Source organism: Nocardia rosealba, assembly GCF_020216065.1.
Taxonomy (GTDB): Bacteria; Actinomycetota; Actinomycetes; order Mycobacteriales; family Mycobacteriaceae; genus Nocardia; species Nocardia rosealba.
In genome coordinates, this window is sequence record NZ_JAIWNA010000001.1 from 392682 (window position 1) to 623367 (window position 230686).

The 230686-nt window shown below is 68.5% G+C and carries 158 protein-coding genes, 1 tRNA gene and 1 pseudogene (2 of these 160 only partly in view); 93 read left to right on the forward strand and 67 right to left on the reverse strand.

Annotated features, from left to right (window positions below):
- From LDL21_RS01915 to LDL21_RS01930, 4 genes are all read left to right on the forward strand, one after another.
- Positions 1-288: the end of an ABC transporter permease gene (locus LDL21_RS01915; protein ID WP_225278570.1), read on the forward strand. 561 nt of this gene lie to the left of the window's left edge; 288 of the gene's 849 nt are visible here — the last part of the coding sequence; its start codon lies off the left edge, out of view; the stop codon is at positions 286-288.
- A gap of 11 nt (positions 289-299) precedes the next feature.
- Positions 300-1460 (forward strand): periplasmic binding family protein, encoded by a 1161-nt coding sequence (locus tag LDL21_RS01920; RefSeq protein ID WP_225278571.1) that lies wholly within the window; start codon positions 300-302, stop codon positions 1458-1460.
- An 11-nt stretch (positions 1461-1471) separates the two neighbouring features.
- Positions 1472-2461: an isopenicillin N synthase family dioxygenase gene (locus LDL21_RS01925; RefSeq protein WP_225278572.1), complete on the forward strand. Its 990-nt coding sequence runs from the start codon at positions 1472-1474 to the stop codon at positions 2459-2461.
- A gap of 86 nt (positions 2462-2547) precedes the next feature.
- A complete protein-coding gene (locus LDL21_RS01930; protein ID WP_225278573.1) occupies positions 2548-3240 on the forward strand; it encodes a GntR family transcriptional regulator in 693 nt (230 codons plus the stop codon).
- Between the two features lie 173 nt (positions 3241-3413).
- On the opposite strand, the gene LDL21_RS01935 is transcribed toward LDL21_RS01930, so the two are convergent.
- Positions 3414-3962: an Lrp/AsnC family transcriptional regulator gene (locus tag LDL21_RS01935; protein WP_225278574.1), complete on the reverse strand. Its 549-nt coding sequence runs from the start codon at positions 3960-3962 to the stop codon at positions 3414-3416.
- Between the two features lie 131 nt (positions 3963-4093).
- Here LDL21_RS01935 and hppD point away from each other — a divergent pair, with 131 nt between their 5' ends.
- The 8 genes from hppD to LDL21_RS01975 all read left to right on the forward strand — a co-directional run bounded on the left by hppD (position 4094) and on the right by LDL21_RS01975 (position 11865).
- Positions 4094-5236: a 4-hydroxyphenylpyruvate dioxygenase gene (gene hppD / locus LDL21_RS01940; RefSeq protein WP_225278575.1), complete on the forward strand. Its 1143-nt coding sequence runs from the start codon at positions 4094-4096 to the stop codon at positions 5234-5236.
- A 31-nt stretch (positions 5237-5267) separates the two neighbouring features.
- Entirely contained in the window at positions 5268-5792 is a 525-nt protein-coding gene (locus LDL21_RS01945; RefSeq protein ID WP_225278576.1) for a DUF3558 domain-containing protein, read from the forward strand.
- A complete protein-coding gene (locus LDL21_RS01950; protein WP_225278577.1) occupies positions 5789-6346 on the forward strand; it encodes a DUF3558 domain-containing protein in 558 nt (185 codons plus the stop codon). Before LDL21_RS01945 ends, LDL21_RS01950 begins: the two co-directional genes overlap by 4 nt.
- Before the next feature lie 272 nt (positions 6347-6618).
- Positions 6619-6993 carry a 30S ribosomal protein S12 gene (gene rpsL / locus LDL21_RS01955; protein WP_056814220.1) on the forward strand — a complete coding sequence of 125 codons (375 nt, stop codon included), beginning with the start codon at positions 6619-6621 and terminating at the stop codon, positions 6991-6993.
- A gap of 1 nt (position 6994) precedes the next feature.
- Positions 6995-7465: a 30S ribosomal protein S7 gene (gene rpsG / locus LDL21_RS01960; protein WP_067485171.1), complete on the forward strand. Its 471-nt coding sequence runs from the start codon at positions 6995-6997 to the stop codon at positions 7463-7465.
- Positions 7466-7498: 33 nt separating this feature from the next.
- Positions 7499-9601: an elongation factor G gene (fusA, locus tag LDL21_RS01965; RefSeq protein ID WP_225278578.1), complete on the forward strand. Its 2103-nt coding sequence runs from the start codon at positions 7499-7501 to the stop codon at positions 9599-9601.
- Positions 9602-9715: 114 nt separating this feature from the next.
- Positions 9716-10906 carry an elongation factor Tu gene (tuf, locus tag LDL21_RS01970; protein ID WP_225278579.1) on the forward strand — a complete coding sequence of 397 codons (1191 nt, stop codon included), beginning with the start codon at positions 9716-9718 and terminating at the stop codon, positions 10904-10906.
- A 149-nt stretch (positions 10907-11055) separates the two neighbouring features.
- On the forward strand, positions 11056-11865 hold the full coding sequence (locus tag LDL21_RS01975) for an alpha/beta fold hydrolase (protein ID WP_225278580.1): 810 nt from the start codon (positions 11056-11058) through the stop codon (positions 11863-11865).
- A gap of 3 nt (positions 11866-11868) precedes the next feature.
- On the opposite strand, the gene LDL21_RS01980 is transcribed toward LDL21_RS01975, so the two are convergent.
- On the reverse strand, positions 11869-12219 hold the full coding sequence (locus LDL21_RS01980) for a nitroreductase/quinone reductase family protein (protein WP_225278581.1): 351 nt from the start codon (positions 12217-12219) through the stop codon (positions 11869-11871).
- An 82-nt stretch (positions 12220-12301) separates the two neighbouring features.
- A complete protein-coding gene (locus LDL21_RS01985; protein WP_225278582.1) occupies positions 12302-12730 on the reverse strand; it encodes a PPOX class F420-dependent oxidoreductase in 429 nt (142 codons plus the stop codon).
- Positions 12731-12990: 260 nt separating this feature from the next.
- Here LDL21_RS01985 and fusA (LDL21_RS01990) point away from each other — a divergent pair, with 260 nt between their 5' ends.
- Positions 12991-15069 carry an elongation factor G gene (fusA, locus tag LDL21_RS01990; RefSeq protein ID WP_225278583.1) on the forward strand — a complete coding sequence of 693 codons (2079 nt, stop codon included), beginning with the start codon at positions 12991-12993 and terminating at the stop codon, positions 15067-15069.
- Between the two features lie 37 nt (positions 15070-15106).
- On the opposite strand, the gene LDL21_RS01995 is transcribed toward fusA (LDL21_RS01990), so the two are convergent.
- On the reverse strand, positions 15107-15625 hold the full coding sequence (locus tag LDL21_RS01995) for a nuclear transport factor 2 family protein (protein WP_225278584.1): 519 nt from the start codon (positions 15623-15625) through the stop codon (positions 15107-15109).
- Between the two features lie 99 nt (positions 15626-15724).
- On the opposite strand from LDL21_RS01995, the gene LDL21_RS02000 reads away from it, so the two are divergent.
- On the forward strand, positions 15725-16177 hold the full coding sequence (locus LDL21_RS02000; RefSeq protein ID WP_225278585.1) for a MarR family winged helix-turn-helix transcriptional regulator: 453 nt from the start codon (positions 15725-15727) through the stop codon (positions 16175-16177).
- Positions 16178-16197: 20 nt separating this feature from the next.
- Here the strand turns inward: LDL21_RS02000 and LDL21_RS02005 are convergent, their stop codons facing one another.
- Positions 16198-17094: a helix-turn-helix transcriptional regulator gene (locus LDL21_RS02005; protein ID WP_225278586.1), complete on the reverse strand. Its 897-nt coding sequence runs from the start codon at positions 17092-17094 to the stop codon at positions 16198-16200.
- Between the two features lie 102 nt (positions 17095-17196).
- Here LDL21_RS02005 and LDL21_RS02010 point away from each other — a divergent pair, with 102 nt between their 5' ends.
- From LDL21_RS02010 to LDL21_RS02025, 4 genes are all read left to right on the forward strand, one after another.
- Positions 17197-18678 carry an MFS transporter gene (locus LDL21_RS02010; RefSeq protein ID WP_225278587.1) on the forward strand — a complete coding sequence of 494 codons (1482 nt, stop codon included), beginning with the start codon at positions 17197-17199 and terminating at the stop codon, positions 18676-18678.
- A 122-nt stretch (positions 18679-18800) separates the two neighbouring features.
- Positions 18801-19997, forward strand: a complete 1197-nt coding sequence (locus LDL21_RS02015; RefSeq protein WP_225278588.1) for an NAD(P)/FAD-dependent oxidoreductase — start codon at positions 18801-18803, stop codon at positions 19995-19997.
- Positions 19998-20855: 858 nt separating this feature from the next.
- Positions 20856-21620: a glutamate racemase gene (locus LDL21_RS02020; protein WP_225278589.1), complete on the forward strand. Its 765-nt coding sequence runs from the start codon at positions 20856-20858 to the stop codon at positions 21618-21620.
- A gap of 80 nt (positions 21621-21700) precedes the next feature.
- Positions 21701-22441, forward strand: a complete 741-nt coding sequence (locus LDL21_RS02025) for a DNA alkylation repair protein (protein WP_225278590.1) — start codon at positions 21701-21703, stop codon at positions 22439-22441.
- On the opposite strand, the gene LDL21_RS02030 is transcribed toward LDL21_RS02025, so the two are convergent.
- Both LDL21_RS02030 and mftR2 read right to left on the reverse strand, forming a co-directional pair.
- Complete coding sequence (locus tag LDL21_RS02030; protein ID WP_225278591.1) at positions 22438-23493, reverse strand: ferredoxin--NADP reductase; 1056 nt, start codon at positions 23491-23493, stop codon at positions 22438-22440. The genes LDL21_RS02025 and LDL21_RS02030 overlap by 4 nt on opposite strands.
- Before the next feature lie 47 nt (positions 23494-23540).
- Positions 23541-24179: a mycofactocin system transcriptional regulator MftR2 gene (mftR2, locus tag LDL21_RS02035; protein WP_067485219.1), complete on the reverse strand. Its 639-nt coding sequence runs from the start codon at positions 24177-24179 to the stop codon at positions 23541-23543.
- Positions 24180-24315: 136 nt separating this feature from the next.
- Between mftR2 and mftA the strand changes: the two genes are divergently transcribed.
- From mftA to LDL21_RS02075, 8 genes are all read left to right on the forward strand, one after another.
- Positions 24316-24447 carry a mycofactocin precursor MftA gene (gene mftA / locus LDL21_RS02040; RefSeq protein WP_225278592.1) on the forward strand — a complete coding sequence of 44 codons (132 nt, stop codon included), beginning with the start codon at positions 24316-24318 and terminating at the stop codon, positions 24445-24447.
- Between the two features lie 2 nt (positions 24448-24449).
- Positions 24450-25940, forward strand: a complete 1491-nt coding sequence (mftC, locus tag LDL21_RS02045; RefSeq protein ID WP_225279209.1) for a mycofactocin radical SAM maturase — start codon at positions 24450-24452, stop codon at positions 25938-25940.
- Between the two features lie 143 nt (positions 25941-26083).
- The gene (mftF, locus tag LDL21_RS02050) at positions 26084-27481 is read left to right on the forward strand and encodes a mycofactocin biosynthesis glycosyltransferase MftF (RefSeq protein WP_225278593.1); all 1398 of its coding nucleotides are present in this window, start codon (positions 26084-26086) and stop codon (positions 27479-27481) included.
- 10 nt (positions 27482-27491) lie between these two features.
- Positions 27492-28871 carry a mycofactocin dehydrogenase MftG gene (mftG, locus tag LDL21_RS02055; RefSeq protein WP_225278594.1) on the forward strand — a complete coding sequence of 460 codons (1380 nt, stop codon included), beginning with the start codon at positions 27492-27494 and terminating at the stop codon, positions 28869-28871.
- 105 nt (positions 28872-28976) lie between these two features.
- Positions 28977-30347 (forward strand): GAF domain-containing protein, encoded by a 1371-nt coding sequence (locus tag LDL21_RS02060; RefSeq protein ID WP_225278595.1) that lies wholly within the window; start codon positions 28977-28979, stop codon positions 30345-30347.
- Positions 30348-30780: 433 nt separating this feature from the next.
- Complete coding sequence (locus LDL21_RS02065) at positions 30781-49464, forward strand: non-ribosomal peptide synthase/polyketide synthase (RefSeq protein ID WP_225278596.1); 18684 nt, start codon at positions 30781-30783, stop codon at positions 49462-49464.
- On the forward strand, positions 49464-52007 hold the full coding sequence (locus LDL21_RS02070; RefSeq protein WP_225278597.1) for an AMP-binding protein: 2544 nt from the start codon (positions 49464-49466) through the stop codon (positions 52005-52007). Before LDL21_RS02065 ends, LDL21_RS02070 begins: the two co-directional genes overlap by 1 nt.
- Complete coding sequence (locus LDL21_RS02075) at positions 52004-52228, forward strand: MbtH family protein (protein ID WP_067485237.1); 225 nt, start codon at positions 52004-52006, stop codon at positions 52226-52228. Before LDL21_RS02070 ends, LDL21_RS02075 begins: the two co-directional genes overlap by 4 nt.
- A 36-nt stretch (positions 52229-52264) precedes the next feature.
- On the opposite strand, the gene LDL21_RS02080 is transcribed toward LDL21_RS02075, so the two are convergent.
- Genes LDL21_RS02080 through LDL21_RS02110 form a run of 7 tightly spaced genes read right to left on the reverse strand, consistent with a single transcriptional unit; the run spans position 52265 to position 61732 of the window.
- On the reverse strand, positions 52265-53476 hold the full coding sequence (locus LDL21_RS02080; RefSeq protein ID WP_225278598.1) for a TetR/AcrR family transcriptional regulator: 1212 nt from the start codon (positions 53474-53476) through the stop codon (positions 52265-52267).
- A 12-nt stretch (positions 53477-53488) separates the two neighbouring features.
- Positions 53489-55432, reverse strand: a complete 1944-nt coding sequence (locus tag LDL21_RS02085; protein WP_225278599.1) for an acetoacetate--CoA ligase — start codon at positions 55430-55432, stop codon at positions 53489-53491.
- 19 nt (positions 55433-55451) lie between these two features.
- A complete protein-coding gene (locus LDL21_RS02090; RefSeq protein ID WP_225278600.1) occupies positions 55452-56267 on the reverse strand; it encodes an HpcH/HpaI aldolase/citrate lyase family protein in 816 nt (271 codons plus the stop codon).
- Positions 56264-56743: a MaoC family dehydratase gene (locus tag LDL21_RS02095; protein ID WP_067485249.1), complete on the reverse strand. Its 480-nt coding sequence runs from the start codon at positions 56741-56743 to the stop codon at positions 56264-56266. Before LDL21_RS02095 ends, LDL21_RS02090 begins: the two co-directional genes overlap by 4 nt.
- Positions 56740-57900: an acyl-CoA dehydrogenase family protein gene (locus tag LDL21_RS02100; protein ID WP_225278601.1), complete on the reverse strand. Its 1161-nt coding sequence runs from the start codon at positions 57898-57900 to the stop codon at positions 56740-56742. The genes LDL21_RS02095 and LDL21_RS02100 overlap by 4 nt, the downstream gene beginning before the upstream one ends.
- The gene (locus LDL21_RS02105; RefSeq protein WP_225278602.1) at positions 57897-60119 is read right to left on the reverse strand and encodes an acetyl/propionyl/methylcrotonyl-CoA carboxylase subunit alpha; all 2223 of its coding nucleotides are present in this window, start codon (positions 60117-60119) and stop codon (positions 57897-57899) included. Before LDL21_RS02105 ends, LDL21_RS02100 begins: the two co-directional genes overlap by 4 nt.
- 5 nt (positions 60120-60124) lie before the next feature.
- The gene (locus LDL21_RS02110; RefSeq protein WP_225278603.1) at positions 60125-61732 is read right to left on the reverse strand and encodes a carboxyl transferase domain-containing protein; all 1608 of its coding nucleotides are present in this window, start codon (positions 61730-61732) and stop codon (positions 60125-60127) included.
- Between the two features lie 90 nt (positions 61733-61822).
- Between LDL21_RS02110 and LDL21_RS02115 the strand changes: the two genes are divergently transcribed.
- Positions 61823-62443 carry an SACE_7040 family transcriptional regulator gene (locus LDL21_RS02115; RefSeq protein ID WP_225278604.1) on the forward strand — a complete coding sequence of 207 codons (621 nt, stop codon included), beginning with the start codon at positions 61823-61825 and terminating at the stop codon, positions 62441-62443.
- On the opposite strand, the gene LDL21_RS02120 is transcribed toward LDL21_RS02115, so the two are convergent.
- On the reverse strand, positions 62444-62806 hold the full coding sequence (locus LDL21_RS02120) for an NYN domain-containing protein (RefSeq protein WP_225278605.1): 363 nt from the start codon (positions 62804-62806) through the stop codon (positions 62444-62446).
- 84 nt (positions 62807-62890) lie between these two features.
- Between LDL21_RS02120 and LDL21_RS02125 the strand changes: the two genes are divergently transcribed.
- Entirely contained in the window at positions 62891-63316 is a 426-nt protein-coding gene (locus LDL21_RS02125; RefSeq protein ID WP_067485274.1) for a PPOX class F420-dependent oxidoreductase, read from the forward strand.
- A gap of 1 nt (position 63317) precedes the next feature.
- On the opposite strand, the gene LDL21_RS02130 is transcribed toward LDL21_RS02125, so the two are convergent.
- Both LDL21_RS02130 and LDL21_RS02135 read right to left on the reverse strand, forming a co-directional pair.
- Positions 63318-64025: a thioredoxin-like domain-containing protein gene (locus LDL21_RS02130; RefSeq protein WP_225278606.1), complete on the reverse strand. Its 708-nt coding sequence runs from the start codon at positions 64023-64025 to the stop codon at positions 63318-63320.
- A 168-nt stretch (positions 64026-64193) separates the two neighbouring features.
- Positions 64194-65369 carry a TerD family protein gene (locus LDL21_RS02135; protein WP_225278607.1) on the reverse strand — a complete coding sequence of 392 codons (1176 nt, stop codon included), beginning with the start codon at positions 65367-65369 and terminating at the stop codon, positions 64194-64196.
- A 246-nt stretch (positions 65370-65615) separates the two neighbouring features.
- Here LDL21_RS02135 and LDL21_RS29935 point away from each other — a divergent pair, with 246 nt between their 5' ends.
- The 4 genes from LDL21_RS29935 to LDL21_RS02160 all read left to right on the forward strand — a co-directional run bounded on the left by LDL21_RS29935 (position 65616) and on the right by LDL21_RS02160 (position 115167).
- Positions 65616-69083, forward strand: coding sequence for an Ig-like domain-containing protein (locus tag LDL21_RS29935; protein WP_305082673.1), 3468 nt, complete (start codon positions 65616-65618; stop codon positions 69081-69083).
- A gap of 28 nt (positions 69084-69111) precedes the next feature.
- A complete protein-coding gene (cobM, locus tag LDL21_RS02150; RefSeq protein WP_225278608.1) occupies positions 69112-69867 on the forward strand; it encodes a precorrin-4 C(11)-methyltransferase in 756 nt (251 codons plus the stop codon).
- Between the two features lie 387 nt (positions 69868-70254).
- On the forward strand, positions 70255-114450 hold the full coding sequence (locus LDL21_RS02155; protein ID WP_225278609.1) for a non-ribosomal peptide synthase/polyketide synthase: 44196 nt from the start codon (positions 70255-70257) through the stop codon (positions 114448-114450).
- Positions 114451-114588: 138 nt separating this feature from the next.
- Positions 114589-115167, forward strand: coding sequence for a Uma2 family endonuclease (locus LDL21_RS02160; protein WP_225278610.1), 579 nt, complete (start codon positions 114589-114591; stop codon positions 115165-115167).
- A 330-nt stretch (positions 115168-115497) separates the two neighbouring features.
- Here LDL21_RS02160 and LDL21_RS02165 read toward each other — a convergent pair whose 3' ends face one another.
- Positions 115498-116139 (reverse strand): TetR/AcrR family transcriptional regulator C-terminal domain-containing protein, encoded by a 642-nt coding sequence (locus LDL21_RS02165; protein ID WP_225278611.1) that lies wholly within the window; start codon positions 116137-116139, stop codon positions 115498-115500.
- A gap of 84 nt (positions 116140-116223) precedes the next feature.
- Between LDL21_RS02165 and LDL21_RS02170 the strand changes: the two genes are divergently transcribed.
- Complete coding sequence (locus LDL21_RS02170; protein WP_225278612.1) at positions 116224-117222, forward strand: NAD(P)-dependent alcohol dehydrogenase; 999 nt, start codon at positions 116224-116226, stop codon at positions 117220-117222.
- On the opposite strand, the gene LDL21_RS02175 is transcribed toward LDL21_RS02170, so the two are convergent.
- Positions 117219-118358 (reverse strand): GDSL-type esterase/lipase family protein, encoded by a 1140-nt coding sequence (locus LDL21_RS02175; RefSeq protein ID WP_225278613.1) that lies wholly within the window; start codon positions 118356-118358, stop codon positions 117219-117221. The two genes, LDL21_RS02170 and LDL21_RS02175, sit on opposite strands and share 4 nt — an antisense overlap.
- Positions 118359-118465: 107 nt before the next feature.
- Here LDL21_RS02175 and LDL21_RS02180 point away from each other — a divergent pair, with 107 nt between their 5' ends.
- The gene (locus tag LDL21_RS02180; RefSeq protein WP_225278614.1) at positions 118466-118933 is read left to right on the forward strand and encodes a MarR family winged helix-turn-helix transcriptional regulator; all 468 of its coding nucleotides are present in this window, start codon (positions 118466-118468) and stop codon (positions 118931-118933) included.
- A gap of 439 nt (positions 118934-119372) precedes the next feature.
- On the opposite strand, the gene LDL21_RS02185 is transcribed toward LDL21_RS02180, so the two are convergent.
- Genes LDL21_RS02185 through LDL21_RS02200 form a run of 4 tightly spaced genes read right to left on the reverse strand, consistent with a single transcriptional unit; the run spans position 119373 to position 126398 of the window.
- Positions 119373-119885 carry a hypothetical protein gene (locus LDL21_RS02185; protein ID WP_225278615.1) on the reverse strand — a complete coding sequence of 171 codons (513 nt, stop codon included), beginning with the start codon at positions 119883-119885 and terminating at the stop codon, positions 119373-119375.
- Entirely contained in the window at positions 119885-125380 is a 5496-nt protein-coding gene (locus LDL21_RS02190; protein ID WP_372462127.1) for a putative T7SS-secreted protein, read from the reverse strand. The genes LDL21_RS02185 and LDL21_RS02190 overlap by 1 nt, the downstream gene beginning before the upstream one ends.
- 2 nt (positions 125381-125382) lie before the next feature.
- Entirely contained in the window at positions 125383-126003 is a 621-nt protein-coding gene (locus LDL21_RS02195; RefSeq protein WP_181696761.1) for a hypothetical protein, read from the reverse strand.
- Complete coding sequence (locus LDL21_RS02200) at positions 126003-126398, reverse strand: hypothetical protein (protein WP_225278617.1); 396 nt, start codon at positions 126396-126398, stop codon at positions 126003-126005. The genes LDL21_RS02195 and LDL21_RS02200 overlap by 1 nt, the downstream gene beginning before the upstream one ends.
- Before the next feature lie 220 nt (positions 126399-126618).
- On the opposite strand from LDL21_RS02200, the gene LDL21_RS02205 reads away from it, so the two are divergent.
- A complete protein-coding gene (locus tag LDL21_RS02205) occupies positions 126619-126786 on the forward strand; it encodes a hypothetical protein (protein WP_225278618.1) in 168 nt (55 codons plus the stop codon).
- 9 nt (positions 126787-126795) lie between these two features.
- Here LDL21_RS02205 and LDL21_RS02210 read toward each other — a convergent pair whose 3' ends face one another.
- From LDL21_RS02210 to LDL21_RS02225, 4 genes are all read right to left on the reverse strand, one after another.
- Entirely contained in the window at positions 126796-128934 is a 2139-nt protein-coding gene (locus tag LDL21_RS02210) for a 5-oxoprolinase/urea amidolyase family protein (protein WP_225278619.1), read from the reverse strand.
- Positions 128931-129548: an urea amidolyase associated protein UAAP2 gene (locus LDL21_RS02215; RefSeq protein ID WP_225278620.1), complete on the reverse strand. Its 618-nt coding sequence runs from the start codon at positions 129546-129548 to the stop codon at positions 128931-128933. Before LDL21_RS02215 ends, LDL21_RS02210 begins: the two co-directional genes overlap by 4 nt.
- A complete protein-coding gene (locus LDL21_RS02220) occupies positions 129545-130279 on the reverse strand; it encodes a DUF1989 domain-containing protein (RefSeq protein ID WP_225279211.1) in 735 nt (244 codons plus the stop codon). Before LDL21_RS02220 ends, LDL21_RS02215 begins: the two co-directional genes overlap by 4 nt.
- Before the next feature lie 288 nt (positions 130280-130567).
- On the reverse strand, positions 130568-132097 hold the full coding sequence (locus tag LDL21_RS02225; RefSeq protein ID WP_181696757.1) for an amino acid permease: 1530 nt from the start codon (positions 132095-132097) through the stop codon (positions 130568-130570).
- A gap of 217 nt (positions 132098-132314) precedes the next feature.
- Here LDL21_RS02225 and LDL21_RS02230 point away from each other — a divergent pair, with 217 nt between their 5' ends.
- Positions 132315-132974: a TetR/AcrR family transcriptional regulator gene (locus tag LDL21_RS02230; RefSeq protein ID WP_225278621.1), complete on the forward strand. Its 660-nt coding sequence runs from the start codon at positions 132315-132317 to the stop codon at positions 132972-132974.
- A 35-nt stretch (positions 132975-133009) separates the two neighbouring features.
- Here the strand turns inward: LDL21_RS02230 and LDL21_RS02235 are convergent, their stop codons facing one another.
- Positions 133010-133831 carry an alpha/beta fold hydrolase gene (locus LDL21_RS02235; RefSeq protein WP_181696755.1) on the reverse strand — a complete coding sequence of 274 codons (822 nt, stop codon included), beginning with the start codon at positions 133829-133831 and terminating at the stop codon, positions 133010-133012.
- A 121-nt stretch (positions 133832-133952) separates the two neighbouring features.
- Here LDL21_RS02235 and LDL21_RS02240 point away from each other — a divergent pair, with 121 nt between their 5' ends.
- Positions 133953-134951 (forward strand): GlxA family transcriptional regulator, encoded by a 999-nt coding sequence (locus LDL21_RS02240; protein ID WP_225278622.1) that lies wholly within the window; start codon positions 133953-133955, stop codon positions 134949-134951.
- Position 134952: 1 nt separating this feature from the next.
- Here the strand turns inward: LDL21_RS02240 and LDL21_RS02245 are convergent, their stop codons facing one another.
- From LDL21_RS02245 to LDL21_RS02270, 6 genes are all read right to left on the reverse strand, one after another.
- The gene (locus LDL21_RS02245; RefSeq protein ID WP_225278623.1) at positions 134953-135477 is read right to left on the reverse strand and encodes a PH domain-containing protein; all 525 of its coding nucleotides are present in this window, start codon (positions 135475-135477) and stop codon (positions 134953-134955) included.
- Positions 135478-135533: 56 nt separating this feature from the next.
- Positions 135534-136331: a family 1 encapsulin nanocompartment shell protein gene (locus LDL21_RS02250; RefSeq protein ID WP_067485330.1), complete on the reverse strand. Its 798-nt coding sequence runs from the start codon at positions 136329-136331 to the stop codon at positions 135534-135536.
- Positions 136332-136345: 14 nt separating this feature from the next.
- The gene (locus LDL21_RS02255) at positions 136346-137395 is read right to left on the reverse strand and encodes a Dyp-type peroxidase (RefSeq protein ID WP_225278624.1); all 1050 of its coding nucleotides are present in this window, start codon (positions 137393-137395) and stop codon (positions 136346-136348) included.
- A gap of 34 nt (positions 137396-137429) precedes the next feature.
- Positions 137430-137756 carry a cupin domain-containing protein gene (locus LDL21_RS02260; protein ID WP_067485336.1) on the reverse strand — a complete coding sequence of 109 codons (327 nt, stop codon included), beginning with the start codon at positions 137754-137756 and terminating at the stop codon, positions 137430-137432.
- A gap of 107 nt (positions 137757-137863) precedes the next feature.
- A complete protein-coding gene (locus LDL21_RS02265; protein ID WP_308017107.1) occupies positions 137864-138355 on the reverse strand; it encodes a dihydrofolate reductase in 492 nt (163 codons plus the stop codon).
- Positions 138352-139155: a thymidylate synthase gene (locus LDL21_RS02270; RefSeq protein WP_225278625.1), complete on the reverse strand. Its 804-nt coding sequence runs from the start codon at positions 139153-139155 to the stop codon at positions 138352-138354. The genes LDL21_RS02265 and LDL21_RS02270 overlap by 4 nt, the downstream gene beginning before the upstream one ends.
- Positions 139156-139200: 45 nt before the next feature.
- On the opposite strand from LDL21_RS02270, the gene cobF reads away from it, so the two are divergent.
- Both cobF and LDL21_RS02280 read left to right on the forward strand, forming a co-directional pair.
- Positions 139201-139941, forward strand: coding sequence for a precorrin-6A synthase (deacetylating) (cobF, locus tag LDL21_RS02275; RefSeq protein ID WP_225278626.1), 741 nt, complete (start codon positions 139201-139203; stop codon positions 139939-139941).
- 14 nt (positions 139942-139955) lie between these two features.
- Positions 139956-140825 (forward strand): Fpg/Nei family DNA glycosylase, encoded by an 870-nt coding sequence (locus LDL21_RS02280; RefSeq protein WP_225278627.1) that lies wholly within the window; start codon positions 139956-139958, stop codon positions 140823-140825.
- On the opposite strand, the gene LDL21_RS02285 is transcribed toward LDL21_RS02280, so the two are convergent.
- The 3 genes from LDL21_RS02285 to pdxR form a co-directional block, all read right to left on the reverse strand.
- Complete coding sequence (locus LDL21_RS02285) at positions 140826-142259, reverse strand: dihydrolipoyl dehydrogenase family protein (RefSeq protein WP_225278628.1); 1434 nt, start codon at positions 142257-142259, stop codon at positions 140826-140828.
- Positions 142256-142501: a DUF2630 family protein gene (locus tag LDL21_RS02290; protein WP_181696746.1), complete on the reverse strand. Its 246-nt coding sequence runs from the start codon at positions 142499-142501 to the stop codon at positions 142256-142258. Before LDL21_RS02290 ends, LDL21_RS02285 begins: the two co-directional genes overlap by 4 nt.
- Positions 142502-142571: 70 nt before the next feature.
- On the reverse strand, positions 142572-143954 hold the full coding sequence (gene pdxR, locus LDL21_RS02295) for a MocR-like pyridoxine biosynthesis transcription factor PdxR (protein ID WP_225278629.1): 1383 nt from the start codon (positions 143952-143954) through the stop codon (positions 142572-142574).
- A 79-nt stretch (positions 143955-144033) separates the two neighbouring features.
- Here pdxR and LDL21_RS02300 point away from each other — a divergent pair, with 79 nt between their 5' ends.
- On the forward strand, positions 144034-144723 hold the full coding sequence (locus tag LDL21_RS02300) for a pyridoxamine 5'-phosphate oxidase family protein (RefSeq protein WP_225278630.1): 690 nt from the start codon (positions 144034-144036) through the stop codon (positions 144721-144723).
- A 144-nt stretch (positions 144724-144867) separates the two neighbouring features.
- Positions 144868-145557, forward strand: a complete 690-nt coding sequence (locus LDL21_RS02305) for a TetR/AcrR family transcriptional regulator (protein ID WP_220139024.1) — start codon at positions 144868-144870, stop codon at positions 145555-145557.
- A gap of 28 nt (positions 145558-145585) precedes the next feature.
- On the opposite strand, the gene LDL21_RS02310 is transcribed toward LDL21_RS02305, so the two are convergent.
- Positions 145586-146866: a hypothetical protein gene (locus tag LDL21_RS02310; RefSeq protein WP_225278631.1), complete on the reverse strand. Its 1281-nt coding sequence runs from the start codon at positions 146864-146866 to the stop codon at positions 145586-145588.
- Positions 146866-147654 carry a crotonase/enoyl-CoA hydratase family protein gene (locus LDL21_RS02315; protein ID WP_225278632.1) on the reverse strand — a complete coding sequence of 263 codons (789 nt, stop codon included), beginning with the start codon at positions 147652-147654 and terminating at the stop codon, positions 146866-146868. Before LDL21_RS02315 ends, LDL21_RS02310 begins: the two co-directional genes overlap by 1 nt.
- Positions 147655-147718: 64 nt before the next feature.
- On the opposite strand from LDL21_RS02315, the gene LDL21_RS02320 reads away from it, so the two are divergent.
- The 4 genes from LDL21_RS02320 (at position 147719) to LDL21_RS02335 (ending at position 151439) form a co-directional block, all read left to right on the forward strand.
- Positions 147719-148324: a TetR/AcrR family transcriptional regulator gene (locus LDL21_RS02320; protein WP_181696741.1), complete on the forward strand. Its 606-nt coding sequence runs from the start codon at positions 147719-147721 to the stop codon at positions 148322-148324.
- A gap of 17 nt (positions 148325-148341) precedes the next feature.
- Positions 148342-149970 (forward strand): acyl-CoA dehydrogenase family protein, encoded by a 1629-nt coding sequence (locus LDL21_RS02325; RefSeq protein WP_225278633.1) that lies wholly within the window; start codon positions 148342-148344, stop codon positions 149968-149970.
- A 51-nt stretch (positions 149971-150021) separates the two neighbouring features.
- A complete protein-coding gene (locus LDL21_RS02330; RefSeq protein WP_308017108.1) occupies positions 150022-150681 on the forward strand; it encodes a nucleoside/nucleotide kinase family protein in 660 nt (219 codons plus the stop codon).
- Between the two features lie 209 nt (positions 150682-150890).
- A complete protein-coding gene (locus LDL21_RS02335; RefSeq protein WP_225278634.1) occupies positions 150891-151439 on the forward strand; it encodes a potassium channel family protein in 549 nt (182 codons plus the stop codon).
- Here LDL21_RS02335 and pgi read toward each other — a convergent pair.
- Complete coding sequence (gene pgi, locus LDL21_RS02340; protein ID WP_225278635.1) at positions 151408-153048, reverse strand: glucose-6-phosphate isomerase; 1641 nt, start codon at positions 153046-153048, stop codon at positions 151408-151410. The two genes, LDL21_RS02335 and pgi, sit on opposite strands and share 32 nt — an antisense overlap.
- A 303-nt stretch (positions 153049-153351) precedes the next feature.
- Here pgi and LDL21_RS02345 point away from each other — a divergent pair, with 303 nt between their 5' ends.
- Entirely contained in the window at positions 153352-154809 is a 1458-nt protein-coding gene (locus LDL21_RS02345) for an NAD-dependent succinate-semialdehyde dehydrogenase (RefSeq protein WP_225278636.1), read from the forward strand.
- A 95-nt stretch (positions 154810-154904) separates the two neighbouring features.
- Here LDL21_RS02345 and LDL21_RS02350 read toward each other — a convergent pair whose 3' ends face one another.
- On the reverse strand, positions 154905-155198 hold the full coding sequence (locus tag LDL21_RS02350; protein ID WP_133733847.1) for a chorismate mutase: 294 nt from the start codon (positions 155196-155198) through the stop codon (positions 154905-154907).
- 335 nt (positions 155199-155533) lie between these two features.
- On the opposite strand from LDL21_RS02350, the gene pcrA reads away from it, so the two are divergent.
- Positions 155534-158131 carry a DNA helicase PcrA gene (gene pcrA, locus LDL21_RS02355; RefSeq protein ID WP_225278637.1) on the forward strand — a complete coding sequence of 866 codons (2598 nt, stop codon included), beginning with the start codon at positions 155534-155536 and terminating at the stop codon, positions 158129-158131.
- An 88-nt stretch (positions 158132-158219) separates the two neighbouring features.
- Here pcrA and LDL21_RS02360 read toward each other — a convergent pair whose 3' ends face one another.
- Both LDL21_RS02360 and LDL21_RS02365 read right to left on the reverse strand, forming a co-directional pair.
- Positions 158220-159611: a DUF1731 domain-containing protein gene (locus LDL21_RS02360; protein WP_225278638.1), complete on the reverse strand. Its 1392-nt coding sequence runs from the start codon at positions 159609-159611 to the stop codon at positions 158220-158222.
- Between the two features lie 56 nt (positions 159612-159667).
- Positions 159668-160735 carry a M23 family metallopeptidase gene (locus tag LDL21_RS02365; RefSeq protein ID WP_225278639.1) on the reverse strand — a complete coding sequence of 356 codons (1068 nt, stop codon included), beginning with the start codon at positions 160733-160735 and terminating at the stop codon, positions 159668-159670.
- Positions 160736-161249: 514 nt separating this feature from the next.
- On the opposite strand from LDL21_RS02365, the gene sucC reads away from it, so the two are divergent.
- The 6 genes from sucC (at position 161250) to purH (ending at position 168480) form a co-directional block, all read left to right on the forward strand.
- Positions 161250-162416, forward strand: a complete 1167-nt coding sequence (gene sucC, locus LDL21_RS02370; RefSeq protein ID WP_067485387.1) for an ADP-forming succinate--CoA ligase subunit beta — start codon at positions 161250-161252, stop codon at positions 162414-162416.
- Positions 162417-162428: 12 nt separating this feature from the next.
- Positions 162429-163346, forward strand: coding sequence for a succinate--CoA ligase subunit alpha (gene sucD, locus LDL21_RS02375; RefSeq protein ID WP_067485390.1), 918 nt, complete (start codon positions 162429-162431; stop codon positions 163344-163346).
- Positions 163347-163546: 200 nt separating this feature from the next.
- A complete protein-coding gene (locus LDL21_RS02380; RefSeq protein ID WP_181696733.1) occupies positions 163547-164581 on the forward strand; it encodes a DUF5336 domain-containing protein in 1035 nt (344 codons plus the stop codon).
- A 115-nt stretch (positions 164582-164696) separates the two neighbouring features.
- Positions 164697-166205, forward strand: coding sequence for a cell division protein PerM (locus tag LDL21_RS02385; RefSeq protein WP_225278640.1), 1509 nt, complete (start codon positions 164697-164699; stop codon positions 166203-166205).
- A 56-nt stretch (positions 166206-166261) separates the two neighbouring features.
- Positions 166262-166918 carry a phosphoribosylglycinamide formyltransferase gene (gene purN, locus LDL21_RS02390; protein WP_225279214.1) on the forward strand — a complete coding sequence of 219 codons (657 nt, stop codon included), beginning with the start codon at positions 166262-166264 and terminating at the stop codon, positions 166916-166918.
- The gene (purH, locus tag LDL21_RS02395) at positions 166915-168480 is read left to right on the forward strand and encodes a bifunctional phosphoribosylaminoimidazolecarboxamide formyltransferase/IMP cyclohydrolase (RefSeq protein WP_225278641.1); all 1566 of its coding nucleotides are present in this window, start codon (positions 166915-166917) and stop codon (positions 168478-168480) included. Before purN ends, purH begins: the two co-directional genes overlap by 4 nt.
- A gap of 55 nt (positions 168481-168535) precedes the next feature.
- Here purH and LDL21_RS02400 read toward each other — a convergent pair whose 3' ends face one another.
- The 5 genes from LDL21_RS02400 to rpmB all read right to left on the reverse strand — a co-directional run bounded on the left by LDL21_RS02400 (position 168536) and on the right by rpmB (position 170046).
- A complete protein-coding gene (locus LDL21_RS02400; protein ID WP_225278642.1) occupies positions 168536-168967 on the reverse strand; it encodes a hypothetical protein in 432 nt (143 codons plus the stop codon).
- A gap of 68 nt (positions 168968-169035) precedes the next feature.
- The gene (rpsR, locus tag LDL21_RS02405; RefSeq protein WP_067485410.1) at positions 169036-169293 is read right to left on the reverse strand and encodes a 30S ribosomal protein S18; all 258 of its coding nucleotides are present in this window, start codon (positions 169291-169293) and stop codon (positions 169036-169038) included.
- A 32-nt stretch (positions 169294-169325) separates the two neighbouring features.
- Positions 169326-169631: a 30S ribosomal protein S14 gene (rpsN, locus tag LDL21_RS02410; protein ID WP_181696730.1), complete on the reverse strand. Its 306-nt coding sequence runs from the start codon at positions 169629-169631 to the stop codon at positions 169326-169328.
- Entirely contained in the window at positions 169631-169801 is a 171-nt protein-coding gene (gene rpmG, locus LDL21_RS02415) for a 50S ribosomal protein L33 (protein ID WP_011211511.1), read from the reverse strand. The genes rpsN and rpmG overlap by 1 nt, the downstream gene beginning before the upstream one ends.
- 8 nt (positions 169802-169809) lie before the next feature.
- A complete protein-coding gene (rpmB, locus tag LDL21_RS02420; protein WP_067485415.1) occupies positions 169810-170046 on the reverse strand; it encodes a 50S ribosomal protein L28 in 237 nt (78 codons plus the stop codon).
- Between the two features lie 104 nt (positions 170047-170150).
- On the opposite strand from rpmB, the gene mrf reads away from it, so the two are divergent.
- Genes mrf through rpmF form a run of 3 tightly spaced genes read left to right on the forward strand, consistent with a single transcriptional unit; the run spans position 170151 to position 171898 of the window.
- The gene (gene mrf / locus LDL21_RS02425) at positions 170151-171455 is read left to right on the forward strand and encodes a ribosome hibernation factor-recruiting GTPase MRF (protein ID WP_225278643.1); all 1305 of its coding nucleotides are present in this window, start codon (positions 170151-170153) and stop codon (positions 171453-171455) included.
- A complete protein-coding gene (locus LDL21_RS02430) occupies positions 171452-171718 on the forward strand; it encodes a type B 50S ribosomal protein L31 (protein ID WP_225278644.1) in 267 nt (88 codons plus the stop codon). Before mrf ends, LDL21_RS02430 begins: the two co-directional genes overlap by 4 nt.
- Before the next feature lie 3 nt (positions 171719-171721).
- Positions 171722-171898: a 50S ribosomal protein L32 gene (gene rpmF, locus LDL21_RS02435; protein WP_225278645.1), complete on the forward strand. Its 177-nt coding sequence runs from the start codon at positions 171722-171724 to the stop codon at positions 171896-171898.
- 123 nt (positions 171899-172021) lie between these two features.
- On the opposite strand, the gene LDL21_RS02440 is transcribed toward rpmF, so the two are convergent.
- The 6 genes and pseudogenes from LDL21_RS02440 to LDL21_RS02465 form a co-directional block, all read right to left on the reverse strand.
- Positions 172022-172246 carry a hypothetical protein gene (locus LDL21_RS02440; protein ID WP_067485421.1) on the reverse strand — a complete coding sequence of 75 codons (225 nt, stop codon included), beginning with the start codon at positions 172244-172246 and terminating at the stop codon, positions 172022-172024.
- A 496-nt stretch (positions 172247-172742) separates the two neighbouring features.
- On the reverse strand, positions 172743-173522 hold the full coding sequence (locus tag LDL21_RS02445; RefSeq protein WP_181696727.1) for an MHYT domain-containing protein: 780 nt from the start codon (positions 173520-173522) through the stop codon (positions 172743-172745).
- Positions 173515-174141 (reverse strand): GTP-binding protein, encoded by a 627-nt coding sequence (locus tag LDL21_RS02450; protein WP_225278646.1) that lies wholly within the window; start codon positions 174139-174141, stop codon positions 173515-173517. Before LDL21_RS02450 ends, LDL21_RS02445 begins: the two co-directional genes overlap by 8 nt.
- Positions 174122-174493: a DUF742 domain-containing protein gene (locus LDL21_RS02455; RefSeq protein WP_067485423.1), complete on the reverse strand. Its 372-nt coding sequence runs from the start codon at positions 174491-174493 to the stop codon at positions 174122-174124. Before LDL21_RS02455 ends, LDL21_RS02450 begins: the two co-directional genes overlap by 20 nt.
- A gap of 15 nt (positions 174494-174508) precedes the next feature.
- Positions 174509-174904: pseudogene (locus LDL21_RS02460) on the reverse strand (roadblock/LC7 domain-containing protein); the annotation flags it as partial.
- Positions 174901-178131, reverse strand: coding sequence for an ATP-binding protein (locus tag LDL21_RS02465; protein ID WP_225278647.1), 3231 nt, complete (start codon positions 178129-178131; stop codon positions 174901-174903). The pseudogene LDL21_RS02460 and the gene LDL21_RS02465, both read right to left, overlap by 4 nt.
- A 235-nt stretch (positions 178132-178366) precedes the next feature.
- On the opposite strand from LDL21_RS02465, the gene LDL21_RS02470 reads away from it, so the two are divergent.
- The 9 genes from LDL21_RS02470 to LDL21_RS02510 all read left to right on the forward strand — a co-directional run bounded on the left by LDL21_RS02470 (position 178367) and on the right by LDL21_RS02510 (position 186390).
- On the forward strand, positions 178367-179053 hold the full coding sequence (locus LDL21_RS02470) for a response regulator transcription factor (RefSeq protein WP_067485428.1): 687 nt from the start codon (positions 178367-178369) through the stop codon (positions 179051-179053).
- A gap of 9 nt (positions 179054-179062) precedes the next feature.
- Complete coding sequence (locus LDL21_RS02475; RefSeq protein ID WP_181696725.1) at positions 179063-180520, forward strand: sensor histidine kinase; 1458 nt, start codon at positions 179063-179065, stop codon at positions 180518-180520.
- Between the two features lie 88 nt (positions 180521-180608).
- Positions 180609-181883, forward strand: coding sequence for a S1C family serine protease (locus LDL21_RS02480; protein ID WP_225278648.1), 1275 nt, complete (start codon positions 180609-180611; stop codon positions 181881-181883).
- Positions 181883-182425 carry a MogA/MoaB family molybdenum cofactor biosynthesis protein gene (locus tag LDL21_RS02485; protein WP_181696798.1) on the forward strand — a complete coding sequence of 181 codons (543 nt, stop codon included), beginning with the start codon at positions 181883-181885 and terminating at the stop codon, positions 182423-182425. The genes LDL21_RS02480 and LDL21_RS02485 overlap by 1 nt, the downstream gene beginning before the upstream one ends.
- A gap of 4 nt (positions 182426-182429) precedes the next feature.
- Positions 182430-182621, forward strand: a complete 192-nt coding sequence (locus LDL21_RS02490; protein ID WP_181696723.1) for a hypothetical protein — start codon at positions 182430-182432, stop codon at positions 182619-182621.
- Between the two features lie 524 nt (positions 182622-183145).
- The gene (locus LDL21_RS02495) at positions 183146-183823 is read left to right on the forward strand and encodes an MspA family porin (RefSeq protein ID WP_181696722.1); all 678 of its coding nucleotides are present in this window, start codon (positions 183146-183148) and stop codon (positions 183821-183823) included.
- Positions 183824-183889: 66 nt separating this feature from the next.
- Positions 183890-184549, forward strand: coding sequence for an MspA family porin (locus LDL21_RS02500; RefSeq protein ID WP_181696721.1), 660 nt, complete (start codon positions 183890-183892; stop codon positions 184547-184549).
- 444 nt (positions 184550-184993) lie between these two features.
- Positions 184994-185659, forward strand: coding sequence for an MspA family porin (locus LDL21_RS02505; RefSeq protein WP_067641775.1), 666 nt, complete (start codon positions 184994-184996; stop codon positions 185657-185659).
- Positions 185660-185721: 62 nt separating this feature from the next.
- The gene (locus LDL21_RS02510) at positions 185722-186390 is read left to right on the forward strand and encodes an MspA family porin (protein WP_225278649.1); all 669 of its coding nucleotides are present in this window, start codon (positions 185722-185724) and stop codon (positions 186388-186390) included.
- Positions 186391-186514: 124 nt separating this feature from the next.
- Here the strand turns inward: LDL21_RS02510 and LDL21_RS02515 are convergent, their stop codons facing one another.
- From LDL21_RS02515 to LDL21_RS02525, 3 genes are all read right to left on the reverse strand, one after another.
- Entirely contained in the window at positions 186515-187180 is a 666-nt protein-coding gene (locus LDL21_RS02515; RefSeq protein WP_181696719.1) for an SAF domain-containing protein, read from the reverse strand.
- An 85-nt stretch (positions 187181-187265) separates the two neighbouring features.
- Complete coding sequence (locus tag LDL21_RS02520; protein ID WP_181696718.1) at positions 187266-187562, reverse strand: FmdB family zinc ribbon protein; 297 nt, start codon at positions 187560-187562, stop codon at positions 187266-187268.
- Between the two features lie 69 nt (positions 187563-187631).
- Positions 187632-188231: a 5-formyltetrahydrofolate cyclo-ligase gene (locus LDL21_RS02525; RefSeq protein ID WP_225279215.1), complete on the reverse strand. Its 600-nt coding sequence runs from the start codon at positions 188229-188231 to the stop codon at positions 187632-187634.
- Between the two features lie 87 nt (positions 188232-188318).
- On the opposite strand from LDL21_RS02525, the gene LDL21_RS02530 reads away from it, so the two are divergent.
- From LDL21_RS02530 to LDL21_RS02550, 5 genes are all read left to right on the forward strand, one after another.
- Positions 188319-189245, forward strand: coding sequence for a UTP--glucose-1-phosphate uridylyltransferase (locus LDL21_RS02530; protein WP_067485930.1), 927 nt, complete (start codon positions 188319-188321; stop codon positions 189243-189245).
- 46 nt (positions 189246-189291) lie between these two features.
- Positions 189292-190551, forward strand: coding sequence for a molybdotransferase-like divisome protein Glp (glp, locus tag LDL21_RS02535; RefSeq protein WP_181696717.1), 1260 nt, complete (start codon positions 189292-189294; stop codon positions 190549-190551).
- 12 nt (positions 190552-190563) lie between these two features.
- Entirely contained in the window at positions 190564-191214 is a 651-nt protein-coding gene (locus LDL21_RS02540) for a GNAT family N-acetyltransferase (protein WP_067485934.1), read from the forward strand.
- Positions 191215-191350: 136 nt separating this feature from the next.
- Complete coding sequence (gene sepX / locus LDL21_RS02545; RefSeq protein ID WP_225278650.1) at positions 191351-192346, forward strand: divisome protein SepX/GlpR; 996 nt, start codon at positions 191351-191353, stop codon at positions 192344-192346.
- Between the two features lie 87 nt (positions 192347-192433).
- Positions 192434-192506, forward strand: a tRNA-Ala gene (locus LDL21_RS02550).
- Positions 192507-192579: 73 nt separating this feature from the next.
- Here the strand turns inward: LDL21_RS02550 and LDL21_RS02555 are convergent.
- Positions 192580-193449 (reverse strand): alpha/beta fold hydrolase, encoded by an 870-nt coding sequence (locus tag LDL21_RS02555; RefSeq protein WP_225278651.1) that lies wholly within the window; start codon positions 193447-193449, stop codon positions 192580-192582.
- A 58-nt stretch (positions 193450-193507) separates the two neighbouring features.
- On the opposite strand from LDL21_RS02555, the gene LDL21_RS02560 reads away from it, so the two are divergent.
- Together LDL21_RS02560 and LDL21_RS02565 are read left to right on the forward strand one after the other, a co-directional pair.
- Positions 193508-195469, forward strand: a complete 1962-nt coding sequence (locus tag LDL21_RS02560; RefSeq protein WP_225278652.1) for an AfsR/SARP family transcriptional regulator — start codon at positions 193508-193510, stop codon at positions 195467-195469.
- 185 nt (positions 195470-195654) lie between these two features.
- On the forward strand, positions 195655-196503 hold the full coding sequence (locus LDL21_RS02565; protein WP_225278653.1) for an SDR family NAD(P)-dependent oxidoreductase: 849 nt from the start codon (positions 195655-195657) through the stop codon (positions 196501-196503).
- Positions 196504-196511: 8 nt separating this feature from the next.
- On the opposite strand, the gene LDL21_RS02570 is transcribed toward LDL21_RS02565, so the two are convergent.
- Positions 196512-196988 (reverse strand): GtrA family protein, encoded by a 477-nt coding sequence (locus tag LDL21_RS02570; RefSeq protein WP_225278654.1) that lies wholly within the window; start codon positions 196986-196988, stop codon positions 196512-196514.
- A gap of 143 nt (positions 196989-197131) precedes the next feature.
- On the opposite strand from LDL21_RS02570, the gene LDL21_RS02575 reads away from it, so the two are divergent.
- Together LDL21_RS02575 and LDL21_RS02580 are read left to right on the forward strand one after the other, a co-directional pair.
- Positions 197132-198076, forward strand: a complete 945-nt coding sequence (locus tag LDL21_RS02575) for an ATP-binding cassette domain-containing protein (RefSeq protein ID WP_225278655.1) — start codon at positions 197132-197134, stop codon at positions 198074-198076.
- A complete protein-coding gene (locus LDL21_RS02580) occupies positions 198073-198849 on the forward strand; it encodes an ABC transporter permease (protein ID WP_181696708.1) in 777 nt (258 codons plus the stop codon). The genes LDL21_RS02575 and LDL21_RS02580 overlap by 4 nt, the downstream gene beginning before the upstream one ends.
- Here the strand turns inward: LDL21_RS02580 and LDL21_RS02585 are convergent.
- Entirely contained in the window at positions 198833-201967 is a 3135-nt protein-coding gene (locus tag LDL21_RS02585; RefSeq protein WP_504803639.1) for an ATP-binding protein, read from the reverse strand. The genes LDL21_RS02580 and LDL21_RS02585 overlap by 17 nt on opposite strands.
- A 159-nt stretch (positions 201968-202126) precedes the next feature.
- On the opposite strand from LDL21_RS02585, the gene LDL21_RS02590 reads away from it, so the two are divergent.
- Positions 202127-202756, forward strand: coding sequence for a DUF4097 family beta strand repeat-containing protein (locus LDL21_RS02590; protein ID WP_181696706.1), 630 nt, complete (start codon positions 202127-202129; stop codon positions 202754-202756).
- Positions 202757-202816: 60 nt separating this feature from the next.
- On the opposite strand, the gene LDL21_RS02595 is transcribed toward LDL21_RS02590, so the two are convergent.
- On the reverse strand, positions 202817-204307 hold the full coding sequence (locus LDL21_RS02595) for an MDR family MFS transporter (protein ID WP_225278657.1): 1491 nt from the start codon (positions 204305-204307) through the stop codon (positions 202817-202819).
- Positions 204308-204598: 291 nt separating this feature from the next.
- On the opposite strand from LDL21_RS02595, the gene LDL21_RS02600 reads away from it, so the two are divergent.
- The gene (locus LDL21_RS02600; RefSeq protein ID WP_225278658.1) at positions 204599-205525 is read left to right on the forward strand and encodes an alpha/beta hydrolase; all 927 of its coding nucleotides are present in this window, start codon (positions 204599-204601) and stop codon (positions 205523-205525) included.
- On the opposite strand, the gene LDL21_RS02605 is transcribed toward LDL21_RS02600, so the two are convergent.
- Positions 205518-207695, reverse strand: a complete 2178-nt coding sequence (locus tag LDL21_RS02605; RefSeq protein WP_225278659.1) for a hypothetical protein — start codon at positions 207693-207695, stop codon at positions 205518-205520. The two genes, LDL21_RS02600 and LDL21_RS02605, sit on opposite strands and share 8 nt — an antisense overlap.
- Positions 207696-207877: 182 nt before the next feature.
- On the opposite strand from LDL21_RS02605, the gene LDL21_RS02610 reads away from it, so the two are divergent.
- The 6 genes from LDL21_RS02610 to LDL21_RS02635 all read left to right on the forward strand — a co-directional run bounded on the left by LDL21_RS02610 (position 207878) and on the right by LDL21_RS02635 (position 215276).
- Positions 207878-208321, forward strand: coding sequence for a GyrI-like domain-containing protein (locus LDL21_RS02610; protein WP_067485472.1), 444 nt, complete (start codon positions 207878-207880; stop codon positions 208319-208321).
- Positions 208318-208758 (forward strand): AraC family transcriptional regulator, encoded by a 441-nt coding sequence (locus LDL21_RS02615; RefSeq protein ID WP_225278660.1) that lies wholly within the window; start codon positions 208318-208320, stop codon positions 208756-208758. Before LDL21_RS02610 ends, LDL21_RS02615 begins: the two co-directional genes overlap by 4 nt.
- A 309-nt stretch (positions 208759-209067) precedes the next feature.
- Positions 209068-211215 carry an Rv1355c family protein gene (locus LDL21_RS02620; protein ID WP_225278661.1) on the forward strand — a complete coding sequence of 716 codons (2148 nt, stop codon included), beginning with the start codon at positions 209068-209070 and terminating at the stop codon, positions 211213-211215.
- A gap of 68 nt (positions 211216-211283) precedes the next feature.
- Positions 211284-213101, forward strand: a complete 1818-nt coding sequence (locus tag LDL21_RS02625; RefSeq protein WP_067485939.1) for a putative bifunctional diguanylate cyclase/phosphodiesterase — start codon at positions 211284-211286, stop codon at positions 213099-213101.
- Positions 213102-214070 carry a GAF domain-containing protein gene (locus tag LDL21_RS02630; protein WP_225278662.1) on the forward strand — a complete coding sequence of 323 codons (969 nt, stop codon included), beginning with the start codon at positions 213102-213104 and terminating at the stop codon, positions 214068-214070.
- Positions 214071-214148: 78 nt separating this feature from the next.
- A complete protein-coding gene (locus tag LDL21_RS02635; protein WP_225278663.1) occupies positions 214149-215276 on the forward strand; it encodes a glycosyltransferase in 1128 nt (375 codons plus the stop codon).
- A gap of 12 nt (positions 215277-215288) precedes the next feature.
- Here LDL21_RS02635 and rsmI read toward each other — a convergent pair whose 3' ends face one another.
- A complete protein-coding gene (rsmI, locus tag LDL21_RS02640) occupies positions 215289-216116 on the reverse strand; it encodes a 16S rRNA (cytidine(1402)-2'-O)-methyltransferase (RefSeq protein WP_225278664.1) in 828 nt (275 codons plus the stop codon).
- Positions 216117-216265: 149 nt separating this feature from the next.
- Between rsmI and LDL21_RS02645 the strand changes: the two genes are divergently transcribed.
- Positions 216266-217861 carry a dolichyl-phosphate-mannose--protein mannosyltransferase gene (locus tag LDL21_RS02645; protein WP_225278665.1) on the forward strand — a complete coding sequence of 532 codons (1596 nt, stop codon included), beginning with the start codon at positions 216266-216268 and terminating at the stop codon, positions 217859-217861.
- A gap of 6 nt (positions 217862-217867) precedes the next feature.
- Here LDL21_RS02645 and LDL21_RS02650 read toward each other — a convergent pair whose 3' ends face one another.
- Positions 217868-218224: a GntR family transcriptional regulator gene (locus LDL21_RS02650; RefSeq protein ID WP_225278666.1), complete on the reverse strand. Its 357-nt coding sequence runs from the start codon at positions 218222-218224 to the stop codon at positions 217868-217870.
- Entirely contained in the window at positions 218224-219459 is a 1236-nt protein-coding gene (gene arcA / locus LDL21_RS02655; protein WP_067485485.1) for an arginine deiminase, read from the reverse strand. Before arcA ends, LDL21_RS02650 begins: the two co-directional genes overlap by 1 nt.
- 121 nt (positions 219460-219580) lie before the next feature.
- On the opposite strand from arcA, the gene soxR reads away from it, so the two are divergent.
- The 4 genes from soxR to LDL21_RS02675 are packed head-to-tail and all read left to right on the forward strand — an operon-like array spanning position 219581 to position 221981.
- Complete coding sequence (gene soxR, locus LDL21_RS02660; RefSeq protein WP_067485487.1) at positions 219581-220066, forward strand: redox-sensitive transcriptional activator SoxR; 486 nt, start codon at positions 219581-219583, stop codon at positions 220064-220066.
- Between the two features lie 33 nt (positions 220067-220099).
- On the forward strand, positions 220100-220852 hold the full coding sequence (locus LDL21_RS02665) for an isocitrate lyase/PEP mutase family protein (RefSeq protein WP_225278667.1): 753 nt from the start codon (positions 220100-220102) through the stop codon (positions 220850-220852).
- Positions 220853-220888: 36 nt separating this feature from the next.
- Positions 220889-221407 carry a helix-turn-helix domain-containing protein gene (locus LDL21_RS02670; RefSeq protein ID WP_225278668.1) on the forward strand — a complete coding sequence of 173 codons (519 nt, stop codon included), beginning with the start codon at positions 220889-220891 and terminating at the stop codon, positions 221405-221407.
- A gap of 13 nt (positions 221408-221420) precedes the next feature.
- Positions 221421-221981, forward strand: a complete 561-nt coding sequence (locus LDL21_RS02675) for a VapC50 family PIN domain-containing toxin (protein ID WP_225278669.1) — start codon at positions 221421-221423, stop codon at positions 221979-221981.
- A 21-nt stretch (positions 221982-222002) separates the two neighbouring features.
- Here LDL21_RS02675 and metG read toward each other — a convergent pair whose 3' ends face one another.
- A complete protein-coding gene (gene metG, locus LDL21_RS02680) occupies positions 222003-223568 on the reverse strand; it encodes a methionine--tRNA ligase (RefSeq protein WP_225278670.1) in 1566 nt (521 codons plus the stop codon).
- A gap of 22 nt (positions 223569-223590) precedes the next feature.
- On the opposite strand from metG, the gene LDL21_RS02685 reads away from it, so the two are divergent.
- From LDL21_RS02685 to rsmA, 6 genes are all read left to right on the forward strand, one after another.
- Positions 223591-224424 carry a TatD family hydrolase gene (locus LDL21_RS02685; RefSeq protein WP_243749754.1) on the forward strand — a complete coding sequence of 278 codons (834 nt, stop codon included), beginning with the start codon at positions 223591-223593 and terminating at the stop codon, positions 224422-224424.
- A 173-nt stretch (positions 224425-224597) separates the two neighbouring features.
- Positions 224598-225725, forward strand: coding sequence for a resuscitation-promoting factor (locus LDL21_RS02690; protein ID WP_225278671.1), 1128 nt, complete (start codon positions 224598-224600; stop codon positions 225723-225725).
- Between the two features lie 119 nt (positions 225726-225844).
- Complete coding sequence (locus LDL21_RS02695; RefSeq protein WP_225278672.1) at positions 225845-227245, forward strand: GTP pyrophosphokinase; 1401 nt, start codon at positions 225845-225847, stop codon at positions 227243-227245.
- 122 nt (positions 227246-227367) lie between these two features.
- Positions 227368-228498, forward strand: a complete 1131-nt coding sequence (locus tag LDL21_RS02700) for an alpha/beta fold hydrolase (protein ID WP_255674271.1) — start codon at positions 227368-227370, stop codon at positions 228496-228498.
- Between the two features lie 61 nt (positions 228499-228559).
- On the forward strand, positions 228560-229702 hold the full coding sequence (locus LDL21_RS02705; RefSeq protein WP_225278674.1) for a lipase family protein: 1143 nt from the start codon (positions 228560-228562) through the stop codon (positions 229700-229702).
- A gap of 34 nt (positions 229703-229736) precedes the next feature.
- Positions 229737-230618: a 16S rRNA (adenine(1518)-N(6)/adenine(1519)-N(6))-dimethyltransferase RsmA gene (gene rsmA / locus LDL21_RS02710; RefSeq protein ID WP_067485505.1), complete on the forward strand. Its 882-nt coding sequence runs from the start codon at positions 229737-229739 to the stop codon at positions 230616-230618.
- A 42-nt stretch (positions 230619-230660) separates the two neighbouring features.
- Here rsmA and LDL21_RS02715 read toward each other — a convergent pair whose 3' ends face one another.
- On the reverse strand, positions 230661-230686 hold the end of the coding sequence (locus tag LDL21_RS02715) for a cation transporter (protein WP_181696688.1). Its footprint extends 181 nt past the window's final position; 26 of the gene's 207 nt are visible here — the last part of the coding sequence; its start codon lies off the right edge, out of view; its stop codon occupies positions 230661-230663.

Consider the following 230686-nt stretch of genomic DNA (forward strand, 5'->3'; position numbering starts at 1 on the left):
TTGCGCAGGCTCTGGTCCCTGCAACTTCCCGCCGCCCTGCCCTCCACGCTGACCGGTTTGCGCACGGCCGCAGGGCTTTCCGTCACCGGCGCGATCATCGGCGACATGTTCTTCGCGCAGGGCAAACCCGGCATCGGCACCCTGCTCGACACCTACCGCGCCCGGCTGCAATCCGAGGACCTCATCGGCGCGCTCCTGCTCGCCGCCCTGTTCGGGGTGCTCGTGTTCACCGTTTTCACGCTGATCCAGACGGTCAGCGTCGGCCGCTGGCACGACTCGGCCCACTAGAAGGAACCACCATGAAGAACGCACGCCCCCTGCGCCGCCTCGGTATCGCGGCCCTTGCCCTCACCCTCGCCGCCTGTTCCGGCGAAACCGGCGACGACCCCGCCGTCGCCCTCGAACCCGCACCCGCCGATCAACGGCTGGCCGGTGTCTGCCCGGATACCGTTGTCGTGCAGCTGCAATGGGCCCCGGAAACCGACTCCGGCCCGATCTTCGGCCTGCTCGGCCCCGGCTACACCGTCGACGCCGACAACAACAAGATCACCGGTCCGCTCGTCACCGCGGGCAAGGACACCGGGGTGGAACTCGAGATTCGGGCGGGCGGACCGGCCATCGGCTTCCAGACGGTGCCGTCGCAGATGTATGTCGACGAGAGCATCACCCTCGGCCTCGCCCACTCCGAGCACGCCATCGCCGCCGCCGGGCAGCAGCCGATCGTGGCGGTCACCACCTTGCTGCGCAACAGCCCGCAGATGCTGATGTGGGATCCGGCGACCAATCCCGGCTGGCAGGGGATCGCCGATATCGGCCGGTCCGGCAAGCCGATCGTGGTGTCCAAGGGTCAGCTGTACCCGGACTGGCTGGTGGCGCGTGGCCTGGTGAAAGCCGAACAGATCGACGCCTCCTACGACAATTCGCCGTCCCGGTTCGTCACCGACCCGTCGTTCGCACAGCAGGGTTTCGTCAACGCCGAGCCCTACACCTACGAACACGAGGTGCGCGCCTGGAACAAGCCCGTGCGCTACCAACTGCTCAAGGACGTGGGCTACGAGGGATACGCCCGCACGGTGAACGTCCGGGTGGACAAACTCGCCGAATTGCGGCCCTGCCTGCAGAAATTGGTCCCGATGATCCAGCGGGCCACCGCCGAATTCCGGGCCGATTCGACGCATGTCGACGAGGTGGTCGTCGATGTGGTCGAGCAGAATCCCAAGCTCAGCCCCTACAGCGCCGAGCTCGCCGCGTTCGGCTCGAAAGCGCTGATCGACGGCGGCCTGATCGGCAACGACAGCGACGGTGTGCTCGGCAGCTTCGACGAGGCCCGCGTGCAGCGCATCATCGACGAGTTCGCGCCCATCCTGCGCGCGGGCGGGGCGAACGTGCCGACCGAGCTGCGCGCATCGGATCTCGTCACCAAGGAATTCCTCGACCCGTCCATCTCCGTCACCGGATAAGGAGACATTCCATGAGCACCAGCTACGACCTGTCCGAGGTCTCGCGCGAGAAGCGGATGGGCGGCCTCGGGAGGGAAACCGCCCGCGAGATCCGCGTCGTCGACCTCACCGATTTCGAGGATCGCCGCGCCGAGATCACCGACCAACTGTGGGCGGCGGCCACCGAGATCGGCTTCTTCCAGCTCTCCGGCCACGGTATCCCGCAAGCTCTGATCGACGAGATGTTCCGTGCCACAGCGGAGTTCTTCGCCTTGCCGGAAAAGATCAAAGGCCAATATCCGCTGGTGAAGGAACACAACGCCGGCTGGGAGAGCATGAGTCAGGTGCGTCCGTCCATCGGAGTGCCCGATCAGAAGGAGTCGTATCAGGTCACCCGGCCGCACATGGACCGGCTCTGGCCGAGCGAGACCGAGCTGCCCGGATTCCGTTCGCGTGTCCTGGATTTCGAGCACCGGGCCTGGGAAGTGGCGATGCGGGTGCTGTCCTGCTTCGCCGACCGGCTCGGACTGGCGCGCGAACACTTCACCGCCGCACACGATCCCGCATCGCCGAACTACCAGAGCGCACTCCGGTTACTGCACTACTTCGCGGTGCCCGCGGAACTGCGCAGCGTTCCCGGCCGCTGGCGGGCAGGCGCGCACACCGACTTCGACTGCCTCACCCTGCTTTTCCAGCGCGACGGCCAAGGCGGGCTGCAAGTATGTCCCGGCAAGGAGATGGCCGAACAGGAATGGACCTCTATCACCCCGTCCTCGAGCCTGATCACCTGCAATATCGGTGACATGCTCACCCGCTGGAGCGACGACCTGCTGCCGTCGAACTTCCACCGGGTCCGCAGCCCCGGCGACGGCGAGTACCAGGGCGAGCGCTACAGCATCGCCTACTTCGCCCAGGCCGACCGCGACGCGATCATCCAGGGGCCCGGCGGCAAGTACCCACCGGTCACCGCGGCCGACTTCCTCTCCCAGCGTGTGCGAGCCAACTACCGGCCGCAGGGATAATCGGCGTAGACAACGGAAGGACACTCTCATGAGCGGTCGGTGCCCGAAGACGGTAGCGGAGCGTGGCCACGGCGGGGCGCCCGAGCATGCGGGATGAGCAGCGGCGCCCGGCGGAGGCAGCGCGCGCGGGCACGCTGGGCGACGACGGTGGTTCGCTGCTCGGCCCGTCGGTGCATCGCCGGATCAGGCAGCTGGTCCTTTCCGGCGAACTCGCCCCGGGCAGCCCACTCAGCGTGCCCGCGCTGGCCACTCGGCTCGGGGTGAGCCGCAGCCCGGTGCGCGAGGCCGTGCAGCAGCTGATCTACGAGGGCCTCGCGGTGAGCACGCCGCACGCCGGCGCGAAGGTGGCCGCCGTCGACGACGAACGCATCCGCGAGGTACTCGCGGTCCGCGCCGTCCTCGACGGCCTGGCCGCCGCCACGGCCGCCACCCGCCTCACCGATGCCGACCTCGACAAGCTCGCGGCCGTCATCGCCGCCCAGGAAACCAACCTGGACGACACCACCGACGCGGCCCGCGACGCCCAGCTCGACCTGGAATTCCACAGCTTCATCCGGGACGCATCCGGAAACAGCTGCCTCGCCGACGAATCGGCGCGCCTGGAAGCCCAGGCACACCTCTACCGCGGCGACCTGTGGTGCTCGGCGCGCAACCGTCGCGTGGCCCTGCGCGAACACCGCCGCATCCTCGAAGCCCTGGAATCAGGCCACCCCGAATCGGCCCGCATTGCCGCGGAGGCACACGTCCACGGCCTGATGACGCGCCTCACCCGGCACTGACGCGCCTCGCCCCGTGGCCAAGCTTTGATGTGCTGCGCTTCAACGACCCCGCCCGGCGCTGCGCCGTGCCTCGACGGCCTCGCTCGGCACCGGCTTGCCTGAGCCGGTGCCGAGGCGGGTGTCACGCTCGATGGCCCTAGTCGGCCACGGCGCCAGAGGTTTTCGCGTGCGTCCTACCGGTCCGTGGCGCGGGTACCCGGCGGGCTGACACGCCGATCCCGATAGGCGGGTGCCTTCGCGGTGCCGGCGGGTGCCAGCGTGCGCAGCAGGGGAAGCGTGCGCCGTTCGATCACCGTCGACAGCACGATCACGCTGTGCGACCGCACCACCGCGCTGGTCCGGTCGATGCTGAGCAGCACGGCCTGCAGACCGGCGTGCGAATCGGCACCGATCCGGCAGAGCACGTCACCGGAACCCGTGGTGGCATAGGCCTCGAGCACGCCGGGTATCGCGTCGAGTTCGGCGGTGAGGGTGTCGAGCGCGCCCTGGGCGATCTCCAGGGTGACGAACGCCTGCACATCGAAACCCGCTGCGGTGACGTCGATCTGGGGGTCGTAGGAGGCGATCACCCCGGCCTCCTCCATCCGGTTGATCCTGGCCTGCACCGTCGCGCGGGCCACCTTCGTGCGCCGCGAGAGTTCCAGGATTCCGGCCTTCTGGAATTCGTGCATGGCCGACAGGATCGCCAGGTCGAGTTCGTCCAGTTTCGCGGGTGTGCGCATGCCAGACCTCCGTCCTCGGGTGCTATTCAAATTGTCCACCATCCGGGAGCCTGAGGTATCAACTTTGGTCAGCATGACCAGGCTCGAGCCGGGTTGTTGCCTAGGTCACGAGTGGCGCGTTTTCCTAGGTCATGACCATTGAGCAGCAGCTCGTCGGGCTGATCGAGCACGACGACAGTGTCGATCCGTTTCCTGTCACCGGCTGGGACGCGCTGGTGTGGGTTGTCGGCAACGCCACCCAGTGCGCGCACTTCCTGCAATCGGCCTTCGGGATGCGGCTCGAGGCCTACGCCGGCCCCGAGACCGGCAACCGCGACCACAAGGCCTACGTGCTGCGCAGCGGGGGAGCGCGGTTCGTCGTGAAGGGCGCAGTCGATCCGGACAGTCCGCTGGTCGCCCATCACGACCGGCACGGCGACGGCGTGGTCGACATCGCCCTCGAGGTCCCCGACGTGGACCGGTGCGTCACCTGGGCACGCGAGCACGGCGCAACCATCCTGGTCGAACCACACGACGAGAGCGACGAATTCGGCACGGTGCGCACCGCGGCCCTGGCCACCTACGGCGAGACCAGGCACACCCTGATCGACCGTTCCGGCTACGCGGGCCCGTATCTGCCCGGCTATATCGCGCGCACCTCGACCCACCGCGCGGGCCCGCGGATCTTCCAGGCCATCGACCACGTGGTCGGCAATGTGGAGATGGGCCAGATGGACCGCTGGGTCGACTTCTACCGGCGCGTCATGGGTTTCACCAATATGGCCGAGTTCGTGGGCGACGACATCGCCACCGAGTACTCGGCGCTGATGAGCAAGGTCGTCGCCAACGGCAACCACCGGGTGAAGTTCCCGCTCAACGAACCGGCGGTCGGCCGCAAACGGTCCCAGATCGACGAGTACCTCGAGTTCTATCGCGGTCCGGGCGTGCAGCACATCGCCCTGGCCACCGGTGACATCCTCGCCACCGTCGACGCGCTGCGCGCCGAGGGTGTCGAATTCCTGCCCACTCCCGACGCCTATTACGAGGACCCCGAACTGCGTGCTCGCATCGGCCACGTCCGCGTCCCGGTCGAGGAACTGCAGCGGCGCGGCATCCTCGTCGACCGGGACGAAGACGGGTACCTGCTGCAGATCTTCACCCGTCCCGTCACCGATCGCCCGACCGTGTTCTTCGAACTCATCGAGCGACACGGCTCACTCGGCTTCGGAAAAGGCAATTTCAAAGCCCTTTTCCAGGCAATCGAACGGGAACAGGCGGCCCGCGGGAACCTGTGAGCGGGTCCGCGCACGCACTACAGTTCAAGGCATGCGGATCCCCTCGGCGATCATCACCGGCATGGCCCTGGCTGTCGTGCTGTCGTCGTGCGGATCGGGGGGCGACTCCGATTCGCCGACCGGCCCGAAACGGCCACCACCGAAGGTGGCCTCGCTCGGGCCCTTCGTCGGCGAGTGCGGGCACGTCACCGACGACGAGGTGCGCCAACTGGCCGGGCTGTCCCAGATCACGCGGGTGTACAAGAACTCGACCGGGTGCAACTGGCAGTCGGCCGGGTTGTACGCGCCGAGTGTGACATTCGCGTCGTATCGCGGCAGCCCGATCGACCGTGAGCGGGCCTGGGTGTCCAGCGTCGGCCGCGAACCGGAACGCGTCGACGTGAACGGTCGCCCGGGCTTCCAGGCCCTCGACCCGGGGGGCATCTGCGATTTCGCGGTGCAGCTCGACGACGATTTCTTCGAATGGTCCATCTCCGACGGCGCTTTCGCCTCCGCGGGCAACCCGTGCGATCGCGCGCGCAAACTGGCCGAGCTCACTCTTGGACGGTTGCGATGAGCGCCACCAGGATCACGACCGCCGCGGCGGCGCTGCTGCTCACCGTCACGCTCGCGGGCTGCGGCGGGACGATCGATGGCAATGCCCGCCCGGCCCCGGAGGACGAGCGGGGCGGCGGCGAAAAGGTGAACACCAATTTCGACAACCTGCTGCGCGAATGCGAGGTCGTCGATATCGCCAAGATCGGGGAGATCGTCGGCAACGCCCAGATGGTGGAGACCTCGTTCAGCGGTGCGGTGTGCATGTGGGACATCGACGACGCACCGGGCGGCTCGGCCATGGCCACCCTCAACTGGTACGAGATGGGTACGCTGAACAACGAGAAGACCACCAACGAGAAGTTGGGGTACCTCACCGGTGACATCACGGTGCAGGGTCGCAGGGCCCTGCAGGTGCGCAGGCCGGGCGACAACGACTCCTGCGGAGTCACCGCGCCGGCCGCTGATGTCGGGGTCATCGGCTGGTGGATCAACTACCGGCCGGGCTCGGCCCACCCGGATCCGTGTGCGGGAGCGCAGAAGCTGGTCGAACTGACCTTGGATCTGGCCAGGTAGAAGCCTTGACGTAGGACCCCGCTTTGACCCCGGTTCGGGCAGGCGCGTATCGTGGATCGCTGTGCCCGGATTGCTACGGGCAAGTTCGTGCGTGAACGTAGGCCAGCGAGAGCGGCTGATACGTTCCAGCGTGCCCAGAAAAAGGGCCCTGAGCTGCGCGCGACACGCCCGACCGCGGGTAAACGGAAACACGGTCGGACGTGCGAGTGAAAGCTCGATGAACTGAAGACACGTGTTCCGCTACCGCAATCACCAATAAGGAAAGCCGGTCTATGCCAACCATCAACCAGCTGGTCCGCAAGGGTCGCCGCGACAAGGTCACCAAGACCAAGACTGCGGCCCTGAAGGGGAGCCCGCAGCGTCGTGGCGTGTGCACTCGCGTGTACACCACCACCCCCAAGAAGCCGAACTCCGCGCTGCGTAAGGTCGCGCGCGTTCGCCTGACCAGCGCGATCGAGGTCACGGCGTACATCCCCGGTGAAGGCCACAACCTGCAGGAGCACTCCATGGTGCTCGTCCGCGGCGGTCGTGTGAAGGACCTCCCGGGTGTCCGCTACAAGATCATCCGTGGCTCGCTCGACACCCAGGGTGTGAAGAACCGCAAGCAGGCCCGCAGCCGCTACGGCGCCAAGAAGGAGAAGAGCTGATATGCCACGCAAGGGCCCCGCACCCAAGCGTCCGCTGATCAACGACCCGGTCTACGGGTCCCCGCTGGTCACTCAGCTGGTCAACAAGATTCTGCTGGACGGCAAGAAGTCGACCGCCGAGCGCATCGTCTACGGTGCCCTCGAGCAGGCGCGCGAGAAGACCGGCACCGATCCGGTCGTCACCCTCAAGCGCGCGCTCGACAACGTCAAGCCCGCCCTCGAGGTGAAGCCCCGCCGCGTCGGTGGCGCCACCTACCAGGTGCCGGTCGAGGTCCGTCCGGGCCGCGCCAACACCCTGGCGCTGCGCTGGCTGGTCAGCTACTCCCGCGCCCGTCGTGAGAAGACGATGATCGAGCGTCTCGCCCACGAGCTCCTCGACGCGAGCAACGGCCTCGGTGCCGCGGTGAAGCGTCGCGAGGACACCCACAAGATGGCCGAGTCGAACCGGGCCTTCGCGCACTACCGCTGGTGATAGTCCGGCCCGTCACTTAAAAGGGAGAATTTCGTGGCACAGGACGTGCTCACCGACCTGAACAAGGTCCGCAACATCGGCATCATGGCCCACATCGATGCGGGCAAGACCACCACGACCGAACGCATCCTGTTCTACACCGGCATCACGTACAAGATCGGTGAAGTTCACGACGGCGCGGCCACGATGGACTGGATGGAGCAGGAGCAGGAGCGTGGTATCACCATCACCTCCGCCGCTACCACCTGCTTCTGGAAAGACAACCAGATCAACATCATCGACACCCCCGGGCACGTCGACTTCACCGTCGAGGTGGAGCGTTCGCTGCGCGTGCTCGATGGTGCGGTCGCGGTGTTCGACGGCAAAGAGGGTGTCGAGCCCCAGTCCGAGCAGGTGTGGCGTCAGGCCGACAAGTACGACGTGCCGCGTATCTGCTTCGTGAACAAGATGGACAAGCTCGGCGCTGATTTCTACTTCACCGTGCAGACCATCAAGGATCGTCTCGGTGCCAAGCCGCTGGTCATCCAGCTGCCGATCGGTGCCGAGAACGATTTCGAGGGCATCGTCGACCTGGTCGAGAACAACGCCAAGGTCTGGAAGGGCGAGACCAAGCTCGGCGAAGAGTACGAAGTCGTCGAGATCCCGGCCGACCTCAAGGACAAGGCCGAGCAGTACCGCCAGGAGCTGCTCGAGACCGTCGCCGAGTCCGACGAGTCGCTGCTCGAGAAGTTCTTCGGTGGCGAGGAGCTCTCCGTCGAGGAGATCAAGGGCGCCATCCGCAAGATGACCGTCAACTCCGAGCTGTACCCGGTGCTGTGCGGTTCCGCGTTCAAGAACAAGGGCGTGCAGCCCATGCTCGACGCGGTCATCGATTACCTGCCTTCCCCGCTGGACGTCGAGGCCACCACCGGCCACGTGCCCGGCAAGGAAGACGAGATCCTGACCCGCAAGCCGAACGTCGACGAGCCGTTCTCGGCCCTGGCGTTCAAGATCGCGGTGCACCCGTTCTTCGGTGAGCTCACCTACATCCGCGTGTACTCGGGCAAGGTGGACTCCGGCTCGCAGGTCGTGAACTCGACCAAGGGCAAGAAGGAGCGTCTGGGCAAGCTGTTCCAGATGCACTCCAACAAGGAGAACCCGGTGACCACCGCTTCGGCGGGTCACATCTACGCCGTGATCGGTCTGAAGGACACCACCACCGGTGACACCCTCTCGGATCCGCAGAACCAGGTCGTCCTCGAGTCGATGACGTTCCCGGACCCGGTCATCGAGGTCTCCATCGAGCCCAAGACCAAGTCCGACCAGGAGAAGCTCGGCACCGCGATCCAGAAGCTGGCGCGCGAGGATCCGACGTTCTCGGTGAAGCTCGACCAGGAGACCGGCCAGACCGTCATCGGCGGTATGGGTGAGCTCCACCTCGACATCCTCGTCGACCGCATGAAGCGCGAGTTCAAGGTCGAGGCGAACGTCGGTAAGCCGCAGGTGGCCTACCGTGAGACGATCACCAAGCCGGTCGAGAAGCTCGAGTTCACGCACAAGAAGCAGACGGGTGGCTCCGGCCAGTTCGCGAAGGTCATCATCGCGGTCGAGCCCTTCGTCGGCGAAGACGGTGCGCACTACGAGTTCGAGAACAAGGTCTCCGGCGGTCGCGTGCCCCGTGAGTACATCCCGTCGGTCGACGCGGGTGCCCAGGACGCCATGCAGTACGGCGTGCTCGCCGGCTACCCGCTGGTGAACCTGAAGGTCACCCTGCTCGACGGCGCGTACCACGACGTCGACTCCTCGGAGATGGCGTTCAAGATCGCGGGTTCGCAGGCCCTGAAGGAAGCGGCCCGTAAGGCCGGTCCGGTGATCCTCGAGCCGCTCATGGCGGTGGAGGTCATCACACCCGAGGATTACATGGGTGAAGTGATCGGCGACCTCAACTCCCGCCGTGGCCAGATCCAGGCCATGGAGGAACGCAGTGGTGCCCGTGTCGTCAAGGCGCTGGTTCCGCTCTCGGAGATGTTCGGCTACATCGGTGACCTGCGGTCGAAGACCCAGGGTCGCGCGAACTACTCCATGGTGTTCGCCCAGTACGCGGAGGTTCCGGCCAACGTGTCCAAGGAGATCATCGCCAAGGCGACCGGCGAGTAATTCGCTTGCCGCGGCCTTGTACGCTTGGCCGCGGCAACCGGGCGTCAGCACGACCCCCCTTATTAACCGCACTGCTGCAAAAAAGCACGCACTAACTAGTCCAGGAGGACAACAGTGGCGAAGGCGAAGTTCGAGCGGACGAAGCCCCACGTCAACATCGGCACCATCGGTCACGTCGACCATGGCAAGACCACGCTGACTGCGGCCATCACCAAGGTGCTCGCCGACAAGTACCCGGACCTGAACGAGAGCTTCGCTTTCGACCAGATCGACAAGGCGCCGGAGGAGAAGGCTCGTGGTATCACGATCAACATCTCCCACGTCGAGTACCAGACCGAAAAGCGCCACTACGCGCACGTCGACGCCCCGGGTCACGCCGACTACATCAAGAACATGATCACCGGTGCGGCCCAGATGGACGGTGCCATCCTCGTGGTCGCCGCCACCGACGGCCCGATGCCGCAGACCCGCGAGCACGTGCTGCTCGCCCGTCAGGTCGGCGTGCCCTACATCCTGGTCGCGCTGAACAAGTCGGACATGGTCGACGACGAGGAAATCCTCGAGCTCGTCGAGATGGAGGTCCGCGAGCTGCTGGCGTCGCAGGAGTTCGACGAGGATGCCCCCGTCGTTCGCGTCTCCGGCCTCAAGGCCCTCGAGGGTGACGAGAAGTGGGCCGAGTCGATCGTCGAGCTGATGAAGGCCGTCGACGACTCGATCCCGGACCCGGTCCGTGAGACCGAGCTCCCGTTCCTGATGCCGGTCGAGGACGTGTTCACCATCACCGGTCGTGGCACCGTCGTCACCGGTCGTGTCGAGCGCGGCATCATCAACGTGAACGAGGAAGTCGAGATCGTCGGCATCCGCGAGAAGAGCACCAAGACCACCGTCACCGGTATCGAGATGTTCCGCAAGCTGCTCGACCAGGGCCAGGCCGGCGACAACGTCGGTCTGCTGGTTCGTGGCATCAAGCGCGAAGATGTCGAGCGTGGCCAGGTCGTCGTGAAGCCGGGCACCACCACTCCCCACACGGAGTTCGAGGGCCAGGCGTACATCCTGTCGAAGGACGAGGGCGGTCGCCACACCCCGTTCTTCAACAACTACCGCCCGCAGTTCTACTTCCGTACCACGGACGTGACGGGCGTTGTGACCCTCCCCGAGGGCACCGAGATGGTCATGCCCGGTGACAACACCGAGATGTCCGTCAAGCTGATCCAGCCGGTCGCCATGGACGAGGGCCTGCGTTTCGCGATCCGCGAGGGTGGCCGCACCGTCGGCGCCGGTCGCGTCACGAAGATCGTCAAGTGAGTCTCTGACTCGCTGACACCGCAACGGCGTCGCTCCTTCGGGAGCGGCGCCGTTCGGCGTTTCCGGGGGCACCACCTTTGGGGTCATCGCTCGGCGGGGTGGTGGTGGGTAGCGTTCCTGGTTCAGGTGTTCCGGTGAATGGAGGCGGCGTGGTTGTGGTGAAGGGGTTCGAGGTTGTCGAGGGGGAGCTCGGGCACGGGCTGCCGTACTTCGCGTTCGGGGAGGGGCGGCCGTTGGTGTTCCTGCGGTGGTTCACGCCGGATCACACGAACCCGAGCGGGTGGATGCGGGCCAGCGAGGTGAAAACGTTGGCGCCGCTGGCCGGGAACTTCCGGGTGTACGCGGTGAATCGGGCTCCGGGGATGGCGCAGGGGACGTCGATGGCCGATATCGCGCGCGACCACGCGGAGGCTTTGCGGGCCGAATTCGGCGGGCCCGTGGATGTGCTGGGGATTTCCTCGGGTGGGTCGGTGGCGTTGCAATTGGCCGCCGATCATCCGTCGGCGGTGCGCAGGCTGGTGATCGCGTCGTCGGGGTGCCGGCTGCCCGAGCCGGCTCGCGCCGCACAGCTGAAGTACGCGACGGCCGCCGCCGAAGGCAAACGCGCACTCCAGCACATGGCGACCGTCGGTATCGAGTCGCCGATGAAGGCCAGGCTGGTCGGTGCGGTGGCCTGGCTCGCCGACCCGCTGATGCGCCCGAAGAACCCCGCCGACACCCTGGCGTTCGTCCGCGCCGAAGACGCCTTCGACGTCACCGACCGCCTCACCGACATCACCGCCCCCACCCTGGTGATCGGCGGCGAACGCGACGAGTTCTACCCCCAGTCGATCTTCCACCAGACCGCCGACGGCATTCCGAACGCCCGTCTCGCCCTCTACCCGGACACCACCCACATGGGCGCGATCAAGCACAAACGCTTCGCCCCCGAGATCACCGAATTCCTCTCGGCCACATAAGGATCAGGCGTCGGGGCGCATCCGCACCGTGACCCGCCCTCGCGTGTCCCGGTGCGCGATCGCATGTCCGTGGTGGTCCACGCCGTCGATGCGCAGGGTGAGGGGACTGCCCGCACCGAGGAAGTTGCGCCACCAGGTCTTCTGATCCGGCATGACGGCACCGATGACGTACTCGTCGCCGGAGCGCCGGTAGTTCACCGGAGTGCTGAACGTCCGCCCCGAGCGCCGCCCGACGTAGCTGATCTCGGCGAAGGATTTGCCGAGGTACCTGCGCAGGACGGGCGCCTTGGTGAAGAAGACGACCACCGCATTGAACACGCGCATGCCGCGCCGGAACATCGGATTCTGAAACATATACCCGCCCCTGATCTTTCACGAGAGTGTGCGGGTTTCGACGGTACCGGTCGACTATGGCAGATCACTGAGAGCCGACTGATCAGCGGACCTTGGCTCCGTAGACGTGTTCGACGGTCATCGTCATCAGGACGCGGCGGTCGGAGACCATCACCTCGCGGTATTCGTCCCAGTCCGGGTGCTCGCCCGCGGCGGCGCGGTAGTAGGCGACGAGGGCTTCCACCTCGGGGCCGTTCGGGTCGGTGCCGGGGCCGGTGAGCTGGGCGGTGCCTTCGGCGGTTGCCCAGGACCAGCCGTCGGCGCTGCCCACTTCGAGGGCGGCGCGCGGGTCGCGGCGCAGGTTCGCGGTTTTGGCGCGGCCCTCGGTCATCGAGACGTAGATGACGCCCGCTTCGCGGTCGTAGTAGGGGGTGACCGGTGAAAGCTGGGGTCTGCCATCGGCTTTGATCGTGGCGAGGACACCGATCTTCGCCTCGGCGAGCAGGGCGTGCGGATCGAACTGTTCGGACATGGGCCACTCCTGTTGTCGGTGTGTTCTGACGAACCGTTGTGCACCTGCGTTTATGCCCGCGCGGAAAACCTGTCGACAATCCCGGATCGGGCCGCGTACAAAGAGTCCATGTTCACGGTACGTCCGCAGTCGCGGTTCTAGTTCGCATCGGGTCCGTGTGGCGCCGAGGCGACGCCGCGTGACCCGACGCCCGTGCCGTCCCCGGAGCGCCTCACCGGCGAGCGTCGATTTTCCGAAACCGACTCGGCCGGGAGCATCCCATGACCAGAACCGACCTCGCCCGCCTCCGCAATATCGGCATCGCCGCCCACATCGACGCCGGCAAGACCACGATCACCGAACGAATCCTGTTCTACACCGGCGTGATTCGCACCCTCGGTGAGGTGCACGACGGTACCGCCGTGATGGATCACATGGTGCAGGAGCGTGAGCACGGCATCACCATCACCTCGGCGGCGACCACCTGCGAATGGGCCGAGCATCAGATCACCGTCATCGACACCCCTGGCCATGTCGACTTCACCGCCGAGGTGGAACGCACGCTGCGGGTGCTCGACGGCGCGGTCGCGGTGTTCGATGCCAAGGAGGGTGTGGAGGCTCAGTCGGAGCAGGTGTGGCGCCAAGCTGACACCTACGGTGTGCCGCGGATCTGTTTCGTGAACAAGATGGACAAGCTCGGCGCCGATTTCGCCTTCACCGTGCGGACCATCGCGGAACGACTCGGTGTGCGCCCGCTGGTGATCCAGCTGCCGATCGGTGCCGAACGTGAGTTCGAGGGCGTGATCGACCTGGTCGACATGACCGCGAAGCGCTGGCGTGGCGACACCGGAAACGGTGCGCGCTACGAGACGGTCGAGATACCGGAGGAGCTGCGGGCCAAGGCGATTCAGCATCGAGAGGCGCTGCTGGCGACGGTCGCCGAAGCCGACGACGAGGTGCTGGAAAGCTACCTGTCCGGCAAGCCGATCGCCGTCGATGTCCTCAAAGCCGCGATCCGGCGGATGACGCTCGACGCCACGGCCTATCCGGTGCTGTGCGGTTCGGCGCTGGCCAATATCGGCGTACAACCGCTGCTGGACGCCATCGTCGACTACCTGCCGTCGCCGGTGGATGTCGTTGCTGTGCACGGCTTCTCGACAGAAGGGACACACGTGCATCGCGCACCCGATATCGCCGAGCCGTTCGCGGCCCTGGCGTTCAAGTTCGCGGCGCATCCGTTCTTCGGGACGCTGGTGTATCTGCGCGTGTACTCCGGCACCGCCGAACCCGGTGCCACCGTGCTGAATTCGACGAACGGACGAAAGGAACGCCTGGGCAAACTGTTCCAGATGCACGCGAGCACCGAGATCGCGATCGATCGGGTGCGGGCGGGGCAGATCTGTGCCGTCATCGGCCTCAAAGCCACCGGCACCGGCGACACCCTGTGCGATCGGCACGACCCGATCGTGCTGGAGTCGATGACCTTCCCCGACCCGGTCCTGTCGGTCTCGATCGAACCGAGGACTCGCGCCGACCAGGACAAGCTCGGCACCGCCCTGGCCCGCCTGGCCGACGAAGACCCGACGTTCACCGTGCGCGTCGACGCCGAAACCGGACAGACGGTGATCGGCGGCATGGGCGAGCTGCATCTGGAAATCCTGGTCGACCGGCTGAAACGACAGTTCCGGGTGGACGCGACCATCGGCGAACCACGTGTAGCCTACCGCGAGACCGTCACCGCTCCCGTCGATCTGCTCGAACACACCCACCGCAAACAGGTGGGTGGACGCGGGCAGTACGCGAAGGTGGCGATCGCGCTGGCCCCGCACGTGGCCGACGACGGCGCCGTCTACGAATTCCGCAACCAGGTCACCGGTGGGCGGGTGCCGAAGGAGTACATCCCCGCGGTCGACGCGGGCGCGCAAGACGCGCTCGCGGTGGGCCCGCTCGCCGGCTTCCCCCTGGTGAACGTGCTGGTGACGCTGCTCGACGGCGCCGCCCACGTGCAGGATTCCTCGGATCTGGCGTTCCGGCTGGCCGGTGCGGCAGCGGTGCGCGCGGCGGTGGCGCGCGCGAAGCCGGTGCTGCTCGAACCCATGATGGCCGTGGAGGTCGTCACGCCCGAGCAGTACGTCGGCGAGGTGATCGGTGATCTGAACACCCGGCGTGGCCGGATCACCGAGCTGGCCGAGCGCGGCGGCGCCCACGTCGTCCGCGCGCTGACCCCGCTGTCGGAGATGTTCGGCTACATCGGTGATCTTCGCTCGAAAACCCGTGGCCGAGCGAACTTCTCGATGACGTTCGACTCCTACGCCCCGGTCCCACCGGAGGTCGCGAAGTCGATCATCGCGAGAAGCTGACCGGGATGTCGGTGGCGTCTCCTCAGGCGCCACCAACTCAGGACGCCAGGGTGCCGACCGTCCACAGGGGCGCGGTTTCCACGCGGGCGAAGCGCCATCCGTCGCGCGTGCGCACGGCATCGAATCGGTAGCTGCCACCACCGGCGTAGAACGGTTCGGGGGCCACCCGGCCGGGGGTGGGTGCGCTGGAAACGAACGCGAACAGCGAGTTCGCCCGGACCTGCGCCCGATCGCCCGCGAGTTCGATGCGCACATTGCTGATGTAGTGCGGCGAGCGCTGCTGGTCGGAGTGGTTGCGGCCGGCGAGTGCGATGACCTTGTCGAGCCCGGTGGCCTCCCCGCCGGGCGATTTGGCGGTCACATCGGGGGTGTAGATGGTGGCGAAGGCGTCGAATCGTCCTTCTTCGAGCGCTGCGGCGAGACTGTCGACGAGGGCGTGGATCTCGTTGCGGTCTTCCAGCTCACGCAGTCGTTGGTCGGTGGAGTCGGTGCAGGCGGTGGCGAGCAGCGCGGTCGGCAGCGCGAGGACGGGCAGGAGGTAACGGATTTCGGTCATGATCTCAGCCTTCGGCTTGATTGTTGGTATCACCAATGTAGGTGCGACCAACGATAACATTCGTGGGTGCGACCAACAAATGCTTGATACGATGAGGCCATGGAACTCACGGGAGTGCGGGCGGCGGCCAGGCTGCGAGGGATGCCGACGCGACTGCTCACCCAGGTCGCGGTGCTGGCCGACCGGGCCGCCGAACGCGCACTCGACGGCACCGGTTCACGCAGGCATCACTTCGCGCTGCTGGCCACCCTGGCCGAGTTCGGTCCCGCCAGCCAGGCCGAACTGGGCAGACGCACCGGCATCGACCGCAGCGATATCGTCGGTGCGCTCAACGACCTTGCCGGGCGCGGATTCGTCGACCGCAGCCCCGACCCCGAGGACCGGCGCCGCAATATCGTCACGATCACCGAGCCGGGCGCCACCCACCTCGCCGACCTCGACGGCAAGCTGCGCGCCGCCCAGCAGGAACTACTCGGCGCGCTGTCCGAGGGCGAACGCGACCAGCTCGTCGGTCTGCTCAGCCGCGTGCTGGACGACCACGCGGGGCGGTGAAGCTCACCCGTGCTATTCGATCAGCGGTGCTCGCCCGTGAAGGCCTGGTCTTCCGGTGTCGTGGGCCGACGCGCAGCCGGTGCCCCGCGCAGCAGCTGCAAGGCGTCGGCGGAGGCCTCGTTGCGGGCGGTGTAGACCTCGAGCCGGTGGTCGGGGCTGTCGGGCTGCAACCACACCTGATAGTCCACATCCACGCTGCCGACCGTCGGATGCTGTAGTCGCATCGTGCCGACGGTGCAGTCGGCGACTTCCCCCTCGGCCCACAGAGTCGCGAATTCCGTACTGCGCATGGTCAATTCGCCGATCAGTTCGGCCAGGCGTGCGTCGGTGGGGTAGCGGCCCGCCGTGAGCCGCAGGTAACCGACGTGAATGCGGGCGAGTTCGTCCCAGTTGCGATGCAGGTCCCTGGTGAGCGGATCGAGGAAGAATTGGCGCGGGATCGAGGGGCGCTCGACCGGGTCGGCGGGGGCGGCGAAGTCGAGGTGTTCGGCGAAGAGTGCGTGTCCGCTGTGGTTCCAGGCGAGCACGTCGCCGCGCCTGCCGAGGACGAGGGCGGGCATGGTGTCGCCGAGCGCGTCGAGTAGGGCGAGGACGCGGGGGTGGGCGCGTTCGGGTTCGTCGCGGGTGAGTCGTGGTGTGGTCGGTCGTCCGGCCAGGTTGTGCAGGTGTGCGGTCTCGGCGGCATCGAGGCGCAGTACCCGCGCGAGGGCATCGATGACCTGCGGCGACGCCGTGCCCGCCTGATCTTGTTCGAGCCGGGTGTAGTAGCCGGCGCTCACTCCCGCCAGCTGGGCGAGTTCTTCGCGGCGCAGCCCGGGTACCCGGCGGGTGGCGCCGTAGGTGCGCAGCTCGAGGTCGGCTGGGGTGATGCGGTCGCGGCGGGTTTTGAGGAAGACGCCGAGGCTTTCCAGCTCCATGGTCCCGATCGTAGGGAGCACGGCGCGCGCGTGGGTATCCCTGCCGGATGTACCCATCGCCGGGTCTGGTTGCCGCGCACGCCAAGGCTCAGATTCGGTGACATGAATGCTTCTCCGGTGCGGGCCTGGTTGGGCCTGCTGGTGGTCCTCGGTCCGGTTCTGCTCGTCGCGATGGACGGTTCGGTGCTGTTCCTGGCGATGCCCGCGATCACCGGCGCGCTGTCCCCGTCCGCCGATCAGACCCTGTGGATCCTGGACAGTTACGGCTTCGCCGTCGGTTCCCTGCTCATCGCCTTCGGCACCATCGGCGACCGCTACGGGCGCAAACGGCTCCTGCTGATCGGCGCCGCGATGTTCGGTCTCGGCTCGGTGGGCGCGGCTTTCGCCACCAGCCCCGAGTCGTTGATCGCGTTCCGCGTGCTGATGGGCGTGGCCGGGGCGACGCTGTTGCCGTCGGCGCTGGCCGTGCTCGGCACCCTGTTCACCGATCCGAGGCGCCGAGCTCAGGCCATCGGTATTTTCGCGGCCACGTTCGCCGCCGGATTCGCGATCGGACCGATCGTCGCGGGTCAGCTGCTGAGCCGGTTCTGGTGGGGGTCGGTCCTGCTGATCAATGTGCCGGTGGTGCTCTTGTTCCTGATGTTCGCGCCGATCCTGCTCGAGGAGGTGCGGGCCACGGTGTCCGCCCGGATCGACGTGGCGAGTGTGGCTACCTCGGCGGCGGGTCTGCTGCTCGCGATGTACGCGGTGAAACACACAGCCGCGGAGGGTATTTCGCCTTCGGCTACGGGCGCGGGCTTGGTGGGTGCGGTGCTGCTCGGCTGGTTCGGGCGCAGGCAGGGGCGGATCACGAACCCGCTGATCGACTTCGCGTTGTTCCGCAACCGCGTGTTCACGGTCGCGATCGTCACCGGCTTCCTGCCGCTGGCGGCGTGGTCGGCCACCGCCTATCTCGGCGGCATCTATCTGCAGTCCGTGCTCGACCGCACCGTCACCGATGCCGCGCTGCTCGCGGTGCCCGGGGCCGTGGTCCTCACCGTCACCGCCGTCGTCACGCCGGCGATCGCCGCCCGGATCGGTCGTTCGGCCGCGCTCGTCACGGCGCATTTCACCATCGTCGCGGGCTTGCTGCTGTTGCTGCCGACCGGTACGACCGCCGGTGCAGGCTGGTACATCGCGGCGACGGCCGTGGCGGGCATCGGCTACGGCATCTCGTTCAGCGTGGTCGCCGATATCGCGGTCGCGGCGGTCCCGCCCGAGCGCGCGGGGTCGGCCGCCGCGCTCGCCGAAACCGGCAACGAGCTGGGCAATGCTCTCGGCATCGCCCTGTTCGGTTCGCTGGCCGCGCTCGTCTTCCGCATCGGCGGTCCCGACCTGGCGCCCACCCTCGGCGCGACCCTGGACCTGCCCGGCCTGTTCCCGGCAGCCGCCGCCGATGCGCGATCGGCGTTCGTCGACGGGCTGCACGTCGTCGCCGCGGCCGCCGCCGTGCTGCACGCGCTCCTCGGCCTGGTCGCGCTGCGCGTTCTGCGCTCGCGTCCAGTGGATGTGGAGGTCGCGCAACCCGCTCCGGCGGGTCTCTGACGAAGAGACCATCGGCGACGCTCCGATCGTCGGGCGGCATCACATCGCTGCCCGAATGCGACGTGAACCACACTCACGACCGGCGCACTGGTACAAACAAGCGAGAGGGAAGGACGAAATATATGAGCGCGCCGATCGTCATCGTCGGAGCGGGCCTGGCAGGCCTGCGTACCGCCGAGGAATTACGCCGAGCCGGGTACGAGGGGGGTGTGCTGCTCGTCGGGGACGAGGCGCGGCCGCCGTACGATCGCCCGCCACTGTCCAAGCAGTTCGTGCGGGGCGAGACCGACGACACCACTCTGCGCCCGCCGGAGTTCTTCGCCGAGAAGAACATCGAGCTGCGCCTCGGCACCGCTGTCGCCCGAGTCGACACCGCCGCGCGCACCCTCACCCTCGCCGACGGTGACACCATCGCCTACCACCAGCTCGTCATCGCCACGGGCCTGCGCCCCCGCCGCCTGCCCGGTGTGGAGGAGGTGACGGGCGTACACGTACTGCGCGCCCACGACGACGCCGAATCCCTGCGCGCCGACCTGGCCGCCGCCCAGCGCGCCCTCATTATCGGCGCCGGTTTCATCGGCTGCGAACTGGCTGCGAGCTTCCGCGCCGCGGGCAAGGACGTGACCCTCGTCGAACCGCAGCCGGCCCCGCTCGCGTCGGTACTCGGCGAGCAGATCGGCGGATACGTGGGTCGTATGCACCGCGACCACGGCGTGGACCTGCACTGTGGCGTCGGCGTGGACACGCTTCGGGTGGACGTCGACGGGCATGTGCGCGGCGCGCTGCTCAGCGACGGTTCCGATATCGATGCCGATCTGGTGGTGATCGGTATCGGGTCGGTGCCCGCCACCGACTGGCTGGCCGGTTCCGGTATCGAACTGGCCGAGCCGGCTGCGGGCGGGGGTGTGCTTGCCGACGAGCTGGGGCGTACGTCCGCTGAGGGTGTCTGGGCGGTCGGTGATGTGGCTGCTTGGCGTTACGGTGACATTCGCAAGCGGGTCGAGCATTGGACCAGTGCTGGTGAGCAGGCGAAGCTGGTGGTTACCGCGCTGCTCGGGGGTGCGGCGCCTACGGCTGCGCGGGTGCCGTACTTCTGGAGTGATCAATACGACGTGAAGATTCAGGCTCTCGGTACGCCTGATCCTGCTGACGAGGTCACTGTCGTGTCCGAGGACGGGCACAAGTTTCTCGCCTATTACTCCAGGGACGGGATTCTCACCGCTGTTCTCGGGGCGGGGATGACGGCTCAGGTGATGAAGTTGCGGGCGAAGTTGGCTGCGCCTACGCCGGTGGCTGATCTGCTGGCTGCTACGTCGTGACTTTGGTTGGGTAACTCCCGAGCGGCTTTACGGAACCACTTCGGTGTTTTGTGCACCACAAAGGTATTGGGCTGTGTTTTTGGAGCGCTGGCGCGCTCGAGCGCGGCCCCTGAGGGGCCGCTGCGCCGCTTCGCGGCGGACCCTCCTCGAGGTCGGGTCGTGCGGGGCTGGGAGTGCGGTCATGGCGGACTGGAGTGGTGCCGTGTGGCTGGGAGTGCGGTAGGTGGCGCACTTGGGTGATGCGGGGCCGCTGGGAGTGCGGTAGGTGGCGGACTCAATTGGTGTCGTGCGGCTGGGAGTGCGGTAGGTGGCGCACTTGGGTGATGCGGGGCCGCTGGGAGTGCGGTAGGTGGCGGACTCAATTGGTGCCGTGTGGCTGGGAGTGCGGTAGGTGGCGCACTTGGGTGATGCGGGGCCGCTGGGAGTGCGGTAGGTGGCGGACTTAATCGGTGCCGTGCGGCTCGGAGGGCGGGAGGTGGCGGACTCGAGTGAGGGGTTAGTTCGCGGTGTGGCGGACTGCCGGTGAGGGCACGGATCGCTGGCGGTGCTTGCCTAGTGCAGGCAAACGATTCGGTCCCCGGCACGCGAATCGGATTACTCTGGCGCCGTGGGGATTTCTGAGTACGCACCTGGCGACGTGGTCGTCTTTTCGCACGGCCCGTTCGGTGGTATCTGTGCTGTCGTCCAGTCCGTCGATAGCCGGCGGTCGACGCTCGGGCTGGAGTTCGCTGTGGGGACCACGCACCGGGAGGGCGGGGTGCTGCGGGAGGATCGGCATCGGTTGACCGTTGGGTTCGACGAGGTGGAGTTGCTGTAGGCGGGACGGGGGGCTTCGCGGGGCTGTAATACGGTGGACCCGTGATCGTCGCGCTTATCGATTCGGGTCTCGGCTTGTTGCCGACGGCCGCGTGGCTGCGCAAATTGCGACCCGATGTGGATCTGTTGCTGCTGCTCGATCCCGAGGGCGCGCCGTGGGGGCCCAAGCCGGAACAGTGGGTGGTCGAGCGGGTGCTGGCGGCGGCGCGGCAGGCGCTGGCGCTGGGGGCCGAGGTGATCGTGCTGCCGTGTAATACGGCGAGTGTGACGGCGTTGGCTCAGGTGCGCGCGGAGGTGGGGGAGTCGGTGCCGGTGATCGGCACGGTTCCGGCGATCAAACCCGCTGCGGCGCAATGTCGTTCGGTTGCGGTGTGGGCGACGGCGGCGACGACGGCCAGCCGTTATCAGGCCGACCTCATCGCTCGTTTCGGCGGTGAAGCGAAGGTTGTCGGGGTGGCCTGCCACGGCCTGGCCGACGCCATCGACCGAGGTGACGTGCCCGCGATCAACGCCTCGATCGCCGATGCCGCCGCCCGCACACCCGCCGATGTGGAGGGCGTGGTGCTCGGCTGCACCCACTATCCGCTGGTCGTCGACGCCATTGTCGCCGCATTGCCGGACGGTGTGCGCCTGTTCGACAGCGCCCAGGCCGTCGCCGCCCAGACCGTCCGCAAGATGGACGAGCTCGGCAGGCCGACCACGGGCACCGGAACGGTCATCGTCCGCACCAGCGGTGAACCGGGGGAATTGCCTACCAGCGCAGCGACTTTCGAGTCGGGCCGCCTGCTGGGCGCTGTCGGCCTCTGACGTTCCGGTCCGGGTGGTGCGGTGACCGGGCAGGGTGTCCTGTGGTGTTGAATGCGCATAACCGACCCTGGAGGTGCGTTGTGACCGAGGCTCCCACCGCCGACGACGTACGCGCCGCGCTCGCCGAACACGCCGACCCGGCCGACGCGCGACACCTGCAACGCTTCTTCAAAACCGGACCCGGCGAGTACGGCGACGGTGATGTATTCCTCGGCGTCCGCGTGCCTGTCAGCCGGAAGGTCGCGAAAGGGTTCACCGCGCTCCCGCTCGACCAGGTCGACGAACTCCTCGACAGCCCGGTCCATGAGGAACGCCTGGTCGCCCTGTTCGTCCTCGGCGCGAAGTTCGCCATCGCATCGAAACCACGCACCCGTGACGACAAGGCGCGCGAGGAGATAGTCGACCGCTACCTGGCCGCCGTGTGCCGGGGCCGGGTGAACAACTGGGACCTGGTCGACTCGTCCGCCGAATACATCCTCGGAGCCTGGCTGCTCGACAAAGAACGCACCCTGCTTTTCGAACTGGCACAACAGGATTCACTCTGGGAGCGCAGAGTCGCCCTGCTGTCGACCTTCGCCTTCATCCGCGCGGGCGACGCGAGCACCACCCTGGCCCTGGCCGAGGAGCTTCTCGACGACCACCGCGACCTGATCCAGAAAGCCCTCGGCTGGATGCTGCGCGAGGTCGGCAAGAAGGTCGACCCTGCGCTGCTCACCGGCTTCCTCGATGCCAACGCACGCGAAATGGGCCGCACCGCATTGAGTTACGCGACCGAACACCTCGACAGGGAGCGACGCGCCGCGTATCGGGCGATGCGCTAGAACTGGATCTTCAGGTGGTCGGTCACCGGCCGGGCCTGGCAACCGAGGATGTAGCCGTTCTCGATGTCCTCGGGGTCGAGGATCTCCGAATTCTCCATCTCCACTTTGCCTTCCAGCACCGTGCAGGCGCAGGAACCGCATTCGCCTTCCTGGCAGGAGTAGGGCACGTCGAGGCCCTTGTCGAGCATGATGTCGACCAGCGTCTGCTTGCGCGGCCAGCTCAGCTCGTGCACCTGCCCGTCGAGCTCCACCTCGACGGTCGCGGCGTCGGCGGCCTCCTCCTCGGACACCTCGGCGGGCGCGTGGTCGGCGAACGGGTCACCGGCCAGCGAGTTGAAGATCTCGGCGTGGGTGCGGCTGCGCGGCACATCGAGCGAGCCCAGCGCGGTGTGCACGAGGTCCATGAAGGGCTTCGGTCCGCACATGAACGCCTCGTAGGCGGTGTAGGGGCTCACCAGGCGGGCGAGCATGTCGGCGGTCGGCAGGCCGAGCAGCGGTTCGAGCCAGTGGATGACACTGAGCCGCTGCGGGAACTTGCCGACCAGTTCGCGCAGCTCGTCGGCGAAGATCACCGAGCCGGCGTCGCGGTTGGCGTAGACCAGCACGATCTTGCCGCTGCCCTGGGCGAGCGCCGACTTCAGGATGGAGATGACCGGGGTGATGCCGCTGCCCGCCGCGAACAGCAGCAAATCGGTGTCGAGGTCGCGGGGAGTGAACACGCCCGACGGCGGAAGTACTTCCAGCTCGTCGCCGGCGCTGATGTTGTCGCACAGCCAGTTCGAGCCGTAGCCGCCCTCGGTGCGTTTCACGGTCACCTTGGGTAGGTCGTCGGTGAACGGCGAGCTGGCCAGCGAGTAGCAGCGGGCCACCGAACCGGTGAGCTCGCTGGGGATGCGCAGGGTGAGGAACTGCCCGGGCTGGTAGGCGAACCGTTCGCGCAGCTCGTCGGGCACCTCGAAGACCACGGAGCGGGTGTCGGTCGTTTCGGCGATGACTGCGGCGACCCGCAGCACCACCGAGCGCGAGCCGTGCGGAACCTCGACTGTGGTCATGTCGTCCTCTCGAGCAGATCTAGCCAAAACTAGAACGTGTTTCAGTTTCATGCTAAGTCCGGACGCGCCTGCAGGGCAAGCTGCGCCTCGAGCCCGGCCACGAGCACCTCCATCCCGAAGTCGTAGGAGTACTTGCCGCGCAGGTCGGACATGTACTTCGTGGCACGGGCCACCGCTTCGGGCAGCAGCACGTCCGCGGGGGCGGAGCGGTCACGCGGATTCACCCTGCTGCGGCCGAACAGGTAGGTGTGAATGGTCGCGTAGGCGGCCAGCACGTTGCGATCGGAGAATCCCGCGTCGAACAGGATCTCCATCACCGCTTCGATCAGGTCGAGCTGCTTGCCGAGCATCTGCTCGAGCAGGATGTCGCCCAGGCCGGGATGCCTGCGCAGTTTATCGTCTATCTGATCGATCAGATCGCGCAGGCGTACCTGCCACGGGCCGGACTCGCGCGGCGGCTTGCGCACGCCGACCAGCGCCGCGCTGGCGACCAGGTCGAGCAGTTCCCGCTTGTCGGCGACGTAGTAGTAGGGCGCCATCGGCGACACCCCGAGCTCGCGCGAGAGCCTGCGCATGGACAGCTTCTCCACGCCGTCCTCGCGTACTACGCGCAGCGCCGCCTCGACGATCTCCGCTTCCGAGAGTGTCGAATTCGCGCCGCTGCCGACCCCACCGTGGTTACGCAAGCCTCTGCCTCACCTCTACTGCCGCTGGGCTCTCGGGCCCCTTCCGTCCTGCTCCCGGAAGTCTAGATGTCGTGGCCCGTCCGGTGAGTTTTTCCGAATCCCGCCTTTATGGCAGTGACTGACGTTAAAGTCGCGAGTGACCGTCAACACATGGGAGGTAGTCATGGCCGAGAACCCGACACCCGCGAGCGAGGACACCGGCGAGGACCTGATCGCCGAGACGCTGATCGAAGAGGTCAGCATCGACGGCATGTGCGGCGTGTACTGACCATGGCGGCAGGCGTGCTCGATCTCGATGCCCGATGGGCGCTGCATCCTCGGGTCTCCTTGCGTCCGGAGTCCTTCGGTGCGCTGCTGTACCACTTCGGCACCCGCAAGCTCTCGTTCCTCAAGAGCCGCGAGCTGGTCGACGTGGTCCGGTCGCTGCCCGCGCACCATTCCGTGCGGGAAGCGCTGCACGCCAAGGGCTTCAGCGCTTCGACGGCATATGTCGAGGCACTCGACCAGCTGGCCCGCACCGACATGATCGTGCCCGCGCCTGGCCCGGTCACGCCGGTGGAACCGAGCCCGCCTGCCCCGGTCGGCGCCCCGCAGGGCGGACGGCTCATCGACCGCTTCGAGTCCGGTCTCGCCGCGCCGATCTGCCTCACCTGGGAACTGACGTACGCGTGCAACCTGTCGTGCGTGCACTGCCTGTCGTCTTCGGGTCGCCGGGACCCGAACGAGCTGAGCACCGAGCAGTGCAAGGCGCTGATCGACGAGTTCGAGCGCATGCAGATCTTCTACGTCAACATCGGTGGCGGTGAGCCGACCGTGCGCCCGGACTTCTGGGAGCTGGTCGACTACGCCACGGCCCACCATGTGGGGGTCAAGTTCTCCACCAACGGGGTTCGGATCAACCAGCAGGTCGCCGCCCGGCTGGCCGCCAGCGACTACGTCGACGTGCAGATCTCCCTCGACGGCGCCACCGCCGAGGTCAACGACGCCGTGCGCGGTCCCGGCTCCTACGACACCGCCATCAAGGCGTTGGCGAACCTGGCCGACGCGGGCTTCCGCGACGCCAAGCTCTCGGTGGTCGCGACCCGCCACAACATCGCCCAGCTCGACGAATTCAAGGCCATCGCCGACCGCTACGGCGCCACCCTGCGCCTGACCCGGCTTCGCCCGTCCGGCCGTGGCGCCGACGTATGGGACGAGCTGCACCCGCTGCCCGAACAGCAGCGCGAGCTCTACGACTGGCTCGTGCGCAACGGCGAGGGCGTGCTCACCGGCGACTCCTTCTTCCACCTGTCGGCCTTCGGTTCGGCGCTGCCCGGCCTGAACATGTGCGGTGCGGGCCGGGTGGTCTGCCTGGTCGACCCCGTGGGCGATGTCTATGCCTGCCCGTTCGCCATCCACGACCGGTTCAAGGCCGGAAACATCCTCACCGACGGCGGTTTCGACGGTGTGTGGACCAACGCCGAACTGTTCGCCGAACTGCGCGAGCCCGTCGACGGCGGCGCCTGCACCAAGTGCAGCCACTACGACGCCTGCCGTGGCGGGTGCATGGCCGCCAAGTTCTTCACCGGTCTGCCCGCCAACGGACCCGACCCGGAGTGTGTGCAGGGGTACGGGGAGGCGGCGTTGTCGGCACCTGGTCGCGTCGTTCCGCGCCCGGCCGTCGACCACTCGCGGCCGGTGCGCGCCCGCACCCGGGTTTCGCTGCCGCTGACCGTGCGCCAGCCACCCGCCAAAGCGTGCAACGAAAGTCCGCTCGGGTAGTCGCGTCGCCGGTTGCCAGCGGTGCGCTGCCGATCTTGCTCGACACGTCAACTAAGCGGTCGGAGCGGCATTTCGAGCGGAGTTTCTTCCTTTTTTCTGGGGTGATGATGTTTGGCGGACCAAGTGCGAATAGCATGCGAGGAATGCGCCATGATCGTCTGCCCGACGGCTTCGGGGTACGGATCGATCCACGGGTACGCGCATTTTCCGGGGGTCGGATCCTGATCGGCGGATCGCCCGCACGGATGCTGCGCCTGGCACCCGAGGCCGCCGAATTGATCGGCGACGGGTACCTCGAGGTCACCGATACCAAGTCCGCGATCGTCGCCCGCAGACTCCTCGACTCCGGGGTCGCCAACCCGCGACCCCGGCTGCTGCCCTCTCCCGACGACGTCACGGTCGTCGTCCCGCTCTACAACAACGCCGACGGACTCGTGCGGCTGCTCGGCTCGCTGCGCGGACACAATGTGATCGTCGTCGACGACGGTTCCGACGAACCGGTGCGTATCCCGCCCCGGTCGGGGCGCGGTCAGGTGACGGTGCTGCGCCACGAGCGCCCACTCGGCCCGGCCGCCGCCCGAAATGCCGGGTTACGCGCGGCGTCAACCGGTTTCGTCGCGTTCCTCGACTCCGATGTGGTGCCGCGCAGCGGCTGGCTCGAGGTGATGCTCGGGCATTTCAGCGATCCGCAGGTGGCGCTGGTCGCGCCGCGCATCGTCGCCCTGGATTCGGAGTCCAACGCTCTGGCCCGCTACGAACACACCCGCTCCTCGCTGGATCTGGGCAGGCGCGAGGCCGCGGTGCACGCACGCGGCATCGTGTCGTACGTGCCGAGCGCGGCATTGCTGGCCCGGCGCGCGGCACTGCTCGGTGAGGGTGGTTTCGACGAATCCATGCAGGTGGCCGAGGATGTCGACCTGTGCTGGCGGCTCGAGCGGGCAGGTTGGCGCTTGCGCTACGAACCGGCCGCCCACGTCGCCCACGATCACCGGGTCGAGTTCCGGGCCTGGTTCACCCGAAAGCTGTTCTACGGCACGGGCGCCGCGCCGCTGGGCAAGCGGCACGGGGAGATGGTCTCGCCGCTGAGCGTGCCGAAGTGGACGGTGCTGGCCGCGATCCTGTTCGCCACCATGTCGAAATGGGGGCTGCTCGGCGGGCTGGTCACCTTGGCGACGGCGCTCATCCGGATGCGTCGGGTGTTCGCCGAACTCGATAATCCCACCCGCATCGCGGCGGTGTATCTGGCGCGCGGATTCTTCGCCGGACTCTGGCGACTGGCTTCGGCGATGTGTCGTGACTATTGGCCGGTGACGCTGCTCGCGGTGCTCGCGTCGAAGCGGATCAGGAAGATCGCGGTCACCATGGCACTGGCCGACGGACTGGCCGATTGGTTCACCCATCGCGATTCCGGTGGCCTCGATCCGCTGCGCTATGTGGCCTACAAGCGGCTCGACGATGTCGCGTACGGGACCGGGCTGTGGCTCGGCGTCATCCGGGCACGCAGCTTCGAGGCGTTGAAGCCGCACGTTCCGCCGAACTGAGCTGTCCGCGTTGCCGAACACTCTGGTGGTCGGGGCCGGTTCGGCGGGGTGTGTGCTCGCGGCTCGGCTCAGTGACGACCCGGCCCACACGGTGCTGGTGCTCGAGGCTGGACAGGTGTGGCCCGCAACCGCCGACATTCCCGCCGAACTGCTCGACCCCGGCCATCTCCCGGTCGGGCCGGAGTCTGCGGTGCTCTGGCGCTACGCGGGAAACCTGGTGCGTGGCAAGCTGATCGGTGGTTCCGGGGCGATCAACGGCAGCTATTTCATCCGACCGCCCGCCGCGGGCTTCACGGACTGGAACAGCGAGCGATGGACCTTCGACACGCTGCTGCCGTTCTTCCGGGGCCTGGAGAACGACCTGGATCACGGAACCGACCCCGGCCACGGCACCGACGGTCCGATCCCGGTCGTCCGGACCACCGATCCCACTCCGTTCAGCGCCGAATTCGCCGAACGCTGCGCCGCAGCCGGATTGCGCGAGGTCGCCGACCTCAACGCGCTCGACGCACCGGACGGCTTCGGACGGGTACCACTCGCGATCTCGGGAAATCGGCGCGCCGGACCTGGCATCACCCATCTCTACCCGGTCCTCGACCGGCCCAACCTCACCGTTGTCGGGGAGACGACGGTGACGCGCCTGGTCATCGAAGGCAGCCGGGCCGTCGGTGTGGAATGGGTGCGCGGCCGCGAATACGGACGCACCGACGCCGACCGGATCGTGCTCTGCGCTGGCGCCGTGGAATCGGCCGCACTGCTGTTGCGCTCGGGCGTCGGACCCGAGCGGCAACTACGCGCACTCGGCATTCCGGTGGTCCGGCCCGCCCCCGTCGGGACGTGGTGCACCGACCACCCCGAGGTGGGCGTCGAGTTCCCCGGTCCCGAACCGGCCGTGTCGGCCGTCGCCCTCGAGTACGTGCTCGAACACGGCGACCTCGAATTCCGCCCGTACACACCAGCCTTCACACCCGGCCTGCGCAGGCTCGGGGTGGCGCACATGCGGCCGACCGGCGCCGCCGAACTGACATTGCGTTCGGCCGACCCCACCGTGCCCGCCCACATCGATCAGAGCCGGCTGCTCACCGCGGCGGACCGGGCAAACCTGCGCGCGGGCGTGGAGCTGGCGTGCGAACTGTTCGACCTGAGGTTCGGCCCCGTCGACGACCACTGGCTACGTGCCAATAGTGGGACGTCCCAGCATCTGTCCGGCACCTGCCGGATGGGTCCGGCGAACGACGAGCAATCGGTCGTCGACGAGCTCGGCCGCGTGCACGGAATCGAAGGATTGAGAATCGCCGACCTTTCAGTCGTCCCGGTGCCGCTGACGCGCGGTCCACAGGCCACGGTAGTGACGCTCGCCGCAGCCATAGCGGCGTGCTACACGGTGTGACGGAGTGACATCCGCTAGCACAATGTGACCTGCGGGACAAACCCGCACTTCTGGCGTTTGGCCCGATAACTGCCCGGTACAGTTTGTAGCGGGAAAGAAAGGCAAATGGTCAGCAATCTTGCAGGTGGGCGGCCCCCACGGCAGGCTACGGAGGCGGGCGCTCAGCTCGGTGCTCTGGAAGCCTATGCCGCACAGGCCCATGGTTTTCTCAGTGCCGGTGGTGAACAGCTGACCCAGCTGGCCGGTCTGTTGCGTCCGCTCGTTCTCGAGTCCTGGTTACGCAGCGTACGCGGTGGGATCGATCCCACCGATATGGTCGACGGTCGCGGTCTGCGCGGTGCCGACCTGGTGCGGTATCGCGATGCCCACCCTATCGCCGCCCTCATGCCGTTGATCGACAAACTGCTGGTCCAGGACGCGGCGCGGGCGGGACTCATCGTCACCGTCGCCGACCAGTTCGGCCGGGTGCTCTGCGTGCACGGTCATCCCGACCAGGTCGCCGCGGCCGCCGAGATCGGCCTGCGCGAAGGCGACGACCTCAGCGAACGGCGCATCGGCACCAATGCCGTCGGCCTCGTCGTGCGCACCGGCCGAGCCACCTGGATCCACGGACCCGAGCACTTCCTGCATCGCATGCACCAGATCACCGGTGCGGCGGCACCCGTGCACGAGCCGGACGGCAGGCTCGTCGGGGTGTTGATGATTGCCGGCGGGATGCGGGTGGCCAAGCCGGAAATCCTCGCCCTGGTCAAGGCCGCCGCCACCGCCGCCGAGATGGATCTGGTGCTGCGAGCCATGCGGGCGGGCCGAGGCGAAACCACCTCGGTACGCGGAAGCGATCCGGCAACCGAACCCGAAAAGGCGAGGCTGGCGCTCGATGTGCTCGGGCTGGGGCAGCCGCACTTGAGCGTGGCGGGGGAGCGGGTACCGCTGTCGCAACGTCATGCCGAGATCCTGCTGTTGCTCACCGAACATCCCGAGGGTCTGGGTTCGGATCATCTCGCGCTGCTGCTCGACGACACCGATCTGGACAACGGCACGATCCGCGCCGCCATGTCCCGGTTGCGCGCGGTGGTCGGCGCGACGGTCGTCGCCTCGCGCCCATACCGTTTGCAGGTGCATGTCGCAACCGATGTGGAGGCGCTGCGGGCCGCGCTGGATTCCGGTGATATCGAATCCGCATTACGGTTGTACGCCGGTCCGGTGTTGCCGCGTTCCTCGGCGCCGGGCATCTGCGACCTCCGTGACGAGTTGCGGGTGCGGTTGCGTACCGCGGTGCTCGCCTCGGCCGACCCGGCCGTGCTGCGCCGGTGGACCGCGGGTCAGGAGGGGCGCGACGATGCCGCGGCCTGGGCCGCCTATCGGGCGACCGTCGATCGCGATTCACCCCTGTATGCGCAGATCGAAGCCAAGATCCGGGTGCTCGATCGGCGCCTCGGTGCCGATGCAACGCAGATGCAACGTTTCGGCTCCTAGTCTCCCGTTCTGAAAGTGTGCTAGCTCACATATCCGTGGCCGATGTGTTGGAGCGCACACTCATGGCCAGGTCGTGCCCAGCTTCGGAAACGGACTGGACGCCCGTCTGACTTTTTTATCGGAATAAGTTCCTTTTTATTAACTGAACGCCTAGTGTCGGCACTGCATGGACAGGCGCCATGTGATGTAGGCGACATTGGAGGAACGATCAAAAGCTAGACCAACAGCGGCCGACGATCTGTCCGCCGCCGCAGGCGGTCCGTGACGGATCGCCGCTCTCGTCCACATGATCTGTCGGGGATCTGCGCGGATGTGGCGTTGTGCCCATCGCGCTCTTGGCCGGACCTATCGGCGACCACGAGGTACCTCAGGTGTCTTCGTGCTGCCCGAAAACGTTCGGACTGCTGTTTTTTCGCGATACGAGGAGGCTCTGGTGCACGGTACGGAGTTGGGTGGGTTCAGCGCGCGACCGCAGGAAGCGGAGGGTGCGTCGGCACCGTTCCCGCTGACCCCCGCTCAGCTGGGGGTCTGGTACGCGCAGCTGCTCGACCCCGACGTGCCGATCACCATCGCCCAGTACGTGGACATCACCGGCGAGCTGGATCCCGATGTGCTGCAAGCGGTTACGGCCGAGGCGGCGCACACCTACGGTTCGCCGCTGGTGCGGATCGGTGAGCGCGACGGTGTTCCGTATCAGGTGGTGGACCACTCGCTCCCGATCGAGAACGAGCTCCCGCTGATCGATCTGCGCCACCACGACGACCCTGTCGCCGCGGCAAAGGAATGGATGCGCGCGGAATTCGGCGCACCGCTGGACCTGCTCACCGACCGTCTCGTCGCGGGCGCGGTGCTGCGGGTCGGTGCGGAGCGCTGGTTCTGGTACCTGCGCGGACACCACATCGTGCTCGACGGGTACGGCGCGTTCACGCTGTCGCAGCGCATCGCGGAGCTCTACACCGCCCGGGTGCTCGACTTCGAGCCGTCGCGGGTGGTGCCGGGTGATCTGGCCGAACTCGTCGAGGGCGAACAGCGCTACCGCGAGAGCACCCGCTTCGCCGCCGATCGTGAGCACTGGGCCGAGCGCATCGCGGGCCTGGACAGCCCGACCGCGCTCGACCCGCGCACCGCGCCGCGCTCGGCGATCAACCTGGTCACCGGTGGCAGGCTCACCGACAAACTGGTGCAGCGACTGGAAACGATTGCCGCCAGCGATGATTCGACACTGTCGGCGGTGCTGCTCGCCGCGTTCGCCGCCTACCTCGGCCGGCTCACCGACCGGCCGCACGCGGTGCTGAGCCTGCCCGTCACCGCCCGGACCACCGCCGTCATGCGGCGCTCGGCGGGCATGCTGTCCAATATCGTTCCGCTGCGCCTGCCCACCGGTGCGGCCGGGGCGAGCACCACCTGGGGCGAGCTGCTGCGCGCGGCCCGGGTGGAGGTGGCCGGTGCGCTGCGCCACCAGCGCTACCGCGCCGAGGACATCCGCCGCGACGCCGAGGACGACGGTCGCCCGGCCCGGCGCGCGCTGTTCGGTCCGCTGGCGAACTTCATGCTGTTCCGCACCAGCCTGCTGCTCGGCAACACCACCGGGCGCTACCGGGTGCTGTCGACGGGTCCGATCGAGGACCTGAGCCTGAATGTGTACTACGGCGATCACGACCGGGTGCATGTCGATTTCGAGGCCAATCCCAACCTCTACGACGCCGATACGCTGGCCCGGCATCACTGCCGGTTCCTGCGCTTCCTGGAGCGGCTGACGGCGGTCGACCTGGATACTCCCGTCGGTGCCGTCGAGGTGGCCACCGAGCTGGAACTCGAGGTCAGCACCAAGATCTGGAACGCCACCGGCTTCGATGTGACGGCCGCGCTCGATGAGCGCGCGGTGGCAGCGGCGACGCTGCCCGCGATGTTCGAGGCGCAGGTTCTGCGCACGCCCGATTCCGTGGCTGTCCGGATGGCTGGTTCCGGCGAGGCGCTCACCTATCGCGAGCTGTCGCAGCGGGCCGCTCGGCTGGCGCGTCGGCTGCGGGCAGAGGGCATCGGTCCGGAATCGTTGGTGGCGCTGAACATTCGGCGTTCCACCGACCTGGTGATCGCGATGTACGCCGTGGTCGCCGCCGGTGCGGCGTACGTACCGATCGATCCGGACCACCCAGCCGACCGCATCACCCACATTCTTGAAACTGCTTCTCCCGCCGCAATTCTCACCACAACGCGAGAGGAAGTAGTCGACACCGACGTGCCGGTGCTCGCGGTCGATGACATCGACCTGAGCTGGTACGCCGATGAGCCGCTCACCGATGCCGACCGCACCGCCCCGCTGCGGCCGGAACATCCGGCCTACGTCATCTTCACCTCCGGCTCCACCGGCCTTCCCAAGGGTGTGGCCGTCGAGCACGCCGCGATCGTGAACCGGCTGGTGTGGATGCAGCACAGCTACCGCCTGCACGGCGTGGACACGGTGCTGCAGAAGACGCCGACGACCTTCGACGTGTCGGTGTGGGAGTTCTTCTGGCCCTTGCAGATCGGTGCCACGCTGTTGCTCGCCGAGCCGGACGGTCACCGCGATCCCGCCTACCTGCGCCGGGTGATCGCCGAATACGGCGTCACCGTCGCGCATTTCGTGCCGTCGATGCTCGAGGCCTTCCTCGCTCAGCAGGAAATCGCCGAACGTGGTCCGCTGCGACTGGTTTTCGCCTCCGGTGAGGCGCTGCCCGCTCCGCTGGCGCAGCGGTTGCGGTTGCTCACCGGGGCCCGGCTGCATAATCTCTACGGTCCCACCGAGGCCGCCGTCGACGTCACCTTCCACGAGGTGACCGACGCCGACCGGGTGACGGTGCCGATCGGCGCGCCGGTGTTCAATACCCGGCTCCATGTTCTCGACTCGCGGCTGCGGCCGGTTCCGGTCGGGGCTCCGGGTGAGCTGTATCTGTCGGGGGTACAGCTCGCCCGGGGTTATGTCGACCGCCCCGAGCTCACCGCGGGCCGGTTCGTCGCCGACCCGGCGGCGACGGGCGAACGCATGTACCGCACCGGCGACCTGGTGCGCTGGACGACCAACGGTGAACTGGAATACCTGGGGCGCACCGACTTCCAGGTGAAGTTGCGTGGCCTGCGCATCGAACTCGGTGAGATCGAAGCGATCCTCGACAGCGTCGAGGGTGCCGTGCGCGCGGTTGTCGTCGTGCGTGACGACGCGGGTGTCGGCGAACAACTGGTCGCGTATGTGGTGGCCGAGGCAGGTGCCGTCACCGTCGACGCGCTGCGTGCGGCGGCCCTGCGCGCCCTGCCCGCCTATATGGTTCCCGCCGCGTTCGTGCTGCTCGACGAGCTGCCGGTGAATGCCTCGGGCAAGCTCGACCGCAAGGCCCTGCCCGCTCCCGCTCGCACCGTCGTCGCCTACACCGAGCCCGCCGGGCCGGTGGAGGAGACGGTGGCGCGGGTGTTCGGCGAGGTGCTCGGCCTCGAGCGGATCGGCCGTGACGACGACTTCTTCGCACTCGGCGGCAACAGCCTCGTCGCCACCCAGGTCGCGGCTCGCCTCGGCGCCGATCTCGGCTGCGGTCTGACGGTGCGCGACCTGTTCGGCGCCACTACGGTGGCGCGGCTGGCCGCGGTGATCGCCGAGCGCGCCGACGCCGGTGTGAGCGCCCAGCTGCCGGTTCTCGCCGCACGACCGCGCCCGTCGACGATTCCCCTTTCCCCCGCACAGCAACGCATCTGGTTCCTGAATCGGTTCGACCCGGCCGCGCCCGGCTACAACATGCCCTTCGCGGTGCGTTTGCGCGGCACTGCGGATCTCCCTGCGCTACTGAGCGCGCTCGAGTCCGTGGTCGACCGGCACGAGGCCCTGCGCACCATCTTCCCGGCTGTCGACACGGCGGGCGAGGTGGCCCAGCAGGTGGTGTGCCCCGCCGGGCTGGTGCGCATCGGTGCGCCGACCGAGGTGGCCGCCGCGGATCTGGCTGCCGAGCTCACCCGGTTCGCCTCCACCGGTTTCGATCTGGAGCGCGAGGCGCCGTTCCGCGCGCGGGTGTTCGTGGTGGCCGAGACCGCCGCGCGAGGCGAACCGCCCAAGGGTTCCGACGAGCTCGGCGCCGAAGCCCGTCACGAAAACGGCGCCGCGGTCGGCCACACTGTCGGTGCGGGTGAGGGTGAATGCGTGCTCGCCGTCGTGTTGCATCACATCGCGGCCGACGGTGTTTCGCTGCAGGTGCTCGTCCGCGATGTGCTCACCGCCTACCGCGCCGCCGCCGAGGGCGTCGCCCCCGACTGGTCACCGCTGACCGTGCAGTACGCCGACTACACCCTGTGGCAGCGTGAGCTCCTCGGCGCCGAGAACGACCCGAACTCGCTGGCCGCACGCGAAATCGCTTTCTGGGAGCGCACTCTGGCGGGCCTGCCCGACCATCTCGAGCTGCCCTCGGCGCGGCCGCGTCCGGTCGAGCCGAGCATGTGCGGTGCGCGGGTGGAGTTCACCATCGACACCGACCTGCACCGCAGGCTCACCGAGCTGGCGCAGCAGGCGGGGGCCTCGCTGTTCATGGTGCTGCACACCGCGCTCGCCGTGCTGCTCGCGCGGTTGTCGGGCACCACCGACATCGCCGTCGGCACCGGAGTCGCCGGACGTGGCGACCGGGCCATCGACGACCTGATCGGCATGTTCGTCAACACGCTCGTGCTGCGCACCGAGGTCGACCCGGCGGCCAGTTTCGCGGCCGCCCTCGAGCACACGCGCGAGACCGACCTTGCCGCGTTCGCGCACACCACGGTGCCGTTCGACCGGCTCGTCGATGCGGTGAACCCGGCGCGCTCGCAGGCGCGTCATCCGCTGTTCCAGGTGGCTCTGAACTTCCAGGCGGTGCTCGACACCACCTTCGAGTTGGCGGGCTCGCCGGTCACCGTGCACGAGATCGAACTCGACATCACCAAGTTCGATCTGCAGATCACCCTGGCCGAAAAGCGTTCGGCCACCGACGAAGCCGACGGCGTCGAGGCGGTCGTCCTGTACGCAACCGATCTGTTCGACGACACCGATATCCGTGACCTCGGTGCGCGCTTCGTGCGTTTGCTCGCCGCCGCCTCGGCCGCACCGGAAACCGCCGTGGGCGACCTGCCGTTGCTGTCGGTGGAAGAACAAGCCCGGCTCACCGGCATGCGTGGCGGGCCCGTCACCGCCACCGGTCTGCTGCCCGACCTGCTCGCGGCCGCCGTCGCGGACGACCCGGAGCGGGAGGCGGTCACCGACGGCGACCGCAGCCTCACGTACCGGGAGCTCGAGCGGGCCTCGTCGCGACTGGCCCGGGTGCTCATCGATGCCGGTGTCGGACCGGACGACGTTGTCGCCGTGGGTATCCCGCGTTCCGTCGAATCGGTGCTCGCCGTGTGGGCGGTCGCGAAGGCGGGTGCGGCATGGCTGCCCGTCGACCCCAGCTACCCGCTGGACCGGATCACCCACATGGTCACCGATTCCGGTGCGCGCCTCGGCCTGACCGTCGACGGGTCGGCCGCCGCGCTGCCCGCTTCGATCGAGTGGCTGGCGCTCGACGAGCTCAAGCTGATGGCCGAATGCGCCGCGCGTTCCAGCGAACCCGTCACCGACCTCGACCGCGTGTGTTCGCTGCGGGCCGAGCACCTCGCCTATGTCATCTACACCTCCGGTTCCACCGGTCTGCCCAAGGGCGTGCTGGTGACCCAGGCCGGGATCGCCGGATTCGCCGCCGAGGAAACCGATCGCATGGTCGGCTCGCCGGACGCGCGGGTGCTGCAGGTGGGTTCACCGTCGTTCGACATCTCCGTGATGGAGTTCCTGCTCGCGGTGAACTCGGCCGCCACCCTGGTGCTCGCCGTGCCCGGCCGGCACGTCGGTGACGAACTGGCGCAACTGCTTTCGGAGCAGCGGGTCACCCACGCGCTCATGACACCCTCGGCGCTGGCCGTGCTCGACCCCGCCCGGCTCGAACACCTGCGCATGGTGATGGTCGGCGGCGAGGCGTGCCCGCCCGAGCTGGTAGCCCGCTGGACCGAGGGCCCGGTGACGCGCGTGTTCGTCAACGCCTACGGCCCCTCCGAGACCACCGTAGCCACCAACATCAGCGCACCCCTCACCGCCGACACCCCACTCACCCTCGGCACACCGCTGCGTGGCATCGCCCAGTGGGTGCTCGACAGCAGGCTCCGCCCGGTGCCCGCCGGCGTCACCGGTGAGCTGTACGTGGCGGGCGCCCAGATCGCCCGGGGCTACCGCGACCGTGCCGCCCTCACCGCCGCCCGCTTCGTTGCCTGCCCCTGGGAGCAGGGCGCCCGCATGTACCGCACCGGCGACCTGGTCCGCTGGACTCCCGAAGGCACCCTCGCCTACGTCGGCCGCAACGACGACCAGGTGAAACTGCGCGGCTTCCGCATCGAACTCGGCGAAATCGAATCCGCCCTCCTCGCCGACGCCTCGGTTCGCCAGGCCGTCGTGATGGTCCGTCGCGATGCCCATCGCGGTGACCAGCTCGTCGCCTACCTCGTGCCGGCCACCCTGTCGGGCAGCGACTCCGAAGCGTTCCCGGAGAAGATCGCCGAGGCGCTGCGTGGACGGCTGGCGGCGCACATGGTGCCGTCGGCGTTCGTGGTGCTCGACGCGCTGCCGTTGACGCCGAACGGGAAGCTGGATCGGCGGGCGTTGCCGGAGCCGGTGTTCGCCGCGAAGGCATTCCGCGCGCCGGCACCCGGCACCGAAACCGTGGTGGCTCAGGTGTTCGGCGACGTGCTCGGGGTCGAGCAGGTCGGCGCGGACGACGATTTCTTCGCTCTCGGTGGCAACTCGCTGGTCGCCACGCAGGTCGTGTCGCGGCTCGGGGCCGCACTCGGTGCCGGTGTGCCGTTGAAGGCGCTGTTCGAAGCGCCGACTGTGAGCGCACTCGCCGCCCGCATCGCCGGTTCCGAGCAGACTTCCGCGCTGCCCGCACTCGTCGCAGGTGAACGTCCACAGCGGGTTCCGCTGTCCTACGCGCAGCAGCGGATGTGGTTCCTCAACCAGTTCGACGCGGAGTCGGTGGCCGACAATATCGCCGCCGCCATCCGCCTGACCGGCGATCTCGACCACGCCGCGCTGGCCGCGGCGGTGGACGCGGTGATCGCCCGGCACGAAGCTCTGCGCACCCGCTACCCGGCCGTCGACGGTATTCCGTTCCAGCAGGTTCTCGACCGGTTCACCGTCGCCCTCGAGCCCGAGGACATCGATCCCGCGACGCTCGACGATCGCGTCCGCGCCCTCGCCGCCGTGCCGTTCGCGGTGGATCAGGAGCCGCCGGTCCGTCTTCGCCTGCTGCGCATCGCCGCCGACGAACACATCCTTGTCCTCGTGGTGCACCACATCGCGGCCGACGGCTGGTCGGTGGCGCCGCTCACCCACGACGTGATGCTCGCCTACGCCGCCCACCGTGCGGGCACCGCTCCGCAGTGGACCGAGCTGCCCGTGCAGTACGCCGACTTCGCCCTGTGGCAGCGTGACGCGCTGGGTGCCGAGGACGACCCGTCGTCGCCGATGGCCCGTCAAATCGACTTCTGGACAACAGAACTCGCGGACTTGCCCGACCTGCTGGCGCTCCCCACCGACCGCCCGCGCCCGGCCGTGGCATCGGGTCGCGGAGCCCGCCACGCCTTCTCGATCCCCGCGACGATCACCGACCGCCTGCGCGCGCTGGCGACCGAGTCCCACGCATCGCTGTTCATGGTGCTGCACGCCGCGTTCGCCACCACTTTGGCGAAACTCTCGGGCCAAGATGATATTTCGGTCGGCACGCCCGTGGCCGGTCGCGGTGACCAGGCCCTCGACCGGCTCGTCGGCATGTTCGTCAACACCCTCGTGCTGCGCACCCGGATCCCGTCGGACGCCACCTTCACCGAACTCGTCGGCACCGTCCGCGACGCCGACCTGCGCGCACTCGCCAACGCCGATGTCACCTTCGACCGGCTCGTGGAGGTGGTCGACCCACAACGCTCGACCGCACGCCACCCCCTCTTCCAGGTGATGCTCGACTTCCAGAACACCACCCGGACCGAACTCGAACTCGCGGGCCTCACCGCCGCCGAAATCGAGATCGACACCCACACAGCGAAATTCGACTTGCACCTTACGCTGCGCGAAACCTCCGACGGCCTGCTCGCCCGCTTCGAGTACGCCACGGATCTGTTCGACGCGCGGACCATCACAGATTTCAGCACCCGCCTCCTACGGGTGCTGGATACGGTGAGCGCCGATCCCAACGTCGTGATCGGCGACATCGACCTGCTCAGCGCCGCGGAGCGCACCCTGCTGCTCGAAACCTGGAACGACACCGCGTTCCCGGTTATCGAGGGGGCGAACCTGGTCTCGCTGTTCGAGGCACAGGCCGCCCGGACCCCGGGTGCGACCGCGGTGACATTCGAAGGCCATTCCCTCACCTACGCCGAGTTCGGCGAGCGGGTGAATCGCCTTGCCCGCCTGCTCGTCTCGATCGGTGTGCGCCCCGACCGCACGGTTGCCCTCGGACTGCGCCGCGGCACCGACCTGGTGGTCGCCATGTACGCGGTGCTCACCGCAGGTGGGGCGTACGTCCCGCTCGACCCCGACCACCCTGCCGAGCGCATCGCGCAGGTGCTCGACGCCGCCGACCCGGTGTGCGTGCTCACCCGCGAGGCAGACGGCCTCGATCTGGCCAGTGCCGAGCGCGCTGTCGTCCTCGACCTGGATCAGGTCGACACCACCGATTACCCCGCCGACCCGGTCAGCGACGGCGACCGCCTCGCCACCCTCACCCCGGACAATGCCGCCTATCTGATCTTCACCTCCGGCTCCACCGGCAAGCCCAAGGGGGTTGTCGTCTCGCACGCCGCGATCGTCAACCGGCTGATCTGGATGCAGGACGCCTACCGCCTGACCCCCGCCGACACCGTCCTGCAGAAGACGCCCGCCACCTTCGACGTCTCGGTGTGGGAATTCTTCTGGCCCTTGCAGATCGGTGCCCGCCTGCTGCTCGCCGCACCCGACGGCCATCGTGACCCGGCCTACCTCGCGGACCTCATCGACCGCGAAGCCGTCACCGTCGCCCACTTCGTCCCTTCGATGCTCACGGTGTTCGTCGCGGCCTTGGGTGCCGACCTCACCGCGCCGACCGCAACAGCTTCGGGCATTGCCCCCTCGACAAACCTCGATGCCCACTCGGATGCTGCCACGTCGGCGGACGTCGGCACGTCCTCGGGGGACTCCGCGCTGGTCGAGCTCGGCATGTCCTCCGACATCGCCACGCGCGCGGATCTCGGAGCCCGCTCGAGTGCCGGAGCGCGTCAGCCTTCCTCGGCCCGGTGCGACTCGCTGCGGCTGGTGTTCGCCTCGGGTGAGGCGCTGGCACCTGCCCCCGCCCAGGCGCTGCGCCGCCTCACCGGTACGGCTGTGCACAACTTGTACGGCCCCACCGAAGCCGCGGTCGACGTGACCTTCCACGAGGTCGTCGACGCCGACGAGGTCACCGTCCCGATCGGCGCCCCGGTCCACAACACCCAGGTCTACGTCCTCGACGCCCGCCTGCGTCCGGTCCCGCCCGGCGTCCCCGGCGAGCTCTACCTGGCAGGCATTCAGCTGGCCCGTGGCTACGCGGGCCGCCCCGACTTCACCGCCGACCGCTTCGTCGCCAACCCGTTCACCCCCGGCGAGCGCATGTACCGGACAGGCGATCTGGTCAGCTGGGCGGTCTTCGCCGACAACGGCCCGGCAGCGAGTGCGTCCTACATTCACGCCACCAGCGGTGCTGATCCCTCGGACGACACGGATATCCGCGGCGGAGGCCTGGACGGCACGTCGGAGCTCTTGACACGTGGCGAGCTGAAGTACCTGGGCCGCACCGATTTCCAGGTCAAACTGCGCGGGCTCCGGATCGAGCTCGGTGAGATCGAAGCCGCGCTGTCGAGGGTGCCCGAGGTTGCCCAGGCTGCGGTTCTGGTCCGCGACGACGTGCTGGTCGGCTATCTCGTCGGCGCCCCGGATCTCGAGGTCGTCGAGTCGACGCTGGCCCGCACCCTCCCTGCCTACATGGTCCCGTCGGCGTTCGTGGTGCTCGACGAGTTCCCGTTGAACGCTTCCGGCAAGCTCGACCGGAAGGCGCTGCCCGCACCGGTTTTCGAGGCCGCGGCATTCCGTGCGCCGTCGACCGAGGTGGAGCGGATCGTCGCCGCCACCTTCGCCGCCGTGCTCGGCTTCCCGGTCGATCGGCAGGTCGGTCTCGACGACGACTTCTTCGCCCTTGGTGGCAATTCGCTCACCGCCACCCAGGTCGTCGCCCGGCTCGGTGCCGCCCTCGACACCCAGGTCCCGGTGCGTCTGCTCTTCGACGCGCCGACCGTCCACACACTGGCCGAACGATGCGCGGCTCTGCGTGGCACCGGCGGCCGGGTGGCGCTCACGACTCGCACACGTCCGCAGCACATTCCGCTCTCGCCCGCACAGCGGCGCATGTGGTTCCTCAATCGCTTCCTCGCCGACGCCGACGGTCCCGGCGACGCCGTCGACAACATCCCGGTCGCCCTGCGCCTCACCGGCGACCTCGATATCGCCGCGCTCGAGGCGGCGCTCGCCGATGTGATCGATCGGCACGAAACCCTGCGGACCAGTTACCCCGAGGGCCCTGACGGCGCCGAGCAGCGGGTCGCCGCCGCCGCCCCGCTCGCGCTGACACCCGAGCCGGTCAGCGAACAGGAACTACCCACCCGCCTGCTGGCATGTGCCGCGGTGCGCTTCGACCTGACCACCGAGATCCCGTTCCGGGCAACGCTGTTCGCGACGGACGACGCGCACGTCCTCGTCCTCGTCGTCCACCACATCGCCGCCGACGGTTTCTCCCTCGGCCCGCTGGCCGCCGACCTGATGACCGCCTACGCCGCCCGCCGCGACGGCATCGCCCCCACCTGGTCGCCACTGCCGGTCCAGTACGCCGACTACGCCCTCTGGCAGGACGAGGCCCTCGGCGACCCCGCCCACCCCGGTTCACTCGCCCACACCCAGCTCGATTTCTGGCAGCGCACCCTCGCCGGTCTGCCCGAACAGCTGGAACTGCCGACCGACCGGCCTCGTCCGGCCGATTCGAGCTTCCGCGGCGGCGTGCACCGGTTCCAGATCGACTCCGATCTGCACAGTGAGCTGCGGGAGTTGGCCCGCAAGCACGAGGCAACCCTGTTCAGCACCGTGCACGCGGCGCTGGCCGTGCTGCTGGCGCGGCTGTCGGGCAGCGGTGACATCGCCATCGGCACCCCAGTCGCCGGCCGCGGTGAGGCCGCCATCGACGGCCTGATCGGCATGTTCGTCAACACCCTCGTCCTGCGCACCCAGGTGGACCCGCGCGCCGAGTTCGAAACCACCCTCGATGCCGTGCGCGCGGGCGACCTCGACGCCCTCTCCCATGCCGACGTCCCCTTCGAGCAGGTCGTCGAGGCCGTCGACCCGGCACGGGCCCGGAACCGGCATCCGTTGTTCCAGGTGGCTCTCGTCCTGCAGAACTTCACCGTCCCCGCGCTCGACGCGGCCGGATTGCACGCGGCCACCGTCGATTTCGACGCCGCCGTCGCGAAATTCGACCTGCAGTTCACCCTGCGCGAATCCGACGACATCGATGGTCGCGCCGACGGCATGGCGATCGAAATCGCCTACGCCACCGACCTGTTCGACGAATCGAGCGTGGCTGTCCTCGCCCGCCGCTTCACCCAGGTGCTGGCCGCTGTCGTCGCGGACCCGACCGTCGTCGTCGGCGACATCCAGTTGCTCAGCGCCGAGGAACAGCAGCGCACCCTGCACGACTGGGCGAGCGTCGAGGCCGCGGTGGCCGATACCGGCGACACCATGGTCGACCGGTTCGCCCGCGCCGCCGTGATCGATCCGCAGGCCGTCGCGGTGAAGGCGGGGGAGCAGACGCTCACCTACGCCGAGCTCGACGCCTGGTCCAGCCGCCTCGCCCGGCGTCTCATCGCCGCAGGTGTCGGCCCGGAAACGCTGGTGGCCGTAGCTCTTCCGCGCACTGTCGAACTCTCCGTCGCGCTGCTCGCGGTGCTGAAGGCCGGTGGCGGTTACCTGCCGATCGACCCGAACTATCCCGCCGACCGGATCGAGTACGTCCTCGACGACGCCCGCCCGCTGTGCGCCGTCGCGAATGCGGGAACCGGTCTGCCGCGCGACTGGTTCGGTGGCCCCGTGATCGACCCGAACTGCGGCAACCTGGCCGACTTCGGCGCCGAACCGCTCACCGACACCGACCGCCGTGCCCCGCTCGCACCCGCGCACACGGCCTACGTCATCTACACCTCCGGTTCCACCGGCCGCCCCAAGGGTGTGCAAGTACCGCACACGAATGTGCTGGCGCTGCTGGACAATACGGCCGCAAAGTTCGAGTTCGGTCCGTCGGATGTGTGGACGATGTTCCACTCCTACGCCTTCGACTTCTCGGTCTGGGAACTGTGGGGCGCCCTGCTGCACGGTGGCTCGATCGTCCTCGTCGACTACTACACCTCCCGCTCACCCGAACAGTTCCGCGAACTCCTGATCCGCGAACAGGTCACCGTCCTCAACCAGACCCCGTCGGCCTTCTATCAGCTCATCGCCGCCGATCTGGACGCCCCAGCCATCGCCGCCGATGCGGACCGGCCGTGTGACCCGCCCGCCGGTGCTGAATCCGGCAGTGGGGACGCCGACCCGGATGCGCTTCCTGCGGGCGGCAGGGCAGACCGCGCCACGGCGAATGCGCAGGGTCTGCGTGGCTCGGCCGAGGGTGCTCCCGTTGACTTCGCGCTACGCGCGGTGATTTTCGGCGGTGAAGCGCTGGAACCGCAGCGACTGGATGCTTGGTTCGCCCGCCATCCGCACGCGCCTCGACTGGTGAATATGTACGGCATCACCGAGACCACCGTGCATGTTTCCTACCGCGAGATCACCCCGGACACCGGCTCGGCCAGCGTGATCGGCGGCGCCATCGCCGGACTCACCGTGCGCGTCCTCGATTCGCGGCTGCGTCCCGTTCCGGCGGGCGTGCCCGGTGAAATCTACGTGTCCGGCCCACAGTTGGCGCGCGGCTACCTGAACCGACCCGGCCTGACCGCGAGCCGCTTCGTCGCCGACCCGTACGGTCCGCCCGGTTCGCTCGCCTATCGGTCCGGCGACCTGGCCCGCTGGAAGGCGACCGGCGACGGCGCCGACCTCGAGTACCTCGGTCGTGCCGACCAGCAGGTGAACCTGCGTGGGTTCCGGGTGGAACTCGGTGAGATCGAGGCGGCGTTGCTGAACAGCTCAGCGGCGCCCCGCGAAGTCGCGGTGCTGGTGCGCACGGACCTCGTCGACGAGCCGAGGATCGTGGCCTACCTCGTGCCGGGCACCGCGCACATCGATGCCTCGGCGCTGCGCCAGGAACTGTCGCGCACACTGCCCGAGCACATGCTTCCGGCCGCGGTCGTGCCCGTCGAGCGGATTCCGCTGACGGTCAACGGCAAACTCGACCGGGCCGCGCTGCCCGCGCCGGTCTTCGAGTCCACCGTGTACCGCAAGCCCGCCACCGTCACCGAGGAGATCGTGGCCGCGGTCTACGCCGAGGTGCTCGGGACCGGTGACCAGCCGGTCGGCGCCGACGACGACTTCTTCGCCCTCGGCGGCAGCTCCCTGCTGGCCGCCAAGGCCGTGGCCCGCATCGGCGCGGCGCTCGACCGCCGGGTCGGGGTGCGCACCCTGTTCGAGGCGCCGCGCGTCGGCGACCTGGCCGCCGTCGTCGACGCTCAGGCGAAGGTCGACCGCCCCGCCCTGGTCGGCCGGGCACGCCCCGACCGCCTGCCGCTCTCGCCCGCCCAGCAGCGCATGTGGTTCCTCAACCGCTTCGACCGCACCTCGGTGGCCTACAACATCCCGTTCGCGCTGCGCCTCACCGGCGACCTGAACATCCCCGCTCTCCAAGCCGCCGTCGCCGACCTGATCGCCCGGCACGAATCCCTGCGCACCGTCTACCCCGAGGTGGACGGCACCCCCATCCAGTCGATCGTCCCCGCCGCACAAGCGATCACCCCTGCCGACGGGATCCCAGCCGCCGCGCCGTTCGAAGTGATCGAAACCCGAGTCACCCCGGCGGCCGATCACGTCGCAGGCGCGACCGTCGATTCGACTCCTGCGCGAGCCGGAGCCATCCCGGCGCTGGTCGCGGTGGACATCACCGAGGAGTCTCTGCCGCAGGCTGTTCGGGAGCTGGCCGAAACCACCTTCGATGTCACCGTCGAAATCCCGGTCCGGCTGCGGCTCTTCCGCCTCGGCGAGTCCGAGTTCGTGCTGGCGGCGGTCCTGCATCACATCGCCGCCGACGGTTCATCGGTCGCACCGTTCGTCGCCGATCTGATGCGCGCCTACACCGCCCGGCTCGCCGACACCGCGCCCGGCTGGACGCCGCCCGCCGTCCAGTTCGCCGACTACGCCCTCTGGCAGCGTGAACTCCTCGGCGACGACAGCGACCCCGAATCCGTTGCTGCCCAGCAGGTCTCCTACTGGCGCGAGCAGCTGTCCGGCCTCCCGGATCAGCTGGCCCTGCCGACCGATCGGCCGCGCCCGGCCCGGCAGAGCTTGCGCGGCGACAAGGTGAGTTTCACCGTCGACGCCGACCTGCACGCCGCCCTCGCCGCACTCGGCCGCGCGCACGGCGCCACCCTGTTCATGGTGGTCCACGCGGCCTTCGCCGCCCTGCTCGCACGGCTCTCCGGCACCGGCGACATCGCCGTCGGCACGCCGACCGCCGGTCGCGGTGAGGCCGAACTCGACGAGGTCATCGGCATGTTCGTCAACACCCTGGTGTTGCGCACGCCGGTGACGCCCGCGGCGCCGTTCACCGAGGTGCTGACCGCGGCCCGCACCGCCGACATCGCCGCCTTCGCCCACGCCGATGTGCCGTTCGAGCGGCTGGTCGAGGTCCTCAACCCGGCCCGCTCCACCGCCCGGCACCCGCTGTTCCAGGTCGGCTACTCCTTCCAGAACCACGATCGTGGTCACCTGGAGTTGCCGGGGCTCACCGTCACCGATATCGAGTTCGATTCCGGTGTAGCCCAATTCGATCTGCATCTCTTCGCGTTCGACAACTACACCGCCGACGGCGCGCCCTCGGGCATCGACATGGTGCTCGGCTATGCGACCGACCTTTTCGATCACACCACCGCCGAGCGATTCTCGGCCGCGCTGCGCAGAGTCCTCGAATCCGTCACCGCCGCACCGGAAACCCCGGTCGGCGACTTCGACCTGCTCGGTGCCGACCGCGTTCGTGTGCTCGAGACATGGAACGCCACCGCCCACCCGGTCGCCCCGGCCACACTGGCCGACCTCGGCGCCCGGCAAGCGGCGCGGACGCCGGACGCGACCGCCCTGATCGACGCCGACACCGCCGAATCCCTGGACTACCGGACCTTCGACGCCCGGGTGAACCGCATCGCCCGCCTGCTCATCGCCGAAGGCGTGGGCCCGGAACGCACCGTGGTGCTCGCCATGCGCCGAGGGCTCGACCTGGTGATCGCGATGCACGCCGTGGTCCGTGCCGGCGGCGCGTACGTGCCGATCGACCCGGACCACCCGGCCGACCGCATCTCCTACATCATCGAGACCGCCGCGCCGATGTGTGTGCTCACCACCGTTGCGGACGGCGTGCCCGTCACGGTAAACGTTCCCGTCTTCGAGCTGGATCATCGTGCGCTGGAGGAGGTGTCGAACGAGCCGCTGACCGATGCCGAGCGCATCACCCAGCTGCGCCCGGAACACCCCGCGTACGTCATCTTCACCTCCGGCTCCACCGGCCTGCCCAAGGGCGTCACCGTCCCGCACGCGGCCGTCGTCAACCAGCTGGCCTGGCTGCACGACCGTTTCACCATGACCGGCGCCGATCGTGTCCTGCTGAAGACACCGGCCACCTTCGACCTGTCGGTCTGGGAATTCTGGTCCCCCCTCACCAGCGGCGGTGCACTGATCGTCACTCGCCCAGGCGACGAACGCGAGCCGGAACGCCTGCGCGACATCATGACCCGCTACGGCGTCACGGTGTTGCATGCCGTCCCATCACTGATCGGCATGCTCCTCGCCAGTGCCAACGCCAGCGCCAGCGCGACGGCGCTGTCCGCTGTCGCGGCCCAGGCTGCCGACTCTGCCCCGTCCGCCAACACCGTCGGCACCGGTACGGCGACTGCTGAGGCGCTTACTGCGGATCGGGCGGTTACGTCCTCAACCGCTGTCGGTGCCGGTGCGGTGACTGCTGGGGCGTCTTCTGCGGATCGGGCGGTCACGTCCTCAACCACCGTCGGCGCCGGTGCGACGAACATCGCGGCGCATTCCCCGGCGGTTGCGGTCGTCTCGGCATCCGCATCCGCAGCCGATGCCGACGCGCACACCACAGCAGTCCTGCCCCGGTCGCTGCGCGCGGTCCTCGCCATCGGGGAAGCGCTCCCCGCCGCGACCGCCATCCAGTTCCTGGCGTCCGGCACCTCGGCCCGTTTGCACAACCTGTACGGGCCGACCGAGGCCGCTGTCTCGATCACCGAACACGAAGTCGCGCAGCCCCCTTCGCATGTGGTTCCGATCGGTTCGCCCGAATGGAACAGCGCGGTCTATGTGCTGGATACCCGACTCAGCCCCTTACCGATCGGGGTGGCGGGCGAGCTGTATCTGGCCGGCGCCCAGCTGGCCCGTGGCTACCACGGCCGCTACGCCCTGACCGCCGATCGCTTCGTCGCCAACCCCTTCGAACCGGCCGGGGAGCGCATGTACCGCACCGGCGACATCGTCCGCTGGCGTGACGACGGCACCCTCGAATACCTGGAACGCGCCGACTTCCAGGTCAAGATCGGTGGCTTCCGGATCGAGCTCGGTGAGGTCGAAACAGCACTGCTGCGCTGCACCGATGTGCGTGCGGCGGTCGCGATCGCCAAGGACGACGACCGCGTCGGCACCCGCCTGATCGCCTACGCGGCGGTTGCCGACCTGCCACCCGGCGACGAGCAGACCATCGCGTCGCGCCTGCGTGGCGAACTCGCCGAGCACCTGCCCGCCTACATGGTCCCCGCCGCCGTGGTGGTGCTCGACAGCCTGCCGCTCAATGCCAACGGCAAGGTCGACCGTGCCCGACTGCCCGAACCGGCGATCACGGAGGCGGCCTTCCGTGCACCGGTCACCGCGCTGGAACAGCTTGTCGCGCAAGTCTTCACCGAGGTGATCGACTGCCCGAGCGCAGGCCTGGACGACGACTTCTTCGCCCTCGGCGGCAACTCGCTGATGGCGACCCGGCTGGCCGCCCGGCTCGGTGCGGCACTCGGCGCCCAGGTGCCGGTCGCGGCCGTTTTCGAGGCACCGACTGTCGCGGCCCTAGCCGAGCGGCTGGCCGCCGCCGACCGCACGGGCGCGCGCCCGCCGCTCACCCGGCGTACCGAGGACGGACCCGCCGTCCTCGCACCCGCGCAGCAGCGCATGTGGGTGCTGCACCAGCTGTCCCCGCAGTCGTCGGCGTACCACATCCCCGCCGCCATCCGCCTCACCGGCGAACTCGACCTGGCGGCCCTGCAGGCCGCGATCGCCGACCTGCTCGCCCGCCACGAGAGCCTGCGCACCCGGTACCCGGACACCCCGGACGGGCCGGTGCAGCAGGTACTGCCCGCGTGGTCGTCGGCCGTCGACCTGACGCCCATCCCGGTCGCCGCCGACGACGTCGAAGCCCGGATCGCCGCCCTGGTCGCCCAGCCGTTCGACATCACCGCCGCACCGCCGGTGCGCGTGGCGCTCTACGAACTCGGCGAGAACGAGCACGTGCTGGTCGTCGTCGTCCACCACATCAGTGGCGACGGTTACTCGATCGCACCGCTGACCCGGGATCTGGTGCGCGCTTACGTCGATCGTGCTCAGGGCAACGAACCAGGGTGGGTGCCACTGGAAATCCAGTACAGCGACTTCAGCGTCTGGCAGCGCGAGTTGCTCGGTGACGACCACGACCCGGACAGTGTGGTGTCCCAGCAGCTGCGGTACTGGTCGCAGGAGCTCGCGGGCGCACCGGAACTTCTCTCGCTCCCGACCGACCGCCCCCGATCCACGCGACGCGAGATGCGCGGCGCCGCTGTCGAATTCGCGGTCGATTCAGCACTGACCCGACGCCTCGACGAGGTGGCCCGCACCAACAACACCACCTTGTTCACCGTTGTCCACAGCGCCCTCGCCGTGCTGCTCGCCAAGCAGTCGGGCAGCAGCGATATCACCGTCGGTGCCCCCGTCGCCGGTCGCGGTGCGCGCGAACTCGACGATCTCGTCGGCATGTTCGTGAACACCGTCGTGCTGCGCACCGAGGTCGATTCCCGTGCCCCGTTCACCGATCTGCTCGCCCAGGCTCGCCGCCGCGACCTGGCCGCCATCGCGCATGCCGATGTCCCGTTCGAGCAGGTGGTCGACGCGCTCGGCCGCACCAGATCGGGCGCCTACTCGCCGCTGTTCCAGGTGATGCTCACCTTCCAGAACATGCCACCGGGCAGCATCGAATTACCCGGCCTACGCGTGCAGCCGCTCGACCCGGGCCTGACCGAAGCCAAGTTCGACCTGCACCTGACCGCCGTGCAACGCTACGACGCCAACGGTGATCTCGACGGCCTCGACATGCATTTCGGCTATGCCACAGACCTTTTCGACGACAAGACCATCCGGGTGCTCACCGAGCGATTCCGCAAGGTACTCGCCGCCGTCGCCGCCGATCCCACCGTAGTGGTTCGGGCCATCGACGTGCGCACCGACGCCGAGCAGGCACCCACCGCACCGACCACCGCCGACCTGCCGAGCCTGATCGGCTCGGCGGCCCGTGTGGCGCCGGCGACCGTGGCATTCGTCCACGGCGAGCACGCCATCTCCTTCGCCGAGCTCGACGCCAAGCTCACCGCCGTGAGCCGGTCGATGGGCGCGAAGATGAAACCCGAAGCGCTGATCAACGTCGCGCTGGCCGGGCTGGTGCCCGGTGTGCTCGGCGCCCTCGGCGCGGCGGGTCTAGCCACCACTTTGCACACACTGGTGACCGATGCCGCCGCGGTGATCGCCGAGGCGGGGTCGGCTGACGACTCGGAAGGACAACTCTGATGTCGCACACGAATTCGGTCACGGCCGCCGTCCCGTTCGACACGCTGGGGCGTGAGCTCCCGAACGAAGACGGGCGTGACCCGGCGACCCTGCTCGCCGCATTCATCGACCAGGTCGCCGACGACCCCGATGCGCTCGCTGTCGTCGACGGCGAACGCGCACTCACCTACGCCGAGGTCGCCGACCGCGCCGAGGAACTGGCGGCGGTGCTGGTGGAACGCAATGCCGGTCCCGAGACCACGGTCGCGGTGTGCCTGCCCCGTTCCGCCGAACTGGTGGTGGCCGTGCAGGCCGTGATCGCCTCGGGGGCGGCGTTCGTTCTGCTCGATCCCGACGCACCCGCCGACCTGCGGGCCCGCACCGTTGCACTCGCGGCGCCCACTCTGCTGCTCACCGGGGCCGTTCCCACGTCCGCTGACCCGGGTCTCGATACCGGCTCGGCAACGGATGCTGCTGTCGAACAGGGTATTTCGGTTCAGGTGCTGCCAGGCGCGGACAACCCTCCCGCTGAAGGTTCCCGTGCTCTTCCGGGTCCGGGTGCCGACAATCCCGCCTACCTCGTCGTCGATCCGACGGCCTCGACCGCCGTGGTCATCGGACACCGTGCGGCACAAGCCAATTCGGTATGGCGGTACCGGATGTGCGGCATCGGGTCAGGCGATTCCGTGCTGTGGCACGCACCGCTGGGCTCCCAGGCCGCGATCGGTGAACTCCTGCTCGCCCTGCAATCGGGCGCGGCGCTCGTACTGCCGGTCGGCGGCACCCTCGCCGAGGCTATCGCCGAAACCCGGGTGACCACAGCCGCATTCGATCCTGTCCAGCTCGCAGAGCTCACCGAGCTAGCCGACGCCGAGGAATTACTCGACTCGCTACGCGTGGTACTGGCCCGAGGCGCGACCCTCCCGGCGAGAACCGCCGCGGCCCTGCGCTCCGTGAGTGGCGCCACCCTGTGGCAGGTGTACGGCAGACCGGAAACCGCGGGCGAGGTCGTCGCCCACGAGGTGACCGGCGCCGACCTCGAAGTGGTGCCGCTCGGATGCGCCGCCGACGACGTGGAACTGCTCGTTCTCGACGAACACCTCGAGCCCGTCGCCGACGGGGAAGTGGGCGAACTGTACATCTCCGGCGTGCAATTGGCGCGTGGCTACCTCGGCAGGCAGGCGACCGCCGCCACCTTCCTCGCCAACCCCATCGGACCCGTCGACGACCGCATGTTCGCCACCGGCGACCTGGTGCGCCGCAGGCCGCCGGGGGAGGGGTGGGCCGCCGAACTCGAATACGTCGGGCGGGTGGACGATCGCGCCGACCGGTACGCGGTCGTCCCGGTACGCGGTGGACTGCCCGGTGAACTTCTGCTCGACGAGTTCGAAGCCCAGGCCGCCGCAACGCCTTTCGATCCGGCCGTCGTCCACGCGGCGGGTTCCGGTTCGATCATCACCTACGGTGACCTCGACCGGCGGACCAATCAGCTCGCCCGGCACCTGGCCGCGCTCGGCATCGGGCCGGAATGCCCGGTGCTGGTGGATATTCCGTGCTCGATCGCGCTGGTCGTCGGTGTGTACGCCGTGCTGAAGGCGGGTGGCGCGGTGGTACCGGTCGAGGCCGGGGTGCTGCCGCCGGTCGTCGGCCCCGCGCTGATCGTCACCGTGGCCGGGCGCGAACACACTGCGGTGTACGACATTCCGCGTGTGGTCATCGATGACGTGCGGCTGTCGGACTACTCCGACGAACCCATCACGCCCGGTGAGCGGCGAACGCCCGTACTCCCGCAGCATCCGGCCTTCGTGCTGTATCCGCGCGGCGCCGGGCAAGGCGTCACCGTGAGCCACGTGGCGGCGGTGCACCGGATCACCGCCATGCAGAACAGGCACGGGCTCACCGGCCGCGACGTGTATCTGCACCAGGCCACCGAATGGCACGGATATGTGCTGCCGTTGCGGGTGGGCGCCACCGTTGTCCTCACCGAACCTCCTGATCCGGCGCGATTAGCTGAACTGATCGCCACCTACGGCATCACCGCCGCCGACTTCACTCCGCAGCGGCTCACCGGATTCACCGAGCACCTCACCGGCGTCGCCGACGGTGTGCCGACTCTGCGCAGCGCCGTCGTTCTCGGCGCCCCACTCACCGCCGCACAGATCCGCGACTTCGCCGCCGTCTCCGCCGCGCACCTGCACCACGACTACGGTCGCGCCGAGGCGACCGTCACCCTCACCTACCCCGAAGAGCCACGCGCCGACCTGGGTGAACCCCCGCCGGTCCGGGTTCGGGAATGGAACCGCCGCGTCTACGTGCTCGATGCGCGACTGCGCCCGACCAGTCCCGGCGTCGCGGGTGAGCTGTACCTGTCGGGCGCGCAACTGGCCCGCGGCTACCGCGACGACCCAACCGTCACCGCCGAACGCTTCGTCGCCAACCCCTTCGGCATCCCCGGCGAACGCATGTTCCGCACCGGCGAACGCGCCCGCTGGGAAATCGACGGAACCACCGCCGCTCTGGTCCGCCTCGGCACTACCAACCCCACCAGGAAGGCACTCCCATGACCAACCCGTTCGACGACGACAACGCCCAGTTCTACGTCCTCGTGAACTCCGAAGGCGAACACTCGCTCTGGCCGACCTTCGCCGCCGTCCCCGGCGGCTGGACCGTTGCCTTCGGCGCCGCCCCCCGCACCTCGTGCCTGCACTACGTCGAATCGCACTGGCTCGACATGCGCCCCAACTCCCTCATCGCCGCCATGGCCAACGACCCCCGCCCCGAGTAGTTCCGCCACAGTCGGAGCAGGGGTGGGCGGAAGTGCTCAGCCGAGCAGTACCCGGCGCATGAGGAAGCCGACTCGGGCGCGCCCGGCCAGGGGCGTGTTGCCGAAGGATTGGCCGAGGTCGATGACCATGGCGAAGGCCGCGTGGACGAGGAATCGGGCCTCGGCGGGGGTGAGGGCGGGGCGGACCTCGCGGACGAGGCGGGCCCATTCCTGGACGCTGAGACGCTGGATATTGCGCAGGACCGCGCGTTCTTCGGCGGGGACGTGGCCGAATTCGGCGTAGTAGACCACCGCGAGGGCGCGTTCGTCGAAGGTGTCGGCGACGAACTGGTCGATCAGTACATCGAGGGCGGCGGCACTGTGCGGGGTGCTCGCGACGGCGGGACCGATGGCGCCGGACACCCGGTCGGCGGCGCGGCGGAACGCGGCGGCGAGAATGTCGCTCTTCCCACGGTAGAAGCGGTAGACCGCCGAGGCGGCGGAAAGTCCGGCGGCGGAGGCGATGTCCTCCACACTCACGTTCGGGTAGCCACGTTCGTGGAACAGCTCGACCGCTTTGCGCAGCAGCAGTTCGTGTTTGAACGATGCGGGAATCTGCGCTCGCACCGACTGCTCGGAAACCGTTGCGGCAGGCGGAAGTTCACACTCGAGCAACGACATGCACGCCGAGCCGAGCAGCTTGTGCACCGCCCGCGCGGGGAGGGCGGCGTGGTGGTCGGCGAGGCTGGTGACCACGCCGAACATGGCCGTGGACACCAGCCGCAACTCCTCGGCACTCAGTTCCGGACGCACGACGGCGAGTTCACGGTCGAACCCGGCGAGTACGGAACTCTGCTGCCGATCGAGAACCGCCCGGTCGGCGGGCTCGAGGTAGCGACCCTCCCAGCGCACCAACGTGACGGTCGCCCGGTTCTCGAGGGTGGCGCCGATGAGCCCGGCGAGCCTGTGCCGCAACCGTTCCGGCGCCGACCGGACCTCGGCGGGTACCTCGACGGCCGTGGTGAAAGCCTCGCCGACCCGAAGCAATTCCTCCCGGAACAACGCGTACTTGCTTGGGTAGTGCCGGTACAGCGCGGCCGAACTGATGCCGAGCGCGGCCGCGATGTCCTCCATGCTCACCCCGTGATACCCGGCGGCCCCGAACGCCGCCGCCGAGGTGGCCGCGATCTGCGCACGCCGATTCTTCGGCCTGCGCCGCACACCATCGACTACCGACCCACGTGCCCCACGAGACTCGCCGACATTCATACCCGAAGTGTATTAAACGGTGTCGGAGGGCGTGATCCGGGCATACCAGTCGAGCAGCGCCGGGTCGTCGACCGCGCTGCGCTCCACGACGCGAGCCGGGTCGGCGCCCTGGAAGAGCTTCTTGATGGGCACTTCGAGCTTCTTGCCGGTGCGGGTGTGCGGAATGCCCGGCGCCTCGCGGATCTCGTCGGGCACGTGCCGGGGCGAGACTTCGCTCCGGATGGCGGCATTGATCCGGGTTTTCAGGTCGTCGGTGAGTTCGGCGCCGGGCGCGAGCACGACGAACAGCGGCATCCAGTAGCCGCCGTCGGGCTGTTCGGCGCCGATCACCAAGGCCTCGGCGATCTCCGGGAACTGCTCGACCACCTGGTAGATGTCGGCGCTGCCCATGCGGATTCCGTGCCGGTTGAGAGTGGAGTCGGAGCGTCCGTGCACCACCACGCTGCCGTGTTCGGTGAGCGTGATCCAGTCGCCGTGGCGCCACACGCCGGGGTAGGTGTCGAAATAGGCGTCGCGGTAACGCCTTCCGTCCTCGTCGCGCCAGAAATGGACCGGCATCGACGGCATCGGCTCGGTCACCACGAGCTCACCGACCTCGCCGCGCACCGGCTTGCCCTGTTCGTCGAACGCGTCGAGAGCCACCCCGAGATACGGTGCCGACAGCTCACCCGGCCACACCGGTACGGTCGGCGCACCACCCGCGAAGGCCGACACCACATCCGTGCCACCGCTGATCGAACTCACCTGCACACGCGGGCCGACGTTCTCGCTCAGCCACAGCGCGCTCGTCTCCGGCAGCGCCGAGCCCGTGATGCCGACGGTGCGCAGGGCGGACAGGTCGTGATCGGTGCGCGGCACGGCACCGGCCTTGATGCAGCCGAGCACATACCCGGGGCTGGTGCCGAACACGGTGGCACCGACCTGGGCGGCGATGCGCCACAGCGCATCCGGGCCGCCCGCGGTCGGACTTCCGTCGTAGGTGACGATGGTCGCGCCTGCCAGCAACCCGGCGACCTGGAAGTTCCACATCATCCAGCTCGGGCTGGTGTACCAGAAGAAGACATCATCGGTACCGATATCGGATTGCAGCGCAACCGCTTTGAGGTGTTCGAGCAGCACACCGCCGTGGCCGTGGACGATGCCCTTGGGCAGTCCGGTTGTGCCGGAGGAGAACACGATCCACAGCGGATGATCGAAATCGACCGGGGTGGTTTCGATGATGCCGAAATTCTCGTCGGTGACCGTGTCGGCCCAGGCCAGTGCGTCGGGCACCGCGAGGCCGAGCTGAGGCACGACGACGGTCGCGCGTAGACCGGGCAGCCCTTCTTTCAGCGCGGCGATATCGGCTCGCTTGTCGTGGTCCTTGCCGCCGAAACGGTAGCCGTCGGCGGTGACGAGCACCGCCGGGTCGAGCTGTCCGAGCCGGTCGAGCGCCGCCTTGGCGGAGTAGTCCTGTCCGCAGGCGCTCCACACCGCGCCGATGCTCGCGGTCGCGAGGAAGGCGACGACCGCCTCCGGGATGTTGGGCAGATAACCCACCACCCGGTCACCCGCCTCGACCCCCTGTTCCCGCAGCGCGCGGGCGAAAACGGTGACCTGCTCGATGAGGTCGGACCACAGGATCTCGCGCGGTTCGGCGTCCTCGTGCAGGGCGATGATCGCGGGCCTGCCGAACTGGGCCATCCGGATGATCTGGTCGACGTAGTTCAACCGGGTGCCCGGGAACCACTGTGCCCCCGGCATTTCCCGGGAACCGAGGACCTCGCCCGCGGTCTCACCGAGTTCGAAGTAGTCCCACAGCGCCTGCCAGAACCCCTCGAGGTCGTCGACCGACCACTGCCACAGGGCCCGGTAGTCCGGATAGGAGACGCCGGTGCGGGCGGTGACGAACGCGGCGAAATCGGTGATCCGGGCAGCCGCGATGTCGTCGTCGGTCGGTACCCATTGTGGTTGCACTGGCGTGGTCCTCCTCGGTTCAGGACAGGTCGGCGCGGCGCACGATCTGCTCGGCATGACGCAATACCGGTGCGTCCACCATGCGCCCTTCGAAGGCGAATACGCCACGGTGGTTCGGTACTTCGGCGAGAACCCGCCGCGCCCAGTCGGTTTCGGCCTCGGAAGGCGCGTACCCGGCGCGGATCACCGGAACCTGACTCGGGTGGATGGCCACCTTGCCGTCGAAACCGACCGCGACCGCGTCGAGTGTCTCCGCCGCAAGGCCGTCCAGATCCTTGATGTTCAGATACACCGAATCCAGCGCGAACCGGCCGAACGCCTTGGCGGCGAGCAAGCTGGTGGAACGCACGTGCCGGGCGACGTCGCGGTAGCTGCCGTCGGCGTGCCTGCTGGCATTGCCGCCGAGCCCGGCGATCAGGTCCTCCGCACCCCACATCACCCCGATGGCGTTGTCCACCTGCACCGTTTCGGCGACGCGCACCGCGCCCAGCGGTGATTCGACCAGCACGATGACCTCGCACTGGGCGAGGTTGCGCACCTGCTCGGCGGACTCGCACTTGGGCAGCATCACCCGCCGGTAGTCGGTCTTGGCGAGCACGGCCAGGTCGTCGATGTGGTCGTCGGTGCCCGCCGCGTTCACGCGGATCACGGTGTGCTGCGGATCCAGTGGGGTGTCGAGCAGCGCCTGCCGGGCCGCGGCCTTGTCGGCGGGGGCCACGCCGTCCTCGAGGTCGAGGATCACCACGTCGGCGGCCGCGGCGGCTTTGGCGAAGCGTTCGGGACGGTCGGCGGGGCAGAACAGCCAGGCCGGGCCCGTCGGCTGCCAGGCGCTCATGTGGTCGGCGCCTTGCGTACCAGGGTCTGCCGGACCGCGGTCGCCACCACCACGCCGTTCTGGTTGCGCGCGGTGTGCGTCAGGCTCACGATGCCCTCGCCCGGACGGCTCTTGGACTCGCGTTTGCCGGTGACCAGGGTTTCGGCGTACATGGTGTCGCCGTGGAACAGCGGGGCGGGCACGGTCATCTCGGAGAAGCCGAGGTTGGCGACCAGGGTGCCCTGGGTGAGCTGGGCCACCGAGAGCCCCACCAGCGTCGACAGCGTGAACATCGAGTTCACCAGCCGCTGGTTGAACGGTGGCTGGGCGTCGGCGAACGCCGCGTCAAGGTGCAGGGCCTGGGTGTTCATGGTGAGGGTGGTGAACAGGACGTTGTCGGCCTCGGTGATGGTGCGGCCGGGCCGGTGCTCGTAGATCGTGCCGATCTCGAACTCCTCGAACCACAGGCCGCGCTGCACCACGCGCTTCTCGGTCACAGTCCCAGCTCCCGTGCGATCAGCATCAGCTGCACCTCCGTTGTGCCCTCACCGATTTCCAGGATCTTGCTGTCACGGTAGTGCCTGGAGACGAGGTATTCGTTCATGAAGCCGTTGCCACCGAAGATCTGGGTGGCGTCGCGGGCGTTGTCCATGGCCGCCTCACTGGCGACCATCTTCGCGATCGAGGCCTGCTTCTTGAACGGCTTGCCCGCCAGCATGAGGGCGGCCGCGTCGTAGTAGGCGGTGCGCGCGGTGTGGGCGCGGGCCTCCATCCTGGCGATCTTGAACGCGATGGCCTGGTTGCGGCCGATGGCCTGGCCGAACGCCTGTCGCTCGCCCGCGTACCGCACGCTCTCGTCCACACAACCCTGTGCCGCACCCACCGCGAGCGCGGCGATGGCGATGCGGCCCTCGTCGAGAATGCGCAGGAAGTTGGCGTAACCGCGACCGCGCTCACCGAGCAGGTTCTCCCGCGGCACCCGCACATCGGTGAAGCTCAGCGGATGGGTGTCGGAGGCATTCCAGCCGACCTTGTTGTAGGCGGGCTCGGCCACGAAACCCGGCGTCGTGGTCGGCACCAGGATCGTGGAGATCTCCTTCTTGCCGCCATTGTTGCCGGTCACCGCGGTGACGGTGACCAGGCGGGTGATGTCGGTGCCCGAGTTGGTGATGAACTGCTTGCTGCCGTTGATGATCCAGCTGTCACCGTCCTCGACCGCCGTGGTCCTGGTACCACCCGCATCGCTGCCGGCGTCGGGCTCGGTGAGGCCGAAACCGGCGAGTGCCTGCCCGCTGGTGAGCTGGGGCAACCACTCCGCGCGCTGGTCGTCGTTGCCGAACCGGTAGATCGGCATGGCGCCGAGGGAGACACCGGCCTCGAGGGTGATGGCCACGCTCTGGTCGACCTTGCCGAGTTCCTCGAGCGCGAGACACAGGGCGAAGTAGTCGCCACCCATGCCGCCGAACTCCTCGGGGAACGGCAGGCCGAACAGGCCCATGTCGGCCATGCCTGCCACGACCTCGTACGGGAAGCTGTGCTCGGCATCGTGTTTCGCCGACACCGGGGCGACGACCTGCTGGGCGAAGTCGCGCACGGTGAGGGCGAGCTGACGGTATTCCTCCGGCAGGGAACCGGTGGACAGGTAGTCGGTCATGCGGTGGTTCCTTCACGCTCGGTGTCGACGGCGGCCTTGTTCGCGTCGGCGAGGTCGGCGGCTGGTCGGCCAGGGTTTGTGCCCGCGTCGGCGACATCGGTCGCTGGTCGGCCGGTCGTCGCGCTGTCTTCGGTTTCGGCGGGATGGGCGACGACGCGCACCAGCACTTGGTCCAGCTTGACCTGGGTACCAGGTGAGGCCAGCACCTCCACCGTGCCCGCTACCGGCGCGGTGAGGGTGTGCTCCATCTTCATGGCTTCGATCACGATCACCGGATCGCCGACAGCGACCGTCGCACCGTTCGCGACCGGCGCCGCGATTACGGAACCCGGCATGGGGCTGCGGATTTCGGCGTCGCCGACGTGGGCGGCATCCCCACGAACGCTCGCCTCCGCCACCTCGCGCAGCACACAGACGCGCCCGTTGCCGCTCACCCACAGCTGGTCGTCGGATTCGGCGACTCGCACCGTGCGTCGCAGACCGTTCACGGTGAGTGCGAGTCGGTCGTCGAGCAAGGCGGCTGTCAGGGAGCAGGTGCCCGCATCGGTGGCCGGGTGCATTCCACCGACCGAATCGCCGGGGCGCTGCGGTGTAGCCGGGCGCTGCGGGCTGCCCGGGTCCTGTGCGTCGTTCGCCAGCCACACACTGGCGGAATCCGGTGTGCCCGCGATGAACACGTGGCGTACCTGATCGCCCGAAGCGAGCCGGATCGCGGTCGGCGCGGGCGTTCCGAGTCGCCAGCCCGACGGAATCGACCACAGGTCGGCATCGGGCTTCGGCCAGCGTCGCAGCCAGTGATACGTGGCGGCGGCGATGAATTCGTCATCGGTGGGCTCTGCGGGCGCGAACTCGGTGACGCGGCGGTCGAGCAGTGCGGTGTCGAGGCGACCCGCCTGCACATCGTCGTCGGCCAGCAGGAAGCGCAGGAACTCGATATTGCTCGTGACACCGAGCAGCACCGTCTGTTCCAGCGCCCGGTCGAGCGCGGCGAGCGCATCGGCACGAGTGTTGCCGCGGGCGATCACCTTCGACAGCATCGGGTCGTAATCGCTGCCGACCACGGTTCCCACGGACAGCCCCGAATCCACCCGGATGCCTTCGCCTTCCGGCTCGGTCAGGGCCAGCACCGTGCCACCGGTCGGCAGGAAGCCGCGGCCCGGGTCCTCGGCGTACACACGGGCCTCGATCGCGTGCCCGACCAGGTGGATCTCGTCCTGGGTGCGCGCCAGCTTCTGCCCGGCGGCCACCCGGACCTGGCATTCCACCAGGTCGATGCCGGTGACCATCTCGGTCACCGGGTGTTCCACCTGCAGCCGCGTGTTCATCTCCATGAAGAAGAATTCGTCGGGGCGGTCGGCGGAGACGATGAACTCCACGGTGCCCGCGCCCACGTAGTCGACGCTGCGCGCGGTATTGCAGGCCGCGGTGCCGATCCGCGCCCGGGTAGCGGCGTCGAGCAGCGGTGACGGTGCTTCCTCGATGACCTTCTGATGCCTGCGCTGCAAACTGCATTCGCGCTCACCCAGGTGCACCACATTGCCGAAAGCGTCTGCCAGCACCTGTACTTCGATGTGCCGTGGCCGGGTGACGAAACGTTCCAGGAACAGGGTGTCGTCGCCGAAGGCGGCACCGGCTTCGCGGCGGGCGCTCACCAGCGCGGCGGGCAGGTCCTCGGCCCGCTCGACCAGGCGCATGCCCTTGCCGCCACCACCGGCCGACGGTTTCACCAGCACGGGGTAGCCGATATCGGTTGCGGCTGCGATCAATTGGTCGTCGGTGAGGCCGGGTTCGGCGATGCCGGGGACCACCGGAACGCCGAACGCCGTCACCGTCTTCTTCGCGGTGATCTTGTCGCCCATCACCTCGATGGCCTTGGCAGGCGGTCCGAGGAAGACGATGCCCGCGTCGGCCAACGCGGCGGCGAACGCCGAATTCTCCGACAGGAAGCCGTAACCCGGGTGCACCGCCTGCGCGCCGGACCGCACTGCGGCGTCGACGACCTTCTCGATCGACAAGTAGCTCTCGCGCGCGGGCGCCGGCCCCAGTCGCACCGCGACATCGGCCTCGCGCACATGGCGCGCGTTCTTGTCGGCGTCGCTGTACACCGCGACGGAACGAATGCCCATGGCACGCAACGTCTTGATGACGCGCACCGCGATCTCACCGCGATTGGCGACCAGGACGGTGTCGAATTCGACGGGTTGGGATTTGTTCAGCATGTCGCTCACATCCGGAAGACGCCGTAGGAAACGGGTTCGAGTGGCGCTTGCGCACACACCGAAAGGGCAAGTCCGAGCACTGTTCTGGTGTCGGTGGGGGCGATCACGCCGTCGTCCCAGATGCGCGCCGTCGCGTAGTACGGGTTGCCCTGGGTCTCGTACTGTTCGCGGATCGGGGCCTTGAACGCCTCCTGATCCTCGGCCGACCAGGGCTTGCCCGCGCTGTCGAGCTGGTCGCCGCGCACCGTGGCCAGCACCGAGGCGGCCTGCTCGCCACCCATCACCGAGATGCGCGCGTTCGGCCACATCCACAGGAAGCGCGGCGAATACGCGCGCCCACACATGGAGTAGTTGCCCGCACCGTAGGAACCACCGATCACAACTGTCAGCTTCGGCACCCGCGCGCACGCCACCGCGGTGACCATCTTCGCGCCGTGCTTGGCGATACCACCGGCCTCGTAGTCGCGCCCGACCATGAAGCCGGTGATGTTCTGCAGGAACAGCAGCGGGATCTTGCGCTTGTCGCACAGCTCGATGAAATGCGCGCCTTTCATGGCCGATTCGCTGAACAGCACGCCGTTGTTGGCGACGATGCCAACCGGATGACCGTGGATGCGCGCGAAACCGGTGACCAGGGTCTTGCCGTACTCGGCCTTGAATTCCTGGAAACCGCTCTCGCCGTCGACGATCCGGTCGATCACCTCGCGCACGTCATACGGCGTGCGCGGGTCGACGGGGACCACGTCGTAGAGCTCGTCCTCGGGCTTGGCGGGCGGGGTGCTCGGCAGCACCTCCCACGGGGCCTCGGGGCGCGGGCCGAGCGTCGAGACGATATTGCGCACGATGCGCAGCGCGTCGCGGTCGTCCTCGGCGAGATGATCGGTGACACCGGAAGTGCGCGAATGCAGCAGACCACCGCCCAGTTCCTCGGCGGTGACGACCTCACCGGTCGCGGCCTTCACCAGCGGCGGGCCACCCAGGAAGATGGTGCCTTGGTCGCGCACGATCACGGCTTCGTCGGCCATCGCGGGCACATACGCGCCACCGGCGGTGCACGAACCGAGGACCGCCGCGATCTGCGCGATGCCGCGCGCGCTCATGTTCGCCTGGTTGTAGAAGATGCGGCCGAAGTGGTCGCGGTCGGGGAACACCTCGTCCTGGCGGGGCAGGAACCCGCCGCCGGACTCCACCAGGTACACACACGGCAGGTTGTTCTGCGCGGCCACCTCCTGGGCGCGCAGGTGCTTCTTCACCGTGATCGGGTAGTAGGTGCCGCCCTTGACCGTCGGGTCGTTGGCCAGCACCAGGCATTCCCGGCCCGCGATCCGGCCGATGCCCGCGATCACACCCGCGCCGGGGCACTCGTCGTCATACATGCCGTTGCCCGCCAGCGGCGCCAGCTCGAGGAACGGGCTGCCCGGGTCGAGCAGTTCGTCGATGCGGTCGCGGGAAAGCAGCTTGCCCCGGGCGACGTGGCGTTCGCGCGACTTCTGCGGGCCGCCGAGCGCAGTCGCGGCCAGCCGTTGCCGCAGGTCCGCCACCAGGGCGAGGTGCGCGTCTCGATTGCTCGTGGCGGCCTCGGTGTCATTGCCGAGGTCGTGTGTCACCGTCATCGGGCCATCCTGCCATCCGGTTAATCGCCAATAACTGAAATTCAGGTTAATGTTGATTAACCAAGTTGTCCAGAGGTGGAAGGAGCGCCGGTGGCCGAACCCGTCCAGGCGACCCGGCGCGAGCAGCTCAAGGCCCAGCGCCGGGAGCAGTTGCTCACGGCAGGCGCCCGGTTGATCGCCGACCGGGGTTTCCTCGGCGTGCGCCTCGACGACCTGGGCGCCGCCGTCGGCATCAGCGGACCCGCCGTCTACCGGCACTTCGCGAACAAAGAGGCCCTGCTGGTCGAACTGCTCGTCGGCATCAGTGAGCATTTGCTGGCCGGCGGCCGCGCCGTGGTCGCCGAATCGTCGACGGCCGCCGAAGCCCTCGCCGGCCTGGTCGACTTCCACCTCGACTTCGCCTTCGGCAACCCCGAACTCATCCGCATCCAGGACCGCGACCTCGACAAGGTCCCCACCCCCGAACGCCGAGTCCTGCGCCGCACCCAGCGCCAATACGTCGAAGTCTGGGTGGCGGTCCTGCGCGAACTGACCCCCGGCCTCGCGGAGGAGACCGCTCGCATCCAAGCCCACGCCGCCTTCGGCCTCATCAACTCCACGCCGCACAGTGCGTCGGCTGCGAGTGCTTCCCGAGCCAGACCGGTGCTGCGGCAGATGGCCTTGGCCGCACTGACGGCCGGCTACGACAGCCGACTGGACCAGCGTCGCTGACTACTCCGCGATGCGGGTCCACAGCCAACTCGGGCCGACGGCCTCGGCGCCATGTGCCGCGACCCTTGCGCGCAGCTCCCGGTCGGCGGTGACGACGATGATCGTGTCGTAGTCCGCAGTGGCGACTACGTCGACGATCGCGTCGTCGCCCGATCCTTCGGCGAGAACAACCTTCAGCGGGGCGGATGCCGCGTCCGCGCCTGCTTTCGCGGCGCCTTCGAGTACCACGATCACATCGGTGGTCTCGGCCGGCGCGGCGAGTTCGGCAAGTAATCGCCGGGCGGCGCCGGCGCGGTCCTTCCACCACCCGTCGGGGCGCGAACCGATGACGTTGGCCGCATCGACGACGATCAGCTGGTCCATCAGCCCAGTCTGCCCCTCCCTCGAGGAGCGACAGGCCTCGCGGGTTCCTGGGTGGGGGCGGGGGAGGGGCCTACGCTGGGGTGCATGACTTCCCTGACGGATCCTCAGGTGCGAGAGTTCCTTTCCCACGGCACGCGGACGGGCAAGGTGGCGTTCACGGCGAAGGACGGGCGGCCGTTGGTGACGCCGATCTGGTTCATCGTGGAAGGCGATGAGCTGGTGTTCAATACGGGGAAGGAGACCGCGAAGGGGCGGGCGTTCGCGCGGGATCCCCGGGTTGCGGTGTGTGTGGATCTGGAAGAACCGCCCTATGGGCTGGTGGAGGTGCAGGGGACGGTCGAGTTGTCGGAGGATCCGGCGGAGCTGGTGCGGACCGCGACCGCCATCGCCGCCCGGTACATGGGTGCGGACCGGGCCGAGGAATTCGGCAAGCGCAACGGGGTGCCGGGGGAACTGGTGGTGCGGGTGCGGCCGACGAAGGTCATCGCGCATTTTGACATGACCGGGTAGGTCAGCGGGGCGTAGGCACGGGCGGTAGTTCAGGTACTTCGGTCGGGAAGGCGGGCTCGCTGTCCATCGGTGCGGCGTCCGGGCCGGGAGTCGACGGGTCGTAGGGCGCGGGATCGCGGTCGAAGATCGGATTGCTGCAGGACGCACCGGGTTCCGGTGTGGTGTAAGGGTTGTTGCGCAGGGCCATGATGAACTGGTCGACGCGCGGGTCGGTCGCGCTGTCGAGGACGAGTTGGTGCCCCCACGACTGCAGCGAAATCGGATCGGCCATGTTCGGGATGGGCGACATGAAGGTGTATGTCCTGCCCTGCACCTTGTTGCGCAGCGTCGCCTGGTCGTCGGCGCTCACCCGCGCGGGGTCGTAGGCGATCCACACCGCGCCGTGCTCCATCGAGTGCACGGCGTTCTCGGTCCGGATGCCCTCGGGATAGACCACACCGTCGCAGGCCGCCCAGACCGCATCGTGCGTACCGCCCATCGGCGGAATCGACGTGTACGCCACCCGCTGCGTGCTCGGCACATGATTGCCGAGCGGATATTCGGCGGTGACGACGCCGGGGATCTCCTTCGCCGGGTCCTGGTTGTCCTCGGAGGGCGCGAAGCTGTCCATGGCCGTCATCGGATGACCGGCCTTGGTCTCGTTGCACCCCGTCAGCGCGGCAGCCGCGACCACCATCAGACTCACACCCAACCCGACCCGAACCCGCATGGCGGCCGCTCCTTCTCGTCTTGGCGGCACACGCCGTCCGCGACCGAACTTACTGCCGGAACCCGCCGATCGCATCGGTCGGCCGCCGAGGCCGACCCTACTGTCGAAACGGCGACCATACGGTCCACGCGGCCGATTCGGCCTCGTGGGAGGGGGTCTCCGGGCCGACTATCGACTCGACAGCACGAACTGTTTGCCCGGGTCGACCATCTTGCGCACGGTCGCGCCTTTCGAATACTCCCCGAGCGCAGTCATATTCCAGCCGTGTGCGGCGCGGGTGAGCATGGCGAGGAAGACGCCCGTGGTCGATTCGCCCTTGGACAGTTCGAAGCGGACCAGTTCGGCGCCGGTGTGGTCGTCGAGGAGACGGCAGTGTGCGCGACCCACCTGATCGAACTTGTGGCCGGCGAAGGAGTTCACGGTGAAGACCAGGGCGTAGACCTCCGGGGGGAGGGCCGTCAGGTCGACGGTGATGACCTCGTCGTCGCCGTCACCGTGGCCGGTCAGGTTGTCGCCGGAGTGTTTGACGGCGCCGTCGAATGCCTCGCGTCGTAGGAACCAGACATTGGTGAGTTTCTTGGCGCGGTCGTCGTAGGCGATGACGGAGGCGTCGAGGTCGATCCTGGTGCCGTGCGTGGCGGGGTCCCAGCCCAAGCCCATTCGCACCCGGGCGAGTGGGGGCGCACCGGCCTTGGTGAGTGACACCGTTTCGCTCTTGCGCAGGGACACATGCCCTTTCGACAAGTCGACCGTCGGGTGTCCGAACCGCGGCGGTTCGGCGGGGGTCGTCGGCGCCGATCGAACCTCGGCCGGAGCGGCTTCGGCGGGTGACGGCGGTTGTACCTCGGCCGGCTCGTCGTCGACGGTGATGCCGAAATCGGTCGCGATACCGGCCAGCCCCTGCGCGTACCCCTGACCGACCGCGCGGACCTTCCACCCGTCCCCGCGCCGGTACAGCTCGCACGCGATCAACGCGGTCTCCGGCCCGAGCCCGGTGGGTGTGAACGCGGCGAGCAGGGCGCCGGTCGATTCGTCGGTCACCGTGATCCTGGGCGGTCCGGCCCGGCCCCAATCGGCGGGTCCGGTGCCGTCGAGGCTGGCGGTGAACGCGATCCGGTCGATATCGTCGGGCACCGCGCCGAACGACACACGGACGGCCTCGGCCGAGACGACCTCGACGCCCGGGGCGACCGGTTGGTTGTAGAAGACGAAATCGCTGTCGGAGCGCACCTTTCCGGCGACGGTCAGCAACAGCGCGGCGAGGTCGGCTCCCGCGACGGCGGACACCGTGACCCGCACCTCGCTCGACGGCACCGGTGCGTTCGCGCCCTTGGACAACTCCATGGTCTACCTCAACTCATCGGGGAGCCCGTCGTCGCAACGGTCTTCGTCGCCACCGAACCTACTGCCGTGCCCGGCGGGCATCCAGCCGAGCGAGCGCAAGGGAACCCGGATTCCGGTTTACGCCAGACCCCTCGGCAACCCGATGACCAGCAGAAGTACGCGCGTCGCTGGCAGGCCGAGGCGACAACCAGGGCTACCGTTTCGACAAGTTTCGCAAGCAACGAGGCCGGCGAACGGAGTTCTGGCATGGCCGGACGGACTGTGGCCCAGGCGTGGGTCGCCGCGCTTCTCGGCGTGGTGCTCGTGCTCGGCACCGCGACGCACGCGTCGGCCCAGCCGCCGGGCCCGTCCGCCCAGCGCACGTCCGACCATTTCGAGGACCCGGAATCCGGCCTCTCGATCGACGTGTTCTATTGCAGCGACCGAACCCAGACCTACCGGGTCCCAGCGGGCACGACGAGCCTCTACATCGAGGCCGTCGGTGGACAAGGCCAGACACCGAACCCGAACTTCACCGGCATCGGCGGGCTCGGCGGACAGGTCAGCGGCGGGCTGCGGGTGAGTCCGCAGCAGGAGTTCCAGGTGCAGGTCGGGTGCGCGGGTGGGGAGAACGGCGGCTTCTCGCCGTACGCCTCCGGCGGTGCCCGGGGTGAAGCGGTCGATCAGCTCACGAATTTCGGCACGGTCTACTCGAGCGGCTGGGACGGCGGCGGTGGTGGCGGTGCGTCGGCGGTGCTCGGGCCCGACAACGAGCCCGTGCTGGTCGCGGGCGGCGGAGGCGGCGCGGGTGGCAACGCCCCGGACTGCTATTCGGTGTCACCCGTGCAGGATTCGACGTTCTTCTACTGCGGTGGCGGCTCGCGTCGCGACGGCGGTGACGGTGGTGACGGCAGCGCGGCGGTCGGCTGGCAGGAAGGGCCGCCGTGGACCGGCGGTGCGGGGGAGAACAATCCGGCAGGCACCACGCCGAGCGGTCTGACCTGTGGCGGCACCCGCGCGGGCGGTGCGGGCCACACATTCGACAAGACCGGCGGCGGCGGGGGCGGGGGCGGCGGTGGTGGTGGCTACCTGGGCGGTGCCGGGCAGGGTGGTGGCTGCGGCGGAGCGGCCGCGCCGGAGACACCGATCACGCACGGTCCGCACGCCGCGCCGGGCGCCGGTGGCGCGGGCGGTGGCGGCGGGACTTCGTATGCGTCGCCGGGCCTTTCGAAGGCGAGCGTGACCACCGCGTCGGTCTCCGGTGACGGCTACGTCCTGTTCCTCACCTCGGCCGACGGTGTCCGCACGACGACCTTCGGTGTGCACGGCGAATCCGCGCGGTACTTCTGCGTCGGCGACGGCGTCGACGAGATCTTCGCCGATGTGCTCGGCGGGTCCGGCGCGGGCGGCGGGCACGACTTCGGCGATGTGGGCACCGGTGGCGCGGGCAGCGGTGTGCAGGCGGTGATCGCCGTGCAGGAACGGAAACAGCTGAAGATCGATGTCGGGCATTACGGCGGGCCCGGCGGCGGCTGGGGATACGGCACCGGCGGTGCGCGTGGCACCGCCGATTCCGGTGCGTCCTACAGCGGTGCGGGCGGTGGTGGCGCGTCGGCGGTGAGCCAGAACGCCGCCGACTGCGGCACGCGACCGTCTTCCGAGAACCGGCCGATCATCGTCGCCGGGGGCGGTGGCGGCGGCGGTGGCAACGGCTTCAGCGCCGACGGTGGTGACGGTGGTGACGGCGGTCCACAGCCCGGTGACGGCACCAGTGGCGGCTTCGGTGGTGGCTTCGGCGGTGAGGGCGGCAGCGAGCGTGGTGTGCACGGCGGCACCGCCACCGGCAGTTCCACCGGCGGCGGTGGCGGGGGCGGTGGCGGCGGTAGTCACGGCGGCGGCAAGGGCCACGGCGCGCAGGACGGCAACGACGGCGGCGGTGGCGGTGGTGGCGGCGGCGAGTCGACCGTCGACAGCGTCGCGAACCAGCCGCCGCACTTCTACAACGGGCCCGACGGCAGCCACGCGAATCGGGACCGGCTCAACGACGGCAAGGTCCAGCTGATCGTCCCGATCCCGTCGAAACGCAGCCGGGTGGAACTGATCTCGGGCAACAGCCAGAGCGCCTACTCGGGACAGCCCTTCGCCGAGCCGCTGCGGGTGCGCTTCGTCGACGCGATCCACGGACCGCAGGCGGGCAAATCGATCACCTTCGCCATGCCCGCCGGTCAGCCGCCCGCCGCCGTATTCGACAACGGCCGCGACACGATCCGGGCGACCACCGACGCCGACGGCTACGCCCAGGTGGATCTGACCGCACTGGCCGCGACCCGGCAGGGGGAACTGCCTGGCGGATTCCTGGTCACCGCGTCCGCCACCGACGACCCGGCCCACCTGATCGGCGGTGCGGTGTTCCGGCTGCACGACGACCAGGTGCCGACCGAGATCGAGGTGACGACGACTGCGCCGAACCACATCGCCCAGGTCGGTGAACCGGTCGGCTTCAGCGCGAAGGTGAGCCAGAAGCCGGGAACCACACCGGCGTTCGGGACCCCCGCCGGGCACGTGCGCTTCGAGATCGACGGTGTCGCGACGCCGGGACCCATCGAGCTGGTCGACGGGGTGGCGACCCTGCCGCCGATCGACGGCCTGCGGCCCGGCACCCACCACGTGCTCGCGACCTATCTGGCAGACGACCCGACGAGGGTGTTCGCACCGGTCTTCGGCAGTGTCGGCGTGCTGGTGCAGACGGTGAAGGTGCCCACCGAGGTCCATCTGACCCTCCCGCCACCGCCGGTGCTCGCCGGTGCGGTCGTCGGCGCCACCGTCACCGTGCCGATGCCGAAGCCGGATGCGCCGAAACCCACCGGCGCGATTCAGTTCTCGCAGAACGGCTCCGCGCTGGGTGATCCGGTGACTCTCGGCCCGGAGGGCACGGCGAGTTCGCCGCCGTTGCGGGCGGGCGCGGGCACGATCGAGGCGCACTATTCCGGCGACGAGGTGTACGAACAGTCGACCGGCCGGGCCGAACTGACCGTTTACACCGCCACCTCGACGACGAAGGTGAGCGCCAGCCACAACCCGGTCACCTACTTCGAACAACTCGACCTCACCGCGACGGTCGCCCGTGACCCCGCAGGCGAGATCGACACCGGCACCGTCCAGTTCTCCGCTGACGGCAAGCCGCTCGGCACACCTGTCCCGGTGGACGACGGGCTCGCCATCGCCCGCGATATCGACGTCTCCCACCTGGGCTTCGGCACCCATCTGATCACCGCCGACTACTCGGGCGACGCCGACTCCGGTGTGGCACCGAGCCGCGGCACGATGACGCTGTGGGTGCTGAAGGTCGGCGGTTCGCCGGGCGACCACCCCGGCGACGTCGGCGTGCACCTCGACATACCCCGCACCGCAGACCCCGGCCAGCACGTGACCGCGACCGTCACCGTCACTAATGTCGGCGGAAGACAAGCCGCCGACGTCGAAGCCCGGTTGTCGACCCAGGGCTGGCATCGCCTGGTTGATCCCGGCGGCGGTGAGGTGCGGCCGACCCATGTGCGATTCCGGCTCCCCACCCTCGAAGCGGGTGAGACGAGGACCTTCGCCGTCGTCCTCGAAGCGCCACAACACCTGGCGCTGATCACCTCGTTCCTGCACGCGTCGAGTGCGAGCACCGACATGAACCCGGCCAACAACCTGCATCTCGCCTCGACCTTCGTCCGGGCGCGAATGAGCTGAGACCTTCCCGGCGTTCTACGCTGCTGCCATGACGGTGCATTTCATCGGGGCGGGCCCCGGCGCAGCCGACCTGCTCACGGTGCGCGCGGTGAACCTCCTGCGCGACAGCCCGGTCTGCCTGTACGCGGGGACCTATCTCGACCCCGAGGTGCTCGCCCACTGCGCGCCCGGCACGGAACTGATCGACACCCAGCGCCTGGACCTCGACCAGATCACCGCCCACCTCGTGAAGGCGCATGAGGACGGTAAAGACGTAGCCCGCCTGTGCTCTGGCGACCCGTCCATATATTCGGCCCTCACCGAACAGACTCGCCGCCTCGACGCACACGGCGTCCCCTGGGACATCACCCCCGGCGTCCCCGCCTACGCGGCGGCCGCGGCCGTCCTCGGCACCGAACTGACTGTCCCCGAGGTGGTCCAGTCGGTGGTCCTCACGCGCACCCAGGTCCGCTCGACGAAGATGCCCGAGGGCGAGGCTCTGGCCAATTTCGCCGCCACCGGCGCCACCCTCGTCCTGCACCTGGCCATCACGAGAATCAAGACCCTCGCCGAGGAACTGGCCGAGGAATACGGCCCCACCTGCCCGGTCGCCGTCGTCTACCGGGCCAGCCAGCCCGAACAACTGGTCCTGCGCGGCACCCTCGCCGACATCGCGACCCAGGTCGAGGCGGCAGGTCTGCGCCAAGCCGCCGTCATCCTCGTCGGCCGGGCTCTCGGCGTCCCCGTCGACTGCGCCCAGTCCCACCTCTACGACCCCGCACGCAGTCGCCCGACCGGTATGTGACCCATCCCTCAATCGGCCTCGCGCACCACCGCGCCGGGCGGGATGTGAGGTGGGAGGAACGGTCAGCAAACCGGCTGCGGCGGATTTACCTGCGTCGATGCTCGCCAGCTATGGAGGTGGTTGGTTGCGGGGCAGCGGCACCGGTAGATTGGTGCGATGGTTTGCGACGAGCACACCGGCGCGGTCGGCCGGACGGTCCGAAGCATGGTCTCGGCCATGTAACGAGATCGGCTGAGCCGACAGATAGTGCCTATGGACATTTTTTGCCTGATTGATTTCGAGAATTGAACCCGAGACGCAGGCGCCACTGCTGGTTCTGGCTGGGCGTCTGCGTTCCGGTGTCGTCGGGGAGCGCCTGATGCGGGTGTTCCGGAAGCGAGGTTTGGGTTGGACCGGCTGGATTTCGGCGGAAACGGCGAAACTGGTGACGGACGTGGAGGCTCTTTGGAGTACTTCCCGCTCTCGCCCGCACAGCTGGGTATCTGGTACGCGCAGCACGTCGACCCGCTGGTGCCGATCAATATCGCCCAGTACGTCGACCTGCGTGGCCGCCTCGATGTGGCCGCGCTCGAGCGTGCGAGCGCCGGTGCCGCCACCGACCTCGAATCGGGTTGGCTGCGCATCGTCGAGATCGACGGCGAGCCGATGCAGACCATCGACCCCACCCAGGACGCGACGCTGATCTATGTCGATCTGCGTGGCGAGGCCGACCCGGAGGCCGCCGCAGCCGAGTGGATGCGTGCCGAGTACAGCCGCCCGCTCGACATCGTCCGCGACCGCCTGGTACAGGCCGCGGCGCTACAGCTCGAGGACGAGCGCTGGTACTGGTACGCCCGCGTCCACCACATCGTGCTCGACGGTTTCGGCGCCAACAACTTCGTCAACCGCACGGCACAGCTCTACACCGCCGAGGTCACCGGCATCCCGGCCCCGCCGAACAAGGCCGCCGATCTGCGCTCGCTCTACGAGTCCGAGATCGCCTACCGCGACAGCACCCGATTTCAGTCCGACAAGGAGCACTGGGCCCAGCGGGTGGCGGGCCTGGAGGAGGGCAGCAGCCTCACCGGTCGTTCGGCGCCGCCGTCGCCGGTCAACGACATCACCAGCGCTGCGCTGTCGCAGGACCAGGACGACCTGCTCGCCGCCGCGATCACCCGCCACGACAGCACCGCCGCCCCGCTGCTGATCGCCGGCTTCGCCGCCTACCTGGCCCAGATCACCGGCACCGAGGACGTCATCCTCAGCCTGCCGGTCACCGCCCGCACCACCGCGACCATGCGCCGCTCCGGTGGCGCGACCTCCAATATCGTGCCGCTGCGCCTGCGCGTCGGCCACGACACCTCGGTCGCCCAGTTGTTGCGTTCGGTCACCACCGAGGTGTCGGGCGCACTGCGTCATCAGCGCTACCGGCACGAGGACATCCGCCGTGATTCGGCGGGCGAGGGCATGGTCTCCACGGAGTTCTTCGGTCCGTGGGTCAACATCATGCTGTTCGACAACCAGCTGCGCTTCGGCGACATGGAGGGCACGCTCAATGTGCTGTCCACCGGCAGCATCGAAGACCTGGGCGTCAACTTCTACCAGTCGCACGGCGGCACCCGCTCCCACATCGACTTCGAGACCAACCCGAACCTGTACTCGGCCGTGGAAGCGCGCACCCACCACGCCCGGTTCCTCGAGTTCTTCGACCGCTTCCTGGCCGCCGACGCCGAACTGCCCGTGTGGGCCCTGCCCGTCACCGGCGCCGAGGAACTGGAACGCTCGCTCACCGAGTGGAACGATTCCGCGCACGAGGTCCCCGCGACCACGCTGCCCGCCTTGCTCGACGCCCAGGTCCCGCGTACGCCCGACAACATCGCCCTCGACTTCGAGGGCGAAACGCTCACCTACGCCGAGTTCGCCGATCGGGTGAACCGGCTCGCGCGTTTCCTGATCGCCGACGGTGTCGGCCCGGAATCCCTCGTCGCCCTCGGCATGCGCCGTTCGCTGGAGCTGGTGATCGGCATGCACGCCGTGCTGCGCGCCGGTGGTGCCTACGTGCCGATCGACCCGGATCACCCGGCCGACCGCACCGCCTACATCCTCGAATCCGCGGCACCGGTCTGCGTGCTCACCACCAGCCGCGACGAGCTCGACCTGCCCGCCGATGTCGCGCGCGTGGAGATCGATCGACTCGACACCACCGGTTTCGACGCCACACCTGTGTCCGATGCCGACCGGCTCGCCCCGCTGCGCCCGGACAACACCGCCTACGTCATCTACACCTCCGGTTCCACCGGCCGCCCCAAGGGTGTCGCGGTCACCCACCACGCGATCGTCAACCAAGAGCTGTGGATGCTCGACGAGTACCGGTTGACCGCCGACGACGTGTACCTGCAGAAGACCGCGACCACCTTCGACGTGTCGCTGTGGGGTTACTTCCTGCCGCTGATGGTCGGCGCCGAGCTGGTCATCGCCTCGCCGGACGGACACCGCGACCCGCTCTACGTCGCGGACATGATCGAACGCCACGGCGTCACCGTGACGGATTTCGTGCCGTCCATGCTCACCGTCTTCGTCTCGCACGCCACCGCCGCCCAATGTGCTTCGCTGCGTGCGGTTTTCGTGATCGGTGAGGCGCTGCCGCCGGAGACCGCCGCCGGTCTGCGCGCCATTTCCAGCGCCGGACTGCACAACCTGTACGGCCCCACCGAGGCCGCGGTCTCGGTGACCTATTGGGAGGCAACCGAAGCCGACACCGTCACGGTGCCGATCGGTATCCCCGAATGGAATGTCGAAGTCTACGTGCTGGATTCGCGGCTGCGCCCGGCCGCGATCGGTGCACCGGGTGAGCTGTATCTGGCCGGTCGTCAGCTGGCCCGCTGCTACCGCGGCCGCCCCGACCTGACCTCGGACCGCTTCGTCGCCAACCCCGTCGGTGGCCCCGGCGAACGCATGTACCGCACCGGTGACCTGGTGCGCTGGAACAGCGACGGCGTCCTGGAGTACATCGGCCGCACCGACTTCCAGGTGAAGTTCCGTGGTCAGCGCATCGAACTCGGCGAGATCGAGACCGATCTGCTCGCGCACCCGAGCGTCAGCCAGGCGGCGGTGCTCGTGGTCGACACCGCGACCGGTCAGCAGCTGGTGGCCTACGTGGTGCCCGCGCCCGGTCAGTCCGCCGACCCGGCGACGCTGACCAGGTTCGTCGCCGAGAAGCTGCCCAGCTACATGGTGCCCGCGTCGATCATGGTGCTCGACGCGTTCCCGCTCAACACCAGCGGCAAGCTCGACCGCAAGGCCCTGCCCGAGCCGGTGTTCACCGCTGCCGCAGGCGATTTCCGTGCTCCGCGCTCCGCCGCCGAGCAGATCGTGGCGGGCATCTTCGCCGATGTGCTGAGCCAGGAACGGGTCGGCGCCGACGACAACTTCTTCGAACTCGGCGGCAACTCGCTGGTCGCCACCCAGGTCGTGGCGCGGATCGGCGCCGCGTTCGGCATCCAGCTCGGCGTGCGCGCCCTGTTCGAGACCCCGACCGTCGCCGGCCTGGCCGCGCGCGCGGAAGCCGTTGCGCCCGCCGAGATCTCGTCTCGCCCGCCGCTGGTCGCCCAGGAGCATCCGGACCGGGTGCCGCTGTCGCTGGCCCAGCAGCGGATGTGGTTCATCAACCAGTTCGACCCCGCCGCGCCCACCTACAACCTGCCCTTCGTGGTGCAGATGAAGGGCCGTGTCGAGGTCGATGCGCTCATCGCGGCGCTCAATGATGTTGTGGTGCGCCAGGAGTCGCTGCGCACGATCTTCCCCGACGCCGACGGCGGCTTCCAGCGGGTGCTCGGTGCCGACGAGTTCGACCTCGGCATCACCGTGTCCTCGATCGATCAGGCCGAGCTGGCGGCCGAGCTGGTCGACTTCGCGTCCAGGGGTTTCGACGTCACCCTCGAACTGCCGATCCGGGTGCGGATCTACCGGGTCACCGGCGGAAGCACCAATGGCACACCGGAATACGCGGTCGCCTTCGTCGTCCACCACATCGCCGCCGACGGTTTCTCCTTCGGCCCACTGGCCCGCGATGTCGCCACCGCCTACCTCGCCCGCGCGGCGGGGCTGGCCCCGGCGTGGGAACCGCTGCCGGTGCAGTACCGCGACTACACGCTGTGGCAGCGCGAACTGCTCGGCTCGGAGTCCGATCCGGAGTCCATCGCGGCCCGCCAGATCGACTACTGGCGCCGGGCGCTGGACGGCCTGCCCGACCAGCTCGACCTGCCCGCCGACCGGATCCGCCCGCAGCAGCAGAGTTTCCGTGGCGCGCAGCTGGCCTTCGAGATCGACCCCGACCTGCACGCGGAGCTGATCGCCTTGGCCCGGGCCAAGGGCGTCACGCTGTTCATGGTGCTGCACGCCGCGCTCGCGGTGCTGCTGTCGCGGCTGTCCAACACCCGTGACATCGCGGTGGGCACTCCGATCGCGGGCCGTGGTGAGCAGGCGCTCGACGACCTGATCGGCATGTTCGTCAACACCCTGGTGTTGCGCTCCGACGTGGATCCGGGCCTGTCGTTCGCCGATTTCCTGAGCCGTACCCGCGACACCGACCTGGCCTCGTTCGGCAATGCCGATGTGCCGTTCGAGCGCCTCGTCGACGTGCTCAACCCGACCCGCTCCCAGGCGCGCCACCCGCTGTTCCAGGTGATGCTGTCGTTCCAGGAGATGGCGCACGGCGAGCTGGAGCTGCCCGGTCTCACGGTGAGCGCCGACGAGCTCGAGGTCGCGATCGCCAAGTTCGACCTGCAGTGGACCATCACCGAGCAGCACAGCAGCGGTGGTGCCCCGCAGGGCCTCGCGGCGGTCGCGCAGTTCGCGACCGACCTGTTCGATGCCGAGACCGTGCAGTCGTTCATCGACCGCCTGCTGTCGATCCTGCGCGCGATCACCGTCGACCCGTCGGTGGCCGTCGGTGACATCGATCTGCTCGGCGAGCAGGAACGCCTCGATGTGTCGCGTGAGTGGGTCAGTTTCGCCCCCGACGGCGGCACCGGGCAGTTCGCCGACCGGTCGACCACGCTCGTCGACCTGTTCGAATCCGCCGTCGCGGCCCATCCGGACAACATCGCGGCCCGCTACGGCGCCGAGTCGCTGACCTATGCCGAGCTGGACAAGCGCGCGAACGCGTTGGCGCGCAAGCTGATCGCCGACGGCGCAGGCCCGGAGTCCCTCGTCGCGGTGATCCTGCCGCGTTCGCTGGATCTGGTCGTGGCTCTGCTCGCGGTGGTCAAGACCGGTGCCGGTTACGTGCCCGTCGACCCGACCTACCCGGCCGAGCGCATCGCCTACGTGCTCGAGGACTCGCGCCCGACGAGTGTGGTGATCGATGCCGACTCCGAGGTGGAGCTGGCCGACGACCTGCCCGTGCTGGTGCTCGGCGAGCTCGACGACGCCGATGGCGCGCCGCTCACCGACGCCGACCGGCTGGCGCCGCTGTCGCCGGACAATGTCGCGTACGTCATCTACACCTCCGGTTCGACCGGCCGCCCGAAGGGTGTCGCCGTCGCGCACCGGAATGTGGTGCGGCTGTTCGCGAACACCGATCGTGATTTCGGTTTCGGCCCCGACGATGTGTGGACGCTGTTCCACTCGTACGCCTTCGACTTCTCCGTCTGGGAGCTGTGGGGCCCGCTGCTGTTCGGCGGCACCGTGGTGGTCGTCGACTACTTCACCTCGCGCTCCCCGGAGCAGTTCCTGGATCTGCTGCGCACCGAGCGCGTGACCGTGCTCAACCAGACCCCGTCGGCCTTCTATCAGCTGGCCGAGGCCGACCGCAATGCCGGTCCCGGCGTCGAGCCGCTGAGCCTGCGCTACGTGGTGTTCGGCGGTGAGGCGCTCGAGCTGCGTCGTCTGTCGGATTGGGTTGCCCGCCACGGTGATTCGTCGCCGACGCTGGTGAACATGTACGGCATCACCGAGACCACGGTGCACGTGTCGTACCGCGCGCTCGATGCCGAAACCATCGCCGCCGCTTCGGGTTCCATCGTCGGCCGCGCCATCGCCGGTCTGAGCGTGTATGTGCTCGACTCGCGTCTGCGCCCGGTGCCGGTGGGTGTCGCGGGTGAGATGTATGTCGCGGGACCGCAATTGGCGCGCGGCTACCTGGGTCGCCCGGATCTGACCGCCACCCGCTTCGTCGCGAGCCCGATGGGCGACGGCGAACGCCTCTACCGTTCCGGCGACCTCGCGCGCTGGAACCGTTTCGGCGAGCTCGAATACCTCGGCCGTGCCGACGATCAGGTGAAGGTGCGTGGTTTCCGCATCGAGCTCGGTGAGATCGAAGCCGCCGTGCTGTCGCACCCGGAGATCGCGCAGGCCGCGGTCATCGTGCGCGAGGACCAGCCCGGTGGTCAGCGCATCGTCGCCTACGTCGTCGCCGAATCGCACAAGCTCGACCTCGACGAGGTCCGCCAGTTCGCCGCCGACCAGCTCCCGGCCTACATGGTGCCCTCGGCGTTCGTGCAGCTCGACGCCATCCCGCTGACCGTCAACGGCAAGCTGGACCGCCGCGCCCTGCCCGCACCGGTGTTCGAGGTGCGCGAATTCCGTGCTCCGACAACGCCGATCGAGCAGATCATCGCGCAGGTCTTCGCCGACGTGCTCGATCTGCCGCGCATCGGTGTCGACGACGACTTCTTCGAACTCGGCGGCAACTCGCTGATCGCCACCCAGGTGGTCTCGCGCGTCGGTATCGCCCTCGATACCCGCGTTCCGGTGCGGATGCTGTTCGAGGCGTCCACCGTGGCTGCCCTGGCCGCCCGTGTGGAATCGCAGGCGGGCGACGGCGCCCACAAGGCCCTGGTGGCGCGCGAGCGGCCCGAGCAGGTGCCGCTGTCGCTGGCTCAGCAGCGCATGTGGTTCCTCAACCGCTTCGACACCGCCTCGGCGGTCAACAACATCCCGGTGGCCATCCGCCTGTCCGGTGACCTCGACGTGGCCGCCCTGCAGGTGGCCGTCATCGACGTCATCGACCGGCACGAGTCGCTGCGCACCGTGTTCCCCGACTCCGGCAACGGCCCGGTGCAGGTGGTCCTCGACGCCGCCCAGATCGTGCCCGACCTCACCCCGTACCGGGTCACCGAGGAAAACCTCATCGATCACCTGATCGATCTGGCCTCGATGGCCTTCGACGTGACCAGCGAAGTACCGCTGCACGCACGGCTTTTCGAGATCTCGGACTCCGAATACGTGCTCGGCATGGTGGTGCACCACATCTCCGCCGACGGCTGGTCGATGGCGCCGCTCTCGCGCGACGTCATCATGGCCTACGCTGCGCGCACCTCCTGGGAGGCGCCGACCTGGGCCGAATTGCCGGTCCAGTACGCCGATTACGCGCTGTGGCAGCGTGAGGTGCTCGGCTCCGAGGACGACCCGACCTCGCTGATCTCCTCCGAGATCGACTACTGGAAGCGTGAACTCGCCGATCTGCCCGACGAGCTGGTGCTCCCCGCCGACCACCCGCGTCCGCCCGCCGCCAGCTACCGAGGCGGCACCTACAGCTTCGTGATCGCGGGCGAAACCCAGCGCGCCCTCATGGAATTGGGCCGCCGCTACAACGCCTCGCTGTTCATGGTGATGCACAGCGCCCTCGCGGTGCTGCTCGCGCGCTCGAGCGGCTCGTCCGACATCGCCATCGGCACCCCGGTGGCCGGTCGTGGCGACCAGGCGCTCGACGATCTCGTCGGCATGTTCGTCAACACCCTCGTGCTGCGCACCGAGGTGGACGGCGCCACCGCCTTCGCGACCCTGCTCGACCAGGCCCGCGAGACCGACCTGCAGGCCTTCGCCCACGCCGACGTGCCGTTCGAACGCCTCGTCGAGGTGCTCAACCCGGCCCGTTCGCAGGCACGGCACCCGCTGTTCCAGGTGATGCTGTCGTTCCAGAACACCAAGCAGGCCTCGCTGCAGCTGCCCGGCCTGTCGGTGAGCGGCATCGACTACGACGCCCAGCTGGCCAAGTTCGACCTGCAGCTGACGCTCACCGAGGTGCAGGACACCGACGGCGAGGTCGGCGGCATGTCGGCCGAGTTCTCCTACGCGCTGGATCTTTTCGAGGAATCGACGGTCGCCGCGTTCGCCCGCCGTCTCGACAACATCTTCGCCGCGATCGTCGCCGATCCCGAGGTGCCGGTCGGCGACATCGACCTGCTCGCGCCCGAGGAGCACGCGCAGGTCCTGGTCGACTGGAACGACACCGCGCACGCGGTGCCGCACGCCACCCTTGTTTCCCTGTTCGACGCCCAGGTGGAACGCACCCCCGACGCGGTCGCGCTGGTCTTCGAGGCCGAGCAGCTGACCTACCGCGAGCTGCAGGAGCGTGCCAACCGCATCGCCCGCAGGCTGATCGCCGACGGTGTGGGCCCGGGTTCGCATGTGGCCCTTGCCATCCGGCGTTCCGCCGAACTCGTCGTCGCCATGTACGCGGTGCTGCAGACGGGTGCGGCCTACGTGCCGCTCGACCCCGATCAGCCCGCCGACCGCATCGGCCACATCATCGAGACCGCGGAGCCGCAGCTGGTGCTCACCAGCCGTCGCGACGGTTTCGAGGCCGAGGGCGTCACCGTGCACGCCGTCGAGAACATCGAGGCGCCCGCCGATTTCAGCGGTGCCCCGATCACCGACGCCGAGCGGGTGCGTCCGCTGCGCGACAGCAACACCGCCTACGTCATCTTCACCTCCGGTTCGACGGGCCGCCCCAAGGGTGTCGCCGTCGACCACGCCGCGATCGTGAACCGGTTGCTGTGGATGCAGCACGAGTACCCGATCGACGCCACCGACGCGGTGCTGCAGAAGACCCCCGCCACCTTCGACGTGTCGGTGTGGGAGTTCTTCTGGCCCCTGCAGACCGGTGCGCGCCTGGTCGTCGCCAAGCCCGACGGTCACCGCGACCCGGTGTACCTGGCGCAGATCATCGCCGAACAGTCCATCACCACAGCGCATTTCGTGCCGTCGATGCTGTCGGTGTTCGTGTCGACCCTCGGTAACAACGGCAACGGTGACGCGGTGCGCATGCGTCAGGTGTTCGCCTCCGGTGAGGCGCTGCCCGCGCCCACCGCGCAGCGCCTGCGTGAGCTGACCGGTGCCCGCCTGCACAACCTGTACGGGCCGACCGAGGCCGCCGTCGACGTGACCTATCACGAGGTCGTCGACGCCGACGTGGAGTCGGTGCCGATCGGCCGTCCGGTGTGGAACACCAAGGTGTTCGTGCTGGATTCGCGGCTGCACCCCGTCGCCTCCGGTGTCGCGGGTGAGCTGTATCTGGCGGGCGATCAGCTCGCCGTCGGCTACCTCAACCGGGCCGACCTCACCGCCGACCGCTTCGTCGCCAACCCGTACGGTCCCGCCGGTTCGCGCATGTACCGCACTGGCGACCTGGTCACCTGGACCCGCGACGGTGAACTGAACTACCTGGGCCGCACCGACTTCCAGGTGAAGCTGCGCGGTCTGCGCATCGAGCTCGGCGAGATCGAGGCGACGCTGCTGGCCCAGCCGGGCGTCGCGCAGTCGGTGGTCGTGGTCCGTGCCGACGCGCACGCGGGCGATCAGCTCGTGGGTTACGTGGTGCCCGAACCGGGTTCGGCTCTCGATGTGGCCGCCGTCAAGGCCGGGCTCGCCGCCGAGCTGCCCGCCTACATGGTGCCCTCGGCGCTCGTCGTACTCGAGGCGTTCCCGCTCAATGCCTCCGGCAAACTCGATCGCAAGGCGCTGCCCGCGCCGGTGTTCGAGGCCAAGGTGTTCCGTGCGCCCTCGACGCCGATCGAGGAGATCGTCGCCGAGATCTTCGCCGACCTGCTCGGCGCCGAGCGCGTCGGCGTGGACGACGACTTCTTCGCCCTCGGCGGCAACTCGCTGGTCGCCACCCAGGTCGCGGCCCGTCTGAGCAAGGCGCTCGACGCCGAGGTCGGCGTGCGCACCCTGTTCGAGGCGCCCACCGTCGGCGCGCTCGCCGCGCGGGTGGAATCGCACGCGGGCACCGGTCTGCGCGCCGAACTCACCGCGCGTCCGCGCCCGGAGTACCCGCCGCTGTCACTGGCACAGCAGCGCATGTGGTTCCTCAACCGCTTCGACGCCGAGGACACCGGCACCTACAACATCCCGGTCGCGGTGCGCCTGCAGGGCCTGCTCGACTTCCCCGCCCTGCGCGGCGCGGTCGCCGACGTGATCGCCCGCCACGAGTCGCTGCGCACGGTCTTCCCGTCGCACGACGGCACCGCCTACCAGAAGGTGCTCGCCGCCGCGGCCGCCATTCCGGACGTGGAACTGGTCGAGGCCGACGAGACCGACATGGCGACCTCGCTCTACGAGTTCGCCCGCCGCGGCTTCGACGTCACCGCGAATCCGCCAGTGCGCCTTCGGGTCTACGAGCTGGGCGAACGCGAGCACGTGCTGGTGATGGTGGTCCACCACATCGCCTCCGACGGTTTCTCGCTGCGCCCACTGGTGCGCGACCTGATGACCGCCTACGTCGCCCGCACCGCCAACGCCGAGCCCGGCTGGCCGCCGCTTGCCGTGCAGTACGTGGACTACGCGCTGTGGCAGCGCGAGGTCCTCGGCGACGAGAACGACCCGACCTCGCTGATCTCCGAGCAGCTCGACCACTGGCGCACCGCGCTGGCCGACCTGCCCGACGAGCTGCGCTTGGGCCACAAGTCGCGGCCGGCGCAGGCCAGCTACCAGGCGGGCACGCACCGCTTCGAGGTGCCGGGCGAACTCGTCGACGCCCTCAACCGCGTGGCCCACGAGCACAGCACCACTCTGTTCATGGTCGTGCACAGCGCCTTCGCCGTGCTGCTCGCGCGCCTGTCGGGCACCTCCGACATCGCCATCGGCACCCCGGTCGCCGGTCGCGGTCAGCAGGCTCTCGACGACCTGGTCGGCATGTTCGTCAACACCCTGGTGCTGCGCGCCGAGGTCGACCCCGGCGTCACCTTCACCGAGCTGCTCGGCCAGGTACGCGAACACGACCTGGCCGCCTTCGCCCACGCCGACGTGCCGTTCGAGCGCCTCGTCGAGGTGCTCAACCCGGCCCGTTCGCAGGCGCGGCACCCGCTGTTCCAGGTGATGCTGTCGTTCCAGAACCTGGGCCGCACCACCCTGGAACTGCCCGGCCTGACCGTGTCGGAGCTGGGCATCGACCAGCACACCGCCAAGTTCGACCTGCAGCTCGCGCTGAGCGAGGTCCCGGCCGACGACGACAGCCACCTCGACGCCGAACTCGTCTACGCCACCGATCTCTTCGACGCCACGTTCGCCGCCACCTTCGGCGCCCGCCTGCTGCGTGTGCTCGGTGCGATCGTGGCCGACCCCACCGCCCCCGTCGGCGACATCGAACTGCTCGACAATGCCGAGCGCGCCCTGGTGCTCGACCGCTGGAACGACACCGAATTCGCGGTCGACGCCGCGCTCAGCACCCCGAGCGACGACGACCCGGCCACCCTCAACGCGCTGTTCGAGGCGCAGGTCGCGCGCACGCCCGACGCGACGGCTCTCACGTTCGAGGGGACGAGACTGTCCTACGCCGAGTTCGCGGTCCGCGTGCGCAAGCTCGCCCGCTGGCTCAAGGACGCCGGTGTCGGCCCGGAATCGTATGTGGCCCTCGGCATGCGGCGCTCGATCGACCTGCTGGTCGGCATGTACGCCGTCTCCGCCGCCGGTGGCGCGTACGTGCCGCTGGATCCCGATCACCCGGCCGAGCGCATCGAGCACATCCTCGACACCGCGCAGCCGGTGTGCGTACTGACCTCCGGGGAGAGCCTGCCCGCGGCCGCCGGTCGCGAGGTGCGCATCGACCAGCTCGACCTGTCCGGCCACTCGGCCGAGCCGGTCACCGACGCCGACCGGCATCGCCCGCTGCGCTCGGGCAACACCGCCTACGTCATCTTCACCTCCGGTTCGACCGGTCGCCCGAAGGGTGTCGCGGTCAGCCACGCGGCCATCGTCAACCGCCTGGTGTGGATGCACGCCGCCTACGGCCTGGCCGCCGACGACGTGGTGCTGCAGAAAACGCCCGCCACCTTCGACGTGTCGGTGTGGGAGTTCTTCTGGCCGCTGCAGGTCGGTGCGCGCCTGGTGGTCGCCAAGCCCGACGGGCATCGCGACCCGGCCTACCTGGCCCGGCTGATCGTGGCCGAGCAGGTCACCACCGTGCACTTCGTGCCGTCGATGATGGCCGTGTTCGTCACCGAACCGCTTGCCGCCGACTGTGTCTCGCTGCGCAATGTGTTCGCCTCCGGTGAGGCGCTGCCCGCGCCGACCGCGCAGCGCCTGCGCGAACTCACCGGTGCCGCACTGCACAACCTGTACGGCCCCACCGAGGCCGCCGTCGACGTGACCTTCCACGAGGTCACCGAGGCCGACACCGATACGGTGCCGATCGGCGCGCCGGTGTTCAACACCCGTCTGTACGTGCTGGATTCGCGGCTGCGACCCGTTCCGGTGGGTGTCGCGGGTGAGCTGTATCTGGCGGGCGTGCAGCTGGCCCACGGCTACGTCGGTCGCCCCGACCTCACGATGGACCGCTTCGTCGCCGATCCGTTCGCCCCCGGCGAGCGCATGTACCGCACCGGCGACCTCGTCACCTGGACTCCCGACGGCGAGCTGGAATACCTGGGCCGCACCGACTTCCAGGTGAAGCTGCGCGGTCTGCGTATCGAACTCGGTGAGATCGAGTCCGCGCTCACCGCTCTGCCGCAGATCGCGCAGGCGGTCGTGGTGGTGCGCGCCGACGAGCACACCGGTGACCAGCTGGTCGCCTACGTCATCCCGGAGGCCGGGCAGAGCGTCGACACCGATGCGACGAAGGCCGCCCTGTCGGCCGAACTGCCGGTGTACATGGTGCCCGCCGCGTTCATGGTGCTGAACGCCTTCCCGCTCAACGCTTCCGGCAAGCTCGACCGCAAGGCGCTGCCCGCCCCGGTGTTCGCCGCGCGGGTGTTCCAGGCGCCGGTCACCCCGGTGCAGCAGATCGTCGCCGCCACCTTCGCCGAGGTGCTCGGCGCGGGCCAGGTCGGCCTCGACGACGACTTCTTCGAACTCGGCGGCAACTCGCTGGTCGCCACCCGGGTCGCCGCGCGTCTGTCGGAGGCCCTCGACGCCCAGGTTCCGCTGCGCGCGCTGTTCGAGGCGCCGACCGTCGCCGCTCTGGCCGCTCGCGTGGAAACCGCGTCCGGCCGGGGCTCGCGCGTGCCGCTGACACCGCGTCCGCGCCCGGAGCTGGTTCCGCTGTCGCAGGCCCAGCAGCGCATGTGGTTCCTCAACCGCTTCGACAACCGCACCGCCGTGAACAACATCCCGGTCGCCATCCGGCTCACCGGTGAACTCGACACGGCCGCACTGGAATCCGCCGTCGCCGACGTGATGGCCCGGCACGAGTCGCTGCGCACCTTCTACCCCGAGATCGAGGGTGCGGGCTACCAGCAGATCCTGCCCGTCGACGAAGTCCGTTTCGCGCTGCCGGCCCAGCCGGTCGCCGCCGAGGATGTCGTCGCACGCGTGGTCGAACTGGCGAGCGTGCAGTTCGACGTCACCCGCGAGGTGCCGTTCCGCGCGAGCCTGCTCCGCGTCGACGAGCGCACGCATGTCGCCGTCCTGGTGATGCACCACATCAGCGGCGACGGTTTCTCGCTGCGTCCACTGCTGCGTGACGTGGTGGTCGCCTACACCGAACGCGCGCGCGGTGAGGTCCCCGCCTGGGCGCCCCTGGACGTGCAGTACGCCGACTACACACTGTGGCAGCGTGAGGTGCTCGGCGAGGAGTCCGATCCCGATTCGGTCGCCGCCGGTCAGCTCGCCTACTGGACCGAGCAACTGCGCGACCTGCCCGATCAGATCGAACTGCCCGCCGATCGGCCGCGTCCCGAGATCGCGACCAATGCCGGTGACCTGTACCGGTTCTCGATCGACGCCGAACTGCATCGCGCGCTCACCGAGATCGCCCGTGCCCGTGGCGTCACCCTGTTCATGGTGATGCATGCGGCCCTGGCCACCTGGGCCGCGCGACTGTCCAACAGCACCGATATCGCCATCGGCACCCCGATCGCCGGGCGTGGCGAACGTTCGCTCGACGACCTGGTCGGCATGTTCGTCAACACCCTCGTGCTGCGCAGCGAGGTCGACCTCGGCGGGCGCTTCGGCGACCTGCTCGAGCAGGTCCGCAAGGTCGACCTGTCGGCCTTCGCCAACGCCGACGTGCCGTTCGAACGGCTCGTCGAGGTGCTCAGCCCCACCCGCTCGCAGGCGCACCACCCACTGTTCCAGGTGGCGCTCACCTTCGAGGCGGCCACCGCCGCCGACACCGGCACCGTGGCGCTCCCGGGTCTGGACCTCGACGTGGTCGACTTCGACCCCGGCACAGCCAAATTCGATGTGCAGCTCACCGTCGGCGAGGCCGCCGACGGCTCGCTCGCCATGTCCTGGAACTACGCCACCGGTCTGTTCGACGCCGAGACGGTCGCCGCCTTCGGCGACCGTCTGGTCCGCATCCTGCGCACGGTGGCCGAGAACCCCGACGTGATCGTCGGCGACATCGACCTGCTCGGTGAGGCCGAACAGCGCGATGTCGCCCAGCGCTGGGTGTCCTCGGGCGCCGACGCCATCGCCCTGCCCGTGGTGCACGATGCCAGCACCCCCGCCGGCTACCGCCGTGGACTGTTCGGCAACCGGCACACCACCCTCGTCGACCTGTTCGACGCGGCCGCGGCCGCCTACCCGGACCGGATCGCCGCCAAGTTCGGCGTCGAATCGCTCACCTACGCCGAGCTCGACCGGCGCGCGAATGTGCTGGCGCGCAGGCTGATCGACGACGGCGCTGGTCCCGAATCGCTGGTCGCGGTGATCCTGCCGCGTTCGCTGGATCTGGTTGTCGCCCTGCTCGCGGTGGTCAAGACCGGTGCCGGTTACGTGCCCGTCGACCCGACCTACCCGGCCGAGCGCATCGCCTACGTGCTCGAGGACTCGCGCCCGACCAGCGTGGTGCTCGACTCCACCGTCCAGGTGACGGTGCCCGCGCACCTGCCCTCGGTGGTCCTCGACGGCTTTGCCGTGGAGACCGGCAATGTGGAGGACGCCGACGACGCGCCCATCACCGACGCCGATCGCCTCGCACCGCTGTCGCCCGACAATGTCGCCTACGTCATCTACACCTCCGGCTCGACCGGCCGCCCCAAGGGCGTCGCCGTCGCGCACCGGAATGTGGTGCGGCTGTTCGCCAATACCGATCGCGACTTCGGCTTCGGCCCGCGCGATGTGTGGACGCTGTTCCACTCCTACGCCTTCGACTTCTCCGTCTGGGAGCTGTGGGGCCCGCTGCTGTTCGGCGGCTCGCTGATCGTCGTGGACTACTACACCTCGCGTTCGCCCGAGCAGTTCCTGGAACTGCTGCGGGTGGAGCAGGTGACGGTGCTCAACCAGACGCCGTCGGCCTTCTACCAGCTCGCCGAGGCCGACCGGAACGCCGGACCGGGCCTGGCGCCGCTGGCCCTGCGCTACGTGGTGTTCGGCGGTGAGGCGCTCGAGCTGCGTCGTCTGTCGGATTGGGTTGCCCGCCACGGTGATTCGTCGCCGACGCTGGTGAACATGTACGGCATCACCGAGACCACGGTGCACGTGTCGTTCCGCGCGCTCGACGCGAAGACCATCGCGGCGGCGGCCGGGTCGGTCGTCGGCCGGGCCATCGCGGGCCTGAGCGTGTTCGTGCTCGACTCACGTCTGCGCCCGGTGCCGGTGGGTGTCGCGGGTGAGATGTACGTCGCGGGACCGCAATTGGCGCGCGGCTACCTGGGTCGCCCCGACCTCAGCGCCACCCGGTTCGTCGCCAATCCGCTGGCCGGCCCGAACCAGGCCGGTTCGCGGCTGTACCGTTCCGGCGACCTCGCGCGCTGGAACCGCTTCGGCGAACTCGAATACCTCGGCCGCGCCGACGACCAGGTGAAGGTGCGTGGTTTCCGCATCGAGCTCGGTGAGATCGAAGCCGCCGTGCTCGCCCAGCCCGGCATCGCCCAGGCGGCGGTCATCGTGCGCGAGGACACCGCCGGTGACCAGCGCATCGTCGCCTACGTGGTCGCCGACGCCGAGACCGAACCCGACCTCGACGCCGTGCGAAGCGGCGCCGCCGAACAACTGCCCGCCTACATGGTTCCGGCCGCGCTGGTGCGGCTCGAGTGGATCCCGCTCACGGTCAACGGCAAGCTCGACCGCCGTGCCCTGCCCGCCCCGGCGGTGCAGGCGCGCGCCTTCCGCGCCCCGGTCACGCCGGTGCAGGAAACCGTGGCCTCGGTGTTCGCCGACGTGCTCGGCCTCGACCGGGTCGGCGCCGACGACGACTTCTTCGACCTCGGCGGCAACTCGCTGATCGCCACCCGCGTGGTCGCCCGCATCGGCGCCGCGCTCGGTGCGACGGTGCCCGTGCGTGCCCTGTTCGAAGCGTCGACCGTGGAAGCCCTTGCGGCCCGGGTGGAATCGCACACCGGCGGCACCGCCCGCGCGGCGCTCGTCGCCCGTGAGCGCGCCGACGGCGAACTGGTCCCGCTGTCGTTCGCCCAGCAGCGGATGTGGTTCCTCAACAAGTACGACACCACCTCCTCGGCCTACAACCTGCCCGTCGCGATCCGCCTCACCGGCGACCTCGACGTCGAGGCGCTGTCGCTGGCGCTGGCCGACCTCGTGCGCAGGCACGAATCGCTGCGCACCCGCTACCCCGAGCACGGCGGCACGCCGGTGCAGCAAGTGGTTGCGGCCGAACGTATTTCGCTGGATCTGCGCCCGGTCACCGTCGCTGCCGACCAGCTTTTCGAGACAGTCACCGAGTTCGTCTCCACCGGATTCGATGTGGCGGAAGAAGTTCCGTTGCGCGCCCGATTGTTCCGCGTCGCGCCCGGGAACGACGGTGCACCCGCGAACGGCGTCGCGTCCACGCGCGACGGTGCGAGCGCGGCCCAGCTCGCCGGTTCCGGTGCGGCCGCCGAGCACGTGCTCGTCGTGGTGGTCCACCACATCGCCGCCGACGGCTTCTCCATCGCCCCGCTGACCCGCGACGTGATGCTGGCCTACACAGCCCGCGCACAGGGCACCGCGCCCGGCTGGGCGCCGCTGCCGGTGCAGTACGCCGACTTCGCTGTTTGGCAGCGCGCGGTGCTCGGCGCCGAGGACGACGCCGATTCGCTGATGGCGCGTCAGGTGGCCTACTGGCAGCGTCAGCTCGCCGGTGTCCCCGACGAACTCACCCTGCCTTTCGACCGCCCGCGTCCGGCCATCGCCTCGCTGCGTGGCGCGTCGGTGCACCGCGAGCTCCCGCCCGAGCTGATCGCCCGCCTCGACGAGGTGGCCCGCCGTCAGGGTGCCTCGCTGTTCATGGTCATGCACACCGCGCTCGCGGTGCTGCTGGCCCGGCTGTCCGGCTCCGACGACATCGCCATCGGCACCCCCATCGCGGGCCGTGGTGAGCAGGCCCTCGACGACCTCGTCGGCATGTTCGTCAACACCCTGGTGCTGCGCACCGGTGTGCGTCCGGGCGAGTCGTTCACCGACCTGCTCGAGCAGGCCCGCAAGACCGACCTCGACGCCTACGGCAATGCCGACGTGCCGTTCGAGCGCCTGGTCGAACTGCTCGCACCCGAGCGGTCGCAGGCCCGCAACCCGCTGTTCCAGGTGATGCTGGCCTTCCAGAACCTGGACCGCACCACCCTGGAACTGCCCGGTCTCGCCGTGTCGGCGCTCGACCTCGACGAGAGCGTCGCCCGCTTCGACCTCCAGTTCACCCTGTCCGAGCTGGGCGAACCCGGCCACGGCGGGATGGCGCTGGCACTGAACTACGCCACCGAACTGTTCGACGAGGCGACGGTCGACACCATCGCGACCCGCTGGGAACGCGTGCTCGAGGCCGTGGCCGCCGACGCCTCGGTGACCATCGGCGCGATCGACGTGCTCGACGCCGCCGAACGGGCCGACCTGGTGTTCCGGGTCGGCGCACCGCCGGTGCCCGCCCGCACCCTGCGCAGCCTCCTCGCCGACGCCGCCGCGGCGAACCCGACCGGCGATGCCGTCGTGTTCAAGGGGACGACTCTGTCCTACGCCGAACTCGACGAACGTTCGAACCGCTTGGCGCGCTTGCTGATCGAGCAGGGCATCGGTGCCGAGGACCTCGTCGCCATCGGTGTCCCGCGCTCGGCCGACTCGGTGCTCGCCGCCTGGGCCGTCGCCAAGACCGGCGCCGCCTTCGTCCCGGTCGACCCGACCTATCCCGCCGACCGCATCGCCCATATGATCACCGACTCGGGTTCGCCGCTCGGCATCACCGTCGCGTCGGTGCTCGGCGGGCTCCCCGACATCACCTCCGCTCTCACTTCGGCCGCACAGGCCGGTGGCGCCGCCACCGCGGGCACCGCTGCCGACGGGAAGTCGGCGGCCGGCTGGCTCGTGCTCGACGAGCTCGACCTCGATCGCTTCGACGGCGGCCCGATCGCCGACGACGAGTTGGTCCGGGCGACCACGCCCGAGCAGCCCGCTTACGTCATCTACACCTCCGGTTCCACCGGTGTGCCCAAGGGCGTCGTGGTCACCCATGCGGGTCTCGCCAACTTCGGCGAGGAGCAGGCGCAGCGCTACCAGCTCGACTCGTCCACGCGGGCACTACATTTCGCGTCGCCCTCGTTCGACGCGTCGATCCTGGAGCTGCTGCTCGCCCTGGCGCGCGGTGGTGCGCTGGTGGTCGTCCCGCCGGGTGTGTACGGCGGCGACGAACTGTCCGAACTGATCCGCGCCGAGCGGGTCACCCACGCCTTCATCACCCCCGCCGCCCTGGCGACCTTCGACCCGAGCGGCCTGGATTCGCTGCGGGTGCTGGTCGCCGGTGGTGAGGCGGTGCCCGCCGATCTGGTGTCGAAGTGGGCGGTTCCGTTGGCGGACGGCACAATCCGCGCCTTCCACAACGGCTACGGTCCGACCGAGACCACGATCATGACGAACATCAGCGATGCGCTGGTGCCGGGCGAGCTGGTCACCATCGGTGGCCCCACGCGCGGCATGCGCTCGCTGATCCTGGACGCCCAGCTCCAGCCCGTTCCGGTGGGTGTCGCGGGTGAGCTGTACCTGTCGGGCATCCAGCTGGCGCGCGGCTATCACGCCCGCCCCGGCCTGACCGCCGACCGGTTCGTCGCCGACCCGTTCGTGCCGGGGGAGCGGATGTACCGCACCGGTGACGTCGTGCGCTGGACGTCGGAACGCACCGTCGAGTACGTCGGCCGCTCCGACTTCCAGGTGAAGATCCGCGGCTTCCGTATCGAACTGGGTGAGATCGACTCCGCACTCGCCTCGCACGACACGGTCGACTTCGCCGTCACCCTCGGCCACAAGAGCACCGCGGGCGCCGTCTCGCTGGTGTCGTATGTCGTTGCCGCGCCGGGCCGTTCGATCGACGTGGCCGCCCTCACCGCGCACGTCGAGGAACGCCTGCCCGCCTACATGGTTCCGTCGTCGATCATGGTGATCGACCGGGTGCCGCTCACCCCGGTCGGCAAGCTCGATCGCAAGGCGCTGCCGGAGCCGGTGTTCGCCACCGAGGTCTCCTTCCGGGCCGCGCGCACCCCGATCGAGCAGACCATCGCCGAGGTGTTCGCCGAGGTCCTCGGCGTGGAGCGCGTCGGTGTCGACGACTCGTTCTTCGCCCTCGGCGGTGACTCGATCGTCTCCATCCAGCTCGTCTCCCGGGCCAAGGCCCGCGGCGTGCTGTTCACCCCGCGCCACGTGTTCGAGCAGCGCACCGTCGCGGGCCTGGCCTCGGTGGCCGAAACCGCCGATGTCGCAGCGGCTTCCGCGGTGACCCTGGCCGAACTGCCCGGTGGCGGCGTCGGTGAGATGCCGTTGACCCCGGTGGTTCGGTTCATGGCCGAGCGGTCGGGTTCGTTCGACCGGTTCAACCAGACCATGGCCCTCGAGCTGCCCGTCGGCATCGACCGGGCGGGGATCGCGGCCACCGTCGGCGCGGTCGTCGACCGCCACGACATGCTGCGCTCGCGTCTGCACCAGGTCGACGGCCGCTGGGTCGTCACCACGGCGCCCACGGGAACCGTCGATGCGGACACCCTGATCGATCACAGCACCTTCGACGCGAACATCTCCGACGCCGAGCTGTTCGAGATCGCCTCGGCCGCACTCGATTCGAGCCTGGACCGGCTCGATCCCGCCGCCGGAGTCGTCGTGCGCTTCGTGTGGCTGGAGCCCACCGAGCCGGCAACCCCGACCATCTCGCTGCCCGGCACCGCGTCGGCTGGTGGCGCGACCTCGTCCGCCGATACCGAGAACAAGTCCGCGCGCCGGGCCGGCCGACTGATCGTGGTGGCCCACCACCTCGTCGTCGACGGTGTGTCGTGGCGAATCCTGGTGCCCGACTTCGTCTCCGCCTGGGGTCAGCTGTCCTCGGGCCAGCAGCCGGAGTTGGTCGCACCCGCCACGTCCATGCGCGCTTGGGCGCACGCTCTGGCCGACGAGGCGCGCAACCCCGACCGCCTCGCCGAGCTCGACTTCTGGCGTGAGGTCGTGGCGACGCCCGATCCGCTGCTCACCGAGCGGCCGATGAACCCGGCCGTCGACGTGTCCGGTGTGATCGAGAAGCTGCCGGTCGAGGTGTCCGCCGACGTCACCAAGGCCCTGCTCACCACCGTGCCCGCCCTGTTCCACGGTGGCGTGAACGACGGTCTGCTCACCGCGCTCGCCCTGGCCGCCGCCAAGTGGCGCACCCGTCGCGTCCCCGGCAAGTCCGACGATTCGAACGACGCCCTGCTGGTGCGCCTGGAAGGACATGGTCGCGAGGAAGAGGTCGCGCCCGGTGCCGACCTGTCCCGCACGGTCGGCTGGTTCACCGCGATCTTCCCGGTGCGCCTCGACCTCACCGGCATCGATCTCGACGCCGCCCTGGCCGGTGGTCCGGCGATCGGCCAGGCCGTGAAGGCGGTCAAGGAACAGCTGCTCTCGGTGCCCGACAAGGGCATCGGGTACGGCCTGCTGCGGTACATGAACGCCGACACCGCCGCCGAACTGCCCACCGAGCTGCCCGGCCAGATCAGCTTCAACTACCTCGGCCGGGTCGCCGACAGCGACGTCCCCGACGCGCTGCGTGGTTTCGGCTGGATCCCGGCCTCGGAGCTGGCCTCCCTGGGAGGGGCCTACGACGCCGACATGCCCGCGATGGCACCGCTGGATGTCAACGCGATCGTCGTCGGCGACAAGCTCAGCGCCAATATCGGTTACCCGAGCACCCTGCTCGGCGAGGCCGAGGTCCGCGAATTCGCCGACCTGTGGGTCGCCGCGCTGGAAGCCGTTGCCCGGCATGCCAATTCCGCCGGTGCGGGCGGCCACACGCCGTCCGACTTCGCGCTCGTGCGCGCCACCCAGCGCGATATCGACGTCTGGGAGCGGCGCTACCCGGAGCTGACCCAGGTGTGGCCGCTGGCCGCGCTGCAGGCCGGTCTGTTCTTCCACGCCCGCCTCGCCGCGAGCTCGGTGGACGTCTACACCGCCCAGGCGGTCCTGACGCTCACCGGTCATGTCGACGCCACCCGTCTGCGCGCCGCCGCCCAGGCCCTGCTCGACCGGCACGAGACCCTGCGCACCGCGTTCGTCACCGATCACGACGGCAACGCCGTGCAGATCGTCCTCGACAACGCCCGCGTGGCCTGGGCCGAACACGACCGCACCGAAACCGGCGAGTTCGCCGACCTCGTCGAGGCCGACCGCAACGCCCGCTTCGACCTGGCCGAGCCGCCGCTCATCCGCTTCACCCTGATCCAGGTGGGTGAGCACGAATGGCGTTTCGTGGTGGCCAACCACCACATCCTGCTCGACGGCTGGTCGATGCCGCTGGTGATGCGCGACCTGCTCGCGCTCTACGCCCTGCACGGCGACGCGAGCGCGCTGCCCGCCGTCCGCTCCTACCGCCACTTCCTGGAATGGGTTTCCCAGCAGGATCATTCGGCCTCCGTTGCCGTCTGGTCCGACGCGCTGCGCGGGGTCACCGAGCCCACGCTGCTCGCCCGCCCGGACGCGAGCCGCGAGATCACCGCCCTGTCGGACGAGTACCTGTTCGACCTGGACGAGATCACCACCGGCCGCCTGGTCGCGCTGGCCGCCGACCTCGGCGTCACCCCGAACACGGTGCTGCAGGTGGCCTGGTCGATCGTGCTCGGCCGGATGACCGGTCGCGACGACGTGCTGTTCGGCACCACCGTCTCCGGTCGTCCCGCGCAGCTGTCGGGCGTGGAGTCGATGGTCGGTCTGTTCATCAACACCGTGCCGGTGCGCGTCCGTTTCGACGCGGCCGAATCGGTGCGCGAGGTGCTGACCCGCACCCAGGGCGAGCAGGCCGACCTGCTCGACCACCATTACATCGGCCTGGCCGAGATCCAGTCGGCCGCCGGGATCGGTGGCCTGTTCGACTCGCTGGTGGTCTTCGAGTCCTACCCGGTCGACGCCGAGGGCATCAAGGCCCAGGCCGCCGACATCGACGGCATGGCCGTCACCGGTCTGGATGCCGCCGACGCCACCCACTACCCGCTCTCGCTCATCGCTCAGCTCGACACCCAGCTGCGCATCCGCGCCGGCTATCTGAGCGACCTGTTCGACGCCGCCACCGTGCACCGCATCGCCGAGCGCCTGATCCGGGTGCTCACCGCGATCACCGCCGAACCGACGGTGGCCGTGGGCGATATCGAACTGCTCGACGCCGCCGAACGCGCACTCGTCGTGCGCGAGTGGAACGCCACCGCGCACGAGGTGGATCAGCGCGCCACCCTCGTGTCGATGTTCGAGGCGCAGCTGGCCCGCACCCCGCAGGCCACCGCCCTCACCTTCGAGGGGACGAGTCTGTCCTACGCCGAGTTCGCGGCCCAGGTGTATCGCCTGGCCCGGTGGCTCGTGGACCGTGGTGTCGGCCCGGAAACCTATGTGGCCCTTGGCATGCGCCGCTCGCTCGACCTGGTCGTCGGCATGTACGCGGTGAGCGTGGCCGGTGGCGCCTATGTGCCGCTGGACCCCGATCATCCGGCCGAGCGCACGGAATACATTCTCGCGACGGCGGATCCGGTGTGTGTGCTCACCTCGGGCACCGATCTGGAGATCGACACCGCGCAGGTCCGGATCGACCTGCTCGACCTGTCGGGTTACGCCGACACCCGCCTCGCCGACGCCGAACGCACCTCCCCGCTGCGTCCGTCGAACACCGCGTACGTGATCTTTACGTCGGGTTCGACGGGCCGCCCGAAGGGTGTGGCGGTCAGCCATGGCGCGATCGTCAACCGCCTCGTGTGGATGCAGGCGCAGTACGGCCTGACCTCCGACGATGTGGTGCTGCAGAAGACGCCTGCCACGTTCGACGTGTCGGTGTGGGAGTTCTTCTGGCCCTTGCAGATCGGGGCGCGGCTGGTCGTCGCCAAGCCCGACGGTCATCGTGATCCGGCCTACCTGGCCGAGATCATCGCGGCCGAGGGTGTCACCGTCACCCACTTCGTGCCGTCGATGCTCGCGGTGTTCGTCGCGGATGCCGCTGCCGCGCAGTGTGATTCGCTGCGCATGGTGTTCGCCTCCGGTGAGGCGCTGCCGCCCAAGCCCGCCCACCGCCTGCGCGAACTCACCGGTGCGGCACTGCACAACCTGTACGGCCCCACCGAGGCCGCGGTCGACGTCACCTTCCACGAGGTCGTCGACACCGACATCGACACCGTGCCGATCGGTGCCCCGGTGTTCAACACCCAGGTCTACGTCCTCGACGCGCGCCTGCGGCCCGTCCCGGTCGGTGTCGCGGGTGAGCTCTACCTCGCGGGCACCCAGCTGGCGCGCGGCTATGTCGCCCGCCCGGATCTCACCGCGGACCGCTTCGTCGCCGACCCGTTCGGCACCGACGGCGCGCGCATGTACCGCACCGGTGACCTCGTCGCCTGGACCGAGCAGGGCGAGCTGGAGTACCTGGGCCGCACCGACTTCCAGGTGAAGCTGCGCGGTCTGCGCATCGAGCTCGGCGAGATCGAGTCCGCGCTCACCGGCCTCGACGAGGTCGCCCAGTCGGTGGTGGTGGTCCGCAGCGACCAGCACACCGGCGACCAGCTGGTGGCCTACGTGATCCCCGCCGTCGGCCGCACCGTCGACATCGAGGACGCGCGCGAGGAACTGGGCAACAACCTGCCCGCCTACATGGTGCCGTCGGTGATCATCGTCCTCGACGAGTTCCCGCTCAACGCCTCCGGCAAGCTCGACCGCAAGGCCCTGCCGGCCCCGGTGTTCGAGGCCGCGGTGTTCCGCGCGCCGACCACGCCGGTCGAGGAGATCGTCGCCGCCACCTTCGCCGATGTGCTCGGCCTGGACCGGGTCGGCCTCGACGACGACTTCTTCGCTCTCGGCGGCAACTCGCTGACCGCCACCCAGGTCGCGGCCCGGCTCTCGGCCGCCCTGGAATCCGATATCGGCGTGCGCGAACTGTTCGAGGCGTCCACGGTCGCCGCGCTGGCCGCGCGGGCCGAGACGCATTCCGGTGACGAGCGGCGCGCCCCGCTTGTCCCGCAGCAGCGCCCCGCGCGGGTGCCGCTGTCGCTGGCCCAGCAGCGCATGTGGTTCCTCAACCGCTTCGACCCCGAGTCGGCCGTCGACAACATCCCCGCCGCCGTTCGCCTGTCCGGCCTGCTCGACCGCCAGGCACTGCAGGTGGCCGTCGCCGACGTGCTCGCCCGCCACGAGTCGCTGCGCACCTACTACCCGGAGGCCGACGGCGCCGCCCACCAGGTGATCGTGGCGACCGGCAAGGTCATCCCCGACCTCGCCCCGATCGAGACCACCGAAGCCGAACTGCCGCAGCGTCTTTCGCAGCTCGTGCTCACTGCGTTCGACGTCACCGCCGAGGTGCCGTTCCGGGCCGCCCTGTTCGAGGTGAGCCCCACCGAACACGTGCTCGCCCTTGTCGTGCACCACATCTCGGCCGACGGCTTCTCCATGGGCCCGCTCACCCGCGACGTGATGACCGCCTACAGCGCCCGCGTGGAAGGCGCCGAACCGGCCTGGCGCCCCCTCGAGGTCCAGTACGCCGACTTCGCCCTCTGGCAGCGTGCCGTGCTCGGCGACGAGGACGACGCCCGATCGGTGATCGCGAGTCAGATCGCCTTCTGGAGCGAGCACCTGCGCGGTCTGCCCGAGCAGCTCGACCTGCCCGCCGACCGGCCGCGTCCGGCCGTCGCCAGCGGTCGCGGCGCCACCCACACCTTCGAGATCGACGCCCGCACCCACGCGGCGCTCGCCGAGCTGGCCCGCACCCGTGGCGCGACCCTGTTCATGGTCACGCACGCGGCCCTGGCCCTGCTGCTCTCGCGACTGTCCGGTGAGTCCGACATCGCCATCGGTACGCCCATCGCGGGCCGTGGCGAACGCGCGCTCGACGACCTGATCGGCATGTTCGTCAACACCCTCGTGCTGCGCACCGAGGTCGACGGCGCGGCCAGCTTCAGCGAGCTGCTCGCCCAGGTCCGCACGAGCGACATCGCGTCGTTCGGCCACGCCGATCTGCCGTTCGAGCGGCTGGTCGAGATCATCAACCCCGCCCGTTCGCAGGCGCGTCACCCGCTGTTCCAGGTGATGCTGGCCTTCCAGAACACCGGCCAGACCAGCCTGGAACTGCCCGGCCTCACCGCGAGCGGTGTGGAGCTGCCGATCGATGTCGCCAAGTTCGACCTGCAGGTGGTGCTCACCGAGAAGCCCGGTGACACCGCCGGAATGGTCGCCGAGCTGATCTACGCGACCGACCTGTTCGACGCGTCGACCATGAGCAGCTTCGGTGCCCGCTTCACCCGCCTGCTCAACGCCATCGCCGCCACCCCGAACCGTGCCGTGGGCGATATCCCGCTGCTGAACGCGGCCGAGGTGCAACTGGCCGTTCGTGGCTGGAACGACACCGCCCGCGAGCTGCCCGGCGCGGGTACCCTCGTCGACGAGTTCGCCCGCCAGGCCACGGCGACCCCGAACGCGGTCGCCCTCATCGACCCGGCCACCGGCGAAACCCTCACCTACGCCGAATTCGCCGCGCGCGTACACCGTTTGGCGCACCGCCTGATCGAGGCCGGTGTCGGCCCGGAACGGCTGGTCGCCCTCGGCCTGCGCCGCAGCATCGACCTGGTGATCGCGGCGTACGCGGTGCAGGAAGCCGGCGGCGGTTACGTCCCGCTCGACCTCGACCAGCCCGCCGACCGCATCGCCTACGTGCTCGAAACGGCGAACCCGGTGGTCGTGCTGACCACGACCCGGGACGGTTTCGCCCTCGACGAGCCGACCACACTGGTCATCGACGCGGTCGACCTGTCGGCCTACCCGGATGCCCCGGTCACCGATGCCGACCGCACCGCCCCGCTGCACCCGCAGCACCCGGCCTACGTCATCTTCACCTCCGGCTCGACCGGTCGCCCGAAGGGTGTGGCCGTGCCGCACTCGGCCGTGGTGAACCAGATCCGCTGGATCACCGGTGAATACGGCATCGGCGCCGACGACGTGGTGCTGTTCAAGACCCCCGCCACCTTCGACGTGTCGGTGTGGGAGCTGTTCGGTCCGCTGAGCACCGGCGGCCGGCTCGTCGTCGCGAGCCCCGACGGGCACCGCGACCCGCAGTACCTCGCCGATGTCATTGCGGTACAACGGGTCACCATGACCTCGTTCGTCCCGTCGATGCTCACCGTTTTCGCCGGCAGCATCGACGCGGCTGCGGTGGAGAGCGGAGCTCTGTCCTCACTGCGCGCCCTGCTGATCGCCGGTGAGGCCTTCACCGGCGACGCCGTCGCCGCGCTGCGGCGGGTGAGCGACGCGCAGCTGTTCAACCTGTACGGCCCCACCGAGTTCACCGTGCACGCCACGCACGGCCCGGTCGCCGATCAGGTCGACGGCGCCGTCCCGATCGGCGCGCCGGTCTGGAACGCCGAGGCCTACGTGCTCGACGCCCGCCTGCACCCGGTCCCCGCCGGTGTCGCGGGCGAGCTGTACCTGGCGGGTGACCAGTTGGCGCGCGGCTACTTCGGCCGCCCCGATCTCACCGCCGACCGCTTCGTCGCCGACCCGTTCGGCGACGACGGCGCCCGCATGTACCGCACCGGCGACCTGGTGCGCCGCGACGAGCACGGTGTGATCACCTACCTCGGCCGCACCGACTTCCAGGTGAAGCTGCGCGGTCTGCGCATCGAGCTCGGCGAGATCGAGGCCGCGCTCACCGCGCACGACACCGTCGGCCAGGCCGTGGTGATCGTGCGTTCGGATGCCCGCACCGGCGATCAGCTGGTCGGCTACGTGGTGCCCTCGGCGGGTGCGACCGTCGAAACCGAAACGCTGCGTGCGCATCTCGGTGCGCAACTGCCGTCGTACATGGTTCCGGCCGCGTTCGTCGTGCTCGACGAGATGCCGCTGAGCGCCAACGGCAAGCTCGACCGCCGCGCCCTGCCCGATCCGGTGTTCGAGGCCCGTGAGTTCCGCGCGCCGAGCACCCCGATCGAGGAGATCGTCGCCGCCACCTTCGCCGAGGTGCTCGGCCTGTCCGAGGACCAGCCGGTCGGCCGCGACGACGACTTCTTCGACCTCGGCGGCAACTCGCTCATCGCCACCCAGATCGTCGCCCGCCTCGGCGCCGCACTCGACACCCGGGTTCCGGTGCGGGTGCTGTTCGAGGCGCCGTCGGTGTCGGCGCTGGCCGCCAAGGTGGAGACCCACGCGGGCAGCGGCAGCCGCCGCGAGCTCGTCGCCGGGCCGCGCCCGGAACAGGTGCCGCTCTCGCTCGCCCAGCAGCGCATGTGGTTCCTCAACCGGTTCGACAGCGCCACCGGTGTCAACAACATCCCGCTCGCTGTCCGCCTGACCGGTGACCTCGACGTGGACGCACTGCGCCAGGCCGTGGCCGACGTGGTGGAGCGGCACGAAGTGCTGCGCACCGTCTACCCGGAAACCGCCGACGGCCAGGGTGTGCAGGTCGTGCTGCCCGCGGCCCAGGTGCCGATCACGATCGACCCGGTCACGATCGGTGAGGACGAGATCCGCGATCGCATCAGCGAACTCGTGCTCGCCGGTTTCGACGTGACCGCGCAGGTCCCGGTGCGCGCCGAACTGCTGCGCGTGGCCGGTTCCATGGACGGCTCGCACCCCGACACCCACGTGCTCGTCTTCGTGGTGCACCACATCTCCGGCGACGGCTGGTCGGTGCGTCCGCTGGCCCGCGACGTGATGATCGCCTACGCCGCCCGCTCGCGCGGCGAGGCACCGGGCTGGGCGCCGCTGCCCGTGCAGTACGCCGACTTCGCGCTGTGGCAGCGCGAAACCCTCGGCTCCGAGTCGGATCCGTCGTCGATGATCGCCCAGCAGGTGGCCTACTGGTCCACGACGCTGGCCGGGCTGCCCGACCAGCTGGATCTGCCGAGCGACCGCCCGCGCCCGGCCGTGGCCTCCAACCGCGGTGGGGTGCACGAGTTCTCGATCGACCCGGCGCTGACGCACAGCCTCAACGCGCTGGCCCGTGAACACGGCGCCAGCCTGTTCATGGTGGTGCACGCCGCGTTCGCCGCCCTGCTCGCGCGCCTGTCCAACAGCGACGACATCGCCATCGGCACCGCCGTCGCGGGCCGTGGTGAAGCGGTGCTCGACGACGCCATCGGCATGTTCGTCAACACCCTGGTGCTGCGCAGCACGGTCGACCCGGCGCAGTCGTTCGCCGAGCTGCTCGCCGCCACGCGGGAGAACGACCTGGCCGCGTTCGGCCACGCCGACCTGCCGTTCGAGCGGCTCGTCGAAATCCTCAACCCGACCCGTTCGCAGGCGCGTCACCCGCTGTTCCAGGTGATGCTGTCGTTCCAGAACACCGGCGAGGCGTCGTTCGAACTGCCCGGCCTCGAGGTCGCGGGCGTGCCGCTGGACGTGGTGACGGCCAAGTTCGATCTGCACCTGAACCTGACCGATCGCTACCGCGCCGACGGTTCCGCCGACGGCATGACCGCCGAGTTCGCCTACGCGACAGACATGTTCGATGCCGACACCATCGCGGGCCTGGCCAAGCGCCTGGTGCGGATGCTGTCGTCGGTGGTCGCGGAACCGACCCGCGCGATCGGCGACGTCGAGCTGCTGGCTCCGGTCGAATACCGCCAGGTCGTGGCCGGCTGGAATGCCACCGCGCACCCGGTCGACCAGGACGCGACCCTGGTGTCGATGTTCCAGGCACAGACCGCGACCAGTGCGAACGCGCCTGCCCTCACGTTCGAGGGGACAACTCTGTCCTACGCCGGGTTCACCGCCCAGGTGAACCGCCTGGCCCGGCATCTGATCGCCCAGGGCGTCGGCCCGGACACCATGGTCGCGCTCGGCATGCGCCGCTCGCTCGACCTGGTGATCGGCATGTACGCGGTGAGCGTGGCCGGTGGCGCCTATGTGCCGCTGGACCCCGACCACCCGGCCGAGCGCACTCACTACGTGCTCGAGACCGCCGCGCCGGTGTGCGTATTGACCACGGCCCGTGACGAATTCGACGCGGGCTCGACCACCGCGCTGCACATCGACAGCCTCGACCTGTCGGACTACTCGGATGCGCCGGTCACCGATGCCGAGCGGATCGCCCCGCTGCGTCCGTCGAACACCGCGTACGTGATCTTCACGTCGGGTTCGACCGGCCGCCCGAAGGGTGTTGCCGTGAGCCACGGCGCGATCGTGAACCGTCTGGTGTGGATGCAGGCGCAGTACGGCCTGACCGCCGACGACGTGGTGCTGCAGAAGACGCCCGCCACGTTCGATGTGTCGGTGTGGGAGTTCTTCTGGCCCTTGCAGATCGGTGCTCGACTGGTCGTCGCCAAGCCCGACGGCCACCGCGATCCGGCCTACCTGGCCGAACTCATCGCCGCCGAGAGCGTCACCACCGCGCACTTCGTGCCGTCGATGATGTCGGTGTTCGTGGCCGAACTGGCCGAGGACGACGGCCGCGCCGACAGCCTGCGCCTGGTCTTCGCCTCCGGTGAGGCGCTGCCCGCGCCGACCGCCCAGCGGATGCGCGCCCTCTCCGGTGCGGCCGTACACAACCTGTACGGCCCGACCGAGGCCGCCGTCGACGTCACCTTCCACGAGGTCACCGACGCCGACGCCACCTCGGTGCCGATCGGCGCACCGGTGTTCAACACCGAGGTGTACGTGCTGGATTCGCGCCTGCACCCGGTCCCGGTCGGTGTCGCGGGTGAACTGTATCTGGCCGGTGTGCAGCTGGCCCGCGGCTACGTGAACCGCCCGGATCTCACCGCCGACCGCTTCGTCGCCGACCCGTTCGGCATCGACGGCGCGCGCATGTACCGCACCGGTGACCTCGTCGCCTGGACCGAGCAGGGCGAGCTGGAGTACCTGGGCCGCACCGACTTCCAGGTGAAGCTGCGCGGTCTGCGCATCGAGCTCGGCGAGATCGAATCCGCGCTCACCGCACTGCCCTCGATCGCCCAGTCGGTGGTCGTGGTCCGTGGCGACGAACGCCTCGGCGACCAGCTCGTCGGCTACCTGATCCCGTCGGCCGGTTCGACCGTCGACATCGACGCGGTGCGCGCCGAACTCGGCAGCGCCCTGCCCGCGTACATGGTGCCCACCGCGTTCGTGATCCTGGACGCCTTCCCGCTCAACGCCTCCGGCAAGCTCGACCGCAAGGCGCTGCCCGCGCCGGTGTTCGAGACCAAGGTGTTCCGTGCGCCGTCCACCCCGATCGAGGAGATCGTGGCGGGCACCTTCGGCGACGTGCTCGGCGTGGCCCGCGTGGGTGCCGACGACGACTTCTTCGAACTCGGCGGCAACTCGCTGCTGGCCACCCAGGTCACCGCCCGCATCGGCGCCGCCCTGGACACCCAGCTCGCGGTCCGCGACCTGTTCGAGGCCTCGACCGTGTCGGCGCTGGCCGCCCGTGCCGAGCACAACGCCGGTTCCGGCCGCGCCCGCCCGCGCCTGAAGGCGGGGGAGCGGCCCGAGATCATCCCGCTCTCGCCTGCCCAGCAGCGCTACTGGTTCCTCAACCAGTTCGACACCTCCACCTCCGCGGTGGACAACATCCCCCTCGCCGTCCGCCTCACCGGTGACCTCGACGTGCCCGCGCTCGAGCAGGCCATCGGCGACGTGTTCGCCCGCCACGAGATGCTGCGCACCGTCTACCCGGCCTCGCCCGACGGCCCACGCCAGGTGATCCTGCCGAACTCGCAGATCAGCGCGCAGGTGCACCACATCGAGGTCGACGAGGACGAATTGCTCGACGCGGTCGTCGAATTCGCGATGACCACCTTCGACGTCACCCGCGAGGTGCCGCTCGCGGTCGCGCTGTTCGAACTGAGCGAAACCGACTACGTGCTCGCGTTCACCGTGCACCACGTGTCCGCCGACGGTTCCTCCATGGGCCCGCTGGCGCGCGACATCATGGCCGCCTACGTGGCCCGCGCGCAGGGTGAGGCGCCGCAGTGGGCGCCGCTGCCGGTGCAGTACGCCGACTACGCGCTGTGGCAGCGCGAAGTGCTCGGCGACGAATCCGACCCGGAATCGCTGGCCGCCAAGCAGGTCGCGTACTGGACCGAGGCGCTGGCAGGCCTGCCCGACCAGCTCGAACTGCCCGCCGACCGCCCGCGCCCGCCCGCGCAGTCGTTCCAGGGCAAGGCGATCCGGTTCGAGATCGACCCCGACCGGCACGCCGCCCTGCACAACCTGGCCCGCGCCAACAACGCCTCGCTGTTCATGGTCGTGCACGCCGCGCTCGCGGTGCTGCTCGCGCGCCTGTCGGGCACCGACGACATCGCCGTCGGCACCCCCATCGCGGGTCGTGGCGAGCGCGAACTCGACGACCTGATCGGCATGTTCGTCAACACCCTGGTGTTCCGCACCGCCGTCGACTCCGGCGCCTCCTTCGCCGAGCTGCTCGCCGACGTGCGCGAACGCGACCTGGAAGCCTTCGCCAATGCCGACGTGCCGTTCGAGCGGCTCGTCGAGGTGCTCAACCCGGTGCGCTCCACCGCACGCAACCCGCTGTTCCAGATCGGTCTGTCGTTCCAGAACCTGGCCGAGACCACCTTCGAACTCCCCGGTCTCACGGTGAGCCCGGTCGACTACGACTCGCAGCTGGCCAAGACCGATCTGCACGTCACCCTGTACGACCGCTACACCGACGACGGCGCACCGGCCCAGCTGGTCACCGAATTCGGTTACGCCATCGACCTGTTCGACGAGTCGACGGTGCAGAGCTTCGCCGACCGCTTCGTGCGGGTGCTCGACGCCGTCACCGCCGACGCGAGCATCCCGGTCGGTGACATCGACCTGCTCGCCGAGCCGGAGGCCGAGCGGATCGTCACCGCGTGGAACGACACCGCGCACCCGGTCGACACCGACGCCACCCTGGTTTCGCTGCTCGACGCGACTGTGGCGGCGACCCCGGACGCGATCGCGCTGGTCGTCGACGAGCCGGAATCCGACGACGCAGACACACGCGCCGCTGTCGCTTCCGGCCGAATCGTCTCCGGTCGTCGCGAGTTCACCTACGCCGAACTCGATGCCGAGGTCAACCGCCTCGCGCGGTACCTGATCGAGCGCGGGATCGGCGCCGAGGACCGGGTTGCCCTGGCCATCCGACGCTCCGCCGAGCTGATCGTCGCGATGTACGCGGTGGCCCGCACGGGCGCGGCCTACGTGCCGATCGACCCCGATCAGCCCGCCGAGCGCACCGACTACATCCTGGAAACCGCCGCCCCGGCTGTCGTACTGACCACGGCGAACGCCGAATTCGGCACGGCGGCAGCCGAAGTGGTCGTCCTGGACGACCTGGACCTGAGCGCGGTGAGCGCCGAGGCGATCACCGGGCGTTCACTCGTGCCCGCCAACACCGCGTACATCATCTTCACCTCCGGTTCCACCGGTAAGCCCAAGGGTGTCGCGGTCCCGCACGGCGCGATCGTCAACCAGTTGCTATGGGAGACGGCTGAATTCGGGATCGGTGCCGACGACGCGGTGCTGCTCAAGACCGCGGCCACCTTCGACCTGTCGGTCTGGGAGTTCTGGACCGCCGCCGTCGCCGGTGCCCGCCTGGTGGTCGCCACCGCCGACGGCCACCGCGACCCGGCCTACCTCAACGACCTGATGCGGTCCACCGGTGTCACCACGCTGCACGTGGTGCCGTCGATGCTCGACGCGTTGCTCACCGAGTCCGGTGCCGCCCTGCCGCGCACGCTGCGCCGGGTGCTCGCGATCGGTGAGGCGCTGCCCGCCTCGACCGCGCAGCGCTTCCGCACCGCCAACACGGCCGCGCTGTTCAACCTGTACGGCCCCACCGAGGCCGCGGTCTCGATCACCAGCCACGCCGTGACCGATGCCGACCAGGTGTCGGTGTCGATCGGCGGCCCGGAGTGGAACAGCCGTGTCTACGTGCTGGATTCGCGGCTGCGCCCGGTTCCGGTCGGTGTCTCCGGTGAGCTGTACCTCGCCGGTGCCCAGCTGGCCCGCGGCTACTACGGCCGCGCCGACCTGACCGCCGATCGCTTCGTCGCCGACCCGTTCTCCACCACCGGCGAACGCATGTACCGCACCGGCGACCTCGTGGCATGGAACGCCGACGGCGAACTCGACTACCGGGGCCGCACCGACTTCCAGGTGAAGATCCGCGGCTTCCGTATCGAACTCGGTGAGATCGAGGCAGCGCTGCTGCGTCAGCCGACCATCTCCGCGGCCGCCGTGCTCGCCCACACCGATCCGGTGGTCGGTGATCGCCTCGTCGCCTACGTCGTGGCCGACGCGGGCGAGATCGACAAGGTCGCGCTGCGTAACGCGCTGGCCGCCGAGCTGCCGTCCTACATGGTTCCGACCGTGTTCCTGCAGCTCGACGCCCTGCCACTGAACGCCAACGGCAAGCTCGACCGCAAGGCGCTGCCGGAGCCCGAGGTCGAGAAGGCCGTGTTCCGCGCACCGGTGAGCCCGAGCGAACAGCTCGTGGCCGCCACCTTCGCCGAGGTCTTGCGCCTGGGTGACGACAAGCGGTTCGGTCTCGACGACGACTTCTTCGCCTGGGGCGGTAACTCGCTGCTGGCCACGCAGGTCGCCGCCCGCCTCGGCGAGTCCCTCGACACCCGCATCCCCGTGCGCCTGCTGTTCGAGGCGTCGACCGTGTCCGCGCTGGCGCACCGCATCGAGCAGCACGCCGAAACCGGTGACCGCAAGGCGCTGAAGGCCGGTCCGCGTCCGGAGCACATCCCGCTCTCGCTCGCCCAGCAGCGCATGTGGTTCCTCAACCGCTTCGACACCCAGTCGGCGGCCTACAACGTGCCCGTCGCGGTCCGCCTGTCCGGCGAGCTCGACGTGGCCGCGTTGCGCGCCGCGATCCTCGACCTGGTGAGCCGCCACGAGATCCTGCGTACCGTCTACCCCCAGACGGAAGCCGGTGCGGCACAGGTCATCCTGTCGCCCGCACAGGCGGCGCCGGAACTGCTCGAGCGCACCGTCGCCGCCGACGAGGTGGAGACGGCGGTCGGCGAACTGCTCGGCACCATCTTCGACGTCACCGTCGAGGTGCCGCTGCGCGTCGCCCTGTTCCATGTCGAGAACAGTGACGACTTCGTGCTGGCCATGGTCGTGCACCACATCTCCGGTGACGGTTCCTCGGTCGCCCCGCTGACCCGCGACCTGATGACGGCCTACGCCGCCCGCGCCGCCGGCTCCGAACCCGGTTGGTCGCCGCTGCCCGTGCAGTACGCGGACTACAGCATCTGGCAGCGCGAGCTGCTCGGCAACGAGGACGACCCGGACTCGATGGCCAGCAAGCAGGTGGCCTACTGGAAGCAGGCCCTCGCCGAGCTGCCCGACCAGCTCGACCTGCCGGCCGACCGGCCGCGTCCCGCCGTGCAGAGCTTCGCGGGCAGCAAGGTCGACGTGCGGATCAGCGCCGAGACCCACCGCGCGCTCGTCGAACTGGCCCGTGGGGAGGGCGCGACCCTGTTCATGGTCGTGCACACCGCCCTCGCGGTGCTGCTCGCGCGCCTGTCCGGCACCGACGACATCGCCATCGGTACCCCGATGGCGGGTCGTGGCGAGGCCGTGCTCGACGACATGATCGGCATGTTCGTCAACACCCTGGTATTCCGCACCAAGGTCGACAGCGGTGAGGCCTTCACCGACCTGCTGGCCCGCCAGCGCGAAGACGACATCGCCGCCTTCGCCAACGCCGACGTGCCGTTCGAGCGGCTCGTCGAGGTGCTCAACCCGGTGCGTTCCACCGCGCGGCACCCGCTGTTCCAGGTGGGTCTGTCGTTCCAGAACCTCAGCCGCGCCACCCTTGAACTGCCGGGTCTCACGGTCGCGGGCCTGGACATCGACAGCAACCTGTCGCAGTTCGACCTGCACCTCATCATCAGCGACGTCTACGACGAAACCGGTGAGCCCGAAGGCATTTCGGGTCTGCTCACCTACGCGACCGATCTGTTCGACCGTGCCACGGTCGAGGGATTCCTGCGCCGCTTCGAGCGCCTGCTCGAGGCGATCGTCGCCACGCCGCGTACCGCCGTCGGCGATATCGAACTGCTCGCCCCGGCCGAGCGCGCCGAACTGGTCGACGGCCGCAACAACACGGCCAACCCGGTCGACACCGAGGCCACCCTTGTCTCGCTGCTCGACGCGACCGTGGCCGCCGATCCGAAGGCGACCGCCCTGGTCACCGACGACGGCAACCAGCTCACCTACGCCGAACTCGACGCGAAGGTGAACCGCCTTGCCCGCCACCTGATCTCGCTCGGTGTCGGCCCGGAGGCGCGCGTGGCGCTCGCCATGCGCCGCTCGGTGGATCTGATCGTCGCGATGTACGCGGTGGCCAAGTCCGGTGGTGCGTACGTGCCGGTCGATCCCGATCAGGCGGCCGAGCGCACCGACTACATCCTCACCGCCGCGGCACCGGTCTGCGTGCTCACCAACGACGAGTTCAGCACCGATGCAGCACCGGTCGTGCGCATCGACGAACTCGCCCTGGACAGCCTCAGTGCCGCACCGGTTTCCGATGACGAGCGCACCGAGCCGCTGCGTCCGTCGAATACCGCGTACGTGATCTTCACGTCCGGTTCGACCGGCCGCCCGAAGGGTGTCGCGGTACCGCACGGCGCCATCGCCAACCAGCTGCAGTGGAAGCTGGTCGAATTCGGCATGGACGCCGCCGACGCGGTGCTGCTCAAGACCGCGGCCACCTTCGACCTCTCGGTCTGGGAGTTCTGGTCGGCGGCGGTGTGCGGTGGTCGCCTGGTGATCGCCGCGCCCGACGGGCATCGCGACCCGGCCTACCTCAACGAGCTGATGATCCGCGAGTGGGTCACCACGCTGCACGTGGTGCCGTCGATGCTCGATGCGCTGCTCGCCGCCGGCATGCCGGATTCGCTGTGGCGCGTGCTCGCCATCGGTGAGGCGCTGCCAGGTTCGCTGGCCCAGCGCTTCCGCACCGCGTTCCCGCGCACCGAGCTGTTCAACCTGTACGGCCCCACCGAGGCCGCGGTCTCGATCACCGCGCACCGGGTGAACGCGGCCGACCAGGGTTCGGTGTCCATCGGTTCGCCCGAATGGAACAGCCAGGTCTACGTGCTCGACGAGCGGCTGCGCCCGGTGCCCGACGGTGTCGCCGGCGAGCTGTACCTCGCGGGCGCCCAGCTGGCGCGCGGCTACTTCGGCCGCGCCGACCTCACCGCCGACCGCTTTGTCGCCAACCCGTTCGGTACCGGCACCCGCATGTACCGCACCGGCGACCTGGTGGCCTGGCACAACGGCGAACTCGACTACCGCGGCCGCACCGACTTCCAGGTGAAGATCCGCGGCTTCCGTATCGAGCTCGGCGAGATCGAGGCCGCGCTGCTCGCGCTGCCGGAGATCGGCCAGGCGGCAGTCATCGCCAAGTCCGACCCGCGTACGGGTGACCGGCTCGTCGCCTACCTCGTCGGAAAGGGTGGCGCGCAGGCGAATACGCCGAGCCGGGAGGCCGATTCGGTCGCTGTTCAGCCGGTGGATTCCGTCTCGGCGACCACCGGTGGCGCCGGGTCGTCGACGACGGCCACCACGGAAATCGATGTGGCGCAAGTGAAGTCGACGCTGGCTGCCGGCCTGCCGTCGTACATGGTGCCCGCCGCGTTCGTCGTGCTCGATGCCCTGCCGCTCAATGTGAACGGCAAGCTCGACCGCAAGGCGCTGCCGGAGCCGGAGTTCGAGGCACAGGCGTTCCGCGCACCGTCCACCCCGATCGAGGAGATCGTGGCGGGCGTGTTCGCCGACGTCCTCGGCGTCGAGCGCGTCGGCGCCGACGACGATTTCTTCGCTCTCGGTGGCAACTCGCTGCTGGCCACCCAGGTCGCGGCTCGCCTCGGCGCGGCCCTGGACAGCCGGGTGCCCGTGCGCCTGCTGTTCGAGGCGTCGACGGTGGCCGGGCTCGCGGTGAAGGTCGAGCAGGGTGCCGGTGCCGGTGGGCGTCGCGCGCTGGTCGCCGCACCACGACCGGATCAGGTGCCGCTGTCGTTGGCTCAGCAGCGCATGTGGTTCCTGAACCAGTTCGACACCAGTTCCTCGGTGAACAACATCCCGGTCGCGGTCCGCCTGTCGGGCGCGCTGGATGTCGAGGCACTGCAGCTGGCTGTCGCCGACGTGCTCGCCCGCCACGAAACCCTGCGCACGGTGTACCCGTCGGCCAACGGCACACCGCACCAGGTGATCCTGCCGGTCGAGGGCAATGTGCCCGATCTGACGCCGGAAGATGTTGTCCCTGACCAGGTTCGGGACAAGATCGCCGAACTGATCACCGCGGGCTTCGATGTGATCGACGAAGTTCCGTTGCGCGCCAAGCTGATGCGGGTCGTGTCGCCGGTCGGTACCGACGCGAGCACCGAGTACGTCCTGGTGTTCGTGGCCCACCACATCAGCGCCGACGGCTGGTCGATGGGCCCGCTGACCCGCGACGTGATGATCGCCTACGCCGCCCGCGCGGCAGGCGAGGCTCCGGGCTGGGCGTCGCTGGCGGTGCAGTACGCCGACTTCAGCATCTGGCAGCGCGAGGTGCTCGGCTCCGAAACCGACGAGAACAGCCTGCTCTCCCAGCAGGCCGCGTACTGGAAGCGCGCCCTGGCCGGTGTGCCCGACGAGCTGAACCTGCCGCTGGATCGGCCGCGTCCGAGTACGCAGTCCTTCGCCGGTGGCCGGGTGCTGTTCCCGATCGACGGTGACGTCCACGCCGGGCTCACCGCCATCGCCCGCGAGCAGAACGCGACGCTGTTCATGGTCGTGCACACCGCGCTCGCGATCTTCCTGGCGCGCCTGTCGGGCACCGAGGACATCGTCATCGGCACCCCGATCGCCGGTCGTGGCGAGGCCGAGCTCGACGACGTGATCGGTATGTTCGTCAACACCCTGGCCCTGCGCACGCAGGTCGGCGGCCAGCAGAGCTTCGGCGACCTGCTCGCCCAGGCCAAGGAGGCCGACCTGGCCGCCTTCGCCCACGCCGACATCCCGTTCGAGCGGCTGGTGGAACTGCTCAACCCCGAGCGCTCCACCGCGCGGCACCCGCTGTTCCAGGTGGCGCTGTCGTTCGAGAACCTGCCCGACGCCGGCTTCGAACTGCCCGGCCTTTCGGTCTCGGCGGTCGACTTCGACGTCGACACCGCCAAGTTCGACCTGCTGCTCACCGTCCGCGAGGCCGGAGCGGGCGACGAGGCCGGTGCTTATGCCGAGTTCTCCTACGCCAGTGATCTTTTCGATCAGTCGACGGTGGAGAAGTTCGCGCAGCGGTTCCGCCGACTGCTCGCCGAGGTCGTCGCCGACACCACCACGCCGGTGGGCGATCTGGAACTCCTCGACACCGTCGAGCGCACCGAACTGCTCACCCGCACAGGTGGTTCCGCGCTCGCCACGAGCACGCTGCCCGAGCTGCTGGCTCAGGCTGTGGCGGCCAACCCGACCGGTCAGGCGATCGTCGCCCCCGGCGAGTCGGTCGACACCGGCCTGATCCGCGCGCTCACCTCGGCACTGCGAGTAGATGCCGACACCAGTGCGGACGCAGGGTCCCCTGCGGATGCAGCCGCGCTCGACTCGCGCACGCCGTCGGTCGAGGCCGGAGCCGGAGCATCGGCTGCGGCAGGCGCCGGGTCGGCTGCGGCGGGTGATGTCCGCTCGCTGACCTACGCCGAGCTCGACGCCGCGTCCTCGCGTCTGGCCCGGGTCCTCATCGAGCGCGGCGCCGCACCGGAGACGGTCGTCGCCATCGCCATGCAGCGGTCGCTGGAAACCACCCTCGCCATCTGGGCGGTCGTCAAGTCGGGTGCGGCGTTCCTGCCGGTCGACCCGAAGTACCCGGCCGAGCGCATCGCGCACATGATGTCGGATTCGGGCGCCGCCCTCGGCATCACGGTCTCCGCTGAGGTCGAGCACCTGCCCGCACCCGCACTGGGTGACTGGCTGGTCCTCGACGACGCGGCACTGCACGCGGAGATCGCCGAGCAGCCGGGCGAGCTGATCACCGACGCGGACCGTCGCGGCGTCGTGCGCGCCGACAACACGGCGTACATGATCTACACCTCGGGTTCGACCGGCCTGCCCAAGGGCGTCGTCGTCACCCACACCGGTGTGGCCAACTTCGCCGCCGCCGAGGTGACACAGTTCGGGCTCGGCAAGGACGCGCGGACCCTCGCGTTCGCCTCGCCGTCGTTCGACGCGTCGATCCTCGAGTTCCTGCTGGCCGTCGGGTCGGCGGGCACCCTGGTGATCACGCCGGTCGGCGTGGTCGGCGGCGAGGAACTGGCCGAGATCATCGTCGGCCAGGGCCTGACCCACGTGTTCCTCACCCCGCTGGTCGCGGCGTCGATGGAACCGTCGGCACTGGCCGGGCTGGAAGCGCTGATCGTCGGTGGCGACAAGGCGCCGGTCGACCTGGTGGCGAACTGGCACAGCGCGGGCACCGACCCGGCGCACCACCGGTTCTACAACGCCTACGGCCCCACCGAGGCGACCATCGCGACCAACCTGTCCGACGCGCTGCTGCCCGGCGACACCATGAACATCGGTGGACCGATCCCCGGCGCGACCGTGCTGGTGCTCGACAGCCGCCTGCATCCGGTCCCCGAGGGTGTGCCCGGTGAGCTGTACCTGGGTGGCGTGCCGCTGGCACGCGGCTACCACGACCGCCTCGGCCTGACCGCCGAACGCTTCGTGGCCAACCCGTACGGTGAACCGGGCTCACGCCTGTACCGCACCGGTGACGTGGTCGCCTGGCGCACCGTCAACGGCAAGCCCGTCGTGGAATACGTGGGCCGCAACGACTTCCAGGTGAAGATCCGCGGCTTCCGCATCGAACTGGGCGAGATCGACGCCGTGCTCACCGCACATTCCGACGTCGATTTCGCGGCGACCATCGGCCGCACCACCGACGCGGGCGCGACCATCCTGGTGTCCTACGTGCGCGCGGTCCCCGGCCGTGCCGTGGAACCCGCCGCCCTGGTCGAGTTCGTGGCGCAGCAGCTGCCCGCGCACATGGTGCCCGCCTCGGTGATGGTGCTCGACGAGATCCCGCTGACCCCCGCGGGCAAGCTGGACCGTCGCGCCCTGCCCGAGCCGGTGCTCGCCCCGCGCGAGTTCCGCACGCCGACAAGCGATATCGAGGCGATCATCGCCGCCGTCTTCGCCGAGGTGCTCGGTGTCGACGCGGTGGGCCTCGACGATTCGTTCTTCGCCCTCGGCGGTGACTCGATTCTGTCCATCCAGCTGGTGTCGCGGGCCAAGGACCGTGGCGTGCTGTTCAAGCCGCGCGACGTGTTCGAGAAGCGCAGCGTGGCCGGGCTGGCCGAGATCGCGGTCCTCGCCGGCGACACCGAGCAGATCGTGCTCGAGGAACTGCCCGGCGGCGGTGTCGGCGACATCCCGATGCTGCCGATCATGCGCCAGATCCTCAGCAGTGGTTCCACCTACGACCGGTTCTCCCAGTCGATGGTGCTCCGCCTGCCCGAACGCATCACCGAGGACGTCCTGCACGCCACCATCGGCGCGGTCTTCGACCACCACGATGTGCTCCGCTCGCGGGTCGCGCGCGCGGAGCGAGCGGTGAGCCCGGAGGCGGTAGCGGAGCGTGACCACGCAGGGCTCTCGGGAGCGCAGCAGGGTGACAGCGAGAACGGTTGGGAGTTCGAGGCGTTGGCGCCCGGCGCGGTCGATGTGAGCGCCCTGGTGCGTCGCGTCGAGGTGTCCGGTGACGTCACCGACGAGGAGCTGTCCGTCCTGGCCAGCGCCGAGTACGACCAGGCCATGGGTCGCCTCGACCCGGCCGGTGCCGCCATGGTGCAGTTCGTGTGGTTCGCCTTCGGCGCACCGACACAGAGCCCGCGCCGTCGCGACGCCCTGCTCGTCGTCGGCCACCACTTCGTGATCGACGGTGTGTCCTGGCGCATCCTGATCCCGGACCTCGGCATGGCCTGGGGTCAGATCGCGGCCGGTCAGCCGGTGGCGCTGCCCGCCAACGGCACGTCCATGCGGCGCTGGGCGCACAGCCTGGTCGAGCAGGCCGCGGACCGTCGCACGGAACTGCCGTTCTGGCGTGAGGTGTCCTCGACCCCCGACCCGCTACTGGGTTCGCGTCCGTTCGACCCGAAGGTCGACACCTTCGCCACCGTCGACCGGGTGCAGGTCACGCTCTCGCCCGAGGTCACCGACGCGGTGCTCACCGCGATCCCCGGCCTGTACCACGGCGGTGTCAACGACGGTCTGCTCACCGCTCTGGCGTTGGCTGTGTCTCGTTGGCGCGGAGACGAATCCGGTACCGCGGCGTTGATCAAGCTGGAGGGCCACGGCCGCCAGGAAGAGATCGTCGCCGGTGCCGACCTGTCGCGCACCGTCGGCTGGTTCACCACCGCCTTCCCGGTGCGCCTCGACCTGGCGGGTGCCGACCTCGACGACGCCTTCGCCGGCGGCGCCGTGCTCGGCGACGTGATCAAGTCGGTCAAGGAGCAGATGCTCGCGGTGCCGGACAAGGGCATCGGCTACGGCATGCTCAAGTACCTCACCGAGCAGGGTGCCGATCTGCCGAGCGTCGGCCAGATCAGCTTCAACTACCTGGGCCGGGCGGGCACAGGCGAGATCGCCGCCGAACTCGCCGAACTCGGCTGGATCCCGGTGGCCGACCTCGGTCAGCTCGACGCCGAGATGGACCTCGATATGCCGGCCAACGCGACGCTGGACATCAACGCCATCGTCGACGACGGCGACGAGGGCCCGCAGCTCGGCGCGAACATCGCCTTCCCGACCGGACTGCTCTCCGCCGAGCGGGCACAGGAGTTCGCCGACCTGTTCGTGGCCGCGCTCACCGCGCTCGCCACACACGCGCAGCGCTCCGACGCGGGCGGTTTCACCCCGTCCGACATGCCGCTGGTACGCGTGGAACAGTCCGATCTCGATGTGTGGGAACGCGATTACCCCGCGCTGTCGGAGGTGTGGCCGCTCTCGCCGCTGCAGGCCGGCCTCATGTTCCACGCCATGATCAGCTCGGCGACCGTCGACGTGTACACCGTGCAGGCCGTACTCGACCTGACCGGCACCCTCGACGCCGAGCGGCTGCGCAAGGCCGCCCAGGGCGTGCTCGACCGCTACCCGAACCTGCGGACCGCCTTCGTCACCGACTCGGCCGGTCAGCCGGTGCAGGTGGTGCTGGGCGAACTCGAGGTGCCGTGGCGTGAGGTCGACCTGACCGAGCTGCCCGAGGACGTGCGCATGCCGCGCATGCAGCAGCTGCTCGCCGCCGACCGGGCCAACCAGTTCGACATGGCGACCGCGCCGCTGATCCGCTTCGGTCTGTTCAAGACCGCCGAGGACAAGGCGCACCTGTCGATCACGGTGCACCACATCCTGGTCGACGGCTGGTCGATGCCGCTGCTCATGCGCGATCTGCTCGTGCTCTACGCGGTGCACGGCGACCTCACCGCCCTGCCGCGCGTGGCGTCCTACCGCAACTTCCTGTCCTGGCTCTCGGGCTGGGATCGCGAAGTGTCGCTGCGGGCGTGGGCCGACGCGTTGGCCGGGGTGGAAGGACCCACCCAGCTGGCGCCGCCGCCGCGCACCGAGGAGCGCTTCGAGATCGACAAGGTCGTCGTCGAGATCGACAACGATCGCACCCGGGCGCTCGGCAAGTTCGCCGGCGAGCTCGGTGTCACCGTGAACACGCTGCTGCAGACCGCGTGGGGCATCGTCGTCGGGCGCCTCACCGGCCGCGACGACGTGGTGTTCGGTGCGACCGTCTCCGGTCGTCCGGCCGAGCTGCCCGGTGTGGAGTCGATGGTCGGCCTGTTCATCAACACCCTGCCGGTGCGCATCCAGATCGACGACCGGATGACGGCGGAGAAGCTCACCCAGAAGGTGCAGTCCGAGCAGGCCGAACTGCTCAGCCACCACTTCGTCGGTCTGTCCGACATCCAGCGGGTGGCCGGTGCCGGTTCGCAGTTCGACACGCTGCTGGTGTTCGAGTCCTACCCGATGGACAAGGACGCCGTCACCGCGGCGAGCTCGATCGATGGCATGCAGGTCACCGGTGTCGGCCTCGACGACGCCACCCACTACCCGCTCACGCTGGTGGTGATGGCCGAGTCGACCATCGAGATCACCATGCGCTACCTGCGCAGCACCTTCACCGAGGACGAGATCCGCACCCTGTCCGCCCGGTTGCTGCGGGTGCTCGACGAACTGCTCGAGAACCCGACCGGCCTGGTCGGTGACATCGACATCCTCGATGCCACCGAACGCGCCAAGCTGCTCGCCGAATCCGGTGTGACAGCGGCTGGTTCGGCGCCCGCTTCGGTGACCGGTGTCGGTGCGCAGACGGTGGCCAAGGTGCTCGCCGAGGTCGTGGAAGCCGACCCGCAGGCACCCGCCCTGCTGCGCGGCGACAGCGAAATCGCCTACAGCGCACTGGATCGCAAGTCCTCGCAGCTGGCCCGCGTGCTCATCGCGCGCGGCGCCGGTCCGGGGGATGTGGTCGCCGTGTCGCTGCCGCGCAGTGTGGATTCGGTGCTCGCCGCCTGGGCGGTGCAGAAGGCCGGTGCCGCGGTGCTGTTCGCGGGCGACCTGACCGGAGTCGAACTGGCCGCCGCCGGTGCGGCGTTCGGCATCAGCGCGGCCCCGGTCGCCGGGGTGGCAGGTGAATGGTTGGTCCTGGCCGACGTGGAGGACGAGATCGCCGCAGCCGCAGCGCATCCCGTCTCCTACGCCGACCGCATCCGCCCCCTGGCCGAGGACCACCCGGCCTTCGTCCAGGTCGCCGGCGACACCACAGGGGTGCTCACCCAGTCCGAAGCCGTCGCCCTGGCCGAACGCTTGCGCGACGAACACGGCATCGACTACGAGTGCACCACTTTCACCACCCACGCCTCCGGCCCCGCCGCCATCCAGGAATTCCTGGTCGCGGCCACCGCAGGCGCCCTGTCGGTCCTCCCCGCCGGCTCGGTCGAAGACGACCTGGCCGACGGCGAGGTCACCCACTGGTTCGTGGTGGCAGGCGAGGCGACCGACGCCGCCGACGGCGAAGTGTCGGTCATCGTCGCCGAGTAGGTGACGACCGTTCGCCCAGCGGGATCACACCCACTGGGCGAACGGCGCAAACCTGCCGGATGCTGCTTGCAGCGTCTAGACTCGAATCGGCCGATGCGGGCGGCGCGCGGTGCATTCGACGAGGTCGGAGGTGTTTATATGGCGATGCCTGTGCCGCGCTCCGATCATTGGACCGCCGCTGATCTCGATCAGTTGCCCGATGACGGTTTGCGATATGAGGTGCTGAATGGTCAGCTCGTCGTGAATGCCGCCCCGAAGCCTATGCATCAGTGGTTGATCAAGCGGCTCACGCAGGTGTTCGACGCGGTTGTTCCCGATGACCGGTTGGTGCTGGACGGCGTCGGCGTGCTCATCGGTGACGACGAGCCGATTCCCGATCTGATGGTGGTCACGGGTCCGATCGATTGGCACGGTCGTGGTGTACCGGTCGGGCAGGTCGAACTCGCCGTCGAAGTGGTGTCGAAGTCGACGACATTGCAGGATCGGATGGTGAAGCCGGTGTTGTACGCACAGGCAGGCATCCCCACGTACTGGCGTTTCGAGATCGACCCGTTCAAGAGTCGCCTCGCCGACGAACGGTTGCCGGTGCTGTTCGCGTATTCGCTCGGCGCCGATGGCGAATACACACTGACCCACCGCGCATCCGCGGGTGCCCCGGTGACAGTGCGAGTGCCCTTCGAGGTCACCTTCGACCCTGGTGCATTGCTGCCGCACTAGCCAGCGCGGTTGCTTCGCCTGGTCGAAGCTTGATTCCTGCCACCCATACATGGGGTGGCCGTCTCGAGTGACGTGTCGAAGAACGGATGAAATGGTTCTGTTAGACGCCGACAGCGACCGTATGAGCGGTCGCGTGTGGGGGATGCTGCCGGTCTCGGTGCGCTGCACTCACCGAGTGATCCGCGGTTGCATGTGCTGCGGTTGACGCCGTGGCGGGTCCAGGCCATTCGAACCGTGGACCTGCGCAGCAGGATTTGGAAGCCGACCGAAACCGCTGTCACCCAGTGAATTCAGTGGTCCACCCCGGCGATCCTCGGGGGGTCCGGGTGGTCAGCGACGGAGCAAGCCGGCGAGTCCTTCGAGTAGCAGATTCAAGCCGAAAGTGAAATCAGCGGTCCCCGAATGCTCTCCGTCGATGACCAGCGAGGCGAGGGTGTGCATGTGTGGATGGGTATCGGTGGGGATGAGCGGAAGGAATTCTTCTGCGGACGAGGCGTATTCGGAGGGGTCGAGCGGGAAATTGATGGCTTGGAGCGTGAAGCCGTAGATGTGGCTGTCGAGAGCGTTCCAGGCGCGGTCGGCTTGTTCGTAGGTGAAGCCGGCGGCGATCAGGCAAGCAAGGGTCGCCTCGACATAACGCAGCATCGCGGGGCCGACATTCACCCGGGAGCCCAGCAGGCCGGTGGCCCATCGGTGCCGGAGCAGGACCTCGTGGGCCGAAATCGCGCGGCGGCGTAGTTCTTCCTGCCAGTCACCGCCCGCTTCGGGCACGTAGATCTCCTCGACCACCAGGTCGATGAGCCCGTCGAGGATGTCTTCCTTGTGGGCGACATGGTTGTACAGCGACATGGCTTCGACGCCGAGAGCCTTGGCCAGCTTGCGCATCGACAGCGCGTCGAGTCTCTCCGCATCGGCCAGGGCGATCGCCGCCCGCAGGATCCGTTCCCTGCTCAGCGGGGTACGTGGCGGCATGTTTTCCTCCTTGACCTACTTACGGCGTAAGCGTAGCGTCTGAGGTCAGCGACTTACGCTGTAAGTGCGAAGGAGGGGCCGCTCATGACCGATGTGGATACCGACCGGATGACGGCATGGGTGGCACCGCGCTACGGCGGTAGTGAGGTTTTGTGCACGGAGATCGTGCCCAGGCCGGTGCCCGGCGAGGGGGAGGCGGTTGTCCGGGTGCAGGCGGCGTCGCTGTGCAGCGGCGACTTGCATTTGCTCAGTGGTACACCATATTTGATCCGGCTCGGGTTCGGCTTTCGTAGACCGAAGTATCGGATGATCGGCCAGAATCTCGCCGGCGAGGTAGTCGCAATCGGTTCCGGGGTTACTGAATTCCAGGTAGGGGATCGGGTTTTCGGTGAAGTGCCCGGTGGTGCGTTCGCCGAATACGTCCGCGCCGCTGCCCCCGCGTTCGCCCTGGTACCCGACGGCCTGGATATGGAAACAGCGGCCGCGATCCCGGATTCGGGCATGACCGCGCTCCAGGGATTACGCGATATCGGCAAGATCGCACCGGGACACCGGGTGCTCGTCAACGGCGCATCCGGCGGTGTAGGAACTTTCGCGGTGCAGATAGCGAAAGCGATCGGCGCCCACGTGACCGCCGTCTGCAGCACCCGCCACATCGAGATGGTCCGCGAAATCGGTGCGGACACCGTCATCGACTACACCACAACCGATTTCGCCGCCTACGGCGAGGTCTACGACATCATCTTCGACCTCGCGGGCAACCGGAAACTCCGCGACTGCCGCCGCACCCTCACCCCGGAAGGTGTCTTCATCTCCTCGGCAGGCGCACCGGGCGGAAACTGGTTCGGCCCGATCCGCTGGCTGGGCTCGGTCCTCATCGCCAACCTCTTCACCCGCCAAACCCTCGTACCGCTCCTGATGCGACCCGCTGCCGCCGACTTGGCCTACCTGGCCGAGCTGGTCGCCCAAGGGCAGGTGCGACCGGTGATCCAACGGAGTTTCGCTCTGTCCGACACACCGTTGGCGATCCAGGCCTTGCAAGCGGGGCACGCCTCGGGCAAAACCGTCCTCACCGTGCCCTAGTCCGCGCGGAAGAGAGCGGCGAGGTCGACGGTGTGCGCCATTGCCGCGGCACCGGCATCGTTGAGGTGCATTCCGTCACCGCTGTCGAATTCGGGGCGGATGAAGTCGGGGCGCGCGGGGTCGGCCACCGCACGGTCCACATCGAAGACGGAGTCGAAAATGTCTGTCCGGCGCAGCCATTCGTTGACCGCGTGACGGGTGGGCTGTGTCTCCACGAGTGGCATGCCGGGGTAGATGCACCCGGCGTAGGGGCCGATAGTCGCGACGTGGATCCGTAGGCCCGCCGCATGGGCGCGGTCAGCGAGCTCGGTGAAACCGGCGATCAGTTCATCGGCGGTCGCCGAGGGTTGCCCCGCCATCCCACCGAGAATCAGGTCGTTGATGCCGAAGTTCACCAGAACATCACTGACACCGGGAACCTCGATGGCATCGGAACCGAAACGCGCGATACCGGATTCACCGATCTCCTCGGCAGTGAGCCGGTTACCCGCGATGCCGTTGTTGACCACCCATCCTCGGGTGAGCCGACTGTTGAGAACATCGACGGAGCGACGATTGGCGCTCGGAGTGGTGCCGACGCCTTCGAACCAGGAATCGCCGAACGCCACCGCGATCGGCGGCGGAGAGGCGTCGAGAACGTCCACTCCGGTGACGAAGAACCGGAACGGGACTTCCTGCGCGTCGGCGAGTTCCACGTCGGCGGTCCGGTCGCCGGTGACGAGATAGGAGACCTCGCCCGGCTGGTGGGCAAAGGTCGCCGACCCCGTCGATTCAGGCAGATACAGGCTGAGCAGCAGGTCTTGACCAGCGGCAACCGGCAGGTCCACCGGATCACTCACGAGCTCCGCACCCGGCTCGATGATCGCGCGCGGATCACCACCGAACCGAATCTCGTGATCGGCATCGGACACGATCGCCGAACCGGCTTTACGCACCGCCACGCGAGCGGCACCGATGAGCAGCGGGGTCACTCCGTAGCGGTTGGTCAGCCGCACGCGGACAGCCGTGCCGCCGCCTGCCATGTGGAGGACGTGGCGCACCGTCTCGTCCTCGAACCCGCGTGATTCGGCGAGCTTGATCTGCTCATCGGGGCTGATGACACCGTTCCGGAACCCGGCGACCCAGTTGTTCTGCATGACGACTCCGATATTTGCTGTGCGGAAGATTGCGTACGCATAGGTCTACGCGGAGATATTCCTCATGTCAACTATCCTCACGGCAAGTACAGGCTAGAGTGGCACACATGAGCGAACTGTTCGACGACCCCCGGCTGACCATCTCCGGCCTGCTCTTCGAAGCGCACAGCGGACTCATCGCGAAGCTCGAACCCACCTGGAACGCCCATGGCCTGTCCGGCCTCGACCTCAACGCGCTACTCCGCCTGAGCCGATCCCCCAACCGCCGCCTACGCATGTCCGACCTGGCAGCCCAAACCGAACTCTCCACCAGCGGAGTCACCCGCCTGGTCGACCGCCTGACCAAGTCCGACCTCGTCGAACGCCAACTAGACCCCACCGACCGCCGCATCGCCTACGCATCCCTCACCCCCACCGGCCTCCACCGCCTCGAAGAAGTCCTCCCCGACTACCTCTCAGCCCTCGACACCTGGCTCATCGACGTACTCACCCCCACCCAACTAGACGCCCTGACCACCACCCTCCGCATCCTCCGAGACGCAACCAACCCGTCAGCAACCGCCATCGGGGAGTGATATCTCGCCGAACGTGCGGGGCGTCGGCGATGAATGATCAGACGGCATTTCGAACCGGGCCGCAGAGGTCATCTCGAGCGCCTTGGCGAGGTGGCGGCACCGCGATGGCCCGTGTGCCGCCACCACCTTTGAAATTGTGACAGTGAAAGTGCGGGATACTCGCCCGGCGCGCAACCGCGGTCTATTGTCAGCTCCGAATTCGAGACATCGGACGGCACTGCTTCGGCAGGTTCGTAGGGACGGCGCTCATCCTTGTGCTGCGAGGAGCGGGTCGACGCGCCCCGCTTCGACGTACGCCAGTCGTTTGCTCCCCGGGTTCGGCCCCACGAGCTTATGGAAACCTTCGCCGATCATGCCGCCCGATCTCCCGTCACCGAAAGGTGCTGGGTGTGGAATATGTAATACACATTCACTTGGGTGGTGGATGGCGATGTCAGTGTTACGCAAAATTGCGGGTTGTGGGAGGTGCGACCTGACTAATTACCTCGAGGACGCTGGGCAGCCATCTACTCCCGCAGGATGGGCAATTCTCGACAAATTTATGCCTTCGGTAGCGTTCTTGCGATTCTCCTGACGAGCTGCTATCCAGAACGGGAACGGTGTCGAATCTGACAATAAGAAAATCTGTTCCGCAGACCGAGCATTTCGTGGTCAATTCCTGACCGACGATCGCTCCCTCGAAGTCCTTTGGGGTACTTGATCCCTCGGCGACCTTGCGGTCGACTTCCTTCAGGTTTGTCCCGTCGCTCCAATGTAATAATAGGGGGATCGTTGAACTGGAGTACAGGACTGCGTCAATCCGCCGTAGCGTTCTCGATTCCGAGATCTCCTCGTCGAGATCGATGCCGACTTTGGCGGCCTGGTTGTACTTGGTCCTATCTGGTGGGTTGCTCCACGGATAGTAGTAGTCCATCGCTAGAGATCCAAGGTTCAACCGCTTCGTCTGCTCCATTACTGCACCTTCACAACTTTGACCATATGTTCGATAAGGACTTCGGCTTCGCCGGCGCCTGGCAATGTTTGAGGTATCAAGATGTTCGAGGGTACTCGCGCCATATATATGGTGTCGCCAAACCGTTTCGCTACGTCCACGTCTGTTGTAAAAGACATGAGACTTCGCGGTCCCGAGGCACCGGCCAGCTCGCTACCGAATGATCCATGTGCCTGCACGTAGTTGTCAAGGCTGCCCCAAGCTTCGATAGAGCGTTCATGGGCGCGCATCGATGCTTGGATTGCGTCATCGATGGAGCCTGTCTGGCCGAATGCCTCTCTGGCGGCATCGCTCATCAGGTACCCTGTATCATCGAAAATCCATTGTTCCAGGGAGAAATCCGTTGCCCGATAGACGGGTATCATTTCAGGCTTCAGGCCCAGTGGATCGGCCCACATCAGCGGATTGTGCGGATAGGTGTTCGGATTCTGGGAAGCCAGCAGCCCGAGCGGATCGGGAGTTAGGTATCGGCCAATGTTCGGATCGTAGAACCTGTTAAAATTGTAGTGGAGGCCAGTCTCGATATCCAGGTATTGACCGAGGTATCGGAGAGGTGTGGTCCGCGATCCGTTGGTCTGTGAACTACCCCAGAGTGATGAATCAACTTCACCTTCGACAGCTACACTGTGTACATCTACAAGTATCGTTGGTGAACCATCGGGCTTTGGGACAATGGCGGCAATGCGGTTGACTACACCGTCAATGTTATCGATCTGTGTCAGTGGTATCGGTGTACGGGGTAGGTAGTGCCACGTGGAGCTGGTCGTGTCCGATTCGGCCACGATCAGTTGCGACTGGTCCCAAAAAAACGAGCATTTGAGAGTTGCGGTAGAGCTCTCTGCTATTAGGAACTTCGCGGTCCGGCGCCCGAATGCGTCGTAGGTGTATTGCCACCATTCACCTTCTGGTGTGTACACGTCGGTCAACTGGTCGAAGGCGTTGTAGCGGTAGTGCCAGACGGCCGGTTTTCGGGAGATTCGGGTGGTTACTTTGCGGATGAGGCGGCCGGCGGGGTCGTAGTAGTAGTGGTTGCGGCCGTCTTGGACGAGGAGGTTGTTGTGGTATTCGCGGCGTTCCATTCGCTGGGGGGCGGCTGGTTCGGCGGGGGCGGGGGAAGGGGTGGGGAGGCTGGCGGTGATGTTGGAGAGGGGGTCGTATTCGTAGGCTTCGGTGAGGGTGTTGTTGCGGGTTATGGTGTTGACTCGGCCGATGGGGTCGAGGGTGTAGGTGGCGTGGGTGGGGGTGGTGTCGGGGCGGGTGGTGGTGTGGTGGGTGAGATAGCCGTCGGGGCGGTAGGTGTAGTCGTCGCGGCGGATGGTGAAGGGGGCGGGGCGGTTTGTGGTCGAGGGGCCGAAGTCGCCGAGGTCGAGGGTGAATTCTTCGGTGGGGAAGCCGGTGACTTGTTGGGTGGCGATGTTGCCGGTGGGGGTGAAGGTTCGGTCGATTTGGACTTCGCCCACGCGCCAGCCGGTGAGGCGGCCTGCGGGGTCGTGGTTGAACGAGATTTCGGTGTCGTCGGCGTGGAGGGCGGTGACCTGGCCGAGGGCGTTGTGGCGCCAGGTGGTGACGGAGCCGGTGGGAGTGGTGCGGCGGATGCGGCGGCCGCGGTGGTCGTAGTCGTTGACCAGCGGTGGTTGGTCGTCGAGTTGTTGAGTGGCGACCTGACCGGTCGGGGTGTAGGTGAATCGCAGTGTGTGGGTGACGGTTTCGTCGGTGCCGTTGACGGCGGTGAGGACGCGGCCCGCGGGGTCGTGGGTGTAGGAGAGGAATTCGCCGGTGTCGGCGGTGATGGACGTCAGATTGCCGAGGATGTCGTAGCGGTGGTGGCGGGTGATCCCGGTGGCGGGCGTGACCGTCGCGACGCGGCCCGTGATGGTGTGGGTGTATGTGGTGGTGGCGCCGGTGTAGTCGGTTTCGGCGATCAGCCTGCCCGCGAGGTCGTATTCGTAGGTCCAGCGTTGGCCGAGCGGGTTGATGACGGCGATGAGCTGGCGTTCGGTGTTGTAGAGGTAGCGGGTGGTCGAGCCGTCGGGGTCGGTGCGGGTGGAGACTTTGTCGAAGCCGCCGTAGGTGTAGCGAGTGACGCCGCCGTTGCGGTCGGTGTGGGTGAGGAGATTGTTCTCGCCGTCGTAGGTCCAGGTTTCGGCGAAGCCGTCGGGGTCGATCCGCCGGGCGGGGCGGCCTGAGGGCGTCCACTCGTAGTGGGTCGTCTGGCCCAGTGGGTTGGTGACCTCGACGGGACGGCCGAAGGGATCGCGGCGGATTTCAGTAGTCGCGCCGTAGGGATCGGTAATGGTGACCGGCAGACCTGCCGCGTCGACGTCGATACGGGTGACGGCACCGTCCGGGTCGCGTACTTCACTGACCGCCCCGCAGGGATGGTGTTTGTATTCGGTGCGGGCACCGGCGGCATCGATGATGGCGACGAGGTTGCCTGCTTTGTCCCACTCTCGATGCACGGTTGTGCCGTCTGGCTGGGAGATGGCGGTGGGACGGTTGGCATAGGCGTACTCGACGGTGATATCGGTGCCGTCCGGGCGGATGATCTTTGCTACGTCACCGTCAGAGGTGTATTCGTAGCGGGTGATCGCACCGTCGGGTTCAGTGACCTTCAGCGGTTTTCGGGCGGTGTTGTAGTCGATATGACGACGGCCGCCGTCGGCAGCGCGGAAGTCGCGCAGGCGTAGGTCGTTGTCGAATCCGTAGCCGGTGACGCCGCCACGTGAGTCGGTGAGGCGGGTGAGACGACCCGTGCCGTCGCCGAGTTCGAGGTATTCGTAATCCGCGTTGAACACACCGTCGGCGCCGCGCTGGGTGATGACGCGGCCTGCGTCGTCGTAGGTGTTGACCACCCAGCTGCCGTTGGAATCCGTCCACGACAGCATCCGGTGGTGTTCGTCGTAGGCGAAGCGGGTGATTCCACCGACCCCGTTGACCTCCGAGGTCAATTCGCCGTTCTCGTAGCCGAATTCACGCACCGGCACAACGGTGTCAGCTACTTCGTCTGCCACAGAGATTGTGGTGACGCGACCGTTGTCGGTACCAAGAAGAACTCGGTAGCCACCGGAATGGGTGACCTCTACCGGATCGCCATTTCTGTTGTAGTGGAACCTGATTCGGTTCTGGTGGCGGTCAGTTATCGCAGAGATCGCGAAATTGCCGAGAAGAGTATCGATACCGCCGAGCACGGGTTCGGGTGCGAAGTGCCACACCAACTCGCGGTCGGGGTCCCATAGACGGTATCCACCCGTCTCGGTGCGAGTGAGTTTCCAGCGCTGACCACCGGTGATCGGCTCGACACCGACACCGAACTCGGCATGTGGATAAGGCAGAAGCATGCCGTCGTCGAAAACGACCGTGACGCAATCGTCTTCGACGACGACACGCATGTCCAACGTCGCCGACCAGGAAGGGCCGAACCAGCGGCCGAACCGGTAGTTGGAATGGTGGGCGCGTTTCAGCACCAACCGAAGGACGCCGGGCAGATCGAGATCGGTAAGCGGAAGGAGGAATTCGCCGGTGGCCAAGTTGACCGGATCGCCGCCTTCGGAGGTCTGGTCGCGCGTGCTGTTACTGGCGGGACCGCCGTCGCCTGCCTCTTCGCCGACACTGGGTTTGCCGTCCCCACCGGTGTCCACCTCGGAACGAACGTGCGGATCACCATTGTTGTTCGAGCTGTCTTGGCCATCCGGTTCGGTGCTGGGTGACGGGTCGCCGTCATGGACGGTAGCGGGATCGTCGGCCTCGGGGGAGGGTGCGCCCTCCTGCTTGGGAGGGGTGTTGTCATTTCCGTCCGGCGTGGTGTCGTCGCCGTTCTGGGACGATTCGTCCGTATCCGGCTTCGGTTGACCAGCAGGCGGCTCGTCAGCGTTGTTCGGGTTCGGTGCCGGTTCGTTGGGCGCATTGTTGTCCGGTGACGCCGAGGCCGGGGGTTCCGGCTTCCCGTTCTCGGGACCGTTGTTGTCGGGTGTGGAATCGCCGGTGAGTGTCGATGGGCTGTCAGCGGAGTTCGTGCCGTCGCCAGGTTGCCCAGCGGGGTTCGTCACAGCCGGTTCGCCCGATTGCCCGTCGGGGTTGGTGGGGGCCGGATCGCCTGCTTGTGCGGCGGGGTTGGTCGGCGGCGCGTCGGGAGACGTGCCCGCAGGGTTCGGTGCGGGGGCTTCGGGCGTGGCAGGAGGATTGGCAGCCGATGAATCACCGGCAGTGCCTGCAGGATTCGTCGGCGCGGACGGACTTTCCGCCGGGTTGGCGACCGACTGAGCAGGTGCGGATGGCGCCTCGGGTGCGTTTCGCCCGCCTGCCCCGGCGGCGTTGTCGAGGACATTGCGTGCGGTGTTGCCCGCGTCAGCCACATCGGTGACCCGGTTCACGGTGCTGGCAGTCAGCTTCGCGGCGCCGCCGGCGCCACCCGTCGCGAGGGTCGTCAGGGCATCGCCGGTGAGGGCTCCCAACGCCTCGGTCGGATTCGCCTTGAACCCGGCGAGCATCGCGGAGGCAGTCGCTTTCGGGTCTGCGGCCGCGAGGATCATCCCCGTGCTCATGTCCGACATCTTCGACATGTACTCGGCGGGGTGCGTCGCGTTGTACAGATCCAACGGATTGATCGACCGCACGAATTGCACCAGGCCGGTCAGCGAGGTCAGCAGCCCGGTCGTGATATTTGCCTGAGCGTGCTCCATCATCGCGCCGAGGTCTTCGAAATTGCTTCCCCAACGAGACAGGAAGGGCGGCTCTTCCGGCGCGGTCTCCGTGGCGGCGGTAATCGCCGTGACGGCGGTGTTCGCCGCATTATCCCGTTGTGTACGAGCGCTGTTGAGAATGGAACGTGCCTCGTCGCGCATCGCGGTCCACGTATCGGTCAGGCTCTTGTCCTTGCGATCCTCGTCGGACTTGGCGTTCCACTCGTTTTTGCGGTCGCGTTCCTCGTTGTCGGCGGCTTGCCATTTCGCGATCGCCTCGGCGGCCTTGGTCTGCGCGGCCTCGACCTCGTGCACCCAGGCATCCAGGGCGCCCTTGGCCTTGCCCATCGCATCCGCGCCGTCCCACCACAGCTTCGGCTGCTTGGCGAATTCCTCGTGGAATGCCGTGGACGCGTCACCGGTCCAGTCGGAGACATCGATCTTTCGGAGTGCGTCACCGGTTTGGTCTATCGCCGTACCGATCTGACCGAGTTGTTCGGCAACCTCTCGGATCTTGGCAGGCTCACCGCGGATCAGCTCTTTTGGATCGGTGGTTTCGCCGAGCTCCTTTTCCGGCACCGCGCCACCGGTGGCGTCGACGATCTTGTCGCCCGCGTCGTCGAGCCACTGCGACAACCCGTCCGCACCAACCGCTTTCGCCGCGCCCGACCACGTGTCCAACGCAGAGTTGTAGGCCTGACCGACCTTTTCGGTGGCGGACTCGAGACCCTCTTCGATGGAGTCACCGAGATCATTGATGAAATCGCCGATACCCATAGCTACTGCCCCCCGGCGGATTGCTTTGCTTGCTGAATTTCCGCGACCTTGGCCGCGACACCGGTATCCGGCAGGAACATGCTGCCCAAACCGCTCTGATCAGGCGTGTCACCGGACACCAGGTACTCGCCCACCTGTCCCAACGTCGAGACGTTGTCACCCATATGCGAGAACGCTTTGCCGAAAGAATCCGCGCTGTAGTCGGCTTGGGTGGCGAGATTCCAGGTGTTGTTCGACAACACCTCGCCCCAGTCCATCGCCTCGATCTCCGCCTTGCTCAGATGCGGATTCCCCGCGAGGTGGGTGAACATCTGCTTGAACGAAGTAGAGACCTGGTCGTCGATCAGGTGGTATCGACCTGCGGACAAGTCGAGAATTTCGGCGATGGCGTTACCCGACTGCACCAACGCCCGTACACCCCACGACCAGCGTTCGGCGAACGTTTCGAAGGAGGCTTGCACATTCGCCTTACCTGCCTCCATCGCCGACATCGTCAGCTCCGCGAACCCGCGACCGGCCGCGGCGGTCTCCTCGATACCGAGTTCTTTGAGCTCGCTGATGATGGTGTTGATTCCGTTCGCGGCCTGGGTGAGCAGGGCCGGATCGACATTCAGATCCGACATCAGCGACGCCCGCCATCGGCCGCTGGTTCCTCCGTCACGACCGGCGGGAATACCATCGGCGCCGCACCCGACATGTCGACTGCCACACCGGTCGGCTCCTGCTGCCCCTCGGCGAACTCACGCAGACGTCGACCGAGGAAGGTGTGGAACCGGTACTCCTGATCCGCGACCACACCGCGGGCACTCATGAACCGCGCGTACTCCGGCAGACCCGTGAATGCGCACAACCACGCAACCCCGCCGGACTCCATCGTGAAGACCCGGTCTTCGGGGCCGAATAGGGGCACCAGCAGCGTCGACGCGTCGAACGCCGCCGTCAGTGCGTTCGGCACGCCGAAGCCAGCGTAGAAGGCGGCGATCTCCGAACGCAGGCGCGCTGAATCGACCTCGACCATCGTCATGTCCGCTCCCGATCTCCCCTCGGACAAATCAGGCACCCACGGTAGCGAACGAACGGCGCCGCCTCCACCGTGCCGTCAGTCACCGGCGTCGGCTACAAGTGACTCGACCGCCTGGTCACCCGCCCCCGCATCCTCCGCGATGCGACCGATCTGTCAGCGACATCGACAACGGAGGCTGCCGACGTATCCTGAACGTAAGGACCCGGGAGGGACGATGACCAGCAAGCCTGCCGAACAATCCGACCCGCGAGCACGGTGGCGCCATCTGCCCGCTGAGCCCGAGCGGCTGATCGAGGAAACCGCCACCGACATCAAAGCGACCGATCACGGGTTTCCTGCCATCGACGTCACCGAGGATTTCGTCCGCAAGTACGGGCTCTGAACCGGAACCTCAGTCGGAGAGTTCGCCTGTGGTGCGCCAGGATTGGCGTTCGGCGTCGAACGCCTCGGCCTGGGTGGACCGGAATGTCGCGATCGAGTCGGCGTTGTCGGCGAGAAAGCGCCGGTAGTCGGCGAGGCGGAATTCTCCGTCCTGCGCGGTGATCTCCACCTTTCCCGCAGCGAAGTCGGCGCGCAGGTCGAGCAACTCGTCCGCTTCCACGGGGTGCCAGCGAATGCGGTCGAAATACCGGAGCAGCCATGGTGTTTCGGCTTCCTCGGCGAACCGGTCGACGCCGGGTCCGGCCGTACCGGACGGTCTTGCCCGGTGGTTCCAGACCTGGGTGGTTCGGCCGACGAACTGGTAGCCGCCGGGGCCTTCCATGCCGTAGATGCACAGGTAGGCGCCGCCGATGCCGACGGCGTTTTCGGGGGTCCAGGTGCGGGCGGGGTTGTATTTGGTGGTGACGAGGCGGTGGCGGGGGTCGGTGGGGGTGGCGACAGGGGCGCCGAGGTAGACGTCGCCAAGGCCGAGCACCAGGTACTCGGCGTCGAAGACGGTGCGGTACACGTCGTCGACGGAGGCGAGACCGTTCATGCGGCGGATGAACTCGATGTTCCACGGGCACCAGGGGGCGTCGGCGCGGACGCCGTGCATGTAGCGGGTGATCGCCTCGCGGGTGGCCGGGTCGTCCCAGGAGAGCGGGAGGTGGACGGTGCGGCTCGGGACGACTAGCTGATCCGAATTCGGGAGTTGCGCTTCGGCTTCGGCGAGCAGGTCGAGGAGCATCGGGATGGAAAGCAGGGCTGGGTCGACGCGGATCTGCAGCGAGCGGATGCCGGGGGTGAGCTCGAGGACACCGCGGGCGCCGAGAGCGATGAGGTGCTGGTGTAGGGCGTGCACGCGGGCACGTAGGCCCAGATCGAGGGTGAGGGTGCCGTATTCGACGAGGACGCCGTCGTCGCCCTGGCGGCGGTAGGTGACGCTGGTCTCGTCGTCGGCTTCGGTGCGGCGCAGCACGCCGTCGTCGCCGTCGCGTCCCGCCGAGACGACCGTGCTCATCGACGCGCGCCGCAGCGGTCCCAATGACCGTGCCGGAGCGGCGTGCTCGGAACGAATCGCCACGAAACGAACGGTGTCGCCCGGTGTGAGCTGGCCGAGTTTCCAGCGGTCGGCGGCGACCACGGTCACCGGGCAGACGAAACCGCCGAGGCTCGGTCCGTCGGGTCCGAGGAGGATGGGGGTGTCGCCGGTGAAGTCGAGCGCGCCGATCGAGTAGGCGTTGTCGTGGATGTTCGACGGGTGCAGCCCCGCTTCGCCGCCGTCGGTGCGCGCCCACTCCGGTTTCGGGCCGATCAGGCGTACGCCGGTGCGGTCGGAGTTGAAGTGCACCTCGTAGTCGGTGCCGAGAATGGTGTCGAAGTCCTTGCGGGTGAAGAACTCCGGTGCGCCGTGTGGTCCTTCGGTGACGGCCAGTTCCCAGCGCCTGCCGAAGGCGGGGATGTCGGTCATGGGGACGGCGGGGGCGAGGCGGGTCGTCGGCTCGCCCAGCACGAGGGAATCGTCGGTGCGCAGGGCTGCCCCGGTGCCACCGCCGAACTTGCCGAGGGTGAACGTCGCCGCGCTACCGAGGAACTGCTCGACCTGGATACCGCCGGAAACCAGCACATAGGTGCGCATGCCGGGCCCACGGATCGCCCCGATGTCGAGCACGCCACCGGCGGGCACCTCGACCGTGCGCCATTGCTCGACCGGCCGACCGTCGACCCGAACCTCGGCGACCGCTCCGGTGACACACACCCACGTCGCCGCACCGAACCGCAACGCGGGCCCACCGAGCGTGCATTCCAGCCCGGCCGCCCCCTCGGCGTTGCCGAGCACCCGGTTACCGAGCCGGAACGAGAGGTCGTCCATCGGCCCAGAGGGCGGAACCCCGATGTGCCAGTAGCCGATTCGCCCGGGCCAGTCCTGCACGGTGGTCTGCATTCCGGGCCGGACGACCTCGATCCGTCGCTGGACGGACGGCTCCTGGTCTGCGGTGTCGGTGTCCGACGCCGACTTCGCGACCTGGACGGCATCGGCACCCGTGGTCGGAAAGATGGCTTCGGCCGGGGCCGCGGTGACACCGGAATCTGTGAGGGTGCGGCTCATCGGGTCACCACCATGCGGACGGGCGTGGGGTCGAAACCGTTGCACGGATTGTTGATCTGGGGGCAGTTGGAAACCAGGACCAAGGTGTCGATCTCCGCGCGCAAGGTCACCTTCTTGCCCGGCGCCGACAGCCCGTCGACGATGCCGAGCGTGCCGTCCGCCTCCACCGGCACGTTCATGAACCAGTTGATGTTGGACACCAGATCCCGCTTGCCCAAACCCCATTCGAGGGCGGCGGTGAGGAAGTTCTCCACACAGGCGTGCTGGTGGCGGGTGTGGTGGCCGTAGCGGAGGGTGTTGGATTCCTGGGAGCAGGCGCCCGCGATGGTGTCGTGGTTACCGACCTCGTCGGCGACCACGGTCATCAGCGCGGTGCCACGTTCGGTGCGCAGCACACTGCCGGTGGCGAGGAAGATATTGCGCTGGGCGGCGATGGTGGCCTGGGCGCTGTAGCGGTCGGTGTGGTCGGCAGCCGAGTACAGCAGGCAGTCGACGGCCTGGTTGCCGTGCAGGTCGATGATCTCGAGTCGTTCGCCCGCCCGGACGATCGCCGACCACGGCGCCTGCGCCGGAACAGTTTCGTCCAGGACGACGGTGCGGGTGGTCGTTGTCATGCCGGAATCTCCGTGTGTTGTGCGGCCGCCCACGCGGCCTCGGTGTTCTCCACGGCCCGGCGGTACTCCGGGTCGTCGTTGGGTACCTCGAAAGTGCCTGCGGGCCAGGCGATCAAATCGAGGTTTCCGGTGGGGCGCTCGTCGAGCGGGTGGGCCGCATTGGCGACCAGCAGGGTCACCGGAAGATGCACGAACAGGTCGATCGCCCCGCCCGCCGGACCATTGCCGGTCGCCGCGAGGGCACCGTCGGCCCCCACCCGAACCCCACGGAACAAGGCGATCGACGGTCCGACATCGCGCGGCTCGAGCCCCTGCTTGGCCGCGGCCAGATGCAGTTGGTGGCGGGCTTCGCCGGACGGACCGCACAGGGTGTCGTGGTGCCCGGAGGTGTCGGTGAGCACGGTGGCCAGCACGCGCCCCTGATCCGACAACAGCGGGTGACCGGCACTCAGATACGCCTGCCACGGGACCTTCACGGTGTCGGCGACATTCAGGCGCTCCCAAGGCGATTCGGCGCGCAGCAGGAACAGATGCGCACACGCGGCTCCGGAGGGGTCGGACAAGCGGACCCTGGTTCCGCGGCCGAGGACGACATTCGCATAGCCGCCGGACGGAATACGCAGCGCCAGAGTCGGTTCGACACCCGGCGGTATCACCGGACGGGCAATCGTGGCCGCCGCAGCCTGGGCCCGCGCGTGGGCCCGCGCGCCGTCGGTGGATCCGGTCGCTATCGCGACTTCCTCGGTATGGGCGGGTGTGGGCGTGGTGTCCTGAGCCCGCGCGGCGTCTGCGGATGGGGTAGCCGTCATCAGGATCTCCTCGGTACATGCAGGCCGAGACTTCTCGGCAAACGATTGATCGACTGGGTGATTCGTTGACCTCTGCACCGCAGCGACCGGGTTGTGGCGGGTGCCGGGCAATCGCCGGCTGAGATGCTGGTCGGTTGATCACCACGCTCTGGTGGCGTTTGCGTCACGGGCGATGCCGCCACCGGAGGGTGGTGATCTTGATCCACGGGCTCAGGCGGGAGCGGGCGCGATCACCGGTTCGACTGCCTCGGATTTGGTGACGACCATCCGGTACACCACCGCGCCGACGGTGAGGATCACGGCGACCGACAGCGGCCCGGCCCACAACTGCCACCAGCTGCCGCCGGCCGGGGTGTACACCTCGGGGCGCGGCCAGGCCAGGTTGATCACCATCGCGATGCCCCAGGCCACCGCGAGCGCGTTGATCGGAATGCCCCAGCGGCCGAGGGTGAACAGTGTCTTGTCCTCGGGCGCGGGCAAGCCTTTGATCCGCCGCACCAACAGCGGCACCGTGACCAGCAGATACGCCAGATACAGGCTCACGATGCAGACGCTGGCCAGGGTGGCGAAGATGGCTGGGTTACCCAGGTTCAGCACCAGCAGGCTGATGCCGAGCGCGCCGATCACCACCGCGGGCCATACCGGCGTACCGAAACGAGGGTGCACGGTGGACAGCGCCTTCGAGAAGGGCAACTTGCCGTCACGTGCCATCGAGAACATCAACCGCGACCCGGCCGTCTGAATCGCGAGCGTGCACACGATCACCGCCACCGCGACACAGCCGAGCAGCACCGACCCGGCAGGACTGTCGAGCTTGGCCATGATGACGTAAGCCAGTCCGCCGGAAGCCAATTCGCCGTCGGTGAGGCTCGGCGCCGCCATCAGCGCGCCCAGCAGCATGAGTCCACCGCCGAGCGCCGACACCGACAGCGCGAGCAGAATCGTGCGCGGTGCGACCCGGCGCGGGTTCTTCGTCTCCTCGGAAAGCTCACCGGCGGAATCGAATCCGACCATCACGTACGCCGCCATCAGGCCCGAGATCAGGAACGCCGCCCAGAACGGGCCGGGCGCGGCCTGATCGGTCTGCAACACCACGTCCGGACCGCGTTCGGAGCCCGCGAAGAACAGCCCGATGATGGCGAGCACGCCGACGATCTCGATGGTGACCCCGATCGAGTTGATCCGCGCCATCAGATCGATCCCGATCACATTGATGGTGGTGGTGACCACCAGCAGCGCGCTGCCCAGCAGCACCGCGTTCATCGCCCCGTCGCGTGAGGTGAGCGCGGTGTCGGAGCCGATGATCTGGAAGCCGCTCCAGATCGTGGGCAGCACCACCTGCAGGGCGATGGCGGCCGCCGCCGCGGTGACCACCTGGGCGATCACCATCATCCAGCCGGCGAACCAGCCCACGAGACCACCGGCCAACCGGCGCGACCACTGATAGATACAGCCCGAGATCGGATACCGCGCGGCGAGCTCGGCGAAGTTCAGGGCGACGAGGAACTGCCCGGCGAAAACCAGCGGCCACGTCCAGAAGAACGCGGCACCGCCGAACGAATAACCGAAACCGAAGAACTGGAAGATGGTGGTGAGGATGGAGACGAACGAGAAGCCCGCCGCGAAGGACGCGTAGCGCCCGAGCTTGCGGTGCAGGACGGGTTCGTAGCCGAACTGGGCGAGGTCGGCGCCGTCGCGCGCGGCGTCGGGCGGGGCTTGGGTGGCGAGCGTCGTGGCCATATCGGAGTCCTTCGGCGGTGCGGCCAATATCTATCAGTCGATAGTTTTGCGCTCGCGATCGCTCGAACGGTGTCGTGCGTGTATCGACTCCGAGGCGTGCCGTAACTTCTGTGTTGCCTACGTTTCTGTCGAATGACAGAAATTGAACGGTCCCGCATCGCACCTGGTGAGGTGCCCATTGCGGGAGTGGTGACGCACCGGTGACACAATCGACGACGTGGCAAACCTCGGACCCGGGCGTCCCCGGCTGGAACAGCGCCGTCGGCGCGGGACGACGCCGCGCGCGGAAATTCTCGACGCCGCGGCGGAGCTGTTCACCACCAAGGGGTATGCCAACACCTCCACCCGCGCGGTCGCCGACGCGGTCGGCATCCGGCAGGCCTCGCTGTATCACCACTTCGCGGCCAAGGACGACATCCTCGACGCGCTGCTCGCCGAAACCGTCGCGGGCCCGGTGGAATTGGCGCAAAAACTACACGTCGAGCCCGGGGACGCCACCACCAAGCTCTACGCGCTCGCCCTGTTCGATGTGCGCCAACTGCGCGGCGCGCGCTGGAATCTGGGCGCCCTGTACCTGCTGCCGGAATTGCGCACCGAACGTTTCGTCGCCTTCCGCCGCCGCCGCGACGAACTGCGCGAACACTACGAACGCCTCGCCGCCGAATCCTGTGCTGCGGCAGGGCAATCCGACGACGCGCGGATTCTGCCGTTCCGGCTGGTGGAGACGGTGATCGCGATCAGGTCCGACGAAGGGGCCGCGGGCGAGGAGGCCGAGCGCGTGATCCCGGACGCGATCGTGCGCATCGTCGGTCACCAGGGTGCGATGGATTCGGTGCGAGCCGCCGCCGACGCCTTGCTCGACCGCCTGTCGGACTGAGTGACCGGCGCGACGCGAGGCCGCGCCGGAAACTCTCAGCCCTTGATGAACGCGAGGATGTCGCTGATCAGCTCCTGCTGGTAGGCACCGAAGATGCCGTGCGGCGCCCCGGGGTACACCTTCAGCGTGCCGTCCTTCACCAGCTCGATCGACTTGTGGGCCGAGTTCGCGATGGGCACGATCTGATCGTCGTCGCCGTGCGCGATGAGGATCGGTACCTCGAGGGCGCGCAGGTCCTCGGTGAAATCGGTCGCCGAGAACGCGGCGACGCACTCGTAGGCGGCCTGGATGCCCGCGAGCATGCCCTGCCGCCAGAAGTCGTCCATGGCGCCCTTGGACACGGCCGCACCTTCGCGGTTGAAGCCGAAGAACGACGGAGCCAGCTCCTGGTAGAAGTTGGACCGGTCCGCCAGCACCCCGGCACGGATGTTGTCGAACACCGACATGGGCAGACCGTCAGGGTAGGCCTCGGTGGCCACCATGATCGGCGGCACCGCACCGATGGTGACGACCTTGGCGACTCGGTCGCGGCCGTGGCGCGCCGCGTAACGCACGGCCTCGCCGCCGCCGGTCGAATGCCCGACGACGATCACGTCGCGCAGATCGAGCGATTCGACGAGTTCGGCGAGGTCACGCGCGTAGGTGTCCATGTCGTTGCCCTGCCACGGCTGCGAGGAGCGGCCGTGTCCGCGACGGTCGTGGGCGATGACGCGATAACCGGCGTCGGCGAAGGTCTTGCGCTCGAGTGCCCAGGCATCGGAGCTCAGCGGCCAGCCGTGGCTGAAGACGATGGGCTGCCCGGTGCCCCAGTCGGAGAAGTAGATCTCGGTGCCGTCGGATGTCGTGAAGTAGGGCATGGCGATCCTGTCGAACGAGGTGGATGGATAGGTTGCTCATAGTTGTCGAGCGCGGGTGGGCTGTCACCTACCCGAACGGCCGCGAATCCCGCTATTTCGGACGAACAGTAGATTTGTGGCTATGTCTGTAGCCCCGGATCGCCCACGTCACAACGCATCTACTGGGACACGGCGTATCGGGTTTCTCCTGTTCGACGGGGTGAAGGCACTCGACTATGTCGGCCCGGCCGAGGTGTTCGTCGAGGCGAATCAGTTCGCCGATGCCTACGAGATCGTGCTGCTCTCACCCACCGGCGCGCCCGTGCAGACCTCGGTCGGCGGGGGAGTTGCTGTGGGGGCGGCAGCCGCCGATGTACTCGCGCTCGACACGCTCGTCGTGCCGGGCAGCGAGGTGCGCCCGGCCCAGTTCGTCCGTCCAGAACTACTCGACGCGGCACGTGTGCTCGCCGCGCGGAGCAGGCGGGTGGTTTCGATCTGCAGCGGGGCGTTCGTGCTCGCCGAACTCGGGCTGCTGGACGGGCGCGGCGCGACAACGCACTGGAAGTTCGCCCCCGAGCTGGCCCGCCGGTATCCGCGTGTGGACGTGCTGGCGGATCGGATCTTCGTCCGCGAGGCCGATATCGCGACCTCGGCCGGCGTAGCCGCGGGGATCGACCTCGCGCTGGCGCTGGTCGCCGAGGATCTCGGCAGTGCCGTCGCCCGGCAGGTCGCCCAGGGTCTGCTGGTCTACCTCCAGCGATCCGGCGGGCAGGCGCAGTTCTCGACCCCGTTGCGCGCGGTGGCGCTGCCGCCAGGTCCGGTGCGCGCGGTGACGGACCTGATCGCCGACGACCCGTCACGGCGCCACAGCGTGCAGGAACTCGCCCGCCACGTGAACGTGAGCCCACGCCATCTCACCCGGCTCTTCACCGAGGAGGTCGGGCTCAGCCCAGCCGAATACGCGGCGAACATGCGCTTCGATCTGGCCCGCGCCCAACTCGAGGCGGGCAGCTCGGTGCGGCGGGCCGCCGCGGACGCGGGCTTCACCAGCCCCGAGGCGCTGCGGCGCACCTTCATCGCGCGGCTCGGTGTGTCGCCGTCGGACTACCGGCGGCGGTTCACCTCCGGGCTCAGCGCCTGAGTCAGCGGGAGGTCGGCGGCGCGATCTGCCAGTGCTCGTTGAGGGCGGCGGCGATCCCGGGCAGCACGGTGATCGGAATCCGCTTGGCCCGCAACATCTCCCGGATCTCGGTCACCTGTTCCCGCTTACGCATGTCGTAGGCGCCCGAGACCGGGCCCATGACCGGTGGGATCGACAGCAGCACGAGTTCGTCACCGTTCTCGGTGAGGTCGAGGGCCAGTGCCCAGCGGCCGTGCTCGTCGAGGGTGAACCGCCCGGCCACCACCCGGTCCCACGGCACGGTGGCCGACCGGAACGGGGTCCGCACGTAGATACCGTGCTCGGTGAGCTCGACGACATCGCGCACGAACAGCGCGACCCCCGCCGCCACACCGCCGACGGCGCCGACCAGCACGCCGGTCACCACCCGGTTGGCGCCGAACATCGCCACCAGCAGACCGGCGATCCCGATGGTGACCAGCAGCCCGATCAGGCAGTAGAACAGGCTCCTGCTCGCGGGCACGACCCCGGCACGCACGTCGGCCATGCGGACCTCCCTCTCACGATTCGTGGCCAACCCTAGCGCCGGTCACGCGCTCGGGCTCACGACCCGAGCGATACCGCTGCTTCGGAGGTCTCGACCAGGAAGGTGAAGGTTTCCTGGAAGTACAGCTGGACGGTGTCGGCGTCGTGGCTGAGGTAGCCGATGGAGAGGTCTTGGCCGATGGCGAGTTCGAAGTCGCCGCCGCGGGTGGTGAGGGCGAATCCGCCGGTGATGGCCGGTGCCCAGATGATCTCGCCGTCGATGAGGCGTTCGATGTGGGTGCGGATGGGGTGGCCGTGGTCGGAGGTTTCGCTGACCTTGGTGTAGAGGTCGGCGCTGAGCAGTACCGAGTAGGGGCCCTGGACACCGGCCAGGCGCAGCCCGGTGAGGGCACGCGAGATGGCGTCGGGGATGTCGACCACATTGCTCGGCAGCGTGATCGGGGTGCAGGACGCGGCGGCGCGGATGCCGGTGATGCCCGCAGCGGCGTAACCCTCGAAGATCGCGCGGTCTTCGGCGAAGGCGATCTTCTGGGCGGCGTCTTTGAGGTTGTCGAGGTCGGCGTCGGGTGCGCCGCGTTCGATGTCGTCGAGTTCGGAGCGCTGCAGGGTGAAGGGCACCCGCAGTTCCACGAGCGGCTGCACCACGCGCTGGTGTGCCTGCACACCGTCGTCGGGGGAGTCGATCGGGGTGAGCCTGCCGCGGTTGAGCGCCGAGTAGCCGACGCCGTGCGGGCCCGAGACATCGACGACCCGGCGTCCGGCGATATTGCGCTTGAACGTGCGGGTGGCCTCCTCCTCGATCTCGGCCCAGGCCTCGTCGGTGATCGGCGCGAGTTCGCGATGCAGGTTGTTCATTCGGATACTCCTTCTCATCGAGTTTTCATCGAGCCGATGGCGAGGGCGCCGTCGGAACCCGCTGCGGAGGTATTTGCCCGTTCCACCGGAATTATCTCGGGCAACGGTCCGGATTCCGCCTCGTCGGCGATGTTCGCGGGTGCGTCGGGCAGATCGTCGAGGAAATCGACGGTCGGGGTGAAGAACAGGGTGCCGGTGACCGCGACGGAGAAGTCGAGGATGCGGTCGTAGGCGGCTTCCTCGGTGCCGAGGAACATGCGCTCGAGCATCCGCTCGGTGACGCTCGGGGTGGCGGCGTAGGCGACGTAGTAGGTGCCGAACTCGCCGTCGGCGACCGAGCCGAAAGGCATGTTGGCACGGACGATCTGGCGTTCGGTGCCGTCGTCGTCGACGATGGTGTTCACCGCCACATGCGAATCGGCGGGCTTCACATCGTCGGGCAGTTCGTAGTCGCCGAGCTTGGTGCGCCCGATCACCCGCTCCTGCTCCTCGATCGACAGGGCGTTCCACTGGTCGAGCGGGTGGGTGTACTTCTGCACGATCACGTAACTGCCCCCGGTGAATTCGGGGTCCTCGGCACCGATCAGGGCCGCGGCGGCCGCGGCACCACCCTCGGGGTTCTCCGTGCCGTCGACGAAGCCGAGCAGGTCGCGCTGTTCGAAGTAGCGGAACCCGACCACCTCGTCGACGACCGTCGCCGCACCACGCAGCCGTTCGGCGATCACCATGCCCAATTCGAAGCACGGGCCCTGGGTTTCGGCGCGGATGTGGAAAAGCAGGTCGCCGGGGGTGGCAGGCGCGCTGTGCACCGGACCGCTGTATCCCGGGAACTCGTGCAGCTCAGCCGGTTTGGGCCCGGCGAACAGGCGGTCCCACGCGGCGGAACCGATCGAGGTGATGCAGCTCAGGCCCTCGCCGGGCACCCGGAAGCCGACCGATCGCCGTAAACCGTTGATATCGGCGAGCACATCGCGCACCACCGATTCGCCGCCCTCGTCGATGGTGAAGACGAGGAAGAGCGCGGCAGGCGACAGTGGATCGAGAATCGGTTGTGGCTCACCCATGGCGTCCAGAGTACGACGCCGTACCGACAGGTACTTATTTGGCGACGGTGAGCAGGAAGGTCACGTCGTCGATGGCTTTGACGCTGTGGCGGGCGCGCGGAACCACGATCAGATCGCCTGCCGAGCCCTTCCACTCGTCGGTGCCCGCGATCAGTACGAGCGTGCCGGTGAGGACCTGGATCGTCGCGTCGCCGGCATTGTCGTGTTCGGCCAGGCTCTGCCCTTCGGCCAGCGCGACGACGGTCTGGCGCAGGGCGTGGGTGTGGCCGCCGATGAGGGTTTGCGAACTCCGACCACTCGTCGAGGTGGCCGCCAGCTTCAGCTGTTGACGGGCCACCGCGGTCAGCGATTTCTTGTCCATGGGAACGCGCCTTTCGCAGGCTTCTCGCGGGCAGGTCTTCGCCTGCGAGTATGCCCGACATCACACCCGCGCTCGGGCGTTTTGCCGCGACCGTTAGCGACGTGTTGTCACTGCCGGACGTAATGCCGAATGCGGTAGCGCAGGCCGTTTTCGGCGGTGCGCCACGGGGTATCCGGTGCCTGCCATTCCGGGCCGATGACCGGGGCGAAAGCATCGCCCGCCACGGTGGTGTCGACCTCGGTGACCAGCAGGGTCGTCGCCAGCGGCAGCGCCTGGCGGTAGATCTCGCCACCACCGGCGATCCAGGTGTCGGCGGTGCCGGTCATGGCCAGCGCGTCGGGCAGCGAGGCGGCGCGTTCGGCGCCCTCGGCGGCCCAGTCGGACTGACGGGTGACGACGATATTGCGTCGCCCGGCCAGCGGTCGGAAGGCGGCGGGCAGGGAGTCCCAGGTGCGTCTGCCCATGATCACGGGGTGACCTGTGGTCGTCTCCCGGAAATTGGCCATGTCCTCGGGCAGCCGCCACGGGATGGTGTTGTCCACGCCGATCACACCGTCGTTGGCCTGCGCCCAGATCAGGCCGATCATGCGGTCGTTCACACCGCCACCGGCGCCTTGATGGCCGGGTGGTGCTGGTACCCGGACAGTTCGACATCGTCGTAGGTGTAGTCGAACAGGCTGGTGGCCGGGCGCAGGTGCAGGGTGGGGAAGGGGTAGGGCTCACGGGTGAGCTGTTCACGCACCTGGTCGACGTGGTTGTCGTAGATGTGCACGTCGCCACCTGTCCAGATTAACTCGCCCGGTTCCAGCTCGGTCTGCTGGGCGACCATCAGGGTGAGCAGCGCGTAGCTGGCGATATTGAACGGCACACCGAGGAAAAGGTCGGCGCTGCGCTGGTACAGCTGGCACGACAGCTTGCCGTCGGCGACATAGAACTGGAAGAAGGCGTGGCAGGGGGCGAGCGCCATCTTGTCCAGGTCGGCCACGTTCCACGCCGACACGATCATCCGGCGCGAATCCGGGTCGGTGCGCAGGGTGTGCAGGACCTGGGCGATCTGGTCGATGTGGGTGCCGTCGGGTGTCGGCCAGGAACGCCACTGCACGCCGTACACCGGGCCGAGCTCGCCGTCCGCATCCGCCCATTCGTCCCAGATGGTGACGCCGTGCTCGCGCAGCCACGACACATTGGAGTCGCCGCGCAGGAACCACAGCAACTCGTAGACGATGGATTTCAGGTGCACCCGCTTGGTGGTGATCAGCGGAAACGCCTCGGCCAGGTCGTAGCGCAGTTGATGGCCGAAGATGCTTCGGGTGCCGGTGCCGGTCCGATCGGCTTTCGGCGTGCCGTGTTCGAGCACGCGCCGGAGCAGATCTTCGTACTGCGTATCAGGGGTGGCCACGCCTGCCGATTCTACTGCTGTGCGCACCTGGCAAGCTCTGCGCGTATGCGCAAGCTCTACGTGATCGGTATCGGTGCGGGCGACCCCGACCAGGTGACGATGCAGGCAGTCAAGGCCATGCGGCGCGCCGAGGCGTTCTTCGTGATCGGCAAGGGCGCCGAGAAGCAGGAACTCGTCGACGTGCGCACCGCGATCCTGGCCGAGTACGTCGACGGCCCGCACCGGGTGCTCGAGATCGCCGACCCGCCACGCGACCGCGCACCCGCCGACTACACCGGTGTGGTGCAGGACTGGCACAAACGGCGCGCGGTGCTGCTGGAAGAGGCCTTCGAGCAGGTGAACGGCGACGGCGCGATCCTCGTCTGGGGCGATCCGGCCCTCTACGACAGCACCCTGCGCATGGTGGAGCGGGTGCTCGACCGTGGGCGGGTTCGGTTCGATTACGAGGTGATCCCCGGCGTCACCAGCGTCGCGGCGCTGGCCGCCGCCCACCGGGTGGTGCTGCACCGCATCGGCGAACCCGTGCACATCACCACCGGGCGCAAGCTGCGCGAAGAAGGCCTCGGTCCGGGTTCGACGGTGGTGATGCTCGACGGCGAATGCTCGTTCACCGAGGTGCCCGGCGACGATATCCACATCTGGTGGGGCGCCTATCTCGGTATGCCCGACGAGATATTGATCGAAGGCAATCTGCGCGAGGTGGAGAAATCCATTCTCGAACGTCGTGCGCGATCGCGCGCCGAAAAGGGCTGGATCATGGACGTCTACCTGTTGCGGTCCGAATAGCTAGACTGACCTTTGTGCCCGAGTTACCCGAGGTAGAGGCGTTGGCGCAGTTCCTCCGGGATCATGCGGTCGGTGCGGTGGTGGGTCGCGTCGACGTGGCCGCGTTGAGTGCGGTGAAGACATTCGATCCGCCGGTGACCGCGCTGTCCGGCCGGGACGTGACCGGTGCGGGCCGGTGGGGCAAGTTTCTCGGAATGGACTGCGGTGGGCTGTGGTTGATCACCCACCTGTCACGTGGCGGCTGGTTGCGGTGGGTCGACGAACCGAATCCGTTGCCGCCCAAGCCTGGCGGTAAGAGCCCGCTCGCCTTGCGCGTGCATTTCTTCACTCCCGAAGGCGCGACGCCCGCCATCGACCTCACCGAGGCGGGAACCAAGAAACGCCTCGCGGTGTACATAGTGGAGGATCCGCAGTCGGTTCCGGGCATCGCCCGGCTCGGTCCCGACGCGCTCGCGGTGACCGAGGACGAATTCGCGGCCCTGCTGCGGGGCACATCGCAGCGCATCAAGACCGCACTGGTTGATCAGACCCTGCTGGCCGGTATCGGCAATGCCTATTCCGACGAGATACTGCACACCGCACGCATTTCGCCGTTCGCGAATACGAAAACGATGCCCGCCGAAACTGTTTCGCAGTTGTACGCGGCGATGCGTTCGGTATTGCTCGATGCCGTCGACCGTTCGACCGGGCAGGACGCGGCCCGGTTGAAGGGGGAGAAGCGATCCGGCATGCGGGTGCACGCCAGGACCGGGCAGCCGTGTCCGGTGTGTGGCGACACGGTACGCGAGGTGTCCTACGCGGAGCGCTCTTTTCAGTACTGCCCGACCTGTCAGACCGGCGGCAAGGTGCTCGCCGACCGGCGGATGTCGCGGTTGCTCAAGTAGTCAGCGGTCCCGCCAGGTTTCCAGCAGCCGTAACCAGAATTCGCTGACCGTGGGAAACGCGGGTACCGCGTGCCACAGGGTGTCCAGTGGCACTCGCCCGACCACCGCGATGGTGGCGGCGTGCAATTGTTCGCCCATGTCGGGCCCGACGAAAGTGGCGCCGAGAAGGCGGTTTTCGGTGGTGTCGACGACGATCTTCGCGCGGCCGTGGAAATCGTCGCGCGACAATGCGGAACCGGCTACCGAGATATCCATTTCCACGGTGTCGACCGCGTATCCGGCCTTGCGGGCCTGCTGCTCGGTGAGGCCGATGGCGGCGAGTTCCGGTGCGGTGTAGACGACTTGGGGAATCTGCTCGTGGTCGGCGGTCGCGGTGTAGCGGCTCTTGTCCAGCGGCGTGCCCTGTGCGCGAGCGGCGATGACATCCCCGCACACGCGGGCCTGGTATTTGCCCATATGCGTCAGTGCCGCACGGTGGTTCACATCGCCCACCGCGTACAGCCATTCTCCGGGAACACCACGGACAGTCAGGTGATCGTCGACGTCGAGATAGCCTGCCGACAGGCCGACCGTGTCCAGGCCGAGGTCGTCGGTCGCGGGTGCGCGGCCGGTCGCGACGACCAGTTCGTCGGCCTCCAGCTCACCGTTGTCGAGCACCAGCGTGACCGGGCCGCCGTGGATGCGGCCGACCCCGGTGTCGGCGGGGTCGCGGCGCGACACCATCAACGGCTGGGTGTTCAGGCGAACCTCGACGCCCTTGTCGCGCAGACCTCGCAGCACCAGATCGGCGGCGAAGGGCTCCACCCGTGGCAGCAACCGGTCACCGCGCACCAGCATGGTCACCTCGGCCGCGCCGAGTTCGATCAGCCAGGTCGCCGTCTCGCACGCGACGACACCGCCGCCGATGATCGCGACCCGGGTCGGTACGACCGTCAGATTGGTCGCGTCGCGCGAGGTCCAGGGCAGGGCATCGCGCAGACCGGGAGTGTCGGGAATCGCGGCTGTTGTTCCGGTCGCGATCACGACAGCGTGCCTGGCGCGCAGTTCCCGCACCCCCGCGTCGGTGTGCACTTCGACCAGCCGCTCCCCGGCGAGCCTGGCCGCACCGCGTATCGGGTCGATGCGCGCCGATTTCGCCCAGTCGACCTGGGAGGTGTCGTCGCGGTGGTGGACGAAGGTGTCGCGGCGGGCCAGCACATCGGCCACCTCGGGGCCGCTCGCCGTCAGCCCGGGTAGCCCGGCGGCGAGATCGAGCACGGCGCCTGTGCGCAGCAGTGTCTTGCTGGGAATGCACGCCCAGTAGCTGCATTCGCCGCCGAACAGTTCCCGTTCCACGAGCGCGGCGGTGCGGTCGCTGCCCGCGATGGCGTACGCGGCGGCGTTCTCGCCCGCCGGGCCGCCACCGATCACGATGACGTCGTACTCGTCGGTCACTGCAAGTAGCCCTCGACCTCACGGGGCGAGCGCATCTCGGTGTCTTCGGGGGAGGCGTCGGCGCCTGCGCGGGCGCGGCGCTGCCGCAGCAGATCCCAGGCCTGATCGAGCATCACTTCCAGCTGGGCGAGCTGCTTGCGCTCGCTGACCGGGTCGATCTCGCCCGCCGTCGCCTTGGACCGCAGTTCGTGTTCTTCGTCGACCAGCTGCTTGATCTTGGCCAGGATGTCCTGATCGGTCATGTCTCACCACTTCGATTCTCGGAGGGGTAGTGCCGGGCGAACCGCGACCCGCGCGGGGTCCTGGTCCATGCTACGACCGCCGGGTGACATGAGCGGCGAGACAGTCGGCCGCGATCGGGACGGCCCGGGCCAATTCGGCGCTGGTCAGGGCCGTGTAACCGAGGGCGACACCGAACTTGTGCGGCGTGGCGAGGTGATGGCGGGCCAGCCCGTCGAGCAGGACCCCGCGGCTCCGGGCGGCATCGACCGCGGCGGCCTCGGCGCCGGCGTCGGGCAGTTCGACGACCACGTGCGAGCCGGCGTCGTCACCGAGGACGGGCAGGCCCCGGTCGGCGAGCTCACCGACGAGCAGGGCGCGCCGTGGCGGGACCACCCGGCGCAGGCGACGCAGATGCCGGGCGAGGTCGCCGTTGCGGGCGAATTCGGCGAGCACCAGTTGGCCGGCCGAGCTCGGTGAACTGCCGATGCGGGCGCGGTGCGCGAGGACGGCCTCGGTGATGTCGGGACGAGCGACGAGCCAGCCGACACCGAGGGTGGGGGCGATGATCTTGCTCGTGGTGCCGAGGTGGACCACCACGTCCGGGGCCATCGCCGCGAGCAGGGGCAAGGGTGCGGTGTCGTAGCGCAATTCGCCGTCGTAGTCGTCCTCGATGACCAGAGTGCCGGTGCTGCGGGCGAATTCGACCAGTTCCACCCGGCGCCGGGCAGGCATCCGCGCACCCATCGGAAACTGGTGTGCCGGTGTGCAATACACAGCGCGAACACCCGGTGGAATCCGGTCGACACACAGTCCGTGCGCGTCGACGGGCACCGGGAGCACCGTCGTCCCCGCGGCCTGGAACGCGCCGACAGCGCGTAGATAGCCGGGGTCTTCGATGGCCACGGTGTCGCCGGGACGGAGCAGGGCCGCGGCGAGTTCGCCGACGGCGGTGCTCGTGCCCGCGGTCGCCAGGACCACCGACGACGCGCCCGCGGCCAGTCCGCGATGCCGGAGCAGATGCTCGGCGACGGCATCGCGATAGCCGGGCTCACCCGCTCGATCCTTGCGGGCCTCGGGTGCGCGGTCACCGGCCGAGCGCCACGCGCGACGCCAGGCCGCGCGGTCGAGGGCCTCGATGCACGGTGCGCCTGCGGCGAGGTCGAGCAGGGTCGGTGCGTCCGCGATGCCCTTCATCGCGACGGTGCTCGGCGGTGCTGTCGCGGGGGCGGTGCTCAGGTAGGTGCCGGACCCGCGTCGACCGGTGAGCCAGCCCTCGGCGTGCAATTGGTCGTAGGCGGCGGCGATCACGGCCCGGCTCACTCCCAGCCGTTGCGCGAGGGTGCGCGAGGGCGGTAGCCGGTCGCCGACGCGTAGGACGCGGGTGGTCGCGGCGGTGCGCAGGGCATCGGCCACCTGTACCGACAGGGGTTCGGCGGCGGAGCGGTCGAGCGGGATCGGGAAGTCGTCGAGCATCGCCCACCTCTGATTGGACTGTCGTTCCTGCGTCGAATTGGACCTGTGCGAAGGCCAATCGTGCGGCGATGCTCATCTTATGAGCACGCACACCAGAACGCCGCTGTCCCCGACCCCGCGCACCACGGTGACCAGATCCAAGGAACGCGCCCGCAGCGACCGGGCCGAACTGGACGCGGTGCTCGACGCGGGACTGATCTGCCACCTCGGAGTCGTGCTCGGTGGTTCGCCGGTGGTGCTGCCGACCGTGTACGGCCGGGCGGGCGACACGATCTACCTGCACGGTTCCACCGGTGCGGGCAATATGCGCGCCGCCATCGGCACCGACATCAGCATCGCGGTGACCCATGTCGACGGCCTGATCTATGCCCGCTCCGCCATGCACTTCTCGATGAACTACCGGTCGGCGGTGGTGCGTGGGCGGGCCGAACTCGTCACCGACGAGGACGAACGTCTCGAAGCGCTGCGGGTGATCGTCGAGCACGCGGCGCCCGGATCCTGGGACCGTGTCCGCCCGCCCAGCCGCAAGGAGATGGCGGCCACGATGGTGCTGGCTCTCGACCTCACCGAGGCGTCGGTGAAAGTCCGGACCGGCGGGCCGAAGGACGACGAGGACGACATCGCCGCAGGCGGGGTGTGGGCCGGGGAGCTCCCGCTGCGGCAGGTGTGGGGTGTGCCGGTGCCGTCGGCGGACCTCGAACCGGGGATCGGGGTGCCCGCCGGTGTGGTGGATCGGGTGGATTCGGCGATGCCGGTCGCGCTGCGGTAGGGAAGGGGTCGACGTTCCGCAGACTGCTGCGGATGGTCGTCGGGCTGGGTGATTCGATCAGTCGCGTAGTGCGGCGATGGAGTCGCGCGATTCGCTCGTCGTGGCACCTCGGTGGGCGGGTGCGCGCTCGGTACAGTCCCGCTTATGCCGTCGAGTCCGCTCAGCGGGGGCGAGCCGCCCGAACAGTTGTCGTGCACCGAGGATCGGGTGGTGGACGCGGCCCTGGCAGTGCTCGACGAGGGTGGGGCGGGTGCGCTCACGGTCGAGGCGGTTGCGGAGCGACTCGGCGTCGACCCGGCCGCGCTGGCTTGCGATCGGAGCGGACTGGAACGGGCCGCCATCGAACGTGTGCTCTCGAACGTGCGGCTCGGGCCGCTCTACGACCGGGGCGTCGAGTGGGTCTCGGCGGTGATCCAGTTGGCGCTGAGTATGCGGTCGCGGCTGTGGGAGCATCCGGCGGTCGCGGTGCTGATGATGTCGGGTCCGCACGACGGTCCGGCGGCGGACGGGCCCGCCGCACGCGATATCGAAGAGGCGTTGTTCGCCTGCTTCGCGCGCGGTGGTCTGCATACGCAGATGCGGGCGCACGGGGTGTACGCGGTGCTCGTCTATGTCCTCGGTTCGACGGCGCTCGATATCGCCGAGACGAACGGAATTCCGCCGCTGCCTACTGATTCGGAGCGGATCGCGCGCCGGCGCGAGCAGCTCAGGGACCTGGATGTGGATCGCTGGACGCGTACCGCCGCGCATGTGGACGAGATCGCGGCGTGGACATCCGTCGACCAATTCGTCTGGGGGCTGAGGGTTCTGCTCGTGGGTATGACGGCGAATTGAGTTGCTGCGACCCGGAGGCCACGCGATCTCACCAGGGCTCGGCGGACAACCCGGCCTTCGACAGCACGAGATCCGCTGCAGCGGTGAGTGATTCGTGTGTGTCCAAGCTGACGAGCGCCAGCGTGTAGGTGTCGGCCAGACGGGAGAGGTAACCGGAGAGGCGAGTACGTGGAAAATCCGTGATGCCCGGATGGATCGCGCGGGCGGCCACGCGGGTGCATTCGTGCGGGCCGACAGTGCGCAGGGCGTCGGGCATTGTGCCGATATTGGAGCACAGGATGTCGCGCTCACCAGCACCTTTGCTGAGCTTGTACGCCAAGCGATCAGGGAGTACCTGCAGGATTTCTTCGGGCAGCCCGGCGGGCGCCGACATGCGGCGCAGATAGGCGTCGCGGGCTTTGACGCGAATCGTCTCCGGGGTGTCGGCGCGGTCGATCCGGATCTCGGTCACGGCGAGATCGTTGTCCACGCGCGGTTCGTCGCGGGTGTCCACCGGCAGGCTCGCGGTGATGGTGTCGGCACCGAAGCCGTTCTCCCACAGAATGTTCGCGACCAGATAGATGAACAGGCTGTTCGGTGTGCCACCGGCTTCCGCTGCGACGGAATCCCATCGTCCCGCGTCGAAAGCCAGCAGGGAGCTGCGGACGGTGCGACCTGGAGCCGCCGCGGGAACGATGGTCTCGGGCGGTCGGGGAACACCGTTGCGCAGTGCGCGCGCGGTCCCGCCGAGCACCGTGGCCCACTGCGTCCGAGCATCGGCCCAGTCCGAACGGGCCTCGTCCGCGGACCGTTCGCGGCGCCGGTCTCGTGCGGTGGAGGCGACCGCAGTCGACGCATGTTCTGTAGGTGTGCCGTTCAGCGATCGCAAGGCCAGCGCGACGGCGTGGATCAGTCCGCGTGCGTCGGCGAGGGCGTGCGAACAGGTCAGGGCGACAACGGTTCCGCCGTCTGCCAGAGGCGCCGCTGACAACCGCCAACCGGGGAAGAACTCGGGATCGAGGTCGGCGCCGAGCGTATCCGCCCACGGCAGGATTTCCCCCTCACGCAGGGGAGCGCGGTCGGCATCGGCCGCGAGGTAGTCGAGCGGGTGGGCGCGGACGGTGGGTTGCCAGGCACGTCGGGCGCCGGGAACGCGGACGCGGACGACTCTGCGGCCCAGCGGACCATGACTCAGCTCGTGGTGGATCTGTCGCAGCAGAGCCGGACCCATCGTGTCCGGCGTTCGCCACAGTCCCTGCAGGGCGATCGGCGTGCCCATTCCCCGATGGGTACGCAGGAAGATCTCGTCGACGACGGTCAGGCGGTCCATTACGACGTGGAGGCGGCGCCGTGCCTGCCCGCGCCCGCGGCGAAGCGGGCCGCGCCCTCGAGCGCACCATCGGCGAGAGCCTTGACACCGTGCGCGAATTCGATGCGCAGCGCCTCGTCCTCGGAATGACCGACCTGGTCGTACACGGATTCGCGGTCGGAACGCAGGCAGGTCTGCGGGAGCGCCGCGAGTTGCCGGGCCAGCTCCTCGGCCACCCGACGCGCATCCCCGGTGGGAACCACGCGGGTGACCAGCCCCATCTGCAACGCTTCGGGCGCGCTCACCGGCCGACCGGTGAGAATCATGTCCAGCGCCCGCCCCTCGCCGACGATGCGCGGCAGCCGCACCGTGCCGCCATCGATGAGCGGTACTCCCCAACGGCGGCAGAACACGCCGAACACGGCGTCCTGTTCGGCGACCCGCAGGTCACACCACAGCGCCAGCTCGAGCCCACCGGCTACCGCGTGCCCGGACACCGCCGCGATCACCGGTTTGGACAGCCGCATCCTGGTGGGGCCCATCGGTCCGTCACCGTCGGGCGTCGCCTGGTTGCTGCGGTCGGTGCCGAGCGATTTCAGATCGGCGCCGGCGCAGAACGTGCCGTGCTCGCCCCACAGCACCGCCACCGAGGCGGTCGGGTCGGCGTCGAACGCGCGGAAAGCGTCGGCCAGGGCGCGGGCCGTCGGCCCGTCGACGGCGTTGCGGGCGTGGGGACGGTTCAGGATCACCGTGGTGACGGGCCCCGCCTTCTCGACACGCACCGAATCGGACGCGGGACCTGAGCTCATAGCTCGACCATACGACGAAACCCACCCTTGTGTGAAGAGGTGAATCGGTGGTTCACTTCTTCGTATGGTGTACCGGAGGACGCCCGCCGTGCAGGCCCGGCTCGACGCGCAGCGAGCGCTGATCGTGCAGGGTGCGACGGCCGTGCTCTCGCGCGACGGGTTCGCCGGCTTGTCGATGGCCGCGGTAGCGGCGGAGGCGGGTATCGCTACCGGCACGGTGTACAAGCAGTTCGAGAACAAGGCCGCGCTGGTGTCGGCCGTGTTCGAGAAGGTCGTCGCCCGCGAGGTCGCCGCGGTGCGCGCGGCGGTCGCCGAGGGCGACGTGGTGCAGCGGGTCAGCGCGGCCGTGGAGACCTTCGCCGGGCGTGCGCTCAAGAACCCGAAACTCGCCTACGTGCTGCTGGCCGAGCCCGTCGACGCCGCCGTCGACGTGCAACGCCTGGAGTTCCGCCGAGCCTTCACCGCCTCGTTCGAAGCGGCCATCACCCACGGCGTCGCCGAAGGCGCGCTGCCGCCGCAGGATTCGCACCTGTCCGCGGCCGCGCTCGTCGGCGCCATCGGGGAGGTGCTCGTCGGCCCCCTCGCCACGGCCCCGCCCGCCGAGTCCGTCGTTCCCGAACTGGTCGCTTTCGCCGTTCGCGCGCTCGGTGCGCGCCCGGAATCGTTGTAGCCCTAAGGAGTTCCGCCGTGATCACCCATGACGTGTTCAATCAGGTACCGCCGCTCGTCCCCTTCGACGCCTCGCGTAATCACGCGCTCATCGAGGGCCTGCACCGGGAGGGTGCGGGCTGGGCTGAGGCGGAGGTACGTGAACTCGGCGCTCTCGCAGGCGGTTTCGCCGCACAGGAGTGGGGCAGGCTGGCCAACGAGTACCCGCCGGTGCTGCACACCCACGACCGGTGGGGACACCGTGTCGACGAGGTCGAGTTCCATCCGCACTGGCACGACCTGATGAATGTGGCGGTGACGCACGGCCTGCACGGCTCACCGTGGCTCGACGAGCGCCCCGGTGCGCACACCGCCCGCGCGGCCAAGTTCTACACCTGGGGTGTGGCCGACGCCGGGCACATGTGTCCCATCTCGATGACCTACGCGGTGGTTCCCGCGCTGCGCCACAACCCCGAACTCGCCGCCCGCTTCGAGCCGCTGCTCGGCTCGCGCACCTACGATTTCGGATTGCGTGAGCCCTCCACGAAGGCAGGGCTGATCGCGGGCATGTCGATGACCGAGAAGCAGGGCGGCTCGGACGTGCGCGCCAACACCACCACCGCCACACCGCAATCGGACGGGTCGTACCGCATCGTCGGGCACAAGTGGTTCACCTCGGCGCCCATGTCGGACATGTTCCTCACCCTCGCGCAGGCGCCGGGCGGGTTGTCGTGCTTCCTGCTGCCGCGCGTGCTGCCCGACGGCACCCGCAACCCGATCCGGATCCAGCGGCTCAAGGACAAGCTCGGCAACAAGTCGAACGCCTCCTCCGAGATCGAATACGAGAACGCCACCGGGTGGCTCGTCGGCGCCGAGGGTGCCGGGGTGAAGACGATCATCGAGATGGTCAATATGACCCGCCTCGACTGCGTGATCGGCTCGGCCACCGGCATGCGGGTCGGTGCGGTCACCGCCGTGCATCACGCCAGGCATCGAGAAGCGTTCGGCGCGAAGCTGATCGACCAGCCCGCCATGCGCAACGTGCTGGCCGACCTGATCGTCGAATCCGACGCGGCGACCACCGTGATGATGCGTCTGGCCGGGGCCACCGACCGCGCGGGCAGCGACCCGGCCGAGGCGGCGCTGCGCCGGATCGCGCTGGCCATCACCAAGTACTGGGTGTGCAAACGGGCCCCCGCGCATGCCGCCGAAGCGCTGGAATGCCTCGGTGGCAACGGGTATGCCGAGGAATCGGGGATGCCGCGCCTGTACCGGGAGGCGCCGCTCATGTCGATCTGGGAGGGGTCGGGCAATGTGGCTGCGCTGGATGCCCTGCGCGCCATGGGGCGTCAGCCGGAGACCGTCGAGGCCTACTTCGCCGAGGTCGGTCTGGCTCGTGGCGCGGACCCGCGTCTCGACGACGCCATCGACCGGGTCGGCAAGGAACTCACCGACCTGTCCGATATCGAGTACCGGGCGCGCCGGGTGGTCGAGTTGATGGCGCTGGTGCTGCAGGGTGCGCAGTTGGTACGCCACGGTCATCCGGCCGTCGCCGATGCGTTCTGCGCGACCCGGCTGAGCGGTGACTGGGGGATCGCTTACGGCACCCTGCCGGTCGGTGTCGACACCGGTGCGATTCTCGAACGGGGGTTCGTCGATACGCACTGAGCCGGCTCCGGCCGATCCTTCGCATGGCCGGGCTGGCGGTACCGTGACCGCGTGGCTCGAGCGGACGATGTGTTGACGGCAGGCGACCTCGCCGGGCTGGTGCCGCCGTGCGCGGACCGGTTTCTCCTCGGTATCGCGGGTCCGCCGGGAGCCGGTAAATCGACTCTCGCGCAGCGCCTTTGCCACGAGCTGAATCGTCTCGGGCGACCTGCGGTCGTTGCGCCGATGGACGGCTATCACCTGCGCAACGACGTGCTGAGAGCCAGGGGTGCGCTGGCACGCAAGGGCGAGCCCGACACGTTCGACGCGGCCGCGTTCGTCACCGATCTTCGCCTGCTGCGGGAGACACTCATCGGCGAACCGGTGCCGTGGCCGCTGTTCGACCGGGCCGTCGACGAACCGACCGAGGGCGGTGTGGTGGTGCACGACGAGCGCGTGGTCGTCGTCGAGGGGAACTACCTGCTGCTCACCGACGCACCGGGTTGGGCGCCGGTACGCGGACTGCTCGACGAATGCTGGTATCTCGACGCGCCACGGCAGGTGCTCACCGAACGCCTGCTCGACCGGCACGTCGAAGGCGGGCGCACCCAGGATGAGGCGCGGGTGAAGGTGATGGACAGCGATCTGCGCAATGCTGACCTCATCGCCGCCACCCGAAGCCGCGCGGATCGGGTCCTGATCGCGACGGGCCGTGGCTACGCCCTGGACTGACCGCCGCCGACCCCTCTCGGCTGCACTCGTCCGCGCCGAGGTGCCCCTCTGCGGCGCGGCACTCCGTTCGTGCCGTGGTACCCCGTTCGCGGGGCGGTATCCCGTTCGCGGGGCGGTACCCCCCGTTCGCGGGGCGGCACCCCCGGTTGCGGCGGCGCGGCGAGCGTGTGTCGCGCGGAAAGCGGCGGACTCGGCGCAATCATGGACTGATGAAGCGACGAGTTCCCGTGCACGCGGTCCGCAACGGCGCGGCAGCGGCCTGCGCTCTGGCGCTGTACTACAGCGTGCCGGTGGGGTGGGTGTTCGCACTCGACTCGTGGCCGGGGCGGGTCGTAGGGGTCGTCGTGTTCGTCGCGAGCGTGGCCGGACTCGGCTGGCTCGTGTGGCGGCGGATCGAGCGCCTCCTCGAGGAGTCGACCGCGTTGGGCGAGCGGGTCGATGGGGTGCTGCTCGTGCTGTGCATCGTGTGCGTGGTGTTCGCGCTCGTCTACTACCGCATGGAGCAACTACATCCGAACCAGTTCGCCGGGCTCGAGACGCGAACCGACGCACTGTATTACACGCTGGTCACCCTCGGGACCGTCGGTTACGGCGACATCCACGCCGTCGGCCAAGGCGCACGCATCGTCACTATGGTGCAGATCGTGTTCGACCTGGTGGTCCTCGGCACGCTGCTCGCCATCGTCACCACCAGCGTGACCAGCCGGATCCGCGCCGCGAGCGAGGTCAGCGCCGCCGCGCGCGATACCACTCGATGAGCGCGTCGGTCGACGAGTCACCCACCGACTCGGGCTCTTCCGGACCGCTCAGCAACGGCGTCAGGGCCAGCGCCTGCTGCTTGCCGAGCTCCACACCCCACTGATCGAAACTGTCGATGCCCCAGATGATTCCCTCGACGAACACCTGGTGCTCGTACAGCGCGATCAGCTGACCCATCGTCGACGGCGTAAGCTCCGGCGCCATGATCGTGGTGCTCGGCCGATTGCCGGGCATCACCTTGTGCGGCACCAACTTCGGATCGGTGCCCTCGGCCGCGATCTCTTCGGCGGTCTTGCCGAACGCGAGCACCTTGGTCTGCGCCAACAGGTTGCTCATCAGGATGTCCTGCATGCTGCCGGTGCCGTCGCGGGTCGGCAGGTCGTCGGTCGACCGGGCGAAACCGACGAAATCGGCCGGAATCAACCGGGTGCCCTGATGCAGCAGCTGATAGAAGGCGTGCTGGCCGTTGGTACCCGGCTCACCCCAGAAGATCTCACCCGTCGATGACGTGACCGGAGTGCCGTCGGCACGCACCGATTTGCCGTTGGACTCCATCGTCAGCTGCTGTAGATACGCGGGGAATCGCGCCATATCGTTCGAATACGGCAGCACCACACGCGATTCCGCGCCGAAGAAGTTCGAATACCAGACGCCGAGCATCGCCAACAGCACCGGACCGTTCGACTCCAACGGCTGCGACGCGAAATGCCGGTCGACGGCGTGCATTCCGCTGAGGAACTCGCCGAACCGTTCCTTTCCGATGGTCACCATCACCGAGAGACCGATCGCCGAATCCACCGAGTAGCGGCCGCCGACCCAATCCCAGAAACCGAACATGTGCGCGGTGTCGATACCGAACGCCGCCACCCGCTCCGCGTTCGTCGACACCGCGACGAAATGCTTTGCCACCGCGTTCTCACCGAGCGCCGCGACCAGCCAGCGCCGCGCCGCCGTCGCGTTGGTGAGAGTCTCCAAGGTGGAGAACGTCTTCGACGCGACGATGAACAATGTGCGCGCCGGATCGAGCCCCGCCAGCTTGGACACCAGATCGGCCGGGTCGACATTCGACACGAACCGGGCCTCGATCTCCGGATCGGCATAGTGCCGCAACGCGCGATACACCATGTCCGGCCCCAGATCCGAGCCACCGATACCGATATTGACCACCGTGGTGATGCGCTCACCGGTCGCCCCGCGCCACGCACCCGAGCGCACCGAATCGGCGAACTCACCCATCCGGCGCAGCACGTCGTGCACGGCGGCATCGGCGTCGGTGCCGTCGATGTCGAGCTGCTCGCCCACCGGCAGACGCAACGCGATGTGCCCCACCGCGCGGTCCTCGGAGGTGTTGATGTGCTTGCCGGAATACATCTCGTCGCGTCGCTGCGGTACACCGGCCGCCCGCGCGAGATCCACCAGCAGACGCAGGGTTTCGCGGGTCACGCGATGTTTGCTGTAGTCGATGTGTAGATCGGCGACCTGCACGGTCAACTCCCGGCCGCGCGCCGGATCCTCGGCGAACAACTGCCGCAGATGCAGAGGTGCGACAGTGCGGTGATTGGTTTGCAGTGCCTGCCAGGCCGCCGACGCGGTGATGTCGCTGCTCACCCCGCCGAGCGTACTGTGTTGTCTGAGCGCTGGCGCGCTCGAGTTCGCGGCCCCGCCGGTCCCGACGATCAGGCGCCGTTGCTTGCTCCTTCGTCGCGTACGCAACGGCACCTGATCGTCGGGACGGCCGCGAACCGCCGACTTCGTCGGCGATCCCTCCTCGAGGTCGGGATGTACGGGGCTGGGGATGCGGTTATGGCGGCATTCGAGTTGGTGGCCGAGGGTGGGTTCGGGTGGTCCTTCCGGGTTATTCGTGTGGCGTTTGGCGGCTTCTCGGCCGGGGGGTCGGCATAGGGTGGGGGCATGGTTTCTGAACGGGATGTGATCGAGTTCGTACCAAAGGGTTTGTGGATCGGGTCGGGGCCGGTGGAGGCTACGGGCGGGGCCACATTTCCCGTGCACAATCCGGCCGACGGGTCGGTGATCACCGAGGTGGCGGATGCGACGCCCGAGGACGCGATGCGGGCGCTCGACGCGGCGGTGGCGGCCGGGCGGGAGTGGGCGCAGACGCCGTCGCGGGAACGCGGCGAGATCCTGCGGGCGGTGTTCACCGAGCTCACGGCGCGGGCCGAGGAGTTCGCGTTGCTGATGACGCTCGAGATGGGCAAGGCGCTCGGGGAGAGCCGCAACGAGGTGCGCTACGGCGCCGAGTTCTTCCGGTGGTTCAGCGAGGAAGCGGTGCGGGTGCACGGGCGGTATCTGCACGCGCCGTCGGGCACGGGGCGGATCATGGTCGCCAAACAACCGGTGGGCCCGTGCCTGGCGATCACGCCGTGGAATTTCCCGCTGGCCATGGGCACCCGCAAGATCGGTCCGGCGCTGGCGGCCGGCTGCACGATGATCGTCAAGCCCGCGTCGGCGACGCCGCTGACCATGCTCGCGCTGGCCCGCCTGTGCAGCGAGGCCGGGCTGCCCGACGGTGTGCTGTCGGTCGTCACAACCAGCCGTTCCGGTGCCGTCACGGGCCCGCTGATCGACGATCCGCGCCTGCGCAAGCTCACCTTCACCGGGTCGACCGAGGTGGGTAAGAAGCTGGTCTCGTCGTCGGCGAACCGGCTGCTGCGTACCTCCATGGAACTGGGCGGCAACGCGCCCTTCGTGGTGTTCGACGACGCCGACATCGACAGCGCGGTGGCCGGTGCCATGCAGGCGAAACTGCGCAACGGCGGGGAGGCGTGCACGGCCGCCAACCGGTTCCACGTGCAGCGCGGCGTCGTCGCGGAATTCACCGAGAAGCTGGTGGCGGCGATGACCGAATCGGTGGTGCTCGGGCCGGGGACGGACGCGTCGACGACGCTCGGCCCGCTGGTGAGCGCCGAGCAGCGCGAGACCGTCGCCGAACTCGTCGACGACGCGGTGAAAACCGGCGCGAAGCTGCTGCTCGGCGGGGAGACCCCGGTTGGGCCGGGCTGGTTTTACCCGGCCACCGTGCTCGCCGAAGTTCCGCCCGCCGCCCGCATCCTGCGCGAGGAGGTGTTCGGTCCGGTCGCGCCGATCGTCGCCTTCGACACCGAGGAGGAGGGCGTCGCCGCCGCCAACGACACGCAATACGGGCTGGTCAGCTACGTCTACACCCGCGACCTGGATCGTGCGCTTCGGGTGTCGGAGGCTATGGAGACCGGCATGGTCGGCGTGAACCGGGGTGTCATCTCCGACCCGGCCGCGCCCTTCGGCGGCGTCAAGGAGTCGGGCTTCGGCCGCGAGGGTGGGACCGAGGGCATCGAGGAATACCTGGACACGAAGTACATCGCCCTCACCTGAGCGAAAAAAAATAACCGCCCCGGGGATGTTGTCGCACCCGGGGCGGCTTTTCGTGAGCGGCGATCTGGACGACCGCCGCGTGGTTCGAGTTCGGCCTAGCGGCCGAGACGTCCGCGACCGAGGCGGAGCAGGAGCATGGCGAGGGTGTGACCCTCCTGGCCGAGCTCACTGAAGCGTTCGAGCACTTTCATCTCACGGCTGTGCACCAGCCGGGGCCCCCCAGAGGCCATCCGGGTGCGCCCGATGATCCGCGAAATTTCGCTCCGGCGTTTGATCGCGGCGAGGATGGTGGCGTCGAGTTCGTCGATTTCGAGGCGAAGCTTCTCGATCTCCGCCTCCGATTGCGGCAGTGCCGCCTCTGACCCGGCGGTTGTAGCAGGGGTGCTCATCATTCATCTCCTCGTGTCAGAACTGGGATCGGTCGATACGGACGTCGTGTTACCGATCTGTTCCTTCACCCTGAAAAACTTTCCGGCTGGGCGCCTGCCGCCACGATATCGGATCGATTGCCGATCCGGACAGGCGAAGCGGCGCTGACCACGCGGCCCAGTCTGCCACGGGTCGGTAGGTATGCAAAACAGTTGTGTTTGTGAATCCGCTGAGAACATTCACACGGGTGGGTACGACACCGGTCGTCATCCGGTTCACCCGCGGTTTGCCGGCCGGTGGCCGCGCCGACGGCGGTTGGCCGCTTGTCGGTGCCCGCCGGTAGCGTGGACAGACGATGGATATCACGGTCGCTCCCTCCGCAGACGAAACATCGTCCACCGCGCCGAACACCCCGGTCGCGGCACCAGACAGCACCGCCGCACCGCAGGGTGACGGCGGTGGCGGTGGTGTGGCTCGCAGCGGTCTGGCCGAGGCGGCGGCCCGGCACAGCGCCGAGCAGGAACAGCGCCGCAAGGAGCGCGAACAGCGTCGCGCCGAGGAAACCGAGCGGCTGCTCGACGGGCTCAACCCACAGCAGCGTGCCGCCGTGGTGCACGCCGGTTCGCCGCTGCTGATCGTGGCGGGAGCGGGCTCGGGCAAAACGGCCGTGCTCACCCGCCGCATCGCCTACCTGCTCGCCGCACGCGGAGTGCAGACCGGGCAGATCCTGGCGATCACGTTCACCAACAAGGCTGCTGCCGAGATGCGGGAGCGGGTGGCCGGGCTCGTCGGTCCGCGCGCCGCGAGCATGTGGGTATCGACTTTCCATTCCAGCTGTGTGCGCATTCTTCGCATGCAGGCGGCTTTGCTGCCGGGTCTGAATTCGAATTTCTCCATCTACGATGCCGACGATTCGCGCCGATTGCTCACGATGATCAGCCGCGATTTCGACATCGACACCAAAAAATATTCGGCGCGGCTGCTGTCGACGGCCATCTCCAATTTGAAGAACGAATTGATCGGGCCCGAACAAGCCGCCCGCGACGCCGAGGCCGACGACACCGAACTGCCCGCGCTGGTCGCCCGCGTGTACGGCGAATACCAGAAGCGGCTGCGTGCGGCCAATGCGCTCGATTTCGACGATCTGATCGGTGAGACGGTCGCGCTGCTGCAGAACCACCCGCAGGTGGCCGAGTACTACCGGCGCCGGTTCCGGCACGTTCTCGTCGACGAGTACCAGGACACCAACCACGCCCAGTACGTGCTGGTGCGCGAACTCGTCGGCCACCACGGCGATTCCGGCGACGAGCAGGTGCCGCCCGGCGAGCTGTGCGTCGTCGGCGACGCCGACCAGTCCATCTACGCCTTCCGCGGTGCGACCATCCGCAATATCGAGGAATTCGAACGCGATTTCCCCGACGCCGAAACCATTCTGCTGGAGCAGAACTACCGCTCCACCCAGCACATCCTGTCGGCGGCCAACGCCGTGATCGCCCGCAACGAGGGCAGGCGTGAGAAGAAGCTGTGGACCGATTCCGGTGAGGGCGAGCTCATCACGGGCTACGTCGCCGACAACGAACACGACGAGGCCTCGTTCGTCGCGAAGGAAATCGACCGGTTGGTCGACGCGGGCGAGGCCACCTACGGTGATGTGGCGGTGTTCTACCGCACCAACAACAATTCGCGTGCGCTGGAAGAGATCTTCATCCGCATGGGGCTGCCGTACAAGGTGGTCGGCGGGGTCCGCTTCTACGAGCGCAAGGAAGTGCGCGATGTGGTGGCCTACCTGCGCGTGCTGGAGAACCCCGACGACGCCGTGAGCCTGCGCCGCATCCTCAACACCCCGCGCCGTGGCATCGGCGACCGTGCCGAAGCCTGTGTCGCGGTGCACGCAGAGCAGCGCGACATCGGTTTCGCGGCGGCCCTGCGCGACGCGGCCGACGGCAAGGTGGCGCTGCTCAATACCCGTGCGCAGCGGGCCATCGCCGGTTTCCTCGACCTGCTCGACGAGATCCGGGCGGCCGGACAGCGCGCCGACAGCGAGTACCCCGATGTGGGCAATGTGGTCGACGCGGTGCTCGACCGCACCGGCTACCGCGCCGAACTCGAGGCCTCCGACGACCCGCAGGACGGCGCGCGGCTGGACAACCTCAACGAATTGGTCAGCGTCGCCCGCGAATTCAGTTCCGAGGCGTTCAACAACGCCGAGGCCGCGCGCGAGGAGGGCCTGCTGCCCGAGGTGGGCGACGGTGAACCTGAACCCGGTTCGCTCGCGGCGTTCCTCGAACGGGTGTCGCTGGTCGCCGATACCGATCAGATCCCGGACGAGGGCTCCGGGGTGGTCACCATGATGACCCTGCATACAGCCAAGGGCCTGGAATTCCCGGTCGTTTTCGTCACCGGCTGGGAGGACGGCCAGTTCCCGCACATGCGGGCGCTCGGCGATCCGAACGAGCTGGCCGAGGAACGCAGGCTCGCGTACGTGGGCATCACCCGCGCCCGTCAGCGGCTGTACCTGTCACGAGCCGTGGTTCGGTCGGGCTGGGGGCAGCCGGTGTCGAACCCGGAATCGCGGTTCCTGCAGGAGATTCCGCAGCATCTGCTGGATTGGCGCAGGCTCGAACCGGTGGTGTCGCCGGTGCAGCGTGGCCGCAGGCGCGGCGAGGACAGCGGGTTCGACCGGGACTGGACGCGCGGCGACGGCTGGGATCAGCGGCCGGGCGTGCGCGGCGGCACCGGCACCCGCAGGCCGGCCCCCGGCGGTGCGGTGAAGCGCAACAACACCGATCTCGTTCTCGCCGTGGGTGATCGGGTCACCGACGACAAGTACGGCCTGGGCCGGGTGGTCGCCGCCGACGGCGTCGGCCCACTGGCGACGGTCACCATCGACTTCGGCACTGCCGGAAAGATCCGCTTGATCCCCCAATTCAGCCGAACCATCGTCAAGTTGTGAATTGGTGGCCAACCCACTGAACCACCTCCCGGCCCTCACGGTCCGACATGAGCCCGACTGCCAGCAGTCGAGCTCCCCGACGGCACGCTCAATTCGCGGGGGTGCGGGGCAGTAGGTCGGTGAGGGCCTCGTCGAGGGTGGGGTACTGGAAGGTGAAGCCGGTCTTCGGCAGCACCTCCGAAGTGGCGTGGCGGCCGGTGAGACCGAGTGCCGGATCCGAACGCAGCACCACGGCGCCCACCGACAGGATCGCTTTCGGTGTCGGCGGGGCCGCCGGGCGATGCAGGATTCGGCGCAACGTCGCCATGAGTTCGGCATTGCGGACCGGGTTCTCGGTGGCGGCGACCAGGATGCCGTCGGGGATGCTCACCTCGGGATCCAGTCCGAGGCAGGCCCGCACGATGCGCAGCCAGTCCTCGATGTGGATCCAGCTGAACCATTGGTCGCCGGGGCCGACCCGTCCGCCGAGCCCGGCCTTGGTGAGCTGGCTCAGGCGTTTGAGCGCCGGGGCGTCCGGGTCGAGCACGATGGATGTGCGCAGGATGGTCCAGTGCGCGGCCTGGGCCGGGTCGAATGCCTGCTCCCACGGCTCGGCGACGCCGGTCATCTGTGGCAGCCCTTCGGGCACGGGTGTTGTTTCCGTGCAGCGCGTTTCGCCAGCGTCCGACCAGATGGCGGTGGTGCTGGCCTGCACCCAGTAGTCGACCGGGGTGTCACGGGTGCGGGCGGAGGCGACCAGTGCCGTGGTGGAATCGACGCGGCTGCTGCGCAGTTCGGCGATATTGCGTTCGGTCGGCCTGCAGTCGACGAGTTTGCCCGCCAGGTTGACGACCGCGACCCGGCCGGGTTCGCGGAGTTCGGCGGCCCAGGCACCGACCGAGCGGCCGTCCCATTCGGTCTGCCGGAACGGTATTCCGGGGTTGCGGCGCCGGGTGAGCAGGGTGACGCGCTGACCACGGCAGGTGAGGTCGGCGGCGATCTGCACGCCGAGCGCTCCGGTGCCACCGGCGATCACCACGTTCAGGGCGTCGTCGGCCGGGACGAGGCCGGCGAGCCGGGCCAGGCGCGAGAAGTTCACGCGGGCTCCGGTTTCGATGAACGGTCCGGCCGCCGCCCGCATCGCCGCTGCGGACACACCGCTGAAGCGCAGTTCCTGAGTGACCTCGGTTCCACCCGCGCGCGGTTCGAGCCGCCAGGTGAGCACCATGCTTCCGGCGGGCTCGGGCTGCTCGATGGTCAGCTCACGTTCGGGCACAAGAGTTGTCACGGTGAAGGGGGCGCCGAACCGCTCGTGCACGCGCGCGGACAGTTTCCCGTTGGGCACATAGTCACCGGTCGCACCGACGGCGACAGGCCCGTGCATCCGCACCGCACGCACGCCCGGATTCCATTCCGGCCACTGCGTGAGATCCCCCAGCACCGCCCACACCGATTCCGGTGGCAGGGCAATGAACTGCGTGTACTTCGTCGTACCAGCCATACGAAAACGCTACCCCGCTAACGGGAAAGCGGAACCGTGCTGCTGGTCACCCGTCCTCAGTCGCGCTGGGCGCCCAGGCTGATACCACGGGTGGCGAGCCACGGGATGGGGTCGATCTTGTCGGTGCCGTTCTGCCACACCTCGAAGTGCACGTGCGGGCCGGTGGAGAAGCCGCGGTTGCCCATGGTGGCGATCTGGTCGCCCGCCATCACCCGTTCGCCCTGCGAGACCGTCGCGGTGTCGATGTGACCGTAGATGGTGACGGTGCCGTCGTCGTGCAGGATGCGCACCCACATGCCGAAACCGGAGGCGGGGCCCGCTTCGATGACGGTGCCGTCGGCGACCGCGTAGATCGGGGTGCCGATCGGACCCGCCACGTCGATGCCGAGGTGCTGCACGCCCCAGCGGGCGCCGAACCCGGAGGTGTAGTTACCGGTGGTGAATTTGGCGAACAGGGGCCGCAGCTTGGCGGACTCCTGGGCGGCCAGGTCTTCGGCGAACTTCTGGCCCTTGGCGAGGATGTCGTCGAAGTGGCTCATGTCGGCCACGGCGGTGGCGTCGAGTACCTGCGGCGACGAGCCGGTGACGTGGTCGGCGACCTCGGTGGTGCTCATCGATTGGGCGGCGATCTCGTGGATCTGACCCGCGGCTTCGTAGTCGACACCGGAGTCGGCCTGCTGCGGGGAGGCCATGGCGGCCTGGCCGGCCGCGACGACCGCGCCCGCGGCGACGGCGATGACGGCGGCGCGGCCCTTCAGCGCGGTGGGCGGTGCGGGCACGCGGTGGGCACCGCCACGCCGCTCGGCGCGACGCGGTTCGGGTGCCGGGGTCTCGGGTTCGGCGGGCGCCCAGTCTGTTTCGTAGGTGCCGGAGTCGTAGGAGCCCGACTCGTCGGCGGTCCATTCGTCCTCGGCGGGCGTCCACGCGGCGTTGTCGGACCAGGCGTCGTTCCCGGACCAGGAGTTCTCGGTGTGCCAGGAATCGGTGCTCGGCCAGGCGGGCTGCTGCGGCTGTGGCGCGGCGGCGCGGGGGCTGCGCGGGTGCGAGGTGAACTCGTCGGCGTACCGGTAACGGCGGCCTGAGCTGTTGCGATCTTCAACTGGGAAGGTGGAGCGGTGGTTCATCGGCTACGCCTGACGTTCCTCAAGCTTGTCGTCCTCCTCAGTCCTGACCTGCCAGTCGTGACCTGGTTGTCGTGACCTGGTTGTGACATCGACCGCATTGACGGTAACGAAGCGATTGCAGAGTGGCAAGCGCTGGTCGAGAACCTACACTTGTCTGTGAGATTCGTCACCGTATTGCTGCAGAATAACTCACCGATTCGCGACACTTCGGGTGAGGTCGATCGACGACATAACGTAGTAGATGGCGGGGTGTTCCCCCTTTAGGTGTTCCGACCTGCCACGGCACCGAAAAACTACTCACCAGTAGCCTTGGCCAGCGGTTTTGGTGACCTCCCCGCACCCGTCGTGACCTGCGCCACTTAGGATGAATGTGGTCGTTTAGCCCTCCCCGTGACTAGTTAGAGTCCGACCGACCCGCTAGCTGACCCCTCGAGCGACCTGCAACCAGTCGCTACGGCAAGTCGGGCCGCCAACAAAGACGTTGTCATAGCAACGCAGACGAGACGGTGAGTACATGGATCTCTTCGAATATCAGGCGAAGGAGCTCTTCGTTAAGCACGGAGTGCCTTCGTCCGAGGGTCGTGTTTGCGACACGGCCGAAGAAGCACGCGCCATTGCCGAGGAAATCGGCAAGCCGGTCATGGTCAAGGCGCAGGTCAAGGTAGGCGGTCGCGGCAAGGCGGGTGGCGTGAAGTACGCCGCCACCCCGGAAGACGCGTTCACCCACGCGCAGAACATCCTCGGCCTCGACATCAAGGGCCACATCGTCAAGAAGCTCCTGGTCGCCGAGGCCAAGGACATCGCGGAGGAGTACTACATCTCCTTCCTGCTCGACCGCTCCAACCGCACCTACCTGGCCATGTGTTCGGTCGAGGGCGGCATGGAGATCGAAGAGGTCGCGGAGAAGACCCCCGAGCGTCTGGCCAAGATCCCCGTCGACGCCGTGAAGGGTGTCGACCTGACCTTCGCCCGCGAGATCGCGGAGAAGGGCCACCTGCCCGCCGAGGTGCTCGACGCCGCGGCCGTGACCATCCAGAAGCTGTGGGAGGTCTTCACCAAGGAAGACACCACCCTGGTCGAGGTCAACCCGCTGGTGCGCACCCCGAACGACGAGATCCTCGCCCTCGACGGCAAGGTCACCCTGGACGAGAACGCCGAGTTCCGTCAGCCCGGCCACCTCGAGTTCGCCGACGTCGACGCGACCGACCCGCTCGAGCTCAAGGCCAAGGAGAACGACCTCAACTACGTCAAGCTCGACGGTGAGGTCGGCATCATCGGCAACGGCGCCGGTCTCGTCATGTCGACACTGGACGTCGTCGCCTACGCGGGCGAGAACCACGGCGGCGTGAAGCCGGCCAACTTCCTCGACATCGGCGGCGGCGCTTCGGCTTCCGTGATGGCCGCGGGTCTTGACGTGATCCTCGGTGACGCGCAGGTCAAGAGCGTGTTCGTCAACGTCTTCGGTGGCATCACCGCGTGCGACGCCGTGGCCAACGGCATCGTCGGCGCGCTGGAGGTGCTCGGTGACGCGGCCACCAAGCCGCTGGTCGTTCGCCTGGACGGCAACAACGTCGAAGAGGGTCGTCGCATCCTCGCCGAGGCCAACCACCCGCTGGTGACGCTGGCCCAGACCATGGACGAGGGCGCCGACAAGGCTGCCGAACTCGCCGCAGCGAAGTAAGGAACAGCGAACATGTCCATCTTCCTGAACAAGGACAACAAGGTCATCGTCCAGGGCATCACCGGCGGCGAGGGCACCAAGCACACCGCGCTGATGCTGAAGGCGGGCACCAACGTCGTCGGTGGCGTCAACGCCCGCAAGGCCGGTACCACGGTCAAGCACACCGACAAAGACGGCAACGAGATCGAGCTGCCCGTGTTCGCTTCGGTGGCCGAGGCCATGGAGAAGACCGGCGCCGACACCTCCATCGCGTTCGTGCCCCCGGCCTTCTCGAAGGACGCCATCATCGAGGCCATCGACGCGGAGATCCCGCTGCTCGTGGTCATCACCGAGGGCATCCCGGTGCAGGACTCCGCCTACGCGTGGGCCTACAACGTCGAAAAGGGCGAGAAGACCCGCATCATCGGCCCGAACTGCCCCGGCATCATCACCCCCGGTGAGGCGCTGGTCGGCATCACCCCGAACAACATCACCGGCAAGGGCCCGATCGGCCTGGTGTCGAAGTCGGGCACGCTGACCTACCAGATGATGTACGAGCTGCGCGATTTCGGTTTCTCCACCGCGATCGGCATCGGCGGCGACCCGGTCATCGGCACCACCCACATCGACGCCATCGAGGCGTTCGAGAAGGACCCCGAGACCAAGATCATCGTGATGATCGGCGAGATCGGTGGCGACGCCGAAGAGCGTGCCGCGGCCTACATCAAGGCCAACGTGACCAAGCCGGTCGTCGGCTACGTCGCGGGCTTCACCGCCCCCGAGGGCAAGACCATGGGCCACGCGGGCGCGATCGTGTCCAGTGGTGGTGGCACCGCGCAGGCCAAGCAGGAAGCGCTCGAGGCAGCGGGTGTGAAGGTCGGCAAGACGCCGTCCGCCACCGCCGCGCTCGCTCGCGAGATCCTGGAGAAGGCGTCCATCGCCTCTGCGTAATTCCAAATCACACTGTCGAAGGCCGCTTTCAGGTTTAGCCTGGGCGGCCTTCGTCGATTCATCCACAGGCGGTGGTTTATCCACAGCCTGCATCGGTAGGTGATGACCGCGGGCGTGGCGTGCAGTAGCGTCAGGTATCGGATCAGGCACCAGTCAGTTCGACGCGACCGATGCGCACGACTCGACAAGGAGACGACGACATGTCCTACCCGACAGGGGGCTCCGGGTACAACGCACCCGCGACACCCGCCGCGCCCACACAGGGCCCGAGCACCGGAGCCGCCGCGGCTGCGTCCGTGGACGACGGTGGCGCCAAGGGGCTGCCCTTCATTCTCACCGCCGCGGGCGCCGGACTCGGTGTTGTCACCTTCCTGCTCGGCTTCGCGCCGTTCATCGGTTTCTCCCTCGGGGCGAAAACCGAGACCAGCAGTATGTTCGATTCCAGTGCGGGCGGTTACGCGGCGCTGATCCTGGCCGCCGCGATCGTGGCCGGTCTGTCGCTTCTGCCCAAGCTGAACAACCTCCCCGTGGCCGTCGCTCTCGCCGCGGCCGGATTCGTGGGCGTCGTGGTGGCGCTCATCAGCATCGAGAGCGCGGAACTGCAGTGGGGCGCCTTCGTCGTCTCGGTCTTCGCCTTCATCGTGACCGTTCTGCTCGTGGTCGCGCTGCTGTTCCAGCTGGGCATCATCAAGCCGCCGGCGCCCAAGCCCGCACAGCCGCAGCAGCCGGGCCAGTACGGCCAGTACGGCCAGCAGGGTTACGGGCAGCAGGGATACGGCCAGCCGGGTCAGCAGCAGTCCTTCGGTCAGGGTGGCTACGGCCAGGCCTCGACCGGTGGGCAGTACCCCACGCAGTCGCCCTACGGCCAGCAGAGTTCGCCGTCGATGCCGCAGGCACAGCAGCCGTCCTACGGTCAGCAGGGTCAGCAGCAGGGTTACGGTCAGCCGCAGCAGCAGTCGCCGTACGGCCAGCAGTACGGCGCCGCGCCGCAGCAGCAGCCTTACGGTGGGGCCCCGCAGGCGCAGCCGCGTCCCGATGAGAGCGCCACCCAGACCTTCGGCGGCCAGCCGACCGGTCAGCCGGGTGGTCAGCCGTTCGGTGCGCCCAATTACGGTGGTGCGCAGCAGGGTTCGGCCCCGCAGCCCGGGCAGAGTCAGCCGTTCGGTGGCGAGCAGAACGCCGACCCGGCGGCCGACGCGACCACCGCGTTCCGTCCCAGCGACGACCAGAAGTAGGAAAACCGACGGCTGGTTGTGGCCCCAGGTTTCGATCGCGAGCCCACAGGTGTGCCTGTGGGCTCGCGGCGCGCCTGACCCGCGCTCGCCGGGGAAGCTGCCACGCTGAATTGTCATGAGCTCCCGTAACGCCCTCGTGCGCCGGACCTCCGGGTCACGCGGCGGGGAGACTACCGCCGCACCCTCCGGCCCGGAACACGCCTGGTGGTCGCTGCCACCGGACCGGGCGCGGACCCTGCTGCTCGTCGCCGCCCGGCCGACGATCTGCGCGCTGACGGCCATGATCGTCGTGGTGCTGCTGGTGATGCTCACTTCGGGCACCGAGCTCACCAGTGCGCCGGGCGCGGTCGCGGCGACTTGGCTTGCGGCCCATCAGATTCCGCTCACCGTCGGCCGGACCTCCCTCGGTCTGCTGCCGCTGGTGCCGACCGTCGTGCTGGTGTGGCTGTCCGCCCGCGAATGCGCACGGGCCGTGCCGGACCGGCCGACGCCGGTCGACCTGGGCTGGCTCACCGCCGCCGTACTCGCCGGGCCGCTCGTCATGACTTCGGTGTGCCTGGCCGTTGTCGGCGATGCTGCGGGCGTCACGCCACTCGAACCGCCCGGTGTCGTCACCGCTTTCGGCTGGGTGCTGGTGCTGTACCTGGTCGCGGCTGCCGCCGGGATCTGCGCCCGCGCGTGGGATTCGCTGTGTGCGCTCCTCCCCGTTGATATCCCGGAGTGGGCGGTACTCGGTGCGCGCGCCGCCCGCCGCACCGTGCTGCGCATGCTCGGCTGCGCGGCGCTGGCGACCGTGATCTCGTTCTGCACGCACCTGTCCCGCGTCGGCGAGACGTATCAGCAGGCACACGATGTGACCGATGTGCTCGGCATGACCCTGCTCTCGCTGCTCTACCTGCCGAACGTGATCGTCGGCGCCGCCGGGATGCTCAGCGGCGCCGCGGTGCAGTTCGGGGTCGGGTCGGTGGGGTTGTTCGGTGTGAGCGCCGGGCAGGTGCCGCCGGTGCCCGCGTTGATCCCGCTGCCCACCGGTCCCGCCGCCGCGTGGTGGCCGGTGCTGCTGCTCGTGCCGCTGGCCGTCGGCGTGCTCGGCGGTGTGGAACTCGGCCGTACGAGCGATGATCGCCCCGGTGCGCCGTGGGCGACGCTCACCTGTGCCGGCCTGTCGACCCTCACCTTCCTGATCCTGTCGATCCTGAGCAGCGGTCAGCTCGGGGCCGTCGGTTGGGTGGGGCCCGATCTGTTGATGCTGGTCGTGCTGATGGTCACCTGGTTCGGTTTCGGCGGCTTCGTCGGCATGGTCTTCGCCCGCCGCTTCCTCGCACCGGCCGTCGAATACGACGACTACTCCTACGACGAGGACGACTACTACTACGAGGACGACGAAGGCGAGCACGACGAAGGCGACGACTACGCCGACGATCACGACTACGCCGACGACGACCACGAATACCCCGCCGACCCGGCCGTGGAAGTCGACGCCGAACTCGTCGAGGACATCGACGACGAACCCGAGGTGAGCATCGCCGCCCCCGGCTCGACGACCCCACCGACCGACGACATCGTCGACGCCGAGGTGGTGGAGCCGGACCTGCCGGAGGGTGACGGGGACACCGGTCGTTAAGCTCGACCCGGCGCATTGTCGATCGCCGCCACCCGACCACACGCAGGAGTAGAGCGCTGACGTCCTCGTTTGCCCAGTGGAAGCCCGCCCGGACCCCGGCCACCGTCGTCGTCCTCGCCTCGGGCACCGGCTCGCTGCTCAACGCACTGCTGGCCGCCGCCCGCGAACCCGGTTACCCGGCGAAGATCGTCGCCGTCGGTGTCGACCGGGTGTGCCAGGCCACCGAACACGCCGAGGCCGCGGGCGTCGACCACTTCCGGGTCGCGGTCAAGGATTTCGGCGACCGGGCCGCCTGGGACCGCGCGCTCGCCGACGCGGTCGCGGCCTACGAACCCGACCTGGTCGTCTCGGCCGGCTTCATGAAGATCGTCGGCCCCGCGTTCCTGGAACGCTTCGGTGGCCGATTCATCAATACCCATCCCGCGCTGCTGCCGTCGTTCCCCGGCGCGCACGGTGTGCGTGACGCGCTGGCTTACGGCGCCAAGGTCACCGGCTGCACGGTGCACCTGGTCGACGGCGGGGTCGACACGGGCCCGATCCTCGCGCAGGAGGCGGTCGACGTGCTGCCCGGCGACGACGAGGCCGCGCTGCACGAGCGCATCAAGGTTGTCGAGCGACGGTTGCTGGCGCAGGTCATCGCCGCCGTCGCGACGCGAGGCATTGTCTCCGACGGACGAAAGGCAGAGATACCAGATGAGCGAGCACACCGGTGAGTGAACGTAAGGCGATCCGCAGGGCGCTGGTGAGCGTCTACGACAAGACCGGGCTCGTCGAGCTGGCCACCGGACTGCACGCCGCGGGCGTGGAGCTGGTGTCGACCGGTTCGACCGCGGGCAAGATCGCCGAGGCGGGCATTCCGGTCACCCGGGTCGAGGACCTGACCGGTTTCCCGGAGACCCTCGACGGCCGCGTGAAGACGCTGCACCCGCGCGTGCACGCCGGCATCCTGGCCGACACCCGCCGCGCCGAGCACCTCGACCAGCTCGTCGAGCTCGGTGTCGAGGCGTTCGAGCTGGTGGTGGTCAACCTCTACCCGTTCACCCAGACCGTGGCCAGCGGCGCCGGTGTGGACGAGTGCGTGGAGCAGATCGACATCGGCGGTCCGTCGATGGTGCGTGCCGCCGCCAAGAACCACCCCTCGGTGGGTGTGGTCGTCGACGTCACCGACTACGACGACGTGCTCGCGGCCGTGAAGTCGGGCGGCTTCACCCTCGCCGAGCGGACCGCGTTGGCCGCCAAGGCTTTCCAGCACACCGCGAACTACGACGTGGCCGTGGCGAGCTGGATGGGCTCGGTCGCCGTGCCCGCCGTGCAGCCCGAGACCGAGCAGTTCCCGAGCTGGGTCGCCGGTTCGTGGGAGCGGGCCGCGGTGCTGCGCTACGGCGAGAACCCGCACCAGGCCGCCGCGCTGTACACCAGCAACGACGGCACCGTCGGCATCGCGCAGGCGCAGCAGTTGCACGGCAAGGAGATGTCGTACAACAACTACACCGACGGTGACGCCGCCTGGCGCGCCGCGTTCGACTTCGACGAGCCCGCCGTGGCGGTCATCAAGCACGCCAACCCGTGTGGCATCGCCGTCGGCGCCGATATCGCCGAGGCCCACCGCAAGGCACATGCCACCGATCCGGTGAGCGCCTACGGTGGCGTGATCGCCGCCAACCGTGAGGTGAGCGTCGAGATGGCCGAGCAGGTCGCCGAGATCTTCACCGAGGTGATCGTCGCTCCCGGTTACGCGCCGGGTGCCGTCGAGGTGCTGCAGCGCAAGAAGAACGTGCGCGTGCTGGTCGCCGAGCCGCCGCGCCGCAAGGGTGTGGAACTGCGTCCGATCAGCGGCGGTGCGCTGCTGCAGGACCGCGACGTGCTCGACGCCGCGGGCGACGACCCGGCCAACTGGACTCTCGCCGCCGGTGATCCCGCCGACGCCACCACGCTGGCCGACCTCGAATTCGCTTGGCGCGCTTGCCGTGCGGTGAAGTCGAACGCGATCCTGCTGGCCGACGACGGCGCCGCTGTCGGCGTCGGCATGGGCCAGGTGAACCGGGTCGACTCCTGCAAGCTCGCCGTGGAACGTGCGGGGGAGCGGGCCAAGGGCTCGGTCGCCGCCTCGGATGCCTTCTTCCCGTTCTCCGACGGCCCGCAGATCCTGGTCGCCGCGGGCGTGCGCGCCATCGTCCACCCGGGTGGTTCGATCCGCGACAAGGACACCGTGGAGCTGTGCAAGGAAGCGGGCGTCACGCTGTACCTCACCGGGGCGCGCCACTTCGCGCACTGATTCGCTTGCCCCGCAACGGGTGCCGCGCCGTCACGGTGCGGCACCCGTTGCCGTTTCAGGCCGCGTCGACGATCTGCCGGGAGCCGAGCGGCGCGTCGAGGGTGATCTCCAGCGTGCCGAGGACGGCCTCCATCGTGCACATCCGCCCGACGGCGTCGGCGGGGGTACCGGCACGCAGTGCGACGGTGACCGTGTCGGCCGTTTCGGTGACGGTGGCGTCGACGCCGTTGCACTGGGGATTGCCGGTCTGGAAGTCGACCGCGATGGTGGTCTCGCCCACCCGGCGCCACGCGGTGAACGGCAGTGGGCGTGGGTCGACCAGGTTCGGGTCGGCGGTGAACGGCCGACCGATGTCGGGCCCGGTGCTTTCCGGGCGGGTGTTCGTCGGTGCCGAGGTGGGTGTGGTGTCCCCGGAACTCGCGCAGGCCGGTGCGAACAGCACGGCCAGGCTCGCGACGAGGGCGAAGCGGCGCGACAGCGATCTCATGGCGTCCACCCTAGCCACGGCACGAAAACGGCCCCGGAGCACCAGCTCCGGGGCCGTCTGTCACGAGCTCACTTGGTGGTCGTGAACGGCAGCAACGCCATCTCGCGCGCGTTCTTCACCGCGACGGCGACCTGACGCTGCTGCCGCGGGGTCAGCCCGGTGACGCGGCGGCTACGGATCTTGCCGCGATCGGAGATGAAGGTGCGCAGCAGGTTGACGTCTTTGTAGTCGACGTACTCGATGCCCGCGGCGATCAGCGGGTTCTTCTTCGGCTTGCGGCCCTGCTCGGCGCGTGCCTTCTTGGACGGTGCTCGCTTCACTGCCATGGGATTTTCCTTCTCACGAGATCAGTGGGTGTCTACCAGCTCGATTTGTGGACCCCAGGGAGCTCGCCCCGGTGGGCCATCTCGCGCACACGTATACGGGAGAGCCCGAACTTGCGGAGATGACCGCGTGGCCGGCCATCGGCTGCATCCCGATTGCGCAATCGTACCGGACTGGCATCGCGGGGCTGGGCGCGCAGTTCGGCCTGGGCCGCGGCGCGCTCGTCGTCGCCGGTGCTCGGCTTGCGGATGATCTCCTTGAGCTCGGCACGGCGCGCGGCGTAGCGCTCGACGATCACGCGCCGCTGCTCGTTGCGGGCGATCTTCGACTTCTTCGCCATCAGCGCTCCTCGCGGAAGTCGACGTGCTTGCGCACGACGGGGTCGTATTTGCGCAGGACCATCCGGTCGGGGTCGTTGCGGCGGTTCTTGCGGGTGACGTAGGTGTAGCCGGTGCCCGCGGTGGACTTGAGTTTGACGATCGGCCGCAGTTCGGTCGATTTCGAGGCCATGGGTGCTCCTAGATCTTGTCGCCGCGAGCGCGGATGCGGGCCACCACGGCCTCGATCCCGTCGCGGTCGATGGTCTTGATGCCCTTGGCGGAGACCGTCAGCGTGACGCGGCGGCCCTCACTGGGCAGGTAGTAGGTCTTGCGCTGGATGTTGGGGTTCCAGCGGCGGTTCGTGCGCCGGTGCGAATGCGAGACGGCTTTTCCGAAGCCGGGCTTGCGTCCGGTGACCTGGCAGTGGGCCGACATGCGACCTCCCTCCACGGTTATGACAACCATTTTCGACAATGCTTATTCCGCACTGTACCGTTGCCCTTGAAGTAAATGAAAATCGTTATCGAAAGGGGTACCGGGTGCTTGACCAGTCCGACCGGAGAACACCCGTGGTGCTGCTGGCCGGTTTCGCCGGACCCGCCATGACCGGCGTCGAGCACATCGCGGCGGTGCTGAGCGAGGATGCGGGCACGGTCGTCGTGCACCACGACCTCGCCGAACTGCGCGAGGGCGTGGTCCGGCGCACGGTGCGCACCGCGGGCAACGTGACAACGACGGTGCTCGAACTGGCGCACGGCTGTGTGTCGTGCACGCTGCGCGCCGATCTGCTGCCGATGCTGTGCACACTCGCCGCCCGCGAGCCGGTGCGGCGCATCGTGCTTGCCCTCGACCCGGCCATCGAGGCCGAGGCGCTGTGCCACGCGATCGAGACCGTCGAGGTGACCGGTGTCGCCGACCGGGTCGACGGCCCCGCGGGCCGGAACGTGCGCATCGAGGCCGTGCTGACCTGCGTCGACGGCAACCAGTGGCTCGCCGACGCCACGGGTGACGAGGCACTGGCCGACCGTGGTCTCGCCTCGGCCGACGACGAACGAACCGTCGCCCAGGTGGCCGTCGGTCAGGTCGACTTCGCCGACGCGCTCGTGGTGCTCGCCGACGGTGTGGAGCCGCTCGACCGCGAACGCCTCGACGCGGTGCTCACCCGGCTGGCGCCCGGCGCACCGACCGCCTGGCTCGGCGACCTGTCCGGCTTCGACGCCGTGGAGGTGGGCGCGCTGCTCACCCGCGTGCCCGACGATGCCCGGCGCGGTCACATCTTCGATGCGCACGCGCCGCTGCTGCGCGGTCAGCCGCCGCTGAGCACCGACTGCGGTGTGTCGATCGTCGAGTTCGCCGCCCGCAGGCCGTTCCATCCGGCCCGGCTGCACGACGCCCTCGACGTGCTGTTCGACGGTGTGGTCAACGCGCGCGGCCGGATCTGGCTGGCCACCCAGCCCGACCAGGTGGTGTGGCTCGAATCGGCAGGCGGTGGGCTGCGCGTCGGCGGGGCGGGCAAGTGGCTGGCCGCGATGACGCCCGAGGAGCAGGCCGAGGTCGATCCGGCGCGGCGCGCGATGGCGGCACTCGGCTGGGACGACCGGTTCGGCGACCGCGATGTGTCGCTGGTGATCCTGGCCCACGACGCCGACCCCACCGAGATCCGGCACGCCCTGCACTGGGCGCTGGTGGAGGACGACGAACTGCTGCTCGTCGATCGCGCCCCCGAGCGGGTCGCGTTGTGGGAGGACCCCTTCGGCGAATGGCACGAAGACCCGTGCGCCGACCCCGCCGAGGCTCCGGCCACGGCGAGCGAACGCACCAACCCGAGAGGAGAAACGGCATGAAAGCGGGCATCCACCCCGACTACCACCCGGTCGTGTTCGAGGACGCGAACACCGGCAAGAAGTTCCTGACCCGGTCCACGGCCACGAGCGACCGGACCGTCGACTGGGAGGACGGGAACACCTACCCGCTGCTCACCGTCGACGTGACCTCGGATTCGCACCCGTTCTGGACCGGCACCGCGCGCAATCTCGACACCCAGGGCCGGGTGGAGAAGTTCGAGCGCCGCTACGGCAAGCGTTCGCGCCCGGGCAAGGAGGGCTGAGGCATGGCTGTTCCCAAGCGCCGGATGTCGCGATCGAACACCAGGAGCAGGCGTTCGCAGTGGAAGGCCGAGGTGCCCCAACTCGTCCCGGTGACCGTGGCGGGTGTCGAATATCGGGTGCCACGTCGTATCGTTGGTGCCGTACGGAAGGGCCTGATCGATCCCGCGCGGATCTCCTGACCTTCCCAGGGTGTTCGAGAGCCGGTTCGGAGGGGACAACCCGAAGCGGGGTATCGGACAAAATGCAACGGCCTGCCGGGGTGTGAACCCCGACAGGCCGTTGCCATGTCAGCCGGTTACTTCTCAGCCTTCTTGCTCGGCGAGGGCGACCAGTGCTACGGCGAGCTTGATGTACTTGTTGGTGCCGAGGTCGGCGATGGTCTTGATCTTCAGCGCATCGAGCAGCTGCTGATCGACGCCTGCGGCGAGCCCGGCGAGGGCCGACGGCGGCGCGGACAGAATTTCTTTGAGCGTCTTGTTCTCGTATTCCTTGTCGAGAACTTTGTCGAGCACCACGTTGACGGCCATGCGAACTCCTTCGAACGAACCTTGGATGTGCCGGGCGAGACGAAAGCGCCCTGCGGGGACGATAACCCGCGCGAGGCCCGGATGTGGGCCTAACGCACTGTCCGCCGTGTGAGCTGGGAAGCAGGGTGTCCAGGGGGCTTACTGGCCACCTGTAATGCCTGGTCAGGGGCCCGCCTGGGAGGCCGGGGCAATCGCTCGGTTACCGGTGTGACGCATGCCACGTGGACTTGCCGCTCCGGAAAGCTTGCCGAGCGATTGCTGAACGCCCAGATACCAACTCGGGGTTTGTTTTTCGGCACAGGAAAATTCCTGAATGACTGATGCGGAGTCCTGCACGGGTATGTACTCTCGTGCGGGAGGGCGGGTTCTCCTACCAAGGAGAACCCGCTCATCGCCACTTCAGGGGCGGTTTTCGCTCGAATCCAGCACCGCGGGACCGCATTCGGGCAGCGGGGCGCAAGACGGTAAAGATTCCGGCAAACCGGACGTTAGCCAGTTATCGCGCACCGACGGTTTCGGCCTTCTCGGCGGCCTCGATGGCGTCGCGCCGATCGGGTGCGACCAGGATCGCCGTGATGGGCACCGTGAGGCCGAGCGAACCGAGCACGAACATCGGGAACACCAGGTCGAACAGCTGCAGCCCGTCGGGTGTGCGCGCACCGGGGTTCACGTCGAATTCCAGCGCGCCGACCGCCGTGTAGTACAGCGCCGCGACCCCCACGGCGAACAGCAGCGACAGCACCACGCGCAGGCCGATCAACCGCACCGTCTGGCCGGCCCACAGCACGCCGGTGCACAACGCCATCGACATCAGCAGTACGAGCCCGATGAGGCCGAGCGACTCCGCCACGGTGCCCTGCACCGCGAGTGCGTCCAACGTGAGATAGGTCGACAGGCCGACGCCGAGCCCCATCGTCAACCCGCCGATCACCAGCCGAGGCAGATCGAGACGCCGCCCGCCGATCAGGAACCCGGCGAACACGGCGATCACCGCGATGGCGGCCGAGGCCGTGCCGAGGGCCAAGTTGTAGCGCACCGCGCTGCCCTCGACGTGAATGCCGAGCAGCGCGACCGAATTCGCCAGCCACAGACCGACACCACCGAGCGAGACGGCGGCCATCGTGAGCCACACGATGCGGAACCGCACCGAGTACTTGGCGTGGCGCACACACGCGAAGGCGACGACCGCGCCGACGGCCGACAGATCGAACGCCAGCCACGCCACGCCCGTACCGCGACCGAACACCTCCGCTCCGGTCGCGAGCAGATCAACCACGCCTGCCAGCTCCTTCGAACTGCTGCGGCTCGAGCTGGGCGATGGCGTATTCGGTCACCGCCGCCAGCGCCTGACGGACCTCGACGGCGTTGCGGGCGTCGATGTCGACGATCGGGATGCCCTCGCGCACCGAGAGCGCCTCGCGCAGTTCGGCGATCGGGAAACGCGGGGCGTTCGGGAAGCGGTTCACCGCGATCAGGAACGGCAGCCCGCGCGCCTCGAAGAAGTCGACGGCGGCGAAGCTGTCTTCCAGCCTGCGGGTGTCGATCAGCACCACCGCGCCGATGGCGCCGCGGATCAGGTCGTCCCACATGAACCAGAACCGTTTCTGGCCGGGCGTGCCGAACAGGTAGAGCACCAGGTTGCCCGGCAGCACGATGCGGCCGAAGTCCATCGCGACGGTGGTGGTCTCCTTCTCCGGCGTCTCGGCGAGATCGTCGATGCCGTCGGAGAAATGGGTCACCATCGCTTCGGTGCGCAGCGGAACGATCTCCGACACCGAGCCGACGAAGGTCGTCTTCCCGGCGCCGAAACCGCCCGCCACCACGATCTTCGTCGAGGCGACCCGTTGCTCGGGTGCCTGCTGGCGCGGTGCGCCCTCAGAGGCCACGGAGTCCACGCAAAGTCCTCTCCATCAGTGATCGGCGTTCGTCGTAGCTCGCCTGCTCGGTCAGCGTCGAGTGCACTCGAAGTATCCCGCCCACAACGAGATCGCCGATCATCACCCGGACCATACCCAGTGGGCGTGACAGGTATGCCGCGATCTCGGCGACCGAGAGGCGATGTGTGGCCAGGCGCACTATCTCACTGCGTAAATCGCCTGCGGGCCATTCCAAATGTGCGGTATAGGAGACCGTCTCCACGACCGCCTCGAGTGGCAGCGCGATCGCGGGTTCGGTGCGGCCTGCGGTCAGGGCATAGGGCCTGACGCGTGTGGTCGGCCGGATTTCGGATCCGTACGGGCTCGACATCTCACCCCAGCCGGCGGAGCGGGCGGTGGCGGTGACCGCCGAGCCCACCCGGTCGACGAGCAGTGCCATCTCGTAGCCGATACGGCCGATGTCATGGCTCTTGTTGGCCAGAACCGCCAGGTGCGAACCGTTTCCGACGCTCATCACCAGCAGGTAGCCGCGCTGCATCTCGACGATCGACTGCATCACCTTGCCGCCGTCGAACAGTTGCGCCGCACCGGCGGACAGGCTCGCCAGACCCGCGGTCACCGCCGCGAGTTGTTCGGCGCGGTCCGAGGGTAGATGCGGGCTGGTCGCCTGCAGCAACCCGTCGGCCGAGACCAGCACCGCGTGCGAGACGCCGGGCACGTCCCGGGTGAAGCGGGCGACCAGCCAGTTCAGATTCTCGTCTGTGGGGTGCGCGTTGCTCATTCGAGGCCTCCGTCGTTGTACTGGATCTCGGCACGGCCACTGCGGACGCCGCTGAGATGTCGGGTCAAGTTGTTGCGGATCTCCTCGGGATCGCGGGCGCCCGCTTCCTCGGCTGGTGCCAGTCCGCCGGGCACCAGCTGGGCGCCCGGTTTACGGATCGGCAGTCCACCGGAGGTGCGTGCGGAGGTCGGTGGCTTGTCCGCACTGGCCGCCGCCGTCCATCCCGCGTCGCCGGGGGAGCTCCATGATGCCCCGTTCGACGCGGATTCGCTTGCGGCTGTGGAAGGTTCGACGAGCCACTCGGAAACCATGCGCTGATAGATCGGCGTCGGCGCCTCACCGTTGACCGGCTGCAACCTGGTCGAGGACGTGGGGACGGGGTCCCCGGCGGTGTCCTCGACGGGCTCGGCCGACTCGGGCCGTGCTTCGTCGAGCGGCTGCAGGCGTGCGGGGGAATCGTGTCGCTGCGTCGACGAGCTGGGCTCGTCGACCGGTTGCACGACGGCGGACGGGGTCTCCTCGGAGCGATCGGCGTCCGAGCCGCTGCCGTCGAGCGGGTGGAGGCCGGTCGACCGGGCCGTGTCCGGGCCGGTGCTCGATCCGCTGCCGTCGAGCCGGTGGAGATCGGCCGAGGGCGCCGGATCGCGGCGCGCGTCGAGCGGACCCGAGTGGGATCGCGGTGTCGCGTCGTCGGTGTCGGCACGGCTGCCGCCCGACCGTTGCGGGAGGGCCGACGGTGTCGCGTCGGCTGGATCGCGGCGACCCTCGGAAGGTCGTGGGTCGGGCGAGGCCTGCCCACTGTCGAGTGAGCGCGGGTCAGCCGAATCGGTGCGAGCGCCGCCGAGCGGTTGCAGGCGCACGGGAGCGGCCGGGCTCTGCGCTTGACGCCCGTTCGAATCGTGCTGGGGCGCCTCGTCGGAGCGGTTGCGGGTAGGTAGGGGCCAGGCGGCCGTCGGCTGACCGGTGGTCGGCCGGACGGGCGGGGGGACCTGCCAGGACGCGGACGGGGTGCGCTGCGGAAGCCCGGTGTTCTCGGCCTTCGGCTCGGGTAGGTCCTCGACCGGGTGCTCGGCCCAGAGCCCGCTCGGCGTCTCCTCGACTGGTTCGGATTCCGGCGCTGCCGACGGAACCCGTTGCGGCAGACCCGCCTTGGTGAGCGGCGCGCGGTATTCGCTGGCGTCGTAGGCGCCGGTGGTCGAACCGTACTGCGGCGGCACGAGCGGGTTCGCCACCGGGCTCAGCGGGTTCGGTGCGCCGACCGGCATGATCGGATTGGGTCCGGTGATGTCGGCGGCCGTGAGCGCCGACGGGACAAGCGGATTCGGCCCGGTCGACACCAGCGGATTGGGCCCGGTGGCCGGACCCGAGGAGGGCGGCGGGGGAGCGACGAGCGCACTGGGCAGATGCACGCTCGCGGTGATCCCCGGCTGCGGCGCCGAACCGTTGGTGCGGCGCAGGCTCACGGTGATGGTGTGCCGCTTGGCGAGCCTGCCGACCACGAAAAGACCCATCCGGCGGGCGGTTTCGATGGTCACCTCACCACCGGAGGCGAGCCGCTCGTTGGTGGTGCGCAGATCGTCGGCCGACATGCCGAGGCCGCGGTCGGTGATCTCGATCAGGTACCCGCCGTCGACGGCCCGGCCGACGATCACCGCCACCGAGGTGCTCGGCGGCGAGTAGCGCAGCGCGTTGTCGATGAGCTCGGCGAGCAGGTGCTCGATGTCGACGGCCGACTCACCGGCGACCACGCCGTCGGGCACATTCCCGATCTCGACGCGCTGGTAGTCCTCCACCTGCGACACCGCGCTCCAGAGCATGTCCGACAGCGGTACCGGCGGCAGATGACCGCGGCGCAGCGCGGTACCGGCGAGCACGAGCAGGTTGTCGCCGTTGCGGCGCATGCGGGTGGCGAGGTGGTCGAGGCGGAACAGGGTCTGCAGGCGCGAGGGGTTGTCCTCGTCGTGCTCGAGTTCCTCGATGAGCGCGAGCTGCTGCTCGACCAGCGACTGGCTGCGCCGCGACAGCGTCTCGAACATGTTGCCGATCTGCAGACGCAGTCGCGCCTGGTCGGCGGCCAGGTTGAGGGCCTGCTCGTGCATCTCGTCGACGGCGCGGGCGAGCTGACCGATCTCGTCGGTGGAGTGCACGCCCACCGGCGCGATCTCGGGGGTCGCGCCGCCGCTGCGCACCACGGCGAGTTCGTCGGGCAGCTTCACATGGGCCACCTCGAGCGCGTCGCGGCGCAGCCTGCGCACCGGGACGACCAGGGTGCGCGCCACCGCGAGCGCCAGCGCGAGACCGGCGAGCAGCATGCCGAGGACCAGGGTGGTCTCGCGCAGCGCGGCGGTCTGGGCGGTCGAGGTGTTGAGGTCGAGGGTCTTGTCGATCTCGTCGAGCAGACCGGAGATGGTCGCCGCGTAGGTGTCGGCGCTGACCTGCAGGGTGTTGAGCACCGCCGCGTTGGTCGTCGGGTCGCCGTTGTTCTGGCTGAACACGCTGATCCTGGTCTGGACCGCGTCGAGCAGCGAGGCCATGCTGCCCGCGTTGCCGGGCAGGATCATCGCGTAGGTCTTGATCATGGTCTGCTCGGAACCGAGCTCGACCAGCATCCGCGCACGAGCACTCTGGCTCGTTCCCGCGTCGGGGGACACGACCAGCGTGCGTTCCCGGGTGAGCACCCGACGCGCCTGGTGCAGCGCGGTGAGCTGCAGGAAGTAGCGCTGCACGACGTAGTCCTCGACCACCGGGGTCTTGGCGAGGGCGTTGCCGATGCGTTCACCGATCTCGTCGGTCTGTTCGCCGACCATCGCGGGCGATCCGCTGCGCACCGTATTGCGCAGCGTGGCGCCCGTGGTGGTCGCGGCGGTGAGTTCGTCGGCGACGGCCCGATCGATGCTCGCCATGCGCAACGCGCTCTGTACCTCGGCGAGGGCTTGGTCGTAGGTGGTGAGCGCGGCGTCGGTCTGCGGGTCGGCGATCGCACCCCAGTTGGCGGTCGCGGCGACGGCGAGTTGTTCGGTGGCGGTGGCGAATTTGACGACGGGCCGGATGACGGCGGCCTGTTCGGTCGCCGCACCGAGTTGGGTCATGGTCTCGAGTTCGGCATTGATGCGCAGCACGGCGAACGTGGTCGCGAGCATCACCGGCAGCACGAGAACCACACCGACCTTGCGCGTTACCGACCAGTTCGACAGGCTGAATTGCCAGGAGCGCGATGCAGGTTCCATCCGCGTGCGTTGCCTCTGCTTCCACGTGTGACCCCGGCCCGCGCGGGGGAGGTCGCGGACCGATGCGAGCGCAGAACCAACTGAAGGTCTTCTTTTATCGCAGGAAAGATACCGTGCCGGGTGGTCAACGGCAATCCGGGCAGGACAGCCCGAAATCGCCGAATATGTGCTGACGCAACGCTGACCACCGCCACCCTCTCAGTACGTTCTCAGTCGCTAACGGCAAACTGAGCACATGCGCATTCTGGTTGTCGACGACGATCGTGCGGTGCGGGAATCACTGCGCCGATCACTGAGCTTCAACGGCTACACCGTCGACCTGGCCGTCGACGGCATGGACGCTTTGGAGAAAGTCACAACAGCCAGGCCCGATGCGCTCGTTCTCGATGTGATGATGCCCCGTCTGGACGGCCTGGAAGTGTGCCGTCGGCTGCGCAGTACGGGCGATGATCTGCCGATTCTCGTTTTGACCGCGCGCGATTCGGTCTCCGAACGCGTGGCCGGGCTCGATGCGGGTGCCGACGATTATTTGCCGAAGCCTTTCGCGCTGGAGGAATTGCTCGCGCGTTTACGCGCTTTGCTGCGCAGGCGGGCGCCCGATCTCGGCGAAGCATCCGAAGCGATGGTGTTCGCTGATCTGTCGCTGGACCCGGTCACTCGCGAAGTTTCGCGCGGTGAACGTTCGATCAGCTTGACTCGTACCGAGTTCTCGCTGCTGGAGATGTTGATGGCCAATCCGCGCCGGGTGCTCACCCGAGGGCGGATCCTGGAAGAGGTGTGGGGTTACGACTTTCCCACCTCCGGCAACGCGCTCGAGGTCTACATCGGCTATTTGCGCCGCAAAACCGAGGCCGACGGCGAGGAACGCTTGATCCACACCGTGCGCGGCGTCGGGTACGTGCTGCGCGAGACCCCTCCCTAGGCCGCGGGCATGGCACACAAGGAACCGGTGGTCGCCGGACTCGGCCGTCCGCTCGACTCCGGCGAGATGCGCCCACCGATGCCGCTCACGCGCTCGGTGTCGCTGCGCTGGCGGGTCACCCTGCTGGCCGCCTCGGTGGTGCTGATCGCGGTGGCCGTCACCTCGATCGCGGCCTACGCGATGGTCGCGCGTGCCCTCTACGCCGACGTCGACGCGCAGCTCGAGGCGCGTGCGGCGACCATGATCAACAACAATTTCGAGTCGATCGGGTTCCAGTCGATCGTGCTCGCCGGGTTGTACTCCAACGAGGTCGGCGTCGCACTGATCTATGCCGATCACAAGCCGTATATGCCGCCGCAGCAGACGATTCCGCCGGTCGGCGCCCAGGAACTCGCGGTGGCCGACGGCAAGCTCAACTCCTCGCTGCGCACCGTCGGTGACCAGCGCGTGCTCGCGGCGCGCACGCACAGCGGCGCCACGCTCATCATCTCCCAGAAGCTCTACCGCACCCGCGAGGTGCTCGACCGGCTGGCGTGGCTGCTGTTCGTCGTCGGCGCCTGCGGTGTGGTGCTCGCCGCCGCGGCCGGTACCGCCGTCGGCCGCACCGGTCTTCGCCCGATCGCGCGCCTGACCGCCGCGACCGAGCGGGTCGCGCGCACCGACGACCTCACCCCGATCCCGGTCACCGGTGACGACGAATTGGCAAGGCTCACCGAGAGTTTCAACACCATGCTGCGTGCCCTTGCCGAATCCCGGGACCGGCAGCGCCGTCTCGTCGCCGACGCCGGACACGAGCTGCGCACCCCGCTCACCTCGCTGCGCACCAATATGGAACTGCTCATCGCCTCGAGCAGGCCGGGTGCGCCACGGGTGCCCGACGAGGACATGGTCGAGCTGCGAGCCGACGTGGTCGCCCAGATCGAGGAGCTGTCGACGCTCGTCGGCGACCTCGTCGACCTGGCCCGTGAGGACGCCCCGGAAACCGTCTACGAGCGGGTGGATCTCGGCGAAGTGGCCGAGCGGGCGCTGGAGCGCGCGCGGCGGCGTCGCGCGGGCATCACCTTCGTCGCCGACCTGCGCCCCTGGTTCGTCTACGGCCACGAGGCCGGCTTGGAACGCGCGGTGCTCAACGTGCTCGACAACGCGGCCAAGTGGAGCCCGCCCGACGCGGTCGTGCGGATCACCATGCGCCCGGCAGGCCCGGGACTGCTGGAACTCGCCGTCGCCGACGCGGGCCCCGGCATTCCGCCGGGCGAACGCGAGCTGGTGTTCGAACGCTTCTACCGCACCACCGCGTCCAGGTCGATGCCCGGTTCCGGGCTCGGGCTCGCGATCGTGAAACAGGTGGTGACCAAGCACGGCGGAACCATCGCCATCGACACCTCCGACCGGGGTGGCGCCCTGGTCCGCATCGTCCTGCCCGGTGAGGCGGCGCCCGCGGCAGTGGAACCGGACGAGGCACCCTGAACCGAGTCTCGGGCAACTGACGGTCCGGTCTCAGGCGCTTCTCAGTAGCCGTCGCCAAGCTTGTCGGCAAGCGTGAGAGAAGGTGACCATGAACGACGATCCCCAGCAGCGGCCCGCCGACCACCCCCTCGGCGGCCACGGCCCGGGACAGGCGGATCACCCCGCCACCGTGCCGGGTAGCCACCCGTATGGGCCCGCGCAGCACGGCTACGGACCCCAGCCGTACCCCCAGCAGCCCTACACCGCCCCGCCCGCGGCCCCGCGAAAGCCGTTGCGGCTCGGCTTGATCGCTGGAGCCACCGCGCTAGCCCTGGTGAGCGGTGGCGTCGGCGGTGTGGTCGGCGTGCTCGCCGCCGACTCCGATCCGGCGCCGGTGACGAACGCGCTCGAGGCGCCACGACCCGAGGTGAACAACGCCGCCAACGCGCCCGCCGGGTCGACCCAGGCGGTCGCGCAGCGGGTGCTGCCCAGCGTGGTGATGATCAAGGTCGCGGGCACCCGCGCGTCCGGTGAGGGGTCGGGGGTCGTGCTGTCCTCGGACGGGCTGATCCTGACCAACAACCACGTCGCCGCCGGTGCCGGATCGGGGGCGAAGATGGAGGTGGTGTTCAGCGACGGCAGCACCGCGCCCGCCACCATGATCGGCGCCGACCCGGTGTCCGACCTGGCCGTCATCAAGGCCGACAAGACCGGCCTCACCCCCATCGAACTCGGCACCTCCGACGGACTCGCGGTCGGCCAGCCGGTGATCGCGATCGGTTCGCCGCTCGGCCTGGCAGGCACCGTCACCACCGGCATCGTCTCGGCGCTCAACCGGCCCGTCTCCACCAGCGGTGAGGGCACACCGAGCCAGGTGAACCCGGTCATCGACGCGATCCAGACCGACGCCGCGATCAACCCGGGCAACTCCGGCGGCGCGCTCGTCGACGGCCAGGGCAAGCTCATCGGCATCAACACCGCCATCGCCAGCCTCGGCGGCGAGATGTCGGGCGCGCAGAGCGGATCCATCGGCCTGGGCTTCGCCATCCCGGTCGACCAGGCGCGCCGCGTGGCCGACGAACTCATCAAGACCGGCAAGGCCACCTACGCCCAGATCGGGATCAAACTGCGTCCGCTCGACACGGCCGCCCGGGTGCTCGAGGCGACCCCGGACGGGCCTGCCGCCAAGGCGGGCATCCCCGCGGGCGCGATCATCACCCGCCTCGACGACCGGCCCATCGATTCCGGCGACGCGCTGATCGCCGCCGTCCGTTCCCGCCAGCCAGGAGACACCGTGAAGATCACCTACACCGACGAACAGGGCGGAAACGCCAAGACCGTGGACGTCACGCTCACGGCCGCCGCGGCGGAGAGCGGCCGATGATGCGATCGAACGCGGCACTGTCGTGCGTAGGCGCTACGGTGATGACCATGGACATCGATGCTCCCGTGGCAGGGCGGGCACTTGTAGTGGTCGTCGACGATCGGACGGCGCACGGCGGCGTCGACTCGCTCGGCCCGCTCGTCACCGAATTGCTCAACGAAGCGGGCTTCCTGGTCGACGCCTCGGTGACCGTGCAGGCCGACGAGGTCGAGATCCGCAACGCGCTCAACACCGCCGTCATCGGCGGTGTCGACCTGGTGATCTCGGTCGGCGGCACGGGCATGTCGCCGCGTGATGTCACCCCCGAGGCCACCGCCCAGGTGCTCGACCGGGAACTGCCCGGCATCACCGAGGCGCTGCGTGCCTCGGGCCGCGTGGCCGGTTCGCTCGACGCGGGTCTGTCGCGCGGCGTCTCCGGTATTTCCGGCAGCACCCTCGTGGTGAACCTGCCGGGCACCCGCTCCGCGGTGCGCGACGGCATGGCCACCCTCGGCCCACTGGCGAGCCGGGTGATCGGCGAACTCTCCGGTCTGGACGAGTGATTCGATGAACGCGTCGGACAGCACATCGCCCGAGGAGCGCGAGGCCGCGCGGCGCAAGGCCGCCGAAGCGGCTCGGCTCGCGCGGATCTTCGGCGATGTGCTGCCCGAAACCACCGCTGACGAGCGCGGCGACGGTTCGCGCGGTTCCGATAACGACGAGTGGCTGCGTTCGCAAATACCGCCCCACCACGGGTGACCGACCCGTTATCTGCCTTTCCCGCTACGTGATAGCCAACCGGGGTTAATCCACTATTAACCCATTGCGAAGCGGCTACATTTTCCGAGGACCACACTTGAAGTGTGGTCCTTTGTCGTATAAGCGACGGTTTGCGGTCCGGGAAGCGGAGCTGTTCATCCCACTTGACAAACCCGAAGCTCAGGGCATCTATGCACGTCAAAGCATGTGGCGATGTATGAACTTGTGCCGGGCGTCACAGTGAAATTTACGAACTCTACGGTTGCTGGAACTAGAACGCAGCGTTTAATGTTCGCCATCCAGACCCACCACAATCGGTCCCCGCAGTACTCAACTTCTGTGCGTTGAACATCCGGTGCAGCCCTACCCTCGGGTAGCTCCGCCGACCCCGGCCGTATCGCCGAAATAACAGTCGGTTACGTAACGGCAACAAAGGGGCGACACACTGAGCTGGGCCTGTGAGGTCCACCCGTCCGGTCACGAAAGTCGAGACCGGCTGCTAGAGAACACTGATGAGGGGAAGTATGAGCGAGAACCGCACCACCGGTGTGCGCCGCGGCGCCCGTGCCGCGGGCGTCGGCGCTGCCGCGGCCGCCATGGCCATCGGCCTGCTGTCGACCGGTGCCGCCAACGCAGACACCTTCGTACCGTTGCCGGACGGTCAGAAGGCAGGCCCCGGGGTGACCATCACCCGTACCGGCGAGAGCGCCCTGATTTCGCCGTCGATGGCGGCCAACGGCGCAGGTCGCGTCGTGTGGGTGTCGGGCTCGGCCATCGCCGACGTCACCGCGACCCCCGAGGGCGAGGCAGGCCCCTGGAACGGCCCGAGCGGCCGCGACGGCTCCAACAACTCTTCCTCGCACGGCACCTCCATCCTCAGCACCGGCTACATCGTCGGTTGCCAGGTGAGCATCGCCGACGACGCGATCGGTGCCGGTGTGTCCGGCGGCGTGAGCACCGGCGGCGTCAACGCCGGTGGCTCGATCGGCGTGAACCTGGGCCCGGGCGAGGTCAAGTTCGTGCAGATCAACTCGAAGGACATCGTCAAGGCGGGTGTCTACGCGATCGATTACCAGGACGCGGAGATCGAGATCCAGGGCTGCGCCGGTTACGCGCAGGCCCGGGCGTACACCGTGGTCGAGATCATCGGCGACCACTACTCGAAGACCACCCTGTACGGCATGCCGTTCAGCATCGGCTGACGTCTTTCGAACCGGTACGAATCCTCTTCTCGCTACGGCGAACTCACTCCTCGAGGGACAAATCCTATGATCAACCGTAAGTTCATGGCGCGGATGGCGGGCGTCGGCGCCGCGGCCTCCGTGGCCGTCGGCCTGCTCTCCACGGGCGCGGCCAATGCCGATACCTTTGTGCCGCTGCCGGGTGGCCACATCACCAAGACCCTGTCCGACGGCACCGTCGTCGACATCAGCCTGGTCGGCGAGTCGGCCCTCATCAGCCCGTCGATGGGCTCCACCCCCGTGCACCGCAACGCGTGGGTGTCGGGCAGCGCGCAGGTCACCGTCTCCACCGGTGGCGCGGGCAAGATCTACCCGGGCTACACCGTCGGCTGCCAGGTGAACATCGCCGGCGGCGGTGTCTCCGGTGAGGGCAATGTCGAGTCCGACTGGGAAGGCAAGGTCGACGGCGGCGTCGGCACCGGCGGCGAGCTCTCGCTCGGCCCCGGCCAGGCGAAGTCGTTCTACGTTCTCGACATCGAGAAGGCCGACGACTACGGCAACGAGTCGCACAGCAAGAACAACAAGTTCAAGAACGGCAGTGGCTCGGTGACCTGGTCGGACACCACCATCGGCCTGTCCGGCTGCGCCGGCTACGCGCAGGCTCGTGCCTTCGTGAGCGTCGAGGTCGAGACCGACAATGTGATCAGCTGGGTCACCCTGTGGGGCCAGCCCTTCAGCCTCGGCTGATCTGTTGTCCCGCCTCCCCGCGAATTCAGGCCAGACCTGGGCGCGGGGAGGCTTGCGTCGGCGGCCGGACCAGGATGGTGGCGGGGTCAGCCCGTCCCCGGCGAGTTACCCCTGTTGGTGCGAGATCAGCTGATCGGTAAGCGAAAGGGCCCGTGCGTGTGCACGGGCCCTTTCGGCGTTCGCTGGACATAGCCAAGGGCTCTCATTATGTTTGTTGCGAATCGACTGCTCTCGCGGTCGGATTCACCCGCGTTTCGTTCGCCGATCGGCTCAGCTCGCGCCGATTCGGTGACCGCAGGCTTCTCGATCCACCTCCCGGCAGGACTGTCTGTCCTGTTGCCAGCGGTGCTGTGCCCTTGTGGCACACCTCAGCTGGGGCCGGGTGCGTTACAGATATCGACCTCGATGGTCGAGGTCGATTTTGCGTATACCTCGAGGGGAACAATGAGCGAGAACCGCACCAATCGTGTGCGCGGCGCCTGGAGCGCAGGCGCCGCGGCGGCGGTGACGATCGGCCTGCTGTCGGCCGGTGCCGCCAACGCCGATACCTTTGTGCCGCTGCCCGACGGTCATAAGGCCGGGCCTGGTCTGAGCATCACCCGCGTGGGCGAGAAGGCGACCATCTCGCCCTCGCTCGCCGCCAACGGCGCGGGCCGGGTGGCCTGGGTGAGCGGCAGCGTCGTGGCCGACGTCCAGCAGACACCCGAGGGTGAGCCCGGGCCGTGGAATGGTCCGTCCGGTCGTCCCGGCTCCAATAATTCGTCCACACACGGTACTTCGCAGCTCAATACCGGTTACATCGTCGGTTGCCAGGTGAGCATCGCCGACGACGCGATCGGTGCCGGTGTGTCCGGTGGCGTGAGCACCGGCGGCGTCAGCGCCGGTGGTTCGATCGGGCTCAACCTCGGCCCGGGTGAGGTCGCGTTCGCGCAGATCAGTTCGAAGGACATCACCAAGCCCGGCGTCTACGCCATCGACTACCAGGACGCCGAGATCCAGGTGCAGGGCTGCGGCGGTTATGCCCAGGCCCGCGCGTACACGGTGGTCGAGATCATCGGCGACCACTACTCCAAGACCACGCTCTACGGCATGCCGTTCAGCATCGGCTGAGCGGGACGACCGCCGAAAATCCTGCCAGCTCGATCGAATTCACCCTCGAGGGGTCTACTGAGATGATCAATCGCAAGAGTATGACGCGGGCGGCGGGCGTGGCTGCCGCCGTGTCCTGCACCATCGGGCTGTTCTCCGTCGGCGCCGCCCATGCCGACACGTTCGTGCCGCTGCCCGGCGGCGAGATCACCAAGACGCTGTCGGACGGCACCGTCGTGAACATCAAGATGGTCGGTGAATCGGCAACTATCAGCCCGTCGATGGGTTCGACTCCGGTGCACCGCAACGCGTGGGTGTCGGGTAGTGCTCAGGTGTCGGTGTCCGGTGGTGGTGACGCGTCGGGCGGCAAGATCTACCCCGGCTACACCGTCGGCTGCCAGGTGAACATCGCCGGTGGTGGCGTGAGCGGCGAGGGCGAGGGCGCGGTCGATGACGCGGGCGAGCCCTCCGCCGGCATCGGCACCGGTGGCGAACTGTCGCTCGGACCAGGCCAGGCGAAGTCGTTCTACGTGCTCGATCTCGAGAAGGCCGACGACTACGGCAACGAATCGCATTCCAAGAACAACAAATTCAAGGGCTCCAACGGCTCGGTGACCTGGGCCGACGAAACCATCGGCCTGTCCGGCTGCGGCGGGTACGCGCAGGCGCGCTCGTTCGTGAGCGTGGAGGTCGAGACCGACAATGTGATCAGCTGGGTGACGCTGTGGGGTCAGCCCTTCAGCCTCGGCTGACACGGCTGCTGTGTAACGGCCTGCCTCGCAGGCGAATCGGGGTCGCTCTTCGGAGTGGACCCCGATTTCGCTGTAGGGGGACAGGCTTCGGGACCTGACAGTCCGTCATCGCGTGGACGGCCGGTTAGTGGAACACCACGGTGAGCGCCGTGCGTAAGGACGCTCCGGCCACTGCGGTCGCGTACTCGGTGGCCAGTGCGACGAGCACCACCCGCTCGGCGCGCCGGTCGGCGGTCGCGGTGACGAGTACGACCGCCGCGTCGGTGGCCAGGGTGCGCGCCGGTGCGTCGGCACCCGGCCCGCCCGTGTCGTCGACACCGACCACGTCTACCCGGTCGCCGGCGCGCAGCACCTCGGCTACCGCCGAATCGGCCAGTCGGATCGGCACGATCCGGGCGTCGTCGGTGCCCGCGGCGGCCGCGGCCAGGCGGGGGCCGATCACCCGCAGATCGGTGAACATCTCACCCGCACGCATGGCACCGGTGAGTGTCGCGCCGAGCAGGGGAGCGGCTTCGGCGGCGAAACCGGTAGGGAGCGTTCGGGTTTCGTGCCGATCGACGCGTACATCGTCGGCGGTGAGCACCCTTCCCGGCGCCAGATCACGGGCCGCGACCACCACCGGTTGTGTTGCCGCACCGGGATCGCCGCGCACGAACAGGACGACGGCGACAACAGCGAGCGCGGCGGCGAGGATGCGGCGCGCAAGCAGGGCATCGGCCCAGGCGGGGCGATTACCGAGGGCGAACCGCCAGGAGCTGCCACGTCCCAGATCGGCAAGGCTGCGAGTCATGCCCGAAGCCTAGGAACGTGGCGGCATCACCGACAGCGGCGAAGGGCCGCCTGTGGATAACTCGGGGGTGTGGAGAACTCTTCGTTCAGCTCGCGGCGGCGGGAGCGGCTGCGCTCGACGACGAACCGCTCGCGGACGACCCGCTCGACGAGGAGCTGCCGTTACCGTCCGAGGATTTCGCCGGCTCGCTCGCGGTGGACGCGCCACCACGGCTGTCGGTGCGGTAGAAACCGCTGCCCTTGAACACAATCCCGACCGAGTTGAACAGCTTCCGCAGCTTCCCCGTGCACTGCGGGCATTCCGTCAGTGAATCCTCGGAGAAGGACTGAACGATGTCGAAGCGGTTGTCACACTCGGTGCACGCGTACGAATAAGTTGGCACAGGATCCTCCGCAAGTCTCGTCGATCTAGCACTCTACCGCCGACACTGCCAACCTCGCCAATCGCCGTTTCATTCCGCCGCTCGCGCGCGGGGATCGCCCAGCTCGCTCAGGCCCGCCTCGGGCGTCAACGCCCAGCCCATCCGATGGTCGTGCGGTTCCTCGGGCAACTCGACCACCAACTCCACGTCCCGGACCACCGCGATCAACCGCGCGCCCGCACTCGCCGCGCCGAGGGTGCGGTCGTAGTACCCGGCGCCGCGTCCGAGTCGCACACCACGCCGGTCTACCGCGAGTGCCGGGATCAGGATCGTGGCGGCCTCGGCGACCACCGATGGCGGCAAGGTCTCGGTGATCGGTTCGAGCAGGCCGTAGCGCGCGGGGCGCAGCGAATCGGCGCCCGCGTAGTGCGCCCAGCTCAGCGGCCCCGGCTCTCCGGTGACGGGCAGCAACACTGTGGCGCCGCGCTCGCGCAGGGCATCGAGCATGCGCAGATCGCCCGGCTCGGTCTTCGTCGGTACATAGGCGCACACCACCTCATCGGCCCCGGCCAGCAGGGCCGCGGTGGCCGCGAGGGCACTTGCCTCACGAGCGTGTTCGGCGGGTCCCACGGCGGCCCGGGTGGCCAGGATCTCACGTCGCCACGCATATTTCGTGCGCTCACCGGGCATCTCCACAGCGACCACCCTAAGCTCTTGCCGACGCCGGATCGTCGCGACGGGCGATCGGACGGCACGCTGAATGGATAGGGTATGCGCATGACAGACAAGACTTCCGGTTTCCGCACTGCGGTTGTCCCCGCGGCCGGACTCGGAACGCGGTTTCTGCCTGCGACCAAAACGGTGCCCAAGGAACTGCTGCCGGTTGTCGACACGCCCGGCATCGAACTGGTCGCCGCCGAGGCCGCGGATTCCGGTGCCGACCGCCTCGTGATCGTCACCTCGCCGGGCAAGGACGGCGTGGTCGCTCACTTCGTCGAGGACCTCGTCCTGGAGAGCACCCTCGCCGAGCGCGGCAAGTTCGCGCTGCTCGAGAAGGTGCGCAAGGCGCCCGGTCTGCTCGACGTCACCTCCGTCGTGCAGGAGGAGCCGCTCGGTCTCGGTCATGCCGTCGCCCAGGCCGAGCCCGTCCTCGACGCCGACGAGGACGCGATCGCGGTGCTGCTGCCCGACGACCTCGTGCTGCCCTGCGGTGTGCTCGAGACGATGAGCCGGGTCCGTCGGGAGCGCGGCGGCACCGTGCTGTGCGCGATCGACGTGCCGAAGTCGCAGGTCAGTGCCTACGGTGTGTTCGACGTGGAAGACCTGGCCGAGGGCGCGGAGGCCGATGTGCTCCGGGTGCGCGGCATGGTCGAGAAGCCCGATCTGGCCGACGCGCCGTCGACGCTGGCCGCCGCCGGCCGCTACCTGCTCGACCGCGCGATCTTCGACGCCCTGCGCCGCATCGAGCCGGGCGCGGGCGGCGAGTTGCAGCTCACCGACGCCATCGCCCTGCTCATCGCCGAGGATCACCCGGTCCATGTGGTCGTCCATCGTGGGTCGCGCCACGATTTGGGCAACCCGGGCGGCTATCTTCGAGCTGCCGTCGATTTCGCCCTCGAGCGGGACGAATACGGGCCGCAACTGCGCGAGTGGCTGAAGTTCCGGCTCAGCCCGGAATGGGACCCGCAAGCGCCGGTCGCGTAAAACGATGGGAACCGGCGAAGCCGTCGCCGATACACACAGGAGCTCGATGCGCTCGGTTGAGGATCAGCTGATCAAGGTCACCGCGGCAGCGGTCGCGCCCCGGCCGGTCCGGGTGGCGATTTCCGAGGCCCAGGGTTTGCTGTGCGCCGAGGACGTGGTCACCGAGCGGCCGCTGCCCGGCTTCGACCAGGCCGCCATCGACGGCTACGCGGTGCGCAGCGTCGATGTGAGCGCCGCCGGTGCCGAGGTGCGCGACGAAGAGGGCGAACTCATCGACCTCACCCTGCCCGTGGTCGGCGAGGTGGTCGCGGGTTCGCGTCAGCCGATCCGTCTGCAACCGCGTCAGACGGTGCGTGTCGACACCGGCGCACCCATGCCGACGCTGGCCGACGCGGTGCTCCCGGTCGAGTTCACCGACGGCGGCCGGGCCAGGATCAAGGTGTTCGAGCCGGTTCGCTCCGGCGACTACGTGCGCCGCGTGGGCGACGACGTGCAGCCCGGTGACGTGGCGGTTCGCGCCGGAACCATCATCGGCGCGGCCCAGGTGGGCCTGCTCGCCGCCGTCGGCCAGGACAAGGTGCTCGTGCATCCACGCCCACGGCTGTCGGTGATCTCCATCGGTGGCGAACTGATCGATATCGACCGCACACCCGGCCCCGGCCAGGTCTACGACGTGAACTCCTACGCCCTGGCCGCCGCCGCACGTGACGCCGGTGCCGACGTGAACCGGGTGGGCATCGTCAGCGCCGACCCGCGCCGGCTGCGCGATGTGGTCGAAGGTCAGCTGGTGCGCTCGGAGGTCGTGGTGATCGCGGGCGCGGTCGGCGGCTGGGCGTCGGAGCAGGTGCGTGAGGCGCTCGACGGGCTCGGCGAGCTCGAGGTGGACCGGGTGGCCATGCACCCCGGGTCCGTCCAGGGCTTCGGCCGGCTCGGGCGCGACGAGGTGCCGACCTTCCTGCTGCCGTCGAATCCGGTGAGCGCGCTCGTGGTGTTCGAGGTGATGGTGCGGCCGCTGATCCGCATCGCGCTCGGGCGGCGTCAGCCGATGCGGCGAATCGTCAACGCGCGCACCATCACTCCCATCACTTCGATGCCGGGACGCAAGGGCTACCTGCGCGCCCAGCTGCTGCGCGACGAGGCCACCGGTGACTACCTGGTGCAGCCGCTCGGCAACGGCAACGGCGGCTCCTCGCACCTGCTCGCGACGCTCGCCGAGGCCAACAGCCTGATCGTGGTGGAACCCGACGACACCGATTTCCGCACCGGTGACGAGGTGCGGGTCGCGTTCCTGGCGCAGCGCGGCTGAGAAGTGGAGTCCATGAACGTCTTCCGGGCCGGTCAGCATCCCGGGTGGCCTGCTCGTCTCGGTCCGGTGATCGTGGCGGGCGGCCAGGTAACCTTGCGGCCGGTGCGTTTTCGCGACGCCGCCGCCTGGAGCCGGATCCGGCTGCGCGACCGCGACCACCTCGAACCGTGGGAACCGACCGGCCGCGGCAGTTGGGAGGCGCGCAATCACGCCTCCAACTGGCCGTCGCTGTGGACGAGCCTGAAGGCCGAAGCGCGGCGCGGGGCGATGATTCCGCTGGTCATCGAGGTCGACGGGCAGTTCAGCGGGCAGCTCACCATCGGCAATATCGTGCGCGGGGCGCTGCGTTCGGCCTGGATCGGGTACTGGGTGGCCAAGGATCTGGGCGGCCAGGGGGTGGCGACGGCGGCACTCGGGCTCGGGCTCGACCACTGCTTCGGGCCGGTCGGCCTGCACCGGGTGGAAGCCACGGTGCGGCCGGAAAACCTTGCCAGCCAAGCCGTTCTGCGCAATGTCGGGTTCCGTGAAGAGGGTTTGCTGCGTCGTTACCTCGACGTCGACGGCGCCTGGCGCGATCATCTGCTGGTGGGCTTGACTGTCGAAGAGGTCATGGGCACCGTCGTAGATCGCCTGGTCAGGGAGGGTCGAGCGGCGCTGCCGTGAAAATTCTGTTACTCATGTGGCAGGTGTGCACGGCGCGCCTGCCACACGGGCGCGCGTGCCCGAATTAACCTACGGACGTCGGTAGTGCGTCCACGGATGGACAACATGTTGGCGGGGACGGGAGGTGATGACCGCGATGCCTAATTCGATCCTGTGGATCGGACTGGTCGTTCTGTGGGTATTCGTCCTGTTCCCGATCCTCGCGGACCGGCATCCCCGGATCCGCCGCACCACCGACGCTGCACTCGCCACGCGCGTGCTGCACCGTGGCGGGGCCGAACGACGGATTCGCATCGGGGCGGCGGGCGGACACGAGAGTGACCCCGACTATCGCCCCCGTGTGCTGACCAAGCGCCCCCACCGTACCGATTCGGAGGATCGGATGACGACCGATGAGCCCGTCACCGAAGGCGATGACGAAAAGCCCACCGTCACAGCAGAACTCGACGACATCGAGCACGGCCCCGACGAAGAACCCGGCGACGACGCCGAACTCACCGCCACCGAGGCCGACGACGAAGCGGCCGAACCGGATTCGGTCGAGACCGGCGTGGAAGAACCGCCGGTCTCGGCGCGCATCCCACCCGCACCACCCGCCCGCCTCGACGACCTACCCGAACCCGCCGCGCTCGACGACGACGAGGACTTCGTGCCGTCGCGGCGCGGACGCGGCGGCTACGACCCCGAGGCCGACGCCATCGCCCGCGCCGCCCGCTACAGCTTCCGCCAGCGCGCGGTACTCGGCCTCATCATCGCCGTCATCCTGTTCGCCGCCTTCGGTCTGCTGCTGAACTCGATGTTCTGGTGGGCCTGCGGCCTGTCCGCCGCCGTGCTCGCCGGCTACCTGGCGTACCTGCGCAAGCAGGTGCACGTCGAGGAGGAGATCCGGCGCCGCCGCATGGCCCGCCTCGCGCGCGGCCGCACCCGCGAAACCGCCACCGCCACCCCCGAGGCGGCCACCACCCGCCGCACCATGGACCGCGACACCGCCCGCGCCCTGCGCCGCCGCTCCACCCTGCTCGACACCGACGACGAGGACCCGATGTTCGAACACCTCGAAACCTTCGATCCCGCCACCGCCCGAGCACTGCGCCACCGGGTCTCCGACCTCGGTCGAGCCGTCGGCGAATAACCGGCAAAACAGCAGGTCAGCACACCGATTCGGTATCCGGCCGCACCGCCTGATACAGTGTCACAGCGCGGTTCGCCAGAGCCGCACGGGGCTATAGCGCAGTTGGTAGCGCGTCTCGTTCGCATCGAGAAGGTCAGGGGTTCGATTCCCCTTAGCTCCACTCCAGCCTCCCACTTGTTCACGCAAGTGGGAGGCTTTTTTCATGCGCGCGGACCGGTGTCGTAGCGGCCGCGTCAGCGGGTGAGCAGGGCACGGATCTCCGTGGCGACCAGTGCTGGGTCCTGTTCGGCCATGAAGTGGCCTGCCTCGACCGTGCGATGTCGCAGATCGGGAGCCCATGCTTTCCAGAGGGCGGTGGCGTCGTAGCCGAGGGCGGCACCCCAGTCCTGTTGCAGCACGGTGACCGGCATGGTGAGGGTATTGCCCGCTGCTCGGTCGGCGCGATCGTGGTCGACGTCGACAGTGGCCGAGGCGCGGTAGTCGGCGACGATGGACGGGACCGCTGCCCGGCACGCGGCCAGGTAGGTGTCGCGGACCTCCGCGGGGAGGGCCTGCGGATCGAGGGTCCAGGCGTCGAGGAAGTAGCCGAAGAACTCGTCGGACGCGGCCGCGATCATCCGTTCCGGCAGACCCGGCGGCTGCGCCATCAGATACAGGTGGAAGCCGACAGCACCGGCGGTCCCGTGCAGCGCATCCCACATGTCGAGGGTGGGCAGTACGTCCAAGCAGGCGAGATGAGTGATGACCTCCGGGTGATCCAGCCCGGCCCGGAAGGCCACCAGCGCACCGCGGTCATGCCCGACCAGCGCGAAGCGATCATGGCCGAGCGCTCGGGCCAGCGCCACGATGTCGGCGGCCATGACGCGCTTGCTGTAGGTGTCGCCGTCGTCGAGCGGCTTGTCGCTGGCGCCGTAACCGCGCAGGTCGGGGCAGATGACGGTGTGTTCGGTCGCGAGGTCGGCGGCGACGTGCCGCCACATCAGATGGGTCTGCGGGAAACCGTGCAGCAGCACGATCGGGCTGCCCGAACCGCCGACAGCCGCCGACAGCCGCACCCCGTCGGCTACCTCGATGATGTGGGTCTCGAAGTGGGGGAAAATCATGGTTGCTCCGTTCACTCGTTCGGTCCTGTCCACGGTGCGTGCCGCGAATGAGCAACCGATGAGCGTCGGTACGGTACGTCAGGTGGAGATCGGTGTGTTCGGGGCGGTGCGGGCGCTCGACGCGGCCGGTGCGCCGGTCACGCTCGGTGGGCCGCGACAGCGCGCCGTACTGGCCAGACTGGTCGCCGCCCACCGCCGGGTGGTCCCGGTCGACGTGCTGGTGGCAGACCTGTGGGAGGAACCACCCCGCGACCCGGTCGGCACTGTGCGCACCTTCGTCGCCGCATTGCGCCGCGGCCTCGAACCCGAGCGCGCACCACGCACGCCAGCCCGCGTGCTGGTTACCGAGGGGCCCGGTTACGCGCTACGCCTGCCCGACGACGCGGTGGACGTGTGGCGCTTCGCCCACACGGTGGAAGCGCTCGGCGACGCGCCGCCCGCCCGGATGGTGGCCGGACTGAGCGAAGCGCTGAGCTGGTGGCGCGGACCCGCTTACGCCGAAGCCGGCGACGCGCCGTGGGCGGTGGCGCCGCGGAGCCGGCTCACCGAACTGCGCTCGCTAGCGGTCGAGCGGCTGGCCGCGGCGCGGATCGAACTCGGTGACACGGGCGCCGCCGTCGCCGATCTGGACGCGCACGTCGTCGAACACCCGTGGCGGGAGGACGCCTGGCACCTGCTTGCGCTGGCGCTGTACCGCGCCGGTCGGCAGGCCGACGCCCTCACGGTGCTGCGGCGCGCACGGGCGATGCTGCGCGACCACCTCGGCCTCGAACCCGGCCCGCGCCTGTCCCGGCTGGAACAAGACGTCCTGCGCCAGGCTGGATACCTCGACCGCACCGGTGACGCGGCCCGGCTGTGGGCGCAGGCGACCGCCGCCTACGACAGCACCGTCTCCGACCGCGTCCGGCTCGAATCCACGGTCGGTCTGATGCGCGACCTGGCCGTCACCGGCGGTGCGGGACTCGATGCGGCACAGCGGCATCGGGCCGCGGCAGTCACCGCCGCCGAACAACTCGGCGACCCGATCCTGACCGCGCGCGTGATCGGCGCCTACGACGTCCCCGCCGTGTGGCCCCGCGCCGACGACCCGCCCCGGGCCCGATCGCTGGTCCGCAGCGCCGAACGCGCGCTCGCCGCGATTCCGGACGGGCCCGCCGCGCTGCGCTGCCGACTGCTGGCGACGATCGCAGTGGAATCGCGCGGCGTCGACGCCGGACCCCGTGCCGAACGCGCCGCAGCCGAAGCCGAACGTTCGGCGCGCGAAATGGGGGACGCGCCACTGCTGGCCTACGCCTTGAACGGTGTCTACATGCAGAGCTTCGCCCGCACCGGCCTGGCCGCCGAACGTGCGGTGCTCGGAGAGCGTTTGGTGGTCCTCGGCGAGGAGCACGGCTTGGTCCGCACTGCCGTCCTCGGTCACCTCATCAACCTGCAATCTGCCTGTGCCACAAATGATCTCACGCTGGCCGACACTCAAGCCCAGGCGGCCGACGAGCTGTCTACCCGGCACGACCTGCCGCTGGTCGGTGTCTTCACCACCTGGTACCGAGCCCTGCGCACAGCGGTCACCGAGCCCTTCGACCAGGCGCGCGACGCGTACCTGCGCGCCGCCGAACTCCTGCCGGGATCCGGGATGCCTGGCCTGGCCGACGGACTGCTGCCCCTGGCGCTGCTCGGCCTACACCTGCAACACCACCGCTCGTTCCGGCCCGAGCCGGGCACGGAGTGGGGCCCGGCGGAGCCGTGGATCCGTCCGCTGCTCCTGGCCGAAGCCGGCGATCTCGCAGCCGCGCGCCTCGCCCTGCGCGGCCTGCCCGATCCACCGAGAGATCCGCATGCCGAAGCACTCTGGTGCGTCCTCGGCCGCGCCGCGCTGCTGGTCGGTGACCAGGACACCATCGCCCGCGCCCACACCGCCCTGCTACCCGCGGCCGCCGAATCCGCAGGCGCGGCAGGCGGATTGTTCACGGCCGGTCCCGTCGCCGACTACCTCGCGGAACTGGAAGCAGCCCGGAACTGACGACCTCGCGCACCCCGCGACGGGTCCACTGTCGGGGTCGGAGCGGTCGAAGACGACCTTCCAGTCATGGGGGCGAGGTTCGAGGGCGGGGAAGACCACCGCCGGTGACTTACCATTTGGTCAATTCGCTGGAGAGTCGCTGCGAGGCAGTCGGCCCCACTCACCTCCGATCCAGGGCAGGCGCAATGAACAATCCCGTGACGAAGGTTCTTCTCAATCCCGCACCTTCCGCCAAATCCGTGCTGGGTGCGGCTCTTTCGGGACCGGTCGACCTCAGCGGGAAAGTCGTCGTGCTGACCGGGGCGTCGTCGGGGATCGGTGAGACCACCGCGCATCTGCTGGCGAGCCACGGTGCCCACATCGTCGCCGTCGCCCGTGATCGGGAGCGGCTCGACCAGGTCTGCGCCGATATCGCCGCCGCGGGCGGGAGCGCGCACGCGGTGTCGTGCGATATGACGGACGCCGATCAGGTCAGCGAACTGGCCACGACGGTGCTCGACCTGTTCGGGGTGCCAGACATCATCATCAACAACGCGGGACGCTCGATCCGGCGCACGGCGCTCGACGCCGCCGAACGGGCGCACGACTACGAACGGACCATGGCGGTCAACTACTTCGGGCCCGTCCGGTTGACGCTGGCGATGCTTCCCGCGCTGCGCCTGGTGAACCGCGGCCACATCATCAACATCGGTACCTGGGGAACCACCGCCGGGGTGATGCCGAAATTCAGCGCCTACCACGCTTCCAAAGCCGCGCTCGCCGCCTTCGGCCGCAGTGTCGGCGCGGAATGTCACGGCACCGGCATCAAGGTGACCACAATCGGATTCCCGCTCGTGCGCACTCCGATGATCAGTCCCACCGCCGAGTACGACAGCCAAGCGGCCCTCACTCCCGACCAGGCCGCGCAGTGGGTGCTCACCGCTGTCCGGGATCAGCCGGTCGAGCTGTACCCCGTCTACGCCGGAGTGCTGCGACTGATGTCGGCCCTCTCCCCGCGCCTCACCGACGCTGTCGTCCGAGCCGCCGGGATCTGAGCCGGGGATCAGAAGACCAGGTAGCGGAGGCTCAGGAAGCGGGCCAGGCCGACGGCGGCCATGATCGCGAGCATGGCGCCGGCCTGGGTGAGGTCGTCGAGGGTGGGGGCGAAGGATTCGAGGGCGGCCAGGGCGGCTGTGGTGATGCCCAGGCCGATCAGTGCGAGGCCGCCGCCCTCATATTGGGCCGTGAACCAGGGGACAGCCGTGGTGCGGAAGGTGAGGCGGCGGTGTAGTTCGTTGGCTATCACCGTGCTCACCACGGAGCCCGCGACATTGGCGGGGAGGGGGCCGAGGCCGGTGCAGGACATGAACAGCAGCACGTAGGCGATGTTGCTGACCCCACCGACCACCGCGAAGCGCAGCAGCTGGGCGACGGCATGGTCGCCGAGCGCGAACCGGCGGCCCCAGGCGTACAGACGGGACCAGTCCGGCGCGGGGGCGACGAGGGGACCGAAGACGGGGGCGATGGCGATGCTGTTCACGAGAGGAACCGTCGCCCGATGCGCTGACGCGGACCTGACGCGGCACTGACAGACATCGCACACGGTATGACGCTGATGTGTGTCAGGGGAGGTGTCAGGTCGCCGTCAGTGCGATGTCAGCCTGCCCGGCGACTGTTGCCGGCATGAACAGCACAGCAATCGCCGCCTCGGGGCTGCGGAAGTCCTACGGGGACAAGAAAGTTCTCGACGGTATCGACATCACCGTCGAAGCGGGCAGCATCTTCTCCCTGCTCGGCCCGAACGGCGCGGGCAAGACCACCACCGTCAATGTGCTCACCACGCTGCTTCAGGTCGATGCGGGCACCGCGCGGGTGGCGGGCCACGACCTGATGGCCGAGACCAAGGCGGTCCGCAAGGCCATCGGCGTCACCGGGCAGTTCGCCGCCGTCGACGACCTGCTCACCGGTGCGGAGAACCTGCGGCTGATGGCCGACCTGCACCGCCTGCGCGGCGCCGCGGGTAAACGGGTGATCGCCGACCTGCTCGAGCGCTTCGATCTGGTCGAGTCGGCGAACAAGCAGGCGGGCAGCTACTCCGGCGGCATGCGCCGCAAGCTCGATCTGGCGATGACGCTGGTGACCAAGCCGCGGATCATCTTCCTCGACGAACCGACCACCGGCCTCGATCCCCGCAGCCGCCGCACCATGTGGGACATGGTGCGCGAACTGACCGACGAGGGCGTGACGATCTTCCTCACCACCCAGTACCTCGAGGAAGCCGATCAGCTGGCCGACAAGATCGCGGTGCTCGACCAGGGCCGCATCGTCGCCGAAGGCACCGCGAGCGAACTCAAGCGCCGAATTCCCGGCAGCCACATCAAGTTCCGCTTCCGCGCCGCCGCCGAACTCGCCGCCGCCGCGCGGGCTCTGGCCGGCTCCACCCCCGACGAGGAGTCGCTCACCCTGAGCGTCCCCGGCGACGGGGGAACGAAAAACCTTCGCGCCCTGATGGATCGGCTCGCCGCCCACGACCTCGAGGCCGACGAGGTCTCCATCCACACCCCCGATCTCGACGACGTTTTCCTCGCCCTTACCGGGCACGCAACCCAGGAGGCCGAAGCCCGATGAGCACCACCACGTCCAACCCGCTGTCCAGTGCCCTGTTCGATTCGTCGGTCATGTTGCGGCGCAACTTCACCCACATCACTCGCAGTCCGGTGACCATCTTCAACGCCGCGCTGATGCCGGTGATGATGATGCTGATCTTCGTCTACGTCTTCGGTGACGCCTTCGATGTCGGCGAGAACTACATCGACTACGCGGTGCCGGGCATGCTCATGCTCGCCATCAGCTACGGCCTGTCCGGCACGGCGGTGTCGGTGAGCTCGGACATGACCAAGGGCGTCATCAACCGGTTCAAGGTGATGGATGTGTCGCGCGGTGCCGTGCTCACCGGGCATGTCGCGGCCAGCATCGTCACCAATGTGATCGCCCTGACGGCCGTGCTCGGCGTCGGTTTCGCGCTCGGGTTCCGTTCACCGGCGAGCGCGGTGCAGTGGCTCGGCGCGCTCGGTGTGCTGCTGGCGACCGCCTTCGCCGCCGCCTGGCTGACCGTCGCCCTCGGCATGGCCGCCAAGACCCCGGAGGCCGCGGGCATGTCGGTGGTTCCGCTGCTCATGCTGCCCTTCCTGAGCAGCGCGATCGTACCCGCCGAGAAGATGGGCCCCGGTGTGCGGCAGTTCGCCGAGTACCAGCCCTTCACGCCGATCATCGAATCGGTGCGTGGCTTCCTGGCCGGTACGCCGTCGGGCGGCCACACCATCGCCGCCTTCGCCTGGTGCGCGGGCTTCGCGGTGATCGGCTATGTGTGGTCGCGCTCGACCTTCAGCAAGCGAGTGTGAGCTCGACCAGTTCGGTGACATCCGATTCCGACCCCCGAGCCACCGCCTCGGCGAAGTCCGCTTCGCCGAGGCTTCGGCGTGCCTGCTCCTCGATGCGGGCGGCGTCGGGCAGCGACAGGTCGGGCACGCCGCGTGTGACAGTGGCGGCACCGAGCAGCCGGGCGGCCTGCGCGGGTTGTTCGGCACGCAAGGCCAGATCCGCGATCCCGACCAGGATCTGGGCCAGCAGCGCCGCGTGACCGGCGCTCGATGCGGCGTGGAAGGCCGCGCGGTGGCTGGTACGTGCCTCGTCGAGATCGGCGGCGAGATAGCCGCGCAGATCGTGGGCCATGGCGCTGACCACCGGTTGCCCGGCCTCGTCGCCGAGCAGTTTCTGTGCCAGTTCCATCTGCTGCTGCGCGAGTACGGGTTCGCCACTCCACCTGGCCAATTCGGCGCGGACGAGCGCGACCTCGGCCAGCGAGGTCGGCCAGCCGGTGCGGTCCGCGCACTCCTGCGCGTGCGCCAACGCCGCCTCGCTCGCCTCACTGTCGTCGAGCAACCAGTACAGCTGGGCCTGGCGTGCGCGCATCCGCACCACGGCCTCCAGCGTGCCGACCTCGGTGACCACCGCGATCGCCTCGTCGAAAAGCGCGCAGGCGGCATCGAATTCGCCGCGCATGGCCGTGCGGTTGGCCAGCTCGGTCAGCGCGAACGACATCCCCCAGCGCTCGCCGATGACACGGAATTCCGTGAGCGCCTGCTCCAGCAGTTCGTCGGCCGTACGACCCGGATGGCCGAGCACGGTGCGCAGCTTGCCCAGTTGCAGCCGGGCCAACGCGCGCACCCACGGATCGTCGTCGGAGAGCAGCGATTCGAACGCGGGCAGATAGTGCTCGGGGCCGGCCAGGATGCGCTCCAGCGCACCGGCGAACCGCAGCGCGGGATGTCCGCCCCGGCTGTCGCGGCCGTATCGGTTGGCCTTGCGGATCCATTCCCCGACCTCGTGTTCACCACTGCGACCGCCGCTGAGGAAGTGCACGACCAGGGCATACACCGTTGCCCGTGTCTCGTCGTCCACGTCGCCGGACAGTTCGACGGCGGCCAGGAAGAACTCGGTGCCCTCGCCCTTATAGCCGGCCAGCCACCAGTACCAGCCCGCCGCGGCGGCCAGGTGCATCGCGGAATCGGCGTCGGCGGCGGCGAGGGCCGTGCGCATGGCGACCGCGAGGTTGTCGTGGTCGGCCTCGAGTACGGCGAGCCAGTCGAGCTGCTCGGCGCGGCGCAGGTGGGGTTCGGCGGTGGCCGCCAGGGTGATGAAGTGCGAGATGTGCGCTCGGCGTGCGGATTCGGCGTCGCCCGCCTCGTCGAGGCGTTCGGCCGCGTACTGCTTGATGGTCTCGAGCATGCGGTAGCGAGGCTGTGGATTCTCGGACACCGTGAGCAGCGACTTCTCGGTCAGCGTGGTGAGGTGTTCGAGCACCTCCCAGTCCTGCACCGTCGCACCGTCGGCGCAGACGTGTTCGGCCGCCTCGAGACTCGCACCGCCGGAGAACACCGCGAGCCTGCGCAGCACCGTCTTCTCCGCGTCCGACAGCAACTCCCAGCTCCAGTCGACCACCGCTCGCAAGGTGCGGTGCTGGGCGATCGCGGTGCGGCTGCCGCCGGTGAGCAGGCGGAACCGGTCGTCGAGGCGATGCGCGAGCTGCTCGAGCGACATGGTGCGCAGCCTCGCCGCCGCCAACTCGATCGCGAGGGGAATACCGTCCAGGGCCCGGCACACCCGGGCCATCGTCGCCAAAGCCGTTGCATCCGAACCGAGGTCGCCGCGCACCGCACTCGCGCGGTCGCGCAGCAGGACGACGGCGGGGGACGACTCGATCGCCTGCGGGTCGGCGTTCTCCCGCGGCACCGTGAGCGGTGCGACCTGCCACAGCGCCTCGCCGGTGATGCCGAGCGGTTCCCGGCTCGTCGCCAGGATGCGCAGACCCGTGCACTCACCCAGGATCCGGTGGGCGAAGGTGGCGGCGGCCTCGATCACGTGCTCGCAGTTGTCGAGGATCAGCAGGGTTTCCCGGTCGCCGATGGCGGCGACGAGCCGGTCCATCGGTTCGGCGTTCGGGGTGTCGCCGATCAGGGCGTCGCGCCGGCCGAGTGCCGCGAAGGCCAGCTGAGCGAGGTCGCCGCTCGCGTCGGTGGCGGCGAGTTCTACCAGCCACGCGCCCTCGGGGAGGTCGTCGAGCATGGTGCGGGCGGCTTCCACCGCCAGCCGGGTCTTGCCCGAGCCGCCGGGGCCGGTGATCGTCGTGAGCCGATGTGTCGCAAGGAGTTCGCGCACCACGGCGATGTCGCCGTGCTTGCCGATATAGCTGGTGAGCTCGGCGCGCAGGTTCGTCGAGCGCTGCGCGGGCCGGGCGCCGACCTCGCCGCGCAGCAGCGCGACGTGCAACTCCGAAAGCTCCGGTGACGGGTCGACGCCGAGTTCGTCGGCCAGTGCCTCGCGGGTGCGCTGGTACACCACCAGCGCCTCGGCCCCGCGACCCGCCGCGCCGAGCGCGCGCATCAGCGCGGCAACCAGTCGCTCCTGAACCGGATGCCGCGCAACGACTTCGGTGAGCTCGGCGACGACCTCGGGGCCACGACCCAGCCGCACCTCGGCCTCGTACCGGTCCTCCATCGCGGCCAGGCGCAGTCCCCGGAAACGGGTGACCACCGGGTCGAACGGAGCGCTGTCGGCGACGTCCTGCAGGGGCTCGCCACGCCAGAGTTCTAGTGCCTCGCGCAGCAGTTCGGCCTGGCGCAGGTCGTCGGTGCCGCGCGCGTCGTCGAGTAGTCGTTCGAAGCGCACCGCGTCGACGGCGCCGGGATCGACGGCGAGACGGTACCCGCCCGCCTGCACCTCGAGTGAACCGTCGGGCAGCAGCCTGCGCAGCCGGGAAACCAACGCCTGCAAGGCATTCGCGGCATCGGCCGGGGGCTGTTCGTCCCAGATCAGGTCGACGAGCCGGGTCTTGGGGATGGCGCGGCCCGGTTCCAGCGCGAGGGCGATGAGCAATGCCCGCAATCGAGCGCCGGGTATCGCTATCGATCCACCGTCTGCTGTCCGGATCTCCAGCGGCCCGAGCATTCCGATCTGCACGTCGCCCATTGTGCACCGGGCGGCCGGGCGATGCCCACCACAGCTGGTCGCCTGTCCGGATATGGTGTCCCCGGGTGCGTCAGGGTGGTGTCAGCTCCGTGTCAGCGCCGGTCGCGACAGTATGGTCATCAACCGAACGGATCCACCGAGGAGCACCCGATGTACACCTTCGCCACCACCGCACCGGTCACCGTCAGCGTCGATGTCCTGTCGGCAGGCGTCACCGTCATCGCCTCCGACCGCACCGACGCCGTCGTCACCGTCGCACCGTCCGATCCGGGCAAGAAGGGCGACGTGCGTGTCGCCGAACAGACCGAGGTGAACTTCGCCGACGGCAAACTCACCGTGGTGACGCCCAAGAGCTGGCGCACCCACAGCCCGTTCGGTGGCAACCCATCGATCGAACTGACCATCGAGGTGCCCACCGGCTCACACCTCACCGGGACGGCGGGGGTCGGGCAGCTGCGCGGCAACGGTGCGCTCGGCGCCTGCGACCTGACGATCTCCCTCGGCGACATCGTCCTCGAGCGCCCCGCGGGTCCGGTCACCGCCAAGGTCGCCAAGGGCGACATCCGCATCGGAGAGGTGACCAGCGGCGAGATCCGGGTGGAGACCTCCATGGGCGAGCTGGAGGTGGGCATCCGCCCCGGCACCGCCGTGCAGCTCGAGACCGAGGCGACCGTCGGCGCCGTGCGCAACACGATCGTGCCGGTTGCACCCAACGGTCGATCGGTGCGCCTGCACGCGCGAAATACCGTCGGGGACATCATCATCCGTCCCGCGGCCTGACCGGCCGGGAGAACGACGAAGCCCCCGTCCACGAGGAACGGGGGCTTCGCGGGGAACAGGTCAGTTCTTGACCAGCTCCGGGGTTTCCTCCTCGGCGTCCTGCACCGCCGGGGCGGCGTGCGGGTCGGCCGCCGCGCGAGCGGGCAGCAACACCGCCATCGCGATGACGATCAGGGCGAGGACGGCGGAGACACCGAAGGCCAGGCGCATGCCGTCCAGGCCCGCCGTCGCCGGGTCGGTGCCCGCGTCGATGAGCGAGGTACTGCGCGCCGACATCACGGTGACCACCAGCGCGGTGCCGAAGGCCGCGGCCACCTGCTGCAGGGTGCCGAGCATCGAGCTGCCGTGCGAGTACAGGTTCATCGGCAGGGCACCCAGGCCGAGGGTGAACACCGGGGTGAACGTGGCCGCCAGCGACACCATCATCAGGATGTGCAGGCCGAGCAGCTGCCAGTAGGGCATGTCCATCGAGATCTGGGTGAAGCCCGCCAGCGAGACGGTGATGCCGATCGAACCGGGGATCACCAGCACGCGCCCACCGAACTTGTCGAACAGCTTGCCGACGGTCGGACCGAGCAGACCCATCGCCAGACCACCCGGCATCACCAGCAGACCGGTCTCCAGCGGGCTCAGGTGCCGCAGGTTCTGCAGGTACAGCGGCAGCAGGATCATCGAACCCATCATCGCCAGGAACGCGACCGACATCAGCACGAGCGCCTTGGTGTAGGTCCCCGCCAGCAGCACACGCAGGTCGAGCAGCGGAGTGCCGGTTCGCTGCAAGCGCATCTGACGCAGCGCGAACGCGGCGATCAGAGCCAGGCCGGCAGCGACGATCGCGATCGCGGTCGTGTAGTCGTCACCGTGGAACTTGCTCAGCCCGTACACCAGCCCACCGAAACCGAGCGCCGCCAACGCGACACTGAGCAGGTCGATGGCCCCGGCCTCCGGCTCGCCGACGTTCTCGAGCTGGCGAAGACCCAGCCAGGTGACGATGCCGGTGATCGGCAGCATCAGCACGAAGAGCAGTCGCCACGAGTCGATCTGGGGCACGCTGATCTGCAGCACCAGGCCGGACACGACCGGACCCATCGCGGGCGCGACCGAGATGGCCAGGGTGACGTTGCCCATCACCCGGCCGCGATCCTTCTCCGCGACAACGGTCATCAGCGTGGTCATCAGCAGCGGCATCATCACCGCGGTGCCACCGGCCTGGATGATCCGGCCGATGAGCAGCACGGCGAAGGTCGGCGCGACGGCCGAGAGCACGGTGCCCGCCATGAAGGTGGCCATCGCCGTGGCGTATGCCGTCCTGGTCGTCACCCGCTGCAGGAACCAGCCGGTGGTGGGGATGATCGCCGCCATGGTGAGCATGAACGCGGTGGACACCCACTGCGCGGCCACCTCGGTGACCTTCAGATCCTCCATCAGGCGGGGGATCGCGTTGATCATGATGGTCTCGTTGAGGATCACGACGAAGGTCGCGAGTACCAGGACCCGGATGACAGTGGGCGTCCGCTCCTTCGCGGCAGGTGCGGATATATCGGCTGGCATTCGGGTAAACCTCCGGGGCGGGGAACGGCGGGTGTGCGGGCACCACAAGAAAGAAGACGGGGGCCGTCGGTCCAACTCATCGGGCGCGGGCAAGTATTCCGTTCACCACCGACACAAATCATCTGGTTTTCCGGGCGCCGAGAGCTCGGCTATCGGCGGAAACAGCAGCTCACCAGCGCCTCGTAGGTCATCCGGCCAAGCCGCAGTGACCCTGGTCACCATCCGGTGGCGGTGTCGGCCGAGCGCGTGTGATTCCGTGTCGAACCCGCGAGCAGGGGGTATACCGGATCAGTGACTACATCGAGGTTGTGGCTTGCTGTGGTGTGCGCGATCGTTGCTGTTGTCGGCGCGGGCCGGGCGACAGCCGATCCGGGGGCTCATGTGACGGGGGAGGCGCCCTTAGGTGGGCGGGCCGCCCAGATCGACGTGTACTCGCCCGCGATGGGGCGGGTCGTGCAGAACAAGGTGATCAAGGCGGCAGGCGCGGGTGCGCCGACGCTGTACCTGCTCACGGGTGCGGGCGGTGGCGCCGACGGCATCTCCTGGTGGGACAACACCGATGTGCGGCACTTCTTCGCCGACAAGTTCGTCAATGTGGTGATGCCCGTCGGTGGTGCGTTCACCCTGTACACCGACTGGATCTCCGACGATCCCGCCGTCGGGCGCGTGCGGTGGGAGACCTACCTGACCGAGGAACTGCCCGGCGTGATCGACGGCGCGCTCGGCACCAACGGCCGCAACGCCATCGCCGGTGTGTCGATGAGCGCGGCGTCGGCGCTGGATCTGGCGATCCAGGGCGGCCCGAGGTTCTCGGCGGTCGCGGCGCTGAGCGGATGCCCGTGGGCGGCCGACCCGATGGGTATCGCGATGGCGAGCGCCCAGGCCGTGCGCGGCGGCGGCAACCCGGGCAACATGTGGGGCGTGCCGGGCGGACCCACCTGGCGCGAGCACGACGTGTTCGCCAATGCTGGTCGGCTCGCGGGCAAGTCGATCTTCCTCGCCGCGGCGACAGGCGCACCGGGCGCCGCCGACCGTGGTCTGCCGATGCCGCCGCTCGAGAGCATCGCGGGTGCCTGCACGGCTGCCTTCGCCGGGCGCCTCGCCCAGCTGGGCATTCCGGCCGTGCACGTGCACCGGCCGACCGGTTCGCACACCTGGGGTCAGTTCGAGGCCGACCTGCACGAAGCCTGGCCGCACCTGGCCGCCGCGATCAGCTGACCGCGACGTGGGCGCGCTCGGCGGTCGGCTCCTCGATCGCCGGTTCGTCCTCGCGCCGGTACCACCAGTGCAGCGCAGCGATCCCGAGCACGGCGAGCAGTGCCGCCGTGAGGCTGATCGACAGGCCGGGCGGTCGCCAGGTGATGGTGAGCTCGGCATTGTGCGTGCCGGGCGGAATGTCGACGGCGAGGAAGGTGCCAGCCACCGCGCGGGTGGGGATCTCGCTCGGGCCGAGGGTGGCCGTGTAGCCGGGCCAGGCCAGGCGTGAGAACACGATCCGTCCGCCGGTGCCGGAGGAGACGGTCGCGCGGTTGGTGAGCCCGGCCTCCTGCATCACCGTGGCGTGGACACCGGATTCGTGCGCGATCATGTCGCCGGGGGAGGGCAGTGGATTCACGCGTTCCAGCACCCAGATCTGGTGCTCGTGGCCGGGGTAGCGGACGAACGCCCAGCCAGGGGGTGCGGGTTTGTCGCCCGCGTCCGGGTACTGCGCGCGTTGCAGCACAACGCGATCCAGTCGCATCAGGTCGACGATCGGTGTGTCGGTCGATGGTTCGACAGCGAACACCCGGCGATAGGCGTCCGGGCAGGTACCACCGTCCCACGCCATGCACAGCAGTCCCGCGAAGGCGGCGTGCCCGACAGGTGTGTACCCGTTCACGTACTGCAGGCCCATGTTCTTGGCATAGCTGCCGAGCGCGATCGATCCGTAAGTGCCTGCGAGCGTGCGTTCCTCGTCGCGCACCGCGATGCGGTCGGCCAATTGCAAAGTGCGCCCGCCGAAATCGGGGAAGGCGGCCAGCATCTCCGAGCGCCGCTCCGGGAACCCGTAGGACAGTGGGGTTTCGGGAGCCGCGGCGACCTGGGCGAACGCGATGGGCATCGTCGCGGCGATCATCGCCACCGCCGCGGCGGCCACGCCACGATGGCGCGCGAGCCACAGCGCGCCCGCGCCCATCGCCACGACCACGACGACCGCGAGCACATGCCGGACCACGAGTTCCGGTGCGGCCGAGAAGGACCGGATGAACAGCAGCCCGATCAACGCGCCCGCCGCCGCGTACCGCCGCCGCGACGAGGCGAACACCCCGTACCTGCTGAGCAGCACACAGACGAGCACGAGCACGGCGATGGCGAGCATCGGCAGCACCCGTGCGGGCCAGCGCAGCGGGCCGATCGCGCCCGGTCCCGCCGTCCACATCAGCGTCGCCACCCCGAACAGGGCGATGCCGCTCCACTCGCTCGCCGTCTTCGCCGCCGCCTTCCAATCGATGAAGGCCAGCGCCGGAATCACGAACCACGCGATGTAGACCATCGGCAGTGGCTGCACATGTCCCCACCACGCGGTGAACGCCGGAACCGTGCTGGGCAGACTGGCATTGAGCGATTCCGACCACGGCACCGTGAGGAACGGATCGTTGTGGATGGTCGAGACGTCGCCGCGCCAGGTGGCCTGGGACGACAGCAGCAGCGGCAGATTCGCGATCAGCGAGGCCAGCGCGGCGAGACCGGCGGCGGTCAGCATCCGCAGCACCGGCACCCACTTGCGCTGGTACAGGTACTCCCCGGCGGCTACGGCCACGATCATCAGCGCGGCCTCGACCGCCGGGAAGACGTATTGGATCGTCAGCGCCAGGTACAGGAACACGAACAGCGGGATCGGGCCGGATCGTTTGCGCGCGTAGAGCACCGCCGAGGCCCAGGCGTGCACGAGCCACGCGGTGCCCGTCTGGGAGGTGAACCAGCTCGCCTCGTCGAAGAACAGGAACCAGCCGCTGAAGGGGAACGCCACCCCGGCCAGTGCCGCCCACGGCGCCCGCGCGCCGTAGGCCAGGCAGATGCGGAACACGCCGAGCGCCGCGATCGCGGAGAACACGAACTTCACGGCCGTCGCGTAGCCGGCCAGATTGTCGAACGAGGGCGCGAGCAGATACACCAGCAGCTGGGCCGGGTTGTAGAGCCCGGCCTCCTCGAGGCTGTAGTTGCCCGCCATCCATTCCCACGGGACCATCGCCGGGAACCGGCCGGCGCGCAGTTCGGCGCCGAGCAGCTGCCACATCGGCACGTACTGCGCCTCGGTATCGTCGGTGTAGAAATGGCGCGCGTCGCCCAGCAACACCGCGATGTACCCCGCCAGGACCGCGACAACGACAAGTCCTGCCCACCGCATCACTTGTTTTCGCGGTTCGAGCGCCGCGCGTACCCACACGAGCGCGGGAGCTTAGGGCATGGAGGTGAATCGGACAATGCCCCGCGTGGTGATGGACGTTTGACCAGCTCAGCTGTGGTTAGGTGGGGTCGACCGATGTTGATAGCATGGCGCAACCGTGCCGACCTTCGAGAGAGTCATCAATGCAGTTCGAAATCGTCGAGCGGGACGAGACCTGGGTGGCCGGTTTGCCGGTCCGCAGTCCCAAACGCGCACTCGGTAAGCTGCGCGACCACGACCTCGAAGCCGCCTGGTCGGCGGTCCTGCACCAGGATCTCGGCGGCCCCCTGGCCAGCGCCTACACCGATTTCAGCGGCGAGCTGGGCACCTACAACACCCAGATCGTCGGCTATCAGTGCGATTCGCTCGACCAGGTCACTCGTGGCCATCTCGCCGCCCGGCTCCCGCGCGGCGCCTACGCCCGCTTCTCCTCGGTCGGTAACTTTCCCCAGGTGATGACGGATCTGTGGACCCAGATCGCCTACGCCGAGGAACACAACCAGATCAAACGCACCTTCACCGGCGATTTCGAGTGCTACCCGCACGCGTACAAGATCGACCTGTACCTGGCGGTCGATCCGCGATGACGTACACGATCGTGGTCCGCGGCGGGGCGCTCTACGGCGGCCTCGTCGTGCCGCGCGTGCATCCCAGTTTCAAGGTCTCCAACAGCGATCTGATCGAGTTCCTCAAGGACCGCCTGCGCGACCGTCCCGGCGGCCGCGAACCGCTGCACACCGTCTACGTGCCGGACCCGGCGGGCAACTGGAACGCCCTGGTCGCTCGCGAATTCGCCGCGCCCGACGAGGTTCCCGTCGGTGATCTCATGGTCAGCGTGCCCAAGGGCATCTACGCCCGCTTCGCACCCAACGGCGACTACCACGACCCGGTCGAGGACGTGTGGGCCCAGGTCGACGACGCCACCGCCTCCGCCGAGATCTCGCGCGCCTACCGCGAGGAGATCGAGGTCTGGCACGGGCCGACCGACGTGGAGCTGTTCGTGTCCATCCAAGTCGATAACTGACGGGTAGCTGCATTCGGACCGTACGGTCTGCGAAAATTTACTCAGTGCACCCTAACCGCTTCTGACCTGCAGTTATTTCAACTGGCTCAGAAGGTTTCCGGGAAATTAGCCACTTGTCTGGTGGATTCGTTACCGATGACGGATACTGCACCAGTCGGCATCTATGGGACGCCGACCCCTTGCGGGCGTGAAGCATGGAGTAGGAACCCGATGGCTGTCGATGCAGCATGCGGCGAAACGCGGTTGCGGCGGATTCACCGTCACACCGCCGCGGTCGCGACGGCACGTTTTCGTGGGGTCGATCGATAGATGAACGAACCAGCACCACAGACGGCGGACTACCGGCCACGTCTGTTCGATCCGCGCGACCCCATCGACCGGGCAACCTTGCGGCAGCTCGCCGACACCCCTGGCATCCAGACCGTCGACCTGCGCGCCGGGCTGCGCGCCGAACTCGATCAGCTCACCGGACCACCGCCCGGTCTCGACCCCGGCGAGGAACGATGGGTGCACTACCCGTGGCGCAACGCGCTGGTCGCCGTCCTCGGGCCCGACGCCTTCGCCGCGATCCGCTCGGACCGCAACCGCAACAAGCTCACCCGAGCCGAGCAGCAGCGGCTGCGGGAACTGCGCGTCGGCGTCGTCGGGCAGAGCGTCGGCCATTCGGTGGCCTACACGCTGGCTCTCGAGGGCACCTGTGGGCTGCTGCGCCTGGCCGACTTCGACACCATCGAGCTGTCGAACCTCAACCGGGTGCCGGGCGGGCTGTTCGACGTCGGCGTGAACAAAGCGGTGGTCACCGCGCGCCGCATCGCCGAACTCGACCCCTACCTGCCGGTGGAGATCTGGCAGACCGGTGTGCTCACCGAGACCGCCGACGAATTCCTCGACGGGCTCTCCCTCGTCGTCGAGGAATGCGATTCGCTCGACATCAAATTCGCAGTCCGCGAAGCCGCCCGCCGCAGGCGCATCCCGCTGCTGATGGACACCAACGATCGCGGCCTGTTCGACGTGGAGCGCTACGACCTCGAACCCGACCGGGAACCCTTCCACGGTCTGCTCGGCGCGACCACCGGCGCTCAACTCGCCGGTCTCGACACCAGGTCCAAGGCGCCACACGTGTTGCGCATCCTCGACCCGGCCCAGCTGTCCGCACGCATGGCCGCCAGCCTGGCCGAGGTCGGCGAAACCATCACCACCTGGCCGCAATTGGGTGGTGAGGTGCAGCTGGGTGCCGCGATCGTCAGTGCGGCGGTCCGCCGGATCGGACTCGGGGCGAAGCTGTCGTCGGGACGAACCCGCATCGACCTCGAGGCCGCCCTGGATTCGCTCGCCGAACCGTGCTGCCTCGACGATGACGCCGACGACCACGCCACCGAACTCGACGACGAGCAACCACCCGCCGACGCCATCGGCGCCATCCTGGCCTGCGCGCAGCGCGCGCCGTCGGGCGGCAATGTGCAGCCGTGGACCCTGCGTGGCGACGACGAGCTCATCGAGATCGCCCTCGATCCGACAGACACGACGGCGATGGATGTCGACCTGCGCGGTAGTGCGGTCGCCGTCGGTGCCGCGTTGTACAACGCCACGGCGGCCGCCGCGGCACACGGTTTGCTCAGCGATACGCAACTGCTCGTCGACGAGCCGTCGGCACCCCTGATCGCCCGCCTGCGACTGCGTGCAGGCACCGACGCCGAGCTCGCCGCCGACTACCCGCTCGCCTGTGCACGTCACACCAACCGGCGCCTCGGCAACGCCGCCGACCTCCCGGATTCGGTGCTGCCCGCCCTCGCGCAAGCAGCGGGCGACCAGGCGATCGTGCACGCGATCACCGGACGCGAACGCCTCGCCGAGGCGGCGGAGCTGCTCGGCGCCAGCGACCGCGTCCGCTATCTCACCCCGCAGCTGCACCAGCAGCTCTACGCCGAATTGCGCTGGCCGGGCGAGGATATCCGCACCGGCATCGATGTGCGGACCCTCGACCCGGCGCCGGACGAACTCGCGAAACTCCAGGTCGGCAGCCGCAGCGATGTGATGGACCGGTTGCGCGAGTGGTCGGCGGGTACCGCGCTGGGCGAATTCACGGTCGATCGGGTGCTGTCGAGTTCCGCGCTCGTCGCCGTCGGGTTCCGGAAACGCGGCGGCGGCGCACCGGATCTGGCGGACTACGCACGGGCCGGTGCCGCGGTCGAAAAGGTCTGGTTGCGGGCGCAACTGCTGGGGCTGGCGGTGCAGCCGGTGTCTCCGGTGTTCCTGTACGCGAACCGGCCCGAGGATTTGCGCCGCGTTTCTCCCGAGTTCACAGATACACTTGCCAGCATTCAGAGGCGTTTCCTGGACATCATGGAAATCTCTGAGGATGAGAACGTGGCATTGGTTCTTCGTCTGAGCTACGCCGCCGCTGCGAGCGTTCGCAGTCGACGGTTGCCGGTGCCTGGCAGTAGGAACGACGGATAGCGCGGATCGGAGACAGCGTGCATCGGCAATCGCTCGACTCACTGGTGACCGAGGTCGCCTCCGAGTTGATGGGTGTCGACGCCACGACCATGGTGGCGGCGAGCGAGCGAGTGCTCGCCGCACTCGTCGAACATTTCGACGTCGATTTCAGCTATCTGCGCCATACCGACCGCACCCGCCGCGCCACCGTGCTCGTCGCCGAATGGCCGCAGCGCGCGGATACGCCGGTGCCCGACCCGTTACGGGTGGTGGAGTTCGACAAGGCCGACTCGGTATTCCGCGCTCTCGAATTCGCCACCGAACCGCTGATCGTTCGGCCCGGTAACGATAGTGAGGACTACCAGGAAACGATCCGCAAATCCTCCGGCATTCCGCAGGTCGCCATGGCCTGTGTGCCGCTGGTTTCGCGGGGTGAGTCCACCGGTGTGCTCGGCTTCGTGAAGATGGGCGACCGCACCTGGACCAAGCGTGAACTCAATGTCCTCAAGGCGATCGCCGCCCTGTTCGCACAACTGCAGGCGCGCGTGGTCGCCGAGGAGAAGCTGCGCTATATCGCCCTGCACGACGATCTCACCGGGCTGGCCAACCGCCGCGCCCTGCTCGAATACATGGAGCGCAGGCTCGCCCCCGAAAACCCCGGCCCCGTCGCCACCTTCTTTCTCGATCTCGACCGGCTCAAGGCCCTCAACGATTTCCTCGGCCACAGCGCGGGCGACAATTTCATCCGCACCCTCGCCCGCAGGCTGAAACAGAACCTCGGGCCCGACGACATGATCGCCCGCCTCGGTGGCGACGAATTCGTGATCGTGCCCGCCGAGCCGATGGACGCGGTGGCCGCCGAACTCGAGGCCGCGCGCATTCAGCAACTCATCGGGCGCCGCGTGTCGGTGGGCCAGGAGTCGGTGAGCCGTGGTGTGAGTGTCGGTGTGGCACTGGGCATTCCGGGCGAGACTTCGGTGTCGGATGTCTTGCGCCGAGCCGATCACGCCCTCCTGTCCGCCAAATCCGGTGGCGGCAACGGCGTCGCGGTGTTCACCGATGCCATGCGCGCGCAGTTCGAACTCCAGGACGACGTGGAGCTGAACCTGCGCAGCGCGGTCTCCGACGGGTCGCTGATCCTGCACTACCAGCCCGAGGTCGACCTGCGTACCGGCCGGATCGTCGCGCTCGAGGCGCTGGTGCGCTGGCAGCATCCCACCCGTGGCCTGCTACCGCCCGGTGCGTTCGTGTCGGTGGCCGAGGCGACCAACCTGGCGGGCGAGCTCGGTCGCTGGGTGATCCGTTCGGCCTGTTCGCAATTCGCCGACTGGCGGCGGCGTGGCTTGGCGGCCAATGTCGTCATCCGGATCAATGTGTCGCCGGTGCAGCTGGTGAGCGCCGACTTCGTCGAGCGGATCGAGGACATCCTTCGCCTGTTCGAGATCGACGGCAGCTCGGTGTGCCTCGAAATCACCGAACATGTCGTCGTGCAGGACCTGGTGCGCACCCGGGTGACCCTGCGCGGGCTCAAGCGGATGGGCGTGCAGATCGCCATCGACGACTTCGGCACCGGCTACAGCTCGCTGTCGCATCTCAAGGCCTTGCCGGTGGACGCGGTGAAGATCGACCGGGGTTTCGTGCAGCGCCTCGGCGACAGCAACGACGACCTCGCGATCGTGAAATCCATTATCGGCCTGGCCGGTTCGTTCGGGCTCGGCGTGGTGGGCGAGGGTGTGGAGACGCCGATGGCGGCCCGGACCCTTGTGGGTCTCGGCTGCTACCGCGCCCAGGGATTCCTGATCGCACGCCCGATGCCCGCCGAGGAGGTCGAGGTTCAGCTTCGGGAGGGGCGCATTCCGCTCGATCTCGATCTGCCACGTGCCGGACGCGGCGTGGCGCCCAGCTGAATGACCGCCGACGGGTGGTTACTGGTCGAGACCCTCACCGAGGATCTCGAACCGGCTCTTGTCGCCGACGACACGCGGATCAGGGAATGGATCGCCCCCCGACGCTGGTCACGCGCGATCGGTCCCGCCAAGGCGAAACTGCTGCTCGACGCGGTGCGCGGCCGGGAGTCCGCACGTCTTGGCGACACCGTCGTTGTCGTCGAACCGGTGCGATGCGCACTGGGCGGGACACACGGCGTTCAGGTCTGGATCGGGTCGGCGAACGCGCCCGTGCCGCCACGCCGTCACGTCGCCGCCTGGGATTGGGATGCCCGCACCGAACTCGCCCATCACGGGCCGGGTCTGGAGGAACTGATCTTCGCGCGTGAGCCCGGGGCAGTGCGGGTGGTGCGCACACCGCCCGAGGCGTTCGGGCGCATGGTCCGTTTCGACGGCCGGGTCGACTATTTCGCGATGGCGAGCACCCTCGAGCCCGGCGGGCGCTGGCAGGGAGCGGTCGACGTGCTCGGCGACGACGAACAGGTCCGCCGGTTCCAGATGGTTGCGCGGGCTCGTCCGGAGCTGCGCCGGGTGAGCGGATTGATGCACGCCGTCCCCGAACTCGGCGGCGAGACGGTCGACCTCGAGGTCGCGATGCTGCGCGCCGTGTCCAAGGGAGTGGATGTCGGCGCCGGGCTGATCCTGCTCGCCAGCGGCGTCATCTACGAATGGGTGGCTGATCCACCGCCGCCGCTGGATCGCTGGGCCGTCGAACGACCGACCATCGACCCCGCCGATCTGACCGCGTTGCGTGCCGCCTGCGCCGAGCTGGTGAACGCTCCGGAAACGCCGCGGCGGCTCACGCTGCGGGTGCGCTTCGCCGAGGGCGAGTGGATCCGCGCGCACGCCGAGCTGGCGACGGTCACCACCGCCGCGACCGGGCACGGATTGCTCCGGGTCCGGCCCGCGGTCGACGGCGAATCGGGTTAAGCGGCTCTTTCACGGGTGTTCACGTGCCATTCCACGGGCAGGAGCCGCGAGTAACCCGGACGGCTGGACCATCGGCATGTGCGCATCGTGCAGCTAGCGAACTTCTACGGCCCACGATCCGGTGGGTTGCGCACCGCGCTGCACCACCTGGGGGAAGGGTATGTGGCCGCCGGGCACGAAGTGGTGCTGATCGTGCCGGGTCCGCGCCGCAGCGAGGAAGTGCTGTCGACGGGGGCTTTGCGAATCACACTGCCCGCGTTCGGTATTCCGTTCACCGGCGGATACCGCGCGGCCGACCCGCGGGCGGTGGCCGACGTACTCGCCGGGCTGCGCCCCGATGTGCTCGAGGTGTCGGACCGGCTCACGCTGCGTGGTTTCGGGCGCTGGGCCGGGCGGCGCGGCGTGACCAGCGTGATGATCTCGCACGAACGGCTCGACCGGCTGCTCGGTCAGGTGCTCCCCGGGCCCGCCGCCCGGCGCTGCGCCGACGTGGCCAACCGGCGCACCGCCGACGACTACGACATGGTCGTGTGCACCACCGATTTCGCCCGCGAGGAGTTCCTGCGGATCGGTGCCCCCAATGTCGAACTGGTCCCGCTCGGTGTCGACCTCGACCTGTTCAGCCCGCGCAGGCGCGACCGGCAGCTCCGTGCCGACCTCGGCGTGGACGGCTATCCACTGCTCGTGCACTGCGGCCGGTTGTCGGTGGAGAAGCGGGTGGACCGCAGCATCGAGGCGATCGGCGCCCTGCACCGTGCGGGCATGCCGACCCGCCTGGTCGTCGCGGGCGACGGCCCCCGCCGCGAATCCCTCGAACGCCGCGCCCGCACCTTGCCGCCCTTACCCGGCGGCGAACCAGCCGTGCACTTCACCGGTTTCATCAGCGACCGCACCGAAGTGGCGACCCTGCTTGCCACCGCCGACGTCTCCCTGGCTCCCGGCCCCCACGAAACCTTCGGCCTCGCCGCCCTGGAAGCCCTGGCCGCGGGCACCCCCGTCGTGGCCAGCCGCTCCTCGGCCCTGGCCGACATCATCACCGCCGAATGCGGCGCCGTAGCCGCCGACCGCCCCCGAGCCTTCGCCCGAGCCGTCACCGACGTCCTCGCCATGCCGACCACCGACCGCCGTCAGGCCGCCCGCCACCGCGCCGAACAATTCACCTGGCCCCGGGCGGTGGCAGGCATGCTCGCGGTCCTGAACCGCTGACCGCGTTCGTCCTCACTCGGCGGAGCGGGCGGCGAGTACGGCGTCGTAGAGTTCGCGACGGGAGGCGCCTCGGCCTGCCGATACCTCCGCGCAGGCGTCTTTGAGGCGCATACCGCTCGCGACGAGGGTTTCGACTTCGTCGACGAGTTGGGCCGGTTCGGCCGAAACCGGTTGGGCGCCTTCGAGAACCACGGTGATTTCGCCGCGCGCGCCGTCGACCGCCCATTCGGCGAGTTCGCCGAGGGTGCCGCGGACGACCTCTTCGTAGGTTTTGGTGAGTTCGCGGCAGACGGCGGCGCGGCGGTCGGGGCCGAGGACGGTGACGGCGTCGGCGAGGCAGTCGGCGAGGCGGTGCGGCGCTTCGAAGAAGACGCAGGCGCGTTGCTCGGAAGCCAAGGTGCGCAACCACTCCCGGCGCTGGCCGCCTTTGCGCGGCGCGAAACCGTCGAAGCAGAAACGCTCGACCGGCAGGCCCGACAGGGCGAGCGCGGTGGTGACGGCCGAGGGGCCGGGCAGGCAGGTGACGGGCAGGTCGCGTGCCACGGCGGCGGCCACCAGTCGATAACCCGGGTCGCTCACCGACGGCATGCCCGCGTCGGTCACCAGGAGCACGGTGAGCCCGCTCGCGATGTCGTCGAGCAGGGCGGGGATGCGGGCGGTCTCGACATGGTCGTAGAAGCTCACGACGCGCCCGGTGATCTCCACCCCGAGCGCCTTGGCGAGCGATCTGGTGCGGCGGGTGTCCTCGGCGGCGACCACATCGGCCGTGCCGAGCGCGTCGCGCAGACGCTGCGACGCATCGCCGATATCACCCATCGGGGTTGCCGCTAGGACCAACACGGTGGGGTTCCGCCTCTCCGGGAGTTCGGCCGCAGGCGTGCGTGCGGCGCGCGGTGCCAGTGGATGGCGCGACGTCCATTCTGTCAGGTGACCCGGTCCCGACCGGTGTCGGCTCGGCCCGAGTCGGTGGCACCGCCTACGATCGGGGCGTGATCCCGGTGACCGAAGCCCGTTCGACGCGCCCGGTGTCGGCCGTGGTGAGCCCGGTGCCGCTGCGACCCGCCCCCGATTTCGGGCCGCTCGACACCGCGCGGGGCTGGGCGGTCACCCTGGTGCTCACGGTGATCGCGGGCATCACCCGCTTCCTGAACCTGAACTATCCGACCGACGCGCGCACACCGGTTTTCGACGAGAAGCACTACGCCCCGCAGGCCTGGCAGATGGTCACCGGCGGCGGAGTCGAGGACAACCCCGCCTACGGCCTGGTCGTGCACCCGCCGGTCGGCAAGCAGTTCATCGCCGTCAGCGAGGCCCTGTTCGGCTACAACGCCTGGGGCTGGCGCGGCACCGCCGCCCTGGCAGGCACCGTGCTGGTGCTGCTGGTGATCCGGATCGTGCGCCGGATGTCGCGCTCCACATTGATCGGCGCGTTCGCGGGCATCCTGCTCATCGCCGACGGCCTCACCTTCGTGTCCTCGCGCATCGGCATGCTCGACATCTTCATGGCGTTGCTGGTCACCGCCGCGTTCGGCTGCCTGATCGTCGATCGAGACGAGGTGCGTGAGCGAATGGCCGCCGCGGATCTGGCCGGTCGCGTCGGGCTCACCGATTGGGGTCCGCGGCTGGGGGTGCGCTGGTGGCGTTTCGGCGCCGGTGTGCTGCTCGGTCTGGCCTGTGGAACCAAATGGTCGGGCATCTACTTCATCATGTTCTTCGGGCTGATGAGCGTGGCATTCGATGTGAGCGCCCGGCGCGCGTACGGGGTGCGCAGGCCGTGGGTCGGCACGTTGGTGCGCGATGTGGGGCCCGCGTTGTACGCCCTCGTCGCCATTCCGCTCGTGGTGTACCTGTCGTCGTATTGGGCGTGGTTCGCCAGTGAGACCGGCACCTACCGCCACGCGGTCGGCAATCAGGTCGGCACCGGTGGGGCGTTCGCGTTCCTGCCCGACGCCCTGCGCTCGCTCTGGTACTACCAGGGCGAAACCCTGGACTTCCATTCGACTCTCACCAATTCGGCGGGCAATCACCACCCGTGGGAATCCAAGCCGTGGACCTGGCCGATGGGTCTGCGCCCGATGCTCTACTACTACGCCGACGGCACCGTCACCGGATGCGGCGAGGCACAGTGTGTGAAGGCCGTGATGGCCATCGGCACCCCGGCGCTGTGGTGGCTCGCGCTGCCTGCGCTCGGCTGGATGATCTGGCGCAGCGTCACCCGGCGGGACTGGCGGTACGCGGCGGTGCTCGTCGGCTACGGCGCCGGTCTGCTGCCCTGGTTCCTCACCCTCGACCGGCAGATGTACTTCTTCTACGCCGTCGTGCTCGCCCCGTTCCTCGTGATGGGTGTCGCGCTGGTCCTCGGCGACATCCTCGGTTCGTCGCGGCCGGTGGGGATACCACGCAGCCCGACGGGCACCTACCTGCCCGCCCCGGTCGACGAGCGCTACGCCCTCGGGCTGCTGATCGTCTCGATCTACCTGGGCCTGGTGATCGCGAATTTCGTCTGGCTGTGGCCCATTCTCACCGGGATGCCGATCAGCCCAGCCACCTGGCAGGACCACCTCTGGTTACCGAGCTGGCGCTGACACCTCTCAGCCGAGAGCGCGGTGGACGAAGTCGATGGCATCGCTGTCGGTGAGGCCGAGCCTGCGGATGGTCGTCACATATTCGACGGCGGCGCGGCTGGCGATATCGCGGGTCGGGTCGCCCGACGAGGCGATGAAAGAGCCTTGGCGGCCACGGGTTTCGAGTACACCGTCGGCCTCGAGTTCGCGGTAGGCGCGGGCGACGGTGTTGGGTGCGATACCGAGGTCGGCGGCCAGCGCCCGCACGGTGGGGATCTTGGTGCCCGCCGTGAGCGTGCCCGCGCGGACCTGTTCGATCACCGCCATGCGCAACTGTTCGTAGGGCGGCTGGGTGGAATCGGCGGACAGCTCGACGTGGAACATCACACCTCGTCTCGGGACAGCGGGCAGGACATGCATCGGGGGCCGCCGCGCCCGGACCCCAGCTCCGAACCCTGGATGGTGAGCACCTCGATCCCCGCGTCGGTCAGGCGGGAGTTGGTCATCTCGTTGCGTTCGTAGGCCACGACGACGCCGGGGGCGAGCGCGAGGGTGTTGTTGCCGTCGTCCCACTGCTCGCGTTCGGCGGCGGGCCCGTCGCGGCCGGTGTCGATCACCCGCAGGGTCGGGATACCCATCGCGGCGGCAGCGGCGGGCAGGAACGGTTCGGGCCCGCTGATGCTGATGCGTTCGGTGTCACCACGTCCGGCGAAGCCGTCCTCGCGGCGAATCGTGAACGCCTGCAAGGTTTCCCGTACACCGGGATACATCACCACCGCATCGGTGTCGACCATGGTGCACACGGTGTCCAGGTGCATGGTCGCGCGGTTCTGGGCGATCGGCACCACCAGCACGGTGTGCGCGAGGTCGTCGTCGAAAAGGCTGCGCGCCAATGCTTCCGCTCCCGCGGGGGTGGTTCGCTCGCCCACGCCCACCGCGACGACGCCGGGAGCGAGCAACAGCACATCACCGCCTTCGATGGGGGCCGTGTGCGACTCGTAGGCCCGGCGCACGCCGAGGAAACGGGGGTGGAAGGCGTAGACGAGGTCGGTGATGGAGGTTTCGCGACTGCGCGCGGGCAGGGCGAGGGAGGTGATGGCCACCTTGGGGCCGACCCAGAACGACGAGTCGCGCGTGAACAGCAGGTTGGGCAGTGGGTCGATGACGAAATCGGCACCGTGATGCATCCGCCGCACCAGCGACGTGGAGTCGGGGCCGAACGGCAGTTCGTCGAAAGTCATTCCGGCCATGAGGATGTCGGCCAGTTCGGGCGCCTCGACCTTGCGGAGTTCGGCGGCGAGCTGGTCGGCGAGATCGTGGCCGAGCCTGCGCGCGTCGACGGCGGCGGAGATGCCCTGGATACGGGCGGCGCCGCTGGTCGCGAGCGTTTCGGTGAGCAGGTCGGCGAGCAGCAGCACCTCCACACCGCGCCCGCGCAGGACGGCGGCGAAGGCGTCGTGTTCCTCCTGGGCGCGTTCTACCCAGGGGATGCCGTCGAAGAGCAGCTGATCGTTGTTGCTCGGGGTGAGCCTGCGCAGCTCATCGCCGGGCCGGTGCAGCAGCACCGTGCGCAATGTGCCGACCTCGGAGGTGACAGCCAGGCGCGAGTCCGTTCCCATGCCGAAACCGTAATGCGAGCGGGGCGCGCCTGCCAGGAGGACCCGCACCGAGTCACCCCGTTTTCGTACACCACACAAGTACCTCAAGTATGGTTGAGGTGAAAGCGGGAGGAGACAGGAAATGACGACGGCCGATTGGCAAACGAAGGAGCTGACCCCCGGGCAGCTTTCCGAGCGTAGTGGAGTTGCAGTGTCCGCGTTGCACTTCTACGAACGCGAAGGTCTCATAACGAGTCGTCGAACCAGTGGCAATCAACGCCGCTACGCACGCGAGACGTTGCGGCGGGTGGCGTTCATCCGCATCTCCCAGCGCGTCGGCATCCCGCTCAGCGATATCCGCTCCGCGCTCGACCGGCTGCCCGAGGGCCGCACACCGACTCGACGCGATTGGGAGGCCGTGTCGACCACCTGGCGTGCGGATCTCGACGAACGAATCACCCAGCTCACGCGCCTGCGCGACAACCTCACCGGCTGCATCGGCTGCGGCTGCCTGTCGCTCGGTTCGTGCAAGCTCGTCAACGAACACGACCGCCTCGGCGCGGAGGGGCCGGGCGCGCGCGTGCTCGATGTGCATTTGAACTGCCCACCCAAAAGTGGCTGCGCCTAGCCACTGTCGCGCGGCTGGGGCATCATCGCGGGTATGACTTCACTCGAGACCCGCGCCAAGTCCCTGCTCGCGCTGCACCGTCCCGGCGACCCGGTGGTTCTGCCCACGGTGTGGGACGCCTGGTCGGCGAATGTCGCTGTGGGTGCGGGATTTTCGGGACTGACCATGGGCAGCCATCCGGTCGCGGACTCGATCGGTCGGCCCGACGGTGAGGGGATGAGCTTCGACGAACTGCTCGCGCGTGTCGCGCAGGTGACCGCCTCGGTGGAGGTGCCGGTGTCGGTCGACATCGAATCCGGGTACGGCCTCGAACCGTTGCAGCTCATCGACGGCCTGCTCGGGGCGGGTGCCGTCGGCCTGAACATCGAGGACACCGTGCACAGCGAGGGCAAGCGGCTGCGCGACGCCCAGGAGCACGCCGACCTGGTGCGCGGCCTGCGCGAGGCCGCCGACGCCACCGGCGTGCACGTGGTCGTCAATGCCCGCACCGACCTGTTCCTGCGTCAGGACGGCGAGGAAGCCGACCGCGTCGACCGCGCCATCGCCCGCCTGACCCTCGCCGCCGAAGCTGGTGCCGACGTGCTGTACCCCGTCGGCCGCCACAGCGACGAAACCCTGCGCCGCCTCACCACCGAACTGCCGCGCCCGGTCAACGCGATCGGCCAACCCGGTACTCCCGCCAAGTCCTATTTCGCCGACCTCGGGGTAGCCCGGATCAGCTTCGGGCCCTTCCTCCAGGCGGCGCTAGCGACTGAAGCGGCCCGTCTGCTCGAGACCTGGAAGTAGGTTGCGAATTTTTCGAATTACCGTCATGCTTGGTCTATGACCAGCACGAATCGCGAGATTCTCAGGAACGGCACCGTCCTGCCGCCGGAAGATCTGCGTGAACTGCTGGACCTTTCCAGATTCCTTGAACAGCACACCGAGCCGGCGGCTCTGCTCGGACCCGACGGAGAGCAGATTCCGCTGCCTGCCGAGGTGTACGAGGTCTTGGTCCAAGTGGTCGGCGCCATGCGGAAACGCCGGGCCGTCACCATCGCGCCGGTAGAGCAGCGCCTGACCACCCAGCAGGCCGCGGATCTGCTCGGGATCAGCCGCCCGACGCTGATCAAGTTGCTGGAAGCGGGAAAGCTGCCTTGCGACAAGCCGTCCGGCAGCCGCCACCGGCGACTGCTGCTCAGCGATGTGCTCGAGTACCAGCAAAGGCGGCGAGCCGAACGCAGCGGTGTGCTCGACCAGTTGGTCAGCGACGCCGAGGACGACGGCCTCTACGATCCTCCTCCGGAGGACTATCTCCAAGCGATTCGGGAGGCACGCTCAGCGCGCAGTTCCGAGATCTGATGTCAGGATTTCGTTGGTTCTCGATGCTTGTGTGCTCGTTCCCATCGTGAAATCCGATCTACTTCTCACGCTTGCTCACAGGCATGCATTCTGCCCGCTGTGGAGTGATCTCATCCTCGATGAGATTTCGCGAGCCGTGGTGAAGGTCAACGCACGCATGACCGAGGAACGGATCGCCCGCCGCGTCGATGGCATGAACGCAGCTTTCGAGGACGCCTGTGTAAAGGGTTGGGAACCGTTGGAGCACTGCGTGACAGGGCTCCCTGACTCGTGCGACAGGCACGTCGTCGCTGCAGCGGTACGGGGCGATGCCGCAGCGATCATCACGGACAACGTCAGGCACTTCCCGGATGAGGCTCTCGAGCGGTGGGCGATCCATGCCATCGCGTCAGACGACTTTCTGCTCGACGTGCTCGATCTCAACCCGAGCGTGGTCCTCTCGAGTCTGATCGAAATGGTTGGTCGGCGGAAGAATCCGCCCGTCACCGTCGATGACATCCTGCGGGCGCTAGACCTCGCGAACGCTCCTCGATTCGTCCGCGAGATCCGCTCGATCCTCGACGAGGGCATCTGACGTTCTGCCCTCAGGTTTCATCTACTCCTTCGGCTCCACGTACCGGGGGAACACCGGTTCCGGGGCCGGGAGGTCGGTGCCGGGGACGAGCGGGGTGGGGATGTCGGCGAAGGTGCGGGCCTCCTGGCCGAGGAGGTCGAGGATCTTCGCGGACGAGCCCGGCATCACCGGCTGGACGAGGATCGCGACGATGCGGACCACCTCGAGGGTGACGTAGAGGACCGTCGCCATGCGCGCCAGGTCTTCCTCGGTGCCCGACTTGCGCAGGGCCCAGGGTGCATTGGCGGAGAAATAGCGGTTGGTCTCGCCGAGGGTGAGCCAGACGGCTTCCAGGGCCAGGTGCATCTGCTGGGCGTCGAACTCGGTGCGGCACTTGTCGAGCAGGCCCGCCGCGCGGTCGAGCAGGGCGCGGTCGTCGGCGGTGAATTCGCCCGGCGTGGGGACCTTGGCGTCGCAGTTCTTGTTGACCATGGTCAGGCTGCGCTGCACCAGGTTGCCGAATTCGTTGGCCAGGTCGCTGTTGATGCGGCCCGCGATGGCCTCGTTGCTGTAGCTGCCGTCCTGGCCGTAGGAGATCTCACGCAGGAGGAAGAAACGCACCTGGTCGAGACCGTAGGTGGAGACCAGTTCGAGCGGGTCGACGATATTGCCCGTCGACTTCGACATCTTCTCGCCCTTGTTGTACAGGAATCCGTGCACGAACACGCGCTCCGGCAGTTCGATCCCAGCCGACATCAGGAACGCAGGCCAGTACACCGTGTGGAAGCGGGTGATGTCCTTGCCGATGATGTGCACGTTCGCCGGCCAGAACTTGCGGAACCGTTCGGAGTCGGTGTCCGGGAAGCCCACGCCGGTCAGGTAATTGGTGAGCGCGTCGACCCACACGTACATCACGTGATCGGGGTGGCCGGGTACCGGAACACCCCAGTCGAAGGTGGTGCGCGAGATCGACAGATCCTTCAGCCCGGCCTTGACGTAGCTCACGATCTCGTTGCGCCGGGTGGCCGGGGCGATGAATTCGGGGCGCGTCTCGTAGAGCTCGAGCAGCTTGTCCTGGTACTGCGAGAGCTTGAAGAAGTAGTTCGACTCCTCGGTCCAGGTGACCGGGGTCTGTGTCTCGGTGGACACGCGGGTGCCGTCGTCGAGGAGGGTGGTCTCCTCCTCGGTGTAGAACGCCTCGTCGCGCACCGAGTACCAGCCGGAGTAGTTGTCGAGGTAGATGTCGCCGTTGGCGAGCATGCGTTCCCAGATGGCGACGCTGGCGGCCTTGTGGTCCTCGTCGGTGGTGCGGATGAACCGGTCGAACGAGACGTCGAGGGCCTTGTCCATGGCCTCGAACACGTCGGAGTTGCGCGCGGCCAGTTCCTGGACGGGAACGCCTTCGGCGGACGCGGTCTGCTGCATCTTCTGGCCGTGCTCGTCGGTGCCGGTCATGAAGAACACGTCGTAACCGTCGAGACGCTTGAAGCGGGCAAGCGCGTCGGTGGAGATGTACTCGTACGCGTGCCCCATATGCGGCGCACCGTTCGGGTAGGCGATGGCCGTGGTGATGTAGAAGGCCGGCTGCTGCTCGCTTCGCTCGCTCATGATGGCAACTACTGTAATCCGCGTGGCAAACCAGAATCGTCCGGCTCCGCCTCCTCCCGCACCGCTCGCGCCGCTGATCGACGCGCACACCCACCTCGACGCCTGCGGTGCGACCGATGCCGCCTCGACCACCGCGATCGTCGACCGGGCCGCCGCCGTCGGGGTTGGCCATGTGGTGACGGTCGCCGACGACCTCGCCGCCGCGCAGTGGGCGGTACGGGCCGCGCACTGGGACCCGCGCGTGTACGCGGCCGTCGCGCTGCACCCCACCCGCGCGAACGCCCTGGACGACAAGGCCATGGCCGAGCTGGAGAACCTCGCCACCGACCCCCGCGTCGTCGCGATCGGGGAGACCGGCCTGGACTACTACTGGCCGGGCAAACTCGACGGCTGCGCCGACATCGAGACCCAGATCGAGGGTTTCCGCTGGCACATCGACCTGGCCAAGCGGGTGCGCAAGCCGCTGATGATCCACAACCGTGAGGCCGACCACGACCTGCTGACGGTGCTGCTCGACGAGGGCGCCCCCGACACGGTGATCTTCCACTGCTTCTCCTCGGACGCGAATATGGCGCAGGCGTGTGTGGCCGAGGGGTATGTGCTCAGTTTCTCGGGAACGGTGAGTTTCAAGAACGCGCACGAATTGCGTGAGGCGGCCAAGTTGGTGCCCGACGATCAGATCCTGGTCGAAACCGACGCGCCGTATCTGACGCCGCATCCGTATCGCGGGGCGCCGAACGAGTCGTACTGCCTGCCGTACACGGTGCGCGCGCTGGCCGAGATCCGCGAACAGGACCCGGTCGAATTGGCGGAGACGACCACGGCCAACGCCCGAAGGCTCTATCGCATTCGCTGAGTCCGTTTCGCCCGGTTGTCAGGGGGCTGGACGATAAACGTGTTTCGGCTCACATTTCTGTGTCGAAGCCGTTATCTACCTGCGATGTCTATATCGAATCGTGATGTGTGGTCCCGCTGATCGGGCGGCACCCTGTTGTCCCACGTCGACATGCTCGTTATCGTTCCGTAACCATGTCGGCTTTCGCACGGATCAACTCGTCCCGCTCGCCGCTGCTGTACGCGGCGGCGGCGGCCCTGTTGCTGGTGTTGCTCGTCGGCGCCTCGATGGCCATCGTCAACCACAAGACCGTGGCGATCGTGGTCGACGGAGAACGCGTCGAGCTCACCACGATGTCGCGCGATGTGCGCGCGATCCTCGACGACGCGGGCTACCAACTCACCGAACACGACGACGTCCGCCCGGCGGCCGGCACGAAGGTGTCCGACGGCGCGACCATCACCCTCAACCGCGGCCGCGAGATCACGGTGATCGTCGACGGCGCCGAACGCAAGGTATGGACCACCGGTATCACCGCGGGCGAGGCGCTCGCGCAGATGCAGATTCCGGCCGACACCCACGTGGTGCCCACCCGCACCGAGAAGCTGCCGCTGGCCGGTGCCGCGCTGAGCGTGTACACCCCGCGCACCCTCACCGTCGTCGACGGTGGTGGCGAACCGGTCGACGTGCGCCTGGCCGCCCCGACCGTCGGCGATTTCCTCACCGCCGCGGGCATCCCGCTCAAAGACCAGGACTTCGCTGAGCCCGCCGCGAGCACCCCGCTCACCGGCGATATGAAGGTCACCGTCACCCGTCAGCGCATCGAGGAGCGCACCGAGACCCTGCCGCTGGAACCCACCGAGCAGGTGATCGAGGACGTCACGATGAACATGAGCCGCACCGTCGTGGAGAACCCCGGTGCGCCCGGCCTGCACGAGGCGACCTTCGCGGTGACCATGATCAACGGTGTGGAAGCCCATCGGGTGCAGACCAATTCGAAGGTCATCACCCCCGCCCAGCCCAAGACCATCCGCAAGGGCGCCAAGCCGGGCACCGAGGTGCCACCGGTCCGCGACGGCGACATCTGGGACGCGCTGGCCAAGTGCGAGTCGACCGGCAACTGGTCGATCAACACCGGCAACGGCTACTACGGCGGCATCCAGTTCGACCAGAGCACCTGGGAACGCCAGGGCGGCCTCAAGTACGCCCCCCGCGCCGACCTGGCCACCCGCGAGGAACAGATCGCCATCGCCGAAGTGACCCGCGCCCGCCAGGGCTGGGGCGCCTGGCCCGCCTGCACCGGCCGCCTCGGCCTGAGCTGATCAGTTCTGCCCGTGCCCGGAATATGCTTGCTGCGCATTGCTTTTCGGCTCGGTGCTTGTCTCCCCTGAGGTACTGTCATCGCGATAGCGACGAACTGCGGGCAGACACGGGGGGCACGGTGGAAGGGTACGAAGAAAAGGTCGTCCCTCGCCATCTCTGGGACTATGCGGAGGCGCATTCCCGGTACCGAACCGCAGCGGAAGATCTGAAGCGGCATCTTGGGGACGTGTTGGAGCAAGGTGGCGTCACCGCCATCTACAACATCGAGTCGCGGGTAAAGGATATCGACTCGTATCGGAAGAAATCTGAACGGCTCGAACAAAATGGGCAGCGTAAGTACAAAGATCCCGTCGTCGGGATCCAGGACTGCATTGCTGCCCGAGTGATCGTGTTCGAAGAGTCGGCTCGTGAGGACACCAAAGAAGTTATTCGATCCAACTTCGTGCTCGGTGGGGATGAAAATCCCGGCCTGCTCAAAAATAATGGATATGACAGCTGGCACTTCATCGTCACCGGATTTGTTAGGACTGATGTTCAGGGGCGTTTTCCTGAGCTGATCAACTACTTGCGCGAGCGGCACGCTCTGGAAATTCAGGTGCGCACTGTGGCAGGACATGCTTGGGCGGAGTACGAGCATGACGTTCGCTACAAGAGCGATCCGTCGCGACACAGTGTGTATTCGTTGCTGCCGGAGAATCGGCAGAAGGAGATCGATCGGCTTTTCATCGAGGCCGGTGGTCTGCGCCGGTACCTCGATCACACCTTCGATCGCATCGGTAAGCTGCTGAAATCGGCGGAGCCGGGGAGCGGACCGACCGCCTACCAGGTCACGACAGACGTCGAGGTATCCACCGGCGCAGCTGAAGATCCGAGCAACGAGGGCGTCCCCCTCGAATTCGAGAGCCTGCGTTCGTTTCTAGCGGAGCGATATCCAGGACTGGCGGACGGCAGCTGGGAAGGTTTGAGTGCTTTGCTCGACCGCCTGTTGAGTCTGGGGTTGACATCTATCGAGAAATTGCGGGCAGTCTTGGAGTCCGTCGACTCCGACCGTGTAGCAACGTTGATGGAGTACCGGCTTTCCCCCTCGCGTGTTCGTCGTATAAACGACGATCTGCTTGCAGCTCTGGGCGATGAATACGTCGAATCGGCAGCCGGAACCCCCACGTATCGAAATTTCCGATTAAGGCTGCCGAGAGTGCAGGGAAAGTTCAGAATCTACCGAATAATCGGCGCCGGACCTGAAAGGGAAGGCAAGGTATACACCGGTGCGGCTGTCCTGCGTGAGCTGGTCGAGATCGTGGCGGAACGGGAGGGAACGTCGGCAGCCGAATTGAGCGGGGTTGTCTCGACATCGGTTTACGGAGTGGGTACGAGGGCGAAGCAAGTGTTCGGCGGACAGCTATGGGTGAACGCCAATATGGATCGGCCGGGGATTGATCGCGCCATACTCGAGCTACTCGGGCGGATGAATGGGTCCGACATCCGAGTGACACGAGGTGGTGAGTTTCTCCGGGAGTAGCCGCGATGCCGGTAGTCGCTGTCACGGCGGGGGATTGCCGTGGGGTAGCGTGCTCTCGTTTCGCCGGGTCTGCTGTGCTCGTGCGGTGGGGTCGGCTTCGGACGAGTCGACGGGTGGTGGAGATGCGCGGTGTTTCGGCGTTGCGATGCGCGGCTGCGGCGGTGGCTGTTTCGGTGGGGCTCGGGATTTGTGCGCCGGGCGCGCGAGCGGAGTCGCCCGGGGAGGTGCTCGCGGTGACTTCTGCGGTGCTGCGCGGGCTGGACGCCGAGATCATCGACTACTCGACCAGGGGAGTCGGCGGGGCGACTCAGCCGGCCAGTGGTGTGCTGTATCTGCCCGACGGCACCGCGCCCGAGGGTGGGTGGCCGATCGTCGCCTACGACCACGGCACCACCGGGCTCGGATCCGGTTGTGGTGGGCAATCGGATCCGGCGGGTGCGCCGTGGCCGGAATCGCAAGTGGGGCAGAACGAATTCATCCGGCACGTGGTGTCACGCGGGTTCGCGGTGGTTGCCCCGGATTATCTGGGACTGGGGCGGTTCGACACGGGCCCGCACCCGTACCTCGACATCGATACCGAGGCGACCGCCACGCTCGACCTGCTGCGCGCCGCCCGGTCGGTGCATCCGGAGCTCTCGCCGGTGTGGCTGGCATCGGGCATGTCGCAGGGTGGGCACGCCGCGCTCGCCACCGCACACCGGCAGGCGAGCTACGCGCCGGAGCTGGATTTCCGCGGCACCATCGCCGTCGACCCGGCCTCGGATGTGGAGAAGGTCGCCCCGCTGCTCGGCCCGGGCAACCCGGACCGCGTGAGCGGCGGCACCCTCGGCTTCTCGGCGAGCATTCTCGCCGGATTGCGTGCCGCCCGGCCGGAGGCGCAGGTCGACAGCTACCTCAGCCCGCTGGGCCGCCAGGTGCTCGACGAGATCGGCTCGCTGTGCCAGGACGCCATCGACGACCGGGTCGCCGATCTTTATCTCGGCGACCTGCTGTCGCGCTCGCTCGGCGAGGAACCGCTGCGCTCGGTGATGACCGACTACATGGCCGTGCCGACCAGCGGTTACGACGCGCCGATCCTGCTGCTGGTGAACGCCACCGACCGAACGGTGCCGTCCCCGCTGCACGCGGCGCTCGCGGCGCAGTTCGCCGCGGGCGGTGTGGCATTCGAGACGGTGGTCGGGACCGGCAGCCACACCCAGCTGAACCCGGCGATGTGGGTGGCCATCGATGAATTCCTGGCTAGAGCACGCTGACGACAACCAACCATCTGTACACTCGTCCAAGTTCATGATCCCCTGGTGGAGAGACGAGTCCATGTCTGACAAGCCGATCCGAGCGGCCGTTGTCGCGGCCCTGACCTCGGCCGCGCTGCTCGCCGGTCTCGCTCCCGCGTCCGCCGAAACGCCCGGCTCGCTCATCTCGGCGCAGGCCGAGGCGGCGGGCTGGCACGGCCTGGATCGCGGTTCGTCCATCGAGTACTGGATGACCGACTCGTCCGGCGTCGCCCGTCCGGCCAGCGGTGCGCTGTTCCTCCCGAGCGGTGAGGCCCCCGCCACCGGCTGGCCGATCATCGCCTACGACCACGGCAGTTCCGGCTCCGGCCGGGGCTGCGGCGGTCAGGCCGACCCGGAGACCGCGCCGTTCCCCACCCAGCGTGCGGCCGAGGACCGGCTCATCGAACGGTTCGTCGAGCAGGGCTTCGCCGTCGTCACGCCCGACTATCTGGGTCTGGGCCGCTTCGACACCGGTCCGCACCCGTATCTCGAGGTGCGCAGCGAGGCGACCGCGACCATCGATCTGGTCCGCGCGGCCCGCGCTGCCGACCCCGACCTGTCGCGGACATGGAGCGTGGTCGGTACCTCCCAGGGCGGACACGCGGCGCTGAGTTCGGCCCACGTCCAGTCCTCCTACGCTCCCGAACTCGATTTCCGGGGCACGGTCGCCATCGATGCCGCCTCCGATGTCGAGAAGGTCCTGCCGTTCATGGGACCGGACGTGCCCGGCCCGCCGGGGAGCACGATCTTCCTCGTCAGCATCCTCGCTGGTCTGCGCGCCACCCACCCCGAACTCGACGTGGACTCCTATCTGACGCCGCGTGGCAAGGCCGTCATCGACGCGGCCGCGGGCCAGTGCCTCGACACGATCGTCGCCGAGACCAAGGGGCTCACCTCGCGCGACCTGTTCGTCCGTCCGATCGAACCGCTGCGCGGTCCACTCGCGGCCTACATGGCCCTGCCGACCAGCGGTTACGACGCGCCGATCCTGCTGACCATGAATGTCACCGACACGATCGTCCCGTCCCCGCTGCACGCGGCACTCGTCGCCCAGTTCGCCGTGAACGGAGTGGACCACCAGGTGCTGCCCGGCACCGGCACACACGGCTCGGTGACACCGGCCCAGCTCGATGCCATCGACGCCTTCCTCGCCCGTGTCAACGCCGCCCCGCCACAGCGCTGAGCTGCCCGATCGGCGAGGTTGGTAAGTTCTAGCAGTGCCCGAACCCGATAATTCCGCTCGTGGTCCCGCCGCGCTGCTCGGCCCCGCCGAGGTGCGTACGCTGGCCGAACGCTTCGGCGTGCGACCGACCAAACAGCTCGGGCAGAACTTCGTCCACGACGCGAACACGGTGCGGCGCATCGTGTCCGCGGCGGGCGTCGGTCGGGGCGACACGGTACTCGAGGTCGGTCCCGGTCTCGGCTCGCTGACGCTTGCCCTGCTCGATGTGGTCGACCAGGTGGTCGCCGTGGAGATCGACCCGGTGCTCGCGAACTACCTGCCCGAAACCGTCGCCGATCGCGCTCCCGACCTGGTCGGGAATCTGCGGGTGGTGGAGGCCGACGCGCTGCGTGTGCGCGCCGATCAGCTGCCCGCCGAACCGACCGCGCTGGTGGCGAACCTGCCGTACAACGTGGCGGTACCGGTGCTGCTGCACCTGCTCGCCGAGTTGCCGAGCATCAAGGTCTCGCTGGTGATGGTGCAGGCCGAGGTGGCCGATCGGCTCGCCGCCGAACCGGGCAACCGGGTGTACGGGGTGCCGAGTGTCAAGGCGGGGTTCTTCGGCAAGGTCCGGCGCGCGGGTCATGTGGGTACGCAGGTGTTCTGGCCGGTGCCCCGAGTGGAATCGGGCCTGGTCCGCATCGATCGGTATGCCGAACCGCCGTGGCCGATGGACGACGCGCATCGCAGGCGGGTGTTCGAGGTGATCGACTCGGCCTTCGCCCAGCGGCGAAAGACCTTGCGGGCGGCGCTGTCCGGCTGGGCGGGTTCGCCCGCCGAGGCCGAGCGCAGGCTCGTCGCCGCGGGTATCGATCCGACGGCGCGTGGCGAGACTCTCGAGACCGCCGCGTTCGTGAAACTGGCCGCTCAGGGCTGAGTCCTTGTGGCCCGCACCCCGTCGGTGCGGGCCACAGCAGGGTCAGCGGGCGAGTTCGTAGCCCGCCT

Excerpts from the sequence above, each read along its gene's own strand:
- LDL21_RS01920 (WP_225278571.1), top strand. The coding sequence starts at position 300 with ATGAAGAACGCACGCCCCCTGCGCCGCCTCGGTATCGCGGCCCTTGCC.
- LDL21_RS01925 (WP_225278572.1), top strand. The coding sequence starts at position 1,472 with ATGAGCACCAGCTACGACCTGTCCGAGGTCTCGCGCGAGAAGCGGATG.
- LDL21_RS01930 (WP_225278573.1), top strand. The coding sequence starts at position 2,548 with ATGCGGGATGAGCAGCGGCGCCCGGCGGAGGCAGCGCGCGCGGGCACG.
- LDL21_RS01935 (WP_225278574.1), bottom strand. The coding sequence starts at position 3,962 with ATGCGCACACCCGCGAAACTGGACGAACTCGACCTGGCGATCCTGTCG.
- hppD (WP_225278575.1), top strand. The coding sequence starts at position 4,094 with ATGACCATTGAGCAGCAGCTCGTCGGGCTGATCGAGCACGACGACAGT.
- LDL21_RS01945 (WP_225278576.1), top strand. The coding sequence starts at position 5,268 with ATGCGGATCCCCTCGGCGATCATCACCGGCATGGCCCTGGCTGTCGTG.
- LDL21_RS01950 (WP_225278577.1), top strand. The coding sequence starts at position 5,789 with ATGAGCGCCACCAGGATCACGACCGCCGCGGCGGCGCTGCTGCTCACC.
- rpsL (WP_056814220.1), top strand. The coding sequence starts at position 6,619 with ATGCCAACCATCAACCAGCTGGTCCGCAAGGGTCGCCGCGACAAGGTC.
- rpsG (WP_067485171.1), top strand. The coding sequence starts at position 6,995 with ATGCCACGCAAGGGCCCCGCACCCAAGCGTCCGCTGATCAACGACCCG.
- LDL21_RS01980 (WP_225278581.1), bottom strand. The coding sequence starts at position 12,219 with ATGTTTCAGAATCCGATGTTCCGGCGCGGCATGCGCGTGTTCAATGCG.
- LDL21_RS01985 (WP_225278582.1), bottom strand. The coding sequence starts at position 12,730 with ATGTCCGAACAGTTCGATCCGCACGCCCTGCTCGCCGAGGCGAAGATC.
- fusA (WP_225278583.1), top strand. The coding sequence starts at position 12,991 with ATGACCAGAACCGACCTCGCCCGCCTCCGCAATATCGGCATCGCCGCC.
- LDL21_RS01995 (WP_225278584.1), bottom strand. The coding sequence starts at position 15,625 with ATGACCGAAATCCGTTACCTCCTGCCCGTCCTCGCGCTGCCGACCGCG.
- LDL21_RS02000 (WP_225278585.1), top strand. The coding sequence starts at position 15,725 with ATGGAACTCACGGGAGTGCGGGCGGCGGCCAGGCTGCGAGGGATGCCG.
- LDL21_RS02005 (WP_225278586.1), bottom strand. The coding sequence starts at position 17,094 with ATGGAGCTGGAAAGCCTCGGCGTCTTCCTCAAAACCCGCCGCGACCGC.
- LDL21_RS02010 (WP_225278587.1), top strand. The coding sequence starts at position 17,197 with ATGAATGCTTCTCCGGTGCGGGCCTGGTTGGGCCTGCTGGTGGTCCTC.
- LDL21_RS02015 (WP_225278588.1), top strand. The coding sequence starts at position 18,801 with ATGAGCGCGCCGATCGTCATCGTCGGAGCGGGCCTGGCAGGCCTGCGT.
- LDL21_RS02030 (WP_225278591.1), bottom strand. The coding sequence starts at position 23,493 with ATGACCACAGTCGAGGTTCCGCACGGCTCGCGCTCGGTGGTGCTGCGG.
- mftC (WP_225279209.1), top strand. The coding sequence starts at position 24,450 with ATGGCGGCAGGCGTGCTCGATCTCGATGCCCGATGGGCGCTGCATCCT.
- mftF (WP_225278593.1), top strand. The coding sequence starts at position 26,084 with ATGCGCCATGATCGTCTGCCCGACGGCTTCGGGGTACGGATCGATCCA.
- LDL21_RS02060 (WP_225278595.1), top strand. The coding sequence starts at position 28,977 with ATGGTCAGCAATCTTGCAGGTGGGCGGCCCCCACGGCAGGCTACGGAG.
- LDL21_RS02070 (WP_225278597.1), top strand. The coding sequence starts at position 49,464 with ATGTCGCACACGAATTCGGTCACGGCCGCCGTCCCGTTCGACACGCTG.
- LDL21_RS02075 (WP_067485237.1), top strand. The coding sequence starts at position 52,004 with ATGACCAACCCGTTCGACGACGACAACGCCCAGTTCTACGTCCTCGTG.
- LDL21_RS02080 (WP_225278598.1), bottom strand. The coding sequence starts at position 53,476 with ATGAATGTCGGCGAGTCTCGTGGGGCACGTGGGTCGGTAGTCGATGGT.
- LDL21_RS02090 (WP_225278600.1), bottom strand. The coding sequence starts at position 56,267 with ATGAGCGCCTGGCAGCCGACGGGCCCGGCCTGGCTGTTCTGCCCCGCC.
- LDL21_RS02100 (WP_225278601.1), bottom strand. The coding sequence starts at position 57,900 with ATGACCGACTACCTGTCCACCGGTTCCCTGCCGGAGGAATACCGTCAG.
- LDL21_RS02105 (WP_225278602.1), bottom strand. The coding sequence starts at position 60,119 with ATGCTGAACAAATCCCAACCCGTCGAATTCGACACCGTCCTGGTCGCC.
- LDL21_RS02110 (WP_225278603.1), bottom strand. The coding sequence starts at position 61,732 with ATGACGGTGACACACGACCTCGGCAATGACACCGAGGCCGCCACGAGC.
- LDL21_RS02120 (WP_225278605.1), bottom strand. The coding sequence starts at position 62,806 with ATGGACCAGCTGATCGTCGTCGATGCGGCCAACGTCATCGGTTCGCGC.
- LDL21_RS02125 (WP_067485274.1), top strand. The coding sequence starts at position 62,891 with ATGACTTCCCTGACGGATCCTCAGGTGCGAGAGTTCCTTTCCCACGGC.
- LDL21_RS02130 (WP_225278606.1), bottom strand. The coding sequence starts at position 64,025 with ATGCGGGTTCGGGTCGGGTTGGGTGTGAGTCTGATGGTGGTCGCGGCT.
- LDL21_RS02135 (WP_225278607.1), bottom strand. The coding sequence starts at position 65,369 with ATGGAGTTGTCCAAGGGCGCGAACGCACCGGTGCCGTCGAGCGAGGTG.
- LDL21_RS29935 (WP_305082673.1), top strand. The coding sequence starts at position 65,616 with ATGGCCGGACGGACTGTGGCCCAGGCGTGGGTCGCCGCGCTTCTCGGC.
- cobM (WP_225278608.1), top strand. The coding sequence starts at position 69,112 with ATGACGGTGCATTTCATCGGGGCGGGCCCCGGCGCAGCCGACCTGCTC.
- LDL21_RS02160 (WP_225278610.1), top strand. The coding sequence starts at position 114,589 with ATGGCGATGCCTGTGCCGCGCTCCGATCATTGGACCGCCGCTGATCTC.
- LDL21_RS02165 (WP_225278611.1), bottom strand. The coding sequence starts at position 116,139 with ATGCCGCCACGTACCCCGCTGAGCAGGGAACGGATCCTGCGGGCGGCG.
- LDL21_RS02170 (WP_225278612.1), top strand. The coding sequence starts at position 116,224 with ATGACCGATGTGGATACCGACCGGATGACGGCATGGGTGGCACCGCGC.
- LDL21_RS02175 (WP_225278613.1), bottom strand. The coding sequence starts at position 118,358 with ATGCAGAACAACTGGGTCGCCGGGTTCCGGAACGGTGTCATCAGCCCC.
- LDL21_RS02180 (WP_225278614.1), top strand. The coding sequence starts at position 118,466 with ATGAGCGAACTGTTCGACGACCCCCGGCTGACCATCTCCGGCCTGCTC.
- LDL21_RS02185 (WP_225278615.1), bottom strand. The coding sequence starts at position 119,885 with ATGGAGCAGACGAAGCGGTTGAACCTTGGATCTCTAGCGATGGACTAC.
- LDL21_RS02190 (WP_372462127.1), bottom strand. The coding sequence starts at position 125,380 with ATGGGTATCGGCGATTTCATCAATGATCTCGGTGACTCCATCGAAGAG.
- LDL21_RS02195 (WP_181696761.1), bottom strand. The coding sequence starts at position 126,003 with ATGTCGGATCTGAATGTCGATCCGGCCCTGCTCACCCAGGCCGCGAAC.
- LDL21_RS02200 (WP_225278617.1), bottom strand. The coding sequence starts at position 126,398 with ATGGTCGAGGTCGATTCAGCGCGCCTGCGTTCGGAGATCGCCGCCTTC.
- LDL21_RS02205 (WP_225278618.1), top strand. The coding sequence starts at position 126,619 with ATGACCAGCAAGCCTGCCGAACAATCCGACCCGCGAGCACGGTGGCGC.
- LDL21_RS02210 (WP_225278619.1), bottom strand. The coding sequence starts at position 128,934 with ATGAGCCGCACCCTCACAGATTCCGGTGTCACCGCGGCCCCGGCCGAA.
- LDL21_RS02215 (WP_225278620.1), bottom strand. The coding sequence starts at position 129,548 with ATGACAACGACCACCCGCACCGTCGTCCTGGACGAAACTGTTCCGGCG.
- LDL21_RS02225 (WP_181696757.1), bottom strand. The coding sequence starts at position 132,097 with ATGGCCACGACGCTCGCCACCCAAGCCCCGCCCGACGCCGCGCGCGAC.
- LDL21_RS02235 (WP_181696755.1), bottom strand. The coding sequence starts at position 133,831 with ATGCCCTACTTCACGACATCCGACGGCACCGAGATCTACTTCTCCGAC.
- LDL21_RS02240 (WP_225278622.1), top strand. The coding sequence starts at position 133,953 with ATGTCTGTAGCCCCGGATCGCCCACGTCACAACGCATCTACTGGGACA.
- LDL21_RS02245 (WP_225278623.1), bottom strand. The coding sequence starts at position 135,477 with ATGGCCGACGTGCGTGCCGGGGTCGTGCCCGCGAGCAGGAGCCTGTTC.
- LDL21_RS02250 (WP_067485330.1), bottom strand. The coding sequence starts at position 136,331 with ATGAACAACCTGCATCGCGAACTCGCGCCGATCACCGACGAGGCCTGG.
- LDL21_RS02255 (WP_225278624.1), bottom strand. The coding sequence starts at position 137,395 with ATGGGTGAGCCACAACCGATTCTCGATCCACTGTCGCCTGCCGCGCTC.
- LDL21_RS02260 (WP_067485336.1), bottom strand. The coding sequence starts at position 137,756 with ATGGACAAGAAATCGCTGACCGCGGTGGCCCGTCAACAGCTGAAGCTG.
- cobF (WP_225278626.1), top strand. The coding sequence starts at position 139,201 with ATGCGCAAGCTCTACGTGATCGGTATCGGTGCGGGCGACCCCGACCAG.
- LDL21_RS02290 (WP_181696746.1), bottom strand. The coding sequence starts at position 142,501 with ATGACCGATCAGGACATCCTGGCCAAGATCAAGCAGCTGGTCGACGAA.
- pdxR (WP_225278629.1), bottom strand. The coding sequence starts at position 143,954 with ATGCTCGACGACTTCCCGATCCCGCTCGACCGCTCCGCCGCCGAACCC.
- LDL21_RS02300 (WP_225278630.1), top strand. The coding sequence starts at position 144,034 with ATGAGCACGCACACCAGAACGCCGCTGTCCCCGACCCCGCGCACCACG.
- LDL21_RS02305 (WP_220139024.1), top strand. The coding sequence starts at position 144,868 with ATGCCGTCGAGTCCGCTCAGCGGGGGCGAGCCGCCCGAACAGTTGTCG.
- LDL21_RS02310 (WP_225278631.1), bottom strand. The coding sequence starts at position 146,866 with ATGGACCGCCTGACCGTCGTCGACGAGATCTTCCTGCGTACCCATCGG.
- LDL21_RS02315 (WP_225278632.1), bottom strand. The coding sequence starts at position 147,654 with ATGAGCTCAGGTCCCGCGTCCGATTCGGTGCGTGTCGAGAAGGCGGGG.
- LDL21_RS02320 (WP_181696741.1), top strand. The coding sequence starts at position 147,719 with ATGGTGTACCGGAGGACGCCCGCCGTGCAGGCCCGGCTCGACGCGCAG.
- LDL21_RS02335 (WP_225278634.1), top strand. The coding sequence starts at position 150,891 with ATGAAGCGACGAGTTCCCGTGCACGCGGTCCGCAACGGCGCGGCAGCG.
- LDL21_RS02345 (WP_225278636.1), top strand. The coding sequence starts at position 153,352 with ATGGTTTCTGAACGGGATGTGATCGAGTTCGTACCAAAGGGTTTGTGG.
- LDL21_RS02350 (WP_133733847.1), bottom strand. The coding sequence starts at position 155,198 with ATGAGCACCCCTGCTACAACCGCCGGGTCAGAGGCGGCACTGCCGCAA.
- pcrA (WP_225278637.1), top strand. The coding sequence starts at position 155,534 with ATGGATATCACGGTCGCTCCCTCCGCAGACGAAACATCGTCCACCGCG.
- LDL21_RS02360 (WP_225278638.1), bottom strand. The coding sequence starts at position 159,611 with ATGGCTGGTACGACGAAGTACACGCAGTTCATTGCCCTGCCACCGGAA.
- LDL21_RS02365 (WP_225278639.1), bottom strand. The coding sequence starts at position 160,735 with ATGAACCACCGCTCCACCTTCCCAGTTGAAGATCGCAACAGCTCAGGC.
- sucC (WP_067485387.1), top strand. The coding sequence starts at position 161,250 with ATGGATCTCTTCGAATATCAGGCGAAGGAGCTCTTCGTTAAGCACGGA.
- sucD (WP_067485390.1), top strand. The coding sequence starts at position 162,429 with ATGTCCATCTTCCTGAACAAGGACAACAAGGTCATCGTCCAGGGCATC.
- LDL21_RS02380 (WP_181696733.1), top strand. The coding sequence starts at position 163,547 with ATGTCCTACCCGACAGGGGGCTCCGGGTACAACGCACCCGCGACACCC.
- LDL21_RS02385 (WP_225278640.1), top strand. The coding sequence starts at position 164,697 with ATGAGCTCCCGTAACGCCCTCGTGCGCCGGACCTCCGGGTCACGCGGC.
- LDL21_RS02400 (WP_225278642.1), bottom strand. The coding sequence starts at position 168,967 with ATGAGATCGCTGTCGCGCCGCTTCGCCCTCGTCGCGAGCCTGGCCGTG.
- rpsR (WP_067485410.1), bottom strand. The coding sequence starts at position 169,293 with ATGGCAGTGAAGCGAGCACCGTCCAAGAAGGCACGCGCCGAGCAGGGC.
- rpsN (WP_181696730.1), bottom strand. The coding sequence starts at position 169,631 with ATGGCGAAGAAGTCGAAGATCGCCCGCAACGAGCAGCGGCGCGTGATC.
- rpmG (WP_011211511.1), bottom strand. The coding sequence starts at position 169,801 with ATGGCCTCGAAATCGACCGAACTGCGGCCGATCGTCAAACTCAAGTCC.
- rpmB (WP_067485415.1), bottom strand. The coding sequence starts at position 170,046 with ATGTCGGCCCACTGCCAGGTCACCGGACGCAAGCCCGGCTTCGGAAAA.
- LDL21_RS02430 (WP_225278644.1), top strand. The coding sequence starts at position 171,452 with ATGAAAGCGGGCATCCACCCCGACTACCACCCGGTCGTGTTCGAGGAC.
- rpmF (WP_225278645.1), top strand. The coding sequence starts at position 171,722 with ATGGCTGTTCCCAAGCGCCGGATGTCGCGATCGAACACCAGGAGCAGG.
- LDL21_RS02440 (WP_067485421.1), bottom strand. The coding sequence starts at position 172,246 with ATGGCCGTCAACGTGGTGCTCGACAAAGTTCTCGACAAGGAATACGAG.
- LDL21_RS02455 (WP_067485423.1), bottom strand. The coding sequence starts at position 174,493 with ATGTCGAGCCCGTACGGATCCGAAATCCGGCCGACCACACGCGTCAGG.
- LDL21_RS02465 (WP_225278647.1), bottom strand. The coding sequence starts at position 178,131 with ATGGAACCTGCATCGCGCTCCTGGCAATTCAGCCTGTCGAACTGGTCG.
- LDL21_RS02470 (WP_067485428.1), top strand. The coding sequence starts at position 178,367 with ATGCGCATTCTGGTTGTCGACGACGATCGTGCGGTGCGGGAATCACTG.
- LDL21_RS02475 (WP_181696725.1), top strand. The coding sequence starts at position 179,063 with ATGGCACACAAGGAACCGGTGGTCGCCGGACTCGGCCGTCCGCTCGAC.
- LDL21_RS02480 (WP_225278648.1), top strand. The coding sequence starts at position 180,609 with ATGAACGACGATCCCCAGCAGCGGCCCGCCGACCACCCCCTCGGCGGC.
- LDL21_RS02485 (WP_181696798.1), top strand. The coding sequence starts at position 181,883 with ATGCGATCGAACGCGGCACTGTCGTGCGTAGGCGCTACGGTGATGACC.
- LDL21_RS02490 (WP_181696723.1), top strand. The coding sequence starts at position 182,430 with ATGAACGCGTCGGACAGCACATCGCCCGAGGAGCGCGAGGCCGCGCGG.
- LDL21_RS02495 (WP_181696722.1), top strand. The coding sequence starts at position 183,146 with ATGAGCGAGAACCGCACCACCGGTGTGCGCCGCGGCGCCCGTGCCGCG.
- LDL21_RS02500 (WP_181696721.1), top strand. The coding sequence starts at position 183,890 with ATGATCAACCGTAAGTTCATGGCGCGGATGGCGGGCGTCGGCGCCGCG.
- LDL21_RS02505 (WP_067641775.1), top strand. The coding sequence starts at position 184,994 with ATGAGCGAGAACCGCACCAATCGTGTGCGCGGCGCCTGGAGCGCAGGC.
- LDL21_RS02510 (WP_225278649.1), top strand. The coding sequence starts at position 185,722 with ATGATCAATCGCAAGAGTATGACGCGGGCGGCGGGCGTGGCTGCCGCC.
- LDL21_RS02515 (WP_181696719.1), bottom strand. The coding sequence starts at position 187,180 with ATGACTCGCAGCCTTGCCGATCTGGGACGTGGCAGCTCCTGGCGGTTC.
- LDL21_RS02525 (WP_225279215.1), bottom strand. The coding sequence starts at position 188,231 with ATGCCCGGTGAGCGCACGAAATATGCGTGGCGACGTGAGATCCTGGCC.
- LDL21_RS02530 (WP_067485930.1), top strand. The coding sequence starts at position 188,319 with ATGACAGACAAGACTTCCGGTTTCCGCACTGCGGTTGTCCCCGCGGCC.
- glp (WP_181696717.1), top strand. The coding sequence starts at position 189,292 with ATGCGCTCGGTTGAGGATCAGCTGATCAAGGTCACCGCGGCAGCGGTC.
- LDL21_RS02540 (WP_067485934.1), top strand. The coding sequence starts at position 190,564 with ATGAACGTCTTCCGGGCCGGTCAGCATCCCGGGTGGCCTGCTCGTCTC.
- sepX (WP_225278650.1), top strand. The coding sequence starts at position 191,351 with ATGCCTAATTCGATCCTGTGGATCGGACTGGTCGTTCTGTGGGTATTC.
- LDL21_RS02555 (WP_225278651.1), bottom strand. The coding sequence starts at position 193,449 with ATGATTTTCCCCCACTTCGAGACCCACATCATCGAGGTAGCCGACGGG.
- LDL21_RS02560 (WP_225278652.1), top strand. The coding sequence starts at position 193,508 with ATGAGCGTCGGTACGGTACGTCAGGTGGAGATCGGTGTGTTCGGGGCG.
- LDL21_RS02565 (WP_225278653.1), top strand. The coding sequence starts at position 195,655 with ATGAACAATCCCGTGACGAAGGTTCTTCTCAATCCCGCACCTTCCGCC.
- LDL21_RS02575 (WP_225278655.1), top strand. The coding sequence starts at position 197,132 with ATGAACAGCACAGCAATCGCCGCCTCGGGGCTGCGGAAGTCCTACGGG.
- LDL21_RS02580 (WP_181696708.1), top strand. The coding sequence starts at position 198,073 with ATGAGCACCACCACGTCCAACCCGCTGTCCAGTGCCCTGTTCGATTCG.
- LDL21_RS02590 (WP_181696706.1), top strand. The coding sequence starts at position 202,127 with ATGTACACCTTCGCCACCACCGCACCGGTCACCGTCAGCGTCGATGTC.
- LDL21_RS02595 (WP_225278657.1), bottom strand. The coding sequence starts at position 204,307 with ATGCCAGCCGATATATCCGCACCTGCCGCGAAGGAGCGGACGCCCACT.
- LDL21_RS02605 (WP_225278659.1), bottom strand. The coding sequence starts at position 207,695 with ATGCGGTGGGCAGGACTTGTCGTTGTCGCGGTCCTGGCGGGGTACATC.
- LDL21_RS02610 (WP_067485472.1), top strand. The coding sequence starts at position 207,878 with ATGCAGTTCGAAATCGTCGAGCGGGACGAGACCTGGGTGGCCGGTTTG.
- LDL21_RS02615 (WP_225278660.1), top strand. The coding sequence starts at position 208,318 with ATGACGTACACGATCGTGGTCCGCGGCGGGGCGCTCTACGGCGGCCTC.
- LDL21_RS02620 (WP_225278661.1), top strand. The coding sequence starts at position 209,068 with ATGAACGAACCAGCACCACAGACGGCGGACTACCGGCCACGTCTGTTC.
- LDL21_RS02625 (WP_067485939.1), top strand. The coding sequence starts at position 211,284 with ATGGGTGTCGACGCCACGACCATGGTGGCGGCGAGCGAGCGAGTGCTC.
- LDL21_RS02630 (WP_225278662.1), top strand. The coding sequence starts at position 213,102 with ATGACCGCCGACGGGTGGTTACTGGTCGAGACCCTCACCGAGGATCTC.
- LDL21_RS02650 (WP_225278666.1), bottom strand. The coding sequence starts at position 218,224 with ATGTTCCACGTCGAGCTGTCCGCCGATTCCACCCAGCCGCCCTACGAA.
- arcA (WP_067485485.1), bottom strand. The coding sequence starts at position 219,459 with ATGGGAACGGACTCGCGCCTGGCTGTCACCTCCGAGGTCGGCACATTG.
- soxR (WP_067485487.1), top strand. The coding sequence starts at position 219,581 with ATGACGACGGCCGATTGGCAAACGAAGGAGCTGACCCCCGGGCAGCTT.
- LDL21_RS02665 (WP_225278667.1), top strand. The coding sequence starts at position 220,100 with ATGACTTCACTCGAGACCCGCGCCAAGTCCCTGCTCGCGCTGCACCGT.
- LDL21_RS02670 (WP_225278668.1), top strand. The coding sequence starts at position 220,889 with ATGACCAGCACGAATCGCGAGATTCTCAGGAACGGCACCGTCCTGCCG.
- metG (WP_225278670.1), bottom strand. The coding sequence starts at position 223,568 with ATGAGCGAGCGAAGCGAGCAGCAGCCGGCCTTCTACATCACCACGGCC.
- LDL21_RS02690 (WP_225278671.1), top strand. The coding sequence starts at position 224,598 with ATGTCGGCTTTCGCACGGATCAACTCGTCCCGCTCGCCGCTGCTGTAC.
- LDL21_RS02700 (WP_255674271.1), top strand. The coding sequence starts at position 227,368 with ATGCGCGGTGTTTCGGCGTTGCGATGCGCGGCTGCGGCGGTGGCTGTT.
- LDL21_RS02705 (WP_225278674.1), top strand. The coding sequence starts at position 228,560 with ATGTCTGACAAGCCGATCCGAGCGGCCGTTGTCGCGGCCCTGACCTCG.